This is a genomic window from Aestuariicoccus sp. MJ-SS9, assembly GCF_032586235.1.
Lineage (GTDB): Bacteria > Pseudomonadota > Alphaproteobacteria > Rhodobacterales > Rhodobacteraceae > Aestuariicoccus.
Genome location: NZ_JAWHTD010000002.1, coordinates 1 through 223374 on the forward strand (window position 1 = coordinate 1; position 223374 = coordinate 223374).

The window sequence follows — 223374 nt, forward strand, 5'->3', positions numbered from 1 at the left end:
AACCCTGCAGGCCAAAGCCAACAAAATAAGACATTTCTCACATAAATTCAGAGCGTTGGGCGTTGTTCAGACCCGACTCTTTACGATGGCGGCGGCCATGAACGCGCCGCCCTCAAGCGAGCGGGCGAAGGGCAGCGTCACCTTTTCGAGCGTTCCGAAAATCGGGGCGAGGACGACCATCATCGACGCCCAACCCGCCGCAAGCCGGCTGAGAGAGGCGATCTTGCCCGGCGGAAGGGAAGGACCGGAGAACAGGGTAAGGACGATCAGTGCGATCCCGAAAAATACGATCATACCGCCGATGGAGTTTAACAGCGCCGCGGTCTCGGGGTCGTCGATCGCGAATTGGCCCACGTACGGGATCGTGAAATTGGGATCGCCCTTGACGATTACCCGAAATCCGAGACCGTGCTGCAGATAGAGCGCGTTCAGCAGGCAGCAGACGATCAGCATCAGGGCGGTCGGCGGGTAGTTCGACCCGGAATCCGGCGGATTGATCCGGTCGTAGATGAAGGGCCGGGGTCTGAACAGAAACGAGAGGATTGCCACCGGCAAGGTCAGGGGCAACTGAAGAACGGTTTCGGTCAGTTGAAGCTTGGGGGGCCTGATGACCGACACTGCACTACGTCCCAATCTGAATACGAACGGCACGACTCTACCACCGCGCGAGCGTCAGACCAAGTGCGGGCCGCTTGCCGGAACATCGAGCGTGCCGTTCAGGGGGCGGCAGGCCCGCGGCCCCGCCAGGGTTACGACGGCAATTCGTCCGACGGGATGATCGGGAAAAACGTCCCCGAAGACCAAAGTCCGAACCAGCCGTCATGATGCGCGCCCAGATCCACCAGCCGGTAAAAGCTCTTGCGGTCGATCAGCGCCTCGAGGTTGGCGCGGATCAGCACGTAGGGCGACGGTTCGCCCGTGTCGGGGTCGCGCTCGACCCGGATCGGATGATCGGGGCCGGCGGTGGCGCTGTCGCCCACATGGGTGGTGAAGGTCAGTTGCTGGTCGCGACCGGTGCCCGTGGCCTCGAAATCGGTGGCGACGAAGGGCGCGTCATCCACGGTGATGCCGACCTTTTCCACCGGCGTGACCAGGAAATACTTGTCGCCGTCCTTGCGCAGGATCGACGAAAACAGCCGAACCAGCTCGAACCGCCCGATCGGCGTGCCGAGGTAGAACCACGTTCCGTCCCGTGCGATGCGCATGTCGAGATCGCCGCAGAACGGCGGGTTCCATTTGTGCACCGGCGGCAGCCCGCGTTTCGATGCGGCCCGGGCCGAGGCCGCCAGCCCTTCGGCGGAGGGTGTCACGATATTTTGTGCGCTCATAACTTTTGCCATTTGGGTTGTGCGGGATACACTCTATCTGAAGAAAGTAGGATTTACAGGAGGGATGTTATGGCCGAGGCCGAGGATCTGGTCGCCGAAATCGAGGCGCTGGAAGAGAAATTGGCCGAGGCCAAGCAGGCGATCACCAAGCGGTTCATCGGGCAGGAGCGGGTTGTCGACCTGACGCTCGCGGCGCTGCTTTGCGGCGGGCACGGGCTTTTGATCGGCCTGCCGGGGCTGGGCAAGACCCGGCTGGTGGAAACCCTGTCGACGGTGATGGGGCTCAACGGCAACCGGGTGCAGTTCACGCCCGACCTGATGCCGGCGGATATCCTTGGGTCCGAGGTGCTGGAAACCGGCGCCGACGGCAGCCGGGCGTTCAAGTTCATCGAGGGGCCGATTTTCTGCCAGCTGCTGATGGCGGACGAGATCAACCGCGCCTCGCCGCGGACGCAATCGGCGCTGCTGCAGGCGATGCAGGAAAAGGTGGTGACGGTGGCCGGGGAAACCCGCCCGCTCGAGGCGCCGTTCCACGTGCTGGCCACGCAGAACCCGATCGAGCAGGAGGGCACCTATCCCCTGCCCGAAGCGCAGCTCGACCGGTTCCTGGTGCAGATCGACGTGGCCTATCCCGACCGACAGACAGAAAAGGACATCCTCTTGGCCACGACCGGCGTGGCCGAGGCCGAGGCGCATCAGGTCTTCGACGGCCCCAGCCTGATCGCGGCGCAAATGCTGCTGCGGCGGATGCCCGTGGGCGACGCGGTGGTCGAGATGATCCTCGATCTGGTGCGCGCGTTCCGCCCTGCCGACCCGTCCTCGGGCGAGCGGGTGCGCGACACCGTGGCCTGGGGTCCGGGGCCGCGCGCGGCGCAGGCGCTGATGCTGACGGTACGCGCGCGGGCGCTGTTGCAGGGCCGGCTGGCGCCGTCCCCCGAAGACGTGATCGACATGGCCCGCCCGGTGCTGGTGCACCGCATGGCGCTGACCTTTTCGGCGCGGGCGCGGGGCGAGGACCTGGGCGCGCTCATTGACGATGTGGCTGGCCAGATGCTGCGGTCCGAGGCGGCTGCGTGACATCCGAGGTCGCCCTTCTCCGGCAGCGCGCGCAGGAAGAGGCGGCGCGTTTTCCCGCCCTTCTGGCGCGGGCCGAACAGCTTGCGGGCACCGTCCTGCTGGGCGAACACGGCCGCAGACGCGCGGGGCTGGGCGACGATTTCTGGCAATACCGCCCGATGCGGCCCGGCGACACCTACCGCCAGATCGACTGGCGGCGCTCCGGCCGGGGCGACGGCCAATTCGTGCGCGAGCGTGAATGGCAGATCGCGCAGTCGGTGCTGCTCTGGGTCGATCCCGGCGCTTCGATGCGGTTTGCCAGCGACAAGAACCTGCCCACGAAATCCGACCGGGCGCGGCTGACCGCGCTGGCGGCGGCCATTCTGCTGATCCGTGGCGGCGAGCGTGTCGGGCTGACCGGCTGGAGCCTGCCGCCCCGCCGCGGCGACGTGCAGATCCTGCGGCTGGCCGAGGCGCTGTCGGACGAGGGTGACGAGGATTACGCCGAACCCGAGGCGCGGGGGATGCTGCCGCATTCCCGCGCGATCTTCGTGTCGGATTTTCTGGGTGACATCGTCCCGGTCGAGGCGGCGCTGACCAAGGCCGCCGACCGGGGTGTGAGGGGCGCGCTCTTGCAGGTGCTCGACCCCAGCGAAGAGGCGTTTCCCTTCAGCGGGCGCACGATATTCGAATCGGTCGGCAAGAGCGTCGCGCATGAGACGCTGCAAGCCAAGGACCTGAAAGAGCGGTACCTCGACCGGCTGGCCGAGCGGAAGGCCTATCTGGGTCAGCTGTGCCGCCTGACCGGCTGGCAATACCGCTGCCATCACACCAACGACAGCGCTCAGGCCGCCCTGCTGTGGCTATACCGCGCGATGGACGGAGGGCACGGATGACCCTGTTCGGAGTGCTCGGATTCACGACGCCCTGGCTGTTGCTGGCGCTGCTGACCCTGCCGATCCTGTGGCTGATCCTGCGGGCGGTGCCGCCCGCGCCGATCCGGCGGCTGTTCCCGGGCGTGGTGCTGCTGCTGGGGCTGAAGGACGACGAACAGGTCAGCGACCGCACGCCCTGGTGGCTGCTGCTGTTGCGGATGCTGGCGGTGGCGGCGGTCATTATCGGACTGGCGGGCCCGGTGCTGAACCCCGAGGACGACGCCGACGCGGCCGGAACCGGCCCGCTCTTGGTGGTGATGGATGCCAGCTGGGCGTCGGCCACCGACTGGCGCGCCCGCGAAGTGGCGCTCGACGGGCTGTTGACGCGCGCCGCGCGCGAGTCGCGGCCGGTGGCGCTCTTGCGGCTGACCGCGCCCGAAGCGCCGCAGTTCCAGAGCGCCGACGCGCTGCGCGCGCGGCTCGGCGGTATCACGCCCGAAGCCTGGCAGCCCGGCGATATGCAGGACGCGGTCGGGCTGCTGCCCGAAAGCGGTTTCGACACCTACTGGATGTCCGACGGGCTGGCGCGCGAGGGGCGCGAGGATTTGTTTTCCGCGCTCGAGGCACGGGGTGACGTGACGGTGTTCGAAAGCCCGCGCTCGGTTTACGCGCTGGAGCCTGCGGGGTTCGAGGATGGCAATGTCACGCTGACCTTGCGCCGTCTGCGGCCCGGCCCCGAGGCGGTGGTGGCGCTGACCGGCCACGGGCTCGACCCCGCCGGGAACCCCGCCGTGCTGACCCGCAACGAGGTGACGTTCGACAGCGGCGCCGTTTCCGCCGAGATCGCCCTGTCGCTGCCCGCCGAACTGCGCGCGCGGATCTCGCGCTTCGAGATCGAGGGCAACCGCAGCGCCGGGGCGGTGACCCTGCCCGACGACAGCCTGCGCCGCCGCGAGGTGGCGCTGATCGCCGGGCGCGAGAACCGCGAAGGGCTCGAGCTGCTGTCGCCGCTGCATTATTTGCACAAGGCGCTCGAGCCGACGGCGGATCTGCTGGACGGCGCTTTGCTGGACATCCTGCCCGCCAACCCTGACGTGATCGTTCTGGCCGATGTGGCCACGCTTGGCGCGGCAGAGGCCGAGGCGGTGACCGAATGGGTCGAAGGCGGCGGGATGCTCTTGCGGTTTGCCGGGCCGCGTCTGGCTGCCAGCGACGTCAGCCGCGACACCGAGGACCCGCTGCTGCCCGTGCGCCTGCGCGCGGGCGGGCGTACGGTGGGCGGCGCGATGTCCTGGGGCGAGCCCAAGGCTTTGGCGGAATTTGGCGAGGATTCGCCGTTCTTCGGCCTGCCGGTGCCGGGCGACGTGAGCGTTTCTGCGCAGGTGATGGCGCAGCCCGATCCGACGCTGGCCGACCGCGTGATCGCGCAGCTGACCGACGGCACGCCGCTTGTCACGCGCAAGGCGGTCGGCCAGGGGCAGGTCGTGCTGTTCCACGTCACCGCGAACGCCGAATGGTCGAGCCTGCCGCTGTCGGGCCTCTTCGTTCAGATGCTGGAGCGGCTGGCGGTGTCCTCGACCCCGGCCCAGCCCGAGGCCGAGGACCTGGTCGGCACGATCTGGCAGCCGGTGTCGGTGCTGGACGCTTTCGGCACGCTGCGCGAGGCGGGCAACCTGCCTGGTGTCGCGGGCGATGCGCTGGTGAGCGACCCGCTGGGGCCCGAGTTGCGGCCGGGGCTTTATGTGGGCGCGGACAGGTCGCTGGCGCGCAACGTGGTCACGGCCGAGACGGTGCTGGAACCGGTGGCCTGGCCCGACGGCGTCCGGGTCGAGGGGCTGAGCCGCCCGCAGGAAACGCCCCTGGCCGGTTGGCTGCTGGGGCTGGCGATTGCGCTTTTGCTGGCGGACGTGGTGGCCTCCTTGGCCCTTTCGGGCCGCCTCGGCATGGCGCGGGCGGCGGTTGTCGTCCTGGCCTCGCTGGCGGCGGTGCAACCCGGGGCCGCGCGCGCGCAGGACCCTGTGGCCATGGCCGCGACATCGGAGGTGGTGCTGGCGCATGTGCTGACCGGCGACACGCAGCTGGACGATCTGGCCGAGGCCGGGCTGCGCGGCCTGTCTGAGACGCTGTTCTTCCGCACCTCGGTCGAACCCGCCGATCCCATGAGCGTCGATCTGGAAACGGACGAGCTGGCGTTCTTCCCCTTGCTCTACTGGCCGGTGACGCCGGATCAGCCGACCCCCTCGGCCGAGGCTTATGCCAAGCTCAACACCTATCTGCGGTCGGGCGGGATGATCCTCTTTGACACGCGGGATGCGGATATCGCGGGCTTCGGCGCGTCGTCGCCCAACGGACGCAAGCTGCAGCAGCTGGCCGCGCCGCTGGACATTCCGCCGCTGGAGCCGATCCCGACGGACCATGTGCTGACGCGGACGTTCTATCTGTTGCAGGACTTCCCGGGCCGGTATGTGGGCCGCGACGTCTGGGTCGAGGCCGCGCCTCCGGATGCCGAGCTGATCGAGGGCATGCCCTTCCGCAACCTCAACGACAACGTCACGCCGGTGGTCATCGGCGGCAACGACTGGGCGGCGGCCTGGGCGATGGACGGGCGTGGCAATCCGCTGGTGCCCATCGGGCGCGGCTTCAGCGGCGAGCGGCAGCGTGAGATCGCCTATCGCTTCGGCGTCAATCTGGTGATGCATGTGCTGACCGGGAATTACAAATCGGACCAGGTGCATGTGCCTGCTCTGCTCGACAGGTTGGGCCAATGACGGGAACCATCGTTTTCGATCCGCTTCTGCCGTGGGCCGCGATCTGGGCGCTGGCCTTGGTGGCGGCGGTTGGGGTCGTGCTGGCGCTGTGGCGCGGGTTGTCGGGCTGGGCCTTGCGCGCCTTGGCCGGGCTGGTTCTGGTCGCGGCGCTGACGCAGCCCGGCTACCAGATCGAGGACCGCGCGCCGCTGTCGGACATCGTGCTGATGGTCGTCGACGAAAGCGCCAGCCAGCGGCTCGCCGAACGCGCGGGCGTGACCGACGAGGCAGCCGCGGCGCTCGAGGCGCAGCTGGCCGCGCGCCCGGGCACCGAGCTGCGCCGCATTCCGGTCGGCGATGGCGAGGGCGACGCGGGCACCCAGCTGATGACCGCTCTGTCGGCGGCCATGGCCGAAGAGCCGCGTGGCCGGATCGCGGGGATCTTCCTGCTGTCGGACGGTCGCCTGCACGACCTTGAGCGCGCGCCGAACCTGCCCGCGCCGATGCACCTGCTGCTGACCGGGCGCGAGGACGACTGGGACCGGCGGCTGATCGTCAAGAACGCCCCGGCCTTCGCCATTCTGGGCGAGCCGGTGACCCTGACCCTGCGGATCGAGGACGACGGCGCGGCCCCGGCGACGGAGATGACAACGCTGAACATCTCGGTGGACGGGGCCGAACCGCAGACCTTCACGCTGCCGATCGGCGAGGATCTGGACCTGCCGATCACGCTGCCACACGGCGGGCTGAACGTGATCCAGTTCACCGTTCCGCAGGCCGAGGGCGAGCTGACCGACCGCAACAACACCGCGCTGGTGCAGATCAACGGCGTGCGCGACCGGCTGCGCGTGCTGCTGGTGTCGGGCGAGCCGCATGCGGGCGGGCGCACCTGGCGCAATCTGTTGAAATCGGACTCGTCGGTGGATCTGGTGCATTTCACCATCCTGCGCCCACCCGAAAAGCAGGACGGCGTGCCGGTCACCGAATTGTCGCTGATCGCCTTCCCGACGCGCGAGCTGTTCCTGGAAAAGATCGAGGATTTCGACCTGATCATCTTTGATCGCTACAAGCGGCGCGGTATCCTGCCGGCGATCTATCTCGACAACGTGCGCAACTATGTCGAACAGGGCGGGGCGGTGCTGATCGCCGCCGGGCCGGATTTCGCGTCAGCAGATTCGCTCTATCGTTCGCCGCTGTCGGAGATCGTGCCGGCGGAGCCGACGGCGCGGGTGGTTGAGGAGGGCTTCCGCCCCAAGGTCACCGATCTGGGCGAGCGGCATCCGGTCACCGCCGGGCTGATCGGGCAAGAGACCTGGGGCCGCTGGATGCGCCAGATCGAGGTCGAGCCTGCGGGTGGCGACGTGGTGATGTCGGGCGCGGGCGACCGGCCGCTGCTGATGCTCGACCGGGTGGGCGAAGGGCGCGTGGCGCTGCTGGCCAGCGATCACGCGTGGCTCTGGAACCGGGGGTTCGAGGGCGGCGGGCCGCAGCTGGAGCTGCTGCGGCGGCTGGCGCATTGGATGATGAAGGAACCCGAGCTCGAGGAAGAGGCGCTTTGGGCCGAACCGCAGGGCCAAACCATGCGCATCATCCGCCGTTCGCTGTCTGGCGAGGTGGGCGCGGTGACGGTGACGCGGCCCGATGGCGAGACCGAAGAGGTCACGCTGGAAGAGGTCAGCCCCGGCCGGTTCGAGGCGCTCTACGAGGGGCCGGAAATCGGGCTTTACCGGCTGAGCGAGGGCGAGGAAGAGGCCGTGGTCGGCCTCGGCCCCGCCGCCCCGCGCGAATTCGAGCAGACCATCGCCAGTGGCGCGGCGCTGGAGCCGGTGATCGACACCATGCGCGGCGGCGTGCTGCGGCTGGAGGAGGGCGTTCCGGGGATCCGGTCGGTCAGCGCCGGGCGTCCGGCGGCGGGCCGCGGCTGGATCGGGATCACCCCGCGCGAGGCGTTCGAGACGCTGGACGTGACGCAGACGCCGATCCTGCCGGCCTGGCTGACGTTGCTTTTGGCCTCGGCCTTGATCGTCGGTGCGTGGCTGCGGGAAGGGCGGCGTTAAGCGGGGGCAGGGGCTGTGTTGCGCCGATGGGTCAACCGCCCGGCACGATGTCGAGCGGGACCGTGCTTTCGCCCCAGCCGTCCTGATTGCAGCGCGCGCGGATCAGCACCCGGCGGGTGCCGTCGGGCAGCGACACGCCGGACAGCGACCGGGTGAAGGGCTGTTCCATCACATGCGGATGCGCCAGGTCGCGGGTGCCCAGAACGGTGCCGTCCACGTCTTCGATCCGCCAGCCGTCGGCGTAGTGATCCCATCCGGTATCGGGATGCGCGAGCGTGACCGAGACCCGCCAGGAGGGGCCGGATTGTTGCGCGTCGGCCCCCACAATCCGCGGGCTGTCGGCGAGGGCGGGGCCAGTGGCAAGGGCCAGGGCGAGAATGATCCGTGTCATGCGCCCATGCATAGCAGAAGTTCCGGTCACCCGGGCGTCACGTCGCCGTGTGCGCCATCGCTTTGCCCCAACAGGATCTCGCGCGAGCGGGAGGCGAATTCGCGCCGCACGATCACCAGTGCGGTAAAGACCGTCGCCACGATCAGCGGCCACGGTCCCAGCAGCCAGGCCGCCGAGGCGATGCCGAAATAGATCGAGCGCAGGCCGCGGTTGTAGCTGCGCGCAGCGAAGACGTTGATCTCTCCGGCCTTGTCGGCGCGCGGCAATGCGTGGGGGTCGGTCGGATCGACCGGCACCGCGGCCATGAGCACGGCGCAATAGCCGAAAAGCCGATGCGCCCAGACGAACTTGAGGAATGCGTTGGCGGCGAAGAGCAGCAAAAGCAGCAGCTTCATTTCCCAAACGACGACCGGATGCTCGGCCTGGACCAGCTCGGCGGCGACGCCCTGCAGCCGCTCGGCATTGCCCAGAAGAGCAAAGCCGCCGCCAAGGGCGATCATGCAGGCCGACGCGAAGAAGGCGGTGCCCTGCCGCAGGTTCCCGATGATCTGCGAATCGAAGATGCGCGGATCGCGGATCACGAACTGGCGCATCCATTCGCGGCGGTAGCCGGCCATCAGTCGCGAGGTCGAGGGCAGGCGCCGCGGCGAATGCTCGATCAGCTGGCTGAGGCCGAGCCAGAGCACCAGCAGAACGCCGACGGCCGCTAGGTCGATCGGCGAGAACAGCAAGAGGCGGTCGAGCCAGGCCATGGGTCAGAACGGCTTGACGACGACGACCCAGAGGATCGCGATGGCGCCGAAGACGCTGATCTCGTTGAAGATGCGCAGGTAGCGGTCGGATTCGGTGAAGACGCCGCGCCGCGCGCGCAGAACCAGCCGCCCGGTCCAGCCGTAATGCGCCGCCAGCGCCAGAACCAGCGCCAGTTTCAGATGCACCCAGGCCGGCCAGCCCCATTGCGCGCCGAGCCAGAGCCCGGTCAGCAGCGCGATCACCCCGAGCCCTGCCGAAAAGCGGTAAAGCCGGATCGTCAGGTCGCCTAGGGGCCCGAATTCGCCCAGCTTGTCCCATTCGCGCTTCCAGTAGATCAGCGCGCGGGGCACGGCGAAGATGCTGGTCATCCAGCCCATAACGCAGAGAATGTGTATGATCTTGACCCAATCCATGCCGCCAGATGGCAGGGCGGGCGGGGTCTGTGCAAGATGCCGCGCCCGGGCAACAAGAAAAGATTTGGCAAAACGGCGATTTTGGTTATATAACTTTACCAATTTCAGGGAGAACGCCATGCAGATGCCAGAACCCGACCCGCGGATCCTGTCGCGGAAAGCCAAGATCGTCGCGCGTCTGCGCGAGGTGCTGCCCGCCGATGCGGTGATCGACGACGAGGCCGAGACGCGCGCCTATGAATGCGACGCGCTGACCGCCTACCGCTGCCCGCCGCTTTGCGCCGTGCTGCCGTCGAACACCACCCAAGTGTCGGACGTGCTGCGCATCTGCTTTGAGGAGGGCGTGCCGGTGGTGCCGCGCGGATCGGGCACCTCGCTGGCGGGCGGGGCGCTGCCGACGGCGGATTCGGTGATCCTTGGCGTGGCGCGGATGAACGACGTTCTGGAAACGGACTACGCCAACCGGATCATCCGGGTGCAGACCGGCCGCACCAACCTCAGCGTCACCGGCGCGGTGCAGGACGAGGATTTCTTTTACGCGCCGGATCCGTCGTCGCAGCTGGCCTGCGCCATCGCGGGCAATATCGCGATGAATTCGGGCGGGGCGCATTGTCTGAAATACGGCGTGACGACCAACAACCTGATGGGCGTCACCATGGTGCAGATGGACGGCACGGTGATCGAGCTGGGCGGCGCGCATCTGGATGCGGGCGGGCTCGATCTGCTGGGGCTGATCTGCGGGTCCGAAGGCCAGCTGGGCGTGGTGACCGAGGCGACGCTGCGGATTCTGCGCAAGCCCGAGGGCGCGCGCCCGGTGCTGATGGGCTTTGACAGCAACGAGGTGGCCGGGGCCTGTGTGTCGGACATCATCAAGGCGGGCGTTCTGCCGGTGGCGATCGAGTTCATGGACCGCCCCTGTATCGAGGCCTGCGAGGCCTTTGCGAAGGCCGGCTATCCGATGTGCGAGGCGCTGCTGATCGTCGAGGTCGAAGGCTCGGACGCCGAGATCGACGAGCAGCTGGGCCTGATCCTGCAGATCGCACGGCGTCACAACCCGGTCGAGCTGCGCGAGGCCAAGGACGCCGACGAGGCCGGGCGTATCTGGCTGGGCCGCAAATCGGCCTTTGGCGCGATGGGGCAGATCAACGATTACATGTGCCTCGACGGGACCATCCCGGTGACCGCCTTGCCGCATGTGCTGCGGCGCATCGGCGAGATGTCGAAGGAATACGGGTTGGGCGTCGCCAACGTGTTCCACGCGGGCGACGGGAACATGCATCCGCTGATCCTATTCGATGCCAACAAGCCCGGCGATCTGGAGCTTTGCGAGACCTTCGGCGCGGACATCCTGCGGCTTTGCGTCGAGGTCGGCGGCTGCCTGACCGGTGAGCATGGCGTGGGGATCGAGAAGCGCGATCTGATGGTGGACCAGTTCGCACCGGCGGATCTGGAGGCGCAAATGGCGGTGAAGGACGTGTTCGACCCCAAGTGGCTCTTGAACCCCGCCAAGGTGTTTCCGCTGGCGGCGTCGGAAAGCCGCCGGGCGCTGGCGCTGGCGGCCGAGTGATGCGCCGTGGGGGGCCAGCCCCCCACACCCCCCGGAATATTTATGGATCAATGAAACATGAGACCTGAGACAGAGGCCGAGCTGGCCGAGATGATTTCTGCGGCCAAGGGCCCTTTGCATGTGCGTGGAGGCGGGACGCGGCAGGTGGGCGCGGCCTCGGCCGGGGCGGTGTTGGAAACCGGCGGGCTTTCGGGAGTGACATTGTACGAACCCGGAGCGCTGACGCTGGTGGTGCGCGCGGGCACGCCGCTGGCCGAGGTCGAGGCGGCGCTGGCGGAGGACAACCAGCGGCTGGCGTTCGAGCCGATGGATCATCGCGGGTTGCTGGGCACGCAAGGCGAGCCGACCATCGGCGGGGTCGTTGCGGCCAATGTCAGCGGGCCGCGCCGGATTCAGGCCGGGGCCTGCCGCGATTTTCTGCTGGGCGTGCGGTTCGTCGATGGCAGCGGCACGGTGCTCAAGAACGGCGGGCGGGTGATGAAGAACGTTACCGGCTACGATCTGGTCAAGCTGATGGCGGGGAGCTGGGGCACGCTGGGCGTGCTGAGCGAGGTCAGCCTGAAGGTGCTGCCGCAGCCGGAAACCGCGGCCTGCATTCTGATCGATGGGCTGTCGGATGCCGAGGCGGTCACGGCGATGGCGCAGGCGCTGGGGTCGCCTTACGAGGTGACGGGGGCCGCGCATGCGCCGGTGGGGATCGACGGGTACCCCGTGACCATGCTGCGCATCGAAGGGTTCGCGGATTCGGTGAAATACCGGGCGGGGGCGCTGTGTGATCTCTTCAGCGGCCATGCGGTGCGGGCCGAGCATGATCCCGAGGCGGTGGCCAAGGGCTGGCGCTGGGTGCGGGATGTGGAGCTGCTGCATGACCGGCCGGGCGATGTCTGGAGGATTTCCTGCAAGCCGTCCGACGCGCCGGGCCTGACGGCGGCGCTGAAAGCCGAGGCGCTGCTTTATGACTGGGGCGGCGGGCTGATCTGGGCGCTGCTGCCCGAGGGCACCGACGCCCGCAAGCGGCTGGGCGCCTTTGGCGGCCACGCCACCCTGGTGCGCGGGTCCGAGGCCAGCCGCCGGGCGCTTGGGGTGTTTCATCCCGAACCGCCCGCCGTGGCGGCGCTGAGCGACGGATTGCGCAAGCGGTTCGATCCGCGCGGCATCCTGAACCCGGGACTGATGAGCGCATGACCCGAGACACCCCTGCGGCGCTTGTTCCGAGGGGCGGCCAGGGACTTTTGGCAACGACATGCCGTGGTTCGCGGTGACCACGGCCCAGAGGATGGCGAGTTGAGATGCAGACAACCTTTACCGAAGAGCAGTTGAAAGACCCGGGCACGCAGCGCGCCAACGAGATCCTGCGCACCTGTGTGCATTGCGGCTTCTGCACGGCGACCTGCCCGACCTATCAGGTGCTGGGGGACGAGCTGGATAGTCCGCGGGGGCGGATTTACCTGATCAAGGACATGCTCGAGAACGAGCGCAAGCCGGACGAGAGGACCGTCAAGCATATCGACCGCTGTCTTTCGTGCCTGGCCTGCATGACGACCTGCCCCTCGGGCGTGCATTACATGCATCTGGTCGACCACGCCCGCGCCTATATCGAAAAGAACTACGACCGGCCTTGGTCGGACCGGGCGCTGCGCTGGATCCTGGCGCGCGTGCTGCCTTACCCGACGCGGTTCCGGGTGGCGCTGCTTGGGGCCAAGATCGGCCGGCCTTTTGCGCGGTTCATGCCGGACGCGCGGCTGAAGGCGATGCTGGAAATGGCGCCCAAGACCATTCCCCCGGTCAGCCGCAACGACGATCCGCAAAGCTTTGCGCCCGAGCAGCCGAAAAAGATGCGCGTGGCGCTCATGACGGGCTGCGCGCAGCGGGCGCTGAACACCGACATCAACGACGCCACCATCCGCCTGCTGACGCGGCTGGGCTGCGAGGTTGTCGTGGCCGAGGGCGCGGGCTGCTGCGGGGCGCTGACCCATCACATGGGCAAGGAGAACGAAAGCCATTCCACCGCCGCGCTGAACATTCGCGCCTGGGCGCGCGAGATGGACGGCGAGGGGCTGGATGCGATCGTCATCAACACCAGCGGCTGCGGCACCACGGTCAAGGATTACGGCCATATGTTCCGCAACGACACGCTGGCCGAGGATGCCGCGCGGGTCGCCGGGATCGCCATGGATGTGAGCGAAGTGCTGGTCAAGCTGATGGGTAAGGACACCGCCGCAAGCGCGCCGAAGGCGCCCAAGGGCGAAGGACCGATGCGGGTCGCCTATCACGCCGCCTGTTCGCTGCAGCACGGCCAGCAGATCAAGACCTATCCCAAGGACCTGCTTAAGAAGGCCGGGTTCGAGGTGGTCGAACCCGCCGACAGCCATCTGTGCTGCGGCAGCGCGGGCACCTATAACCTGATGCAGCCCGAGATCTCGAAGCAACTGAAGGCGCGCAAGGTTCGCACGCTCGAGGCCAAGAACCCCGATGTGATCGCAGCCGGCAATATCGGCTGCATGATGCAGATCGGCAGCGCCGCAGGGGTGCCGGTGGTGCATACGGTCGAGCTTTTGGATTGGGCGACGGGCGGGCCGAAGCCGCCCGCGCTGGTGGCCGCCGATTAACCCTCTTTAGGGAACAATTTACGGGGATCGCCGTAATTTCGCCGCATGGCAGGGCTAAAACCTCGCCAAACGTTTGGAGTGAAATGCGTGCGGTTGATCCTGTTGTGTTTGGCGATGATGTTCGCGGTCCCGGCCTGGGCGGAGGGCAGGGGCCTCTTTTCGATGGAATCCGCCGAAGGCGACCGCCGGTGGGAAGCAGTCGGGCGGCTCGAGATCGCCGGGAAAGCCTTTTGCACCGGCGCGCTGATCGAGCCGGACCTGGTGTTGACGGCGGCGCATTGTCTTTTCGATCCCGAAACCGGCGCGCGTGTGCCGGTCGAAGACATCCAGTTTCTGGCGGGCTGGCGCAACGGCCGCGCGGCGGCCTATCGGCGGGTGCGGCAGGCGGTCGAGGATCCGGATTACGATTTCGCTGGGCCTGCCGATGCCGACCGCGTGCGCAAGGATGTGGCCCTGATCGAGCTTCAGCACCCGATCCGCAACACCGTCATCACGCCTTTCGCGACCGACATCCGCCCGGGGTCGGGGGACGAGATCGGCGTCGTATCTTATGCGCACAATCGGTCCGAGGCGCCGTCGCTGCAGGAATTGTGCGAGGTGCTGGGCTTGCAGCAAGAGGTGCTGGTGATGTCCTGCGAGGTCGATTTCGGCAGCTCCGGTTCGCCGGTCTTCACCTTTGACAAGGGGCAGCCGCGGATCGTGTCGGTGGTGTCGGCCAAGGCCGATCTGGAGGGGCGGCCGGTGTCGCTCGGCACCTCGCTTGAGGTGCCGGTGGCGCGGATCAAGCACGTGCTGGCGCAGGGCGGTGTCCGCAATTCGCTGGCCGCAGGGGTCCGGAAAGAGACAGGTGCGAAATTCGTAAAGCCGTGATCGCCTCGTTGAAAATGCTGGCAGTGGCCGCCTTGGGCGTGCTGCCGCAGGCTGCGGCGGCGCAGGGCAGCGCCGGGCTGAGCGCCATGAACGACCGCGGCGACCTGCTGGGGTGGGAGGCCGTGGGCCGCATCGACCTGCCCGGCGGTTTCTGCACCGGTGCCCTGATCGCGCGCGATCTGGTGCTGACGGCGGCGCATTGTCTTTATGACGATGTCGGCCGCCCGCTGGATCCGGCCCGGATCGTCTTTCGCGCGGGCTATCACAGCGGCACCGAAATCGCCGCCTCGCGGGTGCGCCAATGGGCAACGCCCGAGGCCTATATGCCCAGTGCCGGCGGCCAGTCCGACGCGGTGATGATTCGCAACGATGTGGCGCTTTTGCGCCTCGCGACGCCGATGGTGGCCGCCGAGGCCGATCCCTTCCGCATTCACCAGGTCCCCCCGGAGGGCACGCGGGTCAGCGTCGTGTCCTATGGCCGTGGCCGGGCCGAGGTGCTGTCGCGCGAAGCGGACTGCGCCATGACTGGCGCGTTCCGGGGCGGAATCCTCAGCTTTGACTGCAACGTCACCTTCGGATCGTCGGGTGCCCCGGTCTTCGTTCGCGAGGACGGGCGGCTGCGGATCCTGTCGGTGATTTCGGGCGGGACCGCGCCGGGCCAGCCCGGCAGCGTCAGCTATGGTATGACCCTGCCGGGACTGGTGACGCAGCTGAAGCAGCGGCTGCGCGTCGTGGATGCCCGGCCCAAGGTCAGCGCCGGGGCCCGCCGGGTCACCGTGGGCCAGCGCAACGGCACCGGCGCGCGCTTTGTCCGGCCCTGACGCGGCGTCCCGCCCGGCAGGGCGGAGGGTCTTGAAAGCCCGAAATCACATACCCATGTCATCCTCATCGGAACGCCGCTTTCGGGTTCCGTGAACGTCAGCCGTCTGTCCCAGCCAAAGGGAAGACGCATCACATATCGGTATCGCTCAATGGAGGATGACCAATGCGACACTACGATTTTGCACCGCTTTACCGTGCCACCGTCGGCTTCGACCAGATCGCCGACATGATGGACCGGGTCCTGGCCAATGACGTCAGCCAGTCGACCTATCCGCCCTACAACATCGAAAAAACCGCCGATCACGAGTATCGCATCTCGATCGCCGTTGCCGGCTTCTCGGATGACGACCTGTCGGTCGAGGTGAAGGAACAGGCGCTGGTCGTGTCGGCCAGGAAGGCCGACACCGACGAAGGCCGCACCTACCTGCATCGCGGTATCGCGACCCGCGCGTTCGAGCGCCGCTTCCATCTGGCTGACCACGTGCGCGTTACCGGGGCGACGCATGAGAACGGGATGCTGCACATCGCTCTGCGCCGTGAGATCCCCGAGGCGCTGAAACCGCGCCGGATCGAGATCGCCAAGCCGCAGAAAGCCGTCGACAAGGATGTGCTGGAGGCCGAAGCGGTGAACTGATCCTCGGCACCTGACCCGAACCAAAGGCCCCGGCATTCCGCCGGGGCCTTTTTGCGTCTTGTGAACTTTCGCTCAGGCGGCGCGGGCCACGCGGTCCGGCAGCGCGACGTCGATCACCACGGCGCCGCGACGGTGCCGGCCTTCGACATGGCGGTGCGCCTCGACGATCCGGTCCAGCGGGAAGCGGCGGTCGATCACCGGGCGCAGGCGGCCCTCGGTTACCGCGTCCAGCAGCCATTGCAGATCGTCCCGGCTGTCGCCGTTCACATGCAGAACGATGCGGGGGCCGCCCAGCAGCTTGCTGCGCAGCAACTGCCAGATCTCGGCCCCGGTGAAATTGAGCGGCAGGAACAGGCCATTCCGGCGCAGCGCGCGCCGCATCTGCGGCAGGGTCGTTGCGCCGACGGTGTCGAACACCAGGTCATAACGGTCGACGGACCCGGCCACGTTCTCGGTCCGGTAGTCGATGGTCCGTTCCGCGCCCAGCTCGCGCATCAGCCTGGCGTTGGCGGCGCTGGCGACGGCGGTCACATGGGCGCCGAGGTCGCGGGCGATCTGCACTGCATAGGCCCCGACACCGCCGGACCCGCCGACGATCAGCACGTTTTGCCCCGGGCGGACCTGCGCCACGTCGCGCAGGAACACAAGCGCCGCGATGGCGCCGAATGGAAGCGCGGCGGCGCTGGCGTCGTCCAGGCTGTCGGGCGTGTGCAGCAGCGTTGCGTCCTCGGAGGCCAGCGCATATTCCGCGTGCCCGCCCTGACCGATGTTGCCAAAGATCCGGTCGCCCGGCGAAAAGCGGGTGACGGCGTGGCCGACGGCCACGACCTCGCCCGCGATATCCGACCCGCGCACGGTGTCGCGCGGACGGAAAAGCCCGAACATCAGCCGCCCCGGAAGCCACATCAGGCGCGGGAAGGCCGAGGCCCGCAGACGCCAGTCGGCAGTGGTGAGCGACGAAGCGCGAACGCGGATCAGCACCTCTTTGGGGCCGGGGGCGGGGGTGGGCAGATCGGTGAGGGTGACGGCCTCTGCAGGGCCATAGCTGGTGTTGACTGCGGCTTTCATGACGGGATCCTTTGGCTAAAATCTGGATTGGCCCCGGTCTACACTCTGCGAAATCGCATGCATATTGACCAATATCGCGAATCTGATATGCGGATATGCATGGATTGGCGCAACCTTGCCTTTGACTGGAACCGCGCGCGGGCGTTCCTCGTGACTGCCGAGGAAGGATCGCTGTCGGCGGCGGCGCGGGCGCTGGGTATGGCGCAGCCGACGCTGGGCCGCCAGGTCGCCGCCTTCGAGGAAGAGCTGGGCGTCACGCTTTTCGAACGGACGGGGCGGGGTCTTACCCTGACCGAGGCGGGCACCCATCTGATGACCCACATGCGCGCGATGGGCGAGGCGGCGGCGGCGGTGGCGCTGGCGGCGGGCGGGCAGGTGCAGGACATTTCCGGGCCGGTGGCGATCACCGCCTCGGAGCTCTATGCGCAAAAGCTGCTGCCGCCGGTGCTGGCGCGGTTGCGGGAGCTTGCGCCCGGGCTGATCATCGAGGTGGTGTCGTCCAACGAGCATCGCGATCTCAAGCGGCGCGAGGCGGATATCGCCATCCGCAACGGCCGCCCCGACCAGCCCGACCTGATCGGCAAGCTTGTGGCCGAGGATCGCGGGACCTTTTACGCCACGCGCGCGGTTGCCGAGTGTCTCGGTCCCGTATCGGGCCCGGCCGATCTGGCGCGCGCCGACTTTATCGGGATGGACGGGCTGGCCGGGTATATCAAGGCGCTCAATGCCTTCGGCATCCCGGTTACCGAGTCGCATTTCCCGATCCTCGCCGCGTCGCATTCGGCGCATTGGGACATGGCGCGCGCGGGGCTGGGCGTGGGTGTCGGGCCGTGCTGGCTGGGCGATGCGGACCCCGATCTGGTGGCCCTGCTGCCGCAGGGGCCGTACATCGACTACCCGGTCTGGCTGGTCGCGCATCGCGAGCTGCGCACAAGCCCGCGGGTGCGGCTGGTCTGGGACACGCTGGCCGAGATGTTGCCCGACCTTCTGCGCCGCTGATCAGCCCAGCAGCGCCCGCACCATGGCCGATTGCGGATCGGCGAGCCCGTCGATCACGTCGAAATGGTGCTTTCCGGGCTCAACCACATGGTCGGCCCCCCAGGCCTTGGCCAGCCATTCGGACTGATCCAGCAAGGCCGGGCGTTCGTCTGCGCCGACCCAGACCGTCACGGGCACAGCGGGCTTTTCGGCCAGAGCCGGGCTTTCAGCTATGGTCTCTTCCTCGGTCATCCGGAAATCGTCGTTCATCGAGGTCTGCATCAGCGGCCGCAGGTCCGACAGCGGCGAGATCGGCATCACCCGCGCAAGGCGTTGCGCCACGTCGTCGGGCAGCACCCCCGGCGCCGGCATCCGCGCCACCAGATGCCCGCCGGCGGAATGTCCGGTCAGCCGGATCGGGCCGGGGATGTCATGAGCGACGGCCGTGATCGCCTGCGCCACCTGCCGGGTGATGTCGGAAATGCGCACGCGCGGGCAAAGATCGTAGCTTGGCATGGCCACCGCCCAGCGATGAGCCAGCGGCCCCGCCGCCAGATGCGACCAATAGGAATTGTCGAATCGCCGCCAATAGCCGCCATGCACAAAGACGACGATCCCCTCGGGCGGGCCTTCGGGCAGGAAGAGATCGAGCGATTCGCGGGTGCCGTGCCCGTACATCACCCCAAGCCGCGCCCGCCCGGCGACCGCCATGCGCTGGCGGAACGCCTCGGCCTCGGCGGCCCAGCGGGGCGGGTAGGCGTCGGCCTCTGGAATATAGGCGGCGTTTGCATAGGCATCGTCCAGGTCCATCGCTTCCCTCCGTCGCAGGCTTGGAGTAACGACATAGCAAAAGCGCCGCGGCGCACAAACTTTTTCGAGGAGAGACCCCAATGCCCAGCGAAACCAATCTTGCCAGCCTGCTCAAGGATCCGTCCCTGCTCGAGACACGGGGCTATGTGAACGGCCAGTGGATCGACGGCCAGGACGGCACCTTTGACGTCACCAACCCCGCGCGGGGCGATGTGGTGGCGCAGGTCGCCGATCTGAGCCGCGCGCAGGTCGCCAAGGCCATCGACGCCGCCTATGCCGCGCAAAAGGACTGGGCCGCGATGACCGGCAAGGAACGCGCCGGGATCCTGCGCAAGTGGTTCGACCTGATGATGGCCAACCAGGACGACCTGGGCATCATCATGACCGCCGAGCAGGGCAAACCCCTGGCCGAGGCCAAGGGCGAGGTGGCCTATGGCGCGTCCTTCGTCGAGTTCTTCGCCGAAGAGGCCAAGCGCATCTACGGCGAGATGATCCCGGGCCACCAGCGCGACAAGCGGATCATGGTGTTGAAACAGCCGATCGGGGTGGCCGCGTCGATCACGCCGTGGAACTTCCCCAACGCGATGATCACCCGCAAGGCCGGACCGGCGCTGGCGGCCGGATGCGCCTTTGTCGCGCGGCCTGCCAAGGAAACCCCGCTGTCGGCCATCGCTCTGGGCGTTCTGGCGGAACGCGCGGGCATCCCGGCGGGCGTGTTCAACGTGGTGCCGTCGGCGTCGTCCTCGGCCATCGGCAAGGAATTCTGTGAGAACCCCAAGGTCCGCAAGCTGACCTTCACCGGCTCGACCGAGGTGGGGCGCATCCTGCTGAAACAGGCCGCCGACCAGGTCATGAAATGCTCGATGGAGCTGGGCGGAAACGCGCCCTTCATCGTCTTCGACGACGCCGATCTGGACGCGGCGGTCGAGGGTGCGATCATCTGCAAGTTCCGCAACAACGGCCAGACCTGCGTCTGCGCCAACCGCATCTACGTGCAGTCCGGGGTCTATGACGCCTTCGCCGAAAAGCTGGCGGCGCGGGTCGGCCAGATGAAGGTGGGCGACGGTTTGGAAGACGGCACCGATCTGGGCCCGCTGATCAATGCCGACGCCATCCAGAAGGTGCAGGAGCACGTCGCCGACGCCACCGCCAAGGGCGGCAAGGTGATCCTGGGCGGCGGCGAGCCGGTGCAGGGGCCGGGCAACTTCCTGCCGCCGACCATCGTGACCGGCGCGACGCAGGACATGGCGTTCGCGCAGGACGAAACCTTTGGCCCGCTGGCCCCGCTCTTCAAGTTCGAGGACGAGGACGACGTGATCGCCATGGCCAACGACACTATCTTTGGCCTCGCCAGCTATTTCTACGCCAAGGATCTTAGCCGGGTCTACAAGGTGGCCGAGGCGCTGGAATACGGCATCGTCGGGGTGAACACCGGCCTGATCTCGACCGAGGTCGCGCCGTTCGGCGGGGTCAAGCAATCCGGCCTCGGCCGCGAAGGCAGCCACCACGGGATCGAGGATTACCTCGAGATGAAATACGTCTGCCTGACGGTCTGAGGTCTCGATGAAAGGGGCCGACCTGCTTGCCGATGCCGACCCGCCGTCGCCGGAGGATCTGGCGGCGTGGCGGCAGGCGGCCCATACCGGCGACGGCGCGCCCTGGCTGCGCGCCGGTTCCGCTGAGGCGCTGGCGCGTTTCGCCGCGGCGCGTGGCGAAGGCGTGAGCATGATGGAGGCCGCCGCGCTGACCCTGCGCGAGCCGCCGCGCGACATCGGCTGGGAAATCATCGGCGCGGATGCGCCCGGTGAAAACTGGGAGGATCACCGCGACCCCGCCCGCGCGCTGTCGCTGGTGCTGCGCAAACTGGCGCAGGCGCGGCGCTATGGCGTCCGACTGCAATACAAGATCTGGCTGCGCGCCGCGGGGCGCTGAGCGCGTTCGTCAGGCCGACGTGCGGCGCAGGTGATCGGTCACGATGCGGGCGCAGTCGCCGGGGTGGGTGGAGATCAGGAAATGGTCGGCCCCGTCGACCACCTCTTGCCGGCTGTCGGGAATAATTCCGGTCAACAGGTCGGTCACGTCGCGGATCGCGGCATTGGCCAACCCGCCGCGGCACAGCGTGCAGGGCATGTTAAGCGCCGCGAAGGCCTCGAGCTCTGGCGTGAAGGTCTGCGCGGTCTTCCAGTCCAGCAGATTCGTCCCGGCCGTATCCGCGCAGAAGGCGCGGATGGGCTCGGGCATCGCGGCGAAGGTGCCGGGGCTGCTCCAGTAGTCGATGATGATCCCGGCGGCCTGCCGGTCCTGCGCGGCGACGGCCTCTTCGAACCGCCGGACCATCGCGTCGGTGTCGGAGCGCCAGGCAAAGTCGGCGTCGGCGTGGCGCGCGTAGATCGGATTCGCCTCGAATGTGATGAGGCTGAGGATGGGCAGAGTGCCCTCCAGCGCCGCGGCCAACGCGATCTGCCCGCCAAAGGAATGCCCGACCAGGTGGAAAGGCGCGCCGATCCTTTCGGCCACTTCCGTGACAAATCCGGTCATATCGGCCATGTGACAGGCACCGGGTCTGCGCCGTTCCGGGGTCGTGCCGTAACCGGGCAGGCTGACGGAAAGCATCTGCCAGCCCTCGATCAGATCGAACATCGGCGCCCAGGCGCGCGGCGTGCTGTAAGAGCCGGGCAGAAACAGCACGGGCGGTCCCGATCCGCGGATCTCGATATCAAAGCGCATGAGGGCCTCCTTGGGGGTCTGGGCCATCAAACCCGGCCCCGTGCGGTCCGGCAAGACCGCTTTCCGTGGAAGCCTGCAAAAACGACATTGGCCTGTCGCGGGTTGTCTGGCCTTCGCCGCCGATTTCAGGCATGGATGCCCGTGGGCAGGCGATGGCGTCGCCAGCGCGAATGATGCGCGCCCCTTGATCCGTCCTGCACGCCGGGGCCTTGCTTTGCCAGTGCCATGGCGGGGGAAGGTCACTTCCCCGCGTGGCCAAAGGAGGGGTTCATGGACCGTCCCGAATTCTACCGTTTCCACAATGGCGAAAAGGCCGTTCTGCCGTTTTCGCATGATGAATATGACGCGCGTCTTGCCGGGTTGCGCCGCCGGATGGCCGAGGTCGGGGTCACGGCCTGCGTCTTCACCTCGATGCACAATATCGCCTATTACTCGGGCTTTCTTTATTGTTCGTTCGGGCGGCCGTATGGCCTGGTCGTGACCGACAGCGAAAGCGTGACGATCAGCGCGGGCATCGACGCGGGCCAGCCCTGGCGGCGCTGCCACGGCGACAACATCACCTATACGGACTGGACGCGGAACAACTTCTGGCGCGCGATTGCATCGGTCACCGGGCCGGGGCAGGTGGTGGGCTATGAGGCCGACCACATGACGCTGGCGCAGAAGGCGCTGATGGAGGACTTCCTCGCGCCCGCGCGCAGCCTCGACATGGCCCCCGCGACGATGCGCCAGCGGATGCACAAATCGCCCGCCGAGATCGCGCTGATCCGGCAGGGCGCGCAGGTGGCGGATGTGGGTGGCTACGCTATCCGCGACGCGATCCGCGAGGGCGCGCGCGAGATCGACGTGGCCATGGCCGGGCGCGACGCGATGGAAATGGAGATCGCCCGGCGCTTTCCGGATGCCGAATACCGCGACACCTGGGTCTGGTTCCAGTCGGGGCTGAACACCGACGGGGCGCACAACCCGGTGACGGCGCGCGTGCTGGAGCGCGGCGATATCCTGTCGCTCAACACCTTCCCGATGATCTCGGGCTATTACACCGCGCTGGAACGGACGCTCTTCGTGGGAGAGGTGGACGATGCGTCGCTGTCGATCTGGGAGGCCAACGTCGCCGCGCATGAATATGGCATGTCGTTGCTGCAGCCCGGAGCGTCCTGCGCCGAGGTGACGGAGGCGATCAATACGTTCTTTGCCGAGCGCGACCTGCTGCAATACCGCACCTTCGGCTATGGCCATTCTTTCGGCGTGCTGTCGCATTACTACGGCCGCGAGGCCGGGCTGGAGCTGCGCGAGGACATCGACACCGTTCTGGAGCCCGGCATGGTGATCTCGATGGAGCCGATGCTGACCCTGCCGCAGGGCGCGCCGGGCGCTGGGGGATATCGCGAACACGATATCCTGGTGATCACCGAGGATGGCAACGAGAACATCACCGGGTATCCCTACGGGCCGGGGTTCAACGTGGTTGGCTGATGCGAGGACGCCCGCAAGGGCGGAGGAGCTGCTCATCCGCCCTGACGGGCGTCTTCGCCAAGTTCTTACAGCCGCGCCATAAGCTCGGCGTGGCGCGCGGTGAAATCCGCGCGCACCTCGACCGGGGCGCGCAGGCGAATGTCGAAGCCGTCGATCAGCGCCGCGTCGGGCCGGCCGAAAAAGCGGTCGGCCTCGGCTTCGGCGAACCCGGCGATGCGGGTCGCCTCCATCCAGGCGCTGATCCGGTCGGCGCGCTTGATCTGGCGTTTGACGGTCTTGGGGATCGCGGCGGGCAGGCCGAAGCGGATGTGGATCGCCGCCGAAAGCCGGTCGTCCAGCGCGCCGTAATCCGGCCCGACCGCGGCCTTGACCGGCGAGATCATATCGCCGATCACATATTCCGGCGCATCGTGCAGCAGCGCGGCCAGCTGCCATTTCACCGGCGCATCGGGGCAAAGGCGGCGATAGAGCGCCTCGACCAGCAGCGAGTGTTCCGCCACCGAATAGGCGTAATCGCCTTGGGTCTGGCCGTTCCAGCGCGCGACGAATGCCAGGCCGTGGGCGATGTCCTCGATCTCGATATCCACCGGGGTCGGGTCGAGCAGGTCGAGGCGACGGCCCGAAAGCATGCGTTGCCAGGCGCGGGGCGGTTTGGCCATGGAATCCTCGTGGTCAGGGTCTGGACCACAGGATTAGGCGTTGCGTCGGCGGGTGTAAATCGCCTGCCGCCCTTGACGTCAGAGCGTCAGGCCATGTCCGGCGCAGGCATAAACGAAATTGCCGTGCAGCTTGCCGACCTTCTCGTAATTCAGCCCGCGGAAGGTGCGGTTGATCCACTGCAGCTGCCCGAAATATTCGAGGATCAGGATCGGCCGGCAGCGGTAGATCAGATGATAGGCCCCGCGCAGCGCCTGTTTTTCGTGCCCTTCGACATCGAGCTGCAGGATCGACACGTTACGTGTTCTCGGAACGACGTAATCCAGCATGACCGCCTGCACCGGTTCGACACCATCGCCCTCCTCGGTCACGAAATGCGACAGGCCGCCGAGCGAGCGGCCCTCGGCGTCGCTGGTGCGAAAGAGCACCTCCTCTTCGCGATTGGAGAGCGCGGCGTTGGTCAGCGTCACGTTCTCCAGATCATTCAGCGCGATGGTCTTTTCGGCGGCAGCGTGGTTGCCGGGGTTAGGCTCGAACGCCCAGAGCCGGGCGTCGGAGGCCAGCGCGCCAGACAGGGCAGGGATGAAATCGCCGAAAAACGCCCCGGCGTGGATGATGTCGCCTGCGCCCGCGTGGTTGCGCATGAAGCGGATCGTGTCGGGCTCGTAAACCCCGCCGGCCAGAACGGCCTTGGCGGCGGGGCGCGTCTCGAGACCGGCGGGCACGCAGTAGCGGCCGTATTCGTTTGCCGGGTGCGACAGGGTCGTATCCATCGAATTTTATACTCCGCTCGGGTCAGCGCGCCACGGCGCGGCTTGATTTTTCCGCCGATTCTGGTTCAGGTTGCATCGCAAATCAAGCGCCGCTTGAATTGGTGGTATTCGGTATCGGAAAAGGTCGGTCTGCTGGCCAGCGGCGCTCTGCCGGGGCAGCAGTCCGGATCAGTTGCCGTTTAAGACCTCCGGTGATATGGCCGCTTCCAAATCTGATCAGGAATCCATGAAATGGCCAACGACTATATCATCAGGGATATCGGGCTTGCCGGCTTTGGCCGCAAAGAGCTCGATATCGCGGAAACCGAGATGCCCGGGCTGATGGCCCTGCGCGCCGAATATGGCGAGAGCAAGCCGCTCAAGGGCGCCAGAATCGCCGGGTCGCTGCACATGACGATCCAGACCGCGGTTCTGATCGAAACGCTGGTTGCGCTGGGCGCGGACGTGCGCTGGGCGTCGTGCAACATCTTCTCGACCCAGGATCACGCGGCGGCGGCAATCGCCGAGGGCGGCACGCCGGTCTTTGCGATCAAGGGTGAGACGCTCGAGGAATACTGGTCCTACACCGACAAGATCTTTCAGTTCGGCGGCGAGGGCGGCACCTGCAACATGATCCTCGACGATGGCGGCGACGCGACGATGTACGTCCTGCTGGGCGCGCGGGTCGAGGCCGGCGAGACCGACCTGATCGAGGTGCCGACGTCGGAAGAGGAAACCTGCCTTTTCGCGCAGATCAAGAAGCGTCTGGCCGCCAGCCCCGGCTGGTTCACCAAGCAGAAAGAGGCGATCCAGGGCGTTTCCGAGGAAACCACGACGGGCGTGCACCGGCTTTACGATCTGCACAAGAAGGGCCTGCTGCCCTTCCCGGCGATCAACGTCAACGACAGCGTCACCAAGTCGAAGTTCGACAACAAGTACGGCTGCAAGGAATCGCTCGTCGATGGCATCCGCCGCGCCACGGACACGATGATGGCCGGTAAGGTCGCGGTCGTTATGGGCTATGGCGACGTCGGCAAAGGCTCGGCCGCGAGCCTGCGAGGCGCGGGTGCGCGGGTGAAGGTGACCGAAGTCGACCCGATCTGCGCCCTGCAGGCGGCGATGGACGGCTTCGAGGTGGTGCTGCTGGAGGATGTGGTCAAGACCGCCGATATCTTCATCACCACGACCGGCAACAAGGACGTGATCCGCATCGAGCACATGCGCGAGATGAAGGACATGGCCATCGTCGGCAACATCGGCCATTTCGACAACGAAATTCAGGTGGCCAACCTGAAGAACCACAAGTGGACCAACATCAAGGACCAGGTGGACATGATCGAGATGCCCTCTGGCAACCGGATCATTCTGCTGTCCGAGGGGCGTCTGCTGAACCTCGGCAACGCCACCGGGCACCCGTCCTTCGTGATGTCGGCCTCGTTTACCAACCAGGTGCTGGCGCAGATCGAGCTTTGGACGAAGGGTGACGAATACCATCCGGGCGTCTACATCCTGCCCAAGGCGCTGGACGAAAAGGTCGCGCGGCTGCATCTGGACCGCATCGGCGTCAAGCTGACGCAACTGGACCCCGAGCAGGCGGCCTATATCGGCGTGACGCCCGAAGGGCCCTTCAAGCCCGAGCATTACCGCTACTGACGCGGGTTTTATGCGGCAGACTTTGCCCCGGCGCCGATCCGCGCCGGGGTTTTTCGTTTTCGGGGCGGTTGGAGGCAGAGGTCGCGGGTCAAGCCCGGGACTGTGTTGCGCGGCGGGGCGCGGCCGCGCGTTCAGCGGGCGGTCAGGTGCCAGGCGGTTTCGCGCGCCGGGACTCGGCCCTTGAAGCCGCCGGGAACCTCGGCGCCTTCCAATGCCGTGACGTTATACGTCGCGCCGTAGAGATCTTGCACCATGTCGCCGGTGACCGAGAAGGGTGGGCCGGACATGGCGGATTGGTCGTATTCGAAGGTGATCAGAAGGTGTGGCGCGCCACCGGCCAGGCGGGTCATGTGCGCGGCATAGTCCTGCCGCATCCCTTCGGGCAGCGCCACCAGCGCGGCGCGGTCGTAGATCGCATCGACAGGTCCGAGCATGTCGGGCGTGAGATCGAAGATATCCCCGACAAAGAGGTCGAGGCCGGGGGCGCTGTAGAGCGTCATCGCGCCCTGGACGCCGATCTCTGGCGTCATGCCCAGATCGGCGAAGAGCGCCTTGACGGCCGTCTCGCTCAGCTCTGCCCCGGCGACGCGGAGGCCCTGAGCCAAGAGCCAGCCGATATCGCGGGTCTTGCCGCAGAGCGGCAGGAACAGGCGGCTGCCCGGGGCCAGTTCAAGCGCGCCCAGATGCGCCCTCAGCATCGCGTTCGGCTGGGCTTCGTGAAAGCCGATCTGCCCGTTTTCCCAGCGCTGGTGCCAAAAGGCGTGATCCATGGTGTCTGTCCGGTTCCTGCGCGGCTCTGCCGTCGTCTGGTCCGAGGTCTGGAGTGCCCCGCGCGCGCCGTCAAGCGCGCGCGTCGATCACATGCGAGACATGCGGGAATTCCAGCGCATCGCCTTGGACACAGGCACCGAAGCCGTCCAGCAAATCCTGAAGGATCTGCGCGCGCTTGTCCTCGGGCATGTCGGCGATTCGCCCGGCATTCGGCGTCGCCTTCATCAGCCCGGCGACGAAGGCGCGTGCGTCGGGGTGGCGCAGGGTCAGCGTAATCTTTTCGACCTCGGCGTCGGCGAAACCCGCGTCGGCGGTCAGTCCCCGGATGGTCGCGGCGTCGTGCAGCCCGCAGACCGCGCGGATCGCGTCGCCGCTGGCGCTGTCCAGATGCCGGTCGAAGGCGGCCACCTGCGTCTGCATCAGCGGGTTCTCTGCCAGCGCCGCCGCGACGCAGACCAGCGCCCGCCCGCCCGGCTTCAGCACCCGCCGCATTTCCGACAAAGCCGTCACCTTGTCGGGAAAGAACTGCAGCCCTTGCTGGCAGAAGACCGCGTCGAACGTGCCATCGTCAAAGGGCAGGTCCTGGGCGTTGCCCTCTTGCCAGTCGATTTTGCGGCCTTCGGCTGCGGCGCTGTCCCGCGCCACGGCGAGCATTCCGGCGTTCAGATCGACACCGGCCACGCGCCCGCCTGAACCGACCTTATCGGCCGCCATGCGCGCCACGATTCCCGTGCCGCAGGCGATATCCAGAACCGCTTGCCCGTCACGCAGACCCGCCCGCCCGATCAGATGCTCGGCCCAGGGCACGAAGATCACCGGCACCAGATGCTCTTCGTAGCGCTGCGCGGCATTGCCGGATACTTGCCATTCGGTGTTGCTGTCCATGATGTCCCCCTTTGCCCCGCCAGAATGCGCGGCGGGGGCTGCAGGCGTCAATCGTGGAGCGGCGAGACATAGCCTTCGCGGATCACATCCGCGTCGTAGGCCTTGCGGGCGAAGACCTCGCGCACCATGGGTTCGAAGTGTTCGAGCGGCAGGGCGTCGTAACCGGGGTCGAAGGACGACTGGTCCCAGCGTTCACAGAATTCCGCGCAGCTTTGAAAGCACGGATGGTCGCGGAACCGGTCGCGCGCGTTGCGGTCCCACCCGTAGTGATGCCCGTAATAGAGCATTTGGAAGATGCCGTGATGTTCGACCACCCAGGCCACATCCCAGCGCACGAAGGGGCGGATCACCTCGGCCGAGAACCGGTCGTGGTTCTGCGGGGCCAGCCCGTCGCCGATGTCGTGCAAAAGCGCGCCGACGATCCAGTCGATATCCGCGCCGTCACGTTCGGCGCGGGTGGCGGCCTGAAGCCCGTGGGTCATGCGGGTGATCTTGTAGCCTTCGAGCGTGGTCTCGCCCTGCCGGCGCAATTCGTCCAGAATCCGGTCGGGGGTCAGCGACAGATACGGCTTTTCCAGCCGTTCGAGCAGCGCGTAATCCTCGGCGGTGCCATCCTTCATCTGGGTGAAACTGACGGTTTGATCGGCCATGACGCCCCCCTTTTCCCAATCTTCGCCGGGCTCCGCAGGGGACCCCGGCCCCTGTCCATCGGATAGCATGAGGCAACGGGGCGCAAGACCCGGTGGCCTCAGCGTCGCAGGCCGGGGCGGGGTCTTCTTGCCCGCGACCGACGCGCAAAGTGTCGTTTCGCTGCCGCATCGGGGCAATTCGCGGCGCATTTCCATTGTCAGACTTGGTGGAACGCGTCAGCATGCGCGCCAGAGGCCGGCCGGAATCCCCGGCGTCGGCCCGGACAATCGGAAATCCGGCGCAGCCCGGAAATAAAGGGAGAGACCTGATGGGAAAGCGTGACGATCTGATCGCGAAATATGCCGACGACCTGCGCAACAAATGCGGCATGGAACCGGACATGGACCTGCTGACCAAGGTGACGATCGGCTGCGGCCCCGCGATCTACGACGCCGACGCGTCCACCGTTGCCGCAACCCAGCCCGGCGAGCTGGAGACCGTCAAGAACAACTTTCTCATCAAGAAGCTTGGCCTTGCCGACGGCCCCGAGCTGACGGATGCGATCAATTCGGTGATCGAAACCTATGGCCGTTCCGAGCGCGACAAGTACCGCGCGGTGGTCTATTACATGCTCACCAAGCACTTCGGCAAAGAGGCCGTCTACGGCTGACCGGCGCGTCCGGATCACAAAAGGCCCCCGTTAAGGGGGTCTTTTTTTGTGCAAATTCGGCATAGTTTCGACTGGTATTCTCGGGACTTGGAATTTGCGGCAGGGCGCGATTTCGGCTATCCATGAGACACCGGCCAGAACGGCCCGGCCCAGAATTCTTTTCGCGTGTGGTGGGTAGAGAAACACGCGGGGTGATGGGGGTTTCGGGTGGTGCCGGAACCCCCTTTTTTCATGCGTGCGTCCGGGGTGTCAGCCCTCGATCCCGGCCATGTCGCAAAGGATCGCCCATTCCTTTGGCGTGACCGGCTGCACCGACAGGCGAGAGTTGTTCACCAGCACCATGTCCGACAGCCGTTCGTCCGCCTTGATCTGGTCCAGCGTCACGGGCGTTTTCGCGGGCGACAGCGCCTTGATGTCCACACATTCCCAGCGGTCGTCGTCCGTGGTGCTGTCGGGATGCGCCTCGGCGATCACCTCGATCGTGCCGACAATCGCCTTTTCCTTTTGCGAATGGTAGAAAAAGCCACGGTCGCCCACCGCCATCTCGCGCATGAAATTGCGCGCCTGGTAATTGCGCACACCATCCCATTCCTCGCCCGCGTCACCCTTGGCGACCTGGTTGTCCCAGCTCCAGGTCGAGGGTTCGGATTTGAAAAGCCAGTACTTCATTTGCCGATCACCCGGTTCCAGTGCAACAGCTCGGCGCTGTCGAAGAGGCCCGCCTTGGCGTAAGGGTCGTTGTCGGCCCAATCCTGCGCGGCGGCCATGTCGGCCACGTCGAGCACGATCACGGACCCGACCATCTGTTCCTCGGCATCGAGGATCGGGCCGGCCTGTTCGACGACGCCGGTGGCCTTGAGATAGGCCAGATGCGCCTCGCGGTTTTCTTTGCGGGTGGCGAGCGCGCCGGGTTTGTCCTTGGCGATCAGGGTGACGAGCATGGTCATTCCTCCTTGAGGGGTCTGGAAAGCAGGGCGCGCATCGCCTCTGGGACGCTGCGCTGGCCGGTGGTCAGCTGCGCCACCTCGGCGCAGATCGGCATGTCGAGGCTGCGGTCTTCGGCGATCCGCGCGACGGCGCGGGCGGTCGCAGCACCTTCGACGGTGGCGGCCGGATCGAAATCCGCGTTTTGGCCCAACGCCAGGCCGAAGCGGTAATTGCGCGACAGATCCGACCCGCAGGTCAGCGCCAGATCGCCAAAGCCCGAGAGGCCCAGCAGGGTGTCCGGCTCTGCGCCGAAGGCATCGGCGAAACGCCGCATCTCGGCAAATCCGCGCGTCATCAGCGCAGCGCGGGCGCTGTCGCCCAGCCCAGAGCCGATGCAGGCCCCGCAGGCGATGGCGATCACGTTCTTAAGCGCGCCGCCCAGCTCCGCCCCTACCGGATCGGCGCTGCGATACAGCCGAAGCGTCGGAGTCGACAGCGCCACTTGCAGCGTCTTGGCCGCTTGCCGGTCGGTCGAAGCCAGCGTCAGGGCCGTGGGCAGGCCGATGGCGATGTCGGCGGCAAAGCTGGGTCCGGTCAGGACGGCGGCGGTCGCGTCGGGATGCGCGCGGGTGATAAGGCCTGTGGGGCCGATGCCGGCCTCCAGGTCGATGCCCTTGCAGCAGGCCACCAGGTGTTGACCCGGGGTCTGTGGCATCTGCGCCAGAAGGCCCGAAAGCTGCTGCATCGGCACTGCCAGCAGCAGGATGTCCGCCGCGCAGGCAACGTTCAGATCGCTGGTGGGCGTGATGCTGTCGGGCAGGCGCACATCGGGCAGGCGCGGGTTGCTGCGGTCGGCGGTCATGGCGGCGGCCTGATCGGGGTTGCGCGCCCACAGGGCGACGGGCGTTCCGCCCCGCGCCAGCGCCACGGCCAGAGCGGTGCCGAAAGCCCCCGCGCCCAGAACAGACAGGCTCATGCCTTGGCCCCTTTCTTGCCCGACCCGACCAGCGGCGCCGCGTTCTGATCCAGCGGCCAGCGCGGGCGCGCCACAAGGGTCATGTCGTCCCGGTGCCCGGCGGCGAAAAGCTCGGCCCCGGCCCAGGCGATCATCGCCGCGTTGTCGGTGCAGAGCGCCAGCGGCGGCGCAACGAAGCGTACGTCATGCTCGGCGCAAAGGTCCTGCATCGCCGCCCGGATCGGCCCGTTGGCGGCCACGCCTCCGGCGATTGCAAAGCCCGGTGTCTTCGGGTTTTCGTCCAGGTAAAGCGCCAGCGCGCGGCGGGTCTTTTCGGCTAGCACGTCGCGCACGGCGGCCTGGAACCCGGCGCAGAGATCGGCGCGGTCCTGCACATGCAGGCCGCCCTGGTCCGCGACCAGCGCGTCGCGCTGGCGCAGCAGCGCGGTCTTCAAACCCGAGAACGACAGATCGCAGCCCGGCCGGTCCAGCAGCGGTCGGGGGAAGCGGAACCGCGCCGGATCGCCGTCCCGCGCCGCCGCCTCGACCGACGGCCCGCCGGGCTGCGGCAGCCCGAGGATGCGCGCGGTCTTGTCGAACGCCTCGCCCGGGGCGTCATCGATGGTGCCGCCGAGGCGGGTGAAATCCTCGGCCCCGCGCACGATCAGGAACTGGCAATGCCCGCCGGACACCAGCAGCATCAGGTAGGGATAGGTCATGTCGTCGGTCAGTCGCGGCGTCAGCGCGTGTCCCGCCAGGTGGTTGACCCCGATCAGCGGCTTGCCCAGCCCGGTGGCCAGCCCCTTGGCCAGCATCACGCCCGACAGCACCCCGCCGATCAGCCCCGGACCGGCGGTCACGGCGATGGCGTCGAGATCGGCCAGTGTCACGCCCGCCTGCGCCAGCGCCTGCTCGACCGCCAGATCCAGCTTCTCGGCATGGGCGCGGGCGGCGATCTCGGGCACCACACCTCCAAAGGCCGCGTGCAGCTCGGTCTGGCCCATGACGACCGAGGCCAGCACCGCGCGCCCGCGCAGGACGGCGGCGGCGGTGTCGTCACAGCTGCTTTCCAGGCCGAGGATGGTGAGAGGCGGGGCCATTTGACTTTCCGTTGCGCCAGTGCAGGCTTGCAGGTACCACCAGAGTATACGCCCCACAATCCCGGAGCGTCGATGGCCCGGCCCGACCCCATTCTGCTGATGACCCGCCCGCAAGCGGCGTCCGAGACCTTTGTGCAGGCGCTGCGTGACGCGGGCGTGACCGGGTTCCGCGCGGTGGTTTCGCCGCTGATGGCGGCGCGCACCAACGGGCGGTTGCCGGACATGGACGGCTTCGGCGGGCTGATCTTCACCTCGGCCAACGGCGTGCACAGCTATGGTGTGCTGGGCGGGCGGACCGATCTGCCCGCGTTCTGCGTCGGGCAGGCGACGGCGCGGGTGGCCGAAGAGATCGGGCTGACGGCGGTGTCCGCCGACGGCGACGCCGATGCGCTGGTGGATATGATCCTGCAACGCCGCCCCAAGGGCCGTCTGCTGCATGTCCGGGGCGCGCATTCCCGCGGCGCCGTGGCGGACCGGCTGCGGGCGTCGGGCCTGGACGCGCAGGAGGTGATCGCCTACGACCAGCCGCTCTTGCCGCTGACCGACGACGCCCGCGCGGCGCTGGACGGCGCGGCTCCGGTCGTGGTGCCGTTGTTTTCGCCCCGCACGGCGCAGCATCTTTCCGCACAAAATTTGGGCAAAGCGCCGATCTATGTCGCCGCGATCAGCCAGACAGTGGCCGACGCGGTCCCCGCGGCCTATGTCACTATGCTGGAAACCGCGGCCGCCCCGAACGCGAACGCGATGCGGGAGGCTGTGAGAAAACTGCTGTCCGCTGCGGCAAAGCTTGAGGACCGGGGTGGTGCGCAGTAAGGTCGATTGTCAGTCGGATTAGACAATCGTTTGAGATTCGGAAGGGTGGATACGTGGCAACACCGGACAAGTCCAAGGAAAATCCAGAGAACGCGACCGACGAAACCGGCGCTGCCCCCGACGAAAAAGAGCTGAACCCAGAGACGATTCCGGACGCTGTTGTCGTTCCGGAGGAGCCCCAGTCAGACGACACGCCAGACGACGCCCCCCAGGAAGAGCCTCAATCTGAGGGCGAATCGGCGGAGGCTGAGACTGGCGAAGACGTGACCTCGCAAGAAGAGGGCGAAGGGGAAGAGGCCACGGCGGAAGAGCCAGGAGAGTCGGAGACATCCGGGACAGAAACGGACGAACCCGCAGAGGCCGCCGACGATACCGGGGCCGCGCAAGACGATCTGACCCAGGACGAGGCCGAGCCGGAGCCGGCCGCCGACACACCCGAACCCGAGCCCGCCGCCCCGAAGGTCGTCGAGCGCGAAACCGTGGTGCGCAAGGGTGGCTTTGCTCCGATGGTTCTGGGCGGTGTGGTCGCGGCGGCGCTGGGCTTTTTCGCCTCGCCTGTGCTCCGCGATAGCCTGCCGTTCCTGGCCCCGCCGCCAGACCCGTTTCAGGACGAAGCGCGCAGCGCACTGGCAGATCAGGCCGGGGCGATCGAAGCGCTGGAAGGCCGGATCGGAGAGGTGTCCGGCGCGGTTGGCGCGATCGACCTCAGCGGGCTGGAGGGATCGGTAGGCGATCTGACGGCGCGGTTCGATGCGGTCGACGGCCGGCTCGCCGAGCTTTCGGATCAGATCGCCGGTTACGGCGACCGCCTGACCGCGCTGGAAAAAGAGCCGATGACCGAGGCCGTTTCGCCCGAGGCCATAGCGGCCTACGAGCGCGAGCTGGACGCGCTCCGCAGCGCCGTCGAAACCCAGCGCGCCGAGATCGAGAATATCGCTGCCGAGGCCGTCGCCGCCGAACAGAGCGCCAGCGCGCAGGCCGGTGTGGCGCAGGCCCGCGCGTCCCTGGCGCAGGTCAGCACTGCGCTGCAAGACGGCGACCCCTTCGGCCCGGCGCTGAACACCCTGACGTCGCAAGGCGTGGCGGTGCCCGATGCGCTCGCCTCGGTCGCGGCGGACGGGGTGCCGACCCTGACCGCGCTTGTCGCCGATTTCCCCGATCTCGCCCGCGACGCGCTGACCGCCGCGCGCAGCGGCGCCGAGGCCGACGGCGGCGGGCTGGGCGCGTTCCTTCAGCGTCAGCTGGGCGCGCGGTCGGTCACCCCGCGCGAAGGCGACGATCCCGACGCCGTGCTGTCACGGGCCGAGGCTGCGGCCAAGGCCGGCGATCTTGGCGGCGCGCTGGACGAACTGGCAAAGCTGCCCGAACCGGCGCAGGCGGTCATGGCCGATTGGATGGGCCGGGCGCAGGCGCGCCGGGCGGCGCTCGAGGCGGCAAGCGGCCTCGCGCAAGAACTGAACCAGGAATAAGGGTCGAACCATGCTTTGGTCGCTGATTAAGATTATCCTTTTCGTGGCGCTGGTTGCGGCGCTGACCCTTGGCGCGGGCTATCTGATGGAAAGCCAGGGCGGTGTGCAGATCACCGTCGCCGGCACCGAATACACGCTTGGTCCCCTGCAATCGGTGATGGCCGCACTGGTGCTGGTGGTCGCGGTCTGGGTGTTCTTCAAGCTGTTTTCGCTGCTGATCGCCATCCTGAAATTCATCAACGGCGACGAGACCGCGATCTCGCGCTACTTCGACCGTAACCGCGAGCGCAAGGGCTTCCAGGCACTGAGCGAAGGGCTGATGGCGCTGGCCTCGGGCGAGGGGCGGCTGGCCATGGCCAAGGCCACCAAGGCCGAGAAATACCTGCACAAGCCCGAGCTGACCGATCTGATCACCGCGCAGGCCGCGGAAATGGTGGGCGACCGCAAGAAGGCCGAAGAGGTCTACAAACGGCTGGTGCAGCGCGACGAGACGCGCTTTGTCGGCGTGCGGGGCCTGATGAAGCAAAAGCTCGAGGCGGGCGATACCGACACCGCGCTGAAGCTGGCCGAGCGGGCGTTCGCCATCCGACCCAAGCACGAGGAAGTCCAGAACACCCTGCTGCAGTTGCAGGCCAAGGAGGCCGACTGGGCCGGTGCCCGCAAGACGCTGGCGGCCAAGCTCAAGCACGGAGCGCTGCCGCGCGACGTCTATCGCCGCCGCGATGCGGTGCTGGCGCTGTCCGAGGCCAAGGACATCTTTGACGAGGGCAAGTCTATCGAGGCGCGCGAGGCGGCCATCGCGGCGAACAAGGCCTCGCCCGACCTGATCCCGGCGGCCTCGCTCGCGGCGCGGTCCTATGTGGCGAACAACCGCCCCAAGAACGCCATTCGTCTTCTCAAGAAGGCATGGGAAGTGCAGCCGCATCCCGACCTCGCCGCCGCCTTTGCCGAGATCGTGCCGGACGAGACCCCGCAGGACCGGCTCAAGCGGTTCCGCCAGTTGACGGCGATCAACCCCGATCACCGCGAAACGCGGCTGCTGCTGGCCGAACTTAACCTCGCCGCCGAGGATTTCCCGGGCGCGCGCCGCGCGATCGGGGACTTGGCCGAACACGACCCGGATTCGCGCGCGCTGACGATCATGGCGGCGATCGAACGGGGCGAGGGCGCGTCCGAACAGGTGGTGCGCGGCTGGCTGGCCAAGGCGCTGACCTCGCCGCGCGGGCCGCAGTGGGTCTGCGACAAGTGCAACAACATCCACGCGGAGTGGACGCCGATCTGCAACAATTGCGGCAGCTTCGACACGCTGTCGTGGAAGAGCCCGCCGCAGAATGAATCCATCCTGCCCGGCGGGGCCGAAATGCTGCCGCTGATCATCGGCGCCATCGAGGACAAGAGCGAAGAGCCCGCCCCGGAACCGGAGGCAGAGGTTCTGACCCCCAATCCGCCCGAGGTGGAAGACGCAGAAACCGTCGACGAGCCCAAGGAAGAGGCGGCCAAGACCGCCTGACCCCGGGCGCGGCCCCGCCTGCGGGGCAAGCGAAGGAAAGACACGCGCATGGCATTTCTGGGCATCGACCTGGGCACCTCTGGCCTGCGCGCCTTACTTGTCGATGACGCGGGTCGGGCGCTTGGGTCGGTCGAGCGGCATTATTCCGTCGCCAACCCTCATCCTGGCTGGTCCGAGCAGGATCCGGCGGAATGGATCGCCGCGCTTGACAGCGCGGTGGCCCAGATGCGCGACACCCTCCCCGCCTTTGCCGATCTGCGCGGGATCGGTGTAGCGGGGCATATGCACGGCGCGACGCTGCTGGATGCCGAGGGGCGCGTTCTGCGCCCCTGCATTCTGTGGAATGACACAAGATCGCAGGCGCAGGCGGCACGGCTCGACGCGGTCGAGGGCGTCCGCGCGCTGTCGGGCAATATCGTCTTTCCCGGCTTCACCGCGCCCAAGCTGGACTGGGTGCGCGAGAACGAGCCCGGCATCTTCGCCCAGGTGGCCAAGGTGCTGCTGCCCGCGGCCTATCTCAACTTTTACCTGACCGGGGCCTACGTGGCCGACATGTCCGACAGCGCGGGCACCTCGTGGCTGGACGTGGGTCGCCGCGACTGGTCGAATGATCTGCTGGCGCAGGGCCACATGCGCCGCGACCAGATGCCGGATCTGGTCGAAGGGTCGGAGGCCGCGGGGCTGCTGCGTGCCGATCTGGGCGCGGCCTGGGGCGTGAAAGGCCCGGTCACGGTGGCGGGCGGCGCGGGCGACAATGCCGCCGCCGCCTGCGGGATCGGCGCGTTGGACGAAGGGCAGGGCTTTGTGTCACTGGGCACCTCGGGGGTGCTGTTGTCGGCACGGGACGGTTATCGCCCTGCGCCGGAAACGGCTGTGCATACCTTTTGCCACGCGGTGCCCGGGCGCTGGTATCAGATGGGCGTGATGCTGTCTGCGACGGACAGCCTGAACTGGCTGGCGCGGATCACCGGGCAGCGTCCGGCCGACCTGACCGCCGATCTGGGCGAGACCCTGCAAGCGCCCGGCACGGTGCGGTTTCTGCCCTATCTCTCGGGCGAGCGGACGCCGCATAACGACGCCGGGATCCGTGGCAGTTTCACCGGCCTCGCCACCGGCACGACCCGGCAGGACATGACACGTGCGGTTCTCGAGGGCGTGTCGTTCGCCATGCGCGACAGCCTCGAGGCGCTGCGGCAGACCGGCGCCCGGATGGAGAGCCTCTTTGCCATCGGTGGCGGAACCGCGTCGCGCTATTGGGTGCGTCTGATGGCGACGGTGCTGGACCTGCCGCTGCATCTGCCTGCGGGCGGTGAGTTCGGCGCGGCGCTGGGCGCGGCCCGGCTGGGCATGGCGGCCACCACCGGGGCAAAGGCCGAAGAGATCATGACCCCGCCTGATATCGCCGAAACGGTCCAGCCCGAGACGACCCTGCGCGCCGATTTCGACACGGCCTATCAACGCTTCCGTGCCGCCTATCCGGCGATCCGGGCCATTCAATAGCGCTCTGCGGGTCAGAGAAAGACGAAATCGTCCAGCCCGAGGTCCCCGGCCGAGACACCTTCCAAAAGAATGCTGTGGCCCTGATATTCGATCAGCGCGCCCTGCGCGGTGCCGGTGATATCCAGGGCCGCGAACTTGCCCGCAAGGCCGGACCCCGGGGCGTTCTCGACCCCGGTCAGCCGCAGGCGGTCGGGTCCATCCTCGAAATCGGTGATGACGTCGGCGTCGCCGTCCCGGAAGGCATTGAAGACGAAGACATCCGCGCCCGCCCCGCCGGACAGGGTATCGTCGCCGTCGCCGCCGTTGAGCGTATCGTTTCCGGCATTGCCTGCGATCATGTCGTTGCGGCCGCCGCCCGCCAGAAAGTCGTTCCCGTCGCCGCCGCTGATGGTGTCGTTCCCCTCGCCGCCGCCGATGGAATCGCTGCCGCCGTCGCCGGAAAGCAGGTCGGAACCGGCCCCGCCGCCGAGGCTGTCGTCGCCCGCTCCGCCGTTCACGGTATCGTCGTGGAACGACGCCCCCAGCGTGTCGGCCCCGTCGCCACCGCTCAGCAGGTCGTTGCCGGGGCCGCCGTTGACCACGTCATCGCCCGCGCCGCCGTCCATGGTATCGTCGTCCTGGCCGCCGCCCATGAAATCGTCGCCCCCGTCGCCGGTCATGCTGTCGTTGCCCGGCCCGCCACCGATAAGGTCGCCCCCGGGTCCGCCCGACACCACGTCGTTTCCGGCAGAGGCCGCGATATTGTCGCTGCCGTCGCCGCCGGACAGCGTGTCGTCGCCATCCTGGCCCAGCAGGGAATCGTTGCCCTCGCCCGACGAAAGCAGATCGTCCCCGTCGCCGCCCTGCACCAGATCGTCGCCCGCGCCGCTGTCGATGGTGTCGTCGCCGCCCTGGCCTGCGATGATATCCCCGGCCTCGGTGCCCTGGATGCTGTCGGGCTCTGCCGTGCCCTCGAACGGATCGGGGGCGTCCGGGTCGACCGCGACCGAGCCCAGCAATTCGGTCAGTTCCTCGGCGCTGCCGGTGAGCACCAGGTCGTTGACCCCGGCAGGCAAGGGGCCCAGTTCGGTCATGCCGCCGGTGCCGGAGTCAATGTGGTAGAGCGCCTGCGGCGTACCGGGCGCATCGGCAGGTCGCCCCGCACCGAAGAGCTGCCCGTCCTCGTTGTAGGCGATGGCGTCCAGCCAGATCGCGCCGTCCAGAAACACCAGATGCTGGTAGGGGGCGGAGTCACTGGGCGGCAGCGCAACATTCAAGAGCCGCTGCCCGACGGCAAAGGTCTCTTGCTCGACGTAGCGCGTCAACGCGGTAAGCGTGCCGCCGTGCGCCGCGGAATCGAGCGGCTGGCCCGGCAGGGCGTAAAAGCCCCGCGAATAGATCACGCTTGGATCGCTGCTGCCGATCAGCGGGTCCGAGGCGACCAGATCGCCGTAGTTCCAATCCGCCATGCCGAGGGGTACGTCGCTCTGCCAGGTGACGCCGTCGAAATCCTCGAGCCCCGGTTCCAGGTCGAGCATCACAAGCGCGCCGGAGATCAGCGTGTTGCCCCCGCCCGGGGTGAACGCATAGGCGCCGGTCAGGGCGACCTCGCCATAGCCCGGCACGTGGTCGAAAGCGTCGGGATCGACGTTCCAGGCATAGTCGCCAAGCCAGAGTTCGCTGCGGACCGGGGCGCCGTCATCCGCATCGGTCGAGATCACGCGCAGGCTGGAACCGCCGCCGTAATACCCGCCGGAATTGATGAAGGACGCAAAACCCTCTCCCGCGCTGGCCAGGTGACCGGCGGCGTCCACTGTCAGATTGTCACCCGTATGGTCGGGGTTCAGCGTGTCGTAGACCGACGAGCTGAGCACCTCGATCAGCCCGACGCTGTCGCCCACCGCAAAGAGGCCTGCCTCGACGTCGAGCGGGATGCTCTCACCGGTGGTCACGAAATCGAGCCTTTCGACACCGTTCAGCAGCACGCTGTTATCGGCATCGATCTCATAGAGAAAGCCGCCGCCGGGGCGCTGGTCGCTCAGCCGGTCGGGATCGAAGGCCGCGCCGTGGATCGCGACGACATCCTCGCCCTCGCCCCCGTTGATGGTGTCGTGGCCAAGGGCAAAGCTGTCGTCGCTGTTGACGTAGACCGTGTCGTCGCCCGCCAAACCGTTGAACGTCATGTCACCCGCCGCGCCGAAGACGGTGTCGGATTCTTCGGTTCCGGTTACGGCGACGCCCGCGACACGGTCGATGGCGGTCTCGAACGCCTCTGACGCGAAATAGCTGGAGGTCTGCGCATTGGCGACGAGCGATGCAAAATCGTAGTCCTGCAGCAGCTGCATCGCCTCGGAGGCATCGGCATAGGCCGCCGCCGTATTGGCCAGATCGATGATGATCGTGGCGATATCGACCAGATCGCCGATCACCGGAACGAGCCCGATTTTCTCCTCGACCGTCAGCGGCCGGAACAGGAAATCGAAGACCGGATTGTCCTCGCCCAGCGACAGATCGAAGGGCACCGATTCCACCATGAAGCTGGCGTAGTTCAGCAAGGTGCCGACCTGCTGCTGCAGAAAGTTCAGATGGGCGAAGTGTTCTTCGATCTGAACGAAGTCCTCGACGGTGACCGGCGTGGGGTCCTCAAGCCCGATGCCCTGGATGTTGTGCAGGCTGGCGATCAGCTCGGCCCGCACCTGCGACAGGGTGCCCGCGGCGTCGCGGGCCGCGGACAGTGCGACATAGGCCGAGTAATCGCCGATGTGGTCTGTCAGCGGCTCTAGCGCGGCGTTCAGTCCGATCACGTTGCCAAGCGCCGCGGCCACGTCTTCCAGAGGCCCCGGCAAGCGGCCGAAGACCGCCTTTAGCGTGGCGCCCCAGGCGACGCCAAAGACAAACTCGCCAAACGGAATGATGTTTTGCGCCGCCTCTTCCAAGGTTTCGGCGTCGAGTTGCTGGGACAGGTAAAGCAGATCGTTGTGGATGGCCTCTTGCACCGCCTCGACATAGGTCAGGCTGAACACCGTGCCTTGCGCTTCGGACAGGTTGGTCTGCAGGTTCGTGCCGCTGCCGATGGAAAACAGATATTCGTAGATCTGCAAAAGCTGCGCGCGGTCTTCCTCTGGCGGCACGATGATCGCGCCGTCGCTGTCTGTGATCGTGATGTCCTGCGGGGCGTCGGGCCGTGTCGGGAAGGCGACGGAATAGACGCCGCTGCCGAGCTCGACGAGGATATTCTGGAAATCCGGTGCCATGGTCTGCCCCTGGTAAATCAATGCGCACGGTCGGCAGTCCAAACTCGGAACACCACGGGACCATTAGTGCGCGGGCACGCTTGTGCGTGATCTCGGGGCTGCATATGCGGTGGAACCTTCGCGCCATCCCTTGGAAGATGAACCGAAGGCGCGGTGACTGGTACTACATCGCGGCATGTGAGCGAGCGGACCCGAAAAGCGACGACGAGATTCTTGCCGCTTTCCAAGCGGAAAACGCTTGAACGGACCGGCCGCTGCGTTTAAACGCACGGGCGGTTCGCCTCAATAGCTCAGCTGGTAGAGCAGGTCCTTCGTAAGGACAAGGTCGGGGGTTCGAGTCCCTCTTGAGGCACCATTCTTAGTCATCATCCATCGTACCACAAAGGGTGCAACGTGCTCCATTGAAGTATGGGTTGCCACAACTTGGGCACAGCATGTGATTTGGGATGTTTGGGCCCGAACGCCCTGCTCCATAACCATAGTGTTGCTTCACTACCCGCAGTGCACCACCACTCACAAGAAACCCAAAACCGAGGTCGAGCGGTTCGCCTCTTAGCGCGTCAGGTCGCTGCGCTTCGTGCCACGCCGCATAGTCTCGTAGAGCGACTTCGAGCCCCTCACGTTTTTCCTGCTTGGCTGTCTTTGCCTCTAGCGCGAGGATGATGGCAGCGATGTTTGTCTCTGGTTGGTGGTCGCTTCTGACCTGCTCGGCACGCTTCTTGGCTTTCGCTGAGCGGTCTACCTTGGACAAAATTTCCAGTCCCACGATGGGCGCATCGTAGGCAATGCCGGACTTTTCAAGTTGCAGCCGCTATGGGATGGTCGCCAGTTTTGAAAAGACTCGATCTAGAAATCTGCCGGAAGCCCCAGCTTCGCAACCAGTGCAGCTAGCTCATTCGGCTTGTCATTTAATCTACCGCTACCACATGCTCAACGTGCATCTCACCGGAGGCGACCGGGCGGCGACACAGCCGCCATGTTCCAGCCATATGGTTTCTCTTTCCGCTGCTGAGAATATCCGTCTGCTCATCGAACCGATTTAGCCGCACCGACTGAATGTGGCCAGCGTGGCGAAAACAAACGTCACACTTCGAACTTGCGATTTCTCGTGACATTCTCGAAAACGAGATTTTCAAAATCGCCTAACATCTTGATTATGTTTTGGAAAAGTGCCGCTTGAGCACTCATTGCGAATGACGTGCTCTACCAGCGGAGCTACGGCGGCGTGCGGGACGCGGGCGTCCCACTGGTCTTCTTCTGCGCCGCGGGTGTGGTGTGCCGCGGCTTTACCGGCGTTCCGTTTAACCGTCCTCTGGCGTCGTGCAAGCATACAAATCAGGTGGCGCGGCACCAAGGAACGGAGTCAGAGATAGTCGTATTTTTCCGGGTCGGAGGTGTGCAGGCTTTTGCCCAGCGTCGCCCAGGCGTCGTATTGCGCCAGGAAGACCTTGCCGTTCAGCTCGTCCAGGAAATGCGACTTGCGCAGGCGGTCCATCACGGGGCCCTTGACCTCGGACAGGTGAAAGCCGATGCCGATCTCTTTCAGGCGGGTGTTGATCGCCTCGAGGCTTTCCAGCGCCGAAAAGTCGATCTCGTTCACCGCCGAGCACATCAGGACCACGTTGCGGGTCTTGCAATCGGTGCTGGTACGGGTCTGGATCAGGTCCTGCAGAAAGCGGGCGTTGACGAAATAGAGGCTTTCGTCGACGCGCAGCATCAGCAGTTCGGGATCGGTTTCGACCCGGTGGCGATTGATGTTGCGAAAGTGCTGGGTGCCGGGGACAAGCCCGACCTCGGCCACGTGGGGCCGCGAGGTCTTGTAGAGGTGCAGCCCGATCGACACCAGAACGCCGGTGGCAACGCCGGTTTCGACGCCAAGCGCCAGGGTCAGCACGATGGTCGCCAGGACGGCGGCGAAGTCGGATCGGGAATATGTCCAGGTCTTTTTCAGGATCGACAGGTCGATCAGGCTGACCACGGCGACGATGATCGTCGCGGCCAGCGTGGCCTTGGGCAGGTAATAGACCAGCGGGGTCAGGCCGATGGCCGCGATGGCCAGCCCGGCGGCGGTATAGACCCCGGCGGCCGGGGTCCGCGCGCCCGCGTCGAAATTGACGACCGAGCGGGAAAAGCCGCCAGTTACGGGAAACCCGCCGGTGAAGGCCGCGCCAAGGTTGGCGGCGCCGAGGCCGATCAGTTCCTGATCCGGGTCGATGCTCTGGCGTTTCTTGGCGGCAAGGGTCTGTGCGACCGACACGGATTCCACGAAACCGATGATCGAGATCATGATCGCCGGCACCGCAAGCTGCCGGATCAGATCGAGGCTGAGCCCGGGCATGGTGAAGGGCGGCAGGCTTTGCGGCACCTCGCCCACGATCTTCACCCCTTGACCGTCCAGCCCGAAAATCCAGACCGACAGCGTGGTGACGACGACCGCGGCCACCGGCCCGGCCTTGGTCGCGACATCGGCCAGTTTCGGCGACAGCCCGGCGTTGCGCAGCAGGGGCTTCAGCCCCTTGCGGACCCAGAAGAGAAAGCCGGTCGCGGCCACGCCGATGATCAGGGTGATCACGCTGATCTGCCCCAGATGCGTCAGCAGCGACCCGGCCATCTCGATCAGCGTATGCCCTTCGGCGGAAATGCCCAGGATGTGCTTGAGCTGGCTGGTGGCGATCAGGATGCCCGAGGCGGTGATGAACCCGGCAATCACCGGATGGCTGAGGAAATTGGCCAGAAAGCCCAGCCGCAACAGCCCCAGCCCCAGCAGGAACGCGCCCGACAGGAAGGCCAGAGTCAAAGCCGCGACCGCATAGCCCGCCGTGCCTTGTTCGGCGACCTGCCCGATGGCCGATGCCGTCAGCAGCGACACCACCGCCACCGGCCCCACTGCCAGCGCACGCGAGGTGCCGAACATCGCGTAAAGCACGATGGGCACGATCGAGGCATAAATCCCCGCCTCGGGCGGCAGGCCCGCTAGCAGGGCGTAGGCCAGCGATTGCGGGATCAGCATGATCGTCACGATCACCGCCGCGGTCAGGTCGTCGGAAAATGCGGAACGGTCGTACTCACGCCCCCATTCCAGGGCGGGTACATAGCGTCTTAGCGCGTTCATCATCGGTCTTCGTCCATTCTTGGTGAATGCGGGCCGGGGCGCGTTCGGGCCCGCATTCGGCAGTCTTGCCCGTGGCCGGGCGGAAAGGTCGGCCTACTTTGCGGCGACCTTGAGGGGTTCGGGCTTGGCCATCCATTCCTTGCCCTTCAGCATCGCCTGCCAATAGATCGGCGGCAGCATCTTTTCCTTCAGGAACCACGCCAGGCGGCTGGGTTTCGTGCCGTCGATCAGGAAGCCGGGGAAGCTGGGTTTCAACGCGCCGCCATAGCCGAACTCGGCCAGCACGATCTTGCCGCGTTCGACGGTCAGCGGACATGAGCCGTAGCCGTCGTATTGCGCCACCGGCGCGCGGCCGCGGATGTCGGCGACGATGTTCTCGGCCACCACGGGCGCCTGTTTGCGGGCGGCGGCCGCGGTCTTGGCGTTGGGCGCGTTCATCACGTCCCCGAGGCTCCAGATATTGTCGTAGGTCTTGTGGCGCAGGGTGCTCTGGTCCACGTCGACCCACCCCGCCGCATCGGCCAGCGGCGACACGCGGATGAAATCCGGCGCGCATTGCGGCGGGCAGACGTGGATCATGTCGAACTCGGTCGTCACGGTCTCGACCTCGGCATCCGGTTTGGCGACCTTGAAGGTGGCGGTTTTCGCCGGGCCGTCGATGGCCACGAGATTGTGGAAGAAGTTCAGCGTGACGCCGTATTTCTCGATGTAGTCCATCAGGGCCGGGACGTAATTCTTGACCCCGAAGAGCACGCCGCCGGCGTTGTTGAACTGGATGTCGATGTTTTTCAGCACGCCGCGCCGATGCCAGGCGTCGGCCGACAGGTACATCGCCTTTTGCGGCGCACCGGCGCATTTGATCGGCATCGGCGGCTGGGTAAAGATCGCGCGCCCCGATTTCAGCTGCTGCACCAGCTGCCAGGTGTAGGGCGCCAGATCGTAGCGGTAGTTCGACGTGACGCCGTTGCGGCCCAGCGTCTCCTCCAGCCCCTCGACCGCGCCCCAGTCGAGCTTGAGCCCCGGTGTCACCACCAGCCGGTCATAGGTCACCACGCGGCAGCCATCCAGAATGACGGCGTTGTTCTTGGGCTCGAAGGCGGCGACGGCGGCCTTGATCCACTTCACGCCGCGCGGGATCAGCGACCCCATGGTCTTGGCGGTCTGCGCGGGCTCGAAGATACCGCCGCCCACCATGGTCCAGCCGGGCTGGTAATAGTGGATGTCGGCAGGGTCGACGATCGCGATGTCGAGCCCGGGCTTGCGGGCATGCAGGCTGGCCGCGACGGCGATACCGCCGGCGCCGCCGCCGACGATCACGACGTCGAACTTGGCGTCGCCCGTATCGGTCGGGGTCTTGCCGCCGTTGGCGATGCGGCGCGCGACACCGTTCATGTCATAGCCCGCCGCCTTGGTGGCGGCGAGGATGTCGGGCATCGCCTTCGTCTTGGCCTGGCTCAGCGACCACAGCGTGGCCGAGCGCGTGCCGGTGCGGCAATAGGCGAAAACCGGTCCCGGCAATTCGCGCAGCGCCTTGCCGAAGGCCTCGGCGTCCTCGTCCTGCACCAGACCGGACTGCACCGGGAGAAAGGCAGTCGCCAGCCCTTCGACCTCGGCGGCGGCGCGGATCTCTTCGAAGCCGGGCTGGTCCGCGCCCTCGCCGTCCGGGCGGTTGCAGATGATGGACCGAAAGCCCTCGGCCTTGATCGCCGCCACATCGGCGGCAGTGATTTGCGGGCCGACGCTGACGTCGGCCGTGATTTTCCGGATGTCCATCATCTTTCCCCTTCGGTTCAAAGCCCGTTCAGCGGCACCTTGAGCATGGGCTTGCCGTCCTTGTCGGTCGGCACTTCGCCCGCGCGCATGTTCACCTGAAGCGACGGGATGATCAGCTTGGGCATCGCCAGCTGCGCATCGCGTTCGGTGCGGAACTTGACGAAGTCTTCCCGGCTCTTGCCGCCGCCCACATGGATGTTGTGGGCCTTTTCGTCGCCGACGGTGGTTTCCCACTGAATGTCGCGGCCGTTGGGGCCGTAATCGTGGCACATGAAAAGACGCATGTCCTCGGGCAGGGTCAGGACCTTCTGGATCGAATCGTAGAGCGTGCCCGCATCGCCACCCGGGAAATCGGCGCGCGCCGATCCGCCGTCGGGCATGAAGAGCGTATCGCCCACAAAGGCCGCATCGCCCATCACATGCACCATGCACGCCGGCGTGTGGCCCGGCGTGTACATCGCAAAGGCCTCCATGTTGCCGATCTTGTAGGTGTCGCCGTCTTCGAACAGGGCGTCGAACTGGCTGCCGTCGCGCTGGAATTCGGTGCCCTCGTTGAACACCTTTCCAAAGGTCTCCTGCACCACCATGATCTTCGAGCCGATGCCGATCTTGCCGCCCAGACGCTCTTGGATATAGGGCGCGGCGCTCAGGTGATCGGCGTGGACGTGGGTTTCGATGATCCACTCCAGCTTGAGATCGTTCTTGCGGATATGGTCGATCAGCGCGTCGGCGTGGTCATAGGTGATCCGCCCGGCGGCATAGTCGATGTCCATGACGCTGTCGACAATCGCACAGGCGTTCGAACTTGGGTCCTTGACGATATAGCTGATCGTGTTCGTCGCCTCGTCGAAGAAGGCTTCGACCTGCGGTTTGATGTCCATGTTGACGGGATAGTCGGTCATTGCGTTTTCCATCTTTCTTGCGTTTCGGTCATCGCATCTGTTTTTCACGGCTGAAACCGGCCCGCTTCACCGGGCCGGCTGCCGATGGTTCGGGCCGGTTCAGGCGCGGCAGGTCCTGATGCCGGCGATGCTGTAGAGCGGGCAGACGCGCACCGCGGCCACCCCCAGCATCACGACGCCCACCGCGGCGGCGATCCATTTCAGCGCACCGGCCTCGACCGCGGGCAGGCCGCTGAAAAAGGCCAGCCAAAGCAGCGCAATCCCCAGCAAGGCCCGGAGGATGCGGTCGATCGTTCCAACATTGGCAGTCATCTGTGGTCTCCTTAAAGCTATAGCGACCCTACAGCTTCGAAGGCGCGTGGTCGGTGACATTGTCACCATCCCGCGAAATTATTTGACTACCCCGCCCGGGCCCCGGTCGAGTCTACAAACTGTCGCGCAGCGCCGTCAGATGCTTGCGGTCGTGCAGCAGGATGCGCCCGCGCTCTTGTTCGATCCAGCCACGGCGTTGAAATTCCTGCAATTGCCGCGAGATGACCTCGCGCGCGGTGCCCAGTTCGGTGGCCAGCTGCTGATGGGTGGCCTTCACCTCGTCACCGTCGCGCGACAGGGTCAGCAGGCGTTCGGCCAGCCGCATGTCGATACGGCCGAATGCGACCTCGTCCACGACGCGGAACAGATCGGTGATTCGCCGCGAATAGGCGGTAAAGACGAAATCGCGGAAGAGCGGCGCCCGGGACACCAGATCGTCGAAGGTGGCGCGGGGGATCGCGACCGCCTTGACGTCGGTCTCGGCGATGCCTTCGGCGGCATAGGCCTCGTGCGCCAGAAGGCAGGCGGTGGTCAGAACGCAACTTTGCCCCGCCTCGACCCGGTAGAGCACGATCTCGCGCCCCTGTTCGGAGGTCTGCGACACCCGCACCGACCCTTCGAGCAGCAAAAGCAGATTGTCGGGGATATGGCCTGGACCAAAGACAACGGTCCCCGCCGGCACAGATACGACCTGGCTGCTGTCAGTCAGCGTTTTCTTTATGTCGTCGGGCAGGCGGCTCAGCCCGGCAAAGCGGTCGATCCATGGGGCCGAACCGCCACGCCCCCGCAGGTGGGCGTTGGTCGCGTGAAGGGTGCCGTCGGTATCGCCGTTGCGTGTCATGCCAACCGGTATAGGCGCAGAAAAGTCATTCACAAAGTGCCGGTTTTTCGGCGTCGTCCCGCCGGATCTTGTGCAATTCCCCGAAATCCCGGATTCGACGGTGCCAGCGATGCGCCAAAGCGAATGGGCCTCGCTGGTGGCCCTGACGGATACAGGGCTGGCCAGAGCGGGAATCAGGGATAGATCCTGAAAAATGGCACGCCGCGCGCGGTCACAACGTGCGTTCCGGCTGTGAAAACTCGTTTTGTTCCGCTCTTTCGGGGCGCATTTATGACAGTTTTTGTCGGTTTCCCTTGAGGGTCGCGCCAAATTGGAACAAATAACGGGGCAGCTTTAGGCCCTCAGATCATAGGCCCTCAGATCAGGAGTTCGCGTGTCCCTCTTCCTCATCGTCGCCTTGCCCTTCGTGGGAGCTTTGCTGCCCGGCATCATGAATTCCGCGGGACGTCAGGCCTGCGCGGGCATCACCTTCATGGTGTCGCTGGCCGCTTTCATCGGTCTGCTGACCAACCTGCCCGCCGTTCTGGCCGGGGAGGTGGTGACAACCGGTATCGACTGGCTGCCCGCGCTCGGGCTGAACGCGCGGTTCATGCTGGACGGGCTCGGGTTCTTTTTTGCATTCCTGATCCTCGGGATCGGTCTGCTGATCATCACCTATGCCCGCTTCTACCTGTCGCGAAACGACAATATGGGCGAGTTTTTCACCTACTTGCTGCTCTTCCAGGGCGCGATGGTGGGGATCGTCCTGAGCGACAATATCCTGATTTTGCTGGTCTTCTGGGAGCTCACCTCGCTGTCGTCCTTCCTGCTGATCGGCTATTGGAAACACCTGCCCGAGGGGCGGCAGGGCGCGCGGATGGCGCTGGCGGTGACCGGCATGGGCGGGCTGGCGATGATCGGCGGGATGCTGATACTGGGCCAGATCGTGGGCAGCTACGATCTGAGCGTCATTCTGCAGAACCGCGAGCTGATCCAGGACTCGCCGCTCTACGTCCCGGCGCTGATCCTGATCCTGCTGGGCTGCTTCACCAAATCGGCGCAGTTCCCGTTCCACTTCTGGCTGCCCCATGCGATGGCCGCGCCGACCCCGGTCAGCGCCTATCTGCACTCGGCCACCATGGTGAAGGCGGGTATCTTTCTGATGGCGCGGATGTGGCCGGTGCTTTCGGGCACGCCGGAGTGGTTCGCTATCGTCACGACGGCAGGGCTGATCACGATGGTGCTGGGCGCGGTGATCGCGCTGTTCAAGCATGACCTCAAGGCGCTGCTGGCCTTTTCGACCGTCAGCCACCTGGGGCTGATCACCATGCTCTTGGGCACCGGCACGGCCTTTGGCGCGATGGCGGCGGTGTTCCACATTCTCAACCACGCGACGTTCAAGGCGGCGCTTTTCATGTCGGCGGGGATCATCGACCACGAGGCGCACACCCGCGACATCCGCCGCCTCGGCGGGTTGCGGCACCTGATGCCGGTCACCTTCGTGATCGCGACGCTGGCGGCGCTGTCGATGGCGGGCATTCCGTTGCTCAACGGCTTTTTGTCCAAGGAAATGATGCTGGAAGAGGCGACGCATACCGTTCTCTTCGGCGCGCCCTGGCTGGTGCCGGTCATGGCGACGGTCGGGTCGCTGTTTTCGGCGGCCTATTGCTTTCGTCTGATCGGGCACACGTTCCTGGGCCCGGTGCGCGACGATTATCCGTCCAAGCCGCACGATCCGGGCGCGGGCATGTGGCTGCCGCCGGCGATCCTGGTGACGCTGGTGGTGCTGATCGGCGTGGCGCCGTTCCTGGTGCAGGACTTCGTCTTCCTGGTGGCCAAATCGGTGATCGGCGGCGTGGCCGAGCTCGAGACGAAATACATCAAGATCTGGCACGGGCTGGTGCCTGCGCTGTTCATGTCCATTGCCGCGGTGGCGGGCGGCCTTGTGCTGATGGCCGTGTTCCGGCCGCTTCTGCGGGCATGGGAGGCCGCCCCGCGCCCCGAGGCCAAGGCGATCTTTGAGGCGATCGTCGCCGCCGCCGTGGCCCTGTCGCGCCGCATCATCCACAGCACCCATGACGGGTCGTTCACGCGTTACGAGGCGATCATGGCGGTCACCGTGGTGGCCGTGGGCTATCATGCCTGGAGCACCGGAACGGTCGGGCCCGCCGACTTTGCGATGCAGCCGTTCGGGTTGGTGCACATCGCGGCCTGGGTGATCCTGGTCGGGGCCACCTTCGGGCTGGTGTTCCTGCACCGCAACCGTCTCTTGTCGCTGATCCTGATCGCCATCGTGGGGCTGATGGTGTCCTTCGGCTTTGTCTACTTCAGCGCGCCTGACCTGGCGATGACCCAGATCACGGTCGAGGTGGTGACGATCATCCTGATGCTGCTGGCGTTGAACTTCCTGCCCAACACCACACCGGTGGAAAGCACCGTCCTGCGCCGCACCCGCGACACTTTCGTCGCCGTGGCGGGGGGGGCTGCGACGATGGGGCTGTCCTATCACTACCTGCTGCGCGACACCGTGGCGACGAGCATCTCGGACTTCCACCTGGCGAATTCGTACAAGGGCGGCGGCGGCACCAACGTGGTCAACGTGATCCTGGTCGACTTCCGGGGCTTCGACACCTACGGCGAGATCATCGTGCTGGGGATCGCCGCGCTGCTGATCTACGCGCTGACCGAGACGCTGCTGTCCGGCCCGGTGCGGGCGCGCCTGCTGAACCGCAAGCCGGACCAGCCACGCGCGGGCGACATGCACCCCACCATGATGGTGGTGCTGACCCGGGTGATGATGCCGGTGGTGCTGATGGTCGGGTTCTACATCTTCCTGCGCGGCCACAACGAGCCCGGCGGCGGGTTCATCGCCGGCCTGATCGTGTCGATCGCGGTGGTGATGCAGTACATGGCCAGCGGCTTTAACTGGGCGTCGGACCGGCTGCGCTATCCCTATCACGGGGTGATCGGGGCGGGCGTTCTGATCGCCGGGCTGACCGGGATCGGGTCCTGGTTCGTGTCCAAACCCTTTCTGACCTCGGATTTCACCTATGTCCGCATCCCGCCTTTCTACAAGTTCGAGCTGGCCACCGCGGGGCTCTTCGACCTCGGGGTCTTTCTGGCGGTCGTCGGGGCGGTGATGTTGTCGCTGGAGAGCTTCTCGAGGCTGGCGCGGCGGGCGCATATGCCCGACAGCGACTATCCGATGGATATCGACCCATCGCGCGAGGATCTTCCGCCGCAAGACCCTGCAACCATGAACAAGGGGGTGTGAGATGGAACTGCTTGTTGCGTCCGCCATTGGCATCCTGACCGCCGCGGGGCTCTACCTCGTGCTGCGTCTGCGCACCTTCCCGGTGATCCTGGGCATGTCGCTGCTGACCTATGCGGTGAACGTGTTCCTGTTCGCGTCGGGGCGGTTGACCATCGGCGCGCCGCCGATCCTGCAGGACGGGGTGTCGGCCTATACCGATCCGCTGCCGCAGGCGCTGGTTCTGACGGCCATCGTGATCTCGTTCGGCATGACCGCCGTGGTCGTGGTGATCGCGCTGGGCGCCTATCTGGGCTCTGACGACGACCACGTGGACGATCAGACCGAAGAGCCCGCGGCCAAGCCGGAGGACGCAGCATGACCCACTGGATCATCGCCCCCGTCGTTCTTCCGGCCATGCTCGCGCCGTTCATCGTCCTGGCCGCGCGGTATCACATCGGCATCCAGCGGGTGTTCTCGGTCGCCGGTGTGCTGGCGCTGGTGGCCATCGCCGCCGGGCTGGTCTGGCAGGCCTCGGACGGGACGGTCATGCTCTACCGGCTGAGCGACTGGGCCGCGCCCTTCGGGATCGTCATCGTCGGCGACCGGCTGTCGACGCTGATGGTGCTGCTGACGGCGGTGCTGGCGCTGCTGGTTCTGCTTTACGCCATCGGGTCCGGGTGGGACGAGCGTGGGCGGCACTTCCACGCGCTCTACCAGTTCCAGCTGATGGGGATCATGGGGGCGTTCCTGACCGGCGACCTCTTCAACCTCTTCGTCTTCTTCGAGGTGCTGCTGATCGCCTCTTACGGGCTGATGATCCATGCGGGCGGCAATGCGCGGCTGCGGGCGGGCGTGCAATATGTGCTTTTCAACCTGCTGGGCTCGACCCTGTTCCTGTTCGCACTGGGCTCGCTCTATGCCGAAACCGGGACGCTGAACATGGCGGACCTGTCGCAGCGGGTGCAGTTGATCGGCGCGGATGCGACCGTGGGCATCCGGGTGGCGGCGGTTCTGCTGCTGCTGGTCTTCGCGATCAAGGCGGCGCTGCTGCCGCTCCATTTCTGGCTGCCCTCCAGCTATGCCGAGGCGCCGGCACCGGTCGCGGCACTTTTCGCGATCATGACCAAGGTGGGCGCCTATGCGATCATCCGGGTCTACACCATCGTCTTTCCGCCCGACCTAGAGGTCACGGCGGGTCTACACGGCGTCTGGCTGATGCCTGCGGCGCTGTCGTCGCTGGCCATCGGCATGATCGGTGTCCTGGCGGCGCGGCATCTCGACCGGCTGGTCGCCTTTGCGGTGATCGGGTCGATGGGCATGGTGATGGTGTCCATCGCCATGTTCACCGAGGCCGGGATCGCGGCAGCGCTTTACTACATCGTGCATTCCACGCTGGCCGCCGCGGCGTTGTTCCTGATCACCGACCTGGTGCGCGCCGGGCGTGAGAGCCTGCATCTGTCGGCCATGCCCCCGGTCGCGGGGGCTGCGCTGACCGCTGCGGTGTTCTTTGTCGCTGCGATTGCCATGACGGGCCTGCCGCCGCTGTCGGGCTTCGTGGGCAAGCTGCAGATCCTCGATGCGGCCTTCGACACGTCCTATGTGGTCTGGGTCTGGGCCGTCATCCTGACATCGAGCCTGATCGCGGTGGTCGGCTTTGCCCGGGCGGGCAGCACGGTGTTCTGGAAGGCGCAGAGCCTCGCGCCCGACACCGACAGCGACACTGGCGCAGAGCCCGCGCCCGCGCCCTCGGCGCTGTCATATGTGGCTGTGGGCGGGCTGCTGGCGCTGCTGGTCGCGCATACGGTCTTTGCCGGGCCGGTCAGCGGCTACATGAGCAGCATCTCAAGCCAGCTCTTTGCGCCGGACGCCTATGTCTCGACGGTGCTCGACACCCCCGGCAAGCTGAGCACACCGACGGAAGGAGGGCACTGACATGATGAGCGCAATTCACCGGTTGCTGCCGCACCCCCTGCTGACCCTGTTGTTGGCCGTGGTCTGGACCCTGCTGCAGAACCAGGTGTCGGCTGGGATGGTGGTGTTCGGGATCATCCTGGGGATCATCATTCCGCTGATCACGGCGGCCTGGTGGCCCGACCGCCCCCGCGGCTTCCGCATGGGGCGCATGATCGGCTACAGTCTGATCGTGCTTTGGGATATCCTGGTGGCCAACGTGCAGGTGGCCTGGATCGTCCTGACCAAGCCCAATTCCCAACTGAAATCCGCCTGGATCGTCGTGCCGCTCGACCTGCGTCAGCCCGAGGCGATCACGGTGCTGGCCGGGACGATCACACTGACGCCGGGAACGGTGTCGGCCGATCTGTCCAACGAAGGCCACAGCCTCTTGGTTCATGTGCTGCACACCGACGACCCGGACGCCGTCCGCGACGAGATCAAGGAGCGTTACGAGCGCCGCCTGAAGGAGATTTTCGTATGACCGCTGCGACCGAACTCATGGATCTGGCCATTGTCTTTGCCTTCGTGGTGGTGACCCTGGCGCAATTCCTGTCGATGATCCGGCTCGTGATCGGGCCCGGCACCGGCGACCGCATCCTCGCGCTCGACACGATGGTGGTGAACGCCATCGGCATGATCGTCCTTCTGGGCATCTCGCAGGGTACGCGCATCTATTTCGAGGCGGCGATGATCATCGCGATGCTGGGCTTCGTGTCGACCGTCGCCTACGCCCGCTTCGTCCTCAGGGGGGATATCATCGAATGACCCTGCAGATCATCGGAACATACGCGGTCGTCTTCTGCCTTGTGATCGGCGCCTTGTTCGCGCTGGTGGGTGCGATCGGCCTGATCAAGTTCAACGACGCCATGGCGCGGCTTCACGCGCCGACCAAGGTGGGGACGGTCGGGATCGGCTCGCTTTTGCTGGCCTCGATCATTCATTCCTTCGTCGTGGGCGAAGGGTCGATGAACCAGCTTCTGATCATGGCGTTCCTGTTCGTGACCGCCCCGATCTCGGCCAATTTCATCGCCAAGGTGAACATCCACAAAAAGACCTGCGAAACGCCGCCCGCGCCGCGGCAGGACGACACCTGGTCGACGCTGGATGTCCCCGAGGCCGACCGCGAACTGGCCGAGCCGAAAGAGACCTGATCGCCGTTTCGGGCCGCAGGCCTCAGGGCGTCTGGGCGAGGATCCCGGCGATCTGCGCTTCGGTCAGCACGACCGGATTGGCCTTGGTCGAGGATGCCTTGGCCGCCTGAGCCGCGATGGCGGCGTGATCGGCGGCGGTGCAGCCCATCGCCTCCAGCGTTGTCAGCCCGTTCGCCGCCAGGAACGACTCGAGCGCCTCGCGCCGGTTGGCACGATCTTGCCCCAGCGCCTCGCCGATCCAGCCCCAGACCTCGTCGATGCGGGCGGTCGATTGCCCGGCATCGCGCAGCGCTGCGTGATTGACAGTAAGGCTCGCGGGCAGCAGACGGCCGCAGAGCGCCCCGTGCGGCGCGCCGGTGCGTCCGCCGATCACCCCGGCAAGACCATGCACGATGCCCAGCCCGGAATTGGCCAGAACGATGCCGCTGAGCAGGCTCGCGCGGGACAGGGTATCGCGCGCGTCGGGGTCTTCGGTCTGCATCAGCCGGGCCAGTGCGGCCAGTGCCTGCGGGATCATGTCCCGGCAGAGGCTGTCGGTCACCGGGTTGGCGCGGCAGCTGACATAGGGCTCGATCAGCTGCGTTACGGCGTCCAGACCGGAGGCCAGGGTGAGCGCTTTGGGGCAGCCGTCGGTCAGGGCGGGATCGACTAGCGCCAGCGCGGCCAGCATCCGGTCGTCTCGCAGGCTGACCTTGATGGCGCGTTCGGGCACGGTGATCACCGCGTTCTTGGTGGCCTCGGCGCCGGTGCCAGAGGTGGTCGGGATCGCCACGAAAGGGCAGACCGGGCCGTCAATGGGGTGGCCCGCGCCGACAACTTCGAAATGCGCGATGGGCGGCAGGGGCGAGCGGATCAGCCCGGCGATGGCCTTGCCCAGATCCACCGTCGCGCCGCCGCCGACGGCGACCACGACATCGGGCTCAAACGGCCGCGCGCGGGCGAGGGCGGCGTCAAGCTGCGGCAGGCTCGGCTCGCCGGCCGAGCGCAGCTCGAGCACCTCGGCCCCGGCGTCGGTCAGGTCTTGGCGCAGGGTGTCGACCCAGGGCACCGCGCCGCCGCGCACCAACGCGACCTTTCGGCCGAAATCGGCAATGGCGTCGGCGGCCTGCAGCCGCGCATCGCGGCCGAAAAGAATTCTGTCGGGGGTCCGCAGGGAAAACGGGGTCATGGCACTTCTCGTGGTCCTGTGCGGCATCCGCCCCGGGGGCGGGCGCAAAAAAGCCGGGGCCCCGCGGGGCCCCGGCCTGTGACGCTGGCTTACTGCCAGGACTTGATCAGCTCGTCATAGGCGACGGTGATCGGCTCTTCGTCTTCGTTCTCAAGCTTGGCCTTGGGCGAACCCGGCTGGCTCAGCCAGTATTCCGGATCCTGCTCTTCGTTCAGCTTGGGACCGATGTCGCCCTGGATACCGGCACGCTCGAGACGCTCCAGCACACGCTCCTGATCGGCGCAGAGGCTGTCGAGCGCTTCCTGCGGGGTCTTGGCACCCGACATGGCGTCGCCGATGTTCTGCCACCACAGCTGCGCCAGCTTGGGATAGTCCGGCACGTTCGTCCCGGTCGGCGACCACTGGACGCGGGCCGGCGAACGGTAGAACTCGACCAGGCCGCCCAGCTTGGGCGCACGCTCGGTAAAGCTCTCGTGCTGGATGGTGGATTCGCGGATGAAGGTCAGGCCGACGTGGCTTTTCTTCACGTCCACGGTCTTGGACGTCACGAACTGCGCATAGAGCCATGCGGCTTTGGCGCGGTCCACCGGGGTCGACTTCATCAGCGTCCAGGAACCGGCGTCCTGATAGCCGATCTTGGTACCTTCGGTCCAGTACACACCGTGCGGCGAGGGGGCCATGCGCCACTTGGGCGTGCCGTCCTCGTTCATCACCGGCAGGCCGGGCTCGACCGTGGCGGCGGTGAAGGCGGTGTACCAGAACATCTGCTGGGCGACGTTGCCCTGCGCCGGAATCGGGCCCGCCTCGGAGAAGGTCATGCCAGCGGCTGCGGGCGGCGAGTACTTCTCCAGCCATTCGATGGCCTTGGTCACGGCGTAGACGGCGGCAGGCGAGTTGGTCGCGCCGCCACGGGACACGCACGAGCCGGTGGGCTGCGAGTTCTCGTTCACCCGGATACCCCATTCGTCGACCGGAAGGCCGTTGGGTTCGCCAACGTCGCCCATGCCGGCCATCGACATCCACGCGTCGGTGTAACGCCAACCGAGCGAGGGGTCCTTCTTGCCGTAGTCCATGTTGCCATAGACGTCGCCCTCGACCCCGAGGTGCGACAGGTCGCGCCCGGTGAAGAACTCGGCAATGTCCTCGTAAGCCGTCCAGTTGACGGGCACGCCGAGGTCATAGCCATAAGCCGCCTTGAAGTCGGCCCGGTTCTTCTCGTCGTTGAACCAGTCGTAGCGGAACCAGTAGAGGTTCGCGAACTGCTGGTCGGGCAGCTGGTAGACCTTGCCGTCCGGGCCGGTGGTGAAGCTGAGGCCGATGAAATCGTCCATGTCGATCGTCGGCAGCGTGACGTCCGCGCCTTCGCCCGCCATCCAGTCGGTCAGGTTGCGGGCCTGCTGATAGCGCCAGTGGGTGCCGATCAGGTCCGAGTCGTTGATGTAGCCGTCGTAGATGTTCTCGCCCGACTGCATCTGCGTTTGCAGCTTTTCCACCACGTCGCCTTCGCCGATCAGGTCGTGGGTGACCTGAATGCCGGTGATGGCGGTGAATGCCGGTGCCAGAACCTGGCTTTCGTATTCATGTGTGGTGATCGTTTCCGACACGACCTTGATTTCCATGCCCTGGAAAGGCGCGGCGGCGTCGACGAAAAACTGCATCTCGGCTTCCTGCTCTTCGCGGGTCAGGGCCGAAAGGTCGCCGATTTCGCTGTCGAGGAACGCGCGCGCCGCGTCCATGTCGGCCCAGGCCGTCATGGGCGTCATCGCGAGCGCCGCGACCACAGCTGTTGAGGATAAGAGTTTCAGGTTCATTATGTCCTCCCTTATGGACTTTGGTTTATTCTTGGCGGCGGCCCGGTGCTGATGCGCCGGACCCCCGGTTCTTGTGCGACTACACCCAGCGGAACACCGCCGCGGCATAGGCAAGACAGACGATCAGCGCGTATGGCTGATTGTCGCCAACCCATCCCAGCCAGGCCAGATTGATAAAGGCGCTGCCCAGAAGCGTTATGAAAAGCCGGTCGCCCCGCGTCGTCTCGATCCTCAGGATGCCCACGCGCGGGGTTTCGGGGAACTTGATCGCGAGTACCGTGAAGGTGATCAACAGGCTTGCGATAACCAGAAAGAAGATCGCCGTCGGCCAGGTCCATGCCATCCAGTCCATCAGTCAGCGCCTCCGGACAGTTGGCTCAGCCAGCCCTGAAGCAGCTCGGCGGCGTTGTCGCCGGTCTGGTTGATGGTCAGGCGGTTCTGCTCGCCGCCGCTGAACTGGATCACCAGAGCGTTGTCGCCGATCACCGCGTATTGCATCTGGTCGGTATTGACCATGGCGATGACCGTCTCGTTCTGTCCTTGCGGGGCGACGATGTCGGCCAGCGCCGCGCCGGGGCCGAGCGTCAGCACGGCCAGTGTCAGAATGCGTTTCATCAAACCCTCCCCAGGGCAAAGCCCTTCGCGATGTAGTTGCGGACGAAATAGATCACCAAGGCCCCCGGCACGATGGTCAGGATCCCGGCGGCGGCCAGCACGCCCCAGTCGATGCCCGCGGCCCCCTGGGTGCGGGTCATGATCGCGGCGATGGGCTTGGCGTCGACGGTGGTCAGGGTGCGGCTCAGCAGCAGCTCCACCCACGAGAACATGAAGCAGAAGAACGCGGCGACCCCGATGCCGGACGCGATCAGCGGCATGAAGATCTTTACGAAGAAACTGCCAAAGCTGTAGCCGTCGAGATAGGCGGTCTCGTCGATCTCCTTGGGCACGCCGCGCATGAAGCCCTCGAGGATCCACACCGCCAGCGGCACGTTGAACAGGCAATGCGCCAGCGCCACCGCGATATGCGTATCGAACAGGCCGACCGACGAATAAAGCTGGAAGAACGGAAGCGCAAAGACGGCGGGCGGGGCCATCCGGTTGGTCAGCAACCAAAAGAACAGGTGCTTGTCGCCCATGAAGTGATAGCGGCTGAACGCATAGGCGGCGGGCAGGGCCACGGCCAGGCTGATCACCGTATTCATCACCACGTAGATCAGCGAATTGACATAGCCCAGATACCACGCCGGATCGGTCAGAATGGTCACGTAATTGGCCAGCGTCAGATCGTTGGGCCAGAGCGTGAAGGTGTTGAGGATCTCGGTGTTGGTCTTCAGGCTCATGTTCAGAAGCCAGTAGATCGGCAACAGCAGGAACAGCAGGTAGAGCCCCATGACGATGGCCGACCCCTTGATCTTGACCCGCTTCTTGGTGCCCTGCGCCGTCAGGTCGCCCGGGATGGTGGTTGTATCGGCCATCGCTCAGCCCTCCCGCTTATCGAGGTTGGTCATGACGGTGTAGAACACCCAGGAAATCAGCAGGATCACGAGGAAGTACATGATCGAGAAGGCCGCCGCCGGGCCAAGGTCGAACTGCCCCAGCGCCATCTTCACCAGGTCGATCGACAGGAAGGTGGTGGCGTTGCCCGGTCCGCCGCCGGTGACGACGAAAGGTTCGGTGTAGATCATGAAGCTGTCCATGAACCGCAGGAGGATCGCGATCATCAGAACGCCCATCATCTTGGGCAGCTCGATAAAGCGGAACACCTTCCAGCGCGATGCCTGGTCGATCTTGGCGGCCTGGTAATAGGCGTCGGGGATGGATTGCAGCCCGGCATAGGCCAGCAGCGCCACCAGCGATGTCCAGTGCCACACATCCATCACGATCACCGTGACCCAGGCGGCAAAGATGTCCTGCGTGTAGTTGTACTCGATCCCGATCGCCGACAGGGTATAGCCCAGCAGGCCGATGTCGACGCGGCCGAAGATCTGCCAGATCGTACCGACCACGTTCCACGGGATCAGCAGCGGCAGCGACATCAGCACCAGGCAGAACGACGCCCAAAACCCCTTTTTCGGCATGTTCAGCGCGACGAAGATGCCCAGCGGGATCTCGATCGCCAGGATGATCGCCGAGAACATCATCTGCCGCCCCAGCGCATCCCACATGCGCTCGGATTCGAGCATTTCGGCGAACCACTCCAGCCCCGCCCAGAAGAACTGGTTGTTGCCGAAGGTGTCCTGCACCGAATAATTCACCACGGTCATCAGCGGGATGACGGCGGAAAAGGCGACCAGCACCAGAACCGGAAGGACCAGGAACCAGGCCTTTTGGTTGACGGTCTTGTCCATTACGCGGCCTCCCCGTTGACCAGCCAGTCGTCGGCATAAACGTTGACGTGCCCGGCGTCGAAAGTGACGTGGGTCATGTCGGCACTGACGGCCTCGCCCTCGTCGGCGATGATGTTGATGTCATGGCCGAAGAATTCGGCGCGCACGATCTTGTGCCGGCCCACATCCTCGATCCGGCGCACCTTGACCGGCAGGCCCTCGTCGCGCGTCAGCCGCGCGAATTCCGGCCGCACGCCGATCTCGACCTTGCCCGAAAGCGGCTTGTAGCCGCTGCCCAGCTGGATCGAGGTGCCGTTGACATAGGCCTGATTGCCTTCGATCTTGGCGGGGATCACGTTCATGCCCGGCGAGCCGATGAAATACCCCACGAAGGTATGCTCTGGCCGTTCGAACAATTCCTGCGGCGTGCCGATCTGCACAACGCGGCCGTCGTACATCACCACGACCTTGTCTGCGAAGGTCAGCGCCTCGGTCTGGTCGTGGGTGACGTAGATCATCGTGTGGCCGAATTCGTGGTGCAGCGATTTCAGCTGGGTGCGCAGCTCCCACTTCATATGCGGGTCGATCACCGTCAGCGGTTCGTCGAAGAGAAGCGCGTTGACGTCCTCGCGCACCATGCCGCGGCCCAGGCTGATCTTTTGCTTGGCATCCGCCGTCAGCCCGCGCGCCTTGCGGTCGAGCGTGCCTTCCATTCCGATCATCTGTGCGATCTGCTGCACGCGGCTGGCCACATAGGCCGCATCCTCGCCCCGGTTCTTCAGCGGAAAGGCGAGATTTTCGCGCACGGTCATCGTGTCGTAGACCACGGGGAACTGGAAAACCTGCGCGATGTTGCGCTCGGCGGTGGGGGCGTGGGTCACGTCCTTGTCGTCGAACAGGATACGCCCCTGCGACGGCTGCAACAGCCCCGAGATGATGTTGAGCAGAGTGGACTTGCCGCAGCCCGAAGACCCCAGCAGGGCATATGCCTCGCCATCGACCCAGTCGTGGTTCAGCTCTTTCAGCGCGAAATCGTCCTCGCCGCCCGGGTTGGGCAGGTAGGAATGCGCCAGGTTGTCAAGCGTGATCTTGGCCATCGTGCCCCTCTCAGGCTGCCAGCGCATAGGCGGCCGGGGCCACCAGATCGCCGGATTCGTCGAAAACGTAGACATGGGACGGGTCCAGATAGACCTGCAGGTCCGCGCCAAGCGTCAGGTTATGCACCCCGTGGATCAGCCCGACCCAGCGCTCGCCGCCGTGATCGAGATGCACAAAGGTCTCCGACCCCGTCAGCTCGGTCACCACCAGCTTGGTGGTGAACATCATCGCATCGCCGGTGTGCTTGCCGATCTCCAGGTGGTTGGGCCGGAACCCGGCGGTGTAGCGACCGTCGGCCAGTTCGGCCAGGCGACCGGTGGCGGCGGTCTTTTGACCGTCGCCGAACATCAGCACGTTGCCGGTCTTGGACACCGGCAGGAAGTTCATCGGCGGATCGCTGAACACCCGCGCGGTCGTGGTGTCGGTGGGCTGGCGATAGACCTCGGGCGTGCGCCCGAACTGGGTGACGCGGCCCTCCCAGAGCGTGGCGGTGTTGCCGCCCAGCAAAAGCGCCTCTTCCGGCTCGGTGGTGGCGTAGACAAAGATGCTGCCGGCCTCTTCGAAAATCTTGGGGATCTCGACCCGCAGCTCTTCGCGCAGCTTGTAGTCGAGGTTGGCCAGCGGTTCGTCCAGCAGCACCAGGCCCGCATCCTTGACCAGCGCCCGCGCCAGCGCGCAGCGCTGCTGCTGGCCGCCCGACAGCTCCAGCGGCTTGCGGTCGAGCATCGGCGTCAGCTGCATCAGATCGGCGGTCTTGCGTACCGCTGCGTCAATCTCATCGGCGGTCTTGCCCAGCAGCTTCATCGGCGAGGCGATGTTGTCGTAGACGGTCATCGACGGGTAGTTGATGAACTGCTGATAGACCATCGCCACCTTGCGGTCCTGAACCCGCATGCCGGTGACATCCTCGCCGTTCCAGACAATCCGGCCCGTGGCGGGCACGTCGAGCCCCGCCATCAGCCGCATCAGCGAGGTCTTGCCGGACAGGGTCGGCCCCAGAAGCACGTTCATCGTGCCTTTCTGAAGCTCCAGATCGGTCGGATAGATGTGGGTCTGTGACCCCACGACCTTGGAAACGCCGTCCAGCAGCAGTGTCATCGTTGTCCTCCCGTTCCGTGCCGGTTTATTCGGCGGCTTCGGAATGTGCTTCGTTGCGATGCGCGGTCATCCACGCGTCCAGTTTCTTTATCTCGTCGGCGTTCAGCCGCAGGCCCAGCTTGCTGCGCCGCCAGACGATGTCTTCGGCGGTGCGGGCGTATTCGTGATGCATCAGCCAGCCGACCTCGGCCTCGGTCAGGCTCGCGCCGAAATCGCGGCCCAGCCCTTTGGGGTCCTTGGCGTTGCCCAGAATGTCCCAGGCCTCGGTCCCGTAGGCGCGGATCAGGCGCTTGGCGTGGAAGTCGCTGAGGAACGGATAATCGCCGCGCAGTTTGTCGGTGAGCGCGCCCTTTTCCGAGACCTTGAAATCGCCGCCCGGCAGGGTCACCCCAGCCGTCCATTTGCCCGGCGTGCCCGGGAAATAGGGCGCGATCTTTTCCAGCGCGCTTTCTGCCAGACGCCGGTAGGTGGTGATCTTGCCGCCGAAGATGTTCAGAACCGGTGCGCCGCCCGCATCGTCGACCTTGAGCGTGTAGTCTCGGGTCGCCGCCGTCGCGCTGCTGGCGCCGTCGTCGTAAAGCGGACGCACGCCGGAATAGCTCCAGACCACATCGTCGCGGGTGACGGGTTTCTTGAAATACTGCGAGGCGAAGTTGCAGAGATAGTCCTTTTCCTCGTCCGTGCAGACCGGCTTCACCGAAGGGTCGTGATGTTCGGCATCGGTCGTGCCGATCAGGGTGAAATCCTGCTCGTAGGGGATGGCGAAGATGATCCGCCCGTCGGTGCCCTGGAAGAAGTAGCACTTGTCATGATCGTAAAGCCGCTTGGTCACGATGTGGCTGCCGCGCACCAGCCGCACGCCTTCCTTGGAATTGCTGCGGATCTTGGTGCGGATGATGTCGCCGACCCAGGGGCCGCCCGCGTTGACCAGCATCCTGGCGGTCAGCGTCTTGCGGTCGCCCGTTTCTGTATTCTCGGTTTCGATCGTCCAGTGATCGCCGGTGCGTTCGGCCGACAGAACCTTGGTGCGGGTCATGATCTGCGCACCGCGCGCCTCGGCGTCGCGGGCGTTCAGCACGACCAGCCGCGAATCCTCGACCCAGCAGTCGGAATATTCATAGGCCTTGACGAATTTGTCGTTCAGCGGCTCGCCCTCGGGTCCTTTCGTCAGATCGACGGTCTTGGTGCCCGGCAGAATCTCGCGCCCGCCCAGATTGTCGTACATGAACAGCCCCAGCCGGATCAGCCACGCAGGGCGGCGGCCCTTCATCCAAGGCATCACGGTGTTCAGCAGCTTCGACGTCGGTGTCGAATTCTCGAACCGCATGTCCTTGTGATACGGCAGCACGAAGCGCATCGGCCAGCTGATATGCGGCATCGCCTTCAGCAAGGTTTCGCGTTCGATCAGCGACTCGCGCACAAGCCGCACCTCGAAATATTCCAGATAGCGCAGGCCACCGTGAAAGAGCTTGGTCGAGGCGCTGGATGTCGCCGACGCCAGATCGTTCATTTCCGCCAGCGCAACCTTCAGACCGCGGCCCGACGCATCCCGCGCGATCCCGCAACCGTTGATCCCGCCACCGATGATGAACAGGTCGAGCGGTTCGGCATTCTGTGTCTTAGACATGCTGCTCCTCCTGCAGATGGCTGTGTCACCCTATGGTTATGCGCAGGTATGGCGCAAAATGGAACATTATTTTTTGCGATTTTGTTCGTTTCTATAATTATTGATAGTATTCAGCTGGTTGCATGGCGCGACATTTTCACGAACGCCTGAGATACGCCCTGAATTACCGAAATTCGCCCCGGCATTTCCGCTTTGATGCTGCGTGCTTGGAAAATATCCGCCCCGGGGCGTAGAATCGACCAAAAAGGAATATTCTTGCTCTCGAACCATGTGCGCTGTACTCAGGATGCCCAAAGAGAGGGCTTATGGCGCAATCGTTCCGCCAGCGCGAAATCATCGACGTCGCGCGACGTGAAGGCAAAGTGACCGTCGAAGGGCTTGCCGATCACTTCGGAGTCACGCTTCAGACCATCCGCCGCGACCTGACCGAGCTGGCCGAATCCGGCGAGCTGGAGCGTGTGCACGGCGGGGCGGTGCTGCCCTCGGGGACGGCGAATATCGGTTACGAGGAACGGCGCAGCCTGAACCAGGGCGGCAAGATCGACATCGCGCGCGCCTGCGCGGCGGAACTGCCCGAGCATTGCTCGATCTTTCTGAACATCGGCACCACGACCGAGGCGGTCGCGGCCGAGCTGCTGAACCACCGCGACATCATGGTGGTGACCAACAACATGAACGTCGCCAACATCCTGGCGCAGAATCCCGACAGCCATGTGGTCGTCACCGGCGGGTCGCTGCGCCGGTCGGATGGCGGGCTGGTGGGCGATCTGACGACCCAGACCATCCGCCAGTTCAAGTTCGACTACGCGGTGATCGGCTGTTCGGCGCTCGATACCGACGGCGATCTGCTGGATTTCGACGTGCAGGAGGTGGGCGTCAGCCGCGCCATCATCCAGCAGTCGCGCCAGGTGTTCCTGGTGGCGGACCACACCAAGTTCCAGCGCAACGCGCCGGCGCGGATCGGGTCGCTGGCGGATGTCGGCGTGTTCTTCACCGACCGGCCGGTCGCGCCCACGCTGGCCAAGGCCTGCGACGGCTGGGGCACACGCGTCGTCATCTGCGGGCGGTGACCGCGCAGCGCCCGGGTGCCTGTGGCAAAAGGGGCGCAATCGGGCCGTGGCCTTTCGGCGCAGACTCGTTAACGGATTTTTTCCTTTGATCTGAGCAGTGTGCGCTGTCTACCTGTATCGGTATGTTCACGCCGGTGTTCAACTTTTCCTTTGATATTCATCCGTTGCCGAGGGTCCAATCATGCGCCACAGCGCCATTGCGAAAGTTCGTTCCTGTCTTTCCCTGATCCTGGGCGTTGTTCTGTTCCTGGGGGTCGTTCCAGAGGCCCAGGCGCAATCCCCCCTCAGCTGGTCCGCCAGCGTCGATCCCGATCCGGTCCGGATCGACGGAACCGCGCGGCTGGATTTCGCGATCGACAACGTGACCGGAACGCCGCAAAGCGATGTGGCGTTTACCGTCAATCTGCCGGCCGGGCTTGAGACCGGCGGCATCCTGCCCTCGACCACCTGCGTCGATGGGACAATTTCCGCGCCCACGGGCGGGTCGGCCATCGCGTTCTCGGGCGGCAAGCTCGGCATTTCCTAGACCTGCCGCGTGTCGCTGTCGATCGTCGGGACCACGGCGGGCTCTTACAGCTTTGCCACCGGTGCGCTGACCAGCAGCTTGGGCAATTCCGGCACGACGACGGTAGATGTGCAAATCGCGCCCGAAACCGCCGCGCCGCTTCTTTCGGCGGCGTTCTCGCCCTCGACCGTGGCGCTGAACAGCGATGCGACGCTGACCTATACCGTGACCAACACGACCGCCGGAGGGCTTATCTAGTTTCAGCTGGCCGACACTCTGCCCGCCTCGCTGCGGATCTCCGACGTTCCGAACGTGACGACCGATTGCTCAGGCACGCCAGTGGCGTCCGCGGGGGGGTCGTCGATTTCGTTTTCCAGCCCGCCTTTCTTTACAACGCCAAGCTGCTCATTGTCGGTGAACGTGGTGGCGCTCACCACCGGAACGACCAATAACGTGGTCGAGACGTTTCAGGCATTCGACGGTTTCGGCAGCTATCCCTCCGGCTATGTCTCGGCGCAGCTGACCGTGGATCCGCCATCGACGACCGCGCCGACGCTGGGCATCAGGTTCAGCGGCGATCCGGTCGTGCCCGGCGGGACGGTGGCGCTGATCGCTCAGATCACGAACGCCAACCCGACCGAGGCGTTGGACGATGTCGCCTTCGACTTCGACATCTCGCCGCTCTTTCCCACCGGGGTGATCGGGCTTCCGACCTCGGACAGCTGCGGCGGCTCGGCGGCGCGCAGCGGTTCGAACACCGTGCTGGATTACACCGGCGGCACCCTGGCCGCGCGTAGCCAGTGCGAGATTTCTTTTCCGGTCACCATCCCAGCGGGCACGGCGGCGGGCGACTATACGCTGACCACCGGCGCGGTCAGTGCTACGCAATCCGGCGCGCCCGTCACCGGCAACACGGCGTCGGATTCCGTGACCGTTTCAACCGCCGTTCCGCCGAACTTCACCATGTCCTTCGCCGATCCGGTCGTTGCCGGTGACGACGTGGTTCTGACCTACACGCTCGAGAACGTGTCGCCCACGGCGCTCAGCGGCGTGACGTTCATCCATGAGCTCACGGACATACTTCCGTTCCCCATCAGCGCCGTGGTTCCTGCCAGCGGCTTCTGCGGAGGGGGGTCTTCGATCGCTCTGATCGGTCCCGGTACGGAAAGGCAGGGGTTCTACGCCGCGTCGCTGAGCCTGGGTGCGGCGGGCGATCCGTCGGCGACATGTTCCTTCGACGTGACCCTAACCGTTCCGGCAAGCGTGGAAACCGGCAGCTACCCTTCGCGGACCGAACCGGTGACGGTCACCATCGGCGGCAGCATCGTGCAGGGGCCGCGCGCGCAGGACACGCTGGACGTGACCGGGATTGCGCAAATCGGCCTGTCCAAGACGTTCTCGGCCTCGGCCTCGGCCTCGGCCTCGGTCGCGGCAGCGAACAGCACCGTCGGCGTGACCTTCTCGCTGGCGAACACCAGCTCTGTCACCGATGCCGAACAGATTTCGTTCAGCGACGACCTGACGGCCTTCATGACCGGGGCGCAGGTGGGTGCCGGGGTCGTCACCGCGAACAGCTGCGGCGGCAACGTGACGGCGTCGGGCACCTCGATTTCCTATGCCAGCGGTACGCTCGGCGCGGCGCAGGACTGCGCCTTTACCGTCGAAATCGACCTCGGCGTGACGGCCGGATCCTATACGAACACCACCAGCGACGTGACCGCCGCTGCGGTCGGCGGCACGGCGGCCGCCCTGTCGGGAACCGCCGCTTCGGCCTCGATCACGGTAATCGACCAGGTCCCGCCGGTCTTCAGCAAATCCTTCGGCAACGCCATCCAGGTCCCCGGGCAGCTGACCCCGGTGACCTATACGATCACGAACCCCGACTCGGCCAGCGCGGTCGGCGTGGGGCTCTTTACGGATTCGCTCTCCACCGCGCTGAGCGGATTGGCGGCCGAACTTCCGGCAACCACGAACACCTGCGGCAGCACAATCTCGGGGACGACGACGCTGACCGTGACCGGCGGCAGCGTTGCGGCAAACAGCTCGTGCGAAATCACGGTTCCGGTGCGCATTCCGGGCGCGGCGCTCACCGGGACATACAAGTCGACGACCAGCTTCCTGTTCACCGACGTTGGAAACATCGCGCCGGCCTCCGCCAATCTCGAGGTCCAGAGCGAGCTGATCGCCCTGAGCGCCGGCTTCCGGACTGACACTGTCCCCGCCGGTTCGCAGGCCACGCTCGACGTCGACGCCACGTCGCTGGCGGATCCGGATCAGCTCGACACCACCACATTCAACGTCGACCTCAGCGCCCTCGGGGCAGGCACCACGATTGCCTCTTCGACCGGCACATGCGGCGCCGCCTTCACGCCGCTCGGCGGATCGGTCACTCAGGTCGATTTCAACGCGATCGACGATGTCCAGTGTCGGGCCACGATCGTGCTGAACACTGCCGGCGGGCTTGCGCCCGGGCCGTATGTCGTTGAAACGTCAGACGCATCGGGGACGATCTTTGGGGGCGCGGTGACCGGCGGCGCCACCAGGGTGACGCTGACCATCACAGACCCGGCCGCGCCGAGCCTGACGAAATCCTTTGACGGGCCGACAACCGCGACGGGCACGGCAGAGCTGACCTTCACGATCACCAACAACTCTTCGGTCAGCACGCTGTCCGCCGTGTCCTTTCAGGATGACCTTGGCGCCATGCTGCCGGGCGCGACCGCGGGGGCGTTGCCCCCGTCGCCCTGCGGGGGCAGCTCGGCCCTGGCCGGGTCGACCGTGCTGACGCTGACCGGTGTCGAGCTTGCGCCGGATGCCAGTTGTTCCTTCGCGGTGCCGGTCAACATCCCCGCCTCGGCCACCGCAGGGAGCTATGTGAACACCACGAGCGCGCTTTTCGTCGGGGGCCTTTCAGCCGCCGCGCCTGCCAGCGCGACGCTGGCGGTCGAACCGCCCCAGCCCCCGCCGCCGCCGTTTTCAGACCGGACACGGTGCTTCAGGGCGAAGTGTCGGTCCTGGAATACACCATCGACAACAGCGCCTCGGCGCTGGCGGCGACCGGGCTGGCCTTCACCAATAATCTGCCCGCCGGTGTCGACACCGTGGGCACGGCCCCTGTGTCGAACACCTGTTCGGGCAGTCCGACCGTCAATGCGGGGGTGATATCGCTGTCCGGCGGGTCGGTTGCCGCGGGCGGCAGTTGCACGCTTTCGGTCCAGGTGCGGTCGATACTGGAGGATAGCTACCTCAACACGACGGGCAATCTGACGTCGAGCTCGGGTGACAGCGGAACCGCCACCGCGATCTTTTCGGTCGGCCCCGCGCCCACGCCGGTCTTTACCGCCGTCTTCCGACCCGGAACCGTGGTCGAGGGCGAACAGTCGGTCCTGGAATACACTATCGACAACAGCGCCTCGGCGCTGGCGGCGACCGGGCTGACCTTCACCAACAACCTGCCCGCCGGTGTCGACCCCGTGGGCGCGACCGCTCTGTCGAACAGCTGTTCCGGCAGTCCGGTCGTCAATGCGGGGGTGATATCGCTGTCCGGCGGGGCCGTCGCCGAGGGCGGCACCTGCACGCTTTCGGTCCAGGTGCTGTCGGTCGCCCAGGGCGTCTACGTCAACACGACGGGGAACCTGACCTCCAGCGCGGGGACCAGCGCTGGCGCCAGCGCCACCCTGACGGTCGATCTCGCGCCCGCGCCCACCCTGGCCAAGGCCTTTGCGGATCCGTCCATCGAGCAGGGCGACGTCACCACGCTGACTTTCACCATCGACAATACCGCCGCCGCGGTCCCCGTCACGGACATCGCGTTCAGCGACCCGCTGCCCGCAGGCGTCACGGTGGCCGCCGTTCCCAACATCACCAACAGCTGCATCGGCGGTACGAACAATTTCACGCCTGGGACAAGTGTCCTGAACGTCGACGGGACGAGGGTCCCGACCGGCGCCACCTGCACGATCGCGGTGGACGTGCGCGCGGTCACGCCCGGCGATCTGGTGAACACCAGCTCGACGCTGAGCAGTCCGAAGGGAACCTCGCCCGCGGCGACCGCGCCGCTGACGGTGACGCCCGCGCCCCTGCCCGCGGTCGATTTGCTGGTCTCGCCGGGCTCGGTTCTGCAGGGCCAGACCCTTGCCCTGTCGGCGTCGGTGACGAACCCCGCGCTGGTGGACATCGACAGCGTGCAGCTTCGGATTCCGTTCATCGACGGTGCGCTGACGCTTGCGACCGTGGCCGACGGCAACGACGCCAGCACCAGCTGCGCCGGGGCGACCCCTGTCGGCGGCGCAGGCGCGTCCACCGTGGGCTTCGATGGCGGGGCGATTCCGGCGGGCGGAACCTGTACCTTCAGCGTCACGATGCAAGCCGCAGATGCCGCGACCGCAACGATCCAGTCGCAATTCCGGTCCTCTGTCGGCAACGGCCCCGGCGGCACTGCGCCGCTATCGGTGCAGCCGGCCCCGCTGGCCACCCTGACGGCCGGGTTCGCTCCGGCGACGGTGATCGAGGGCGCGACATCCGTCCTGACCTTCGAGATCGACAACGGGGCAAGCTTCCTGCCGGTCACTGGCGTCGGCTTCCAGCAGACGCTGCCCGCCGGGCTGAGCGTGGCCGACGGTGCCTCCCTTTCCGCGTCGGGATGTACCCTGACCGGAACCCGAAGCAACGCGGCGGGCCAGCTGATCCAGGTCCAGAACGTCGAGGTCGCAGAGCTGACGACCTGTTCGGTGTCGGTTTCGGTGCAGGCGCTGACCGACGGCGCCTTCCCGATCACATCGACCCCGCTGCAGACAAACCTCGGGCCGTCCAATGCCGCGAGCGCGTCGCTTGACGCGACCCCGGCCCCGCTGCCAGTGCTGGCCAAGAGCTTTGCACCCGCGAGCATCGTGCAAGGCGGCGTGTCGGTTCTGGAGATCACCATCGACAACGCCGCGGCGCTGGTGCCCGCCACCGACGCCGCCTTCGACGATGTCTTCCCCACCGGGCTGGTCATCGCCGGTTCCGCCGCACCGTCCTTTTCCTGCGCCGGCACCCTGGCCGCGCTGCCCGGAGGTGCCGGGCTGACACTGGCCGACGGGGTTATCCCGGCGGGCGGAAACTGTACCGCGACGGTCGCGGTGACAGCCGCCGCGACGGGCGATTACGTCAACGAGATCCCCGGCATGACCTCGTCGCTTGGGACCAGCCTGCCCGCGCAGGCAACGCTTGGCGTGACCCCCGCGCCGACGCCCACCGCCTCGAAAAGCTTTGCGCCCGCAAGCATCGTGCAGGGCGGCGTGTCGCGCCTGACCATCGAGGTGGACAACGGCGCGGCGCTCGTCGACGCGCTGGATGTGAGCATTTCCGATCCGCTGCCAGCGGGTCTTGTCGTGGCCGACCCTTCCAACCCGGTCGCAACCTGCGACGGTATCGGCACCGGTTCGCCCGGAGAGACGCTGGTCGCGTTTTTCGGTGGTGAGATCCCGGCGGGCGCGACCTGTTCGCTCTCGATCAACGTCACCGCCGCCGAGACCGGCAGCTACCGCAACGTGACCGACCCGATCACGACATCGCTGGGCACCATCGCCGCCGCCGAGGCGACGCTGGACGTCACGCCCGCCCCCGCGCCGACCTTTGCGGCGGTTTTCGCCGACGCCGCGATCGTTCAGGGCGACGCGACGGAACTCACCCTGACCATCGGCAATGCGGCGGCGCTCGTCCCGGCCGAGGACTTGGCCTTCGACCTGCCCTTCGCCGCCAACATGCGCCTCGACAGCCGTGGCGTGATCAGCAGCGATTGCGGCGGCAGCCCAAGCTTCGATCCCGGCACGGCCACCTTTGCCTTTACGGGCACGACGCTGGGCGCGGGCGAAACCTGCCAGATCGTTCTGGGCGTCACCGACGATCTGCCCGGCACCCGCACGCAAACCGCCGGGCCTCTGACGTCGAGCCTGGGCGACAGCGGCACCGCCTCGGCCAGCCTGACGGTCGATCCCGCCCCCGCGCCGGACCTTGCGCTGGTCTTTGCGCCTGACAGCATCGCGCAGGGCGGCGTCGCCACCGCAACCTACACCATCGCCCATACCGATCCGCTGGCGTTGGTGCCCGCGCTCGATCTGGCGTTCAGCCACGATCTGTTGGACGGGATGACCGTGGCCGCGCCCCCGAATGCCAGCACGACCTGCGGCGGCACGGTCGCCGCCGACGCGGGCGGCTCGACCCTGTCGCTCGGCGGCGGGACGGTCGCCCCGGCCGCCACCTGTACCGTCACGGTCGATCTGGTCGACGTGACGGTTGGCAGCCGCGTGCATACCACCGGCGACCTGCAATCCTCGCTTGGCACCAGCGCGGCCGCCTCGGCCACGCTGTCGGTCACGGCGGCGGGCCTGCCGGTCTTCGCCAAGGTCTTTTCCCCGGACAGCATCGTTCAGGGCGATGTCAGCACGCTGACCCTGACCATCGACAACGGCACCGCCCTGGTCGCCGCCGAGAACGCGGCGTTCGAGGATGTCTTCCCCGAGGGCCTGACCCTCGCCGATGCGCCTGCGCTCGCCTCGACCTGCGGCGATGTCACGCTCGCCGGGGACGGCACCGGTTTGACGCTGAGTGGCGGAACCGTCCCGGCCTCCGGCACCTGCGAGATTTCGGTCGACGTGACGGCGCTGGAGCCGGGTGAATACGTCAACACGTCCGGCGATCTGACCACATCGCTGGGCAACAGCGGCACGGCGGCGGCGATCCTCGCGGTGACAAGCGCCGGTGCCCCCGGCTTCGCCAAGGTCTTTGCGCCCGACAGCATCGTGCAGGGCGGGGTGACGACGCTGACCTTCACCGTCGACAACGCGTCGGCGCTGGTTGCGGCGACCGATCTGGCCTTTGCCGATACCTTCCCCGAGGGGATGACCGTGGCGGCGACGCCGAACGTCGCCACCACCTGCGCCGAGGCGAATGTCGAGGCGGCGGCGGGGGCCGGGGCGCTCACCTTCGCCGCGCCGAGCTTGGCGGCGGGCGAGATATGCGCGCTTTCGGTCGACGTGACGGCGGCGCTGGCGGGCGAGGCCGAGAACGTCTCGGGCGCGCTGACCTCGTCGCTGGGCGACAGCGGCACGGCCTCGGCGGTGCTGAGCGTGACGGCGGCGGATGCGCCGGCCTTCGCCAAGGTCTTCGCGCCCGACAGCATCGTGCAGGGCGGGGTGACGACGCTGACCTTCACCATCGACAACGGCGCGGCGCTGGTTGCGGCGACCGATCTGGCCTTTGACGACACGTTTCCCGAAGGCATGACCGTGGCGGCGACACCGAACATGACGACCACCTGCGCCGATGCGACCATCGAGGCGGCGGCGGGGGCCGGGGCGCTCACCTTCGCCGCGCCGAGCTTGGCGGCGGGCGAGATATGCGCGCTTTCGGTCGACGTGACGGCGGCGCTGGCGGGCGAGGCCGAGAACGTCTCGGGCGCGCTGACCTCGTCGCTGGGCGACAGCGGCACGGCCTCGGCGGTGCTGAGCGTGACGGCGCCGGTGCCCCCGGCTTCGCCAAGGTCTTTGCGCCCGACAGCATCGTTCAGGGCGGGGTGACGACGCTGACCTTCACCGTCGACAACGCGTCGGCGCTGGTTGCGGCGACCGATCTGGCCTTTGCCGATACCTTCCCCGAGGGGATGACCGTGGCGGCGACGCCGAACGTCGCCACCACCTGCGCCGAGGCGAATGTCGAGGCGGCGGCGGGGGACGGGGCGGCGATCAACAACGATGCCAGCGACGAGACGATGGGCTGGCGCGCGCGTGCCGAGGCGGGGGTCGCGATCACCAACCGCCACGGAACGCGGCTGGAACTTGGGGCGAATTACGATGGGATCGGGCGGTCGGATTACGAAAGCTGGGGCGCGACGTTCAAGCTGACCATCCCGTTGCAATAGGGGGCCGCGCCGGGGCCGGATCGGCCCTAGCGACGAGGGCTTCGGTAGCGATAGCCGCGACTGGCGCCTGCCCGTGTGGTGGCGCTGCAACATAGGGTCGATGCGCTTTATCGCGGCCCAGTCATCGCTCCAAACGAGCGGAGCGCCCACGTCACCAAAGCGCCAGCCTGACGGGACGGGCAGGCGCTTGTCGCGGCGGCCTGCGGCCTTGATTCCGCGACTTCGGCGCGCCGAAATGGGCCGCGTATCCCTGTATCGGCGCGACCTTTCCGGCGTTCCTGCGCTATATGCGTCAGATGTCCTCGAACTCGGTCAGCTGCCATTCGCCATCGACGAGACGGAATATCCCGCCCTGGTCGATCGCCCAAAGCACCGCTCCGGTGGACACCAGCTGGAGCAGCTGGCCGGGTTCGCGCGCGCAGCCGGTGACCTCGGGGATCAGCTCGCCGTCCTCCAGCCGGAAGAGCCCCGGGCCATCGTATTCCTCGTCGATGCCGGCCCCGATGTAGCGCACGCCGCCCTGCCGGGCGGTCATGTGCAAGGCGCGTTCGTCGTCGGTGAAGATCAGCTCGAACCCGTCGTCCATGGTGCCGCGGTAGATCTCGGCCACGGGCCGGTCGCCGCAAAGCACGATCTGGCCGTCCTCGTCATGGCCGTGGATCAGCCGCACCCCGCTGTCGAGCCACATCTGGTCCGGCGTGTCGCCGCGCCAGCGGATCACCCGGCCCAGGGCGCCGACGACGTAATGCGCGTCGCCCGACCCGAAGGCGCCATAGGTGCCGGGGTTGTCCATCGCATAGCGGTCCATCATCGGATAGGTCCGGTCGACGTAATCCGCCGCCGTCTCGGCCGCATCGCGGGACGGGATGTCGGGCTTGGGTCCTGGCTGAAGGCGCGGCTCCCAGGTGTTGATGGTGCGGTTGAAGGCCCAGACATTGGCCTGCGCGCAGCACAGATAGATGTAATGGCCGATCTGCTTCAGATCGAAGGGCACCAGCCCGTCCTCGGGAAAGGGAATGCCGACGAAAGCCCGCTTCTCGCGCGACACCGCCTGAATGTATTCACCCAGAATCCAGACGGCCTCGTTTGCCGGGTTGTAGGCCGCCGCCAGCACATTGCCGAAGGAGTCGGTTTCGAAACTGTCATCTTCCAGCGGATCGAAGGAAAGGTAGTGAACGCCCCATGTGTCGGCATCGGCGTCGTCGATCCAGACCGCCGTCTGGTCGCTGGTGGGCATGGCATACATCGCAAACCTCCTTTGAGGGGTATGAGTGCAAGGTGCGGGGCGATCAGAACGAGCTGTCCAGCGTCACCTTGAGATTGTCTTTCAGATGGCCCTCTTGGTTCAGGCGCTCCGCGGCATTGTCAAAGCGTTGCTTTGTCTTGTTGCCCTTTGCCTTGACCTTGAGCGGAGGATCGACTGCGCAGGCGTCTTTGTACTGCTCATCGAGACATTCGCAGGCCTTTGCCGCGCATTCCTTGTCGATAACCGACCCGTCGTAGGCGGCGGCATTGACGCAGGATTGCTTGGCCAGCTCGACCGCTTCGCTGATCGGCTTGGGATTGTTGCCCATGGAGCCGTCGAAGAAGTAATGCATGTAGCCGTGACCGCGCGCGCCGGCCATGGATTTCGCGCCTTCGGTGGCTTTTGCGAAATCGTCGGCCTTCTTGGCGATCTTCTTGCCGACGTCGCTTGTGCGTTCGGCATTCGCCTTGCCCGAAGCCTTGCCTCCGACGCAGATGGCGCAGGCGTCGGCGATCGTGGGAAAGGTTTTGTGCGCCGGTTTGGAGTTTTCACGGGTGCCTTTGCGGACGTATTCGTCAGGGATGATGTGGTGCGCCTCGCCGCCGCGCTCGTTACATTTCTTAACGATCTCGCTGTAGCTGCCCACAAGGCAGTTCACCGAATCCTCAAAGCCGATCCCGCCGGGCTTGCCGACCAGCACCATCGTGCCGCCGTCGCCGGTGTTCGACATGTGGTTGGTCGTCGCCAGATCGCCCAGTCGCACGACGCCTTTGCCCTCGACCTTGACGTCCGAGGACCAAGCCTGGGCATAGACCTTGCCGGTGTTCTTCGAGGTGATGACGCCCTTCTTGGCGGCGGACCCGGCCTCGTCGCCAGAACATTTCTTGTAATGACTGCTGTTTTCCTGGCTGATCGCGCCATCCTTGATCTTGACCGTGCCGCTGCCCTTGGTGAGATCGGAATCCATGCCGAAGTTCGGATAGGGAATAGGCACACCTGGCGGGGTCGCCGGGTTCTCGGGCGGGGTAAAGCAGGTGTCGGGGAAGGCGGCGATCACCTTGCAGCCCTGCTTTTCGGCGGAAATCTCGCGTTTGTTGGCGAAGACGGTCATGCGGCCTCCGTCACGACGGCGCCGCAGAGGCCGTCATCGTTCGAGGCCTCGATCAGGATCGGTCCTGCGGGCGCATAGCCCCGGGCCTGCGCGGCCAGCGTCCAGCCCGCCAGCGCCGGTACCGTGGCCGCGCCGATATTGCCGAGGCTCGCGCCCAGCGCCCAGATCGGCTGAACCGGGCTGCGTTCGCGCTGGGTGCGGTGCATCGCCAGCGCGGTCTGTTTGAACCAATAGGCCTCGCCGATCAGATCGCCCAGCTTGAGCCTGACGTGATCGTGCCGGCACCCGGCCGCGCCCAGCGCGTCGAAATAGGCACGCGTCATGCCATCGCAGCGGAACGGCAGCGCGGGCAGGCCGTCGGGTGCGGTGTTGGTCAGAAAGGCGGGTTCCTTGCCCAGCCCGGTGCCGCGCAGGCGCACGCCTGCGCCGCCGGCGGTGATCAGCACGGCGGCGGCGGCCTCGCCCGGGATGAAGCCGTCAGAGACCTTGGTGGTCAGCAGGCGGCGTTCGCTCATGTAATGCGCGATGGTGCGCCCGATCAGGTAGCTGTCGAGGCCCAGCACGATGACCGGCTTGCCGTTGCGCCGCACGGCGGCCGCGGCCTCGGCCAGCCCGACGACACCGCCCGCGCGGTCGTCGGTCAGAACCTTGACGTTGCCGTTGGGACGGAAGCCGGCATGTTCGGCCAGTGCGTCGACGATCTGTTGCGCGCCGATATCGGGCCGCCCGGGGCGGTCCTCTTCGGCAAGCAAGAGGATCAGCGCCGCGTCCTTGGCCGCACCCCCGGCATTTCTGAGCAGATCGTAGATCGCGCCCGCCGCCAGATGCGCCATGCGCTTGGTGCCGGTCCAGGCGCGGGGCAGGGGCACCGGCGCCCGATCAGAAAGGCGTCGTCATGGCCCTGAAACCGGGTTTCCTGAAACCCGTCGAGCCGGGCGCGCAGGGCCGCGCAGCTGGCCGCCCAGGTCAGCCCGACGGCTGTGACCATTCCCGCCGCCGCGATCACAGGCACGGTCATGACCGCATCCCGCAAGGGGCCAATTCGGGGTCAATCGGGGGCCCAATGGCCGGCATACTGCTCCTCCGCAGTCGGGACTATCACTGGCGGGGTGGCCGGACGAGCGGGCCGCGCCCCGGAAATAAGACGATCTATCCCGTCAGCGTATCGGATGAAGGCGCGATTTGCCAAGTGTTTCCGGGCCCGGGTCTTAGCGGGCGAGTACGGCTTTCATCCGGCTTTCGGGGAAACAGGTGGCGCGCTGTCCCGTCGCCTCTTGCCAGCGCCCGATGGAGCGGCGGGTCTTGAACCCCGCCAGCCCGTCCGCGCCGCCGACATCGTGGCCCATGGATTCGAGCGCGCGCTGCATGGCCGCGACGTCAGAGCGGTAAAGCCCGCCGACCTGTCCCCACCCGGCCGAGAAATCGCCGACGCCGAACTGAATGCGGTCGCCCACGTGACCCACGAAGAGCGCGTAAAGATCGCTCATGTTATAGTCCTTGAGCACGTAGAAATTCGGCGTGACGATGAAGGCGGGGCCGCTGCGCCCGGCGGGCATCAGCAGAAACCCCTGCGCGTCGCGTTCATGCGCCGGAAACGGGCGGCCTGAGACGCGCTTGATCCCCATCGCCTCCCAGTCGCGGATCGCGCGGCCCTGGTCGGGCCCTTCGAGTGTGCAGGACACCGAGGCAGGCACCGTCACCTCGAACCCCCAGTCGCGCCCGGCGACCCAGCCGTGCCGCGCCAGGTAATGGCCGATCGAGGCGATGGTGTCCGCCTCGGAGCGCCAGATGTCCGCCTTGCCGTCGCCATCGCCGTCGGCGGCGTATTTCAGAAAGCTTGTCGGCATGAATTGCGGCTGGCCCAGCGCCCCGGCCCAGCTGCTGCGCATCGCGGCCCCGGGGGCGTGCCCCGCCTCGGCGATTTCCAGCGCCGCGATCAGTTCGGCGGTGAAATAGGACGCGCGGGTGCTCATGAAACCCTTGGTGCCCAGCACCTCGAAGACGTCATGGCGGATGGGCACCTGGCCATAACCGCTCTCGCGGCCCCAGATGCCCAGGATGATCCGCCCGGGCACGCCGGTCTTGCGTTCGGTCGCCGCCAGCGCCTTGGCATGGCGTGCGGCCATCTGCTTGCCGATCCGCGTCGCCGCGCCGACCGATCCTGCGCTGAAATACTTGCCGGGCGCGCCGAATTCGGCCTGCCGCTGGCGGCGCGGCGTCCCGGGCTTTGTCCCCGGGGGGACAAGATCGGGTAGGTCCCAATTCAGTCGCACCCCGGCGAAAGCGGCCTCGAATGTTCTGCGCGACACGCCGCGGGCGCGCGCCTCGGGCCAGATCGTCCCGGTCAGCCAATCCTGGAATTGGCGTTCCACGGCGGCGCGGTTCTGCGCCAGCGCGGGGCCGGTGGCCAGCGACACCAGAAGGACCAGCAATAGGGTGCGCAGCGGCATTGAGGGCTCCTGAGACCGGACACGATTCGCCCCAGCGTGACGGCAAATCGCACAAAGGTCGATATCCGCGCCGCGCGTCGCGCAGAAACCAGCAAGGCGTGGCCCGTGGGCGCGCCGTGCAGCGAAAGTTGTGTTTCAAAGGCTGCGCAGACGGTCCGGGGCGACAGATTGCCATGTGCGGCCGGCATCGGCCGTGACCCGCCGCATCGATATCTCGAACCGGTAGAGCTCGGGCTGGTAGAGCACGCGGATCATCTCGACCGCGCGGTTGTCTTCGTCGCGCACGAGGCGGTTGACCTCGATCAGTGGCGAACCGGCGGGAACGGACAGCGCGCGCGCCACTTCCGGGTCGGCAACCGTCGCGCTGATCGTCTGCGTGGCCGAGGCCACCGGCACCCCGGCGTCTTCCAGCAACAGCAAAAGCGGTGTCTGCGACAGGTCCTGGCCTTCGATGCGGCGGCCGATGTCTTCGGGCACGACGGTGACGAGATACGACATCGGTGCACCCCTCAGGGCCCGCACCCGCACCGCGCGCTGCACGGTAGCCCCGATCTGAAGCTCCAGCGTTTCGGCGACATCGGCGGTGGCGGGGAGGTAGCGGAAGTCCAGAACCTGCACCGTGGTGGTGCGCCCCATGTGCCCGACATTCTCCAGCAGCCCGTCGAGCGAGGCCGTCATCGGCGCGGGCGCGTGGTCGAAGGGGATTACGCGGGTGCCCTTGCCGCGTTCGCGCACCACCCGGCCCATGGCGGCCAGTTCGTTGAGCGCGCGCCGGGCGGTGATCCGCGACACGCCGAATTCGGCGCAGACCGCCGCCTCGCCCGGGACCGCGTCCCCCGGACGCAGCGCCCCGGCGTTCATCCGGCTGGTCAGGATCACCACGATCTGCGGTGGTTGGTGGCTTTGGTCTCGGACACAGGCATGCGCCTAGCAGAGGCAGCAGGGCTTCTCCGTGAGGACATCCGGGAGGATGAGGATGGCCAGCTTGTTGTCCGTATTGTCCCTCACCCGTGGAGGCGTCTGAAGACAAAAGGCAGTGAACGTGTCGTGCCTCTGGTGGGGGCTGCGGAGTGGGCCGCCAGACGTATTCTGGAACACAGGAAGCCAGGAGACTTCGCCTTCCCGCGATACAATCAGGAAGGCTATACTAACGCCAACTCAGCCAGTGCGGCACTGAACAAGTGGTTGAAGCCGATGGTGCTAGAGGGAGCAAGCATGCACAGCTTCAGACATTCAATGCGCGACCGGCTTCGTGCTGTGGAATGCCCAGCGGACGTCATCGACCAAATTGGAGGCTGGCAGTCAGATGGAGTTGGCCAATCTTATGGACAAGGGTATCCTGTCGCTGTTTTGTTCAGGTGGATGCACCTGCTCCAAAAAATCTGGGTCTAAAATTGGTCTCGAAAGGGCTAATGATAGTTTTTGAAGATACATCTGCATGAAGCCGAAAGCACTTGATCTATTCTTGGCAAGCACTCTGGCCGTAGTCTTCAGTGTAATTGGTGGTGTGATACTGTCGCCCTTGGCATTTTTTGAGGGCTGGTATTTTTGGTCAGTCACATTGCTTCTCGTTCCAATTGCAATTGTGTTTACAGGGATGGCCATACCAATTGCCCTGATCTGTGTTCGAAGAGGTACCGCACGTCTTTGGCAGGCCATTTTGGCAGGCATCATATTTGGGTGGGCTGGTGCTTTTCTTGGAACTTGGGGCATAGCGTGCTGGTTCGATTTTTGGATTTTGGGAGAATGCCACGACCTGCCGTCTATATTTTCGGGAGCTTATGGCGTTTCTTACGGCCTCCTAGCGTCTGTGACTTTTTGGTCTGTACTACGTCAACGTGATCCCGGATTATTTGGTGCAGAAGCACCTATGAGAAGTGAACAGCTCAGCTCAATTCTTTTCTTCACTTGGGTTGCTGGCGTACTGTTCACTTGGGCCTGTGAGGAGTTCAAAGTGGGCGTAATAATCAGCCCGTAATAGATGCCTTCCTTTCGGAAGGTAAATGGGGCGGAATGGTACTCCGACAAGTGCTACGCCTCGGCTGCGATTGACCAAAAGCCGATGCAAAACAATGTCTTGGGGGAGTTTCGTGGTGCCCAGGAGAGGACTCGAACCTCCACACCGTTGCCAGTACTAGCACCTGAAGTTGTCTTGAAAAGTCTTCGACTATTTCAAAACTAACCCAATCAAATCAGAGATTTGTCGGGCCAAGTGCGTCTACCATGAGACCCTTACGTCAATTCCTGAATGAAGTATCAACGACGCAGAATCGCATGTCAATCACACGACAGAGGCTCGATGTGTACCAAATGTGTGCCAAATGTGTGACGACAGAAGCCAACTGTTACCCAGTTTTCCCGGATGCAGTCAAAGCATGAAATCAACCACCAAAGAGGTGCATGCATGGGCCACGCCACCCCCACCGGGTGTTATACACCATTGATGCCAGCGAGGGGTCTGAAGGTTGTAAAGTACATTTTGGCAGTAAAGTACTACGGCAACAGGTCATAATGTCTGTCCCAGTATCAGGAGCCATAAGCGATCCCACCCCGACGACCGCTTTCACCGTCTTCAGACGTTCGCAAAAATCGAGGCTACGACCGAGTTGCGGACTTTCCAGACCTTCACGCCAATCAGTCCAACTGGCGCTTTCGGCCCCAACCGGACGTTCGGCCGTTTCATCTGCGGCTGCGGCCACAACATCCGCAAGATACTCGCCCACCTCAGAGCGCTTTGGACCGTCATCATCGGTTGGTTGTTCGCCGACCTGCACACGCCCACCACACAAAATCCCCGCCTTCAGTCCGCCTGAAGGCGTTGTTCAAACCCGACTAACCAACGTCCACCGCGTGCAGAATGACCAGATCAGGCCCGGCGATATTTTGCTATTTCTGCACGGCCCCGCGGCCCACGACATGCAACTTCCCTGATGGTAGGGACATCACGGTTCATTCGATGCACTCGTCTCCAAGAGCGTATCTCCGCCTGTCCTCTTCGAACTTTTCAAGTCTAGCTGTCAGCGGCTCTGTGGGTTCTTTTTGCTCTGTGTACTCTTCCGGCGTCATATTGTGTTTTTCAATGAAGACTAGTTCGCGTTCGGCACTCCAAAGCTGGCGTCTTTCCGAGGAAAGGTCGGATTCAGCCTGAGCTAGGCGTTCGGGAATCCCGCTTTCTGGTAGGCCGATTTCTAGGAGGATCTTACTACAAATGTCATTTGTGAGCGCGGCTCGCTTGTCTTCTTCGAACCAATTTTGACACTGATTTCCGGTCTCTTCCAAAACCTGCGCAGTTCGATCTCTTTCTAGTCCAGCGACGGTTCGTTCAAGTTGTTCGACAGATTCCTCTAGATCAAAGATTTCTTCTTTGAGAGCACATTTTCTGGGTAATAAAGCTAAACGCTTTTGTTCCTCCGCTTCTTGCCTCTGCCGTTCCACCTCTTGCCTCTGCCGTTCCGCCTCTTGCCTTTGCCGTTCCTGCCGTTCCTGTTCCTGTTTACTGGAAAATCCACCTATCGACGGCGCATAGAACCACCTTTCTCCAGTAACACCATCTAGACACTTGCGAGCATTGCTTAAAAACCTGGTAGGCCGAAGTTGTTTCCATCCCTTAATCTCTCCCGCGATTTCCTCGGCTCTCGAAAGATCTCCAGACTCAAGCGCCGCCAAGCATTCAGCGACTAGTCCTTCCCTTTCCTCAGCGAGCGCTGGTGTTACGGAAAAAAGTGCTGTTGCCGCTAGGGCTGAAATGAATATCTGTCTCATGCCATGAGGGTGCCCGTCGTCAGAGTTTTTCGGAGAGCGTGATAGGTTTCGTTACGGAGGCTCTGGTTCGATTTCTGTTCAAGTTTAGGCGGCCGCTGCTCGGTGCTGCAACCTGCGTTTTCGGATTGTCTGCTTCTTGATGTCCTCTCTCATCTTCAGGATCTTCGTGCCGCGGCGGTGATAGACGTCGGCCGGGGTCAGGTTGCCGAGGCTCTCGTTGAACTGGCCCCCGTTTCGACCGGACACCTTGGCCTGACCGAGGAGGCTTAAGGATGGCCTTAAGCACGTGCTTATGTCTGAGATAGCAATCATTACCGATGGTAGCCGCCGTCGGCGCTGGTCTGCGGCGGAGAAGCTGCGGATCGTCGAGGAGACGCTGTATGACGGCGAGAAGCGAGAGGGGATGATACGAGGTAAGGAGGGCACAAAGGGCAGGCCTATATAAACTTTTAAAGTGGTAAGATACTGAAAAGGTTTGATACGGCAACCCCTTCCCGATGTCTTGGAGAGCAACTTTCAGCTTAAGGCACCGTCGATGAAAGAAGGGGCTTAGTGTGACAATCTCCTATAGTATCCTTATAGCACTTTGTCACACTAACGGTCTCTCTCGGCTGAAACTTCAGGTCCAAGTAGAAACTCTAGCTCGACATCCGAAACGTTGCCCTCGCCCCAGCCAGCTTCCAGATGAGCTTGAACTTCCTGCGGTGACCAAAGATGCGCCGTCGCCATGAACGGTCCCTCGTCTTGACCGGCATCTGGCAAAAATTGTTTGAAGTTCTTTGGTAGGAACAAGTGCTTCCTTGGAGACCAACGATCTACCCGACCTTTATAGGTAGCCACCTGCGCCCCGTGCATTAGCAAGTCTGGCAAACAAAACAGCAAGGTTTCGGGGTTGGCAGCTTTGGATCGACCTTGCTGGAACAGCTTCCTGGCCCCTGCACCAGAGTACCCAAGATCAGGCCGCATCTTCTCCAAGCTCAAACCATCTAGGGGAAGATCACCTCTCTTGATCAGTTCCATCTCCAGCTTGTCAGGCATCAAGTCAATGAAATTGATCAAATGATCAACAGGCATCTCAACTGGCAGGTTGGACAGCAGGAACACCCGCTTCTGATACTTTGCCCAGACCAACCTTAACCGCGCGATTGCCTGAACCGTCTCAGCTTCCCTGATCTGCTTTTGTACCGCTTCGATCCTAGGATCACTGAAAGACCGAACCGGGGCGGCAGAGGGCGGATGTGGACTGCGTTCAGACAACCAATACTCCACCTGACTAAGCGGTAAGTCGCCCGTATCATCGTGAGCCAACGGAAACCCTGAGTTGCCAAAGATAGCTCTCGCTTGAAGGTCAATCGCATCAAGTGGCGGCTGGTTTCGTCCGGTGATGAAGATTACAGAATTGTCTTTGTAGGTGTCCGTTCCCCTGAGCGACATGAAATGGGCAACATCAACACCTTCGCCCAGATTCGGATGCACTTTTACAAAGTCACAAAGCCCCATGTGCCCGACAAGTAGAGGCTTCTCACCTACCCTCGACCACTCGTTTAGAATGACGATCAAAGATGCTAGATCATTATCGCGTTCATCGTACTCAGACGCCCTAAGGTTCTGTTTCTCTTTCTCAATCTTCTCGTTCCAGAAGCTATTGCTCCCTGTCCGATCATACACCTGACTGACCACTGCACGCTGCCAAACGTCTATCCGATAAGGTTTAAGTTCCGGCAAATATGGTTCTGTGATGATCGGATCAGCTGTCGCATCAAGGTAGAGAACCGAAGTAGTCCTAGGCACCCTGCTTGGCTTGTGTTCGCAAACTACGACCTCGGAACGGTTGCCTTCGTAAATCAGTTGCTCAAAGTGCTCCTGGCTTTGATCTTCAATTTCCCTTGCCGCCAGTTCGATCAACCGATCCAGAGCCTTGAATAGCTTGACGCTCCCAACATTGCGGCTCTGCGCCTGATCGGTCTCAAAAGCAGGTTTCTGGTTCAACTGCTCCAGCGAAACAGACTGAAAATCAGCTGCCCCGATGCCCTTTTCTCGGAGATATCTGAGGTTTCCTTGATGGTTCGAGAGGCACTCAATCAGCTCAAACCCCAACGAGGTGCAGTCATCTGATCGCACATACTGGATCACGTCGTTCGTTGAAACTGAAGGCATGTTGCCCACAGCCGATGCCATGAACGCTTCGTCAATGATCACCAAGTCAGGCGATTGCTCGCGCTCAAATTCATTTCTGTTCAGAAACAAAGATGCGTGGGTGTAGATGCGAACCTTATTTGTGGCGCTACTATCATCATTTCTGAATTGATTCAGATAGTTACAGGTTCCAAAAAAGCTACACCGCACCCCTGAGTCTCGGCTTAGACAAGCATTGCTGTAGATGCTGTGCCCCTTATCCTCCAAGTCCCGCACATAGTCAGCCCGGTCACACTTGATCGGATGCGGATAGCTTTCCTTTGCTGAGTCGAATTTGCCACCAGTGCGGGGATAGATGTGGATGACCTCAGCATTCACCCCGGAAAGCTTCTCTTGCCACTCCGACGCTAGGTCATGCCTTGGTACATAGACCTCGATAGACTGTCCCCCGCGGTCTTTGAGGAAGGCTTTCAAGTGATCAATCGTCTGAGTTGTCTTTCCTGTCCCCATCGTCAGGCGAACAGAAGCACGCGGCTTTTCTCCCTTGCCCAATCTGTCAAAGAAGGAATCCAGAATCTCGTTCAGTTCCGTCTGAGCCGCTTCACCAGAAACAAGCTTGGGGCGCTCAACTTGCCCCGATCCAGCCAGCAAGGTTGTGTTGTCTGCCCGAGAAACAAAGCTGTACTTCCCTTCGGCTAGCTCTTTCAGACGTGCCCTGGCCTTGGTCCCTGCATGTGCCTCTGTCCATACTCCCCGGTCAGATACGACGGTAAGATCAGCTTCTTGTGAAAACCGCTGCCAGAGTTCCTCTGTAACCTCATCTTCAGTTGGCTGATAATCGTCCTTTACCAAGTCACGCATGACCTCATTGGATAGAAGGAACATCAGCTGTTCCCGACCATTAATCGCTAGGCCGGTATCAGGGTCTCGAACGATGCCCTCAGGATCGAGTGTGCCTGCCTGTGTCCGGTGCCTTGGATTTGATGTTCTTTGGATTGCCTCTGAACGGGCCTGAAGGTCAGTCGGAACGGGAACAACTATTATACCTTTCCCTGCCCTGAAGAACCCTGACCTCTTGGGAAACGGGTCTGTTGCACCTTCGATGAACTGAGGGTTGGAAGTCAGATGCATCTGCAACGGATTGAACAAGCTTAGATCAACAGCGCACCCGGTAAGCCAAGCCTTCATCTCCTCGTCCGAACACGGTCTTTCCAGCCAATACCAAAGGTGAACTCTGATCCCCGACTTGATCCCCATGCTGGACGAGAAATGATACCAGCAGTCCGTGTTCTGGAACTCTGCGGGAAGTTGTGACGCTGCATACCTCAGCATCGCATCCTGGTCTTGAAGGTCTCCGTCCCAGGGCAAGCTATCAATGTCGATCATGCACCACTGGCGTGACTCGGCACTGAAATGCTCTTTCCTTCTTCTGACAGGCTGATCCAACCGCCCATCGTAATGCCCCCGTATGACGACCTTGGTGGGTTGTTTCGCAAGGAACTGGACAGCATCGCCCAGCGTTTTCACGTCAGACACATCCAGCGTAGATACTCTGAATTTTTCGCTAACCTGAAATGATGGGGTGTAGGCCGTCCCCCAAAACCGCTTTGACTGACGAATGCCAGCTGTTGATTCAAGTACGGTAAGTCTGTCTGTCATGTTCTACGTCCATGAAGCCGGTCTTTTCGCCTAGCAACAAACCCAAATTGTTCTTCAAGCTATCGTAGACATCTAGGCTAACAGGTTGATTCTGCGAGTTATTTGATGCCGCGCCTTCGACTTGGGTTTAAGCAATAGGTATGCTTCGCGCGCAGTTGGGTGATCGCACTTAAGCGATTGATTTATAATCATTTATTTTCCTTATTTTCGAAAATTCGCGCTCTCGGCGCGTTCTTGCTGTGGGTCCGAACGACCCTTGCCTCAGCGGCCAAGCAAGCAGTGGCAATAAATCCACTAATCTTGAAATTATATCAACATATTGAGAAAATGTCAATAAAAAATTTCTATCTCCAGTATATTTACACACCCATAGCGACACTCTCAGGTCTCCCCCTCACCCGTTCCATCGCGTAGGCTGCCGTCGAAAGTATCGACGAAGGCGGAAAACATCATCCCGATAGACCAAATGTCGACGACACATTACCAAGCAAGCCGGACCACCCGATAGGGGTACGCAAAGCAGGACAGACAATGACGATCAGAAACGTCCACTACATTAAGCTCGGTGCTGGCGGCGTTTGGGAACGAGAAAGCTTTGACCGCGGCATCATTCGTTTTGGCTACGATGAAACTGACCAAGAGCTTGCCAGTGCAGGGTGTTGGACTGAGCTGAAGAACGCTATGCGCGGCGTTTGGACACACAGCGAAATCGCGCTTTCTAGCCATGTGGCCCAAGTGCGAAAGTTCTACGAGGCCGATGAGCGCGATGTTTTCATTACGTTCGCTTTTGGTAGCTTGTACTGGTGTCGGCCAACGGGTCCAGTTCATCGTTACGACAACGGTCAACATTGGCGGGCAACAGTAGATGGATGGCGCAACCAAAGCTTAGGCGGAGAGCAGCTAAGCGAACAACGACTCTCTGGCAACTTGACCAAGATCGCCATGTTTCGGGGTACAATATGTGATCTGAGCCCGTCACAGCGAGAATACTTCGTTCGAAAGCTCAACGATGAAACTTTGCCAGAAGTCGAAGCTGCCATCACTGCACAAGAAGAACTAAAACGATCAATCGTTGCTATGCTGAAGCTGCTTACATGGCGAGACTTTGAGCTGCTTGTTGATTTGATTTTTACTTCTTCGGGCTGGCGTCGTATCGCGGAGGTTGGCCGAACCGCGAAGACCGTCGACATTGAGCTACTGCTACCGTCGACCCAGGAACGGGCATTCGTGCAAGTAAAGTCGCAGACCGATGACAAGCAATTTGCTGACTACCTACAGCGCTTTGCTGACTCTGACGTGCACAGCCGAATGTTCTATGTTTGGCACTCCGGCTCTGTCGATGAGGGTATTGAGCACGAGCGCGTGACACTTGTCGGTCCTAATAGTCTTGCCGAGATGATCATCGAAAGCGGGCTAACGTCTTGGCTTATTGAAAAGGCCGCGTGAGGAATTGAGACAATGCTCACGGTGACATCATTGACGACCGTCCTAGGTGGAACCGGCGCCATGCATAGTGGGCCTCATTGTTCAAAGCGCCCGGAGCCGATTGACGGTAATCTAGGGTAATGCATATTCCCAAGGCATCATTCTGAAGGTTCCGCAATGATGAACGAAAACGAACCGAACCTGGTGACTTCCGCAAAGAGCCAAGACGTCGTCGTGGACGGCTACCGGTTCTCAATCGAAATCTACCGCCTCGAGAGGGACAAGACCTGGACGCTTGAGGTAGTCGATCAGGAAGGCACAAGCCACGTCTGGGACGACCAGTTTCCGTCTGACAAAGACGCTCGCAACGCCGCCATCGAGGCTCTCGAAAGTGACGGTGCCTTGGCCTTCATGCGCGGAGATAACGTTATCCCATTCCGTCCGAGGTAACATGCAGCTGGCTCAGAAGGTGTCTGATAGGTTCACCTAGGCAGATGGAACGAATCCAACGATCACGTCCTAAGCATCGAGTTGATCAGCATACCGCTTCGGCATCACACTTAGAGCTATCTCCTCGATCCAGCCCTTCATCTGCTCCATCGCGTAGCCACGCCCGTAGCGCACTCCTACGCCGCCAACTGACCGCCACCCACCGATCTGGTCAATCATGTCAGAGGGGCACTCCACGGCCCTTAGGCGGTCTCTCAGCTTGTGTCTGAGGCAATGTGCTGTCAGCCCGTCAAAATCCTTTTTCAGCCATTTGTTCAGAGCATTGGAGGCATGCGTGGCGTAGCACTTCCCATCCTTGATGTACTGAGGGAACAGGTACTCCCCGTCAGACATTTCTAACGCCTTGATCAAAGCCAACTTGGCATACCCCACCAAGGGCAAGGTCCGCTCAGAGTTACTCGTCTTCAATCTTCTGGCTTGGTTTGGACGAATGTGGATCAGGTCATTCTCAAGGTCGATATCGTCCACCTTCATTCCGACAACCTCAGCCAACCTGCATCCGGTCTCCCCCAAGATGGGCATGATGAGCTTGACCGTACTGCTTGAGGACAACGCCCTCTCGTATCCCTGTCTGAGCTGATCGTTGGTGAACACACCCCTTCTGAACGTATCCTCCCCCTCCCCTTTGATGAGCAGACGAGAGAAAGGGTTCCTCTTGTCCAGGTCCAGTTCCGAGTAGGCATAGTTCAGGATCGCAGACAGGCTGTTGACCCTACGTCTCATAGTAGTTGTCTTATTCCCCTTCATCGTCAAATGACGGACAAAGAGCTTGGCGTCTTCTCGGGTGTACTCGCTTACGTCCCTATCCCCAGCCAAAGCCAAGAACGCCTCCAGAGCGACCCGAGGCGGGGTCTGATCTATCTTCCTCAAGGACAGGTATTCTTCTGCCATCTCAGACAACAGAACAGACTTTGGCTTGAAGCTCTCCACCACAGAAGCAACATCAACAGGCTTGACGCTGGACTGATTACACCAAGAGCCTTCAAGTACATTATTCAGACGTTTTGCATAGGCTTCTGCTTCATCCCGATCTTTGGACAGAGCTTGCCTGATGAATCGCCCATAGGTCTCAACCGCATGCTTGGGCACACGACGATTGTAGTAATAGGTGCCAGAGCGGTGAATTGTGTACTGAATGTGTGACACGACTGTATCCCTCGATGGTTAATTTCGAAGGAATTTCAGTAAGTTGTCTTGGGATAAGTGGTGCCCAGGAGAGGACTCGAACCTCCACACCGTTGCCAGTACTAGCACCTGAAGCTAGCGCGTCTACCAATTCCGCCACCTGGGCAGGTCACGTGGCGGGTGGATTACGCCGGGCGGTGCGCGGTGTCAACGGCGAAAATCAAGGAATCGGCACGCGGCAATCGCGCACCTTGCCCGGCCCCGGCAAGGCCGGTATGCAAGGCGTTGAGCCAAGCCACGAAAAGGGGCCTATTCCATGTCGAAACTCGTCACAATCTACGGCGGATCGGGCTTTGTCGGCCGCTACATCGCGCGGCGGATGGCGAAAGCGGGCTGGCGCGTGCGGGTCGCGGTGCGCCGCCCGAACGAGGCGATCTTCGTGCGCCCCTACGGCGTTGTCGGCCAGGTCGAGCCGGTGTTGTGCAACATCCGCGACGACGCCTCGGTGCGGGCGGTCATGCAGGGCGCGGATGCGGTGGTGAACTGCGTCGGTATTCTGGCGCCGAGCGGCAAGAACACCTTTGATGCGGTGCAGGCGGACGGGGCCGAGCGGGTCGCGCGCATCGCCGCCGAAGAGGGGGTTGCGCGGATGGTCCATGTTTCGGCCATCGGTGCGGACAAGACCAGCGACAGCGACTATGCGCGCACCAAGGCCGAGGGCGAGGACGCCGTTCTGCGGCACATGCCCGGGGCCATGATTCTGCGCCCGTCCATCGTCTTCGGGCCCGAGGACCAATTCTTTAACCGCTTTGCCGAGATGACCCGCTTTGGGCCGGTCCTGCCGGTGGTCGGTGCCGAGACGCGGTTTCAGCCGGTCTATGTCGACGACGTCGCCAAGGCCGCTGTGCTGGGCGTCACGGGGCAGGCGGCACCGGGTGTTTATGAGCTGGGCGGGCCGGATGTGGACAGCTTCCGCGAGCTGATGCAGCAGATGCTGGGGGTGATCCGCCGGCGGCGGCTGGTGCTCAACATTCCGTTCTGGGCGGCGAACATTATCGGCTCGGTGTCCGAGTTCGTCAGCAAGCTGACGGGTGGGCTGGTTCCCGCGCAGATCACCCGCGACCAGGTGTGCAACCTGCGCCGCGACAACGTGGTGTCGGACGGGGCCAAGGGCTTTGCCGACCTCGGCATCGCGCCGGTGTCTCTCGAGGCCGTGCTGCCCGAGTACCTGTGGCGCTTCCGCCCGTCGGGCCAGTATTCGGCTATCAAGGCCTCGGCACGGAACCTGCGCCCGCACTGACGCGGGCGCTGCGCGCACTGACGGGACGGCGCAGGGGCCGTCCCTTTCTCAGCTCTTGAAACGTCAGAGCAGCGCGGCCCGTCAGCCGACGTTGTCGCCCCGCTTCAGCGCATCGAAAAGATCGGCGTTGCGGCAGAACCGCGGCGTCGCCTCGGCCTGCTGGCCCTGGGTGTCGAGCCAGTGTTCACAGCCTTCGGGATTGGAGCAGCCGGTGCAGCGCAGCACCGCGTCGTCGATCTCGGGGATAGGCAGGGCGCCGCGCAGGGCAAGCTCTTCCAGGTCCAGGCCCAAAGTCTCGGCCATCCGGTCCACAAGGGCCGCGTGGCGTTTCAGCGTTTCGGTGTTTTGCATCCTGATCTCCCGCGTTGGTTGACGAACCCTAGCGAAACGGCCGCGATGCCACCTTGATTCAGGTCAACCTGACGGCGCGCCAATCGCCTGCACCGTTTCCCTGACCACTGCGAGGCGCGCGGCATTGGGCGGGTGGCTGCCCAGAAAGCTGTTGCCGGGGTCCGGAATGCGGGTAAAGAACGCGGCCCCCCGGATCGGGTCATAGCCGGCGCGGGCGGCGATAACGGTGCCCAGCCTGTCGGCCTCAAGCTCGAAATCCTTGGAATAGCTGCGCGCGCCCACGGCCGCGCCCAGTTCCTCGGCCGAGCGGATCGCTTCGGGGTCGGCGCCGGTCAGGGCGGCCAGACCGCTGAAGATCACCGCGCCGACTGCCGCGTTCTGCTGGGTCTGGGCCAGATGGTCGAGAACGTGGTGCGCCGATTCGTGCCCCATGACGAAGGCCAGTTCGTCGATGTTCCGGGCCGAGGCGATCAGCGCGAGATTGAAGGCGATGATCGGACGGCCCAGCCGGTCCACGGTCTGAAAGGCGTTGGGCGGCTGGCCGGCGCGGTCGTCGATGACGATCTGGAAATCGCAGTTGAGCCGCGGCGCAAGGCGGCGGCATTCGCGTTCAGCCACCGGCTCGACGGTTTCGACCACGCGGATGAAATTGCGCTCGGCGCGGATCGCGCGGAGCCGGAGGGGATCCCCGGTCTCTGCCAGCGGCTCTTGCGACCGGGACGTGACCGGCGGCACCGCCTCGCACGCGGCCAACAGAAAGAGCAGAAAGGGCAGGAGACGGGTCATGATCGGTCCGCGGTAGGCTACGACCAACAGGGGTATAGGGCCGCGCCGCCATGGGCCAGTCACAATTTGTGGACTTGGCAGAGCCTTGCCGGCCCCTACATCGCCGGGGATGAGCGAAATGACCGTGATCTACAACGACACCTGCCCGATCTGCGCCCGCGAGGTGATGGGCTATAAGCGCAGCACGGCGCGCGCGGGCCTCGACGTGGCCTATTCCGGCCTGTCCGAGGGCGAGCTGGAGCGTTTCGGCCTGACCCCGCGCGACGCGGCGCGGCGGTTTCACGTCATGCAAGGCGGCCAGCTTTACAGCGGCGTGCCCGCCTTTGCGCTGCTATGGGAGCGGATGCCGCGCTGGCGCTGGCTGGCCCGGTTCGTCCGTCTGCCCGGCGTCGCCACGGTGGCGCGCCTGGTCTATGACCACATCGCCGCCCCGGCGCTTTTTGCGATGCACAGGCGGCGCGAAAGGCTGGGCAAGGCGCGGCGCATTGGCTAGGCTGGCCCCATGTTCAGCATAGAGCACGAATTCGACGCCACCGTTGTCACCCTCGTGGATGAGGGCGAATCGCATCTTCAGGAAGATGTGGTCGTCTCGTCCTTCGAGGAATGCGTCACGGTCGAGCAATACGACCCGCGCACCGACCGGACGCACAAGATCACCCTGTCGATGACCCAGATGCGCGACCTTGCCGCGGCGATCAACATGCCCGAGGGCGTCTACCGGCGCGGCTAGGCGGCCTTAGCCGTCGATGCGCACCTGCTTGTCGCGCCCGGTCTCGCCCCGGATCAGCGACAGCCGCGATTTCGGCAGGCCGAGCGCCTTGGCCAGCAGCTTCAGCACGGCGACATTGGCCTTGCCCGCCTCTGGCGCCGTGGTGACGTAGACCCGGATAACGGCATCCTCAACGACGATCCGGTTGCGCGCCGCCTTGGGGGTGACGCGCACGGTCAGAACGGCGCCCGGAACGGCCCGGGCGGAGAGATCGGGCAAGGACATGGCCCGCGCCTAGCACGGGCCAATCCCGCCCGCCAAAGCGTTTTTCGGTTGAAACCTGCGGGACGCGCCCTGACATAAGGCCAAACCGAACGGAGTCTCCGATGCCCAAAGCCGATCCCGCCGTGATGCAATTTCTGCTGAGCCGCCGTTCGCGGCCGGCCAAGACCCTGCGCGCCCCCGGCCCCGATGCAGAGTCGCAAAGGCGCATTCTGACCGCCGCCGCACGCACGCCCGACCACGGCAAGCTGGAACCCTGGCGCTTTATCGTGCTGCAAGGCGCGGCCTTGCCGCGCGTCGCCCGCGCGGTCGAGGCGCGGGGGGTGGCGCTGGGCAAGGATGCCGACACCATCGAAAAGGGCCGCGTGGCCTTTGCCAACAGCCCTTTCTGCATCGCTGTGATCGAAGTGCAGAAAGACAGCCCCAAGATCCCCGCCATCGAACAGACCTATTCGGCGGGCGCGGTCTGCCTGGCCTTGCTCAACGCCGCGCTGGCCGAGGGGCACGGCGCGAACTGGCTGTCGGGCTGGGCCTCGCATGACCGGGTCTTCGTCGAGGAGGCCTTGGGGCTCGCTGCGAACGAACGAGTGGTCGGCTTTGTGCATATCGGCACCGAAACCAGCGCGCCGCCCGAACGCCCCCGGCCCGATCTCGACGCCATCACCGAATGGGTTTCGGAATGATCTTCACGGCGTTCTTCAAGGCCGTCGCGCAGATCGGCGACCGGCGCTTTCGCCGGGTGCTGATGCTGGGGATCGTGCTGACGATCGCCCTGCTGGTGGCCTTTTATGCCGGGTTCCTGTGGCTGCTGAACACGCTGATCGGCCCCGAGGCGACGATCCCCCTGATCGGCGAGGTGCAATGGCTGGACGACCTGCTGACCTGGGGGTCGCTCGGCGTGATGCTGATTCTGTCGGTGTTCCTGATGGTGCCGGTGGCCTCGGCGATCACGTCGATGTTCCTGGAAGAGGTCGCGCAGGCGGTCGAGGACCGGCATTACCCGCATCTGCCCCCGGCCACCAAGGTGCCCTTCGGCGACGCGGTGCGCGATACGCTGAACTTTCTGGGGGTGCTGATCGGGGCGAACCTGCTGGCGATCTTTCTCTATGTGATGTTCCCACCGGCTGCGCTGTTCATCTTCTGGGGGCTGAACGGGTTCTTTCTGGGCCGGGAATATTTCACCCTCGCGGCCATGCGGCGGGTCGGCCGGGCCGAGGCCAAGGTGCTGCGGCGCAGGCATCTGGCGACGATCTGGTTCGCGGGCACGCTGATGGCGATGCCGCTGTCGGTGCCGCTCTTGAACCTGCTGATCCCGATCCTCGGGGCCGCCACCTTTACGCATATCTTCCACGGCCTCCAGGCGCGCCGCTAACCCGCCGAGAAAATCGCGCCGCATCGGGTGTGTCATCTGCTAGGCTTTGCCGAGGGGCCGCGCCCGCGGCCGGGCAACGGAGGGCCGCAAGATGAGTGACGAAGACCAGATCCAGCAGGGGCAATGCCTCTGCGGCGCGGTGCAGGTAACGCTGAGCGGTGGCATGGGGCTGACGATGCAGTGCCATTGCAGCGAATGCCAGACCGTCATGGGCGGGGGGCCGGCCTATATCACAATGGTGGACCGCAGCGCGGTGACCATGTCGGGCGAGGTCGGGCGCTATACGGTCAAGGGCAACAGCGGCGGCGATGTAACGCGCTGCTTTTGCCCGGTCTGCGGCACGCCCACTCATTCCGAGCTGGAGAAATACCCGGACAAATACGTGCTCAAGGTCGGGATCTTTGCGCCGCAAAGCGCTGCCGCACCAGCGATCGCCATCTGGACCGGATCGGCGCCCGACTGGCACCCGATCCCCGAGGGCATCCCCTGTTTCGTCCAGCGTCCCGTGCCGCGCGCCTGAGCGGCGCGTTGCCGGGCAGGGGCGTCAGCCCTCGACCGGCTCCATGATGTTGAACATCCAGCTGTCGATGTCGCGCACGGTGATGGTGCCGGTCAGGATGATCGTCGCGATGATCGCCCAGAGCACCACCGACACCCCCGTCGTGATCCACGCCTTGCGGCGCAGGTTGTGCACCTCGGGGCTGCCGGCATGGGTGCCGGGCACGATCTCGCCGCGGTCGCCCTGCGTTTCCAGCCGGATCGGGATCACGACGAGAAACGTCATGAACCAGATGACCGCGAACAGAACCAGACCGGATGTGATGCCCATGATGCGCCTCCTGGCGGATAGTTAAGTCAGACCTGCTCGAGTTCCACCAGGCAGCCGTTGAAATCCTTGGGATGCAGGAACAGCACCGGCTTGCCATGCGCGCCGATCTTGGGCTCGCCATTGCCCAGAACGCGGGCGCCGCTGGCCTTGAGATGATCGCGCGCGGCGAGGATATCGTCGACCTCGTAGCAGACATGGTGAATGCCGCCCGAGGGGTTCTTTTCCAGGAACCCGTTGATCGGGCTGTCGTCGCCCAAGGGGTAGAGCAGCTCGATCTTGGTGTTGGGCAGCTCGATGAAGATGACGGTCACGCCGTGATCGGGTTCGTCCTGCGGCGCGCCGACCTTGGCCCCCAGGGCGTCGCGGTATTGCGCGGCGGCGGCGTCGAGGTCGGGCACGGCGATGGCTACGTGGTTCAGGCGTCCGATCATGAAGCTCTCCGGTCAGGCTGGTGTCGCTTGCGTTATGGCAACGCCGGGGCTGCGCGGCAAGAACCCTGCGTCATTAACGCGCTGTTAGCGATGAGTGAGCCAAGCTGAGTCCTGCACCAAGATGGAGGGGCTCATGGACGACACGACCGCATTCGACCCGATGCCGAGGCCCACAGCGACCCGCCCCCTTCTGGGGCTCACGGTGCTGGTGGTCGAAGACAGCCGATACGCCTGCGATGCGATGCGATTGCTCTGCCTGCGCAGCGGGGCGCGCATCCGCCGCGCCGACAGTCTCAAGGCGGGGCGGCGGCATCTGCAGGTCTACCGCCCGTCGGTTCTGATCGTCGATATGGGCCTGCCGGACGGTTCGGGCGCCGATCTGATCGCCGAGCTTGACACATACGTGCCGCGGGTGTCGGTGATCCTGGGCATCAGCGGCGATCCCGAGGCAGAGGCGGCGGCCATCGCCGCCGGGGCGGACGGGTTTCTGGAAAAGCCCATCAGCAGCCTGAGCATGTTCCAGAACAAGGTGATCGGCGCCCTGCCGCCCGACCGCCGGCCCAAGGGCGCGCGCGAGGTGCGCGACGATCCGATCTTTCCCGATCCGCTGGCCTTTCGTGACGACATGGCGCATGTGGCCGACGTGCTGGGCGACCACGCGGACAACCGCACGCTGGATTACGTGGCGCAGTTCCTGCGCGGCGTGGCGGGCAGCGCGGGCGATACGGATCTGCAATCGGCGGTCGAATCCCTCGCCCGGGCGCGGGCCAATGGCAAGCCGCTGCAATCGGACATCGCGCGTATCGCGGGGCTGGTGCAGGACCGGCTCAGCGAACGGGTGGCTGTCTAGGCACCGTTTGCGGCGTTACAGCAGAAGACCGGGGTCGTCGCCCAGCTCGGCGCCCGGAAAGACGGTGGTTTCGATCAGATCGCGGTTCAGCCCGTAAAGGCCGCGCAATAGCCAGCCGGTATGCGCGCGCAGGTCGCGCGTCGGCATCAGGTCGCGGCGGTCGTAGAGGTCGGCCTCGGCCAGCCCGGGCCAGTCCGCCACGACCCGCCCGCCCCGGATCGCGCCGCCCGCCAGCACCATCGCGCCGCCGGTGCCGTGATCGGTGCCAGTCGTGCCGTTCAGCCGGGCGGTCCGCCCGAATTCCGTCATCGCCACGATGGCCGTCTTTTTCCAGACCGGGCCGCGCAATTCGGATTTCAGGGTCAGGATCACCTCGGCCAGCCGCCCGAGTGCACGGGGCAGGCTGCGGTCCTGCCGCTCGTGCGTGTCCCAGCCGTTGATCGAAAACGCCGCGATGCGCGTGTCCGCGCGCAGACGCTGGGCGGCGAAAGAGGCGATCCGGGTTTCCAGCGCCACGCCCCTGGAGGCCCTCTGATCGGCCTGCATCATAGACATCATCTCGTCCGCGCCGCCGGTGAATTCCACCGGGTCGCCGTCGCCGCCGGCGAGGGCCACCGATTGCGCGAAAGTGCTGGCAAAGAGCGGATCCTCGGCCATCACCACCTCGGCCAGGCGCAGCGCCTGCGGGCTGAGCGCCAGGTCGGCCTCGGGCGTCCAGCGCGACACCGGAGCGTCGCCGGTCATCACCGTCATCGGATCGCGCCCCAGCGCAAAGGCGGTTTCGGTGCCGGCCCCGGGATAATGCTGCAGCATCCGGTTCAGCCACCCGTCTCGCGTCAGCCCCTGCGACAGATCGGTGATTCCCGCCTCGAGCACGTCCTGCCCGTCGAAATGGCTGCGCTTGTCGCGGTAGGGGGTCGAGACCGCGTGCACAAAGCCCAGATCGCCGTCCTTCCACAGCGGCTCCAGCACCCGCAGCTTGGGATGCATGGCGAAAAACCCGTCCAGATCGACGGGGGGGTCCGCCTCGGGTTCGGCCATGGCGCGCAGCGCGGCGTAATTCGGGTCGCCCAGCGGGCGCACGACGTCGAGCCCGTCCATGCCGCCGCGCAGGACGATCACCACCAGCCGGTTGTCACCCGGCGCGCTGGCGAAGGTGACCGGCGTCAGCAGCGGGCTGGCGGCCAGCGAGCAGCCGATCAGCGCGGAGCGGCCCAGAAAAGCGCGGCGGGACAGCGGATCGGTCATGGTCACATCCTTTGGAATGCGGGCGAGGCGAGGATCAGGCCGATCCCCTCCCACCGGCTTTCGGCGGCCTCGGCGGCAAAGCGCACCGGCGGCGACGCGCGCGGGCCAAGCGCCGTTTGGGCGAAATCGCGCGGATCGGGCAGGTCGGGCAGCAGCAGCTGCGGCACGGTCACCGCCCATTGCAGCCGCGCAGCCAGGCCCTGCGGCGTCACCCAGGCGGTGTCCGCCTCGTCCAGCCCGTCGGGGCCGTCGGGCTTTTCCCAGATGTGCCCCATCAGCCCCAGCGGACGGATCACGAGGGTGCGGAACCGGTTTTCCTTCATGCCGTCGAAGGCCGTCCTGGGCAGGGCCAGCGCGCGACAGGCCGAGGCGATGAAATCGAAGGGCTGTTTCACGTTACCCCCCTCGGGCCGCCACGCGCCCGGATGGTCGAGCAGCGTGGCATAAAGCGCCTTCAGATCGCCGCCGGTGTCACGGTAGCTGCGTTCGAGCGCGGCGACCAGATCGGGGTCGGGGCTGTCGGACACGAAATGCACCGCCAGCTTGCGCGCCAGATGCCGGGCGGTCGACGGATGCCGCGCGAGATCGCGCAGCACCGCGCGGATGTCGCCCAGGTTCGGATTGTCGCCGCCATAGCTCTTGCCCAGCACGGTCTCGGCCCCTGGCTCGGCGAAGGGTTTGCGGAAATGCGTGCCGGTTTGGAAATTCAGCGTCAGCCCGGTCAGCAATTCCGCCAGCTGGCGCACGTCCGCCTGGGTATAGGGCCCGTCCGCGCCCAGCGTGTGCAGCTCCAGCACCTCGCGGGCAAGGTTTTCGTTCAGCCCGGCCGCCTTTCCGCGCTTCGCGGCCATCTCGCTGCTGGGGCCGATCGAGCTGTCCTGATCGAGGTAATGCACCATCAAAGGATGGGTCACGGCGGCGATCAGCAGGTCCTCGAACCGGCCGGCAATATTGGGCCGGATCGCGCTTTCGAAATAGGGCGAGGTGGCGCGGCGGATCAGCCCGGCCTTGCCTGCGGCGGTAAAGTGGTCGCCCCAGAAAAAGGTCAGCCGTTCGCGGAAGGGCGCGTCGGTCCAGGTGCGACGCAGGATGTGTTGCCCCATCCAGGTCGCCTGATCGATTCGCGCGGTCTTGTTCAGAACCTTAATGGCCTTCCTGGCCGCCTCTGCCTCGGGGGTGCCGCGCTGGGCGCGGCGGATCTTGCTCAGCCGCTGCCGCTCCTGCATCCGGATGAGGAAGGTCTCGAACGGTTCGATCGGAAACGTCCGGGCGACGCGATCGGGGGCGTCTAGGCTGTCGAGAATCGCCTGCGACGCGCCCGGCGGCCCCACCCGCGGCGAGAGCCCGCACCCAAAACGGATATCTGCAAGAACGGGGTCGAATTTCATGAGAGCCGATCCGACTGTGATACCGGTAACGTGGTGTCGGAAATGACGAGAATCCAGTGCTCTTGGCGAGGGGCGGCAAAAAATCGCCCGGGTCAGGTTGTCATTAACGCTTCACCCGCAGTATGTTCTACAAAAGTTCACATGACATTCACGCTTTCTTTCATCAGTATGTGGGACATGACCAACCAAGCGGCACAAGATTTGTCCCGGTTTCTGGGGAAAGACAGGTTCGCCTGCGTGATGGCGGATCCGCCGTGGCGGTTCACCAACCGCACGGGCAAGGTGGCCCCGGAACACAAGCGGCTGTCGCGCTATCCCACCATGACGCTGGAGGAGATCTGCGATCTGCCCGTCGCCGATCATCTGGAAGACACCGCGCATTGCTACCTCTGGGTGCCCAATGCGCTGTTGCCCGAAGGCCTGCAGGTGCTGCAGGCCTGGGGGTTTCAGTACAAATCCAACATCATCTGGCACAAGATCCGCAAGGATGGCGGATCGGACGGGCGCGGCGTCGGCTTTTATTTCCGCAACGTGACCGAGATTTTGCTGTTCGGCACGCGGGGCAAGAACGCCCGCACGCTGCCACCGGGGCGGCGGCAGGTGAACATGCTGCAGACCCGCAAGCGGGAACATTCGCGCAAGCCGGATGAACAATATCGCCTGATCGAGGAATGTTCCTGGGGCCCGTATCTGGAACTGTTCGGGCGCGGGGTCCGCGAGGGGTGGACCGTCTGGGGCAATCAGGCCGACGCGGATTACAAGCCCGGCTGGAAGACCTACGCCTACAATTCCGGTGTCGCGGCCGAATGACGAAGCCGCGGCGCGTTGACGACGCTGTGTTCGACACCGAGGATCTGACGAAATCGCAATTGTCGTGGTCGCTGGGCCAGCGTTATTCGGTCACCAGCTATCGCAGCGCAGCGGCGATTCTGGCGCAGCGCGCTCCGCAGGAAATGGCCGCGGTGCTGCGGGTGCTGCGCGACTTCACCATCAGCCGATCCGAGATTCGCGCGCCGGGCGGCAACCGGATGTCGGCCACGACGCGGTTCGCCGACCTCGCCGCGCGCGAAGGGTTTCATCAGGAAGTGCGGATCGAGGCCGATCTGGTGGTGAAACTGCGCGCGGGCAAGGGCGACGCCGCGCCCGAGATCGACCGCATCATCCGCGACGACTACATCCACAACCATCTGGTGGATTTCTGGCGTGGCCGTGTCGCCTTTGACTATGAATGGAACAGCAAGGATCAGACCTACGACCGCGATCTCTATGCCTTCCGCAGCTTCTTTGAGGCGGGGGTGATCGACGTCGGCGTGATCGTCACGCGCGAGCTGTCCAACGAGTTCTTCCAGTCGCTGGGCTATTGTCTGGACAAGAACGGGAACGAGACAGACAGGACCGTCGCCGCCAAGTTCGGCGCCAGCACGACGGGTACGCACAAGCTGATCAGCCGAATCGCGGCGGGCCGCAGCGGCGGCTGTCCGGTGCTGGTGTTCGGCATTCTGCCGGACAACATCACACCGGACTGAAACCCGGCTTAGTCCTCGGGGATGACCCGCAGGCGCAGCTCCATCAGCTGGTCGCTGGACGGATCGGAGGGCGCGTTCATCATCAGGTCCTCGGCGCGCTGGTTCATCGGGAACATGATGACCTCGCGGATGTTGGCTTCGTCCGCCAGCAGCATGACGATCCGGTCGATGCCCGCGGCGCAGCCGCCGTGCGGGGGCGCGCCGAATTTGAAGGCGTTGACCATGCCGCCAAAGCGCTTCTTCACCTCGTCCTCGCCATAGCCCGCCAGTTCGAAAGCCTTGAACATGATCTCGGGCTTGTGGTTCCGGATCGCGCCGCTGACCAGCTCGTAACCGTTGCAGGCCAGGTCGTACTGATAGCCCAGCACGTTCAGCGGATCGTCTTCCAGCGCCTCGATCCCGCCCTGCGGCATCGAAAAGGGGTTGTGGCTGAAGTCGATCTCGCCGGTGTCCTCGTCGGCCTCGTACATCGGGAAATCGACCACCCAGGCAAAGGCGAAGCGGTCTTTGTCGGTCAGCCCCAGCTCTTCGCCGATGGTGACGCGGGCCTTGGCGGCCACGCGTTCGAAACTCGCAGGCTTGCCGCCCAGGAAGAACGCCGCATCGCCGACACCCAGGCCGAGCTGCTGGCGGATCGCCTCGGTACGTTCCGGGCCGATGTTCTTGGCCAGGGGGCCTGCGGCTTCCATGCCGTCGCCCTGATCGCGCCAAAAGATATACCCCATGCCCGGAAGGCCCTCTTTCTGCGCAAACGCATTCATGCGGTCGCAGAACTTGCGGCTGCCGCCCTTGGGGGCGGGGATGGCGCGGATCTCGGTGCCGTCCTGTTCCAGCAGCTTGGCGAAGATGGCAAAGCCCGAGCCGCGGAAATGGTCGCTGACCACTTGCATCTTGATCGGGTTGCGCAGGTCGGGCTTGTCGGTGCCGTACCAGAGTGCGGCGTCCTTGTAGGAAATCTGCTCCCACGTCTGGTCGACCTTGCGGCCGCCGCCGAACTCTTCGAACACGCCCGCGATCACCGGCTGGATCGTATCGAACACGTCCTGTTGTTCGACGAACGACATTTCCATGTCGAGCTGGTAGAAATCGGTGGGCGAGCGGTCGGCGCGCGGGTCCTCGTCGCGAAAGCAGGGCGCGATCTGGAAATACTTGTCGAAGCCCGACACCATGATCAGCTGCTTGAACTGCTGCGGCGCCTGCGGCAGGGCGTAGAACTTGCCCGGATGCAGGCGCGACGGCACCAGAAAGTCGCGCGCGCCCTCGGGGCTTGAGGCGGTGATGATCGGCGTCTGGTATTCGCGGAACCCCTGATCCCACATCCGGCGGCGGATGCTGGCCACCACGTCGGACCGCAGTTTCATGTTGCTCTGCATCGCCTCGCGCCGCAGGTCGAGGTAGCGATAGCGCAGGCGGGTTTCCTCGGGGTATTCCTGATCGCCGAAGACGATCAGCGGCAGTTCCTCGGCGGCGCCAAGAACCTCCATGTCGCGGATGTAGACCTCGATCTCGCCGGTGGGGATCTTGGGGTTGACCAGCCCCTCGGCGCGGGCCTTCACCTCGCCGTCGATGCGGATGCACCATTCCGAGCGCACCTTCTCGACCTCGGCAAAGACCGGCGAATCCGGATCGCAGAGCACCTGGGTGATGCCGAAATGGTCGCGCAGGTCGATGAAGAGCACCCCGCCGTGGTCGCGGATGCGGTGCACCCAGCCGGACAGGCGGACGTTGGTGCCGACATCGGATTTCGTCAGGTCGGCGCAGGTGTGGCTGCGATAGGCATGCATGGCTTTCGCCCCTTCGGAACGTCGTGAATTGGGTTTGCGCCGATAAACCTGCGATGCGGCCCGGCGTCAAGGGAACGCGCGCGTTTTGGCCGGATTAGCGCTGTATGAGTGCGATTGCGCGGGGGCGCGGGGCCAAAAAGGCGCGTCCGCCATGTTCTTTCCCTATCCACGCCACAAGCATCCGTCATGGTCCGCCCCAGCTTTGAATCCGGATCGGAGAACCGACGATGGAAAATAGACGCCTTGAAATGCTGGAAAGCGAACCCTCGCACGAAACGACCGCTGTGACGCTTCGGTCGATCAAGGACATTCTTGCCGAAACCGGCGATCTTGGGCTTTTGCAGACCTCGTCCGAACCGCCGCCCGCGCCGCGGGCCGACCCTGCCGCGCAGTCGGTGCCGCAATTGCAGCGCCCGCCGGTGCAGAACCCCGCGCCTGAGCGCCCGCCGGTTCAGCTTCAGCCGCAGCCGTTTGCGGCAAAGACCCGTCGGCCGTCTGAAATCGAAGAGCCGCAGATGGAGACCCCGGTGCAGCCGCGCCGGGTGGTTCCGCAGCAGCCCAGCGCCCTGACGCAGCCGCCGCATATGCGTGCGGCGCAGCCCGTCCGCCAGCCCGATGAAATCGCGCCGAAACCGGAACGGCGCGGGCTGATGGCGCGGCTTTTCCGGCGCGGCTGACCCGGTCGCAGCCCCCGATCCGGCGAAACGCCGAAACGAGGCGGCGCAGGACCCCATTGGGCTTGCGCCGCCTTGCCGCATGTCTATAACGCAGGACAATTTGCAGGCCGGGCCGCCCCCGGTCCGATCGCTGCTCGACATGAGGTGACCCATGCCCAAACGGACCGATATCAACTCCATCATGATCATCGGCGCGGGGCCTATCGTCATCGGCCAGGCCTGCGAGTTCGACTATTCCGGGGCTCAGGCCTGCAAGGCGCTCAGGGAAGAGGGGTATCGGGTGATCCTGGTCAACTCGAACCCCGCCACGATCATGACCGACCCGGAACTGGCCGACGCCACCTATATCGAGCCGATCACCCCCGAGGTCGTCGCCAAGATCATCGAAAAGGAACGCCCCGACGCGCTGCTGCCCACAATGGGCGGGCAGACCGGGCTGAACACCTCGCTGGCGCTGGAAGAGATGGGGGTTCTGGCGGAATACGGCGTCGAGATGATCGGCGCCAAGCGCGAGGCCATCGAGATGGCCGAGGACCGCAAGCTCTTTCGCGAGGCGATGGACCGGATCGGGCTGGAAAACCCCAAGGCCACCATCGTCACCGCGCCCAAGAAGGCCAACGGCAAACACGATCTGGATGCCGGCGTCGCCAAGGCGCTGGAAACGCTGGAGTATGTCGGCCTTCCGGCGATCATCCGCCCGGCCTTTACCCTGGGCGGCACCGGCGGCGGCGTGGCCTACAACCGCGAGGACTACATCCATTATTGCCGCTCGGGCATGGATGCCTCGCCGGTCGGGCAGATCCTGGTGGATGAATCCCTTTTGGGCTGGAAGGAATTCGAGATGGAGGTCGTCCGCGACAAGGCGGACAACGCGATCATCGTCTGTTCCATCGAAAACGTCGATCCGATGGGCGTGCACACGGGCGATTCGATCACCGTGGCCCCGGCGCTGACGCTGACCGACAAGGAATACCAGATCATGCGCAACGGCTCGATCGCCGTGCTGCGCGAGATCGGGGTCGAGACCGGCGGGTCGAACGTGCAATGGGCGGTCAACCCGGAAACCGGCCGCATGGTCGTGATCGAGATGAACCCGCGGGTGTCGCGCTCCTCGGCGCTGGCGTCCAAGGCGACCGGCTTTCCCATCGCCAAGATCGCCGCGAAGCTTGCGGTGGGCTATACGCTCGACGAGCTCGACAACGACATCACCAAGGTCACGCCCGCCAGCTTCGAGCCGACGATCGACTATGTCGTCACCAAGATCCCGAAATTCGCCTTCGAGAAATTCCCCGGGTCCGAGCCCCACCTGACCACCGCGATGAAATCGGTGGGCGAGGCGATGGCCATCGGCCGCACCATCCACGAGAGCCTGCAAAAGGCGCTGGCGTCGATGGAATCCGGCCTGACCGGCTTTGACGAGGTCGACATTCCGGGGGCCCCCGACAAGGCCGCCGTGATCAAGGCCATCGGCCAGCAGACCCCGGACCGGATGCGCACCATCGCGCAGGCCATGCGCCACGGGCTGACCGACGACGAAATCCACGGCGTGACCATGTTCGACCCCTGGTTCCTGGCCCGCATCCGCGAGATCGTCGAGGCCGAGAACGAGGTGCGCAAGAACGGCCTGCCGGTGACCGAAAGCGGTTTGCGCGCGCTCAAGATGCTGGGCTTTACCGATGCGCGTCTGGCCGAACTGACCGGCCGCGACGAAGGCCAGGTCCGCCGCGCCCGCCGCAATCTGGGCGTCAACGCGGTCTTCAAGCGGATCGACACCTGCGCGGCCGAATTCGAGGCCCAGACCCCCTACATGTATTCCACCTATGAGGCCCCGATGATGGGCGAGGTCGAATGCGAGGCGCGCCCGTCGGACCGCAAGAAGGTGGTCATCCTCGGCGGCGGCCCGAACCGGATCGGGCAGGGGATCGAGTTCGACTATTGCTGCTGTCACGCCTGTTTCGCGCTGACCGACGCGGGCTACGAGACCATCATGGTCAACTGCAACCCCGAGACCGTCAGCACCGACTACGACACCTCCGACCGGCTCTATTTCGAACCGCTGACCTTCGAGCACGTGATGGAGATCCTGCGGGTCGAGCAGGAGAACGGCACGCTGCACGGCGTGATCGTGCAATTCGGCGGGCAGACGCCGCTCAAGCTCGCCAATGCGCTGCATGACGAGGGCATCCCGATCCTGGGCACCACGCCCGACGCCATCGACCTGGCCGAAGACCGCGAGCGGTTTCAGGAACTGGTGAACCGGCTGGGGCTGAAACAGCCCAAGAACGGCATCGCCTCGACCGACGAACAGGCGCTCGCCATCGCCGAAGAGATCGGCTTTCCGCTGGTGATCCGCCCCTCCTACGTGCTGGGCGGCCGCGCGATGGAGATCGTGCGCGACATGGACCACCTGCGCCGCTACATCGACGAGGCGGTTGTCGTGTCGGGCAAAAGTCCGGTGCTGCTTGACAGCTACCTTGCCGGCGCGGTCGAACTGGACGTCGATGCGCTCTGCGACGGCACTGCCGTGCACGTCGCCGGCATCATGCAGCACATCGAAGAGGCGGGCGTGCATTCGGGCGATTCCGCCTGCTCGCTGCCGCCCTATTCGCTGTCCTCCGAGGTGCTCGACGAAATCAAACGCCAGACCGAGGCGCTGGCCAGGGCGCTGAACGTCGTCGGCCTGATGAACGTGCAATTCGCCATCAAGGACGGCGAGATCTACCTGATCGAGGTCAACCCCCGCGCCTCGCGCACCGTGCCCTTTGTGGCCAAGGCCACCGACAGTGCCATCGCCAGCATCGCGGCGCGGATCATGGCGGGCGCCCCGCTGTCGGACTTCCCGCTGCGCGAGGCATACCCCGAGAACGCCGATTACGACACGATCCTGCCGCTGGCCGATCCGATGACTTTGGCCGATCCGATGATGCCGTGGTTCTCGGTGAAAGAGGCCGTGCTGCCCTTCGCCCGCTTCCCCGGCGTCGACACGATCCTCGGGCCAGAGATGCGCTCGACCGGCGAGGTCATGGGCTGGGACCGGTCCTTTGCACGTGCCTTCCTCAAGGCGCAGATGGGCGCGGGCAACGTGCTGCCCGAAAGCGGCACGGTGTTCTTTTCTATCAAGGACGACGACAAGACCCCGCAACTGATCGAGACCGCGCGGATCCTGACCGATCTGGGATTCGGCATCGTCGCCACCGCCGGCACCGCGTCCTTCCTCAAGGTGGAAGGGATCGCCTGCGACGTGGTCAAGAAGGTCTATGAAGGCCGCCCGAACATCGTGGACCTGATGAAGGACGGCGGCATCCAGCTGGTGATGAACACCACCGAAGGCGCCGCGGCGGTCGAAGACAGCCGCGAAATCCGCTCGGTCGCTTTGTACGACAAGATCCCCTACTACACCACCGCCGCCGGCGCCCACGCCGCCGCCTCGGCCATGAAGGCCCGTGAGGAGGGGGAACTGGTGGTGAAGGCGTTGCAGGGGTAGGCACCGGTATTTCTATAGCCAAGTCGCGGAATCAAGGCCGCAGGCCGTCTGCTGTCAGCGCCTGCCCGTCCCCTCGGGCTGGCGCTTTGTCGACGTGGGCACGCCGATCATTCGACGCAATGACTTGGCAGGGATAAAGTGCAAAGAACCGCCGTTGCAGCGCCACCCCACGGGCAGGCGCTGGTCGCGGCTTGGGGGGCTGGCGTCGTATCCGATCCCCGCCACCCCTCCACATCCCCTGCGTCTTGATGTACACGGAACCGAATTGCCGCATTTGCAAAAAGGCGTCGCAGCATGACCACTCCGAAACCCGTCATCCTTACCATCCTCGACGGATGGGGCCTGCGTGAAGAGCGGGCGAACAATGCGCCCGCGTTGGCCGATACGCCGACGATGGACCGGCTGATGGCGACCTGTCCTCATGCGCAGTTGATCACTCATGGGCCGGATGTGGGGCTGCCGACCGGGCAGATGGGGAACTCCGAGGTGGGGCATACGAACATCGGCGCGGGGCGTGTGGTGGCGATGGATCTGGGGCAGATCGACCTTGCCATCGAGGATGGGTCGTTCTTTGAAAACATAGAGATCCTGAAGTTCGCCGACACGGTCAAAGACGCCGGAGGGCGGGCGCATGTGATGGGCGTGGTGTCGGACGGGGGTGTTCACGGGCATATCGACCACCTCAAGGCGGCGGTGAAACTGCTGACCGGCAAGGGGCTTGAGGTGATCGTCCACGCCATCACCGACGGGCGCGATGTGGCGCCCGACTCGGCGCAGGGCTTTGTCGAGGATCTGGCCGATTGGCTGCCCGAAGGCGCCAGTATCGGCACGCTGATCGGGCGCTATTACGCCATGGACCGCGACAACCGGTGGGAACGGGTCGAGACCGCCTACGACGCCATGATCCGGGGGCAGGGGGGCAGCGCGCCCGATGCGGTGACGGCAGTCCGCCAGAGTTATGACAACGGCAAGCAGGACGAATTCATCCCCGCCACGGTGATCGATGGCTATTCCGGCGTGCAGAAGGGCGACGGTTTCTTTTGCCTCAACTTCCGCGCCGACCGCGCGCGGGAAATCCTCGCAGCCATCGGCGCGCCGGAATTTGACGGCTTCGAGCGCGATAAGATGCAGCTTAGCGCGATGCTGGGCATGGTCGAATATTCCGAGGCCCATAACGCCTATATGCAGACCGCCTATCCCAAGCGCGTGATCGTGAACACGCTGGGCGAGTGGGTGGCCAAGAAGGGCCTGCGCCAGTTCCGGCTGGCCGAGACCGAGAAATACCCGCATGTCACCTTCTTCCTGAACGGCGGGCAGGAAGAGCCGGAGGCGGGCGAGGACCGCTTTATGCCCAAGTCGCCCAAGGTGGCGACCTACGACATGCAGCCCGAGATGTCGTCGCAGGAGGTGACCGACCGTTTCGTCGCCGCGATCGAGGCCGGGTATGATCTGATCGTGACCAACTATGCCAACCCCGACATGGTCGGGCATACCGGCGATCTGGAGGCCGCGATCAAGGCCTGCGAGGCGGTGGATGCCGGGCTGGGCCGCGTGGTCGAGGCGCTGGAACAGGCGGGTGGCGCGATGATCGTGACCGCCGATCACGGCAATTGCGAAACCATGGTCGATCCGGTCACCGGAGGGCCGCATACGGCTCATACCACCAACCCGGTGCCGGTGATCCTGGTGGGCGGGCCGGAGGGCGCAAGGCTGCGCAACGGACGGCTGGCCGATCTGGCGCCGACGCTCTTGCAGTTGATGGGGCTGGACAAGCCCGAGGAAATGACCGGGACAAGCCTGATCGCATGAAGCGGCTGGCGCTGATCCTGGCACTTTTGGCGACGCCCGTGGCGGCCGATCCGGGCGCTGCGGCGCGAGCGGCCGCTCAGGCGCTCGAAGCGGCGTCTATCCAGCTGGATCAGGCCGACGGGGCGCGCAACCGGGTCCGCGCGCTGACCGAGACCGTGCGCGCCTACGAGGACGGGCTGGAGGCGATGCGCGAGGGGCTCCGGCAGGCGGCGATCCGCGAAACCGAGCTCAGCCGCAAGCTGGTGGCGCAGGAACAGGACATTGCCCAGCTTCTGGGCGTGCTGTCGGCGCTGGGGGGCGCTGCGGGGCCAGAGACGTTGCTGCACCCGGCGGGGCCGGTTGGCACCGCGCGCTCGGGCATGTTGCTGGCCGCCGTCACACCGGGGCTGTCCGAACAGGCCGCGCGGCTGCGCGCCGATCTCGAAGAGGTGACGGCCCTGCGCCAGCTTCAGCAAAACGCGGTGGACACGCTGCGCGAGGGGCTCGCCGGTGTGCAGGTGGCGCGCACGGCGCTCAGCCAGGCGGTGGCCGACCGCACCAGCCTGCCGCGCCGGTTCACCGAGGATCCGGTCAAGACCGCGGTGCTGATCGCGGCCACGGAAACGCTGGCGGGTTTCGCCAGCGGCCTCAGCGAAATCGCCGAGGGCGAAAGCGCCAGCAGCCTGCCCCCGATCGACGATCTGAAGGGCCGCCTGCCGCTGCCGGTGCGCGGCGAGATCCTGCGCCGCGCGGGCGAGGCGGACGCCGCCGGTGTCATCCGCCCCGGCATTCTGATCGCGACGCCGGAACAGGCGCTGGTCACCACACCGACCGCCGCCACGATCCGCTACAACGGGCCGCTTCTGGATTACGGCCTCGTCAGCATTCTGGAACCGCAGGCCGATCTGCTGATCGTTCTGGCGGGGCTCGACACGGTCTTCGGCAGCGCCGGGCAGGTGCTTCCGGCGGGCAGTCCGGTCGGGCTGATGGGCGGCGAGATGGCGGAAAACGCGGCGATCCTGTCACCTTCCGGTGATGGGGGTGGAACTCGGCGGCCTGAAACGCTCTATATAGAAATCAGACAGGGCGATGCGCCCGTGGATCCACTGACGTGGTTCGCAACCGACAAGGGATGAGAACGGTATGAAGAAATTCGTGATGGCCGCCATCGGCGGCACGCTGGCCGGGGTGATCGCGACCACGCAATTCGTCGGACCGCTGCTGGCGCAGGAAAGCGCCCGGCCCACAAGCGTCTACGAACAGCTGGATCTCTTCGGCGATATTTTCGAACGCATCCGCGCGCAATACGTTGAAGAGGTGGACGAAAGCGAACTGATCGAGGCGGCGATCAACGGGATGCTGACCTCGCTCGACCCGCATTCGAGCTATCTGTCGCCCGACGATGCCGCCCAGATGCGGGTGCAGACACGCGGCGAATTCGGCGGCCTCGGGATCGAGGTGACGCAGGAAGACGGATTTGTGAAGGTGGTCTCGCCCATCGACGGCACGCCGGCGATGGAGGCGGGCATCGAGGCGGGCGATTTTATTACCCACGTTGATGGCGAATCGGTGCTGGGCCTGACGCTGGACGAGGCGGTCGACCTTATGCGCGGACCCGTCGGGTCCGAGATCATCATCACCGTGGTGCGCGAAGGCGAGGACGAGCCCTTCGACGTGTCGATCATCCGCGACACGATCAAGCTGCAGGCGGTGCGCACCCGTATCCAGGGCGATACGGTCGTGCTGCGGGTGACCACGTTCAACGACCAGACGACGCCGGGCCTGATCGAAGGGCTGCAAAAAGAGGTCGAGGCGCTGGGCGGGATGGAGAACGTCAACGGCTTCGTTCTGGATCTGCGGAACAACCCGGGCGGGCTGCTGACCCAGGCGATCCGCGTCAGCGACGCCTTCCTGAATGCCGGAGAAATTGTGTCGACCCGCGGCCGCGATCCGGCGGATGGCGAACGCTTCAACGCGACCGAAGGCGATCTGGCCGAGGGCAAGCCCATCGTGGTGCTGATCAACGGCGGCTCCGCCTCGGCGTCGGAAATCGTCGCGGGGGCGCTGCAGGATCACCGCCGCGCTATCGTCGTGGGCACCAAGAGCTTTGGCAAAGGCTCGGTCCAGACGGTCATGCCGCTGCGGGGCGATGGCGCCATGCGGCTGACCACGGCGCGCTATTACACGCCGTCGGGGCGGTCAATCCAGGCGCTGGGCGTGAGCCCAGACATCGTCGTGGAACAGCCGCGCCGCCAGCCTGAGGAGGGCGAGGAAGAAGAGAGCAACGTCTTCAGCCGCTCCGAGGCGGACCTGCGCGGATCGCTCGACAACGATTCGCTGACCGAGGACGAGATCCGCCAGATCGAAGAGGACCGCGCCAAGGCCGAAGCGGCGGCTGCCCTTCGTGAAGAGGATTACCAGCTGGCCTACGCCATCGACATCCTCAAAGGCCTCAGCGCGCTTGGTCCCAACGCAGACTGACCGTGCAACGGACCGGAAAACGTCACGTTTTCCGGTCCGAAATTTTTCTTAAAATTTCGGTGCCCTGTGACCCCTGAAGAGATCGAGAAACTTCCGTATCGTCCCTGTGTCGGCGTGATGCTCGTCAACGGCGACGGTCACGTCTTCGTTGGCCAGCGGATCGACAGCCAGGTCGAGGCCTGGCAGATGCCGCAGGGGGGAATCGATCCCGGGGAATCCCCGCGCGAGGCGGCCTTGCGCGAGTTGGGCGAGGAAACCGGCGTCTCGCCCGATCTTGTCCGGATCGAAGCGGAAACCGAGGGCTGGGTGCCCTACGATCTGCCGCACGATCTGGTGCCCCAGCTCTGGAAAGGCCGGTTTCGCGGGCAAGAACAAAAATGGGTTCTGATGCGGTTCCTCGGGCAAGACGCGCATGTCGACATCGCCACCGCGCATCCGGAGTTTTCCAAGTGGCGCTGGCTGCATCCCGACGATCTGGTCGACAACATCATCCCCTTCAAACGTCACGTCTATGAGGCCGTTCTGGCAGAGTTCCGCGCCCGATTGTAGGGGCGACGCCGGAACGCCGGCCTGGCTGCGCCAAACCTGTGCGGCGCAATCCTAGGGTTTCGACCGACGCTGCCGCGTGACCTTGCGCTTGACCTTCGCCTCTTTCTTGCGCGCCTTGGCGACCTTTCGGCGCGGGCCGCCCTTGCCGTGCCCGCGCCCTGGCCCGCGTGACGGGCGACCGCGGCCTTTTGGCATTTCGGCCTCGTCCAATTCCAGCAGCTCGAAGGCGATGCCGCCGGTCAACGGCGCGGCCTCGGTCAGCTTGACCCGGGCGCGTTGGCCCAGAGCGATGATCCGGCCGGTATCGGCGCCCATCAGCGTGCCCGCATCGCGGTCGAAATGGAAATATTCGTTGCCCAGTGACCGGATCGGCACGAGCCCGTCGGCGCCGGTCTCATCGAGTTTCACGAAGACGCCGAATTTGGCGATTCCACTGATGCGCCCGGTGAATTCCGCGCCGACCCGATCCGACAGATAGGCGGCGAGATAGCGGTCGGTTGTGTCGCGCTCGGCCATCATCGAGCGGCGCTCGGTGTCGCTGATGTGCTGCGCGGTCTGGTCCAGCCGCTCGATCCCCTCGGGTGACAGGCCGTCGTCGCCCCAGCCGTGCGCCGTGATCAGCGCCCGGTGCACGACGAGGTCCGAATAACGCCGGATCGGCGAGGTGAAATGCGCGTAGTTCTGCAGCGCCAGGCCGAAGTGGCCAAAGTTCTTGGGGCTGTAATAGGCCTGCGTCATCGACCGCAGCGTGGCAAGGTTGATCAGCTCAGACTCTTCCCGTCCCGCCGCGTCGTGCAAGAGCTTGTTCAGATGCCCGGTCTTCAGCACCTGCCCCTTGGCCAGCGTCAGCCCGGCGGCCTCGGCCGTATCGCGCAGCGACTCGAGCTTGTCGGGCGGCGGTTCTTCGTGCACGCGAAAAAGCAGCGGCGTCTTCTTGGCGACAAGGGTCTCGGCCGCGGCGACATTGGCGAGGATCATGAATTCCTCGATCAGACGGTGCGCATCCAGCCGGTCGGCGAAGTTGACCGAGGTCACGTTGCCGTCGTCGTCCAGAACGATCTTGCGCTCGGGCAGGTCCAGATCGAGCGGCTGCCGCCGCGCGCGGGCAGCCTTGAGCGCGCCGTAGGCGGCGTAGAGCGGCTTGATCACCGGCTCCAGCAGCGGTCCGGTCTTGTCGTTGGGCTGGCCGTCCATCGCGGCCTGCACCTCCTGGTAGTTCAGCGACGCAGGCGAGCGCATCAGCCCGCGCACGAATTTGTGCCGCAGCTTGTTGCCCTCGGCGTCGATCACCATGCGCACGGCGATGCAGGCGCGCGGGACGCCTTCGTGCAGCGAACAGAGGTCGCCCGACAGCCGGTCGGGCAGCATCGGCACGACACGGTCGGGGAAATAGCTGGAATTGCCGCGTTTGCGCGCCTCGGTATCCAGCCGCGAGCCGGCGCGAACGTAATGCGCGACATCGGCGATGGCGACCCAGATCACATGCCCGCCCGTGTTCTTGGGGTCATCGTCGGGCTGGGCGAAGCACGCGTCGTCGTGGTCGCGCGCATCCCAGGGGTCGATGGTGATAAGCGGCATGTCGCGCAGGTCGTCGCGGCCCGAAAGGCCGGCAGGCTTCATCGCGTCGGCCTCGGCCAGAACTTCGGGCGGGAAATCGTCGGGGATGCCGTGCTGGTGGATGGCGATCAGCGACACCGCGCGGGGTTCCGAGGGGTCGCCAAGGCGCAAGGTGACGCGGGCGCGGGGCAGGCCCATGCGGGCCTTGGGACCGGCCTGCTCGCCCTCGACCAACTCGCCGTCCTTCGCGCCGCCGGTGGCGTCGACGGCGACGCTCCATTCCTTGTCGGCCCCTTTGTCGATGGGCAGGATCCGGCCCCCTTCGGCGCCTTTGCGGAAGATGCCGACGATCCGGCGCGGCGCGGCGCCGATGCGGCGGATCAGGCGGGCTTCGTAATTGTGGTCTTCCTCGTGCACGACGGTCAGCCGGGCGAGGATGCGGTCGCCTTCGCCAAGGGCCGGATCCGAGGCGCGGGGGATCAACAGAACGGTCGGTTCCACCCCTTCGCCGTGCCATTCCAGAGGCTGCGCGAACAGATCGCCATGGGCATCGGGCGCCTTGACCTGCAACACGCTGACCGGCGGCAGGCGGTCGGGGTCGCGGTAGGTCTTCTTGCGCTTTTCCAGATGGCCCTCGTGTTCGAGCTCCTTGAGCAGGCGCTTGAGGTCGATCCGGGCCGCGCCCTTGATGCCGAACGCCTTGGCGATGTCGCGCTTGGCGGTCATAGTCGGGTTGGCGGCGATCCAGTCGAGGATGTCGGTTTTGGTGGGCAGAGTGCTCATGCGCCCGGCGTATCACGCACTGCTCAGGCCGTCATCAGCGAAGACGCCCAATCGGGCGGATGAGCGGCCGCTCGTCAAGCCCTTGCGGCCTTTCCTCGCGTCAGGTCGGCCAGCGTGTCGACGTCGTCGAGCCTGTCTGTCAGCGCGACGGGCAGACCGCCAAGGCTGGCGATGCTGTCTGCCAGAGCGTGTTCGCTGGACCAGCGCACCTTGTCGAAAAGCGTGACCGGCGGCGGCGACACGCGTTTCAGCCCCGTCAGCCAATACCCGCCGTCCGGGGCAGGCCCGAAGACCGCGTCGTGATCGCCAAGCGCCCGAAAGGCGCGACGCACATGCGCGCGCGTGACCCCGGGGATGTCACCGCCGATGATGCAGACCGGGCCGCGCGGCAACGTCCGCATCAGCCGTGCCATCCGGTCGCCCAGGTCGCCGCGCCCTTGCGCCACGCGGGGCAGGTGCGCGGGCCAGACGCGGCTCTGCAGGCCTTCCCGATCCGGCGCGACCGCCAGCACCAGGTCCCAGCGCGGATCCTCTAACCGCCGCAACAATTGCCGCGTCTGGTGTCGGAACCACCACGCCGCCGAGGTCATGCCGATGTCGCGGCCAAGCCGGGTTTTCACCCGGCCGGGGCGCGGCTCCTTCAGCATGACGACCAACTGCCTACGCAAAGTAATCGCTTAGAATGCGGGTGTAGATCGCCTTGAGCTGGTGGATCTGCGCCACCTCGACCCGTTCGTCCACCGCGTGCATCGTCTTGCCGACCAACCCGAATTCCACCACCGGGCAGTGGTTCCGGACGAACCGCGCATCCGAGGTGCCCCCCGTGGTCGACAATTCCGGCGTCACGCCGGTTTCCGCCGCGACGGATCGCGACACCAGATCGGACAGCGGGCCCGGCGGGGTCAGAAACGCCTCGCCCGAGATCTTGACCGTCACCTCGGTCGTCGTGCCAAAGGCGGTGTCGGCCCTCTCGGCCTCTTCGCGCAGCCATTCCGTCAGCGAGGCGCCGCTGTGCAGGTCGTTGAAGCGGATGTTCAGCCCCGCGCTGGCCTCGGCGGGGATGACGTTGGTTGCCGGGTTGCCGGTGTCGATCGTGGTCAGCGCCAGCGTCGAGGCGTCGAAATGATCGGTGCCGATGTCGAGCTCGTTGCTGGCCAGCCGGTCCAGCATGTGCACCAGCGCGGTCAGCGGGTTGATCGCGCGATGCGGATAGGCGGAATGGCCTTGCTTGCCCGTGACCCGCACCCGCGCATTCATCGATCCGCGCCGGCCGATCTTGATCATGTCGCCCATCCGCTCGGGGCAGGTCGGCTCGCCCACCAGGCAGACGCTCATCGCCTCGCCGTTCTGCTCCATCCAGTCCAACAAAGCCACGGTGCCATCCGTCGCGTCGCCCTCTTCGTCGCCGGTGATCGCCAGGATCACGGCGCCGTCCGGCGGCGTGTCGCGGACAAAGTCCACCGCCGCGGCGACAAAGGCCGCGACGCCGGATTTCATGTCGGTCGATCCGCGCCCGTAGAGATAGCCGTCCTTCACCTCGGCGCCGAAGGGATCGACGCTCCAGTCCGCCGCGCGGCCTATGGGCACCACGTCGGTATGGCCGTTAAAGCCGAAGCTGCGCGAATGACCCTTGTCACCCCAGCGCGCAAAGAGGTTGGCGACGCCGCCCCGGTCGACCCGGGTGCAGGTGAACCCGGCAGTCTCGAGCAGGTCTTGCAGCAGGATCAGCGCGCCGCCCTCCTCGGGCGTGACAGAGGCGCAGCGCACCAGTTTCGCGGTCAGGTCGGCGGGGTCTGTGGCAGCAGTCATGGCGGCTCTCGTTTTGCGTGGTCATGGTCGGGGTACCGCGCGCCAGGCGGCTTGGCAAATGTGGCATATTTACCGCAATTCGGTCGCGCGCGACCGGCCACTCCGTACTTTTCTTTAACCGCTCAACGACCCCCGCGCTATGTCTCTGAAAAACAAGGGTCCGGCGGCAGGGCGTCGGCGCTTCTGCGCCTCCCGCCGCATTCGCCAAAGAGCGAAGCCCGGACCGAGCAGAGGCAGTGAATGGCAGTCGGGATCAAGACAGGTGCGCCGACAAGCGCGGTGGCAGCGGCCATCGGCAGGGCGGGCGTGGCATGAGCTGGATCGCGATCTCTGGACCCGAGCAGAGCTGGGTCTGCCCCAAGACCTTCGACAGCCCCGACACCCGCCGCGACCGTTTTCTGACCCGCGGGTCGATCCTGCTGGAAACCCGGCTGTCGCCCGAGGGCCGGCCGCAGACGCTCTTGTCCTACGACCGCCGCCATCCCTGGCCGGCCAGCCTGTCGTTGCAGGCCATTCCGGGCGGCAGCATCGTGCTTGTGATGAGCCAGGGCGAGGACGTTTTTCACACGCTGCTGGATTATCCGACCGATGCGCGCACCGACGTGATGCGGCTGACCTTCAGCTGGGACACCCGCGCGCGCTGGGGCCGCCTGACGCTGGAACGGCCCGAAAGCGACGCGCAAACTGTGCGGGACACGCCGCCTCCGCCGCCTCTGATGCTCGAGGATATCTACACCCTGACCCAGCGCCCGCAGCTGCGGCAGGTGGATGACGACGTGCTCTATTTCGCCGTCTCGACACGGATCGAGCCAGTGGGGCCGATGCCGTCGCTGACCGCCTCGGTCCCCATTGCCACGCCGCAGGGCTTTCGCGCGCTCGACCGGCTAAAGACCGGCGACACGGTGATCACCCGCGACAACGGCGTTGTGCCGGTGCTTCATACGGTGCACCGGGTGGTTCCCGCGCTGGGCGCGTTCCGGCCGGTGCGGCTGCGCGCGCCCTATTTCGGGCTGCGCCGCGACATCGTCGTGGCCCCGCACCAGCGGCTGGTGATCGGCGGGTCCGAGGTCGAATACATCTTCGGCCGCGAGGCGGTGCTTGTCCCGGCGGTAAGCCTGGTGAACGGGCTGGCGGCGATGCACGAGGACGGCCACCTGACAGTGCGCTACAGCCAGGTGCTCTTGCCCGGGCACGAGGCGCTGATGACCGCCGACGCCGGGATCGAGAGCCTTTATGTCGGGCGGCTGCGGCGCAACAAGGACAGGCTGGAGGCGTCGCTGCTGAGGGACTGCCCGCGCAACCTTCTGCCCGAACATCACCGCGCCGGTTATCAGGTGCTGCGCCCGTTCGAGGCGATCATCCTGGCCGAGGCGCGCGCCGCCTGACCGCGCCTATGCCTTGTCGAAGAACGGCGTGACCTGCGCCACGATCACCGCGTTTTCCGCCAGCGCCCTTTCCATCAGCTCGGCCTCTTCCGCGCCGATCTCGTGCCCTTGCGCTTGGCGCTCCTCAAGGGTGCCGTAGCCGGTGACATCCAGCGGCGCCATGTCTGCTTGCTTCAGGATCGCCACGGTTTCGCGCACCGCTTCGGCCTCGTCCACGCCGCTGGCAAAGCACATCAGCGCCGCACCGGTGGCGCCGTCGGGCAGCCCATCGCCGGTCTTGCGGCCGACCTCGACCAGCAGGGTATAGACGGCCTGCGGTTTCTTCGGTTTGCGCGGGGTGTCGCCCATGGGGTGGCCTTCCGATCTGTGTCCGGCGCTCTCCTGCCACGATTGCGCGCGCGCGTCGAGGGCTTGCCCCCGCCGCCGGCCCCGTCATACTGCGCCGCGAATGGGAGGACCCAAGATGAAATCCGTCAAAGACATGGTGGCAGCCGCCAATGCAATGGTCGATCACGCCCCGGCGGCCGAGATGCTGGCGCTGCACGGTCAGCCCGGCGTGACCTTCGTCGATCTGCGCGACCCGCGCGAGCTCGACCGCGAGGGCATGATCCCCGGGGCGTTCCATTGCCCTCGGGGCATGCTGGAATTCTGGATCGACCCCGCAAGCCCCTATGCCAAACCGCAGTTCCAAGAGGACGTGCGGTTTGTCTTCTACTGCGCGTCCGGCTGGCGGTCGGCGCTGTCGGCGCGCGTCGCGCAAAAGATGGGGCTGACCAATGTCAGCCACATCGACGACGGCTTTTCGGGGTGGAAGGCCGCCGGCGGCCCCGTCGGGGCCAAACCGGCGAAACGTTAGTCGCGCAGCAGCTCGTTGATGCCGGTCTTCGAGCGTGTCTGCGCATCCACGCGCTTGACAATCACTGCGCAGTAAAGATTGACGTTGTTCTTCGACGGCATCGAGCCGGCCACCACCACCGAATAGGGCGGCACCTCGCCCATGAAGATCTCGCCGGTTTCACGGTCGACGATCTTGGTCGACTGGCCGATGAAGACGCCCATGCCCAGCACCGAGCCTTCGCGCACGATGCAGCCCTCGACCACCTCGGAACGCGCGCCGATAAAGCAATTGTCCTCGATGATCGTGGGGCCCGCCTGCATGGGCTCCAGCACGCCGCCGATGCCCACGCCGCCCGACAGATGCACGTTCTTGCCGATCTGCGCGCAGCTGCCGACGGTGGCCCAGGTGTCGACCATGGTGCCGCTGTCGACATAGGCGCCAAGGTTGACGAAGGACGGCATCAGCACCACGCCCGGGGCGATATAGGCGGACTTGCGCACCACGCAGTTGGGCACGGCGCGGAAGCCCGCGGCCTTCCACTGGTCGTCGCCCCAGCCGAGGAACTTGCTGTCGACCTTGTCCCACCAGCCCGCGCCCTGCGGGCCGCCCGGCTGCAGTTCCATGTCCTTGATGCGGAAGCCCAGAAGCACCGCCTTCTTGGCCCACTGGTTCACATGCCAGTCGCCGTTCTCCTGCCGTTCGGCCACGCGCAGCTGGCCGCTGTCGAGCGCGTTCAGCGTGTCCTCGATGGCTTCGCGGGTTTCGCCGCCGGTCGACGGCGTGATGGTATCGCGCGCCTCCCAGGCGGCTTCGATGGCGGATTCGAGCTGGGCGTTGGACATGGGACCTCTTTCCATAAAAGCGGGTTCGCGTGCCCTATAGCCTGTGCGCCACAGCGAGGAAAGCCCGCAAGGGCTTGAGGAGCTGCGCTTCAGCCAAGTGGATCGGGGGCGATATTGCCGCCGCAGACCAGCACAGCGACCCGTTCGTCCGGTTCCGGCACATAGGCGCCGCTCGTCAGCGCCGCCAGCGCGCAGGCCCCTGCCGGTTCGACCAGGATGCGGTGGCTCTGCCAGAGCGCCCTTTGCGCCGCCGTGATGGCCTGGTCCGGCACCACCACCGAGGCCCCCAGCCAGTCCTGCGCCAGCTCAAAGCAGATCCTCCCGATCCGGCGCGCCCCCAGCGCGTTCGCGGCCACGCCCGACACCTCGACATCCACCGGCGCGCCCTGCGCCAGCGCGGTATGCAGCGCCTGGCTCGTCTCGGGTTCCACGGCGACCACCTTGCGCCGGCCTTGCAGCCAGGCCATCGCCCCGGCGATCAGCCCGCCGCCGCCCACGGCGATCAGCACCGTGTCGGCGTCCAGCCCCTGCGCCTCCCATTCGCGCAGGCAGGTGCCCTGTCCGGCCACCGTGGCTGGGGCGTCATAGGCGTGCACCTGCATCGCGCCGGTGCGCGCCTCGTACTCCTGCGCGGCCTCCAGCGCATTGGCGTATTGGCCGGGCACCACGGTCAACCCCGCGCCGGTGCGCTCGATCAGTGCGATCTTGGCTGGGCCTGCCATCTCGGGCACGAAAATCTGCGCCTTGTGCCCGGTTCGCATCGCCGCATAGGCCACCGCCGCGCCGTGATTGCCGCCGCTGGCCGCCACGACCCCGCCCGCCGGCACGGGCTGCGACAGCAGCGTGTTGAACGCGCCGCGCGCCTTGAAGCTGCCGGTGTGCTGCATCTGCTCGAGCTTCAGCGCCACCGGGCGATCCCAGAGCACCGCGCTGTGCATCACGGGCGTGCGCTGTGCGTGGTCCGCGATGCGCCCGGCGGCGGTGTCGATTTCGGCGATCCAGTCCATGTCATTCCCCGTCTGGCGCGTGTCGGCGCGACGCTATAGTCAGGACGGAACCAGTACAAGGACGCGCCAAATGAAAGACGACCGCCGCCGCCCGTTCCGCGACGCGCATCTTGACCGCGACACTGCGCAGCACGTACCGCAGACCCCTCAGACGCGGTCGCCGTCCTATCGGCTTGCCTTTGCCGACGACGATTTCCTCTGCCGGGATGAGCTGCGCCCGGTGCGGCTTCAGCTGGAATTGCTGAAATTCCAGATGCTGCTGGACGAGAACCAGATCGACAGCACCATCGTGCTCTTTGGCGGCGCGCGCATTCCCGAGCCGGTCAACAAAGACCAGGCCCGCACCAAAACCCTGTCCGAGCTGTCGCATTTCTATGAAGAGGCGCGGCGCTTTGCGGTGCTGATGACCGAACGCTCACGCGCCAGCGACAACCGCGACTTCGTCGTTGCCACCGGCGGTGGCCCCGGCGTGATGGAGGCGGGAAACCGCGGCGCGGCCGAGGCCGGAGGCGTGTCGATCGGGCTGAACATCGTGCTGCCGCACGAACAGGCGCCCAACGCCTATGTGACGCCCGACCTGGCCTTCAACTTCCACTATTTCGCGATCCGCAAGATGCATTTCCTGATGCGCGCGCGGGCGATCTGTGTGTTCCCCGGCGGGTTCGGCACGCTGGACGAGCTTTTCGAAGCGCTCACGCTGATCCAGACCGGGCGCATGGCGCCGGTGCCGTTCCTGCTTTTCGGCCGCAGCTTCTGGGAGGGGATCATCAACTGGGACGCCCTGGCCGAGGCCGGCACGATCAGCCCCGAGGACCTCGAGCTGTTTCAGTTCGTGGAAACCGCCGAGGAGGCCGCCAAGATCATCGACGCCTGGACCCCGGAACCGGCCCGGTCGGACATTCCCGGCCGCTGACGTCCCCGGGACGTCGGCGCTTGATCAGAACGACTGCGCTTCCTCGACGCGGTCGCTCTCTCCGCGCTCGACCCAGCGGTCGATCACGGCGCGCGCGGCGGCCTCGTCGAGCGCGTTCAGAGACCGGCGCAGATCCTTGAGCGCGGTCGCCATCTCGATCTCGGACAGATAGCTTTCCTGCGCGCGCAGGATCTTGTTGTGCGGCGTGGTCAGCATGTCGGGCGAGATCAGCAGCTCTTCGTGCAGCTTTTCGCCCTTGCGCAGACCGGTGATCTGGATCTCGATCTCGCCCTCGGGGTTGTTCTCGTCGCGGACGGTGTGACCGGCCCCTTCGATCATCTGTCGCGCCAGCTTGGCGATCGGCACCGGGTCGCCCATATCGAGCACGAAGACATCGCCGCCGCGCGCAAAGGACCCGGCCAGCAACACCAGACGCGCGGCCTCGGATATGGTCATGAAATAGCGCGTGACGTTGCGGTCGGTCAGCGTGACCGGCCCGCCCCGGGCGATCTGTTCCTCGAACAGCGGAATGACCGATCCGCTCGATCCCAGAACATTGCCGAATCGCACCATGGAAAAGCGGGTTCCGCTGGCGCGGGTCGCCATGTCCTGCACCAAGAGTTCCGCGAGGCGCTTGGATGCGCCCATCACGTTGGTGGGGCGCACGGCCTTGTCCGACGACACCAGAATGAACCGTTCGGCCCCGGCGTCACGCGCCGCATCGGCCATGACCTTGGTGCCGATCACGTTGTTGCGCAGCCCCGCGAGCACGTTGCATTCGACCAGCGGCAGATGCTTGTAGGCGGCGGCGTGCAGCACGACGTCGACGTCATAAAGCCGCAGCACTTCGCGCATCAGTTCGTCTTCGAGCACAGACCCCAGAACCGGCACGATGGTCAGGTCCTCGGACAGTTCACGCAGTTCCTTGTCGATATTGTAAAGCGCCAGTTCCGAATGATCGACCAGAACGATGCATTCGGGCTTGCAGGCGATCAGCTGGCGGCACAGCTCGGATCCGATCGAGCCACCAGCGCCGGTGATCAGGATGCGGCGGCCGGAATAGGCGTGGCTGACGCCGGGAAGTTCCGATTCGAGCCGGTTGCGGCCCAGCAGATCGTTCAGCGAAACCGGTGCCACACGCTTGCGCAGCTCGCGCTCGCCAACCAGCTCGGCGAAGGAGGGCAGGGCGTGCACCTCGCAACCGATCGCCCGCAGACGATGCGCGATTCGCGCCTGCTCGGGATGGCTGATCGAGGGCATGGCCAGCACCACGCGGTCGATGCCCTTGCTGACGATCAGGTCCTGGACCTTGGACGGGGCGTGGACCGGCAGGCCCGACACCATCTGGCTTTGCAGCGTCGGATTGTCGTCGACGAAGGCGACGGGCTTGATGGCATTGTCGGTGCGCAGCGCGGCGACAAGCTGCTGGCCGGTCTGGCCCGCGCCATAGATCAGCACCCGCATTCTGGCCTGCCCGCGTCGGTAGACCTGCAGCACGACCTGCCGCAGGGCGATCCGCCAGCTGGCGCCGATCACGAGATAGAACAGCGTGAAGATAAAGAAGACCTCGTACGGCAGGGCAGGGGCCAGCAGGCCGTTCAGGGCGGCGCCGCCCAGCCCCACTGCGACGGCGAAGGCCGCCGTCCGGACGATCCCGCGCATTTCGTAGGCATTCAGGCGGATGCGCGGCAGACCAAGGTAGATAGAGACCGGCACACCCAGAAGGATCATGGCCGCCATGAGCGGCATCAGTCCGGTCAGAGTTTCGGCATTCGCATCGACGGTCGCGTTCAAAAGCAGAGCCGCTGCCATGGCGACCCAAACCATCGCCGCATCGGTCGTCAGGAAAAGCCATTTTTTCTGTGCGCGCGAAAGCGACGTCACAATCTTGTAAAACATAAAACGGTGTCCCCCGCCGTTACCTTCGGTCGTCTCTTAGCCGCCACCATTTTTCGTTATACGACGCCAGTTTGGCCAGAACGGCGTCCGTCCACACGGGACATGGTGTGCGGTTCGACTAATATCCGCACTTTTCTATGCGATTGCCTAAGGTTTAGACAAGTGCCGAAATGCTGCGCCTGCATTGATCGGCGATAATCCACTCACAATCAACGGTTTGATGTTGCGCGCTTGCGAAACAAAGTTGCGCGTTTGGGGTGCGTTGCGTTTGATTCGAGGCTTTCTGGGCGCAAAGCACGGCCCCGGGAGCGGTAGGGTGCGCTGAATTGTCGTGATTCGCGCTGTTTTTGCGGCAGTTGCGTGCCAAAGACGGCTTTTCTGCCACCTTTTGCTGCGTTATGCACCGCGCCGAGCGCCCACTTGCATGTCGCAGGCTTCGGGCGCCGCCAAAAGGAGAGCCGAGTTATGGGCTATAAGGTCGTCGTCGCCGGCGCCACGGGCAATGTGGGCCGCGAAATGCTGAACATCCTCGCCGAACGGGAGTTCCCGGTCGATGAAATCGCTGTGCTGGCCTCGCGCCGGTCGCTTGGCACCGAGGTAAGCTTTGGTGACAAGACCCTGACCACCCAGGACATCGACGCCTTCGACTTTACCGGCTGGGATATAGCGCTCTTTGCCATCGGGTCGGACGCGACCAAGAAATACGCCCCCATCGCCGCCAAGGCGGGCTGCGTGGTGATCGACAACTCGTCGCACTATCGCTACGACCCGGACGTGCCGCTGGTGGTGCCCGAGGTCAATGCCGACGCGGTTCTGGGCTATACCAAGAAAAACATCATCGCCAATCCGAACTGCTCGACCGCCCAGATGGTCGTGGCGCTGAAGCCGCTGCACGACCGCGCGCGGATCAAGCGCGTGGTGGTGTCGACCTATCAATCCGTGTCCGGCGCCGGCAAGGAAGGCATCGACGAACTCTGGGATCAGACCAAGTCGATCTACAACCCGACCGACGACAAGCCCGCGAAGAAGTTCACCAAGCAGATCGCGTTCAACGTGATCCCGCATATCGACGTCTTCATGGAGGACGGCTCCACCAAGGAAGAGTGGAAGATGGTCGCGGAAACCAAGAAGATCCTGGACCGGTCGATCAAGCTGACCGCCACCTGTGTGCGCGTGCCGGTGTTCGTCGGCCATTCCGAGGCGATCAACATCGAATTCGAGGAATTCCTCGACGAAGACGAGGCCCGCGACATCCTGCGCGAGGCGCCGGGGATCCTCGTTGTCGACAAGCGCGAGGACGGCGGCTATGTCACGCCGGTGGAATGCGTCGGCGATTTCGCCACCTTCATCAGCCGCATCCGCCAGGATTCGACGATCGAGAACGGTCTGAACATCTGGTGCGTTTCAGACAATCTGCGCAAGGGCGCTGCGCTCAATGCGGTTCAGATCGCCGAGGTTCTGGGCCAAAAGGCCCTGAAAAAGGGCTGATACGGCGTCAAGACCGGCGCGCCGCGCCGGTCTTGACGGGTAATGGGCCGAACGGTTCACGCTCGATCACGTCGAAATCCTCGTCGGGATCGGGTGGGGCGCCGAGAACCCGGTTGGCCAGCCAGCGATGAGCATGACCGGGAAACGGCGTGCCGAAGCGGCGCATCAGCGTGCCGTAGCTTTGGCCCAGTTCCGACCCTTTGCACAGGCGCAAGCCCTGCGGATGGGAATGCAAGGCCAATCCGCCACCTGCCTCGCGCAGCGCGTAGCCTTTGGCGGCAAGGCGCGATTGAAGCTCGTTCCAGGACCGTGCCTCGGCGAAGTCCGATGCGAGGAGGACCCGCAAGGGGCCGAGGAGCTGCTCATCCGCCCGATTGGGCGTCTTCGCATTCCGGTTGGCGCGCATGATTTCAGCTGACAAGGCTTGGCGCAGCACTCTGCCAAGGCTCTCGTCCCTGTCGCGCGCAAGCCGCTCCGCGGCCTCGAGCAAGGCGCGTGGCAGACGCAGGGAAACGGTGATCTCATCCATGCGCCAAGATTGCCCACATCACGGTTAATGGTGTCTTACCGGCAACACCCATAGATCGGGTCCGATCCGGCCCTGATTTTGCCGCATTGTTTCGCAAATCTGAACAATACACGTTCTCATAGGTGAAACCATGCCGTCCCTGACACACAGCAAGGTCCCCTGGACCGTCACCCCCCCTGCCAACGATCCGCTTCCCGCGCCGCCCGATTGCGAGACGGCCGCGCTCTTGCGTGCCTTCCTGACCCCGATCCTCGAGCGGGCGTCCAGCTGGGACGACCTGACACGAGGTCTGGCTGGTAAAGGCTACGGAATCGCGTTCCGCGCCGGCCATCTGGTTCTGCTCCGGCTCGACACCGGCGCGGCGGTCTGCACCGGGCAATTCCTGGGCGTCCCGCTGCGCAGCCTGTCGGCGCGTCTGGGCCGGCCCTGCGTCAAGGTGCATCGCGGCGGACGGTCGGGCAGTCTTGCCTAGAACCGCTCGGCGCGCAGCACCTCGCAATCGGTCACGCTGACCACGCCGATATGCTTGTCGACCACGGCAAAGGCCGCGTCCATCAGGCCTTCCAGCCGGTCGGGGCGGATGAGGCAGATCACCTGCACCATCCCGGTTCCGCGCCCGATCTGGCCTTCGCGGCTCCATTCGCCCGACCGGCCCGATCCGCCCAGAACGGGCAGAACCGACCATCCGGTCACGCCCGCCTCTTTCAGCGCCTCGGTCAGGCGGCGTTGCATCACGGCTTCGATGGTGATCACCACCCGTTTCGCCTTGTGCGTCTGCATCGGCTCAGCCTCCTGTCATCATGCGTGCCGCGGCCAGGTAGATCGGGATGCCCAGCGTCAGGTTGAACGGGAAGGTCACCGCCAGCGACAGCGTCAGGTATATCGACGGGTTCGCCTCGGGCAAGGCCACCCGCATCGCCGCCGGCACCGCGATATACGAGGCCGAGGCCGCCAGCACCATCAAGAGCAGCACGCCCCCTGTGCTCAGCCCCAGAACCATCCCCAGCGCCAGCCCCGCGCCCGCGCCCACCAGCGGCATCAGCACCGCGAAACCGATGGCGCCCCGGTCCAGCACGCTCGAGCCCTGCCGCAGGCCGCGTCCGGCGATAAGCCCCATGTCCAGCAGGAACAGGCACAGCACGCCCTGGAACGGGTTGACGATGAAGCTGGCGATCTTGTCCAGCCCGTCCTTGCCGGTGATCATGCCGATGGCAAAGGCCCCCAGCAGCAGCACGATGGACCCGTTCAGCAGGATCTCGTGCCAGAGTTCCGCAGTCATCCGCCCGCCGCCCGACCCCCGCGACACCAGCCAGAGCGCTGAGAGGATCGCAGGCGCTTCCATCGCGGCGGCCACGGCGACCATGTAGCCCTCGGCGGCGATTCCCGCGTCGCTCAGTACGCTGCTGGCGGCCACGAAGGTCACGATGGAAATCGAGCCGTAGTGCCCGGCCACCGCCGCCGCGTCGGTGCGGCTCATCCCGGATATCCCGCGCAGCAGCGCGAAGGCGATAAGTGGCAGTCCGAACGACAAAACCACCCCCGCCACCAGCGCGCCCAAAAGCCGTGGGTCGATGCCGTGATCGGCCACGCTGACCCCGCCCTTGAAGCCGATGGCGAAGAGCAGGTAAAGCGACATGCCTTTGGCCACGGCCTCCGGCACACTCAGATCCGATCGCGCCAGCGCCGCGAAGAGGCCAAGCACGAACGACAGCACGATGGGCGACAGCAGGTTGTTGATGGCCAGATCGAGCACGCGGAACCCTCCGGACGGTGCGGTGTCATATGGCTTATGCGAAGCTGCGCGCCATAACGCAATGCCGTGAATGCCGAAAGGCGGGCACCGCCGCGCCCAGCGCGTCCAGACCCTAGACCGGCACGAACGCCTCGGCCTTGGGATCGTACCATTCCAGCCCGCCCTCGCCGATCTCGGTCCAGAGCCCGTGCAGGGTCAGCTCGCCTTCGTCCACCGCCTGACGCACGAAGGGAAAGCTCATTAGGTTGGTCAGCGACACGACCACCGCCTGCTTTTCAAGCGCCTGTTGCTGGGTGTCCTCGGCGGCGTCCTTCACCCGGTCGTAGCCCGGGCGCAGGATGTCCATCCAGCGGCCCACGAACGAACTTTCTTCCTCCAGCTCCGGCGCGCGGCCCGAACACATGTCGAGACACCCCTGCACCCCGCCGCAGCGCGAGTGGCCCAGCACGATCACATGCGCCACCTTGAGCGCGGTCACCGCGTATTCCACCGCCGCCGACGTGCCATGGTGATCGCCGTCCGGCTCATAGGGCGGCACGAGGTTGGCGATGTTGCGGTGCACGAAGAATTCGCCCTGGTCCGCCCCGAAAATCGAGGTCACCTGAACCCGGCTGTCACAGCAGGCGATGACCATCGCGCGGGGGCGCTGCCCCTCGGTCGCCAGCCGCCGGTACCAGGCCCGGTTTTCCTTGTAGGTCGTGGCCTTCCAGCCGAAGTATCGCTGCACGAGATAAGTGGGCAGGGGGCGGATACGGTGCATTGGGTTGCTCCGGACTTGGAAACTCTGTTTCCCAACTACGCTGAATTCAATTGAATTTCGAGAGAAGAAACCGGCACGGCATAACCTTTTGGAAGGGGTGACGGCGGCAGGGTCCGCCCAAGCCGTGGGGGCGGAGATACAAGGGAAGACGTGGTGGAACAGGTGGCAATACTGGCGCCGGCCGAAAGGGCGGGCATCGATCGGGAACGCATCGAGGAACTCTATCGGCAACTCGGCCCGGCCGGGGCCGAGGATGTGGTGTGCCGCGCGATGGTGGACCTGGCCTTTCGGATGGGCCATATCGACACGCTGCATCGGAACGCCGACTGGGCCGAGATGCGCAAACAGACCCACACGACGGCCGCCGTGGCCGAACAGATCGGGATGACCGCCCTGGCGCGGGTGGCGGGCGACGTGGTGCGCTGCATCGACGACGGCGATTCGGTCGCCACCGCCGCGACTCTGGCCCGGCTGCTCCGGCTGGGCGAACGGTCACTGGTGGCGATCTGGGATTTGCAGGATTTGTCCTTGTAGGCCTCCGCGCCGGGCGGCGCGTCCGGGCTTTTGGCGTGGCCTTGAACTGTCCCCTTTCGGCGGCGCGGCGCGCGGGATAGGGTGCGCGCACAAGCGAGGGGATATTATCAAATGCCATTCAGTTTCGCGCCGTCCGGTTCAGAGGCCTGGCCGCTCTACGTACTGCAACCGGACGATGTCGCGCTCTGGGTGGCGCAGCAATCGGATGACGTGCGCCACTGGGTCGAGGCGAATGGCTTCAATGGCGCCATCGGCAGCGCGCTGATGCTGCCTGCCCCGGGCGGCCGGCCGCGCGGCGCCCTGATCGGCTACGGCACAGAGGCGCAACGCAAACGCGGCCGCTTTGCCCTGGCGGCGGCGGCGGCCAAGCTCGCGCCCGGCACCTACCGCATCGAAAGCGGCGTGCCGGACGACGCCATGGCCGAAGAGGCGCTGGGCTGGCTGCTGGCCGGTTACGGCTATTCGCGCTACCGCGACAACGCGCCCAAGGTGCCCGAACTGGTGGCCCCTTCCGGGATCGACGCGTCCCGCGTCGAAACGCTGGCCCGGGCCGAGGCGCTGACCCGCGATCTGGTCAACACCCCAGCCTCGGAAATGGGACCGTCCGAGCTTGAGACCGCCGCGCGCAACCTCGCCAAGCAATTCGGCGCGGATATTTCGGTGATCACCGGCGACGATCTCCTGAAAGCGAATTTCCCGATGATCCACGCGGTCGGTCGCGCCGCGGCGCAGGCCCCGCGCCTGATCGACATGCGCTGGGGCACGGCCGGCCCGCTGCTGACGCTCGTGGGCAAGGGCGTGTGCTTCGACACCGGCGGGCTGAACCTCAAGCCCGGCGCGTCGATGGGGCTGATGAAAAAGGACATGGGCGGCGCCGCGAACGTACTGGGGCTGGCCTACATGATCCTGGCGCTCGACCTGCCGCTGCGCCTGCGGGTGCTGATCCCGGCGGTCGAAAACGCGGTTTCGGGCAACAGCTTCCGCCCGCAGGACATCCTGACCTCGCGCAAGGGCCTGACGGTCGAGATCAACAACACCGACGCGGAAGGGCGGCTGGTGCTGGCCGATGCGCTGGCCCTGGCGGACGAGGAAATGCCCGACCTGCTGATCTCGATGGCGACGCTGACGGGCGCGGCGCGCGTGGCCCTGGGCCCGGATATCGCGCCGTTCTTCACCGACAGCGAGGTGCTGGCGATCGAGCTGGAACAGGCCGGCCGCCGCATGGCCGATCCGGTCTGGCGGCTGCCCTTCTGGGACGCCTACGAACCGAGGATCGAGCCGGGCATCGCCGATCTGGACAACGCGCCCTCGGGCGGCATGGCCGGCGCGATCACCGCAGCCCTCTTCCTGCGCCGCTTTGTCGAAGCGACGCCGCGTTACGCGCATTTCGACATCTACGCCTGGCAGCCGCAGGCCGCGCCCGCCCGGCCCAAAGGCGGGCTCGGACAGGGGCCGCGCGCGATCCTCGACGCGCTGCCAGCGGCGCTCAACCTGTGACGGACCGTCGCCTGACCCCGGCCAACGGCCGTGTTGCGGCGGCCCATCTGCGCGGACAGGTTCAGGCCGACCGTTTCGTCGAGGGCGCCGCCGCCCGCGTCGCGGTGCCGGTGGCCACTCTGCGCCGCGCCCCCGACGGCGCCCGCGACCGCGAGCTCTTGCTGGGTGCGGCGGTCACAACCTACGAGGACCGCGACGGCTGGGCCTTCGTTCAGGCAGCGGCCGATGGCTATGTCGGCTACTTGCACGCCTCGGAACTCAGCGCGTCGCAACCTCTGCCGACGCACCGGGTGACAGCCCGCGCCACCCACGCCTACGCTCTGCCGGACTTGAAATCCGAGGATCGCATGGCGCTGCCGATGGGCGCACAGCTCCGCGTCCGCGCACAAAACGACCGGTTCGCCGACACCGACCTCGGCCACATCCCCGCGTCGCACCTGTCGCCCCTCGATACGCCTGCCGCCGATCCGGTCGCCGTGGCCGAACGGCTGATCGGCACGCCCTATCTCTGGGGGGGCAATTCCTGCTGGGGCATCGACTGCTCCGGCCTCGTTCAGATCGCGTTCCACCTGTGCAACCGCGCCTGCCCGGGTGACAGCGACCTGCAAGAGGCGGCTCTGGGCGAAACCCTGCCCGCAGGCACCCCCCCCCTCCGCGGCGACCTGATGTTCTGGAAAGGCCACGTCGCCTGGGTCTCCGGCCCCGACACCCTCCTGCACGCCAACGCCCACCACATGTCGGTGACTTTCGAACCCCTGGCCGACGCCATCGCCCGCATCGCCGCACAAGGCGACGGCCCGGTCACCCGCCATGCCCGCTTGACCTGAGCGCCACATCCCTGTTTTCACTGATCCATAAATATCCCGGGGAGCGCGAGGGGCTGGCCCCTCGCTCCGCCGGCCGCAAACGCGCAGCCTCAGAAAAGGACGATCACCCGTGGCAAGCGATCCCTTCTTCCATCCCGTCTCCGGCTTCGACCTGCCGCGCTTCGCCGGTGTGCCCAGCTTCATGCGCCTGCCACAGGTGACCCCGGACCACCCGCGCTTCGGCGATGTCGACATCGGCCTCATCGGCGTGCCTTGGGACAGCGGCACCACCAACCGGCCCGGCCCGCGCCACGGGCCCCGCCAGCTGCGCGACGCCTCCACCATGATCCGTGCGCAGCATGCCGTCAGCGGGATGCGCCCTTTCGAGGCCGCCAATTGCGCCGATCTGGGCGACGTCGGCCCCAACCCGGCGGACATCCCCGACAGCATGACCCGGATCACCGCCTTCTACAAAGACGTGAAGGCGGCGGGTATCCGGCCGCTCACCGCCGGAGGCGACCACCTGACGTCCTTGCCCGTGCTGCGGGCTCTGGCCAAAGATGCACCGCTTGGCATGGTGCATTTCGACAGCCACACCGATCTCTTTCATTCCTATTTCGGCGGCACGATGTACACCCACGGCACCCCGTTCCGCCGCGCAGTCGAAGAGGGCCTCCTCGACCCGCACCGCGTGATCCAGATCGGCATCCGCGGCACGATGTACGATGCCGAGGATCGCGACTTCGCCGCCGCCAACGGCATCCGAATCGTCACGATCGAGGAATTCTTCGCCCGCGGCGTGGCCGACGTGATGGAAGAGGCCCGCGCCATCGCCGGCAGCGGCCCCACCTATGTCAGCTACGACATCGACTTCGTCGACCCGACCTTCGCCCCCGGAACCGGCACGCCCGAGGTGGGCGGGCCAAACAGCTTCCAGGCCCTTCAGGTCTGCCGTGAGCTGAGCGGCCTCAACATCGTCGGCGCCGATCTGGTCGAGGTCTCGCCGCCTTTCGACGCCTCGGGCGGCACTGCATTTCTGGGCGTTTCGATCATGTTCGAGATCCTGTGCGCCATGCTGTCTGGCGCGCAAACACGGGCCCGGGCCTGACCCGCGACGTCCCGGTCATGAGGCCCCGGGTCAAGCCCGGGGCTCGCGACCGCCCGGTGTCACTCGACCGCCCGGATCAGCTTGCGTTCCAGCACCCGCAGCACCGTCTTCAGATCGTGCCCGCGCTTAAGCATCTGGCCGTCCATACCGATCACCGCGTATTCGCCCTGGCGGCTGCGCAGCTTGGGGCGCTTCTCGATCCGGTAAAGCGGGTTTTCCGCGGTGCGCCTGAAGACCGAGAAGACCGCGACCTCCCGCAGGGCCGAAATCCCGTAATCGCGCCATTCGCCCGCCGCGACCATCCGGCCATATAGCGACAGGATCACGGCCAGCTCCTTGCGGTGAAACGACACCACCTCTTGCGTTCCGGGCTGCATCGGGAAGGGCGTGAGGCTGTTCATGACCCCACACTTGCCGCCGCGCCGTCCGAAATCAAGGGGTTTGCCGCAATTCGGCCTGCCTTGACCCCCGCCGCGCCGTTGGGCATCGTGCCCGCACCGCAGGGGAGCGGCGAAACGAGGGGGAGCGGCCGGATGACACCGCAGGAGCGTGCGGCACGGGTCGCGGACGTCATGTTCGAGAACGACCAGGCCTCGCAATGGCTGGGGCTTCGCATCGAATCTGCCGGCCCCGGCACGGCGGTGCTGTCGATGCGTGTCGAGGACCGTCACCTGAACGGCTTCGGCATCTGCCACGGCGGTTTCATCTTCACGCTGGCCGACAGCGCCTTTGCCTTCGCCTGCAACAGCGCCAACCGCGTCACCGTCGCGCAGGAAAACCAGATCACGTTCCTCAGCCCGGGCCAGCCGGGTGAGACGCTGACCGCCACGGCGGTCGAGACGGCGGCGCAGGGGCGTTCCGGCGTTTACGACGTCACCGTCACCGGCGGCGATGGGCGCAAGGTGGCGCTGATGCGCGGCCTGTCGCGCACCATCCAGGGACAGCATTTCGAGGAACAGACGCGCGCCTGCAGCGACGCGGCAGCGAAAAAGGAAAACGACAATGCGTGAGGCATGGCTCTGCCAGGGCACCCGGACCCCCATCGGCCGCTTCGGCGGCGCGCTTTCTGCGGTCCGGCCCGACGACATGCTGGCGCATGTCATCCGCGCCGCCGTGCCCGAGGGACTGCCGGTGGACGAGGTCATCATGGGCTGCGCCAACCAGGCGGGCGAGGACAACCGAAACGTCGCGCGCATGGCGGCACTTCTGGCCGGGCTGGGCGAGGACGTGCCGGGTGTCACGGTCAACCGGCTTTGCGGGTCGGGGCTGGATGCGGTGGCGATGGCCGCGCGGCAGGTGAAATGCGGCGAGGCCGAGATCGTCGTCGCGGGCGGCGTCGAATCGATGTCGCGCGCGCCTTTCGTCATGCCCAAGGCGGCCACCGCCTTTTCCCGCAACGCCGAGATCTACGACACCACCATCGGCTGGCGTTTCGTCAACCGCGCGATGGACAAGCAGTTCGGCACCCATTCCATGCCCGAAACGGCGGAGAACGTCGCTGATGAATTCAACATCGCGCGGGCCGACCAGGACGCCTTTGCCCTGCGCTCGCAGACTCGCGCTCTGGCGGCGATCCGCTCCGGGCGGATGGCGGCCGAGATCACGCCGGTCAGTATCCCCCAACGCAAAGGCGATCCGCTGGTCGTCGACATCGACGAACACCCGCGCGACACTACGCTCGACAAGCTTGCGTCGCTCAGGGCCCCGTTCCGCGATGGCGGCAGTGTTACGGCGGGCAACGCCAGCGGCGTCAACGACGGTGCCGCGGCGCTGATCGTGGCCTCGCCCGAGGCCGCCGAAAAGCACGGCCTGACCCCGGTCGCGCGCCTTCTTGGCGCGGCGACGGCGGGTGTGCCGCCGCGCATCATGGGGATCGGCCCCGCCCCCGCCACGCAAAAGCTGCTGGACCGGCTGGGGCTGAGCATCGCGCAGATGGACGTGATCGAGCTTAACGAGGCCTTCGCCGCGCAGGCGCTGGCCGTGACCCGCCAACTCGGCCTGCCCGACGACGCCGGCCACGTGAACCCGAACGGCGGGGCGATTGCCCTTGGCCATCCGCTGGGCATGTCCGGCGCGCGGCTGGTGCTGACCGCCGGGCACAGCCTGCGCGATACGGGCGGCCGCTATGCCCTCTGCACCATGTGCATCGGCGTGGGGCAGGGCATCGCGCTGGTGATGGAACGGCTCTGAGGGAGGGGCGCAAATGAAAGACCTGACACCGCCACGCGACACGCTCGACCCGATCGAGATCGCCTCGCGCGACGAGATTGCCGCGCTGCAGCTGGAGCGGATGAAATGGTCGCTGCGCCACGCCTGCGACAACGTGCCTCATTACAAGGCCAGCTTCGACGCGGCGGGCGTGCATCCCGACGACCTCAAGGATCTCTCCGATCTGGCAAAGTTCCCCTTCACCGTCAAATCCGACCTGCGCGACAATTACCCCTTCGGCATGTTCGCCGTGCCGCGGGACCAGGTCGCGCGCATCCACGCGTCCTCCGGCACCACCGGCCAGCCCACCGTGGTGGGCTACACCGCCCGCGATCTCGACACCTGGGCACAGGTCGTCGCCCGGTCGCTGCGCGCCAGCGGGCTGCGCCCCGGCGACCTTCTGCACAACGCCTATGGCTACGGGCTCTTCACCGGCGGGCTGGGCATCCAGCTTGGCGCGGACAAGCTTGGCCTGACCACCGTGCCGATCTCGGGCGGGATGACCCAAAGACAGGTGCGCCTGATCGAGGATTTCGGGGCCAAGGGCATCACGGTCACCCCGTCCTACGCGCTGTCGATCCTCGACGAATACGCAGCCCAAGGCCGCGACCCGCGCCTTTCGCCGTTGCAGGTGGGCATCTTCGGCGCCGAACCCTGGACCAACGCCATGCGCCGCCAGATCGAAGAGGCGTTCGACATGCACGCCGTCGACATCTACGGTCTCTCCGAGGTGATGGGCCCGGGCGTGGCCAACGAATGCGTGGAAACAAAGGACGGGCTGCACATCTGGGAGGATCACTTCTACCCCGAGGTGATCGACCCCGAAACCGGCGCCGTCCTGCCTGAAGGCGCGTTGGGCGAGCTGGTCTTCACCTCGCTGACCAAAGAGGCCTTCCCCATCGTCCGCTACCGCACCCGCGATCTGACACGGCTTCTGCCCGGCACGGCGCGGTCGATGCGCCGGATGGAAAAGGTGACGGGCCGCAGCGACGACATGATCATCCTGCGCGGCGTCAACGTCTTCCCGACCCAGATCGAGGAACAGCTGATGACCGTCACTGCGCTGGCGCCGCACTTCCAGCTGGAACTGACCCGCGTCGGCCACCGCGACGAGATGCGGGTCAAGGTCGAACACCTGCCCGCCACCGCCGGTGAAGCTGAGGCGGCGGGCCGGGAATTGTCCTCCAGGATCAAGCAGGTGGTCGGCGTGACCGTCGTGGTCGAGGTCTCCGCCCCGGGCGGCGTGGCGCGCAGCCAGGGCAAGGCCGTCCGCATTCTCGACAACCGCCCCAAGGACTGACGGCCCCCGTTTCACTGATCCGAAAATATCCCGGGGGAGGCCGCAGGCCGGGGGCAGCGCCCCCAAACACCCCAGGTTTCCGATCCGCTCCACGCCCGAAAGCGTTGTCCCCGAAACCGGCCATTCAGCGGCAAAAAGCGTCTTGCCACGCCACCGCGCCGCGGATATCCCCGCCCGTGGGACACCCCTCCCCAACGAGGGGCGCTTATCTGGAAGGGTAGCATCAATGGCTATTGCAAAACCGGCTGCGCGGCCGGCCAATCCGCGTTTCTCCTCTGGCCCCTGCGCCAAAATCCCCACATTCGATGTGCAGAACCTCGCCGACGCGCCGCTTGGCCGGTCGCACCGCGCAGCGGTTGGCAAGGCCAGGCTCAAGGCTGCCATCGACGGCACGCGCGAGGTACTGGGGATCCCCGACGACTACCTGATCGGCATCGTGCCCGCGTCCGACACCGGCGCGGTGGAAATGGCCATGTGGTCGCTTCTGGGCGCGCGGCCGGCGACGATGGTCGCCTGGGAAAGCTTCGGCGCGGGCTGGGTGACGGACGTGGTCAAGCAGCTCAAGATCGAGGCCGAGGTGAAAACCGCCGAGTATGGCCAGATCGTCGACATGGCCGCGCTGGATTACGACACCGATGTCGTCTTCACCTGGAACGGCACCACCTCCGGCGTTCGGGTGCCCAATGGCGACGCGATCCCGGCGGACCGCGCCGGCCTGACGATCTGCGACGCGACCTCGGCCGCCTTCGCGCAGGATTTGCCCTGGGACAAGCTGGATGTGACCACCTTCTCCTGGCAGAAGGTGCTGGGCGGCGAGGCGGCGCATGGGATGCTGATCCTTTCCCCCCGCGCCGTGGAACGGCTGGAAACCTACACGCCGGCCTGGCCGCTTCCCAAGATTTTCCGCCTGACCAAGGGCGGCAAGCTGATCGAGGGTATCTTCCGTGGCGAGACGATCAACACGCCTTCGATGCTGGCGGTCGAGGATTACCTCGTCGCGCTCGACTGGGCGCGGTCGGTCGGCGGGCTGACGGGGCTGATTGCGCGGGCCGATGCCAATGCGCAGGCGGTCTGGGCCTTCTGCGACGCCAATGACTGGATCGCCAACCTGGCCGAAGACCCGGTGACGCGGTCGAACACCTCGGTCTGTCTGAAGTTCACCGACGCGCGCATCACCGACGGCGCGACCTTCGCCAAGGCAGTCGCCAAGCGGCTCGAGGCGGAAGGCGTGGCGCTGGATATCGGCGCCTATCGCGACGCGCCGGCAGGCCTGCGTATCTGGTGCGGCGGCACGGTCGAGACCGCAGATATCGAGGCGATGCTGCCGTGGCTCGACTGGGCGTTCCACGCCGAGATCGAAGCGCTGGCCCAGGCCGCCTGAGCCAAGGCACGGTGCGCCGTAAAGGCGCACCCTACGCCGTTCCCTCCTGACATGTAGGGTGCGCCTTCACGGCGCACCGCTCCTGACACTCCCCCAAAGGACCAGAATCATGGCCCCCAAAGTACTCATCTCCGACAAACTCTCCGACGCCGCCGTCCAGATCTTCCGCGACCGCGGCATCGACGTCGATTTCCAGCCTGACCTGGGCAAGGACAAGGACAAGCTGGCCGAGGTTATCGGCCAGTACGACGGCCTCGCCATCCGCTCGGCCACCAAGGTGACGCCCAAGATCCTCGAGGCCGCCACCAACCTCAAGGTCATCGGCCGCGCCGGCATCGGCACCGACAACATCGACAAGGAAGCCGCGTCGAAACACGGCGTGATCGTCATGAACACGCCCTTCGGTAACATGATCACCACCGCCGAGCACGCCATCGCCATGATGTTCGCCGTCGCCCGCCAGATCCCCGAGGCCAGCGCCTCGACCCATGCCGGCAAATGGGAGAAGTCCAAGTTCATGGGCGTCGAGCTGACCGGCAAGACCCTGGGCGTCATCGGCGCGGGCAACATCGGCGGCATCGTCTGCGACCGCGCCCGTGGCCTTCGGATGAAGGTCATCGCCTACGATCCCTTCCTGAGCCAGGAAAAGGCCGACAAGATGCAGGTGGGGAAGGTCGAGCTCGACGACCTTCTCACGCGTGCCGACTTCATCACCCTGCACGTGCCGCTGACCGACCAGACCCGCAACATCCTGTCCGCCGAGAACCTCGCCAAGACCAAGAAGGGCGTGCGCATCGTCAACTGCGCCCGCGGCGGTCTGGTGGACGAGGGTGCGCTGGCCGAGCTGCTCAAATCGGGCCACGTGGCCGGCGCCGCCTTCGACGTCTTCAGCGAGGAACCGGCCAAGGAAAACCCGCTCTTCAACCTGCCCAACGTGGTCTGCACCCCGCATCTGGGCGCCGCCACCACCGAGGCGCAGGAAAACGTGGCCCTGCAGGTGGCCGAGCAGATGGCCAACTACCTGCTGACGGGTGCTGTGGAAAACGCGCTCAACATGCCGTCGGTCACTGCCGAAGAGGCCAAGATCATGGGGCCGTGGATCAAGCTTGCGGACCATCTCGGCAGCTTCATCGGCCAGATGACCGACGAGCCGATCAAGGCGATCAATATCCTCTACGACGGCTCGGTGTCGGACATGAACCTGGAGGCGCTGAACTGTTCGGTGATCGCGGGCATCATGAAACGGGTGAACCCGGATGTGAACATGGTCAGCGCGCCGCTCATCGCCAAGGAGCGCGGCATCAGGATCAGCACCACCAACCAGGCCCAGTCGGGCGCCTTCGAAGGCTATATCAAGGTGACCGTGGTCACGCCCAAGCGCGAGCGGTCGATCGGCGGGACGGTCTTCAGCGACGGCAAGCCGCGCTTCATCCAGATCAAGGGCATCAACATCGACGCCGAGATCGGGGCGCATATGCTCTACACCACCAACCAGGACGTGCCGGGCATCATCGGCACGCTGGGCATGACCATGGGCCAGAACGGCGTTAACATCGCCAACTTCACCCTCGGCCGGTCCGAGGCGAAAGGCGAGGCCATCGCGCTGCTTTATGTCGACGAACCGGTTCCGGGCGAGGTGATCGGCAAGCTGCAGGAGACCGGGCTCTTTCAGCAGGTCAAGCCGCTGGCATTCGACGTGGCCTGAGCCGCGCAACGCAGCCCCGGGCCTGACCCGGGGCCTCGGATATCGCGGGCCGCCCCCTGAACGGGGCGGCCCTTCCGCGCTCAGGCGCGGCTGCGCCAGACCACGGCAAGGAAGAGCAGCATCGACAGCAGGCTCAGGACCGACCCGAGCTTTGCCAGCGTTTCGCCGGTCTGCTGGATCGCCATCACGATCCCCGGCACGATCAGCACCAGCCCGGCCAGCGCGGCGGCGAAATGCGCCTTGGCCAGCCAGCCCGATGCGGCCTGCGGCACCAGGTGATAATAAACCGCGAAAATCGCCATGCCGACCCATCCCAGCAAGTTCAGATGCGCATGGGCGGGCGACAAGGTGTGATCGCCGCCGGCCGACATCTGAATGCCCCAGATCATGCCGATCACCACCGACAGCACCGCCAGCAGCATGAATGCGAACGCCAGCCCCTTCATGACTGTCCTCCCAGGTCGGCGGCGCTCAGCGGCGGGCCGGTGAAATCTAGATGGAACCGCTTTCCGGTCTCGGCGATTGCCGGCATGTCCTCGGGGATGCGGCAGTCCTTTTCAGACATCGCGGCGAAAAAGCCCTCGAACCCGCCGGGGGTCAGGATGACCAGATGCCGGCAGGGCTGCGGCCCCTCGATCCGAAAGCAATGCTCGGCGCCCCGCGGAACAAAGGCGGTCTGACCGGGCCCGCGCACGAATGTCTCGCCCTCGACCCAGAAAGTCGCCTCGCCCGACAGGACGACAAAGGTCTCGTCGGCGTCGTGATGGATGTGGCGGGGCGGGCCGCTGAGCGCCGGGCTGACGCTGTCGGTGATCGACATGGCGCCATCCGTCTCTGCCGTGGGCAGGATCGTCTTGTAATAGGTGCCCTGCCACTCGAAAGCGTCGGGTCCGAGAATGATGTCTTTCATGGCTCTTCTCCTGAAGGATCGGGACGAGCTGTCCCGGCAGGCGCGCGGCGCGCGCCCGTGGCGGGGTGTCGTCCCGTTGGATGATGCGCGGCGTCTTTCCGCTGCGCAGGCTCAGGGTAGCGCGGCGAAAATCATTTATGAAATCGATTGATCTGATGGTAGTAATTCACCAAATGAATTTTGCGACCTTCGATCTGAACCTCCTGCGCGTTCTGGATGCGCTGCTGACCACCGGCTCGACGACTGCAGCGGGGCAGCGCATCGGCCTGTCGCAGCCAGCGGTCTCGGCGGCGCTGGGGCGGCTGCGTCACGCGCTGGGCGATCCGATCCTCGTGCGGCACGGGCGGCACATGGTGCCCACCGACTTCGCCCTGTCCCTGCGCGACCCGCTGCACCGCCAGCTCGATGAGCTGCAGACCCTGCTGGCCGGTCCCGCCGCCTTCGATCCGTCCCGCGCCGATGCCAGCTTCAAGATCTCCGGCAGCGATTTCTTTGCCGAGCTGCTGATGCCGCAGCTGGCCGAGCATGTCGCGGCCCGCGCCCCGTCGATCCGGGTGCAGCTGGTCGATCTGGTGCCCGACAGCTACATCGACACGCTCGACCGCTATCAGGTCGATATGGCGCTGATCCCCGAGATCGCCTTTCCCGACTGGCTTGCCCATCAGCGGCTGTTTCGGTCGGGCTTTGTGGTCATCGCGCGCAAGGGCCACCCGCGCCTGATGCGCAATGGGGTGCGGCCGGGCGATGTGGTGCCGCTCGACTTGTTCTGCGACCTCGGTCATGTGCTCTTTTCGCCCGAGGGTAATCTCAGGGCGATGGGCGATGGGCGAAGCCGCGCTGGCGGCCGTGGGGCGCGAGCGGCGGGTGGTTCTGACGATGCCGGTGTTCTCGGGCGTCTACAACATCGTGTCCCAAAGCGACCTGATCGCGATCATTCCCCACCAGCTGGCCAAACGCATGGCCCCGCGCGCGGGATTCGAGATTTACGAGCCGCCGATGCCCATCGCGCGGGTGCAAATCTGCATGGTCTGGCACAAGCGCGCCGATGCAACGCCAGCGCATCGCTGGCTGCGCGAGCAGATCGCGACGCTGATGGCGCCGCTCGATGACGATGGCGCGGGGGCTGCGCGTCAGTCGTAGCGCAGCTCTGTCGCCTTGCCGCGGAAGATCACGTAGGACAACGCGGTGTAGCCCGCGATCATCGGCAGTACGACACAGGTCCCGATCAGGATGATGAAGAGGCTTTCGGGCGCGCTTGCAGCCTCGTAGAGCGTCAGCTGTTCCGGCACCACGTAAGGATAAAACGAATAGGCCATCCCGAAGAACCCCAGCACGAACAGGGTGATTGAGGTCACGAACGGCACCCATGCCCAGCGGTCGCCCTCGGCCGGAAGGTGGCGCAGCGCGTACCACAGGATGAACACCATCACGCCCGACATGATCGGCAGGGGGGCCAGCAGGAACACCTCGGGGATGGAGAACCACTTGGCGAAGATGCGGTCGGACACGAATGGCGACGTGACCGATACCGCGCCCAGCCCCAGAACCACGCCCCAGATCCCGCCCCGCGCCCAGCGGACCGCCTTGCGCTGCAAGGCCTCGCTGGTCTTCAGAATCAGCCAGTTGGCGCCGATGAAGCTGTAGGCGACGGTCAGGAAAACGGCGGTGATCGTGGCGAAGCCCAGCGTGAACCAGGTCACCTGAAGCCCCATGATATAGAGGCCCAGCATGTATCCCTGGCTGAGCGCGGTCATCAGGCTGCCCGCGAAGAACGCTTTGTTCCAAAGCGCCTTCCAGCGCGCCGGGGCCTTGGCGCGGAACTCGAACGCCACACCGCGCAGGATCAGGCCGATCAGCATGATCGCCACGGGCAGATAAAGCGCCGTCAGGATCGTGCCATGCGCGGTCGGGAAGGCCACCAGCAGAATGCCGATGGCCAGCACGAGCCAGGTTTCGTTGGCGTCCCAGAACGGGCCGATCGAGGCGACCATGCGGTCTTTCTCGGCGTCGTCAGCCAGCGGGAACAGGATGCCGACGCCCAGGTCGAACCCGTCCAGCACCACGTAGATCAGGATCGACAGGCCCATGAGCGCCGCGAAGGTGAAGGGCAGCCAGACGGCCGGATCGCCAAAAAGGGTCATGTCGTCACTCCGCCGGCATCGAGGCCGGGATGGCTTGCCCGGAGGCCGGGCGCATGGCGACGCCTTCGCCAAGGGCCGCCTTGCGGGCCAGATAGAACAGCACGCTGACATAGGTGCCCAACAGCAGCGCATAGATCACCAGATAGGCGGCCAGCGTCGTGCCCACCATCGGCGCGGGCACCGCGGCCACGGCCTGTTCGGTGGTCAGCACGCCCTGCACCAGCCAGGGCTGGCGGCCGATCTCGGTGGTGTACCAGCCGGCGAGCGTGGCGACCCAGCCCGAGAAGGCCATCGGCACCATCGCCCAGAGCAGCGGCTTGGGCAGCCCCTCGGCCCCGCGCTTGCGCCGCGCCATGAACCCGACCGAGGCCCAGCTGAGCAGCAGCATCGCCACGCCTGTGCCGATCATGATGCGGAAGCTGAAAAAGACCGGCGCCACGGGCGGGTGCAGCACCTCGCCGTCTTCGGTGACGAAATCGTTCAGCCCCGGTACGACGCCGTCGGCGCTGTGCTTGAGGATCAGCGAAGCGCCGTTCGGAATGCCGATCTGGTAGTCGTTCGAGCGGGTCTTTTCGTTCGGCAGGGCAAAGAGGATCAGCGGCACGTTGGGCTGGGTGTCCCAGTTGCCCTCCATCGCGGCGACCTTCTGAGGTTGGTGTTCCAGCGTGTTGAGCCCATGCATGTCCCCGACCAGGATCTGCACCGGGATCAGCAGCGCGCCCAGACCCAGCCCCGTTACGAGGCTGGCGCGCACCGCGTCGCCCCGGTCGCCGATCAGCCAGCGGAAGGCCGACAGCCCGGCGATCAGAAACGCCACCGTCAGGCCCGACGCCAGCAGCATATGCGTGAACCGGTAGGGCATCGACGGGTTGAAGACGATCGCCAGCCAGTCGGTCGAATGGGCCACGCCCTCGCGCATCTCGAAGCCCACGGGCGTGTGCATCCAGCTGTTCAGCACGATGATCCAGAAGGCCGACATGGTCGTCCCGAAGGCAACCAGGAAGGTCGCCATGGTGTGCAACCAGCCTGGCACCCGGGAAAAGCCGAAAAGCATGATGCCCAGGAACACCGCTTCGAGGAAGAAGGCGGTCATCACCTCGTAGGCCAGCAGCGGCCCGGCGATGTTGCCCACGGTCTCCATGAAGCCCGGCCAGTTGGTGCCGAACTGGAACGACATGGTGATCCCGCTGACCACGCCCATGGCGAAGGAGAGCGCAAAGATCTTCACCCAGAACCGGTAGGATTCCATCCACTTGATGTCGCCGGTCCGGTTGTAGCGCAGCTTGAAGAACAGCAGCACCCAGCCCAACGCGATGGTGATCGTCGGGAAGAGGATGTGAAATGAGATGTTCGCACCAAACTGGATGCGCGACAGCATCAAGGTATCCATCAGGCTTGCCCTCCAGGCGTGTCATTCAGGTTCACGCCAGCAGATAAGCTGCATTTGCGAGATGTCTTTCGGTTGCGACAAAAGGCGCATGGGCCGGGGTCGCGACACGCCGGCGCGCCATGGTGGCCGGATCGCCCGGTTTCGGCGCTTTTTGCGTTTCGGCGATGGAATTACTCGCAAAACCGGAAATCCGACTGCCAATCTCGTCAAAAGCGGGAGATTTGCCGAAAGCACCCGTGTTACGATCACCCATTCTGCAGCGTCAAACGACCGCAGGCACAAAAATGGAGGAACTGGGATGTCCGAAAAATTTGTCGTCGGCTACGACGGCAGCGCAGGGTCCAAGCGTGCGCTTGACTTCGCGCTCAATCACGCGCGGGCCGGTGGCGGCAGCGTGGTCGTGGCCCATGTGCTGGAATGGTCCGCATATTCGTTTCTGACGCCGGAAGAGCTCGAGGAACGGCACAAGCGCCGTAAGGAAGAGCTGGAACGCGCGGAAAGCCACCTGATCAAACCGGCCCTCGCGGCCATCGACGCCAGCGGGATCGAGGTCACCTCGGTCATTCGCTACGGCCATATCGCCAAGGTACTCTGCGACATCGCGCGCGAAACAGAGGCGACACAGATGGTCGTGGGACGCGATGGCGATGGCGGCATTGCCGCGCGGGTCTTCGGCTCGACCGCCGGATCGCTGGTCCAGGGCGCGCCGGTGCCCTGCACCGTTGTGCCGTGATGCAGAGTGAACAGGGATACAAATCAATGACAATGAAGAATTTTCTGGTGGCGGGCGCCGCCTTGGGCAGCATCGCCCCGGGCGCGGCCTTCGCGCAATCCATCGACGAAACGGTCAATCAGGTCTTTGCCAACAGCACCGGCTGGTTCGTTTCGCTGATCTTTTCCAACTTTCCCGGCACGTCCTTTCCATGGATCGTGGGCTGGCTGGTGGTCGCGGCGACGATCTTTACCGTCTATTTCGGGGTGATCCAGTTCCGCGCCTTCGGCCATGCCATCTCACTGGTGAAGGGCGATTACTCCGATCCCAATGACGCTGGCGAGGTCAGCCACTTCCAGGCGCTGGCGACGGCGCTTTCGGGTACGGTGGGGCTTGGCAACATTGCCGGCGTGGCGGTGGCCATCGGCATCGGCGGGCCGGGGGCCACGTTCTGGATGATCCTCGCGGGTCTGATGGGCATGGCGTCCAAGTTCACCGAATGTACGCTGGGCGTGAAATACCGCAACGAATACGAGGACGGCACCGTTTCCGGCGGGCCGATGTATTATCTGACCAAGGGCTTCACCGAGCGCGGCGTCTTCGGCGGCAAGATCCTCGCGGTGATGTTCTCGATCTTCTGTATCCTCGGCGCGCTGGGCGGCGGCAACATGTTCCAGGCCAACCAGGCCCATGCGCAGCTGACCAACGTTCTGGGCGATTACCCGGGCTGGATTACCGGCGTCGTCTTTGCCGGCGTGGTCTTTGCGGTGATCGTCGGCGGCCTGAAATCCATCGCAAGGGTGACCGAAAAGGTCGTCCCGATCATGGGGATCCTGTATGTCGGCACCGCGCTGATCATCATCCTGATCAACTACGACAAGATCGGCTGGGCCTTTGGCCAGATCTTCGAAGGCGCCTTCACCGGGCTGGGCGTCGCGGGCGGTTTCGTCGGGGCGCTGATCCAGGGGTTCAAGCGGGCCGCGTTCTCGAACGAGGCCGGTGTCGGGTCGGCGGCCATCGCCCACTCGGCCGTGCGCACGAAAGAGCCGATCACCGAAGGCTTCGTGTCGCTGCTCGAGCCGCTGATCGACACCGTGATCGTCTGTACGATGACGGCGCTGGTGATCATCATCACCGGGCAGCTGATCAGCGATCCGGAGACCGGGAATTACATGTTGAACGAGGCGGGAACCGCGATTGCCACGGTGGGCGACACCTCTGGTGTGGCGCTGACCTCGGCGGCGTTCTCGTCGTCCATCGGCGGGTTCAAGTACATCCTGGCGCTGGCGGTGATCCTGTTCGCCTTCTCGACGATGATCTCGTGGTCGTACTACGGGCTGAAAGCCTGGACCTACCTCTTCGGCGAGGGCAAGACGACCGAGCTGGTTTTCAAGCTGATCTTCTGCCTCTTCGTCGTCATCGGCGCGGCGGCGAGCCTCGGGCCGGTCATCGACTTCTCGGATGCGGCGATCTTCGCCATGGCCGTGGTCAACATCATCGGGCTTTACGTCCTGATGCCGATCGTGCGGCGCGAACTGGACAGCTACTGGTCGCGGCTGAAATCGGGCGAGATTAAAAAGTTCGTCTGAACTATTTCGGATGCAACGCGAAAAGAGCCGGGACATTCCCGGCTCTTTTTTCTTGGGAGCCGCTCCTCCGCCCTTGCGGGCGTCCTCGCGAGGAGGGCCCGCAAGGGACCGAGGAGCAGCCCCGTCAGACGGCTGAAAATCCGGCGTCGAGGGCGTTCAGGATCGCATCCACCTCGGCCTCGGTGATCGTCAGTGGCGGCGACATCAGGATGTTGTGCATTCCCAGCCGCACCATCGCGCCGGCCTCGTAGGTGGCCTCGTGGATGCGTTGCATGGTTTCGGCGTCCATCGGCGTCTTGGCGGCCTTGTCCGACACGATCTCGATTCCGGTCATCAGCCCGTGCCCGCCGCGCACATCGCCGATGATGTCATGCTTTTCGGCCAGTTTCCGCACGCCCTCGAAAAGCTGCGTTCCGCGCGGCCCGGCGTTGGATTTCGTGTCCAGCCGGAGCGTTTCCGACAGGCACGCCACCACCGCCGCCGCGCCCACGGGATGCGCCGAATAGGTGTAGCCGTGAAAGATCGCGCCGTCCGCGCCCGAGCTTTCAAAGACCTCGGCCACCTTGCCCGAAATCAGCGCGGCCCCGACCGGGAAATAGGCCGAGGTGATGCCCTTGGCGCAGCTCATCAGGTCGGGTTTCACGCCCCAGTGGCGCGATCCTGTCCAGTCGCCGGTGCGGCCGAAGCCGCAGATCACCTCGTCCGCGATCATCAGGATCCCGTGCCGGTCGCAGATTTCGCGCATCAGCGGCATGAAGCTTTCGTGCGGAACGAGCACGCCGCCCGCGCCGAGGATCGGCTCCATGATGAAGGCGGCGATGCTGCCGGGTCCCTGAAAGGCGATCTCGTCCTCCATCGCGGCGGCGATCTTTTGCGCCAGTGCGGCCGGGTCGCTCTCATCAAACGGATTGCGGTAGGTGCAGGGGGCGGGCAGGTGGAAGCAACCGGGCAGGAGCGGTTCGTAATTGATCCGGAACCGGTTGTTGCCGTTGACCGAGGCGCCGCCGAAATGGGTGCCGTGGTATCCTCTCTTGAGGCTGAGGAACTTGGTCCGTCCCGGTTCGCCGCGCAGCCGGTGGTATTGCCGCGCCAGCCGCAGGCAGGTCTCGACCGAATCGGACCCGCCCGAGGTAAAGAACACCCGTTCGATCCCGTCCTCGGCAAAGAAATCGCGCACCGCGACCGACGCCTCAATCGCCGCCGGATTGGTGCTGCCCGCGAAGCCCGAGCAATAGGGCAGGTCGTGAAGCTGTCGGGCGATGGCCTCTTTGACCGCGTCGTTCGAATAGCCCAGGTTCACGCACCAGAGCCCACCCACTGCATCGACGACGCTGTGTCCGTCGATGTCGGTAATCCGCACGCCCTTGGCCCCGGTGATTATCTTGGGCGGGTTCTCCATCACTTCGCGCGGGTGGCCCATGGGATGCCACAGCCGGCGGGCGTTGTGTTCCTTGAGGAAGTTGTCGTCTTTCATGGCGGGGTCTCCGGCGCGAATATGGCGGAAGCCTACCAGAGGCCGGGCCTCTGTCCATTGCTATCCTCACAAGAAAAGACCCCCGGCCGCAGTGCGGACGGGGGTCTGGCCGTGAGTGGCTATCCTTATTCGCCGGGCAGCGAGCCTTTGCCGTGCCCGGCCAGCCCGCCGGTCACTTCCTCGGTCGCCTCGGCGGCCAGCTCTTCGGGCAGCACGAGGTTCAGCACGATGGCGATGAAGGCCGCCGGCAGGATGCCCGACGTGGCCAGTACCTTGATCGTGCCGGGCAGGTACTGAAGCGCGCCGGGCTCCAGCTGCAGCCCCAGCCCCAGCGACAGGGCAATCGCGAAGATCACCATGTTGCGCCGGTTCCAGTTCACGTCCGACAGCATCGAGATACCGGCCGCCACGACCATGCCGAACATGACGATGACGCCGCCGCCCAGCACCTCGATCGGCACGGTCGAGATGATCGCGCCCACCTTGGGCACCAGCCCGCAGAGGATCAGGAACAGCGCGCCGATGGTGACGACGTGGCGCGACATCACCCCGGTCATGGCGATCAGGCCGACGTTCTGGCTGAAGGACGTGTTGGGCAGCGCGCCGAAGAGACCCGAAACCGCCGTGCCCAGACCGTCGGCGAAGGTCGCGCCCTGGATTTCGGTGTCGGTGGCCTCGCGGCCCGCGCCGCCCTTGGTGATGCCGCTGACGTCGCCCACGGTTTCCACCGCCGACACGAAGGACATCAGGCAGAAGCCGATGATCGCGGCGACGCTGAATTCGAGCCCGAAATGCAGCGGGTTGGGCAGGGCGAAGGGGGCCGCGCGGCCGACGTTGCCGAAACTGACCATGCCCATGAGGAAGGCCACCACATAGCCCGCCAGAAGGCCCAGCAGCACCGCCGAGACCGACAACATGCCCTTGGTGTAGAATTTCAGCGCCAGCGTCACGACGATCACGACGCCAGCGACGGTCCAGTTCTGGAGGCTGCCGTATTCCTCGGTGCCGATGGCGGGCACACCGCCCGCGGCATACTGGATGCCGACCTTGACCAGCGCCAGACCGATCATCGTGACCACAAGGCCGGTGACCAGCGGCGGCAGGGCAAAGCGCAGCCGTCCGATGAAAAGACCGAGAAACGCATGGAAGAGCCCGCCGACCAGGATGCCTCCCATCAGCACGGCGATGGCGTCGACGCCCTTGCCGGCCACCAGAGGGATCATGATCGGGATAAAGGCGAACGACGTGCCCTGCACGATCGGAAGCTTCGCGCCCACGGGCCCGATGCCGATGGTCTGGATCAACGTGGCGATGCCGGCAAAGAACATCGACATCTGGATCATGTAGATCATCTGCGGGAAGTCGGGGCTTTTCGAGCCAAAGCCGAAGCCCGCCGCGCCGCAGACGATGATCGCCGGCGTCACGTTGCTGATGAACATCGCCAGAACGTGCTGGATGCCCAGGGGCACGGCCTTTGCCAGCGGCGGGGTGTAGTTGGGATCGCGCAGCTGCTGCGGCGATCCGATGCTTGTGTCATTCATGGTCGTATCCCTCTGTCTGTCGGGTTGGGGCGGGCCCGTTCTGGCGCGGGCCTTGGCGTCAATGGATGTCGATAGGGTCTTTCAGCCAGTGTTCTTCGATGTTGGGCGTGTCGCCGATCCGGTCGATCACCGCGAAGAGGCCCGGCGCGTGCAAAGGCGTCAGCACCCCGTGCCAGGTGCCGCGATGCAGGTTGACCCCTTGCCCGGGCGCTGCGGTGAAGGCGTGGACCCTGCCGGGGACAGGGCCGGGTTCGGCGACGATCACCAGCCACGCGTTCCGATGCATCGGCAGAAAGGCCTGGCTGCCGTCGGGGTGGCGCTCGACCATCTCGAGCCGGTACGGCAGGCGGCGCGGTTCGGCGTCGAAGAGGCTGATGCCCGCGCGCCCGCCAGGCCCGAAGTCGAGCCGCGCGCGGTCGTGATAACGCCCGCAGAGCCCCTGGTTGATCAGCTTGTCCGGATCGCCCGCGGTGTCGAGCACGTCGCCGAACGGGGCGAAGGCGGCGGCGGTGAGGGGTTTCGTCTTGAGTACGGGCATCAGACGACGGCCCCGCGGATGCTTGTCGTCGGAGTGGGGGCCAGCACCCACACGCAGGTTTCAGTGGGGGCCAGCCCCCACACCCCCGGGATATTTATGACCAGATGAAACATCACACGGCCAGGGCAGGATGGCGGTTCACATCCTTGTAGAGAAGGTAGCGGAACGGTTCGTCCCCGGTGGCGATGCAGGCTTGCGGGCAGAAGGCGCGCAGCCACATGAAATCGCCGGGGCCGACCTCGACCCAATCCTTGTTCAGAAGGTATTTTGCCGTGCCCTGCAGGACATACAGCCCGTGTTCCATCACGTGGGTTTCTGCAAACGGGATGCGCCCGCCGGGCAGGAGGGTGACGATATTGCCGTGGCAATCGTGGCGGATATCCTCGGGATCGGCGAAGCGCGTGGTGCCCCATTTGTCGGTGCCGGGCATCCAGCGGATCGGCTCGGCGGCGTCGCTGGTGACGAAGGCGTCGGGGGTGTCCACGCCCGCGGCCGGCTGCCAGCGCTTGCGGATCCAGTGGAACCGCAGCGGCGCGTGACCCGGGTTCGACAAACGCCAGGCGGTGCCGGGCGGGATATAGGCGTAGCCGCCTGTCGACAGCGCATGGGACAGGCCGTCGTATTGCAGGTTCATTTCGCCTTCGGCCACGAAGAGGATCGCCTGCGCCCCGGGGTCGGGTTCGGGGGTGACGGAGCCTCCGCCGGGGGCGACTTCGACCGCGTATTGGGCGAAGGTCTCGGCAAAGCCGGTCATCGGGCGGGCGATGATCCAGGCGCGTGTGCCGTGCCAGCCCGGCAAGAGCGAGGTCACGATGTCGCGCATCGTACCCGCGGGCAGCAGGGCGTAGGCTTCGGTGAAGATGGCGGCGCCGTCGGGGTCGACGGACTGGTCGGGCAGGCCGCCGGGCGGGAAGGCGTAGGTCGCGCCGATCAGGTCGAGCAGGTCTTTCACAGCATATCCTCCAGTCTGAGCCGTGCGATGCGTTCGACCTGGCGGCAGGCCTCGGCGAATTCGGTGTCGGTGTCGTTGGCGACGCGGGTCTCGAAGGCGGCGAGGATCGAGGCCTTGTCGTGGTCGCGCACGGCGATGATGAAAGGAAAGCCGTGCTTGGCGACGTAGGATGCGTTCAGCTCGGTGAAGCGGGCGCGTTCGGCGTCGGTCAGCGCGTCGAGCCCGGCGCTGGCCTGTTCCTGCGTCGACTCGGCGGTGAGGCGTTTGGCCGCCGCCAGTTTGCCGGCCAGATCCGGGTGCGCCCTGAGAACGCCGAGGCGTTCGTCGTGGCTGGCGGTGCGGAAGACCCGAGCGAGGGCGTTGGCCAGTCCCGCGGGGCGGTCGTGGGCGGGGCCCAGTTCGAGATGATGCGCGCGTTCGGCGACCCAGGGGGAATGTTCGTACACCGAGCCGAAGGCCTGGACGAAGGCCGCGCGGTCCATGCAGTGCGGCCGCGGCCCGACGGCCGGGGCGGGGTGGGTGCGCGCCCAATGCTCGGCGATGTCGATGCGGCGAGGGCACCAGAGGCCATCGTGCGCCTGGATATGGTCGATGAAGCGTTTCAGCCCGGCGATCTTGCCCGGACGGCCGATCAGGCGGCAATGCAGGCCGATGCTCATCATCTTGGGCGCGCCGGCCGCGCCCTCGGCATAAAGCGTGTCGAATGCATCGCGCAGGTAGGTGAAGAACTGCTCGCCCTCGATCCAGCCGGGGCTGGTGGCGAAACGCATGTCGTTGGCCTCGAGCGTGTATGGGATGATCAGCTGGTGGCCGTCGCCCACGGGCAGCCAGTAGGGCAGATCGTCGTCGTAGGTGTCGGATACGTAGGCGAACTGCCCGGTTTCCGCGGTCAGCCGCACGGTGTTTTCCGAGCAGCGCCCGGTGTACCAGCCGCGCGGGGCCTCGCCCACGACCTCGGTATGCAGGCGGATCGCCTCGGCGATGGCGGCGCGTTCCTGATCCTCGGGCATGTCCTTGTGTTCGACCCATTTCAGGCCGTGGCTGGCGATCTCCCATCCGGCGTCCTTCATCGCCTCGACCTGTTCGGGGCTGCGGGCCAGCGCCGAGGCGACGCCGTAGATCGTCAGCGGGATGCCGGCGGCGGTGAAGAGGCGGTGCAGCCGCCAGAACCCGGCGCGCGCGCCGTATTCATAGATCGATTCCATGTTCCAGTGGCGTTGGCCCGGCCAGGGTGCAGCGCCGGGGATGTCCGACAGAAAGGCCTCGGACGCGGCGTCGCCGTGCAGGATGTTGTTCTCGCCGCCCTCTTCGTAGTTCAGGACGAATTGCACGGCGATCCTGGCGTCGCCGGGCCAATGCGGATGCGGCGGGGTGGGGCCGTGGCCGATCATATCGCGGGGGTAACGGGGCATTTGCGACTTTCCATTGTTTGGCTGTCTTTCTAATCCATAAAATGCGCGCCCATTATCAGGATTTTCCGAAAAGACCTTCGCGCGCTTGGCAGGGCGCGGTTTTCAGCGAAAACTGTAGTCTGTGCCGCAAAAAGGAGCGATCGCCATGTCCGAAGGATATCTCACCACCCATGTGCTGGACACCGCGCGCGGCTGCCCGGCGGAAGGGATACCCGTCGTGCTCTACCGCGTCTCGGGCAATTCTCATCGCAAGATCGCAGAGACGGTGACCAATGCGGACGGACGTACCGATGCGCCGATTCTGCCGAAAGACGCGTTCAGGACCGGACAGTACGAGCTGGTCTTTTTCGTTGGCGACTATCTGCGCGCCACCGGGCAGGCGGGTGAGGATCCGCTGTTTCTGGACCAGGTGCCGATCCGGTTCGGCATGGCCGATGCCGAGGCGCATTACCATGTGCCTCTGCTTTTGTCGCCCTATGGGTATTCGACCTACCGCGGCAGCTAGGCGGGGCCGATTTTTTGGCAAAAAATCGGTCCGCAATCTTTCTCAAGATTGCGGCGCGGGTGATGGACGTGGGCGCCGGGAATGATTATCTGTCCCGCCCATGGCCAAGAAACCCGACAACCCCAACTACAAGGTAATCGCCGAGAACCGGCGCGCGCGGTATGATTACGCGATCGAGGACGATCTCGAATGCGGGATCCTGTTGCAGGGCTCCGAGGTCAAATCCCTGCGCGAGAACCCGTCGAACATCGCCGAGAGCTATGCCGCCGTAGAAAACGGCGAGCTTTGGCTGGTCAATTCCTACATAGCGCCCTACGAGCGCGCCATGTTCGGCCACGAGGAGCGCCGCCGCCGCAAGCTGCTGGTCAGCAAGAAAGAACTGGCGCGGCTCTGGAACGACACGCAGCGCAAGGGCATGACGCTGGTCCCGCTGGTGCTTTATTTCAACCACAAGGGCATCGCCAAGCTGAAGATCGGCATCGCCAAGGGCAAGAAGACCGTCGACAAGCGCGAGAGCGAGGCCAAGCGCGACTGGAACCGGCAAAAGCAGCGGCTGCTCAAGCAGGGCGGCTGAGGCGGCGAGCCGTACCTGCGCCCGGTCACAGTGCAAACGGCCGCAGCCCTTGTCAGTGAGGCCATTGACCCTTATGGACATCGGCGTAATCCACGCTGTCCCGGGGGTGCCGATGCTGCAAGACGATCCCAAAACGCTGGTCTCGACCGACTGGCTGGCGCGGCATCTCAGGGATCCCGATCTGCGCATTCTCGACGCCAGCTGGTATCTGCCGGACATGGGCCGCGACGGGCGCGCCGAATATCAAGAGGCGCATATCCCCGGTGCGCGCTATTTCGACATCGACGATATCAGCGACAGCCGCTCGGACCTGCCGCATATGGCCCCGCCGATCGAGAAATTCATGTCGCGCCTGCGCGCCATGGGGGTGGGGGACGGCCATCAGGTCGTCGTCTATGACGGCGCGGGGATGTTTTCGGCGGCCCGGGTCTGGTGGCTCTTCCGGCTGATGGGGCAGCAGGACATCGCCGTCCTGGACGGTGGCCTGCCCAAGTGGATCGCCGAGGGCCGCGAAACCGAGGATCTGCCGCCGGTGGTGCGTGACCGGCACATGACGGTGCGCCGCCAGAACCAGCTTGTGCGCGACGTGACCCAGGTCAGCCAGGCCTCTAAACTGCGCAATGCCGAAATCATCGACGCGCGCTCTGCCGCGCGGTTCCGGGGCGAGGCGCCCGAGCCGCGCGAGGGCCTGCGCGCCGGTCACATCCCGGGCTCGAAGAACGTGCCCTATGACAGCCTCTTCAACGACGTTGGCACCATGAAGGACACAGACGACCTGCGCGCCATTTTCGAGGCCGCTGGCGTCGATCTGTCCAAGCCCGCCATCACCACCTGCGGATCCGGCGTGACCGCCGCGATCCTGTCCCTTGCGCTTGAGCGTTTGGGCAAGACCGACCATTCCCTTTATGACGGGTCCTGGAGCGAATGGGGCGCCTTCCCCACGCTGCCCGTCGCCACCGGAGAAGACTGATGTTCGAGACCCTGAAAGAGCAACCCGCCGACAAGATCCTGATGCTGATGCAGGCATTCAAGGAGGACCCGCGCGAGCAGAAAATCGACCTCGGCGTAGGGGTCTACAAGGATGCCTCGGGCAACACCCCGATCATGCGCGCGATCAAGACCGCCGAGCAGCAGCTCTGGCAGGCCGAGACGACCAAGTCCTACACCGGCCTGGCCGGTGATCCGGCCTTTGGCGACGCCATGATCCGGCTGGTGCTGGGCGATGCCGTGCCGCGCGCCAATGTGGCGGCGGCGGCGCAGCCCGGCGGCACCGGCGCGGTGCGTCAGGGCTTCGACCTGATCCGTCAGGCCAACCCCGGCGCGCGCGTCTTCGTCAGCGACCCGACCTGGCCGAACCACCTGTCGATCCTCAAGCATATGGGCATCGAAATGGTGCCTTACCGCTATTTCGACGACGACACCCGCGGCGTCGCCTTCGATGCGATGCTCGAGGACATCGGTCAGGCCAGAAAAGGCGACGTGGTGCTGCTGCACGGCTGCTGCCACAACCCGACCGGCGCGAACCTGAACATCACGCAGTGGAAAGAGGTCGTGGCCAGCCTGCAAAAGACCGGCGCAACCCCGATGATCGACATCGCCTACCAGGGCTTCGGCGACGGGCTCGAGGATGACGCCGCCGCGACCCGGCTCATTGCCTCGTCCCTGCCGGAATGCCTGATCGCGGCGAGCTGTTCCAAGAACTTCGGCATCTACCGCGAACGCACCGGCATCCTGATGGCCGTGTCGCAGGACGCGGGCGCGCAAAAGCTCAACCAGGGCACGCTGAATTACCTCAACCGCCAGAACTTCAGCTTTCCGCCCGACCATGGCGCGCGGCTGGTGACGATGATCCTCAACGACGACGCCCTGCGCGCCGATTGGCAGGCCGAGGTCGAGGACATGCGCAAGCTGATGCTGACGCTGCGCGAACAGCTGGCGTCGGAACTGCAGCGGCTGTCCGGGTCCGACCGCTTTGGCTTTATTGCGCAGCACCGTGGCATGTTCTCGCGCCTTGGGGCGACGCCGGAACAGGTCGAAAAGATGCGGGTGGATCACGGCATCTACATGGTCGGGGATTCGCGCCTGAACATCGCGGGGCTGAACAAGACCTCGGTGCCGATCCTGGCCCAGGCGATCGTCGACGCGGGCGTCTGACGGGTCAGGCGTCGGGCGTCACGCCCGCCTGCCGCAGCCGGATCAGCAGCCAAGCCGCGTGCAGATGGCGGAGCGTCACCGGATCGGCGCGCCGCCCCCGCGCGATCCCGCGCAGGATGCGGTTCAGCCGCCAGCGGAAAAGCCACGTCACCCGCGCCTTGGGCAGATCGCCGAGGTTGGCCCGCACTTCTTCGGCCAGAACGCGTAACGGGTCGGTTTCGTCCACCTCCTCGGCCTCCGGGACCGTGAAAGCCCCGTAGACCGCGCCGGGGCGCGGGGCCAGGCCCTCGACCCGCGTCAGCGCCGCCAGATTGTCGGCTCCGGGCGACTTGCGCGGATCGTCGAAGGGCAGCTCCAGCAACGCCGGCGCAAGGCTGGCCAACACGTCGTAATGAAACTGCAACCGCAGCCGTGCCTCCGGCGGGCGCGCATCGGCGGCGGCCTCGGCGAGCAGGCTGTCGAAGGGGCTGATCTGCGTCTTGTAAGTGGCCGCCTGCCCGCTGTGAAAGCGCGACCGGCTGACCCGCCCGAAGAGGTTGTAGATATCCCCGGAGTCGGAAACCTGCTGGCCTAGATCGGCCAGCTCTGCCTCGAAATCCGCCATCCAGCGGGCCCGGTCGCCATGCCCGAAATAGCCATAGGCCTGCCGCATCCGGTCAAGGAACGCCTTGGTCTCGCGCGCGGTCAGCGGCCGTTTGTAGCCGCCGCCGCCGTGCCCGGTGATATGCAGATCGCGCGGATCGAACCGCCGCCTGGGCAGGCGCACGGGCGAATAGGCCCCGGCGGAGTGCCGTTTCCAAAGCGCGAGCGACGCCTCCGCGCTCAGCGGGATGACAGGCCGCATCGGCAGATCGTTCACGCCCAGATTCAGCGCCTCGGCCAGCTGCGTCACGACGCGGTGGTCCTCGGTATGGGCGGGATCGTCGAGACTGCGCAAGGTCACGCGGTCGCTCAGCCCGAAACGATCCCGCAGATAGACGTAAAAGGCCGAAACCGCCCGACTGTCGACCCCGCCGGACAAATGGAAGAAGAGCCGCCGCTCGGGCCGCGCCTGCAGCGTCATAAAGCGCGACAGCCAGGTGTTCAGAAAGTCCGCCAGCGCCGCCGGGTAATCCGCCCCGGCCTTACGCGCTTCCCGCCGGACCTGCAGCCGACTATCGGCGATCTCGATCCGCTCGTCACGGCCCAGCAGGCGGATTTCGCGCACGGGTGTGTGCCGCGTGGTCAGCTGCTGGAACAATTGCTTGCGCGACAGGAAGGCGGCCGAATGGGCCTTGTCCTCGGTCAGTGGCAGGCCCTGAGCGCGCAGGTGTTCGACCAGCGCGATAAAGGACTCCCCCACCGCCCAATGGCCGTCCTCGGCGTAGTAGAACAGATGCCGGTACCCCGCCGCATCCGAACTGACGCCGATCTGCCCCTCGGCCTGCCGCATCAGGATGTAGACACCGTCGCAATGCCACGGCAGCGGGCCGTGGCCCGCCGCCTGCCAGTCGCGCAATCCGGCCTCTCCGACGATGAAATCGGCCCCGGCAAAGGCGTAGCCGTCAAAGGCCAGCCCAGCCTCGGGCGGGGCCGCGGAGTGGATGAGAAAACCGTCTTGGCGGAACATGTCGGACCCGGGATGGCTGCGGCTCGCGGCTAGCATGGCGCTCCTTCGCGTGCAACGACGGCGTCAGCCGTGGCAGGCGACGCTGTCCTCGGGCGCCTCGGCGCGGTCGAACATGCCGTAATCGCGCATGACGTGGCACACCTTCAGCCGGTAATCGCTGAAGACGCCGTTTCGCCCCTTGGATTGCGCCCGCCGGTGTGCCGCCAGCTTGCGCCAGCGGATCACCGCGTCCTCGTCCTCGAAAAAGCTCAGCGACAAAAGCTTGCCGGGATTGGTCAGGCTCTGGAACCGCTCGACGCTGATGAACCCCTCGACCTCTTCGACCATGGGCCGCATTTCGGCGGCGATGTCGAGGTATTCGGCCTTGCGCCCCTCGGCGGGGATGACTTCGAAGATGATGGCGATCATGATTTTGTCCCGTGTGGTGTCGAGGCGAGTTTCAGAAACGTCCGGTCCTCGCGCAAGAGGAACTTTTCGGCCTGGGCGAAGGCATAGTTTTCCTGCCCCAGCGGGTCGGCGGCCAGCCGTGCGCGGTAGGTCTCGTAGGCGGCGAGGCTGTCGATATTGTAGATGCCGTAGGCCAGCGTCGAGGACCCCTCATGCGGCGCGAAATACCCCACAAGATCGGCGCCGCAGCGCGGGATCGCCTGGCCCCAATTGCGGGCGTAGCGTTCGAACTGCGCCTTTTTCGTCGGGTCGATCTGGTAGCGGATGATGCCGGTCAGCATGGGGTCTCCTGTGTGTTGACTTTGCCTTGCTACGGCATTGACCGCGGCGAATGCTTCGTTCAGTATCGAACTATGAAAGACGGACCCGACATTGCCCGCGTGGCCGCGCTGATCGGCGATCCGGCGCGCGCGAACATCCTGACGGCGCTGATGGGCGGCAAGGCGCTGACGGCTGCGGAACTCGCGACCGAGGCCGGGATCACGCCGCAGACCGCCAGCGCGCATCTGGCGCGGCTCGAGGCGGGCGAGCTTGTGCGGATTTGCAAACAGGGGCGGCACAAATACGTCACACTGGGCTCTGATGCTGTGGCCGGGGTGCTCGAGGCGCTGATGGGGCTCTCGGCGGGCAGTGGCCACCTGCGCACCCGCACCGGTCCGCGCGACGCCGATCTGCGCCGCGCCCGGATTTGCTACAACCACCTGGCCGGGGATCGCGGCGTGCAGATGTTCGACAGCCTGATCGCGCGCGGCATCCTGACGGCCGAGGCCGACCGCGTCGCCCTGACCCCGGAGGGCGAGGACTTCGCGGCGGGTTTCGGGGTCGACCTCGACGCGCTGCGCCGCAACCGCGCGCCGCTCTGCCGGGCCTGCCTCGACTGGTCCGAGCGGCGCACGCATCTGGCAGGCTCGCTGGGCCGCGCCTTTCTGCAACGGATGTTCGAAACCGGCTGGGCGCGGCGCGATCCGGACAGTCGGGTGATCCGCTTCACGCCCCCGGGCGACCGCGCCTTCGCAAAGGCCTTTCCGGCCCCCGTCGCCTAATCCGGCGCGGCGCGGGTCTCGGGAACCGGAAACTGCCGGCGGGGGCCTTTCGCACCCGTGGCGGCTTTCTTCCGCCCCCTCGTTTCACTGATCCCCAAATATCCCGGGGGAGCCGATCTTCGATCGGCGGGGGCAGCGCCCCCGGCACCGCCCGCCCCGGCACCGCCCGCCCCGGGCGTCAGCACATGCCGCAAGAGCGCGACCGGATGCCGCCGCAGGGTCAGGCGCAGGGCGACGTAATCCTCGACCACCTCTTCGCCTTCGGTCATGGCGGGCAGGTGGGCGGCGGGTTCGTCGATGATCTCGCCGTCGATATCCCCGGCAAAGAGCGGCAGGGGCTTGTCCGACGCCAGCGCCTTGGCCTCCCACAGCGCGTCGCGGCGGGCAAGGCCCAGATCGCGAAAGGCGTCCGCCTCGGCCAGCCGGGTCAGCGTGGCGGGGCCCAGCCCCGCCTTGCGCCAGACGTCGCGCACCGATCCATAGCCGTTGCCGCGCGCGGCGGTCAGCCAGCTGGCGTCCTCTTCGCTCAGCCCCTTGATCTGGCGGAACCCCATCCGCAGGGCCAGCCCGCCGTGGCCATCGGGCTCCATAACGTTGTCCCAGAAACTGGCGTTGACGCAGACCGGGCGCACGGTGACCCCATGTTCGCGCGTGTCGCGCACGATCTGGGCGGGGGCGTAGAAGCCCATGGGCTGGGAGTTCAGCAGCGCGCAGGCGAAGAGGCCCGGGTGGTGATGCTTGAGCCAGCTCGACGCATAGACCAGCAGCGCAAAGCTGGCGGCATGGGATTCCGGAAAGCCATAGGACCCGAAGCCCTCGATCTGGCTGAAACAGCGCTCGGCGAACTCCGCATCATAGCCGTTCCGCGCCATGCCCTTCAGAAACCGGCCGCGGAATTCGCTGACGCTGCCGTGTTTCTTGAAGGTGGCGAGGCTGCGGCGCAGCCGGTCGGCCTCGGTCGGGGTGAAGCCCGCGCCGGTGATGGCGATCTGCATCGCCTGCTCCTGAAACAGCGGCACCCCCAGCGTCTTGCCCAGCACCTGGCCTAGGTCGTCCGAGGGAAACTCGACCTTTTCCTCGCCGTTGCGGCGGCGGATATAGGGATGCACCATGTCGCCCTGGATCGGGCCGGGTCGGATGATGGCGACCTCGATCACCAGATCGTAGAAACAGCGCGGCCGCATGCGCGGCAGAAAGTTCATCTGCGCACGGCTTTCGACCTGAAAGACCCCGATGGTGTCGGCGCGGCACAGCATGTCGTAGACGCGCGGATCCTCAGGCGGCAGCGTGGCCAGCGTGTGGCTCTGGCCGTGGTGCTGCTTCAGCAGATCAAAGGCCTTGCGGATGCAGGTCAGCATCCCCAGCGCCAGCACGTCGATCTTGAGGATGCCGAGGCTGTCGATATCGTCCTTGTCCCAGCAGATTACGGTGCGGTCCTCCATCGTGGCGTTCTCGATCGGCACCAGCTCGTCCAGCCGCCCTTCGGTGATGATGAAGCCGCCGACATGCTGGCTGAGGTGGCGGGGGAAGCCGATGATCTCGAAGATCAGCTCCATCGTCAGCCGCAGCCGCCGGTCGTTCGGGTCGAGCCCGATCTCGCGCATGCGCTGATCTTCCAGCCCGTTGGTGCTGAAGAACCCCCAGAGCTGCGAGGACAGCGCGCCGATGGTGTCCTGGCTCAGCCCCATGGCCGCGCCGACCTCGCGGATGGCGCGCTTGCCGCGATAGTGGATCACCGTGGCGCAGAGGCCCGCGCGGTGCCGGCCGTAGCGGTCGTAGATGTGCTGGATCACCTCTTCGCGGCGCTCGTGTTCGAAATCGACGTCGATGTCGGGCGGCTCGTCGCGGGCCTCGGACACGAAACGTTCGAACACCATGGTGCCGATCTCGGGGGAGACGGAGGTGACGCGGAGGCAATAGCAGACCACCGAATTGGCCGCCGATCCGCGGCCCTGGCAGAGGATGCCCCGATCGCGGGCAAAGGCGACCACGTCGCGGACGGTGAGGAAATAGGGCTCGTATTTCAGCTTGGCGATGAGGGCGAGTTCGTGCTGCAGCAGGCGGCGCACCTTGTCGGGCGCGCCCTGCGGGTAGCGCCAGTTGAGCCCCTCGTGCGCCAGGCGCGACAGCCGCTGGGTGGCGGTTTCATCGGCCGTGATCTCGGAGGGGTATTCATAGCGCAGCTGGCCCAGATCGAAGGTGCATCTGTCGATCAGCGCGAGGCTGCGGTCGATGGCGGCCTCGTGCCCGGGCATCAGCGCGCGCATCTCGGGCCCGCTGCGCAGGCGCTGTTCGCCGTTGGCCAGCGCCGCGCGGCCCAGCCGGTCGACGCGGGTTCCCTGCCGGATCGCGCTCAGCACGTCGGCCAGCCGGCGGCGGCGGCCGTGATGCATGCGCGGCGCGGCGCTGGCCAGGGTCGGGATGCCGAGTTCGGCGGCCACCTGCGCCAGACGGTCGAAGCGGGCCCCGTCGCCGCCGTCGTAGCGCGGGCAGAGCAGCAGATGCACCTGCCCGGGAAAGCGGCGCGTCAGCCGTCGCGCATATGCGTACCACTTGCCCGCGCCGGGCGTCGCCGGCGGTGCCTCTGGCGGGCCGTGGAGGAGCAGCTCGAGCCCGTCCGCGCCCGAAATCAGGTCGTCCAGGCGCAGATCGCACTGGCCCTTGGCCGCCCGGAGCCGCCCCTTGGAAATCAGCCGGCAGAGCCGGGCCCAGCCCTCGCGGGTGGCGGCCAGCGCGGTGATCTGGATGCCTTCGGCAAAGACCAGCCTTGCGGCGGGGATCAGCCGGGGCACGTTGCGGATATCGGGGGAGGGCGGCCTGGCGATGCCGTGGGGGCAGGGCGGGCCGATGGGGCCGTCGCGCGCCTCGGCCTCGGTACGTTCGGCGGCCTGCCGGGCGATGTCGCGGGTCCGGGTCCAGGCGCGCACGATGCCCGCGACCGAGTTCTCGTCCGCAATGGCGATGGCGGGCAGGCCGATCAGGGCAGCCCGCTCGGCGTATTCCTCGGGGTGGGAGGCCCCGGTGAGGAAGGTGAAGTTCGAGGTGATCGACAGTTCGGCAAACATGACGAGTCACTATGTTCTATTTTTGTTCTACTTTCGAGTCCTGTTGGCGGTGTTTGTCCGGGGGCGCTGTTATTCCGGCGGGGTGCCCGGGGCGGAGGGCGCGGCGTGAGTATTTTTGCCAAGAAGAAGGGATCAGGCGCGCCTGTGCGGCCCCGCCAGCGCGCCAGCCGCAAGGATCAGGCCGGAGACCGTCGCGATCATGCCTGCGGCGGACACGGCGTTGGCCGAGCCCAGCCAGAGCGGGCCGTAACCCGCCAGCACGTAGCCCAGGACCGCCGACAGGGCGGCGAAGAGCACGCTCAGCGCAACCTGCACGCCCAGACGGTTGGTCATCAGCCGGGCGGCGGCGGGCGGGCAGATGAACATGGCGATGACGATGATCGAGCCCACGGCGTCGAAGGCGGCGACGGCGGCCATGGCGGCGAGCGCCACCAGCATCAGCCCAAGCGCGCCCACGGGCAGCCCCAAAGTCCGGGCGAAGCCGGGATCGAAGGTCGAGATCTTGAGCGGCCGCCAGAACAGCGCCAGCACCAGCGCCACCAGCGCCAGCGTCGCGGCCATGCGCAGCAATTCCGGGGGCAGTCCCGCCAGCGCGGCCGGATCCAGCAGTGAGGCCCAGCCGGTGGCGTCCAGCCAGATCAGGCTTTCCAGGTTGCCGTAGAGCGCGTGTTCCACGTCGAGGTGCACGCCGGATGTGTCGGATTGTTCCAGCAGCAGCACCCCGGCGGCGAACATCGTGGTGAAGACCACACCCATGGCGGCCCCGGCCTCGATCCGGCCGGCGCGGCGGATGGCTTCGATCGCCAGCACTGCCAGTAGCGCCGCCGCGCCCGCGCCGATCATCATCGGCCATGTGGTGACCGCCCCAGTCAGCAGGAAGGCCACGACGATGCCGGGCAGCACCACATGGCTGATGGCGTCGCCGATCAGGGCCTGGCGGCGCAGCAGCAGGAAGTTGCCGGGCAGCGCACAGGCCACGGCTGCGAAAAGGCCGATCAGCAGCGGTGGCAGCGACAGGGCGACGAATTCAAAGCCCATCCGGCACCTCCCTGGGGCCGGCGCGGCGCCGGTCCAGTTCGGCCACCTGATCCGGGGTCAGCACCTCGTCGATGCGGGTCAGCCCGTCGTCGCGCACGGCCAGTTCCGCCAGCCTGTCCGAGGCGCGCAGGGCCTGCCAGCGGGCCTCGTCACGCAGCGCGGCGGAGGCGGCGGCGCGGCCTTCGGCGGTGGTCACGCCGTCGGCGCGCTGGAAGTCGGCGCGGCGCAGCAGGCGGCGGGTGAGGCCTTCGTAGACCGGCTGGCCATGGGCTAGCGCCATCAACCCCTGCCGCAGGTGCACCTCGCGCTGGAAGCGGCGGTAGCGGTAGAGCCCGGCCAGCACCCCGCGCCCGGGGGTGAACAGAATCGAGACCAGGAACAGCCCGAAGGCGATCAGCACGATGATCGGGCCGGTCGGCAGATCCGGCGCGACAGCCGAGATCGCGGCGCCGAGATACCCCGCAAGCCCGCCGAAGAGCCCGGCGATCAGCACCACGCGTTCGGCCCGGTCGGACCAGAAGCGCGCGGCGACGGGCGGGATGATCAGCAGCGCCACGATCAGGATCAGCCCGACGATCTTGAGCCCCACGACCGTGACGGCCATCACCAGCGCCATGATCGCAAGGTCGATGCGGGGCACGTTCACGCCCTGCACCTCGGCATAGCCCGGGTCGAAGGCGACCATCAGCATGGGCCGGCGCAGCGCCGTCACTGCCAGCAGCACCGCGATACCGCCTCCGGCGATCAGCAGGGCATCCGACAGCAGCATCCCGGCGGTCGAGCCGAGCAGAAAGCTTTCCAGCCCCGCCTGGCGGCCCGATTGCAGGGTCTGGATCACGGTCAGCAAAACGATGCCGAAGCCGAAGAAGACCGACAGGACCGCGCCGATGGCGGCGTCCTCGCTCAGCCGTGTGTGGCGCGTCAGATAGCTGACGCAGACCAGCCCCGCCAGCGCCGAGGCCGCAGAGCCCAGCAGCAGGCCCGCCAGCATCCGCCCGTCGCCGCCAAGGGCCACCATGATGAGAAACGCCAGCGCCAGACCCGGCAGGGTCGCGTGGCTGACCGCGTCCGACACCAGCGCGCGCTTGCGCAGAAAGAGGAATGTGCCGGTGGCCCCGGCGGCCACCCCAAGCGCCGCCGCCCCCAGCGCCACCAGCGTGGCGTTGTAGCCCAGTTGCAAAAGCAGCGCGTCGGCGAGCATCTTAGCCCGCCGCCGTCAGGCCCGCCTGCCCGGCCGCAAGACGGCCGCCATAGGTCGCCTGCAGCGCGGCGTCGGTAAAGACCTCGGCCACCGGGCCTTCGCCCATGCGGCGGCGGTTGATCAGGAAGACGTTGTCGAAATAGGCCGGCACGGTCGACAGGTCGTGATGCACGGCGACGACGGTCTTGCCTTCGTCGCGCAGGGCCTTGAGCACGTCGATGATGGCGCGCTCGGTCGCGGCGTCGACCCCGGCGAAGGGTTCGTCCAGCAGATAAAGGTCTGCCTTCTGCGCCAGCGCGCGGGCCAGGAAAACCCGCTGTTGCTGGCCCCCCGAAAGCTGACCGATCTGGCGTTCGGCGAAATCCTCCATCCCGACGCGGCGCAGGCAATCCATCGCATGGGCGATATGGCGCGCGCGCACGCGGCGCAGCAGGCCAAGCTCGCGATAAAGCCCCATCAGCACCACGTCGAGCACCTGCGTCGGGAAATCCCAGTCCACGCTGGCGCGCTGCGGCACATAGGCGACGCGGTCCATCTGCGCGGCGATCGGCTTGCCATGCATCAGCGCGCGGCCCGACAGCGGCTTGACGATGCCGAGCGCGGCCTTGAGCAGGGTGGATTTGCCCGCGCCATTGGGCCCGACGATGGCGGTCATCTCGCCGGGGCGGACCGTCATGTCGATCGAGAAGATCACCGGCTGTTCGCCGTAAGACACGGTCATGCCACGGATGGCGAGCGGGCTTTGGCTCAGGTCCTCGGTCACGGGTTGGCCGTTTTCGGCGGCAAGTTCGATGGCGCTCATATCGTCAGCTCCCCGCGGCCAGTTTGCCGGCCATGCCGCGTGGCGGGACGTCTGCCCCCAAGGCGGCGGCGATGGTGGTCACGTTGTGATCGATCATGCCGACATATGTGCCCTCGTAGGTGCCCGGCGCGCCCATGGCGTCGGAGAAAAGCTCGCCTCCGATGCGCACCTCGTGGCCGCGCGCGGCGGCGCCCTCGATCAGGGCGCGGACGTTGCGGTCAGAGACAGAGCTTTCGACGAAGACCGCGCCGATCTGCCGTTTGACCAGGATGTCCACAAGTTCGCCGATGCGCTGCAATCCGGCCTCGGATTCGGTCGAGAGGCCCTGAATGCCCATCACCTCGAAGCCATAGGCGCGGCCGAAATAGCCAAAGGCGTCATGCGCGGTGATCAGGACGCGGGCGGTGTCGGGGATCTGCCCGAGCGAGGTACGGGCGTATTCGGCGACCTCGTCCATTTCGGCGAGATAGGCGTCGGCATTGGCGGCAAAGGTTTGGGCCGTTTCCGGGCGCACCTCGCTCATGGCGTCGCGCACGGCCAGAACCGCGTGGCGCCAAAGTTCGGGCACCATCCACAGATGCGGATCGGCGCGGCCTTCGTAATCGGCGTGGCGCAGCAGCATGTCTTCCGGCGCGGATCCCGCGACGGCGGTGACGGGAACCCGCCCGGCCAGCCGTTCGAAGAAAGGTTCCATCTGCGCCTCGAGGTAGAGACCGTTCCACAGCACCAGCTCGGCGCGGGTCAGCGCGACGATATCGGTGCGGGTCTGGCGATAGGCGTGCGGATCGACGCCCGGGCCCATCAGGGCCTGAACCTCGACCAGGTCGCCGCCCACCGCACGGGCGGCGTCGGCGATCATGCCGGTCGTGGCCACGACGTTAAGGATGCCCTGCGCCCGCAGGCCGGTGGGCAAAAGCGTGACAGCGGCCAGCCCGGCGAGAAAGCCGCGGCGGTGAGTCGAAAGAATGGAATGCGCGTGTGTCATAGCATTGAATATGCGAAGCGTTCGCAAAACGTCAAGGAGAATGCGACTTATTCGCAAGAAAGACGGCGCAAATGCGCCGAACGCTCGCCATTTACTCACCCTGCGGCAGACCATAGACAGGGGCGAAACCGCAAGAAGGGCCGGGGACATGGCGCAGACGCCGACGAAACGCGGGGTGCTTTATATCGCCTGGGGGACCAAGCATGTGGACGTGGCGCGCCGCTCTGCCGCCAGCGTCAAAAAGCACAACCCGGATATTCAGACCGCGATCTTTTGCCATGCGGGCGACGACACCAGCGGCTTTGACCATGGGTTCGTCATGCCCGAAGGCCTGCCGCGCCCCAAGGTCGATCTGCTGGCCGACAGCCCGTTCGAAGAGACGCTCTATCTGGACAACGACACCATGATCAGGGCTGATCTGGGCAGCCTCTTCGATCTGCTGGAAAAGTTCGAGATCTGCGGCGCGCATGTGATGCTCTGGCACCGGCCGCGCCACAACAAGGTCTGGAAGACGAAGATCCCCGAGACCTTTCCCGAGATCAATTGCGGCGTTCTGCTCTACCGCAAATCCGACCGTACGACCGCCTTCTTCCGCGACTGGAGCCGCGCCTTCGTCGAGGCGGGTTTCGGCATCGACCAGGTGACGTTCCGCGAATTACTCTGGCATTCGGACATCCGGTTCTACGTCTTCCCGCCGCAGTTCAACAAACGGATCTTCGAGGCGTCCGAACTGATCTGGTCGGACCAGCCGAAACCGCGCATCCTGCATCTGGAAATCCTGCGGCCGCAGAAGAACCGGCTGCTGCGCTGGTTTTCCAACCTGATCCGCTGACAGGGTGACGCTGCGGAGACCGGGCTTGTCAGAGGCACGGAATCCCGTCAGATTCGAGGCTTGTCCAACAAGGGGCGTCCGCCATGAACGTGACCGATATTTCGCACCGCAGCACCCCGGCCCCGGATCACGGCGGCGACCGCAATCCGGGCATGGCGCTCGATCTGGACTGGGTGATGCGCGCCACCGCGAACCGCTCGGCGATCGAACGGCGTGCGGCGACGCTGCCGGCGCGGCGGTCGGTGAAAAAGGCGCATCAGGCGGCCTGGCTGGCGCGCGCGATTTCCTGCATCGACCTGACGACGCTGTCGGGGGACGACACGGCAGGGCGGGTGCGGCGGCTCTGCGCCAAGGCGCGACAGCCGGCGCGGGCGGATATCCTAGAGGCGCTCGGCCTGCCGGATCTCACGACCGGGGCGGTCTGCGTCTACCATGACATGATCGAAACGGCGGTAGAGGCGCTTGCGGGCTCCGGTATCCCGGTGGCGGCGGTCAGTACCGGCTTTCCGGCCGGGCTGTCGCCCTTTCATCTGCGGGTGGCCGAGATCGAGGAAAGCGTCAAGGCCGGGGCCGAGGAGATCGACATAGTCATCTCGCGCCGCCTGGTGCTGACGGGGCAATGGCAAGCGCTTTACGACGAGATGCGCGCATTTCGCCGGGCCTGCGGCGCGGCGCATGTGAAGGCGATTCTGGCGACCGGGGAACTTGGCACCCTGCAGAACGTGGCGCGGGCGTCGCTGGTCTGCATGATGGCGGGCGCGGATTTCATCAAGACCTCGACCGGCAAGGAGGCGGTGAACGCCACGCTGCCGGTCAGCCTGGTAATGATCCGCGCGATCCGCGATTATCACGAGGTCACCGGCTATCGCATCGGCTACAAACCGGCGGGCGGGATTTCCAAGGCCAAGGACGCGATCACGTATCTGGCGCTGATCAAGGAAGAACTGGGCGACCGCTGGCTGCGGCCCGATCTGTTCCGTTTCGGCGCATCGAGCCTTCTGGGCGATATCGAACGGCAACTGGAGCATCACCTGACCGGCGCCTATTCCGCGAACTGGCGCCACGCGATCGGCTGAGGCGCCGGATTTTTTCAAAAAATCCGGATCGTTTTCTTTGCAAGAAAACGCGCCCCGGGGCAGGCGGCGCGACGGAGGGACAAGACCATGGGCGTAAAAGAGATATTCGAGACGATGGATTATGGCCCCGCTCCGGAGGCTTCGGGCGACGCTCTGGCGTGGCTGGTCGATCAGGGCGCGCGATTCGGCCATTTCATCGACGGCGCGTTCACCGGGCCCGGCGACGGCTTCGACAGCCGCAACCCGGCCACGTCTGAAGTGCTGGCCAGCGTCACCCAGGCCACCCAGGCGGATGTCGACGCCGCCGTCGCGGCGGCGCGCCGGGCGCAGGGCCCGTGGGAGCGGCTGGGCGGCAAGGGCCGGGCGCGGCATCTCTATGCGCTGGCGCGGCTTCTGCAGAAACACGCGCGGCTTTTTGCGGTGCTCGAAAGCCTCGACAACGGCAAGTCGATCCGCGAGGCGCGGGACATCGACATTCCGCTGGCACAGCGGCATTTCTACCATCACGCTGGCTATGCACAGCTGATGGAAGCCGAACTGCCCGGGCAGGTCGCGCAGGGGGTCTGCGGGCAGATCATTCCCTGGAACTTCCCGCTGCTGATGCTGGCCTGGAAGGTCGCGCCGGCGTTGGCGATGGGCAACACGGTCGTTCTCAAGCCCGCCGAATGGACCTCGCTGACCGCGCTCCTTTTCGCCGATATCTGCCGCCAGGCCGGTCTGCCCAGGGGCGTTGTCAACATCGTCACCGGCGACGGCGCGGTGGGCGAGATGATCGTCAAGGCGGATGTCGACAAGATCGCCTTTACCGGCTCGACCGAGGTGGGCCGCCGTATCCGCGAAGCGACCGCCGGGACCGGCAAGGCGCTGACGCTCGAGCTGGGCGGCAAGTCGCCCTATATCGTCTTCGAGGACGCCGATATCGACAGCGCCATCGAGGGGCTGGTCGATGCGATCTGGTTCAATCAGGGGCAGGTTTGCTGCGCCGGGTCGCGCCTGCTGGTGCAGGAGGGCATCGCCGAGCGCTTCCATGCCAAACTGCGCGCCCGGATGGACAAGCTGCGCATCGGCGACCCGCTGGACAAGTCGATCGACGTCGGCGCCATCGTCGATCCGGTGCAGCGCGACCGGATCGCCACGCTGGTCGACGGCAATTCCGAGGGCGACATCTATCGCGCCGCCTGCGCTCTGCCGGAGGGTTGTTTCTACCCGCCCACGCTGATCACCGGGCTGTCGCCCGCGTCGCGTCTGATGCAGGACGAGATCTTTGGCCCGGTTCTGGTGTCCTCCACGTTTCGCACACCGGACGAAGCGGTCGAGCTGGCCAACAACACGCGCTACGGGCTGGCCGCAAGCGTCTGGTCGGAAAACATCAACGTCGCGCTGGACATCGCGCCGCGGCTGGCCGCCGGGGTGATCTGGGTCAACGGCACCAATATGTTCGACGCCGCCGCCGGGTTCGGCGGTGTGCGCGAAAGCGGCTTCGGGCGCGAGGGCGGCTGGGAGGGCCTGCGCGCCTACACCCGGCCGGGCGGCAAAAATAAACCGCTCAAATCGATCGCGCCCTTCGCCGGCGAAGAGGCCGAGCCGCAGCTGGTGGATCGCACCGCCAAGCTTTATATCGGCGGCAAGCAGGCGCGGCCCGATGGCGGCTATGCCAGGAACGTCTATGACCGGAGCGGCAAGCTGATCGGGCAGGCGCCGCTGGCCAATCGCAAGGACGTGCGCTACGCGGTCGAGGCCGCGCGCGCCGCCAAGGGATGGGCCGCCGCCACGGCACACAACCGCGCGCAGGTGCTTTATTACATCGGCGAGAACCTGGCCGCGCGGCGCGACGAGCTGGCCGCACGGATCGACAGGCTGACCGGCAAGCGTTCGGGCGGGGCCGAGGTCGATGCGGCGGTCGACCGGCTGTTCACCTATGCCGCCTGGGCCGACAAGTTCGACGGGCGGGTCGCGCAGGTGCCGCTCAGGGGCGTGGCGCTGTCGATGCGCGAGCCTTGCGGGGTGATCGCGGCGCTTTGCCCGGATGAGTTGCCGCTTCTGGGGCTGGTGTCGCTGATGGCCCCGGCCATCGCGATGGGCAACCGGGTGGTGCTGGTGGCCTCGGATCCCTTCCCGCTGATCGCGGCGGATCTTTACCAGGTCCTCGATACCTCGGATGTGCCTGGCGGGGTGGTCAACATCCTGACCGGCAGTCATGCCGAGCTGGCCCCGACGCTGGCGCAGCACATGGATATCGAGGCGGTCTGGTCGTTTTCCGAAACCGACCTGTCGGCGGTGATCGAACGGGGGGCTGCGGGCAATCTCAAGCGGACCTGGGTGAACGACGGCCAGGCGCGGGACTGGATGGGGGCCGAGGGCGAGGGCCGCGCCTTTCTGGAGGCGGCGACCGAGGTCAAGACGGTCTGGGTGCCCTATGGCGCGTGAGCGTGGTAGGCTGGGGCATTGCCATACAAGGATTGCTCCATGACACTGCCCGATTTCATCCGCGCTTTTCCCGCCATCGACCTGCCGCTGCCCGAGAGCAAGGTGACGACCCATGCCATGCGCACGGACAAGGGGCTGGCAGTGTTCTTCTGCATCCATGAGGACATCGAACTGCCCGAACATTCCCATGGCGCGCAATGGGGGACGGTGGTCGAGGGCTCGGTCACCCTGACGATGAACGGCGAGACCCGGACCTACGGCCCGGGCGAGACCTACGACATCCCGGCGGGCACGCTGCACGCGGTCAAGGTGCCGGCAGGGTCGGTGTTGATCGACCTCTTCGCGGAACCGGACCGCTATGCCTTGAAGGCCTGACGGGGCCCTGCCACGCAGGTCCGGTGGGGCTCTGCGGCACCAGATCGGCGGTGCTGGCGCGCCTGACATTGAGATTTCACACATCCGGTGCTATCTTACAGCCACGCTCGGCGCCGGAGCGATGGATCGGCGTGTCATGCGAAGGAGGACAATGTCCTGTCGGCAACAGCAGACGCGGCCACGGCCGCTGACCGGGGAGCGCCCATGGCGGGCCTGACCCAACCGGAGGTGACAAGCGACACGTTGCTTGCCGCCATCCTTGAAAACCTTGACGACATGAAAGCCGAAGACGTCGTGCAGATCGATCTGCGCGGCAAGACGGCGATCGGCGATTACATGGTCATCTGTTCGGGCCGGTCGTCGCGTCAGGTCTCGGCGATTTCGGAAAAGCTGGTGGACGAGCTCAAGCAGCGCTTCGGCGTGCTCTCGAAGATCGAGGGCAAAGAGACCGGCGACTGGGTGCTGATCGACACAGGCGATGTGATCGTCCACGTCTTCCGCCCCGAGGTGCGCGAATTCTACCAGCTTGAAAAGATGTGGCTGCCGGCGGGCGGCGCTGCGACGGCGCAACAACGCTGAATGCGGGTGCATCTGTGCGCGGTGGGCCGCCTTAGGGCGGGCCCAGAGCGCGGCCTTGTGGACGATTATCTGAAACGATTCGACCGGACCGGGCGGGCGCTGGGCCTCGGCCCGGCGCAGCTGCACGAGGTCGACGACCGCAAGGGCGGCGGCATGGCGGGCGAGGCGGCGCTGTTGCGCCGCGCGCTGCCCGACAAGGCCGTGCTTTGCGTGCTGGACGAGCGCGGCACGGTGATGGATTCGCCCACCTTCGCCGAGCGGCTGGCGCGCTGGCGTGACGACGGGACGGGCGATCTGGCGTTCGTGATCGGTGGCGCGGACGGGATCGACCCGGGCCTGCGCGCCGAGGCGGATGCGGCGCTGTCCTTTGGCAAGATGGTCTGGCCGCACATGCTGGCGCGGGTGATGCTCTGTGAGCAATTGTACCGCGCGGCGTCCATTCTGGCGGGCAGCCCGTATCACCGGGTCTGATCGGTCTGGCAGGGTGACGTGCGCCTGCGGCGACACCCCACCCGCCATCCCGCGAGGCGCTTATGTGTAGGCGATGGTCAGCAGGATCAGGCCGAGGACGATTCGGTAGATCACGTAAGGCGTGAAGCTGACCGACCGCAGCAGCCGCATCATCAGCGTCAGTGCGGCCAGAGCCGCCAGAAAGGCAAAGACCGCCGCGATCGCGCCGTCGCGGGCGGCGGCGGCATCGGCGGTGGCGACCACCTCGGCCCCGAGCAGAACGCCCGAGGCGAGGATCGTCGGGATCGACATCAGCATCGCCAGCCGCGCCGCATCGTGGCGGGCGTAGCCCAGCTGCCGGGCGGCGGTGATCGTGATGCCCGACCGCGAGGTGCCTGGGATCAGCGCCACCGCCTGCCACAGCCCCATGATCAGCGCATCGCGGAGCGACCACCCATCCGCGGTCTTTTCCTGCGCACCCTTCTGGTCGGCCCAGTAGAGCACGATCCCGAAGATCAGCATGGTCCAGCCGATCACGGCGGTCGAGCGCAGGGCCTCGTCGAGGCCGGTCAGTTTCAGCGCCAGCCCGAAGACGATCACCGGGACCGTCGCGATCAGCAGGCAGAGCGCAAGAAACGCGCCCTGGGTGTCGACGCGGCCGCGCAGCAAGCGCAGGCTGCCCTTGGCAGCGACCGCGACATCGGCGCGGAAATAGAGCACCACCGCCGCCAGTGTGCCCACATGCACCGCTACGTCCAACGCTTGACCCTGATCCTGCAATCCAGTGAGCTTCGGCAACAGAATCAGGTGACCCGAAGAGGAAACCGGAAGAAATTCCGTGATGCCCTGGATCAAGGCGAGGATCAGCAGGTGGGTCAGGGTCATCGCGTTGGCTCGGGTTGCGGAGGTGGTTCTTGTATAAGCCCTTGGGAATCAAAGGATAGGGGAAATATAGGTCCAATTCGGACCATATAATTTCTGTACTGCAGCATTTTTGCGTTCGCAGGCACGAAAATTTCCGGAAATAGGTCAGCATGTGTGACTTTTCTTTCCCGGACACATGCCTTATTGAGGTCCGACCGACCCAATTCTGCGGAGATGAAACCTATGGCGAAGCAGCCGATGCTGAAATTCGTGAAGATCGAACGGGCGATGCCCGAAAAGCGCGCCGCAAGCCTGCGTCGCACGGATTTTCACGAAATCTATGCGGAATATGCCGACGCCAAGGCGAAGGAGCAGGCCAGCCGCTGCAGCCAGTGCGGCGTGCCCTATTGTCAGAGCCATTGTCCGCTGCACAACAACATCCCCGACTGGCTGCGCCTGACCGCCGAGGGCCGCCTGCAGGAGGCCTATGAGATCAGCCAGGCCACCAACACCTTCCCCGAAATCTGCGGGCGGATCTGCCCGCAGGACCGGCTTTGCGAAGGCAATTGCGTGATCGAACAATCGGGCCACGGCACGGTGACCATCGGATCGGTCGAGAAATATATCACCGACACCGCCTGGGAAAAAGGCTGGGTCCAGCCCATCGCCCCGGCGCAGGAGCGCGCCGAGAGCGTCGGCATCATCGGCGCGGGCCCCGGCGGGCTGGCGGCGGCGGATGTGCTGCGCCGGGCCGGCGTGCAGGTCACCGTTTATGACCGCTACGACCGCGCGGGCGGGCTGCTGACCTATGGCATCCCCGGCTTCAAGCTGGAAAAGCCGGTCGTGATGCGCCGCAACGAGCAGCTGGAAAAGGGTGGCGTGCGCTTCGTGCTGAATTGCAACGTGGGCGAGGATATGTCCTTTGACGAGATCCGCGCGCAGCATGACGCCGTGATCATCGCCACCGGCGTCTACAAGAGCCGCGATCTGGGCGGGCCGGGCAGCGGGGCCGAGGGCATCGTGCGGGCCATCGACTTTCTGACCGCGTCCAACCGCAAGTCGTTTGGCGACGAAGTGCCGGAATACGAAAGCGGAGAGCTGAACGCCGAAGGCAAGCGCGTCGTCGTGATCGGCGGCGGCGACACCGCGATGGACTGCGTGCGCACCGCGATCCGCGAAGGCGCGACCTCGGTCAAGTGCCTCTACCGCCGGGACCGTGCCAACATGCCGGGCTCGCAGCGCGAGGTGCAGAACGCCGAGGAAGAGGGCGTTCAGTTCGAATGGCTGACCGCGCCCAAGGGGTTCAAGGGCGACCCGGTGACCGGCGTGATCGTCGACCGGATGCGGCTGGGTCAGCCCGACGCGACGGGCCGGCAAAGCCCCGAAATCATCGAGGGGTCGGAATATGTCGAGCCCGCCGATCTGGTGATCAAGGCGCTGGGTTTCGAGCCCGAGGAACTGCCGACGCTTTGGGGTGTGCCCGAGCTGGAGGTGACCCGCTGGGGCACCGTCAAGGCCGAGTTCACCACCGGTGCGACCGCGATGCCCGGCGTCTATGCGGTGGGCGACATCGTGCGCGGCGCCAGCCTTGTGGTCTGGGCGATCCGCGACGGGCGGGATTGCGCCGAGGCGGTGCTGTCGAACTTCGACCAGAAGGGCGCCATCGCCGCGGAGTGATCCGCGCGGACGGCAATTCAGGACCGGACAGGCGGGATGGGCCAGTGGCCCAATCCCCCCAGCGAAAGGAACCCACATGGCCGAGGCCAGCACAAAGATTACCGGCCACTGCCTTTGCGGCGCGGTGACGGTCACGGCCACGGCGAATGCCGTGCCGCGCCTGCGGGCCTGTCACTGCGATATGTGCCGTCGCCACACCAGCGGCGCGTTCTTTTCGATCGAGGCGGACGTGGTGCAGATCGACGGCCCTGCGCGCAGCTTCCGCTCGTCCGACTGGGCAGAGCGCGGCTTTTGCGGCACCTGCGGCTCTACGCTGTGGTACGGCACGGTGGCCGACGGCGTGCGCAATCTTTCCGCGGGGCTTTTCGATAATGCCGGCGGCGGCGAGATGAAGATCGAGTTTTTCGCCGACCGCTGCCCACACGGCTATGCGCTGGCGGGCGACCATCGCCGGCTTTCGAGCGCCGAGACCGAAGCGTTGTTCGGAGGAGGCGCATGAGCGTGGTGGGGCAGTGCCTCTGCGGTGCGGTGCGGATCACCGTGGCCGATCCGCCGGGTTGGGTCGGCGTGTGCCATTGCGACATGTGTAAACGCTGGTCGGGCGCGGTTTTCGCGGCCTTTCCCGCCACCGATGTCACCATCGACGGCCCGGTTGCCGAATTCGCATCGTCGCCTACGTCCTACCGGGCGTTTTGCGGCACCTGTGGCAGCCACCTTTACATGCGCGACGAGGGCCGTGCCGAACGCGACCTGATGCCGGGGCTCTTTGATGCCGCGCGCGACTGGCCGCTTAAGTCCGAAATTTATACCGACCGCGCGCTGTGCTGGGCCGGATTGCCCGGCGACCACAAGCGCGCCACCCAAGCCGAGTACGAAGCCAAATATCCATCCCCAGTGGGAGATCAGACATGACCAAATACGATGCAGCCTGGGCCGCCGCCGAAGAGGCCAAGCGCAAGTGGATGTCCGAAAACGGGATGTACCACGAAAGCGAAGAGCATTCGTCCTGCGGCGTCGGGCTCGTGGTGAACCTCGATGGCAAGCCGAGCCGCGACGTGGTCGAGGCAGGGATCGCAGCGCTCAAGGCGATCTGGCACCGTGGGGCGGTGGATGCCGACGGCAAGACCGGCGACGGCGCAGGCATCCATGTCCAGATCCCGGTGGCGTTCTTCTATGACCAGATCGAACGCACCGGCCACAAACCCAACAAGGATGCGCTTATGGCGGTTGGTCAGGTGTTCCTGCCGCGCACAGATTTCGGCGCGCAAGAATCCTGCCGGACTATCGTGGAAACCGAAGTTCTGCGCATGGGCCACCATATCTATGGTTGGCGGCATGTGCCGGTGAATGTCGATTGCCTGGGTGAAAAGGCCAACGCGACCCGGCCCGAGATCGAGCAGATCCTGATCTCGAACGCCAAGGGCATCGGCGAAGAGGAATTCGAGCGCGAGCTTTACGTCATCCGCCGGCGCATCGAAAAGGCCGCGGCCGCGGCCGGGATCGGCGGGCTTTACATCGCGTCGTTGTCGTGCCGGTCGATCATCTACAAGGGCATGATGCTGGCCGAGCAGGTCAGCGAGTTCTACCCCGACCTGCAGGACAGTCGCTTTACCAGCGCCTTCGCGATCTATCACCAGCGCTATTCCACCAACACCTTCCCGCAATGGTGGCTGGCGCAGCCGTTCCGGATGCTGGCCCACAACGGCGAGATCAACACGCTCAAGGGCAACGTCAACTGGATGAAGAGCCATGAGATCCGCATGGCCTCGACGACGTTTGGCGACATGGCCGAGGATATCAAGCCGATCATCGCCTCGGGCGCCAGCGACAGCGCCGCGCTCGACGCGGTGTTCGAGGTGCTGGTGCGCGCCGGCCGCAACGCGCCGATGGCCAAGACGATGCTGGTGCCGGAATCCTGGTCCAAGCAGGCGATCGAGCTGCCAGAGGCGTGGCGCGACATGTATTCCTACTGCAACTCTGTGATGGAGCCCTGGGACGGCCCCGCCGCCCTGGCCATGACCGATGGCCGCTGGGTTTGCGGCGGGCTCGACCGCAACGGCCTGCGGCCGATGCGTTACGTGGTGACGGGCGACGGCATGCTGATCGCGGGTTCCGAGGCCGGCATGGTGCCCGCCGACGAGGCCACGGTGCGCGAGAAGGGCGCGCTTGGCCCCGGTCAGATGATCGCCGTCGACATGAAAGAGGGCAAGCTCTACCACGACGTCGAAATAAAGGACAAACTCTCTGCCGCCCAGCCCTTTGGCGAGTGGGTCGGCAAGATCAACGAGCTGGACGCGCCGCTGGCCGCGATCGCCGAAACACCGATGTTCGAGGGCGCCGAGCTGCGCCGCCGCCAGATCGCGGCGGGCTACACCATCGAAGAGCTGGAACAAATCCTCGCGCCGATGGCCGAGGACGGGAAGGAAACCATCGCCTCGATGGGCGACGACACGCCGAGCGCGGTCTTGTCCAAGAAGTACCGCCCGCTGTCGCATTACTTCCGCCAGAACTTCAGCCAGGTGACCAACCCGCCGATTGACAGCTTGCGGGAATTCCGGGTCATGAGCCTCAAGACCCGGTTCGGCAACCTCAAGAACGTGCTGGACGAAAGCAGCGCCCAGACCGAGATCCTCGTGCTGGACAGCCCCTTCGTCGGCAATGCCCAGTTCGACGAGTTGGCCAAGCATTTCAACGCCGGTCTGGTCGAGATCGACTGCACCTTCCCCGCAGGCGCCGGGCGCGACGCGCTCCGCAAGGGGCTGGAACGGATCCGCGGCGAGGCCGAGGATGCCGTGCGCTCGGGTGCGGGCCACATCACCCTGACCGATCAGCATTGCGGGCCCGACAAGGTGGCGATGCCGATGATCCTGGCCACTTCGGCGGTCCACAGCCATCTGACGCGCAAGGGGCTTCGGACCTTCTGTTCGCTGAACGTGCGCTCGGCCGAATGCATCGACCCGCATTACTTTGCCGTTCTGATCGGCGCGGGTGCGACGGTGGTCAACGCCTATCTGGCCGAGGACAGCCTGGCCGACCGCATCAAGCGCGGTCTGCTGGACATGACCCTGACCCAGGCGGTCGCCAAATACCGCGAGGCCATCGACCAGGGTCTGCTCAAGATCATGTCCAAGATGGGCATCTCGGTCATCTCGTCCTATCGCGGCGGGCTGAACTTCGAGGCCGTGGGCCTCGGCCGCGCCATGTGCGCCGAATATTTCCCGGGCATGACCAGCCGGATCAGCGGGATCGGCGTCAGCGGCATTCAGACCAAGACCGAAGAGATCCACAGCCTCGGCTTCAAGGGCGGGCGCGACGTGCTGCCCATCGGCGGCTTCTACAAGGCGCGCAAGTCCGGCGAAACGCACGCCTGGGGCGCGCAGACGATGCACCTGATGCAGGCCGCCTGCAACAAGGCCAGCTTTGAGATGTGGAAGACCTATTCCAAGGCGATGCAGGCCAACCCGCCGATCCATCTGCGCGACCTCCTGGCGATCAAGCCGCTGGGCGATGCGATCCCGCTGGAAGAGGTGGAAAGCATCACCTCGATCCGCAAGCGGTTCGTGACGCCGGGCATGTCGTTGGGCGCGCTGAGCCCGGAGGCGCACAAGACGCTGAACGTCGCCATGAACCGCATCGGCGCGAAATCCGACAGCGGCGAGGGCGGCGAGGATCCGGCGCATTTCGTGCCGGAACCCAACGGCGACAACCCGTCGGCCAAGATCAAGCAGGTGGCCTCGGGGCGCTTTGGCGTGACCGCCGAGTATCTCAACCACTGTGAAGAGCTTGAGATCAAGGTCGCCCAGGGCGCCAAGCCCGGCGAGGGCGGGCAGTTGCCCGGCATGAAGGTCACCGACCTGATCGCGCGGCTGCGGCATTCGACCAAGGGCGTGACGCTGATCTCGCCGCCGCCGCACCACGACATCTACTCGATCGAGGATCTGGCGCAGCTGATCTACGATCTCAAGCAGATCAACCCGCGCTGCAAGGTGACGGTCAAGCTGGTGGCGTCCTCTGGCGTCGGCACAATCGCGGCGGGCGTGGCCAAGGCCAAGGCCGACGTGATCCTGATTTCGGGCCACAACGGCGGCACCGGCGCGTCGCCCGCGACCTCGATCAAATACGCGGGTCTGCCGTGGGAGATGGGCCTGACCGAGGCGCATCAGGTGCTGGCGATGAACAACCTGCGGAGCCGTGTGACCCTGCGCACCGACGGCGGCCTGCGCACCGGCCGCGACATCGTCATGGCGGCGATGATGGGGGCCGAGGAATACGGCATCGGCACCGCCGCGCTGATCGCCATGGGCTGCATCATGGTGCGTCAGTGCCAGTCGAACACCTGCCCGGTGGGCGTCTGCACCCAGGACCCCGAACTGCGCGCCAAGTTCACCGGCAATGCGGACAAGGTCGTCAACCTGATCACCTTCTACGCCTCGGAAGTACGCGAAATCCTCGCCTCCATCGGCGCGCGGAGCCTTGACGAGGTGATCGGGCGCGCCGACCTGCTGAGCCAGGTCAGCCGTGGCAGCGATCATCTGGACGATCTCGACCTCAACCCGCTCTTGATCCGCGTGGACGGGGCCGACGACATCGTCTACGACCGCGACCGCCCGCGGAACGCGGTGCTCGATACGCTGGATGCAGAGATCGTGCGCGACGCCGCGCGCTTTCTCGAGGATGGCGAAAAGATGCAGCTGTCCTACGCGATCCAGAACACCCACCGCACCGTGGGCACGCGCACCTCGTCGCATATCGTGCGCAAGTTCGGCATGCGCAACGCGCTCCAGCCCAACCACCTGCACGTTAAGCTGACCGGCAGCGCCGGTCAGTCGCTGGGGGCCTTCGCGGCGCCGGGGCTCAAGCTGGAGGTGTCGGGCGACGCAAACGACTATGTCGGCAAGGGCCTGTCGGGCGGCACCGTGGTGGTGCGTCCGCCGCAGATCAGCCCGCTGGTCGCGTCCGAGAACACGATCATCGGCAACACCGTGCTTTACGGCGCAACCGATGGCTATCTCTTTGCCGCCGGCCGCGCGGGCGAACGCTTTGCCGTGCGCAACTCGGGCGCCAAGGTCGTGGTCGAGGGCTGCGGGTCGAACGGCTGCGAATACATGACCGGCGGTGTCGCGGTGATCCTCGGGCCGATCGGCGCGAACTTCGGCGCGGGCATGACCGGCGGCATGGCCTATCTCTACGACCCCGATGGTCTGGCGCAGAAGCTGATGAACCTCGAAAGCCTGGTCACCTGCCCGGTGACCGTGGACCATTGGGAGGATCAGCTGAAGGACCTGATCGAACGCCACGTCGCCGAGACCGCCAGCCGCAAGGCCAGCGACATCCTGCAGCACTGGGAGACCGAGAAGCCGCATTTCATCCAGGTCTGCCCGAAAGAGATGCTGGACAAGCTGCCGCATCCCATCGGGATCGAGGAGGGGCTGGCGGTTCCTGCGGAATAGTCCGCCTCGCCTATACAATGCATTACGCGCCCCGCTTTCCGGGGCGCGTTCTCGTTTCAGGGCGTGTCTCAGGGCGTTTCAGGGGCCTTGCGGCGCGTCACCTGTCCGAAAATGACCATGATTGTTTCCCAATTCTGGCAGAAACCCCGGATATACCCGTTATTAATGAAAGGCGGGCGATGCGCCGCCTTTCCAGACGGTCCCGTCCCAGCCGTCCTGACCGATGGGGCGATCCGGGCAGGCCCGCGCCGACGCGGGCCCGGCCCGGCCGAAGGGATTTTATCGCGCCGTTCGGTGGCGTATAGCTTTTGCCATGGTGCGCAGGTCCCCCAGTACATCCGGTAAACCCAAGGCTCGTTCAGGGCCTCAGCCGACGTTCAAGCCCAGGGACGCCAAGACACGTCGGTTCCGCCCGCTGGCATGGCTGCTGCGCTGGACCTTGCGGCTGACCTTTGTGGCGGTGTCGGTTCTTGTGATGCTGGTGCTGGCCTACCGCGTGATCAACCCGCCGACGACCTTCTATATCTGGTCCGAAACGCAGCGGCTGGGCGCCGTCGACCGCGTCTGGGTCGATGCAGAGAACGTGGCGCCGGTGATGCTTCGGTCGGTGGTGGCGGCGGAGGATGCGAATTTCTGCACCCATTGGGGGTTCGACATGGAAGCGATCCGCGCCGCCATCGACGCGGGCGGCGCGCGCGGCGGCAGCACGATCAGCCAGCAGGTGGTCAAGAACGTCTATCTCTGGCACGGGCGCACCTACACTCGCAAGGCGCTGGAGGCCCTCATCACCCCGGTGGTCGAGGCGCTCTGGCCCAAGCGCCGCATCCTTGAGGTGTATCTCAACGTGGCCGAGTTCGACGAAGGCGTCTTTGGCATAGAGGCCGCCGCGCGGCATTACTTCGGCGTCGGCCCCGAGGCGCTGAGCCCCACCCAGGCCGCGCGTCTGGCGGCGGTGTTGCCGAACCCGAAGGATCGCTCGGCCAGCCGCCCTTCGAATTTCGTGCAGAGGCGCGCGGCGCAGATCCGCGACGGCGCGGCGACGATCGCGGCGGACGGCCGGGCGGCCTGTTTCGAATAAGCGCCGGTCGGCGGCGGTCCGCCTTATGGCGGTATTCAACCATTGGTAGATTTCTAGCCTTGTGGAATCCTTATGCGCGCATCCGTGACATCCCGGATGCGGACGATTTCTTTGAAACATCCGATTTGAGGACCTGACCATGAAGCCAATGACATATTTCACCACACTCGCCGTTACACTTGCCGCTTTGGCCGCACCACCGGTTGCGGCGCAGGATGCGCGCGTAACAAGGCCGATGACGCAGATGGACTATGACCGGACCGAACGGCTGCTCGGCACGATCCGGCTGCGCAAGGAGGCCGGAGACCGGATCGCCCCCGGCGATCTGAGCGCGGCGCAAAAATCGCAGGTCGCGATGACCTATGCGCGGATCAACGCCTTGCAGGCGGCGGCAGGCGGCGACGAGGCCATCGAGTGCCAGATCTGGGGCTGGGGCGTGCAATGCATCGCCTGGCCTTATTTCTGTTACATCGACGTCAGTTCCGACGGGGTGGACGCCGCCTGCGGCAATTGCACCGATCCGGAAAACGGTGGCTGCGATTGACGCGGTGAACATTCCGCCGCGATCCCACAGATCCCGGGCGGCGCTGGGACGCGCCGCCCGGACAGCTCTTGTCCGGGCGAGCCGGGTTTCGCCGGTTGAACCGGTGCCGGTTTCGCGTCAAATAGGGGTATCGCACTTTGCGCGGGAACCGTCTTTATGGCCAAGCTCTACCACGTTCCACTGTCCCCCTTCTGCCGCAAGGTCCGGCTGAGTCTGGCGGAGAAGAAGATCGAATGCGAGCTGGTGGAAGAGCGGTACTGGGAGAAGGACGCCGATTTCCTGCGCCGCAACCCCGCCGCCAAGGTGCCGGTGCTGAAGATCGACGGGCGCACCATGGCCGAGTCCGCTGCGATCTGCGAGTTCATCGAGGAAAAACACCCCGAACCGCCGCTGATGCCGCGCTCGCCCGAGGCGAAATACGAGGTCCGGCGGCTGGTGGGCTGGTTCGACGACAAGTTCCACAACGAGGTGACCTCGAAGCTGCTGTACGAGCGGGTCAACAAGAAGGTCATGGGCAAGGGCTTTCCGGATTCGGGGAACGTGAAGTCGGGTGCCAAGGCGATCAAGTATCACCTCGATTACATGGCGTGGCTGCTGGACCACCGGCGCTGGCTGGCGGGCGACGTGATGACGCTGGCGGATTTCGCCGCCGCCGCGCATCTGTCGTCGCTGGATTACATCTCGGACGTGGATTGGAACCGGTCGGAGGTGGTCAAGGATTGGTACGCCAAGATAAAGTCGCGCCCGGCCTTCCGAGGGATCCTAGCCGATCAGGTGCCGGGCTTTCCGCCGCCGGCGCATTATGCCGATCTGGATTTCTGAGCGGATGATGGGACGACGCGCGCCTGCGGCGACGCCCCGCCCACCATCCCGCCGGCGTCGCGCGTGGACGATCTGAAGGCGCGCCTGGCGGCTGAGGCGCGCGCGGCGGGGTTCGACCTCTGCCGCGTTTGCGACCCTGTCACGGTGGATGTCGGCGCGAAGCTGTCCGACTGGTTGGCGCGGGGGTATCACGGGCAGATGGGCTGGATGGCCGAGAGGGTGGCCTGGCGCGCGGCGCCGTCGGCGCTTTGGCCCGCGGCGCGGTCGGTTATCGTTCTGGCCGAGAATTACGGGCCCGCAGCCGATCCGCTGGAGGTGCTGGAGCAGAGCGACCGGGCGGCGATTTCGGTCTATGCGCAGAACCGCGATTACCATGACGTCGTGAAGAAGCGGCTCAAGCGGCTGGCGCGCTGGCTGATCGCCGAGGCCGGGGGCGAGGTGAAGGTCTTTGTCGACACCGCGCCGGTGCCGGAAAAGGCGCTGGGGCAGGCCGCCGGGCTGGGCTGGCAGGGCAAGCATACCAATCTGGTGAGCCGTTCGCTTGGGTCGTGGTTCTTTATCGGTTCGGTTTTCACCACGGTTCATCTGCCGCGCGACGCGTCCGAGGTCGATCATTGCGGATCGTGCCGGGCCTGTCTCGACATTTGCCCGACGGATGCCTTTCCGGGGCCCTACCGGCTCGATGCGCGGCGCTGCATTTCCTATCTGACGATCGAGCATAAGGGGCCGGTGGACGAAGACCTGCGCGGTTTGATGGGCAACCGGATCTATGGCTGCGACGATTGCCTGGCGGTCTGCCCCTGGAACAAGTTCGCGCGCCGGGCGTCCGAGGTGAAGTACCATGCCCGGCCCGATCTGGAGGCCCCGGCGCTGGCCGATCTGGCGGGGCTGGATGATGCGGCGTTCCGGGCGCGGTTCTCGGGCTCGCCGATCAAGCGAATCGGGCGGGGGCGCTTTGTGCGCAACGTCTGCTATGCGATCGGCAACTCGGGCGACGGGGCGCTTTTGCCAAGGGTGCAGGCGCTTTGCGAGGATGCGGATCCGGTGGTGGCGGATGCCGCCCGCTGGGCCGTGGCGCGGTTGCGGGAGGCTTTTTGATGGCGATATGCCTGGGCGTGGACACCGGCGGGACCTACACCGACGCGGTGCTGTTGCGCGACGAGGCGCAGGTGCTGGCCAGCGCCAAGGCGCTGACCACGCGGGACGATCTGGCGCTGGGGATCGGGCGCGCGGTGCGCTCGGTTCTGGACGAGGCCGGCGTGGCCCCGGCGGATGTCGCGATGGCGGCGCTGTCGACGACGCTGGCCACCAATGCGCTGGTCGAGGGGCAGGGCGGGCGCGTGGCGCTGGTGCTGATCGGCTTTGCCGAGCGGGACCTTGCCGCCCATGGCCTGGCCGAGGCGCTGGGCGGCGATCCGGTGCTGATGCTGGCGGGCGGGCACAGTCACGCGGGCGCCGAGGTGGCGCCGCTCGACCTTGAGGCGCTGGCGGATTGGGCGGCAGGCCAGCAGGTGTCGGCGTTCGCCGTGGCGGCGCAGTTCGCCACGCGCAATCCGGCGCATGAACAGGCGGCGCGCGAGGCGCTGCGCCGGGTCACCGGGCGGCCGGTGTCCTGCTCCTACGAGCTTTCGGCGCGGCTGGGCGGGCCGAAGCGGGCGCTGACCGCGCTCTTGAACGCGCGGCTGATTGGGCTGACGCACCGGCTGATCCTGCGCGCGGGCGAGGTGCTGGCCGAGATGGGGCTGAGCGCGCCGCTGATGGTGGTCCGCGGCGATGGCGCGCTGATGTCGGCGGAGCAGGCGCAGGCGCGGCCCATCGAGACGATCCTCAGCGGCCCTGCGGCGAGCCTCGTTGGGGCGCGCTGGCTGACCGGGGCCGACACCGCGCTGGTGTCGGACATCGGCGGGACGACGACGGATATCGCGCTCTTGCGCGGCGGTATGCCGGCGATCGACCCGGCGGGCGCGCAGGTGGGCCGCTGGCGCACCATGGTCGAGGCGGTGGCGATGCGCACCCACGGTCTGGGCGGCGATTCAGAGGTGCATGTGGTGCAGGCCGGGCTGGCGGGCGGTGTGACGCTGGGGCCCCGGCGGCTGATCCCGGTCTGCCTTGTTGCGTCCGAGGCGCCGCAGGTGGTGCATGACGCGCTGGACCGCGCTGCGCGCAGCCCGGTGCCGGGTGAGCATGACGCGCGCTTTGTGCGCGCGGTGCCGGGGCAGGATCGGGGCGGTCTGGGTGCGCGGGAAGAGGCCTTGCTGGCGCGGATCGGCGGGGCGCTGCATCCTCTGGGCGAGGTGCTGCGCACGCGGCTCGACGGGCAGGCGCTGGGACGGCTGGTGGCACGAGGCCTTGTGCAAGTGGCCGGCGTGACGCCGACTGATGCGGTGCATGTGCTGGGCCGGGTCGGCGATTGGGATGCTGAAGCTTCGAAAAAAGCGCTGGCGCTGATGGCGCGGCGGCGCGTGGGCAGCGGCGCGCGGCTGGCCGAGACCCCGGGGGCGCTGGCCGAGATGATCGTCGCCGGGATGACCCGGGCGACTGGGCTGGCGCTGCTCGAGACCGCCTTTGCCGAGGACGGATGGGAGGGCAGCCCCGGCGATCTGGCGCGCCATCCGCTGATGCAGGCGGGGCTGGCGGGGCACGAGGGTTTGGTCGATCTGCGCGCGCGGGTGGCGGTGCCGGTGGTGGGGCTGGGCGCCTCGGCGCGGTGCTATTATCCGGCGGTCGGTGAGTGGCTCGGGGCCGAGACGGTGCTGCCCGATCTGGGCGGCGTGGCCAATGCCATCGGCGCGGTGGTCGGGCGGGTGGCGATGCGGCGCTCGGGCGTGGTGACGGCCCCAGCCGAGGGGCGCTTTCGCGTGCATCTCGAAGAGGGGCCGCAGGATTTCGGATCCGCCGAAGACGCGCTTTCGGCGCTCGAGACAGCGCTGACCGCCAAGACGCGCGCGGCGGCAGAGGCCGCAGGGGCGACCGGGATCAGCGTGCATCTTGAACGGCAGGTCAAAACCGCAGAGGCCGAGGGGCGCGAGATCTTCATCGAGGCCGAGATCACCGCCGAGGCCAGCGGACGCCCGCGCATCACGCGGGAGGGCGACGGCGCTTGAACCCGCCGGGCGCGCGCCGGAATGTGACCCAGGTTACAGCGGCCTTTGCAAAAGCGCCCGGAACCCCATCTAATACTTCGAACCGACGGAGAACACGCATGGCCAAATACGAAAGAAACCCTGACGCGATCGCGACGCTCACGCCCGAGCAGTTCCGCGTCACGCAGGAGGACGGGACCGAACGGCCCGGCACCGGGGAATACCTTGGGAATAAGGAACCGGGCATTTACGTCGATATCGTCAGCGGCGAGCCGCTCTTTGCCAGTGCGGACAAATACGAATCGGGATGCGGCTGGCCCAGCTTTACCAAGCCGATCGAGCCCGCCCATATCAACGAATTGCGCGACACCAGCCTCGGGATGATCCGCACCGAGGTGCGCAGCACCCACGGCGACAGCCACCTTGGGCATGTGTTTCCCGATGGTCCGATGGATCGCGGCGGGCTACGCTATTGCATCAACTCGGCCAGCCTGCGCTTCGTGCACCGCGACGACATGGAGGCCGAGGGCTATGGCGATTATCTGGACCAAGTGGAGGACGTGACATGAGCGAACGCGCTGTTCTGGCGGGGGGCTGTTTCTGGGGCATGCAGGATCTGATCCGCAAGCTGCCCGGTGTCGAAAAGACCCGCGTGGGCTATACCGGCGGGGACGTGCCCAACGCCACCTACCGCAACCACGGCACCCATGCCGAGGGGATCGAGATCGTTTATGATCCGGATCAGATCAGCTATCGGCGGCTGCTGGAGTTCTTCTTTCAGATCCACGATCCCACCACGCTGAACCGGCAGGGCAACGATCTGGGGCTCAGCTATCGCTCGGCGATCTACTACGTGACCGAGGATCAGCGCGCCGTGGCGCTCGACACCATCGCGGATGTCGAGGCCTCGGGGATCTGGCCCGGCAAGGTGGTGACCGAAGTCGAACCGGTGGGCGATTTCTGGGAGGCCGAGCCCGATCATCAGGATTACCTGGAACGCTTCCCCAACGGCTACACCTGCCATTTCCCGCGCCCCGACTGGGTACTGCCCCGGCGCGACGCGGCGGAATAGGGCGGGCATGGCCGACGCCGCCTTTTGGGACCGCATCGCCGAGCGTTATGCCGCGCGGCCGGTGGGCAATCCCGACGCCTATGAGGCGACGCTGGCCCGGGTGTCGGCCTGGCTGACGCCCGAGGCGCGGGTGATCGAGCTGGGCTGCGGCACGGGCAGCACGGCCTTGCGGCTGGCAGGGGCGGTGGCCGCCTATCGCGGTACCGACGTGGCGCCCGGGATGATCGCCATCGCCCGCGCCAAGGACGCCCCGCCGCAGCTGTCGTTCGAGGTGGCCGATGCCACGGGCGGGCTGACAGGCGGGGCCGATGTGGTTCTGGCCTTCAACCTGCTGCATCTGGTGAACGATCTGCCCGGCCTTCTGGCAGAGGTCCACGAGGCGTTGCCCGAGGGCGGGCTTTTCATTTCCAAGACGCCCTGTCTTGGCGGGAAGTGGTGGCTGCGGCCAGTGATCGCGGCGATGCAATGGCTGGGCAAGGCCCCCAGCCCGGTGGCCTTTCTGCGGACGGATATGCTGGAGGCGGCACTGCTCGACGCCGGGTTCGCTATTGAGGAACGGGGCGACTACCCAGCCCGCCCGCCCAGCCGGTTCCTCGTCGCGCGCAAGGGCGGCTAGCACGGCCAGGAGGTCCCGGATCGGGGTCGGGGACCGCGTGGGCGCGGTACGGCTTGCGGTCGCGCCCCTTGCAACGCGGTGTCCCTTGCGCCATCTAACCCCCAACAAGCCGCGACATGGCAAAGGGGATAGACGATGATCGAATTGGGCGGAGCGCAGCCGGCGCAGGACCTTGTCAAGGATGTGACCGAGGCGGACTTCATGGCGGAGGTCGTCGAGGCCAGCCAGGAGGTGCCTGTCATCGTCGATTTCTGGGCGCCCTGGTGCGGCCCCTGCAAGACACTGGGCCCGATGCTGGAGGATGCGGTCAAGGCTGCCAAGGGCGCCGTGCGCATGGCCAAGGTCAACGTCGATCAGGCGCAGAACATCGCCGGGCAATTGCGCATTCAGTCGATCCCCACGGTCTACGCCTTCTACAAGGGCCAGCCGGTGGACGGGTTCCAGGGCGCGGTGCCGCAATCCGAAATCAAGGCCTTCATCGACCGGCTGGTTCAGCAATCTGGCGGTGACGCCAGCGGCGGGCTGGACGAGGCCATCGCCGCCGCCGAAGAGATGCTGGAACAGGGCGCGGCCGTGGACGCGGCCCAGACCTTTGCCGCAATCCTCGAGGAAGAGCCCGAGAACGCCGCCGCCTATGGCGGGCTGGTGCGTGCGCATGTGGCGATGGACGATCTCGATCAGGCCGAGGCGATCCTGAACGGCGCGCCGGCGGCGATCTCGACCGCGCCCGAACTGGAGGCCGCCCATGCCCAGCTGGAGCTGGCCAAGCAGGGCGCCAACGCCGGACCGATCGCCGAGCTGCAGGCGCAGGTCGACGCCAATCCCGACGATCACCAGGCGCGCTATGACCTGGCGCAGGCGCTTTATGCCAAGGGCGACGGGCAGGCGGCGGTCGATCACCTGCTCGAGCTTTTCCGGCGCGACCGCGAATGGAACGACGGCGCGGCCCGGGCCCAGCTGATGACCATTTTCGAGGCGCTGAAACCCAACGATCCCGTGGCCTTGAGCGGGCGCCGGCGGCTGAGTTCGATGATATTTGCCTGAGCGGCGCGGGGGGCTAGCTATTGCCTATGAAACAGCACCCTGACCTGCCGGACATTATCCCGATCTTTCCGCTGCCCGGGGCGCTGCTGCTGCCTCGGTCGCGTTTGCCGCTGCATATCTTCGAGCCGCGCTATCTGGCGATGCTGGACGATGCGCTCAAGACCGATACGCGGCTGATCGGCATGGTGCAGCCCAACGCCATCCCGGGCCGCGACGGCGGCCACGGCCTGCACCGTATCGGCTGCGCCGGCCGCGTCACCCAGTTTTCAGAAACCGAGGACGGGCGCTACATGATCACGCTGGGCGGCGAATCACGCTTTCGCGTGCTTGAGGAAATCCCCGGCGGGTTCAGCCCCTACCGGCGCTGCAAGGTCAGCTGGGATGGGTTCGAACGCGACCGTGGCGGGGCAGAACGGGACACGGGCTTTGATCGGCGGCGGTTTCTCGATCTGCTCGACCGCTATTTCGCCGCGCGCGACCTGTCGGCGGATTGGCAGACCCTGAAAGAGGCGGATGACGAATTGCTGGTCAATTCGCTGTCGATGCTGCTCGACTTCAACCCGGATGAAAAGCAGGCCCTGCTGGAGGCGCCGTCGCTGGCCACGCGGCGCGAAACCCTGGTGACGCTGATCGAATATGCGCTGCGCGGGGGCAGCCAAGAGGACCTGATGCAATGACCGATCTGACCTTCGACCGCCGTATGCTCGAGGCGCTGGTCTGCCCCAACACCCACGGCCGTCTGACCTATGACGCCGATCGGCAAGAGCTGGTCAGCAAGACCGCAGGTCTGGCCTATCCGATCCGCGACGGCATCCCCGTGATGCTGGTGGACGAGGCCCGCAAGCTGGACGATTAGACCGGCACCCGCTCTGTCTGGCCGGCGGTGATCAGGGCAAAGACCGAGGCCAGGACCGACATCGCCAGAATGACCGAGAACGACGACCCTGCCCCGGCCTGCGCCAGCAGCGCAACCGTCGTGACACCACCCAGCCGCGCAAAGCTGATGTCGAGACTGGCCGAAATTCCGCTCAGCCCGGAAGGGGCATGGCGCAGCACCAACTGGGTCGACGGGGCGTTGCTGCAGGCAAAGCCGACACCGATGAAAACCGCCGAGGCACCAACGGCCACGATTCCCTCTCCGAGGTCGAGCAGGGCAAAGCCCGCGGCGATCAACAGCGGCGCGACCAGGACGATCTTTTGCAGATGCGTGCCATCGACGGCATTTCGCAGCAGTGTGCCGGAAATCGAAAAGCTGAGCCACATGGCGGCGAGGCTCATGCCAATGGCCTGCGGCCCCAGACCGGCCTCGGTCAGCCGCAGCGGCAGCTTGAAGAGGTAGAACAGGATCACCCCGTAGGTGCAGAAGATATAGCCGAAGGCCAGCCAGAGCATCGGCACCCGCAACAGCAGACGCAAATCCGGAAACCGTCGCGTGGCGCCATCTCCCGGGGCGGCGGGGCCACGGCCAAAGAGCAGCAGGGCCACGCCGGCCAGCACGGCAAAGAGCGCGAACACCATCTGCCAGCCGGTTCCGTCGAGCGTCATCCCGGCGATCAGCGGCGCGATGGCGGCGCAATAGCCCGCGATACTGCCCCAGATGATCAGGATCTTGCCCGGTCGTTTCGGCATGGCGCGGGTCAGCAGAATCGGGACGAGCGGCGAAAACAGCCCGCCGCCCAGCCCCTGCACGATGCGCCCCGCGATCAGGGTTTCGAAGGTACCGGCAGCCATGACGACCAGCGCGCCGGCGGCGAACATCAGAACACCGGCGGCAAAAACGCGGCGGACGCCAAAGACATCCCCGACCCATCCGCCCAGAATAACCCCCAGCGCCATCGACGCCGCGTATGAGTTGAAGAACCACGCCAGCTCGCCTATCCCAAGACCGTAACTGTCGCGGATGCTGGGCAGCAAAAGCGGCACCAGGGTCAGTTCCATGACAAAGGCGATGCTGGCCATGATCGGACTCGCGATCATGCGTTTCGAAATTTCTTTCATCACGGCTCCTGCAACGGGAGTTACTCGGTTACACGTCTAGGTGCGACCGGGGCAAGCCCCGGCCGCGTCAAAGTTGTCAGGCGACAACGCTCATTTTGTTCATCAGCTCCCGGCGGTCGGGAATCCGGCGTTCGTGCGACAGCGCCATGGGCTGGGTGTCGAGAAACTGCACGATGTCCGAACGGCCCATCCAGACCAGCGCCTCTTCCGCCGTGATCTGCTTGTCCGGGCCGATCCAGGTGCCGGGTTCGCAATGGGTGTAGCCATAGCGCACCGGGATCCCCTTGAAGGCCAACGGCATGGGAACGAATCCGAAGACATAGTCGGGGGCCCAGATCTTGAGCGCCAGTTCGAACACGACGCGCGAAAGAAGCGCGGTGAATCCCTGGCTCCGGTGCCCGCCATCGCCGCCTTTCAGCCAGAATTCGCCGTGATAGCAGACCTGCCCGGTGATCCGGTCCAGCGCCGGAGGCTGAGAGTAGAAGGTCCGGTCCGGATCGGGGGTCGAGTTCGGCGTAATGTATTTGTGCCGGTGCGAATTGATATGTTCGCCCAACGTCTCGGACGCCATATCAAGCCGCCGAATCGCCTGGGTGTGCACCAATTCGTCCTTGTCGTTGAATCCGCAAACCCAAAAGGCATTCCCGGCATCGACATAGGAACTGGAAACGTCGAACATTGGATAAAGCGGTGCACGATCCGCCTGAGCGTTCCTGAGTCTCCGATACGCCACGAAATCGCCGCCGATTTCGAGCCGCATTCCCGCGGTCTCGAGTTCCTTGGTGATGTTCGCGACGTTAACGATCATGGTGTAAAGATTGAGTGCAGTCATTGGTTTTTTACTCCTTCTGTTTTGGTCACAACCACAGAAAGAAATCTACCAGCGAATTGCTACTCTTGTGCCTTTCTTTGCAGCAATTGGTAAGAAATCACGCGTCGCACACCATTTCGCAATCCTCGGGGATCGACGTAATTTCAATTCCGCGCATCGCGTCGATATCCACATCCCGCGTCATGAGCACCAAAACCGCCAGCGCGGGCGTGCCGTCGGGGAACACGCAGCCCATCAGCAACCGCTGGAAACTGATCGGCACCGCCTTGTCGTCGCTCTCTCTGGGCAGGTGTGCATAAAGGTGGTCCAGCCGCACGCCGCCATCGCCGTAGATTCGCGCATAGGCATCGGCGATGAAGTCGTTGAATTCGTTGCCGGCGTTGTCCTCTTGCGACAGCCGTCCGATCGCGCTTTTCGACCAGGCCCAGCCGAACCAGAGCGCATAGGCCGATTTTTCACCGATCTCGACGCAGATCCATCCGCGCCGGTCCTTGCGGTAGACCACGAGATAGGGCCGTACCTCGGCCATCGCCGGATCCTCGATCTGGGTCAGCGCCTGGCCCCAGGCGGCAAGCGTCTGTTTCATGATTCGGGGACCGCTGCTTGCGATTCGGCTGATCGGATGCTGCTGGGAATGAAATTCACGCCCGCTGCTGTCCAGAAAATGCGCCTTTTCCAGCCAATGCGAACTGCGCCGGGTCATGCTGGTGCGGTCCGACCAGGCCGCCACCTGCCGCAGGATGCTTTCCGCATCCGCAAGGATTTCGCGCCCGTACTGGGTCAGCACATATTCCTGCCGCTCCAGCGAAAACAGCGGCCGCCCCTTGATCGCCTCGAGATCCGAGATGTGGCGCCGGACGGTCTGACGGGTGGCGCCCAGCCGTTCGGAGGTTTCCGTGAGGTTCAGGGTTCTCGACAGGGTCACAAAGGCCCGCAGCATCGCAACGGTGACATCTGACTTTTCGTTCGGTCTGGGCACGCGTTACCTCCGCAAAGGGTTGGGTAAAGTGGGTGATTAATCATCCACCGGCATACCATTTTTCACCCATAAGCGTCCAGAATATTTATAATTTTCATCCCCGCCGAACCCCGCCAAGATACAACCGAGGCGTGATCTTTAAGCGTTGACTTCTTTTTCGAGTCTTTGAGAGGAAAATAAGATGCGAGGTGAATGTATGGCCCTGAGCCCTGAGGATATCGACCGCCACGTTGGCGCGAGGCTGCGATTTCTTCGCGAAGCTTGCGGGTTCTCACAGGCCTATCTAGGCAAAAGCGTGGGCCTGACGTTTCAGCAAATTCAGAAATACGAGCAGGGGAGCAACCGCATATCCGCAAGCAAATTGTGGCAATTGGCCGATTTGCTTGGCGTCACACCCAATAATTTTTTCGACGGGCTGGATCGTGAACAGCCGTTGAACGACACGCTGGTTTCGCGCGATGTGGCCGAAGCGGCGCTGCAGTTGCACCAGCTTGAGGACCCGGATGTGAAACGCAACATGCTCGAGCTCATCCGGCTCTGCAAATCCCGAAAATCGGCTTAATACCGATACGGCAGCCGGAATTGCGAGCGCGTAGCGCAATTTCCGGTGCTTTGAAATCAGATGCAAAGTCTTGCTGGCGATAATCGCCGCGGCCCGTGAACCGGCGCGGCGGGGTCAGCGGGACGTATCGCCGTCTTGCGGGGCGGCGACCGGGCGCGCTTCGATCAGGACAAAGGCCTGCGCCCAGGGGTGATCGTCGGTCAGGGTGACGTGGATGATCGCCTCGTGCCCCGGCGGCGTCATCGCGTCCAGCCGGTCTTTCGCCCAGCCGGTCACATGCATCACGGGCTGTCCGGTGCGCAGGTTCGACACCGCCATGTCCTTCCAGGCGATGCCCATGCGCAGGCCGGTGCCGAGCGCCTTGGAACAGGCCTCTTTCGCAGCCCAGCGTTTGGCATAGGTGCCGGCGGTGTCGGCGCGGCGTTCGGCCTTGCGCTGTTCGGTTTCGGTAAAGACACGGTTGCGAAAGCGGTCGCCGAACCGGTCGAGCGTGCCTTGGATCCGCTCGATATTGGCAAGGTCCGTACCGATGCCCAGTATCATCCGGTTCCCCCCTTTCAGGCCGCGAATAGTGGAAAGCTGACACCCAGCGCCCAGGCCAGCACCAGCCCAAGCGCGAGCCCGGGGCCCGCGAACCCGCTGCGCCGGGCCGCCGCGCGCCCCATGACCCCGAATGTGACGTAAAAGAGCACGATAACCGGCGCAATCATCAACAGGAAGAAAAGCCCCTCGAAATCCAGCGCGATGGCCCCCGCCAGCGACGCCAGAAACGCCAGCCGCGCGGCGATCCGCTGCCACAGAGGGGCGGACCGCGCCAACCAGGCATCCGCCAGCATGAAGGGCACCGCGCCAAGGCAAAGCGCTGCGATCACCGTTAGACGCTCGGGGGTCGGCCAGAAATTCGCGCCGTAGCGGTCGAGCGCGACGCCGAAGACCCCCAGCGCCCAGACCAGCAGCAGGGCAAAGCCGCGCAAGGCAGGCGCGGCGGGACGCCCCCGCAGCCGCCACAAAAGCGCCAGTTGCAACCCGCCGAAAAGCGCCAGGTGCAGCGCCAGGTAGTCGGCCACGAGCACCGGCAAAAGGCGGCTGTCCACCGGCGCCGCCAGAAGCGGCGCGGCGGCCGCCGGGACCAGCGTGACCAAAGCAAAGGCGCGTGGGGCAAGCGGGGTTTCCGGCGCGGCGCTGGCGGGCAGCAGGCGCATCAGCGGGATGGCCAGCGCGGTGATCGCCGCCAGCAACGCCAAGAGCGCCCATCCCGTCGGCGGAACCGGGGCGCTTTGGCTGCGGCCGTAAAATGCGTTGAGCCATTCCAGCGCGGCGGTCCGCGCGGGGCGGGAGTGCAGGATCGCCACATGCTCGGCGGCGGGTGCCAGCAGGGCGCGGCGGGTGACCGGGCCGGCGGCGGCGGTGTCGCCCAAAACTGCGGCGGGGTCGACCATGCGCAGCGCCGCGCTGGCAAACTCGCGCAGCCCCGGCTCCCACGCGCCGGTGATCAGCAGCAGGTTGCCGGGGTGGGTTGGCGTGATCGCCTCGGAGAACGCCGACAGCAGAACCAGAGGGCCCGCGCGCGGCGTCTCGGCGGCGGCGCGCACCAGAATGTCGGTCGCCATGGAATGCCCCAGCAGCGCGACCGGCCCCTCGCCCGGCATCGCGCCGATCACCGCGAGGGTCTGATCGGTCAAGAGCCGCGTGGTGCCGTCGATGCGGGTCACGTCGCCGGACATGGGCACCCGGTTGCGGCCATGGCCCTCGAAGTCGAAGGCGTAGACATCGTACCCCGCCCGCGCCAGCACCGTGGCGTATCCCTGCATCATCTGCCGCGACCCGGCAAAGCCGTGCGCGATCACCACCGGCGGCCCGTCGCCGTGGTAATGCGTGACCGGGGTCGGCCCGATCCGCATGTCGGTGATCGTCAGCCCGGCCCGCGCCCCCTCAAGCACCCACAGCGCCCAGCCTGCGACAAGCAGGGCGACCAGGGTCAGCGACCGGGTCACGTCAGCCGTGCTGACAGGAGTTTCAGGCTGGCCGCACCGAAGAGCAGCGCGAAGCATGCGTCGAAGGCGCGCCGCGCACTGCGGTAGGCCGACGAAATGCCGGGTCGTGAAAAGAGAACGCCGTAGCCCAGAAAGACGCAGGCGGAGACGCAGCTGAGCATCGCGAAGAGATGCCAGACCTGCGTCATTGCGGCGTCGGTGGGCAGCGCGATCGCATAGATCGCGCCCCATGAAAGGATCGCCTTGGGGTTGGTGACATGCAGCAGCAGCCCCTTGCCGAAGAGCCGCCCGCTTCGGGTGACGGCGGATTTGACCGGCATTCCGGGCAGCAGCGCGCGGCGAAAGGACTTCAGCGCGAGGTAAAGAAGATAGAACGCCCCGGCATACCGCACAGCCTCGAAAATCCAGACATGGGTCAGCATCAGCGCGCTCATCCCAAGCCCGGCGGCGATACCCCAGAGCGCCGAGCCGCAGATGATCCCCGCCGCGATGGTCAGCGCCGCGCGCCGTCCCTCGGCCATGGCCGTGCCCGAGATCGCAAGCGTGGCGGGGCCCGGGCTGCTACCCGCAATGGCCCAGCCCAACAGAATCAGGGGCAGGTCGGGCCCCATGTTATCCCCGCGCCTCGTCCATCAGGCGGCGCATTTCGGCGATGGCGGGGCCGAGCCCGCGAAAGATCGCCTCGCCGATGATGAAATGGCCGATGTTCAGCTCCATCACCTCGGGCAGGGCGGCGACGGGGCCGACCGTTTCGTAGGTCAGCCCGTGCCCTGCGTGCACCTCGAGCCCGAGGCTATGGGCAAAGCTGGCCATGTCGCGCAGCCGCGCCAGTTCGGCGTCGCGTTCGGCGTATTTGCCCTCGGCGTGGTAATCGCAATAGGCCCCGGTGTGCAGCTCGATCACCTGCGCACCGATGCGGTGCGCGGCCTCGATCTGCGGCCGGTCGGCGGCGATGAAGATGGACACCCGGCAGCCCGCCTCGCGCAGTGGTGCGATGTAATGGGCCAGCTGGTTTTCCTCGCGCGCCACCTCGAGCCCGCCTTCGGTGGTGCGTTCCTCGCGCTTTTCGGGGACGATGCAGACCGCGTGCGGTTTGTGCCGCAGGGCAATCTGCTGCATCTCGGGCGTCGCGGCCATCTCGAAATTCAGCGGGATGGTCAGCACCTCCATCAGCCCGTCGATGTCTGAGTCGGTGATGTGGCGGCGGTCTTCGCGCAGATGCGCGGTTATGCCATCGGCCCCGGCCTCTTGCGCGACCTGCGCTGCGCGCAGGGGATCGGGATAGGCCCCGCCGCGCGCATTGCGGACAGTGGCGACGTGGTCGATGTTGACGCCAAGGCGCAGGCGTCCGGCGAATTCGGTCATTGGGGGCCTCTTCTGCTGATGTTTGGAACCTAGTGCGCAATACGGATCGGGGAAACCGGATTCTGCCGCGCAGGCCACGGTTGCGCCGCGCCGCGGCGGGGTGCCGTTTTAGGTGAGCAGGGTCTTTTGTGCTATGGTTCCGGCCTGCCATGCCGTTTCGGGTGGCGTATTTTCAGGGGGACTATTCATGACATATTCGACCGTATCGCATTGGGACACCACCGATTGGACCGACGAGATGGAGACGCTGGCAAGGGACAAATTCGTGCCGCTGGTGCTGGGCACCGGGGCGCAGCGCACGCAGATGGTGCGCACGGGCGACCGGAGCTTTTGCGTCGTCACCGAATATGCCGATGCGGACGCGGCGGCGGCCGCGCAGGAAAAGATCGCCGCAATCCGCGCGCAGGCAGCCGATGAGCTGCCCATGACGCTGGCCAGCACGGCGGGCGGAGAGGTCTTTGCCGGCGGGTAAGGGCGGCCCCATTCCTAGGGGCAGAGGGGCTCAGGTCGTGACGAAGTCGACCGTGTCGGCGCGGAACACCGCCGCTGTCAGGATGTTGCTTGCATAGGCACCGGTGTCGATGGCGATCACCCGGTCCGACACGGTCGGTTCGGCGTGGATCGTGTGGCCGTGCACCACCCAGCGCCCGTCGCGGCGGGGGGTCCTGCCGAACTCCGGATGCCCCCACAAGAGGGTCGCGGGCTCTTGCCGTTCGACCGGGCGGTTGGGATCGGCCCCGGCGTGAACGGCGGCGATGTTGCCGTTCACGTAATGGGTCGGCAAGGCGCGCAGCCAGGCTTCCATCCCGGGGTCCATCGCCTGCCGCAGGTCATCGCGCATCGCGGCAAAGCCCGCGCCAGAGGGGCCCCCGTCACGAAAGGCGACCCCAAAGCTGGACAAGGTCTGCAAACCGCCGTTGCGCAGCCAGCGCTCGGCGTTGACCTCGGGCGCGTCGAGGAAATCCAGCATCATATCCTCGTGATTGCCCAGCAGGCAGACGACGCGGCCCCCCGCATCGCACATCGCCTTCAGCCGCCGCAGCACCTGTGCGCTGTGCTCGCCGCGATCCACGTAATCGCCGAGAAAGACCAGCGGCAGCTCGGCGAGCCTGGGCAGCAGTCGCTCGACAAGGTCGTCGCGTCCGTGAACGTCTCCGATCGCCGCGAATGGCGTTTCGGGCGACGGCGGCGGCGGCGGGGACGCACGCCTGCGGCGGCGTAGAAGATCGGTGAGCTTCATCGTCCAGACCCTAGGACAGACGATCCGAAAAGGCCAACTGCGCCTGATCGGGGTCTACCGGGGCGCCTGCACCAGCCCGGCGCCGATATGCCACGGCCCCTGACCCCCGGGCATTCCGGTATTCCGGGCACTCGCCAGCATCCGCGTCACGAACCGCTTTTCCCCCTGCGCCTGCAACCAGAGCGCGGCGGCACAGGCGGCCGCCATCGTCGTGCCGTTGAGCGCGCGCAAGTTGGAATCCGCCGCCGCCGACAGAATACCGACCCCGGGCGCGACCAGTGTCGGGCACAGGTCGGAAAAGCTGGCGAGGGTCAGGCCGTCTTCGCCATAGCCAAGCGCGCCCACGGAGATTACGCCGGGCACGGCGGTCATCGGCGTGCCTGCGGTGGTAAGCTCTGGCGAGATCGTGCGGCGGCTGTTGTTGCCTGCGGGAACGACGATCAGCGGGGCCTCGGTCTTGTCCCGCCCGGCCTGGTGCAGCATCAGAAGCGTGCGCATCAGGCCAAGGTTGCCGTTCAAAGCGTTCAGCGCGACAGAGGCGGCCAGCCGCGCGGGATGCCCGCTCGCAGCCAGCGCTTCGCTCATGGTCACCGTGTCGAATTCCGCCGGCAGAAAGATGATCGCGGCCCCGTTTTCCAGCGCCCATTGCAGCCCGTGAAACAGCATCGCCGAGGTGCCGCGCCCGTAATCCGCGATGACCTTGCCGATCAGCGGTGCGTCGATCCCGGTGGCGACGCCAAGCCGGTATCCCTTCAGCGGTCGGCCGAGGATCGATGCCGCGCAATGCGTGCCGTGGCCGTGGTCGTCGTGCATGCCCGATCCGACAAAATCCTGAAACACCGGGGAGACGCCGGAAAACGCGGGATGTTTAGCGTCGATCCCGGTGTCGAGCAACGCAATCGTCACGCCCGTGCCGTCATAGGCGCAATCCAGCGCGCCGGTCTCGCGCAGACCCCAAAGCGGCACCACGTCCTCGGGGCGGATATCGTCGAGCGGTTCGGGGCTGACCAACCGCGTGGGCATCACCGGCGCGATGGAGAGCACGGACGGATCCGCGCAGAGCTCGTCGAGCCCGGTTCCGTCCAGTTCCGCGACCGAGATATCCGGGTCCGCCCGCCGCTTGGTCCGGGATATGGCCACCGGCGCGCCAAGGCACCCCGCGCCCGGCGAGTCGCCGCGCTGCCAGGTGCCCGACGCATCCCGCAAGATCAGATATTCGGCCATTGACCATCCCGCGTTATCCCGTCCGCTGTCGCGGCGGGATGTCCAAGGCTACAGGTCTGCCGCTAACGCGGGAAGACGGCGCGCGTGAATGCGTCGTAAAAGCGCCGTTAAATCAAGCCGTTGTCGCGGAATATCTGGCGCAGATCTGCCTCGGGGCGCGGGCCCATGTGGCTGATCACCTCGCCGGCGGCCGCGCAGCCCATGCGGCCGGCGACGGCCATGTCCCGCCCGGTGACCAGCCCGTAAAGGAAGCCGGCGGCGAATTGATCGCCGGCGCCGGTGGCGTCGACCGGTGTGATCTTGGTCACGGGGACGTCGGTGCGCACGCCGTCGCGGACGATGGTGACCCCGTCGCCCGAGCGGGTGCAGACGACCAGCGGGCAGATCGCCGCGACGGCGGCGAGGTCGGCCTCGAGGTCGTCGTTCTGGAACAGCGACCGGATCTCGGCCTCGTTGCCGATCACGTAGTCCATCTCGTGCTCGATCAGCGTCAGGAAGTCGCCGCGGTGGCGTTCGACGCAGAACGGATCCGAGATCGCGATCCCCGCCTTGCCCCCCGCTGCGCGGCAAGTGCGGGCGGTGCGGATGAACGCCTCTTTGCCCTTGTCCTTGTCGAAGAGATAGCCCTCGAGAAAGACGAGCTCGGCCTCGGCGGCGACCTCTTCGGGCACGTCGTCGGGCCCCAGCTCGGCCGAGATGCCCAGATAGGTGTTCATCGACCGCTCGCCATCCGGCGACACGAAGATCATCGAGCGCGAGGTCGGCAGTTCGCCGCCCGCCACCGGCGGGTTGACGAAGTCGGTGCCGTCTTCGGCCATCGCATCGGCATAAAACCGCCCCAGCGCGTCGTCATGAACCCGCCCGATGAAGGCGGTCCGCAGACCAAGATTTCCAAGCCCCGCCAGACTGTTGGCAACCGAGCCGCCGGGCGCCTGAACGCGGCCTTCCATGGCGCCGTAAAGCACCTCGGCCCGGTCGCGTTCGACCAGTTGCATGATGCCTTTCTGAATGCCCATATGGTCCAGAAAGCTGTCGTCGCTGCGGGTCAGCACGTCGACGATGGCATTGCCGATGCCGACAACCTGATAGCGTTTCATTCGGTTTTTTCCTCAAAAGGGCACAGGTCGCGGATCAGGCAGGCGCCGCATTTCGGTTTGCGCGCCACGCAGATATAGCGCCCGTGCAGGATCAGCCAATGATGCGCGTGCTGCTGGAAATCGACCGGGATGTTGTCCTCGATCGCGCGTTCGACGGCGACCACATCCTTGCCGGGGCAGATGCCGGTGCGGTTGCCGACGCGGAAAATATGCGTGTCCACCGCCTGCGCCGGGTAGTGCCACCACATGTTCAGAACCACATTCGCCGTCTTGCGCCCGACCCCTGGAAGCGATTGCAGCGCGGCGCGCGAATTGGGCACCTCGCCGCCGTATTCCTCGACCAGAATACGGCTCAGCTTGATGACGTTCTTGGCCTTGTTGCGGTAAAGGCCGATGGTCTTGATATGCTCGATGACGCCCTCTTCGCCGAGCGCCAGCATCTTTTCCGGCGTGTCGGCCACCGCGAAAAGCTTGCGCGTCGCCTTGTTCACGCCCGCATCGGTGGCCTGCGCCGACAGGGCCACGGCCACCACCAGCGTAAAGGCGTTCACATGCTCGAGCTCGCCCTTGGGTTCGGGCTCGGACGCGTGAAAGCGGGTAAAGATCTCGCGGATCGTGTGATAATCGAGCTGCTTTGCCATCGCGTCTGTCTGCCCGCTTTTGGACGCCCGGACAAGGGGAGCCGTGGCCCCGGCACGGCGTTTTCCGCCACAGAGCCCACGGCACGGGCAAAGCGGCGTTTGATCATGTTCCGGGTCGTGGCCGGGCCGCGGTGCGGCTACATTGAGGGTCAGACAAGAGGTGCGCCATGAATATGCAGACACGAGACGACGGCTATCATTTCCACGTCATGCGCCGCGCGCTCGATATCATCGACGCGGCGGATCGGGACCTGTCGCTCGACCGGCTCGCGGCGGAGCTGAACATGAGTCCGGCGCATTTCCAGCGGCTCTTTTCGCAATGGGTGGGCGTCAGCCCGAAGCGGTATCAGCAATATCTGACGCTGGGCCATGCAAAGGCGCTGCTGGCCGACCGGTTCACCACACTCGAGACTGCCCATGCCACGGGGCTGTCCGGCGGCGGGCGGCTGCACGACCTCTTCCTGCGGTGGGAGGCGATGCGCCCGGGCGATTACGCCAAGGGCGGCGCCGGGCTGACGATTTACCGGGGCTGGTTCGACAGCCCCTTCGGCCCCGCCCTGGTGATGGGCACCGACAAGGGCATCTGTGGCATCGCGCTTGCCGCCGAGACGGGCAAGGCGGCGGCGATGGAGGATCTGACGGGCCGCTGGCCGAATGCGGATTACGTGGACGACCCGGCGCGGCTGAAGCCCTGGGTCGACGCGGCCTTCGGCGTGACGCCCTCGGCGGATGCGGTGCCGCTCTACATGACCGGCGCGCCGTTCCAGATCAAGGTTTGGGAGGCGCTGATGCGTGTGCCCTCGGGTCATGTGACCACATATTCCGAGATCGCGCAGGCCGTCGGTCATCCCCGGGCGGTGCGCGCCGTCGGGACCGCGGTGGGGCGCAACCCGGTCAGCTATCTGATCCCCTGCCACCGCGCCTTGCGGAAATCCGGTGGGCTGGGCGGATACCACTGGGGCCTGCCGGTCAAACGCGCGATCCTGGCATGGGAGGCCGCGCGCGCGGATGCGTGAGGCCAGAAAAGGCTGGGTGATATTGAATAACAAAGCCCGCCCGACATAAAGTGCGCGGAATAGTGCCGATCCGCGGCAGGGTGTCGTTTAAGCCCGGCGCGCAACGGCGTTATACAGCACCAGACCCCGGCATTCGGGGCGCAACAAACGAGGCATAAAATGATCCGGGCCAAAACTCCCGTCGCACTTTCCTTGATCGCCGTACTGGGGCTGACTGCCTGCGTCGATCCCAACGACCCCAACCGTCAGGCCAAGCAGGGCGCGATGATCGGCGCCGGTCTTGGCGCCATCACCGGCCGTCTGGCCGGCGGCGACGACCGGGGCGAGCGCAACCGCGCCACCGTGGCCGGCGCGCTGGTCGGGGCCGCCGTCGGCGGCGCGATCGGCAACCAGCTGGACAAGCAGGAAGCCGAGCTGCGTCAGGATCTGGGCAACAACGTCGGCATCCGTAACACCGGCGACCGCCTGATCGTGACGATGCCGCAGGACATCCTCTTCTCCACCGACAGCGCCAACCTGCGCCCCGATCTGCAGGGCGACATCCGCACCGTGGCCGACAGCCTGCTGGACTACCCCAACACCACCGTGCAGGTGATCGGCCATACCGACAACGTCGGCGACGCGTCCTACAACTACAACCTGTCGCAGCGCCGGGCGCAATCGGTCGCGGGCGTACTCATCAGCCGTGGCGTGTCGTCGGGCCGGGTTCAGACCTTTGGCCGTGGCGAGGACCAGCCCATCGCGTCCAACCTGACGCCCGAGGGCCGTCAGCAGAACCGCCGGGTCGAGATCGTGATCCTGCCCAACGCCTGACTTCTGCGCATTGACGCACAGGCCATAGACAGCGCCGCGCCTTGCCGCGGCGCTGTTGCGTTGTAGGTAAATGGGTCAAACAACCCGGAGTTTACGACAATGGCTGACCTGACCCTTCTGGGCATCTGCGGATCGCTGCGCGCCAAATCGACAAACAATCTCTTGATGCACGAGGCCGCCCGGCATTTCGGCCCGGCCAAGTTCATCGAAGGCAACATCCGCTTTCCGCTCTTCGACGCCGACGACCAGGAGGCCACCGGCATCCCGGCCGAGGTGCAGGCCCTGGCCGATCAGATCGCCTTGGCGGATGCGGTGATCGTGGCCGGGCCGGAATACAACAAGGGGATCAGCGGGTCGCTCAAGAATGCGCTCGACTGGATCAGCCGGACCGAGGGCAACCCGTGGCGCGACAAACCCGTCGCGGTCATGTCCGCAGCCGCCGGCGGGCAGGGGGGCGCGCGGTCGCAAGAGATGCTGCGCTGGTGTCTCAACCCCTTCCGTCCGCGCGTGCTGCCCGGGCCCGAGATGATGGTGCCGCAAACCGCCCAGCAATGGGACGACGACGGGCGGCTGACCAACGAACGCGGCATCAAGGTGCTGGAAGAGCTGATGGGCCTCTTGCGGGACGAGGCGCTGCGGGCGCGCCAGGGCTAAAGCCGGTTGGCGATCTCGATCAGGTTGCCGTCAGGGTCGCGCAGGTAGATCGAGCGGATCGGTCCCTGCGCGCCTGTCCGGTCGACCGGCCCTTCGAGCACCGCCACCCCAAGCCCGGCCAGGTGCTGCTGCCACGTCTCCAGCCCCGTTTCCGACAGAAAACACAGATCGGCGCTGCCCGGGGTCGGCGCGTCTGCCTTGGGGTCGAACTCGGCCCCGGCGAGGTGCAGGTTGATCTTTTGCGTTCCAAAGCTCAGCGCCCATCTGCGGCTGCCATCGGCGGGAGTGAAGGCATCGGCCCGCATCCCCAGAACATCGCGGTAGAACGCGATTGCGCGGTCGAGGTCGCGCACGGTCAGAACCAGGTGGTCAAGCGATTGGACGCGGGGCATATTCCAGGGACCTTTCGGGCAACAGGGAACATGGGCCGCATGACCAGCACAAGCCAATTCGACGTCATGGATCCGGCCCGCGCCGCGGCGCTGCTGGTGGCGCTGGGGCGGGACGGGCGGGTGCAGGCTGGCGATGCCCTGCCGCCGTTCTTTCACCACCTCTATTTCTGGGATGCGCAGCCACCCTCGGCGCTTGGCCCTGACGGGCACCCCAAAGTCGGTGGGCTTATCCCCGACATGGGTCTGCCGCGCCGGATGTGGGCCGGCGGGCGGCTGGAGTTCGCGGCACCCCTGCGCGCTGGCGTTCCGGCGGAAAAGCGCAGCACCTGCGCCGCCGCGACCCGCAAGGAGGGGCGCAGCGGCCCGCTGGCCTTTGTCACCCTGCGTCACGAGTTCTGGCAGGAGGGCGCGCTTTGCGTGACCGAGCATCAGGACCTCGTCTATCGCGAGACCGCCGACCCCGCCCAGCCCAAGCCCACCCCGACCGTGGCCCGCACCGACGAAGAGGCGTCGCGCGAGGCGGCGTTCGGCACCACGCTGCTCTTTCGCTATTCGGCGCTGACCTTCAACGGTCACCGGATCCACTATGACGAAACCTACGCCCGCACCGCCGAAGGCTATGACGGCCTGGTGGTGCACGGGCCCTTGCTGGCGCAATTGCTGATGCTGATGGCGTCCGACGAAGCGGCGCTTTCGCGCTTTGCCTTTCGGGCCAGCTCGCCCTTGATGCATTGGGAAACCGCCACCTTGTGCCGCAACGGTGCCGACGCCTGGGTGCGCGGGCCGGACGGGCGGCAGGTGATGACGGCCACGATCAATTGAGAACCGATTGAAAAGCCCCGCCGGAGAGAGGGCGGGGCCTTGGGCGTCCCGGATGAGAGCGGCCGGAACCGAGAGAGCGGTGCCGCGTCAGCAGCCGGTGCCGGTCACCACCACGCGGAAGGTGCGCAGGATCACGCGCAGATCGGTCATGAAGGACAGCTGGCGCAGATAGGCGGTGTCGAACCCGGCACGTTCGGCAAAGCTCGATTCGTTGCGGACCGAGATTTGCCAGAAGCCGGTTATGCCGGGCCGCAGGGCGTAATAGGCAGTGCCGGGATAGATGTCTTGTTGTTCGACCATCATCGGGCGCGGCCCCACGACCGACATCTCGCCCCGCAGCACGTTCCAGAGCTGCGGCAGTTCGTCGAGCGAGGTTTTGCGGATGAACCGCCCGATGCGGGTGATGCGCGGATCGCGGCGCAGTTTCTGTGTCCGGGTCCACTCGGCGTGCGCCGCCGGGTCCTCGGCCAGGTGGCGTTCCAGCAGCGTGTCGGCGTCCCGTACCATGCTGCGCAGTTTCCACATGTGGAAAATCCGCCCGTTGCGCCCGATGCGGCGCTGCAGGTAGATCGGCGAGCTGCCGTCCAGCGCGATCAGAGCGGCGAGAATGATCAGAACCGGCAGAACGATGGGTGCGGCGATCAGCACCAAACCCACATCCAGCCCACGTTTGACGACGTCACGGTAGAAAGCGCTGCGCGGGGCGGCAAAAAGCGCCTCGTCGACCGTCTTTTCGAACTCCGCCGCGTGTAGCGGCTGGCGCATATGAAACGTCATCCCGACCCCTCCGGACTTACGCAGTGCAAAGCAAATTGGCGTGCGTCCGTTGGACCCCGTCAAAAGCGCGCAGAATTCCGTTCGATTCCCGAATGGGAATCGGTCGTGGATGGGGTGTTTGCCCCGTCAGTTCTGCGATTTATTCAGCTTCGAGCGGTGTTCAGCAGACTTACCATTTACTCCAAAATGCAAGCACCAGCCCCCAAGTGCCCTACGACTAAATTCGTCAGAAATGTGTTCAATTTCTGGACACCTATCGTTATGCCGGATCGCCATCACGCCCGTCAACTGATCAGAATTCGGACAACTCTTGATTGTTTTCAGAGACGTGGAAGTCGAGAGGCTTTGACTGAAGGCCTATCGGGTGCCGTGGGTAAGCCAGTGCGGCGCGACGTGATGAAGCCGAGAGGGATTCGCTGGGTTACCGTAAATAGATGCCCGAAAAGCCTATATTTTCATGGCTAAATACTTTTTCCATTCTTCGCGCGTCATTGTTCGTAGTTACGCAACAGTAATCGACCTGGGCGGTGATATATGTGAGATCACGAACCATTCTCACAATCTTTGCGAGAATTTTAATGTCTATTGGTTTGCATTTGGGAACGATAGCGTAGCTGGTATTCCGGTGCCGCGGTGTGCGGTCCTTGCGGCGCTTAACTTTTGCGGTTCGGGTGGCTCGCCCGCGCCGATCCGGGTAAGCTCGCCTTTCAAACCCCTGGGCGCGACACGCTAAGGGAGAAGGATCATCCTCACGAAATGTTACAACGCTGCCTGCCGGGTGAGGAGCGCTGACAGAATCAGGTGGCGATCCGCCATTGATTCGCCTCATTTCGTCAAAATTCTGCCCAAATCGGGCCGCGATGCCGGCGAAATGTGGCGCACCCAACTGCCCGGCCGCCGTTGCATCGCAAAGGCGCTGAGGCTATGCCGCGCCACAGACGAAAGGGCGATACAAAATGACCAACCATCTGCATCAGGGCGATCTGCCGGACGATCTGAACCTTGGCGACGCGGTCGCCATCGATTGCGAGACGATGGGCCTGCACCCGCACCGGGATCGTTTGTGCGTCGTTCAATTGTCCTCCGGGGACGGCGATGCGCATCTGGTGCAGATCGCCAAAGGTCAGACCGAGGCACCCAACCTCTGCCGGATGCTGGCCGATCCCGGGGTGCTCAAGCTCTTTCATTTCGGGCGGTTCGACATCGCGGTGCTGGAACATACCTTCGGCGTCCGGACCGCACCGGTCTATTGCACCAAGATCGCCAGCCGTCTGGTGCGCACCTATACCGACCGGCACGGGCTGAAATACCTTCTGCAGGAATTGCTCGGCGTCGACATCTCGAAGCAGCAGCAATCCAGCGACTGGGGGGCGGATACGCTGAGCAAGGCGCAGATCGACTACGCGGCCTCGGATGTGCTGTACCTGCATCGCCTGAAAGAGGCTCTGACCGAGATGCTGGAGCGTGAAGGGCGGGCGGAACTGGCGCAGGCCTGTTTCGATTTCCTGCCGATGCGCGCCAAGCTCGATCTGACCGGCTGGCCCGACACCGACATTTTCGCGCATTCGTAAGAGCTCGGCTTGGCGCGCAGCTACAGCACATATTCGCGGCTGATCGCCTGGCTCAAGGTGCTGCTGCCTTTGGTCGCCCTTGTGCTCTTGTCGACGATCTTTCTGATCTCGAACCGGTCCGAGCCGGGGGGCAACGTGCCGCTGGGCCGCGAATCCGATGGCGGGCCGCTGCGCGAAGGCGTGCGCGCGCCTTATTTCGCGGGCACCACCGAGCGCGGCGATGCGATCACCATGACCGCCCAAGCGGCCTATCCCGACGATGGCGACGTGCTGCGTGCCGAGAACATTGCCGCCAGCCTGCGTCTGTCCGACGGCAGCCTGATCACGCTCAATTCCGTCGGGGCCGAGATGCGGGATCAGAACCGGCTGGTGGATCTGACGGGCGGTGTCGAGATCGACAGCAGCACGGGCTATCATGTGACGACCGACAGGTTGCGCACCGCGCTGGACAAGGTGTCGGCCGAAAGCGTCGGGCCGATCTCGGGCAGCGGCCCTGCGGGGGAATTCACCGCCGGCAGAATGACCATCACATCGGACCCCGAGGACGGGTCGGTGCAATTGCTTTTCACCGATGGTGTAAAGCTGATATATGATCCGCAAAAGTGACGGGATGCTGCCTATGATCCGGTTTTTGTTGGTTGCGGGCCTAAGCGCCGCGCTGGGCCTGTCCACCGCAGAGGCGCAGGGCACCTCGCTTGCGTTCGGCGGCATCAAGCAAGACACCAGCGCCCCCGTCGAGGTCAGCGCCGACAGTCTTTCGGTCAACCAGTCTGACGGCACCGCGCTCTATTCCGGTAACGTGGTGATCGGGCAGGGCGAGATGCGCCTGGCCGCCCCGCAGGTTCTGGTCGTCTATTCCGAAGGCGCGCGCCGGATCGACCGGCTGGAGGCGTCGGGCGGCGTCACGTTGGTCAGCGGCGACGAGGCCGCCGAGGCCGACCGCGCCGATTATGACATCGACGCCGGCACCATCGAGATGGTGGGTAACGTGTTGCTGACGCAGGGCGGTAACGCGCTGACCTCGGAACGGATGGTGGTGAACCTCGAGGACGGCACCGCGCAGATGTCGGGCCGGGTGAGGACGGTGTTGCAGACGGGGGACCAGTGATGGCGCCGCCCCCCGAATTGACGGTCACCGAAGGCGACAGCGGCCTGCGCGTCGAGCATCTGCGCAAGAGTTACCGTAAGAAGGTGGTGCTGCGCGACGTGTCGATCCGGCTGGACCGGGGCGAGGTCGTGGGACTGCTCGGCCCGAACGGCTGCGGCAAGACCACGACCTTTTATGCAATTGCGGGCATCGTGAACCCCGAAGGCGGGCAGGTGCTGATCGACGGGGTGGATGCCACCTATCTGCCGATGTATCGCCGTGCGCGGCTGGGCATCGGCTATCTGCCGCAGGAAATGTCGATCTTCCGGGGGCTCTCGGTCGAGGACAATATCGGTTCGGTTCTCGATATCTCGGAACCCAACCGGCACCGGCGGCGCGAGCGGCTCGAGGAATTGCTGGGCGAGTTTTCCATCGAACACCTGCGCCGCGCGCCCGCGCTGGCGCTGTCGGGCGGTGAGCGCCGCCGGGTCGAGATCGCGCGCTGCCTTGCGGCCAATCCGAAATACCTGCTGCTGGACGAGCCCTTCGCCGGGGTCGATCCGATCAGCGTCGGCGATATCCGGCACCTGGTGGCGGACCTCAAGAAACGCGGGATCGGCGTGCTGATCACCGACCATAACGTGCGGGAAACGCTCGAAATCGTCGACCGTGCCTATATCCTGCACGACGGCACCGTGCTGATGTCGGGCAGCCCGGACGAGGTGGTGCGCAACGAAAACGTCAGGCGCGTGTATCTGGGCGACAACTTTCGTATAGGTTGAAACTTGCCGCCCCCGCCGGACAATGTTTTGCAGCCCCCGCTGTGCGGATTTTATTGACAGACAGGCCTCTTCTCACCTCAAATGGGGTATGACGCTTTGCTTTTTCGCATGGTTGGCCAGCTGCACCCTTAGTCCCGAGGGCGGTTTGCCACAAGCCAGCGAAGGCGAGCGTTTCTCCTGACAGGACCCCCGCAGGCAACCGGCCGCAAGGCCGTTTTGGCCGGTCCTGACACCAACAAGAAGGAACGACAATGCGCTATCAGATCACTGGAAAACACATCGACATCGGCGACGCTCTTCAGACCCATGTGAAGACAGAGCTGGGGGCCATGCTTGAAAAGTATGCTGGCCGGCCAACCGATGCCCTTGTCGTCTTTTCCAAAAGCGCGCATGAATTCGTTTGCGAAGCGACGGTGCATCTTTCCACCGGGTTGACCGCAACCGCCAAGGCGCATGAGACCGAGATTTATGCCTCTTTCGACAGCTGCTGCGAGAAAATGGACAAGCAGCTGCGCCGCTACAAGCGCCGTCTCAAGGATCATCACAAGGACCGCACGGAACCCGTTGAACTTATTGGCGCGTCCTCGTATATCCTTGCCGGAGAAGACGAGGCATCGGAAAACGAACCCGAGACGCTTCAGCCCATGATCGTCGCCGAGATGGAGACCAAGATCCCGTCCTTGACCGTGGGCGAGGCCGTGATGCAGATGGAATTGGCAGGGGCGCCGGTGCTGGTGTTCCGAAACGAAAAGAAAGACGGTGTGAACGTTGTATACCGGCGCGACGATGGGAATATCGGCTGGATCGACCCGTAAGGGCCGGTCCGTTCGCGCAGCCAGCAACCGCAGCGTCAGATAACGGGCAGTTCATGAACGTACAGAAGATCCTGAAGCCTCAGGCCGTCAAGGTCGTGTCGGCAGCCATCAGCAAGAAGCGGCTGATGAACGATGTCGCGGATCTGGCGGCAGCGGCCTACGGGTTCGACGCAGGCATGGCCGTCGATGCGCTGCTGGAACGCGAAAGCCTCGGCCCCACCGGCGTCGGCAACGGCGTGGCCCTGCCGCACGCACGGATCGCCGGGCTGGACGACGTGGTGGGCGCCTTCATTCTGCTGGAAAAGCCGATCAGCTTCGAGGCGGTCGACCGTCAGCCGGTTGATGTGGTCTTTGCGCTCTTTGCGCCCGAGGAGGCCGGGGTCGAACATCTCAAGGCGCTTGCGCTGGTGTCGCGGACGCTGCGGGACGCGGGGCTGTGCCGCAAGCTGCGCGCCAATCGCGACGCGCCGACGATCTACACGCTGCTGACCGAAGCGCAGTCGGCGCAGGCCGCCTGAGCCCTCGGCTCAGGCCCAGTCGTCAAATCCGAACATTACGTAATCGCGGGCATAGGCGTCGCGGGCCAGGCTTTCGATCTGGTCGTCATAGATGTCGGCCAGCCCGAACGGCGCGGCGATGGGCACCGGCTGCGGATCCGGCGGCGCGGGGTGGCCGACCTGCATCGCCAGCGCAGGCAGGTATTCCGCCATCTCGGTTTCGCGCACCAGCATGTCGGGTAGGGTGAATTCGGCCATGCCCTGGATGCACTGCGCCTGCGTCGCCCAATGGGCATCCACGCGCACGGCCGTTTGCCGGTTCAGATTCGCCTTGAGAAACGCCAGGAATGCCGTGAACGCCTCGCGATGGGCGGCGACGTCGTAATCGGGGCCGGGATCGCCTTCGGGCAGGGGCAGGTTGTGGGCGCGGATCAGCGTGCGGCGGATCTGGGCAAAGCTGCCCTTGCCGGTGTGCAGGATCCTTGAGCAAAACGCATCGTGCGCCCGCGCGACCGGGTGGCGCAGCACGCTGAACGACCGGTGCCCCGGCCGGTCACGCTTCCATTGGCGCAGGGATTTCTGGGTGAAGTCGCGGGTCAGATCGTCGGTCGTGACCCCGTCCAGATCCGCCAGCCACGCCAGAACCGCCGGTTCCGGCCCCGAGCGGATCGGCATGTAAAGCAGCGGCGTCTTGGCGGCGGCGGTATAGGCCGGCACCACCGGCCCGCGGCGCGGCTCGAAATTTGGGGTGCGGGTGAGGTTGAACTGATCCAGCTTGGCCAGTGCTGCGCGCATCGCCTCGAAATTGTCGACCTTTTCGGAGACCGGTTCGGGATTCTGGCGCTTCAGCGCGGTGTTCAGCGATTTCAGCTGATCCCGGCAGCCCAGCCAGCGCGCCAGCCCGTTCATCACATCGACGTCCTGCAAATCCTCGTAGGCCACATAAAAGGCGGTCTGCCCGCTGATTTGCAGCGCATTCATCAGGGTGATCTGGAACGCCTGAAGCGCGGCCAGATGCGTCTCGAACTCGCCCGGATCGAACTGCGCCTTGGCGTCCTTGCGCTTTTTGACGTTGGTCAGTTTCCACTGGCCGGTGCTCTGGGCGATCTTCCAGCTGACGTAGCTGTCGACGGGATTGCGCGTCAGGATGATCTTGGCGCAGCGTTCGTCCGCCAGCAGTTTCGGCAGGATGCGCGCGTCGTGGTCGTGAAAGAACCGGAACCCGCCGATGCCGTCGGGGGTCGCATGGCGGATCTGGCCCAGCAGGCGATCGGGATCCGCGTCGCGTTCCAGCTGGCTGATCCCCAGGATGTCGCGGGTCGTGGGATAGCCGATGAAATGCGGATTGAACGCCTCGCCATAGCAGGTCAGCCCGTCGAAGGCGTTCAGATTCGCCTCGAGAAAATTCGATCCGGTGCGCATTTCAGCGAAGACGACGAAATAGTCGAAGCGGTCGGACATGCGGGGCCTATTTCTTGATCAGATAGGGTTTGCGGGCAGAGGTCGGATCGTGGCGTGGGGCGGGATCGACAGGGAAATCGCCCATCAGATAGGGATGCATCCCCTGGTTCTTGAGGTTCTGCAGGAACTGGCCAAAGCCGGTCAGATCGGCCATGCGCGGCGCCTCGGACAGGCGGCGCGGCGCCTTCAGCCCGATCTCGTCGATGATGACCTGCAGCGGTTCCATCGGGGCCTCGATGAATTCGGCCATGGTCCAGATGCGGACGCGGGCCTTGACGTCGGGCGAGCGCAGCTCGTCCAGCATCTTGGCCTCGATCTTTTGCAGCTTGGCGGCCTCGCGGCGCAGATCGGCGAAATTGGCGTTCGACTTGAACAGTGGCACCGCCCAGGCCCCCGAAACGACGCTGATCTGCGCATTGGGGTCGCGGCTGAAATGCCAGTTGATGTCGGGATTGTCGCGGGGGCCGTATTGAAAGCACTGCCGCTCGCCCCGGGTGTTCCAAAGCAGGTTGGTCAGAAAGGCGCGCGGATTGGCGTCGCGCAGGGCGGCATTGTCCGACAGCGCCCCGTTGACCACGGTCTGCCCGCCCGCGAATTCGGCCCGTGCCGGGCCGAAGAGATGGCCATGCACCTGCGCCCCGGTGGCCCGCGCCAGCCAGGGCTCGAAATCCTCGAAAAGCTCGGCAAAGCCCTGAAAGACCGAATATTTCCCAGCCGTCAGCCCGTTTTCCCAGCCTTGGTTGGGAAACCGGCTTTGCATATAAAGCCCCGGGCGGCCCCTTGTGCGGCGGTCCACGGCCTTGGCGAAGATGCGGTCGATCTTGCCGGGGTTCGGTTCGGTCCGGTTCATCGCGCCCGCCGGGTCGGTCAGGAACGCCTGATAGAGCCGTTCCGCATGCGGCCAGATCTTGCGCGCCACAAAGCAATCCGAGCGGCGCAGCAGTTGCAGATGATCGTCGTAGAAGATGTGCGGTTTGCCCTGAAAGTCGAACTTCGACAGGGTCAGCGACCGGCTTTCGATATTGGTGGAATAGAGCCGCGACAGGGTCTGGAAATAGGATTCATCCGGGATCCAGACATGGCGGAAATACCGGTCGTATTTGCGGCGGTCGGGGTCCTGCAGGATCGCCGACAGCGTCTGCCGGGTCAGGCACCACCATTGGCTGCCCATATGCGGCGTGATGCCGGGGGGCACCCGGCGGCGAAAACCAACCTTGCGCTGCAGCTCGACGAAGCGGTCGAAGAGATAGCGGTTCTTGCGCCACGAGAACGGGAAGCGCAGTGTAAAGCGTTCCTGGTCCAGCCCGCCGACCGTCCAGGGCACATCGGCGGTGGTGGCGCTTTCGATGAAATCGGTGCGCGGCCGCTCTTCGAGATATTCGATCAGCTCTTCGACCGGGCGCAGCGGCAGGCATGACCCAGAGGCCAGGTAGACATGGCGCACGTCGGGAAACTTGTCCAGCATCAGCTCGGCGGCGTCCTGGCTGGCGGCCACCAGCCCCCAGGTGCCCCAGTCGCAGCGGTGACGGCGGGAAAACCGGATCACGGACACGTCCGCCAGCCCGGCGACAAAGTCGTTATAGACCCGGCGCGGCACGATCTTGTCGACATGGATCACCACCGGGCAGCCGGCGCGCGCCCAGTGCCGCGCCACCTGTTCGGCGCGCCCCAACGCGGTGTGCACCAGCATGACGATCCCGACGCTCATGCCCAGTTGCCTTTCGACATGAGCCCAAGGATCTCAAGCTGGCGCCAGTTGATGTATTTCTCGGACCACTTGCACCAGAGTTCCGGGTTGTCACGGATGCCGGCGGCATAGGCCAGATATTCCTTGGACCCGGCGTAATGCTGTTTGCGGTCCAGCTCTTCCTGCGCCTTGACGGTGAAGGTGTCGAGAAACTTGGTGTGCAGCAGCACGCCGCTGGCCTTTTCGCCGCCCCATTCGTCGTAGACGAGGTTCAGCCCGCGCGGCAGCAGATTGTGGGTCGAGCTGACATAGGCATAGCGCCGGTCCCATTTGACCAGCGGCACCTTGTTCAGCGCTGGCGCGCGGTCGGGCTGGTCGGTGAAGAACATGCGCGCGCGCGGGCCGCCCTGGATCCACAGGTTGCCATACCGCGGGTTGCGGCGGATCGTGTAATTGCCCGCGTCGAACCACGACGCGATCTCAAGCGGGTTCTGCCCGGGCCGGTAGGGCTGGGCGTCGATCCGGCCTTTGGGATACATATCCAGCAGCATGGCGCTGAACGACTTGATCGACGAGGCATCCAGCCAGTCGGTCAAAGCGCGCAGCGGTCGCGTGTCGCTGAACGGGTAGACGAAGAGTTCGTCCGGATCGACGACCAGCGACCAGTGGCCGTGGGCATGTTTCAGCATCAGGTAGTTCAGCCAGTCGACCCCAAACCGCGCGCGCTTGTAGCTGGCGCGCGTGGTCCAGACCGAAACGTCCTTTTGCTGGGCCAGGTAATCCAGCGATCCATCGGTGCTGTCGTTGTCGACAAAGAAGAAGTGGTTGACCCCCATGTCCCTGTAATACCTCAGGAAATAGGGCAGGCGGGCACCTTCGTTGCGTTGCGTGGAAAAAACGAAGATGTCCGACGGGCGCAGCTGGTCGTGGCGCAGGGACACCGGCGAAAGCTCTCGGCTTTTGCGGTAGGCGCGGATGCGCCAGCGCTTCCGCTGTAGCCGAAGCCGGTATGATTGCCATGCGCCCACGCCTGCGCCCTTGTGCCTGTCTGGATGCCAGCGTCCCGGCATCGATTTTTGGCGGCTATCAGATCAGCCTTAACACGGTCTTGAAATGCGCATCCCAATCCGGCGGCGTAAAGCCACCTTTGTGCTGAGATGGGCGTTTGCCCGCGGCATGATCCTTGGCCAGCTCGATTATCTTTGTGCGCCAAAGATAACCGTCTGACACCTCTGCGTAAATGGGTATATCCCCAAGCACTTCCCGGTAGATCGGCAGGTCGTTGCAGACAACCGGCCGGCCAAGGGCCGCCGCCTCGATGGGCGGCAGGCCATAGCCTTCGGCAAGGCTGGGAAAAAGCAGCCCGGCGCTGTCGCGGAGCAGCGCAAAGATCGCCTCATCCGGCAGGCCGTTCAGCTCGTGCACCCGGTCCTGCCCGGCGTCGAGCCGGGCAAAGACCGCGTGGTTTTCCCAGCCCCTGTGGCCGCAGATCAGCAGATGCGCCTCGGGGATGTCGGGCCAGAGGTCCAGCAGCAGCGCGTGGTTCTTGCGCGGCTCGATGGTGCCCAGACAGACAAAATAGGGTTGCCCGGTCCACGGCCCGGCGGGGGCCGTCCCAGGCACGGGGCGGGGCACGCCCAGATGCGCGACCACCGTCTGCGGCAGGCCGTCCGCGCCCAGATGGCGGGCGATGTCGGCGCGGGTCTGGGCCGTGTTGCAGATCAGCAGATCGGCGGCGCGCCCCACGCGGGTCAGGAAATGCCGGAAGCGGTCCACGCTGCCGGGGCGCTGGAACTGCGGATGATCCAGCGGGATCGTGTCGTGTATCAGCACCGCAATGCGGCTTTGCGGAATGGCCCGGACCGCCGTAATCACCCGGTCGCTCAGGTTGCTGTGCCCGGTGTTCAGGTAATGCGTCCCCGCCGGCAGATGACGCCGCAGCATCCGGCCCAGCCCGCGCGGCAGGCACCGGGCGGCGGCGACGCGGCGCAGATCGGCCTCGGCGCGCAGGCGCACGGGATCGGCCTTGCGCGACAAGCGCGCCAGAAGGTCCGGCGCGCCCCAATCGTCATCCCGCAGCCTGTCGCGTATGGCGGCGCAGCCCGCCCGGTCGAGCAGGACAAACCCAAGACGCGTGCGCACCAGCCCGTAAAGCGGCGTGGCCTGAGACAGCAGGTGGCTCAGATAGGCGTATTCCACGCGGTCCACGCCGGTCTGCGCCCGCCCGGCGCGGCTGATCAGGCGCGTCAGGTCGAGCAGGCGGGCAGGCGGGTCAGCGTTCGTAAGGTCCATGTCTGTGCCAGGCCCAGGCGTCGGTGATCATCTGCTGCATGGTCGAGCGCCCGGGGCTCCACCCCAGTTCCGCCGCGGCGCGGGTCGAGCCCGACACCAGCTTGGTCGCATCGCCCGGGCGGCGCGGGCCGACGGAATGCGGCACCTCGCGGTTGGTGACGGCGCGGCTGGCGTCGATCACCTCGCGCACGGAAAAGCCCTTGCCGCTGCCAAGGTTGAACACGCGGCTTTCGCGCCCGTCCTGCAACCATTTCAGCCCCAGCACATGCGCCTCGACCAGGTCCATGACATGCACATAATCGCGGATACAGGTGCCGTCGGGCGTGTCGTAATCGTCGCCGTGGATGGTCAGCGCGGGGCGCTGGCCGTCGATCGCCTCGAGCATAACCGGGATCAGATGCGTTTCGGGGCGGTGGCATTCGCCGACCTCGGTCTCGGGGTCGGCACCGGCGACGTTGAAATAGCGAAAGATCACGTGGCGCAGGCCGTAGGCGGCCTCGAAATCGCGCAGAATATCCTCGATCGCGCGTTTCGACGCGCCATACGCGTTCAGCGGCTGCTGCGGCGTGTCCTCGTCCAGCACGATGTTGTCGTGCTCGCCATAGGTTGCGCAGGTCGAGCTGAAGACGAAATTCATGCAGCCCGCCGCGACCGCCGCCTCGATCAGCGTCAGCGAGCCTTCGACGTTGTTGCGCCAGTAGAGGCCGGGTTTCGCCATCGCCTCGCCCACCTGGCTGAGCGCTGCGAAATGCATCACGGCGACGGGATTGTGCTGCGCAAAGACCGCGTCCAGCCGGGCGCGGTCCAGCAGATCGCCTTGTTCGAACGGGCCGAACTTGACCGCCTGCTGCCAGCCGGTCGACAGGTTGTCGTAGGTGACGGGGGTCAAGCCCTCGCGCGCAAGCACCTTGCAGGCGTGGCTTCCGATATAGCCCGCGCCCCCGGTCACCATCACATTGGGCATCGGCCGTTATTCCGCCGCCTTGCGCGCGGTCATGAGTTCCTGAAGATAGGTTTCCAGATCGTCACGCAGATCGTCGCGCGCCAGACCGAAGGCGACGGTGGCCTGCAGGAACCCGGCCTTCGAACCGCAGTCGAACCGCTGGCCGCGGAACCGGTAGCCGTAGACGCCGCTGCCATCGCTGCCGATCTCCTGGGCGATGGCGTCGGTCAGCTGGATTTCGCCCCCGGCGCCGGACTTGATCTTGCTGAGGTTGCGCAGCACGTTCGGCGACAGGATATAGCGCCCGATCACCGCCAGGTTCGACGGCGCCGTGCCGGCGGCGGGCTTTTCCACCATACCCTTGACCGACACCATCGCGCCCATGTCCTCGGCCATGTCCAGCACGCCATAGTTCTGCGCCTTGTCGGCGGGCACCTCCATCGCGGCGACCATGTTGCCGCCGGTTTCGGCATAGGCCTCGACCATCTGCTGGAGACAGGGCTTTTCGGCGGCGATCACGTCGTCGGGCAGCATCACCGCAAAGGGTTCGTTACCGATAAGACGCCGGGCACACCACACCGCGTGGCCCAGACCAAGCGCCTTGTGCTGGCGGATATAGGCGATTTCGCCTGAATCCATGTTGGTGTTCTTGAGCGTCTCGAGAAGGTCGTCCTTGCCCTTCTTGCGCAGCTCCTGCTCCAACTGGGGGGAGTGGTCGAAATAATCCTCAAGCGCACCCTTGCCGCGCGAGGTGACAAAGATGAACTCTTTGATGCCGGCGGCGCGCGCCTCGTCGATGGCGTATTGCACCAGGGGCCGGTCCACCAGGGTCATGATCTCTTTCGGAACCGATTTCGTCGCTGGCAGGAACCGTGTGCCAAGCCCCGCTACAGGAAAGATCGCCTTGGTTACCTTGTTTCGCATTCGCCCGCTCCTAAACGCTCCGCCTGTCCTGTTCTTATCGCAGGGAGCGCCGAGTTTCACTACACGTTGTTTGTCAAAGCGACACCCAAAATGTGCAACTTTTCTGCGAAAGTCCGGGGCAGGTGCGATTTCGGGACAGTCATTCCCCGCGCACCGGCGTGACACGGGCGATTTCCTCGGCGACCCGGCGGCGAAAGGTGGTCATGCGGATCAAGGCGTTGTCCCGTTGTGCGCGGCCCCAGATCCCGCCGATGTGTTCCCAATATCCGTCGGGATGCATCCGCACACGGTGATAGAGCGCCGTCGGCGACAGCCTGACCAGCGTGGCGATCTGCCCCTTGCGCACGGCCTCGGCGGCGGCGGCGTGCAGCGCGCGGCGCTGCCACGGGCGGCCGGAAAGGCTGCGGCGCGGCGCGTCGGGACGGCCCGGGAAGGGGGCGAAACCCGCGGCAGCGCGCGGAAGGGCGGGCAAGGCCGGCAGATCGCGCGCGCGGCCCTCGCGCCAGCCCGCGTCCAGCCCCTTCATCAGCCGCCCCACGTCGTCGGGTCCCAGCGGACCCGATTGCATGATCCGCAAGAGCCGGTCGCGCTGAGCGGCGCGGAACCTTGTCCAGACGCTGTCGTGCAGGTCTTCGGGGCAGTGCTTGCGCAGGTAGAGTGCCAGCGACGCGCCGATCTGGGTCAGGTCGCGCGGAACGCGGTCCGCGCCGCGGCGGGCGCTGGCGGCAAAGCCGTGATGCACCTGCGCCAGCGGCACGATCGCCGTCGCCTGCCCGGCGCGGGCCAGCCGCATGTTCAGATCGGTCTCTTCCAGGTAAAAGCGAAAGGCGGGGTCGAAGCCGCCCATCTGGGCCAGCACCTCGCGGCGCAAGGCCATGTTGGTGCCTTCGGTCTTGACCGCCCGGCCCGGCGCGGGGTGCAGCACCAGCGGGGTGTCGTCGGGCATCGGGATCGGCGCTGTTTCGGCGCGGGCATCGACGCTGCGCGCCGTCCATTGGTACGAGATCCCGTTGCGCCCGATCACATAGCCGCCGCTGGCCGCGACCTCTGGGTCGTCGAAGGGGGCGGTCAGGTGTCTCAGCCAGAGCGGTTCCGGCACGGAATCGTCGTCTATGAAGGCCACGACCTCGCCCGCCGCCAGCGCGACGCCGAGGTTGCGCGCCTCCGAGATGTTGGGCCGGTCGAAGGCGACCGTTTTGACGTGCTGGCCCTGCGGATGCGCGGCCACGGCGGCCAGCCCGGCGGGGCAGGCCACCACGATCACCTCATAGGCGGGATGGTCGAGCTGGGCCACGCCGGTCAGGCACAGCCGCAGCGCATCGGGCCGGTTGCGGCTGACGATGACAATGCTGACCGGCCGGGCGGACCCCACCGGCCTAGCCTTCCTTCAGCTCCACGCCCGGCGCATAGGCGATGAAGAAGGGGTTGGCGTACCCGGCCTTGCCGTAGACCAGCGGCGTGTGATCGTCGAACCGCACCACGCGGCCCCCCGCACCGGCCAGAACCGCATGACCCGCGGCGGTGTCCCATTCCATCGTGCGCCCCAGCCGGGGGTAGAGATCGGCCTCGCCTGTCGCCACCAGACAGAATTTCAGCGAGGATCCGGCGCTGCGCATGTCCTCGACGCTGTATTTGCCGATGTAATCGTCGGTGGCCTGATCGCGGTGCGATTTCGACGCGACGACCATCAGCGCGTCGTTGTTGGGTGCAGAGACCCGGATCGGCTTTGTCTCGCCAGAGGTGGCCGGATCGAACGGGCCTTCTTCTTCGACCGAATGGCCGACGCTGTCGGTATAGAACATCCGCCCCCGCGCCGGCGCATAGACCACCCCGCGCGTCGGCACACCGTTCTCGACCAGCGCGATGTTGACGGTAAAGTCGCCGCGGCGCTGGATGAATTCCTTGGTGCCGTCCAGCGGATCGACGATCAGGAAGGTGTCGGCCTCCAGATCGTGGCTGGCGGCCTGCTCTTCGGTCACGATGGCGCAATCGGGGAAGGCGGCGCGGAGACCGTCGGCGATGATCTTGTCGGCGGCCTGATCGGCGGCGGTGACCGGGCTGTCGTCGGATTTCAGCGTGACGTCGAAATTGTCGGCATCGTAGATTTCCATGATCTTCGCGCCGGCCTCGATGGCCAGCCGCCGCATGACCTCTTTCAGTGTCGAATAATTCACAATGCCTCTCTTTGCGCGCCGGTTTGCGCGGATTTATTGATTTGAAAGCTCAGCCCTCTTATGCTTCGAACCGGCAAGAACGGCAAGAATGCCGCATCGCATGGACCGCCGCATCGCGGCTTGGTGGAGCAGGACAGATGTTTCAGAACAGCGCCCCCCGGTCGCGGCTGGCTTCGGCAGTCTATGTGTGCGAGCTGATCTACCACAATTCGGTGCGCGCCGTGCGCAAGACCCACGGCAACGCCTTCATGGCGATCTTCATGAACATGCTGCAGACGATCATCTTCGTGATGGCCTTCTACGTCATGTTCATGATCCTCGGGCTGCGCGGCACCGCGCTGCGCGGGGATTTCATGATCTACATCATGACGGGCGTGTTCCTTTACATGACCCACACCAAAACCCTGGGCGCGGTCGTCGGGTCCGAGGGGCCGGCGAGCCCGATGATGCAGCACGCGCCGATGAACACGGCCATCGCCATCGCCTCGGCGATGCTGAGCACGCTCTACATCCAGTTCCTGTCGCTCTTCGCGATCCTCTTTGTCTATGACGTGGCCTTCAACCCCTTCGTGATGCAAGAGATTTACGATCCCATCGGCTGTATCGCGATGATCCTGCTGTCGTGGTTTTCCGGCGCCGCCATTGGCATGGTGTTCCTGGCGGCCAAGCCGTGGTTTCCGACGCCGGTGTCGATTATCTCGACCGTCTATCAGCGCGCCAACATGATCGCATCGGGCAAGATGTTCGTGGCCAATGCCATGCCGGGATACATGCTGGTGATGTTCGACTGGAACCCGCTCTTTCACACCATCGACCAGTCGCGCGGCTATGCCTTCGCCAATTACAACCCGCGCAATTCCGATTGGGAATACGCGCTTTACCTGTCGCTGGTGCTGATCATGATCGGGCTGATGGCTGAATTCTATACGCGCAAACACGCCTCGGCCTCGTGGGGGGCGCGGCGATGATCCGGGTCTTCGCGATTTGGGTGCTTTGCGCCAGTGCGGCGGCGGCGCAGGACTGGCCCGCCTTGGCCGATGTGACGGGGGTGTCGCCGGACGACGTGCTGAACGTCCGCGCCGCGCCCAGCGGCGACGCGCCCATCGTCGGTGCGCTGGTGCACGATGCCCGCTGGGTCGAGGTGACGGCCTCGGACGGGAACTGGGGCCGGGTCAACCTGGCCGAGGGGGCAGGCTGGGCGCATCTGGGCTATCTCGCCGTGCAGCCGGGCGGCACCTTTCCCGACGCCGAACAATTCCGCTGCTTCGGGACAGAGCCGTTTTGGTCCATCGACGTCACCCCCGAAGGCCCGGCGCTGATGACCACGCCCGACGGCCCGTATCTGGCGATGGAGGCGGGGGCGCTGCGGTTGACGGAGGGGCGCTTTGGCCCCCACGGCGTGTGGATGGGCGGGGCGGAGGTTCAGGGCGCCCTGACCGTGCGCCGCGAAGAATGCAGCGACGGCATGTCGGACCGCGCTTACGGCCTGGGCGCGCAGCTGATGCTGGGCGGGCAGACCTCGCGGCTTTTGTCGGGGTGCTGCACGTTGCAGATGGAATAGCCTCAGGTCACCACCCGCAGCGTCAGGTTGATCCGCCCGCCATTGGGCAAGAGCGACGACGATCCGAACCGGATCCGGTCGACCCCGTGATGGGCCAGCCGCGCGGCGCCGCCCATCACCACCACATCGCCCGACCGCAGCCAGATCGACTCGGTCTTGCCACCTCGTTCGACGTTTCCCATGCGAAAGAGCCCTTCGTCGCCCAGGCTGACCGACACCACCGGGCAGGTGAAATCCGCCTCGTCCCGGTCCTGGTGCAGCCCCATGCGCGCGCCCTCGCCATACCAATTGATCAGGCAGCATTCCGGATCGCGCGGGCACCCCGCGACGTCGCCCCAGAGCGCCAGAACCCGGTCCGGGATCGGCGGCCAGGGCACGCGCGAGGGATGCCTTTCCTCATAGCGATAGCCCTTGCGGTCGCTGATCCAGCCGAACCGCCCCGCCGCCGACATCCGCACGCTCATCTTTTGGCCGCGCGGCGTGACCGGCTGCACCAGAGGGGCCTGCCGCAGCACCTCGCGCAGATCCTCGACCAAAGCGATCTGCGACTCGCTGTCGAAATATCCAGGGAAAATGCGAAAACCGCGCCGGTCGATAACCTCGTTCATGGCGCCATTTTCCCGGTTTCCACACCGAGTGGCAAAGATTTTCCCGCCCAAATGCGGAAAACCCTGCGCTTGCGGCGCTTGCAGGCCCGATACCCCCTCCTTATATACCCTCCGAACGCGGCGGGCCGTCGGGCCGGTCGTAGACAGGCGGGGCAGGATGCCACAACGGGTCCCGCGCCTCGTGACATCGCCTTGAAGTGACAGAAGGGATCGAAAACATGGCCAAAGTGATTGGTATTGACCTCGGCACCACCAACAGCTGCGTCGCAATCATGGACGGATCGCAGCCGCGCGTGATCGAAAACTCCGAAGGCGCGCGCACGACGCCCTCGATCGTGGCCTTCACCGACGACGAACGTCTGGTGGGCCAGCCTGCGAAACGGCAGGCCGTGACCAACCCGGAAAACACCATTTTCGGCGTGAAGCGTCTGATCGGGCGTCGCAACGACGATTCGGATTTGCAGAAAGACCGCAAGAACATGCCGTTCGAGGTGATCGACGGCGGCAATGGCGACGCCTGGGTGCGCGCCAAGGGTGACAAATACTCCCCCTCCCAGATTTCCGCCTTCATCCTGCAAAAGATGAAGGAAACCGCCGAAAGCTATCTCGGCGAAGAGGTGACGCAGGCCGTCATCACCGTTCCCGCCTATTTCAACGACGCCCAGCGTCAGGCCACCAAGGACGCCGGCAAGATCGCCGGGCTTGAGGTGCTGCGGATCATCAACGAACCGACCGCCGCCGCGCTGGCCTACGGGCTCGACAAGAAAGACAGCAAGACCATCGCCGTCTACGACCTTGGCGGCGGCACCTTCGACGTGACTGTGCTGGAAATCGACGATGGCCTTTTCGAGGTGAAGTCGACCAACGGCGACACGTTCCTGGGTGGTGAAGACTTTGACATGCGCATCGTCAACTACCTGGCCGACGAGTTCAAGAAAGAGAACAACGTCGATCTGACCAAGGACAAGATGGCGCTGCAGCGTCTCAAGGAAGCTGCCGAAAAGGCCAAGATCGAGCTGTCGTCCGCCAGCCAGACCGAGATCAACCAGCCGTTCATCTCGATGGGTTCGAACGGCCAGCCGCTGCACATGGTCATGAAGCTGACCCGCGCCAAGCTGGAAAGCCTGGTCGGCGACCTGATCAAAGGCTCGATGAAGCCCTGCCAGGCCGCTCTGAAGGATGCCGGTCTGTCGACGTCGGACATCGACGAAGTGGTCCTGGTCGGCGGTATGACCCGGATGCCGAAAGTCATCGAAGAGGTGACCAAGTTCTTCGGGAAAGAGCCGCACAAGGGTGTGAACCCCGACGAGGTCGTCGCCATGGGCGCCGCCATTCAGGCCGGTGTTCTGCAAGGTGACGTCAAGGATGTGGTCCTGCTCGACGTGACCCCGCTTTCGCTGGGCATCGAGACGCTGGGTGGCGTGTTCACCCGTCTGATCGACCGCAACACCACGATCCCGACCAAGAAGTCGCAAATCTTCTCGACCGCCGAGGACAACCAGAACGCCGTGACCATCCGGGTCTTCCAGGGCGAGCGTGAAATGGCCGCGGACAACAAGATGCTCGGCCAGTTCAACCTCGAGGAAATCCCGCCCGCACCGCGTGGTATGCCCCAGATCGAAGTGACCTTCGACATCGACGCCAACGGCATCGTGTCGGTCAGCGCCAAGGACAAGGGCACCAACAAAGAGCAGAAGATCACGATCCAGGCGTCCGGCGGTCTGTCTGATGACGACATCGAGCGCATGGTCAAGGAGGCCGAGGACAACGCCGAGGCCGACAAGGAACGCCGCGAGCTGATCGAAGCCAAGAACCAGGCCGAAAGCCTGATCCACTCGACCGAGAAGTCGCTCGAAGATCATGGCGACAAGGTCGACCCGTCGACCGTCGAGGCCATCGAGCTGGCGATTGCCGCGCTCAAGGACGACCTCGAAAAGGACGACGCCTCGGCTGAAAAGATCAAGTCGGGCATCCAGAACGTGACCGAAGCGGCCATGCGTCTGGGCGAGGCGATCTACAAGGCACAGGCCGAAGCCGGCGAAGAAACCCCCGAAGCGGCGGATGCGCCGCGCAGCGGCGACGAGGACGACAGCATCGTCGACGCCGATTTCGAGGACCTCGACGACAACAAGCGGGCCTGAGGCCACAGCCCTCGGAACCGATAAAGGGGCCGGTCCGGATGCCGGGCCGGCCCTCAGCGTTCCGAGCGAAGGAGGGCGTGAATGTCCAAACGCGATTTTTATGAAGTGCTTGGCCTGTCCAAGGGCGCCTCGGCTGACGAGATCAAAAAAGCCTATCGCACGAAGGCCAAGGAACTGCACCCCGACCGCAATTCCGATAACCCCAAGGCGGAAGACCAGTTCAAAGAGGCCAACGAGGCCTACGAAATTCTCAAGGACCCCGAGAAGAAGGCCGCCTACGACCGTTTCGGCCACGCCGCATTCGAGGGCGGCATGGGCGGTGGGCGTCCCGGCGGCTTTGGCGGCGGTGCCGGTCAGGGCGATTTCGCCTCGGCCTTTTCCGATGTCTTCGACGATCTCTTCGGCGATTTCATGGGCGGCGGCCGTGGGGGCCGTCAGCGCGCCTCGCGCGGGGCGGACCTGCGCTATAATCTGCGCGTGACGCTGGAGGATGCCTATTCCGGCCTGCAAAAGACGATCACCGTCCCGACCTCGGTGCAATGCGATTCGTGCTCCGGGTCCGGCGCCGAAGGCGGTGCGGAGCCGACCACCTGCCCGACCTGTTCCGGCATGGGCAAGGTGCGCGCGACGCAGGGTTTCTTTACCGTCGAACGCACCTGTCCGACCTGCTCTGGTCTGGGTCAGATCATCAAGAACCCCTGCACCAAATGCGGCGGAAACGGGCGCGTCCAGAAAGAGCACGCGCTGTCGGTGAATATCCCCGCGGGCGTGGAAACCGGCACCCGCATCCGTCTTGCCGGCGAAGGCGAGGCGGGGATGCGCGGCGGGCCTCCGGGCGATCTCTATATCTTCATCGAGGTCACCCGGCACCCGATCTTTGAACGCGACGCAACCGAGCTGCACTGCCGGGTGCCTGTGTCGATGATCGCCGCCGCGCTGGGCGGCGACATCGAAGTGCCGACGATCGACGGCGGCCGCAGCCGGGTCAAGATCCCTGCCGGGTCGCAATCGGGCCGCCAGATGCGTCTGCGCGGCAAGGGCATGCCGGCTCTGCGGGGCGGCGGGCAAGGCGACATGTTCATCGAACTTGCGGTGGAAACGCCGGTCAACCTGACCTCCAAGCAGAAAGAGCTACTGCGGGAATTCGAAGCGATGTCCGAGGACAACAACCCGGAATCAAAGAGCTTTTTCTCGTCGGTCAAGAATTTCTGGGATTCGATGAAGGGCTGAACGCCCGGTCATGCACCTGTTTCGGACGGCGGCCTTCGGGCCGCCGTTTACGTTTAATTCATCAGAATCCCGGCATCGTCGCGGAATGATCCAAGGACCGCATTTTTCCGATTCTCAGGCCGCCCTGTTCGACATGGACGAGGCTCAGATCGCTGAACCTGCCGCGGTGCAGCCGTCGTATCTCCGTGATCACCGCGCGCGGCTGCGCGAACGCTTCATGGTGGGCGGGGCCGATGCCTTGCCCGATTACGAAATGCTGGAACTGGTCCTTTTCCGCGCCATTCCCCGCCGCGACGTCAAGCCACTGGCGCGCGCCTTGCTGGACCGGTTCGGCGATTTCAACGGGGTCCTGTCGGCCCCGGTGTCGCGGCTGACGGAAACCCCGGGCGTTGGCGACGCCGTGGTGACGGAACTCAAGATCATCGAGGCCGCGGCGCATCGCCTGTCCCGCGCCCGCGTGCTCCGCAAAGAGGTGATCAGTTCCTGGGACGCGCTTGTCGATTATTGCCACACGACGATGGCGCATCGTGAAACCGAACAGTTCCGGGTGCTCTACCTGGACCGCAAGAATGTGCTCATCGCCGACGAGGCGCAGGCGCGCGGCACGGTCGATCATGTGCCCGTCTATCCCCGCGAGGTGGTCAAGCGCGGGCTGGAGGTGAATGCAAGCGCAATGATCCTCGTGCACAACCATCCCTCCGGCGACCCGACGCCCAGCCAGACGGATATCGACATGACCGCGCAGATTCAACTGGCGGTTGAGGCGCTGGGTATCACCCTGCACGATCATCTGATCATCGGCCGGTCCCGCGAACTCAGCTTCCGGGCGGAGGGGCTTCTTTGACCCTACGGGCCTAGCGCAGCCACACCTCGACCCGCCGGTTCACCTGGCGCCCCCAGGCTGAGTCGTCGCAGGCCATGGGCATCGCCTCGCCAAAGGCGGTGCTGGTGATGTCGAGCTTGCTGGCGTCCGCTGTCTCGGCCGCGTCGATCACGGCGCGGCGCACGGCCTCGGCGCGGCGGCGGGCGATGGCGAGATTTGCCCCGGCAGGCCCTTGTCCGTCTGAAAACCCGACGAACACCATGTGCCGGCTGTCATAGGCGCCGCCCTCGATCGAGCGGGCAAGCTGCTGCACGTTCGAGCGCGATTGCGCATCCAGCCGGACCGACCCGGCCTCGAACCGGAACGACGTGCTGAGGCGCTGCATCGGGCCCAGCGTCGTCATCATGTCCTGCAATTGCGTCAGCCCGTCGTCGCCTGTGGCCACCGCGATGGCATTGGCAAGCCGGTCGCCCTGCAGGTTGATCGGGATCGTTTCCGGATCCTGATCGACAAAGCCCGCGCGCCGGATCACGATCTGCGCCGGATCGCTGCGGGTGTAGCGCAGGAAATCGCGCCCCAGCGCGGGCAGGCGACGCGCGGGAAGGTAGAGGAACATCGGCGCGGTGAGGGGGTAATCCTCGGTCTTGATGTTGCGCCGTGTGCCGCGCAGGGAAAAGCCGCAGGGCCCCGTCAGCGTCAGCGGCTTGGCGTTGCCTATCTCTGAAAAGCTGGCGATCCCGATGCCGAACGGGTCGCGCACGATGGCTTGCGCCAGCGCTTCGTTCGTCATGTGCGCGACCGCCCCTGCCTGCGGTTCCAGCCGCGCGGGGGCCATCAGACGATCCTCGACATTCTGCAAAAGACCCGAACCGGGGTCGCGCAGATGAACGGCGATTGGCGCATCCGGCCCGCCCAGATCGCGCCAATTGTCGATCTGCCCGGCGACCACCCGCGCCAGATCGGCGACCGAGATGGCGTCCACCGGATTGCCCGGCGCGACCACCGGTATCAGCGCGTCGAGCGCCAGAACCCGGCTGCGGTTGGGGTGGTCGAGCTCTCCCAGACCGGCCTCGCGCGCGCGGGCCAGTTCCTCGCGCCGGATCTCGCGCAGCGCCATCGCGATATCGGCGTCGCCCCCCAGCAGATCGGCGAAACCTTCGTCGGTTGTGGTCAGGCGGAAATGGAACCGGCCCACGATCTTGCCGTCGCGGGACAATTCATAAGTGAAATGGCTGTCGTCGATGGGCCGCCTGTCGGCGCCCATCCCGTTGCGCCGCGCAAATCCCTCGAGCAGGGCGGGCATCAGGACCTGACCGGCGGTCGCCGAGCCGGAAATGTCGATCTCTGCCACGAAATCGGTCAGCGACGGGCACCCCGGTCCGTCGCAGAGCACGCCCGACCCGTCGATGGTCAGCTCGCCGTATTCCGTATCCAGCCGGTAGAATTCGCCGTCAAAGCCCAGAAGAGTGCCGGACAGCTCGATCGCGCCATCGCGGGCGCGCAGCGTTACATCCTGTGCCACCGCCTGCGACGCAAGTCCTGCAAGAAAAAGTGCGGCGAAAACCGCCGCACGCACGTGCCACATTCAGACGCCCCGGTCGCCCTGTTTCATTTGGCAGCGATTGTCAGGTCTTCGACCAGGTTTTTCAACACAAGAAAGTCGCCCGTCGTGTCACAGGCCGGGATGTCCAGCGTCAGGTCGCGCACCCGCAGACCGGCCTCGCCCCGACGTTCCAGGGTTTGCGCTTCGACCAATGCGTTGCAATTGGCGTCGGTGACCTCTGCCTCGACGGTCAGGGCGATGTCGCCGTTGCGGGTGGTCGTGGCGGCGGGGAAGGAATAGACCTCGGCCATGAGCGCCTCGGGGCTGTCCTCACGTCCTAGCCGCGTCAGAAAGCCGCCCTGGCCTTGGATCGCGTTCGACACGTCGCTGGCAGAAGCGGCCCAGACATGGCCCTCGCCGAAATACTCGGCACCGAATTCGCGGGCATGCAATTGCAGACCGCTTGCCCCGCGCCATTGCAGGACGACACGCTCGTAGAACTCCAGCGACGTAACATCGGTGGACGCAACCGCGCCGGTACCGTCGAGGAACGAGACCATGAACGTCGCCTGTTCGACGATGGCGGGCACGGTCACCGACAGGCTGCCGTCGGGCTGGGTGATTTCGGTGAACATCATGCCGTGGTGATGCACGGTCAGGCGTTCGCTGCCCTTGCAGGGCGCGTCAAGCGTCAGGGCCACCATCGCGCCGGCGGCCGGGCTGGCGTTCAGTGTGATGTCGCAGGCAAACCCGGCGGTGGCCTCTTGCGGCAGGCTGCCGGGGGCGATGGTGTCTGCCTCGGCGGCGGCCA

Annotated in this window: 216 protein-coding genes, 2 tRNA genes and 2 pseudogenes (1 of these 220 only partly in view); 113 read left to right on the top strand and 107 right to left on the bottom strand. The window is 65.5% G+C overall.

The window, feature by feature from the left end; all coding sequences use genetic code 11:
- Window positions 1-66: 66 nt before the first annotated feature.
- Window positions 67-651 carry a hypothetical protein gene (locus RXV88_RS01755; RefSeq protein WP_316290155.1) on the bottom strand — a complete coding sequence of 195 codons (585 nt, stop codon included), beginning with the start codon at window positions 649-651 and terminating at the stop codon, window positions 67-69.
- A 98-nt stretch (window positions 652-749) separates the two neighbouring features.
- Window positions 750-1328, bottom strand: a complete 579-nt coding sequence (locus RXV88_RS01760) for a DUF1285 domain-containing protein (protein ID WP_316290156.1) — start codon at window positions 1326-1328, stop codon at window positions 750-752.
- 69 nt (window positions 1329-1397) lie between these two features.
- On the opposite strand from RXV88_RS01760, the gene RXV88_RS01765 reads away from it, so the two are divergent.
- The 4 genes from RXV88_RS01765 to RXV88_RS01780 are packed head-to-tail and all read left to right on the top strand — an operon-like array spanning window position 1398 to window position 8063.
- Window positions 1398-2405: a MoxR family ATPase gene (locus RXV88_RS01765; protein ID WP_316290158.1), complete on the top strand. Its 1008-nt coding sequence runs from the start codon at window positions 1398-1400 to the stop codon at window positions 2403-2405.
- The gene (locus RXV88_RS01770) at window positions 2402-3280 is read left to right on the top strand and encodes a DUF58 domain-containing protein (RefSeq protein ID WP_316290159.1); all 879 of its coding nucleotides are present in this window, start codon (window positions 2402-2404) and stop codon (window positions 3278-3280) included. Before RXV88_RS01765 ends, RXV88_RS01770 begins: the two co-directional genes overlap by 4 nt.
- Window positions 3277-6027 (top strand): DUF4159 domain-containing protein, encoded by a 2751-nt coding sequence (locus RXV88_RS01775; RefSeq protein WP_316290161.1) that lies wholly within the window; start codon window positions 3277-3279, stop codon window positions 6025-6027. The genes RXV88_RS01770 and RXV88_RS01775 overlap by 4 nt, the downstream gene beginning before the upstream one ends.
- Window positions 6024-8063, top strand: a complete 2040-nt coding sequence (locus tag RXV88_RS01780) for a hypothetical protein (protein ID WP_316290162.1) — start codon at window positions 6024-6026, stop codon at window positions 8061-8063. The genes RXV88_RS01775 and RXV88_RS01780 overlap by 4 nt, the downstream gene beginning before the upstream one ends.
- 31 nt (window positions 8064-8094) lie before the next feature.
- Here the strand turns inward: RXV88_RS01780 and RXV88_RS01785 are convergent, their stop codons facing one another.
- The 3 genes from RXV88_RS01785 to RXV88_RS01795 are packed head-to-tail and all read right to left on the bottom strand — an operon-like array spanning window position 8095 to window position 9620.
- Window positions 8095-8454, bottom strand: a complete 360-nt coding sequence (locus RXV88_RS01785; RefSeq protein WP_316290164.1) for a hypothetical protein — start codon at window positions 8452-8454, stop codon at window positions 8095-8097.
- A gap of 26 nt (window positions 8455-8480) precedes the next feature.
- The gene (locus RXV88_RS01790; RefSeq protein WP_316290166.1) at window positions 8481-9206 is read right to left on the bottom strand and encodes a DUF599 domain-containing protein; all 726 of its coding nucleotides are present in this window, start codon (window positions 9204-9206) and stop codon (window positions 8481-8483) included.
- A 3-nt stretch (window positions 9207-9209) separates the two neighbouring features.
- Window positions 9210-9620, bottom strand: a complete 411-nt coding sequence (locus tag RXV88_RS01795) for a CopD family protein (protein WP_316290167.1) — start codon at window positions 9618-9620, stop codon at window positions 9210-9212.
- A gap of 118 nt (window positions 9621-9738) precedes the next feature.
- Between RXV88_RS01795 and RXV88_RS01800 the strand changes: the two genes are divergently transcribed.
- From RXV88_RS01800 to RXV88_RS01825, 6 genes are all read left to right on the top strand, one after another.
- A complete protein-coding gene (locus RXV88_RS01800) occupies window positions 9739-11187 on the top strand; it encodes an FAD-linked oxidase C-terminal domain-containing protein (RefSeq protein WP_316290170.1) in 1449 nt (482 codons plus the stop codon).
- Between the two features lie 57 nt (window positions 11188-11244).
- On the top strand, window positions 11245-12372 hold the full coding sequence (locus tag RXV88_RS01805; RefSeq protein ID WP_316290172.1) for an FAD-binding protein: 1128 nt from the start codon (window positions 11245-11247) through the stop codon (window positions 12370-12372).
- 104 nt (window positions 12373-12476) lie between these two features.
- The gene (gene glcF, locus RXV88_RS01810; RefSeq protein WP_316290174.1) at window positions 12477-13796 is read left to right on the top strand and encodes a glycolate oxidase subunit GlcF; all 1320 of its coding nucleotides are present in this window, start codon (window positions 12477-12479) and stop codon (window positions 13794-13796) included.
- Between the two features lie 114 nt (window positions 13797-13910).
- Window positions 13911-14666: a trypsin-like serine peptidase gene (locus RXV88_RS01815; RefSeq protein ID WP_316290592.1), complete on the top strand. Its 756-nt coding sequence runs from the start codon at window positions 13911-13913 to the stop codon at window positions 14664-14666.
- A gap of 14 nt (window positions 14667-14680) precedes the next feature.
- Window positions 14681-15487, top strand: a complete 807-nt coding sequence (locus tag RXV88_RS01820; protein ID WP_316290594.1) for a trypsin-like serine peptidase — start codon at window positions 14681-14683, stop codon at window positions 15485-15487.
- Between the two features lie 164 nt (window positions 15488-15651).
- A complete protein-coding gene (locus tag RXV88_RS01825; RefSeq protein ID WP_316290176.1) occupies window positions 15652-16122 on the top strand; it encodes an Hsp20 family protein in 471 nt (156 codons plus the stop codon).
- Window positions 16123-16194: 72 nt separating this feature from the next.
- On the opposite strand, the gene RXV88_RS01830 is transcribed toward RXV88_RS01825, so the two are convergent.
- A complete protein-coding gene (locus RXV88_RS01830; protein WP_316290178.1) occupies window positions 16195-17190 on the bottom strand; it encodes an NAD(P)-dependent alcohol dehydrogenase in 996 nt (331 codons plus the stop codon).
- Between the two features lie 99 nt (window positions 17191-17289).
- Between RXV88_RS01830 and RXV88_RS01835 the strand changes: the two genes are divergently transcribed.
- On the top strand, window positions 17290-18189 hold the full coding sequence (locus RXV88_RS01835) for a LysR family transcriptional regulator (protein ID WP_316290180.1): 900 nt from the start codon (window positions 17290-17292) through the stop codon (window positions 18187-18189).
- Here RXV88_RS01835 and RXV88_RS01840 read toward each other — a convergent pair whose 3' ends face one another.
- Window positions 18190-18978 (bottom strand): alpha/beta hydrolase, encoded by a 789-nt coding sequence (locus RXV88_RS01840; protein WP_316290182.1) that lies wholly within the window; start codon window positions 18976-18978, stop codon window positions 18190-18192.
- Between the two features lie 80 nt (window positions 18979-19058).
- Here RXV88_RS01840 and RXV88_RS01845 point away from each other — a divergent pair, with 80 nt between their 5' ends.
- Together RXV88_RS01845 and RXV88_RS01850 are read left to right on the top strand one after the other, a co-directional pair.
- A complete protein-coding gene (locus tag RXV88_RS01845) occupies window positions 19059-20534 on the top strand; it encodes an NAD-dependent succinate-semialdehyde dehydrogenase (RefSeq protein ID WP_316290184.1) in 1476 nt (491 codons plus the stop codon).
- A gap of 7 nt (window positions 20535-20541) precedes the next feature.
- Window positions 20542-20910, top strand: a complete 369-nt coding sequence (locus RXV88_RS01850; RefSeq protein ID WP_316290186.1) for a hypothetical protein — start codon at window positions 20542-20544, stop codon at window positions 20908-20910.
- A 9-nt stretch (window positions 20911-20919) separates the two neighbouring features.
- Here the strand turns inward: RXV88_RS01850 and RXV88_RS01855 are convergent, their stop codons facing one another.
- Complete coding sequence (locus tag RXV88_RS01855; protein WP_316290188.1) at window positions 20920-21705, bottom strand: alpha/beta fold hydrolase; 786 nt, start codon at window positions 21703-21705, stop codon at window positions 20920-20922.
- 270 nt (window positions 21706-21975) lie between these two features.
- On the opposite strand from RXV88_RS01855, the gene RXV88_RS01860 reads away from it, so the two are divergent.
- On the top strand, window positions 21976-23181 hold the full coding sequence (locus RXV88_RS01860; RefSeq protein WP_316290190.1) for a M24 family metallopeptidase: 1206 nt from the start codon (window positions 21976-21978) through the stop codon (window positions 23179-23181).
- A 65-nt stretch (window positions 23182-23246) separates the two neighbouring features.
- On the opposite strand, the gene RXV88_RS01865 is transcribed toward RXV88_RS01860, so the two are convergent.
- On the bottom strand, window positions 23247-23840 hold the full coding sequence (locus tag RXV88_RS01865) for an HD family hydrolase (protein ID WP_316290192.1): 594 nt from the start codon (window positions 23838-23840) through the stop codon (window positions 23247-23249).
- A gap of 78 nt (window positions 23841-23918) precedes the next feature.
- Complete coding sequence (locus RXV88_RS01870; RefSeq protein ID WP_316290194.1) at window positions 23919-24611, bottom strand: FkbM family methyltransferase; 693 nt, start codon at window positions 24609-24611, stop codon at window positions 23919-23921.
- 231 nt (window positions 24612-24842) lie between these two features.
- Here RXV88_RS01870 and ahcY point away from each other — a divergent pair, with 231 nt between their 5' ends.
- Window positions 24843-26243: an adenosylhomocysteinase gene (gene ahcY, locus RXV88_RS01875; protein ID WP_316290196.1), complete on the top strand. Its 1401-nt coding sequence runs from the start codon at window positions 24843-24845 to the stop codon at window positions 26241-26243.
- Window positions 26244-26374: 131 nt separating this feature from the next.
- On the opposite strand, the gene tmpT is transcribed toward ahcY, so the two are convergent.
- The 3 genes from tmpT to RXV88_RS01890 form a co-directional block, all read right to left on the bottom strand.
- Window positions 26375-27013 (bottom strand): thiopurine S-methyltransferase, encoded by a 639-nt coding sequence (gene tmpT / locus RXV88_RS01880; RefSeq protein ID WP_316290197.1) that lies wholly within the window; start codon window positions 27011-27013, stop codon window positions 26375-26377.
- A 70-nt stretch (window positions 27014-27083) separates the two neighbouring features.
- Window positions 27084-27899: a class I SAM-dependent methyltransferase gene (locus RXV88_RS01885; protein ID WP_316290199.1), complete on the bottom strand. Its 816-nt coding sequence runs from the start codon at window positions 27897-27899 to the stop codon at window positions 27084-27086.
- A gap of 47 nt (window positions 27900-27946) precedes the next feature.
- Entirely contained in the window at window positions 27947-28549 is a 603-nt protein-coding gene (locus tag RXV88_RS01890) for an HD domain-containing protein (RefSeq protein WP_316290201.1), read from the bottom strand.
- 308 nt (window positions 28550-28857) lie between these two features.
- On the opposite strand from RXV88_RS01890, the gene RXV88_RS01895 reads away from it, so the two are divergent.
- A complete protein-coding gene (locus RXV88_RS01895) occupies window positions 28858-29199 on the top strand; it encodes a DUF2853 family protein (protein ID WP_316290203.1) in 342 nt (113 codons plus the stop codon).
- Between the two features lie 249 nt (window positions 29200-29448).
- Here the strand turns inward: RXV88_RS01895 and RXV88_RS01900 are convergent, their stop codons facing one another.
- The 4 genes from RXV88_RS01900 to tsaD are packed head-to-tail and all read right to left on the bottom strand — an operon-like array spanning window position 29449 to window position 32181.
- Window positions 29449-29868 carry an EVE domain-containing protein gene (locus tag RXV88_RS01900; RefSeq protein WP_316290205.1) on the bottom strand — a complete coding sequence of 140 codons (420 nt, stop codon included), beginning with the start codon at window positions 29866-29868 and terminating at the stop codon, window positions 29449-29451.
- Window positions 29865-30140 carry a YciI family protein gene (locus RXV88_RS01905; RefSeq protein ID WP_316290206.1) on the bottom strand — a complete coding sequence of 92 codons (276 nt, stop codon included), beginning with the start codon at window positions 30138-30140 and terminating at the stop codon, window positions 29865-29867. The genes RXV88_RS01900 and RXV88_RS01905 overlap by 4 nt, the downstream gene beginning before the upstream one ends.
- 2 nt (window positions 30141-30142) lie before the next feature.
- Window positions 30143-31102, bottom strand: coding sequence for an NAD(P)H-dependent glycerol-3-phosphate dehydrogenase (locus RXV88_RS01910; RefSeq protein WP_316290207.1), 960 nt, complete (start codon window positions 31100-31102; stop codon window positions 30143-30145).
- Window positions 31099-32181 carry a tRNA (adenosine(37)-N6)-threonylcarbamoyltransferase complex transferase subunit TsaD gene (gene tsaD / locus RXV88_RS01915; protein WP_316290209.1) on the bottom strand — a complete coding sequence of 361 codons (1083 nt, stop codon included), beginning with the start codon at window positions 32179-32181 and terminating at the stop codon, window positions 31099-31101. The genes RXV88_RS01910 and tsaD overlap by 4 nt, the downstream gene beginning before the upstream one ends.
- A 72-nt stretch (window positions 32182-32253) precedes the next feature.
- Between tsaD and RXV88_RS01920 the strand changes: the two genes are divergently transcribed.
- The 4 genes from RXV88_RS01920 to xylB are packed head-to-tail and all read left to right on the top strand — an operon-like array spanning window position 32254 to window position 37473.
- Window positions 32254-32994 carry a uroporphyrinogen-III synthase gene (locus RXV88_RS01920; protein WP_316290211.1) on the top strand — a complete coding sequence of 247 codons (741 nt, stop codon included), beginning with the start codon at window positions 32254-32256 and terminating at the stop codon, window positions 32992-32994.
- Window positions 32995-33047: 53 nt separating this feature from the next.
- On the top strand, window positions 33048-34463 hold the full coding sequence (locus RXV88_RS01925) for a hypothetical protein (RefSeq protein ID WP_316290213.1): 1416 nt from the start codon (window positions 33048-33050) through the stop codon (window positions 34461-34463).
- 10 nt (window positions 34464-34473) lie between these two features.
- Complete coding sequence (locus RXV88_RS01930) at window positions 34474-35973, top strand: heme biosynthesis protein HemY (protein ID WP_316290215.1); 1500 nt, start codon at window positions 34474-34476, stop codon at window positions 35971-35973.
- A 48-nt stretch (window positions 35974-36021) separates the two neighbouring features.
- A complete protein-coding gene (xylB, locus tag RXV88_RS01935) occupies window positions 36022-37473 on the top strand; it encodes a xylulokinase (RefSeq protein WP_316290216.1) in 1452 nt (483 codons plus the stop codon).
- 11 nt (window positions 37474-37484) lie between these two features.
- On the opposite strand, the gene RXV88_RS01940 is transcribed toward xylB, so the two are convergent.
- Window positions 37485-40706, bottom strand: a complete 3222-nt coding sequence (locus RXV88_RS01940) for a calcium-binding protein (protein ID WP_316290218.1) — start codon at window positions 40704-40706, stop codon at window positions 37485-37487.
- 279 nt (window positions 40707-40985) lie between these two features.
- Between RXV88_RS01940 and RXV88_RS01945 the strand changes: the two genes are divergently transcribed.
- Window positions 40986-41061, top strand: a tRNA-Thr gene (locus tag RXV88_RS01945).
- A gap of 3 nt (window positions 41062-41064) precedes the next feature.
- Here the strand turns inward: RXV88_RS01945 and RXV88_RS01950 are convergent.
- The 6 genes from RXV88_RS01950 to RXV88_RS01975 form a co-directional block, all read right to left on the bottom strand.
- Window positions 41065-41472, bottom strand: coding sequence for a hypothetical protein (locus RXV88_RS01950; protein WP_316290219.1), 408 nt, complete (start codon window positions 41470-41472; stop codon window positions 41065-41067).
- A gap of 597 nt (window positions 41473-42069) precedes the next feature.
- Window positions 42070-43818 (bottom strand): sulfate permease, encoded by a 1749-nt coding sequence (locus tag RXV88_RS01955; protein WP_316290221.1) that lies wholly within the window; start codon window positions 43816-43818, stop codon window positions 42070-42072.
- Between the two features lie 93 nt (window positions 43819-43911).
- Window positions 43912-45591, bottom strand: coding sequence for a TIGR01244 family sulfur transferase (locus RXV88_RS01960; protein ID WP_316290224.1), 1680 nt, complete (start codon window positions 45589-45591; stop codon window positions 43912-43914).
- A gap of 17 nt (window positions 45592-45608) precedes the next feature.
- On the bottom strand, window positions 45609-46493 hold the full coding sequence (locus RXV88_RS01965) for an MBL fold metallo-hydrolase (protein WP_316290226.1): 885 nt from the start codon (window positions 46491-46493) through the stop codon (window positions 45609-45611).
- A 99-nt stretch (window positions 46494-46592) separates the two neighbouring features.
- Entirely contained in the window at window positions 46593-46805 is a 213-nt protein-coding gene (locus tag RXV88_RS01970) for a DUF2892 domain-containing protein (RefSeq protein WP_316290227.1), read from the bottom strand.
- 112 nt (window positions 46806-46917) lie between these two features.
- Window positions 46918-47646, bottom strand: a complete 729-nt coding sequence (locus tag RXV88_RS01975; protein ID WP_316290229.1) for a Crp/Fnr family transcriptional regulator — start codon at window positions 47644-47646, stop codon at window positions 46918-46920.
- Between the two features lie 373 nt (window positions 47647-48019).
- Between RXV88_RS01975 and RXV88_RS01980 the strand changes: the two genes are divergently transcribed.
- From RXV88_RS01980 to mnhG, 6 genes are read left to right on the top strand one after another with little or no spacing between them, the layout of a single operon-like run.
- The gene (locus RXV88_RS01980) at window positions 48020-50899 is read left to right on the top strand and encodes a monovalent cation/H+ antiporter subunit A (protein WP_316290230.1); all 2880 of its coding nucleotides are present in this window, start codon (window positions 48020-48022) and stop codon (window positions 50897-50899) included.
- Window position 50900: 1 nt separating this feature from the next.
- The gene (locus RXV88_RS01985; RefSeq protein ID WP_316290232.1) at window positions 50901-51257 is read left to right on the top strand and encodes a Na+/H+ antiporter subunit C; all 357 of its coding nucleotides are present in this window, start codon (window positions 50901-50903) and stop codon (window positions 51255-51257) included.
- Entirely contained in the window at window positions 51254-52810 is a 1557-nt protein-coding gene (locus tag RXV88_RS01990) for a monovalent cation/H+ antiporter subunit D (protein WP_316290234.1), read from the top strand. The genes RXV88_RS01985 and RXV88_RS01990 overlap by 4 nt, the downstream gene beginning before the upstream one ends.
- 1 nt (window position 52811) lies before the next feature.
- Window positions 52812-53312, top strand: a complete 501-nt coding sequence (locus RXV88_RS01995) for a Na+/H+ antiporter subunit E (RefSeq protein WP_316290235.1) — start codon at window positions 52812-52814, stop codon at window positions 53310-53312.
- A complete protein-coding gene (locus RXV88_RS02000; protein WP_316290237.1) occupies window positions 53309-53596 on the top strand; it encodes a K+/H+ antiporter subunit F in 288 nt (95 codons plus the stop codon). Before RXV88_RS01995 ends, RXV88_RS02000 begins: the two co-directional genes overlap by 4 nt.
- The gene (gene mnhG, locus RXV88_RS02005) at window positions 53593-53982 is read left to right on the top strand and encodes a monovalent cation/H(+) antiporter subunit G (RefSeq protein ID WP_316290239.1); all 390 of its coding nucleotides are present in this window, start codon (window positions 53593-53595) and stop codon (window positions 53980-53982) included. Before RXV88_RS02000 ends, mnhG begins: the two co-directional genes overlap by 4 nt.
- Before the next feature lie 22 nt (window positions 53983-54004).
- On the opposite strand, the gene RXV88_RS02010 is transcribed toward mnhG, so the two are convergent.
- From RXV88_RS02010 to glpD, 9 genes are all read right to left on the bottom strand, one after another.
- Window positions 54005-55150, bottom strand: a complete 1146-nt coding sequence (locus RXV88_RS02010; protein ID WP_316290241.1) for an iron-containing alcohol dehydrogenase — start codon at window positions 55148-55150, stop codon at window positions 54005-54007.
- A gap of 89 nt (window positions 55151-55239) precedes the next feature.
- On the bottom strand, window positions 55240-56961 hold the full coding sequence (locus RXV88_RS02015; protein WP_316290243.1) for an ABC transporter substrate-binding protein: 1722 nt from the start codon (window positions 56959-56961) through the stop codon (window positions 55240-55242).
- A 79-nt stretch (window positions 56962-57040) separates the two neighbouring features.
- Entirely contained in the window at window positions 57041-57313 is a 273-nt protein-coding gene (locus RXV88_RS02020; protein ID WP_316290245.1) for a DUF2160 domain-containing protein, read from the bottom strand.
- Window positions 57313-57576 (bottom strand): hypothetical protein, encoded by a 264-nt coding sequence (locus tag RXV88_RS02025; protein WP_316290248.1) that lies wholly within the window; start codon window positions 57574-57576, stop codon window positions 57313-57315. Before RXV88_RS02025 ends, RXV88_RS02020 begins: the two co-directional genes overlap by 1 nt.
- Window positions 57576-58436: a carbohydrate ABC transporter permease gene (locus RXV88_RS02030; RefSeq protein ID WP_316290251.1), complete on the bottom strand. Its 861-nt coding sequence runs from the start codon at window positions 58434-58436 to the stop codon at window positions 57576-57578. Before RXV88_RS02030 ends, RXV88_RS02025 begins: the two co-directional genes overlap by 1 nt.
- A gap of 3 nt (window positions 58437-58439) precedes the next feature.
- Window positions 58440-59309: a sugar ABC transporter permease gene (locus tag RXV88_RS02035; protein WP_316290253.1), complete on the bottom strand. Its 870-nt coding sequence runs from the start codon at window positions 59307-59309 to the stop codon at window positions 58440-58442.
- A complete protein-coding gene (locus RXV88_RS02040) occupies window positions 59309-60385 on the bottom strand; it encodes an ABC transporter ATP-binding protein (RefSeq protein WP_316290597.1) in 1077 nt (358 codons plus the stop codon). The genes RXV88_RS02035 and RXV88_RS02040 overlap by 1 nt, the downstream gene beginning before the upstream one ends.
- A 10-nt stretch (window positions 60386-60395) precedes the next feature.
- On the bottom strand, window positions 60396-61484 hold the full coding sequence (locus RXV88_RS02045) for an ABC transporter ATP-binding protein (protein ID WP_316290256.1): 1089 nt from the start codon (window positions 61482-61484) through the stop codon (window positions 60396-60398).
- A 25-nt stretch (window positions 61485-61509) separates the two neighbouring features.
- Window positions 61510-63111: a glycerol-3-phosphate dehydrogenase gene (gene glpD / locus RXV88_RS02050; protein ID WP_316290257.1), complete on the bottom strand. Its 1602-nt coding sequence runs from the start codon at window positions 63109-63111 to the stop codon at window positions 61510-61512.
- Between the two features lie 305 nt (window positions 63112-63416).
- On the opposite strand from glpD, the gene RXV88_RS02055 reads away from it, so the two are divergent.
- The 3 genes from RXV88_RS02055 to RXV88_RS02065 all read left to right on the top strand — a co-directional run bounded on the left by RXV88_RS02055 (window position 63417) and on the right by RXV88_RS02065 (window position 64944).
- Window positions 63417-64181 carry a DeoR/GlpR family DNA-binding transcription regulator gene (locus RXV88_RS02055; RefSeq protein WP_316290260.1) on the top strand — a complete coding sequence of 255 codons (765 nt, stop codon included), beginning with the start codon at window positions 63417-63419 and terminating at the stop codon, window positions 64179-64181.
- Window positions 64182-64362: 181 nt separating this feature from the next.
- Entirely contained in the window at window positions 64363-64707 is a 345-nt protein-coding gene (locus RXV88_RS02060) for a hypothetical protein (RefSeq protein WP_316290262.1), read from the top strand.
- A 9-nt stretch (window positions 64708-64716) separates the two neighbouring features.
- Window positions 64717-64944, top strand: a complete 228-nt coding sequence (locus RXV88_RS02065; RefSeq protein ID WP_316290263.1) for a hypothetical protein — start codon at window positions 64717-64719, stop codon at window positions 64942-64944.
- Between the two features lie 2 nt (window positions 64945-64946).
- Here RXV88_RS02065 and RXV88_RS02070 read toward each other — a convergent pair whose 3' ends face one another.
- On the bottom strand, window positions 64947-65120 hold the full coding sequence (locus RXV88_RS02070; RefSeq protein ID WP_316290266.1) for a hypothetical protein: 174 nt from the start codon (window positions 65118-65120) through the stop codon (window positions 64947-64949).
- A gap of 2556 nt (window positions 65121-67676) precedes the next feature.
- On the opposite strand from RXV88_RS02070, the gene RXV88_RS02075 reads away from it, so the two are divergent.
- Together RXV88_RS02075 and RXV88_RS02080 are read left to right on the top strand one after the other, a co-directional pair.
- On the top strand, window positions 67677-72245 hold the full coding sequence (locus tag RXV88_RS02075) for a hypothetical protein (protein ID WP_316290268.1): 4569 nt from the start codon (window positions 67677-67679) through the stop codon (window positions 72243-72245).
- Entirely contained in the window at window positions 72242-72586 is a 345-nt protein-coding gene (locus RXV88_RS02080; RefSeq protein ID WP_316290270.1) for a hypothetical protein, read from the top strand. The genes RXV88_RS02075 and RXV88_RS02080 overlap by 4 nt, the downstream gene beginning before the upstream one ends.
- A gap of 292 nt (window positions 72587-72878) precedes the next feature.
- Here RXV88_RS02080 and RXV88_RS02085 read toward each other — a convergent pair whose 3' ends face one another.
- From RXV88_RS02085 to RXV88_RS02105, 5 genes are all read right to left on the bottom strand, one after another.
- Entirely contained in the window at window positions 72879-73832 is a 954-nt protein-coding gene (locus tag RXV88_RS02085; protein WP_316290272.1) for a hypothetical protein, read from the bottom strand.
- Window positions 73833-73875: 43 nt separating this feature from the next.
- Window positions 73876-74943, bottom strand: coding sequence for a DUF4150 domain-containing protein (locus RXV88_RS02090; RefSeq protein ID WP_316290274.1), 1068 nt, complete (start codon window positions 74941-74943; stop codon window positions 73876-73878).
- On the bottom strand, window positions 74940-75812 hold the full coding sequence (locus RXV88_RS02095) for a 3-oxoacyl-ACP synthase (protein WP_316290277.1): 873 nt from the start codon (window positions 75810-75812) through the stop codon (window positions 74940-74942). Before RXV88_RS02095 ends, RXV88_RS02090 begins: the two co-directional genes overlap by 4 nt.
- Window positions 75813-76151: 339 nt before the next feature.
- On the bottom strand, window positions 76152-77393 hold the full coding sequence (locus RXV88_RS02100; RefSeq protein WP_316290279.1) for a lytic murein transglycosylase: 1242 nt from the start codon (window positions 77391-77393) through the stop codon (window positions 76152-76154).
- A gap of 135 nt (window positions 77394-77528) precedes the next feature.
- On the bottom strand, window positions 77529-78272 hold the full coding sequence (locus RXV88_RS02105; RefSeq protein ID WP_316290281.1) for a GntR family transcriptional regulator: 744 nt from the start codon (window positions 78270-78272) through the stop codon (window positions 77529-77531).
- Window positions 78273-78290: 18 nt separating this feature from the next.
- On the opposite strand from RXV88_RS02105, the gene RXV88_RS02110 reads away from it, so the two are divergent.
- A complete protein-coding gene (locus RXV88_RS02110; protein WP_410468789.1) occupies window positions 78291-78785 on the top strand; it encodes a tyrosine-type recombinase/integrase in 495 nt (164 codons plus the stop codon).
- A 46-nt stretch (window positions 78786-78831) separates the two neighbouring features.
- The gene (locus RXV88_RS02115; protein WP_316290285.1) at window positions 78832-79371 is read left to right on the top strand and encodes a hypothetical protein; all 540 of its coding nucleotides are present in this window, start codon (window positions 78832-78834) and stop codon (window positions 79369-79371) included.
- A 971-nt stretch (window positions 79372-80342) separates the two neighbouring features.
- Here RXV88_RS02115 and RXV88_RS02120 read toward each other — a convergent pair.
- The 3 genes and pseudogenes from RXV88_RS02120 to RXV88_RS02130 form a co-directional block, all read right to left on the bottom strand.
- Window positions 80343-81155 carry a hypothetical protein gene (locus RXV88_RS02120; RefSeq protein WP_316290286.1) on the bottom strand — a complete coding sequence of 271 codons (813 nt, stop codon included), beginning with the start codon at window positions 81153-81155 and terminating at the stop codon, window positions 80343-80345.
- A gap of 84 nt (window positions 81156-81239) precedes the next feature.
- Window positions 81240-81407: pseudogene (locus RXV88_RS02125) on the bottom strand (IS3 family transposase); the annotation flags it as partial.
- 342 nt (window positions 81408-81749) lie between these two features.
- Window positions 81750-84950: a hypothetical protein gene (locus RXV88_RS02130; RefSeq protein WP_316290288.1), complete on the bottom strand. Its 3201-nt coding sequence runs from the start codon at window positions 84948-84950 to the stop codon at window positions 81750-81752.
- A gap of 531 nt (window positions 84951-85481) precedes the next feature.
- On the opposite strand from RXV88_RS02130, the gene RXV88_RS02135 reads away from it, so the two are divergent.
- Both RXV88_RS02135 and RXV88_RS02140 read left to right on the top strand, forming a co-directional pair.
- Entirely contained in the window at window positions 85482-86396 is a 915-nt protein-coding gene (locus tag RXV88_RS02135; protein ID WP_316290289.1) for a hypothetical protein, read from the top strand.
- 159 nt (window positions 86397-86555) lie between these two features.
- Window positions 86556-86825 (top strand): hypothetical protein, encoded by a 270-nt coding sequence (locus tag RXV88_RS02140; RefSeq protein WP_316290291.1) that lies wholly within the window; start codon window positions 86556-86558, stop codon window positions 86823-86825.
- A gap of 69 nt (window positions 86826-86894) precedes the next feature.
- On the opposite strand, the gene RXV88_RS02145 is transcribed toward RXV88_RS02140, so the two are convergent.
- Both RXV88_RS02145 and RXV88_RS02150 read right to left on the bottom strand, forming a co-directional pair.
- Entirely contained in the window at window positions 86895-88031 is a 1137-nt protein-coding gene (locus RXV88_RS02145; RefSeq protein ID WP_316290292.1) for a tyrosine-type recombinase/integrase, read from the bottom strand.
- Between the two features lie 58 nt (window positions 88032-88089).
- Window positions 88090-88176: transfer RNA gene (locus RXV88_RS02150), tRNA-Leu, on the bottom strand.
- Between the two features lie 150 nt (window positions 88177-88326).
- On the opposite strand from RXV88_RS02150, the gene RXV88_RS02155 reads away from it, so the two are divergent.
- Window positions 88327-89310: a complex I NDUFA9 subunit family protein gene (locus tag RXV88_RS02155; protein ID WP_316290294.1), complete on the top strand. Its 984-nt coding sequence runs from the start codon at window positions 88327-88329 to the stop codon at window positions 89308-89310.
- 81 nt (window positions 89311-89391) lie between these two features.
- Here the strand turns inward: RXV88_RS02155 and RXV88_RS02160 are convergent, their stop codons facing one another.
- Both RXV88_RS02160 and RXV88_RS02165 read right to left on the bottom strand, forming a co-directional pair.
- A complete protein-coding gene (locus tag RXV88_RS02160) occupies window positions 89392-89661 on the bottom strand; it encodes a DUF6455 family protein (protein WP_316290295.1) in 270 nt (89 codons plus the stop codon).
- A 63-nt stretch (window positions 89662-89724) separates the two neighbouring features.
- Window positions 89725-90447 (bottom strand): M48 family metallopeptidase, encoded by a 723-nt coding sequence (locus RXV88_RS02165; protein WP_316290296.1) that lies wholly within the window; start codon window positions 90445-90447, stop codon window positions 89725-89727.
- A gap of 109 nt (window positions 90448-90556) precedes the next feature.
- Between RXV88_RS02165 and RXV88_RS02170 the strand changes: the two genes are divergently transcribed.
- Together RXV88_RS02170 and RXV88_RS02175 are read left to right on the top strand one after the other, a co-directional pair.
- Window positions 90557-90940, top strand: coding sequence for a DUF393 domain-containing protein (locus RXV88_RS02170; RefSeq protein ID WP_316290298.1), 384 nt, complete (start codon window positions 90557-90559; stop codon window positions 90938-90940).
- Window positions 90941-90949: 9 nt separating this feature from the next.
- Complete coding sequence (locus RXV88_RS02175) at window positions 90950-91177, top strand: hypothetical protein (RefSeq protein WP_316290299.1); 228 nt, start codon at window positions 90950-90952, stop codon at window positions 91175-91177.
- A gap of 6 nt (window positions 91178-91183) precedes the next feature.
- On the opposite strand, the gene RXV88_RS02180 is transcribed toward RXV88_RS02175, so the two are convergent.
- Window positions 91184-91441 (bottom strand): DUF167 domain-containing protein, encoded by a 258-nt coding sequence (locus RXV88_RS02180; RefSeq protein WP_316290301.1) that lies wholly within the window; start codon window positions 91439-91441, stop codon window positions 91184-91186.
- A gap of 101 nt (window positions 91442-91542) precedes the next feature.
- Between RXV88_RS02180 and RXV88_RS02185 the strand changes: the two genes are divergently transcribed.
- From RXV88_RS02185 to RXV88_RS02195, 3 genes are all read left to right on the top strand, one after another.
- On the top strand, window positions 91543-92121 hold the full coding sequence (locus tag RXV88_RS02185) for a nitroreductase (protein WP_316290302.1): 579 nt from the start codon (window positions 91543-91545) through the stop codon (window positions 92119-92121).
- Entirely contained in the window at window positions 92118-92810 is a 693-nt protein-coding gene (locus RXV88_RS02190; RefSeq protein ID WP_316290303.1) for an EI24 domain-containing protein, read from the top strand. Before RXV88_RS02185 ends, RXV88_RS02190 begins: the two co-directional genes overlap by 4 nt.
- A 91-nt stretch (window positions 92811-92901) precedes the next feature.
- Window positions 92902-93330 carry a GFA family protein gene (locus tag RXV88_RS02195; protein ID WP_316290305.1) on the top strand — a complete coding sequence of 143 codons (429 nt, stop codon included), beginning with the start codon at window positions 92902-92904 and terminating at the stop codon, window positions 93328-93330.
- 24 nt (window positions 93331-93354) lie between these two features.
- On the opposite strand, the gene RXV88_RS02200 is transcribed toward RXV88_RS02195, so the two are convergent.
- Window positions 93355-93639 carry a DUF1467 family protein gene (locus RXV88_RS02200; RefSeq protein WP_316290307.1) on the bottom strand — a complete coding sequence of 95 codons (285 nt, stop codon included), beginning with the start codon at window positions 93637-93639 and terminating at the stop codon, window positions 93355-93357.
- 26 nt (window positions 93640-93665) lie between these two features.
- Window positions 93666-94070, bottom strand: coding sequence for a methylmalonyl-CoA epimerase (gene mce / locus RXV88_RS02205; RefSeq protein WP_316290309.1), 405 nt, complete (start codon window positions 94068-94070; stop codon window positions 93666-93668).
- Between the two features lie 133 nt (window positions 94071-94203).
- Here mce and RXV88_RS02210 point away from each other — a divergent pair, with 133 nt between their 5' ends.
- Window positions 94204-94920: a response regulator gene (locus tag RXV88_RS02210; protein WP_316290310.1), complete on the top strand. Its 717-nt coding sequence runs from the start codon at window positions 94204-94206 to the stop codon at window positions 94918-94920.
- Between the two features lie 15 nt (window positions 94921-94935).
- Here RXV88_RS02210 and RXV88_RS02215 read toward each other — a convergent pair whose 3' ends face one another.
- The gene (locus RXV88_RS02215; protein ID WP_316290311.1) at window positions 94936-96168 is read right to left on the bottom strand and encodes a DUF1501 domain-containing protein; all 1233 of its coding nucleotides are present in this window, start codon (window positions 96166-96168) and stop codon (window positions 94936-94938) included.
- Between the two features lie 2 nt (window positions 96169-96170).
- Window positions 96171-97556, bottom strand: a complete 1386-nt coding sequence (locus RXV88_RS02220) for a DUF1800 domain-containing protein (protein ID WP_316290312.1) — start codon at window positions 97554-97556, stop codon at window positions 96171-96173.
- Window positions 97557-97733: 177 nt separating this feature from the next.
- Between RXV88_RS02220 and RXV88_RS02225 the strand changes: the two genes are divergently transcribed.
- Window positions 97734-98366: an MT-A70 family methyltransferase gene (locus RXV88_RS02225; protein ID WP_316290314.1), complete on the top strand. Its 633-nt coding sequence runs from the start codon at window positions 97734-97736 to the stop codon at window positions 98364-98366.
- The gene (locus tag RXV88_RS02230; RefSeq protein WP_316290316.1) at window positions 98363-99082 is read left to right on the top strand and encodes a BglII/BstYI family type II restriction endonuclease; all 720 of its coding nucleotides are present in this window, start codon (window positions 98363-98365) and stop codon (window positions 99080-99082) included. Before RXV88_RS02225 ends, RXV88_RS02230 begins: the two co-directional genes overlap by 4 nt.
- A gap of 8 nt (window positions 99083-99090) precedes the next feature.
- Here the strand turns inward: RXV88_RS02230 and aspS are convergent, their stop codons facing one another.
- Window positions 99091-100866, bottom strand: a complete 1776-nt coding sequence (gene aspS / locus RXV88_RS02235) for an aspartate--tRNA ligase (RefSeq protein WP_316290318.1) — start codon at window positions 100864-100866, stop codon at window positions 99091-99093.
- A gap of 227 nt (window positions 100867-101093) precedes the next feature.
- Between aspS and RXV88_RS02240 the strand changes: the two genes are divergently transcribed.
- The 6 genes from RXV88_RS02240 to RXV88_RS02265 all read left to right on the top strand — a co-directional run bounded on the left by RXV88_RS02240 (window position 101094) and on the right by RXV88_RS02265 (window position 109845).
- The gene (locus RXV88_RS02240) at window positions 101094-101543 is read left to right on the top strand and encodes a hypothetical protein (protein WP_316290319.1); all 450 of its coding nucleotides are present in this window, start codon (window positions 101094-101096) and stop codon (window positions 101541-101543) included.
- Window positions 101544-101694: 151 nt separating this feature from the next.
- Entirely contained in the window at window positions 101695-105027 is a 3333-nt protein-coding gene (carB, locus tag RXV88_RS02245) for a carbamoyl-phosphate synthase large subunit (RefSeq protein ID WP_316290321.1), read from the top strand.
- Window positions 105028-105321: 294 nt separating this feature from the next.
- On the top strand, window positions 105322-106836 hold the full coding sequence (gene gpmI, locus RXV88_RS02250) for a 2,3-bisphosphoglycerate-independent phosphoglycerate mutase (protein ID WP_316290323.1): 1515 nt from the start codon (window positions 105322-105324) through the stop codon (window positions 106834-106836).
- Window positions 106833-107951: a peptidase M23 gene (locus tag RXV88_RS02255; RefSeq protein ID WP_316290325.1), complete on the top strand. Its 1119-nt coding sequence runs from the start codon at window positions 106833-106835 to the stop codon at window positions 107949-107951. The genes gpmI and RXV88_RS02255 overlap by 4 nt, the downstream gene beginning before the upstream one ends.
- Before the next feature lie 7 nt (window positions 107952-107958).
- Window positions 107959-109296 (top strand): S41 family peptidase, encoded by a 1338-nt coding sequence (locus RXV88_RS02260; protein ID WP_316290327.1) that lies wholly within the window; start codon window positions 107959-107961, stop codon window positions 109294-109296.
- Between the two features lie 66 nt (window positions 109297-109362).
- Window positions 109363-109845, top strand: coding sequence for an RNA pyrophosphohydrolase (locus RXV88_RS02265; protein WP_316290329.1), 483 nt, complete (start codon window positions 109363-109365; stop codon window positions 109843-109845).
- A gap of 51 nt (window positions 109846-109896) precedes the next feature.
- Here RXV88_RS02265 and rnr read toward each other — a convergent pair whose 3' ends face one another.
- From rnr to dapE, 3 genes are all read right to left on the bottom strand, one after another.
- Complete coding sequence (gene rnr / locus RXV88_RS02270; RefSeq protein WP_316290331.1) at window positions 109897-112185, bottom strand: ribonuclease R; 2289 nt, start codon at window positions 112183-112185, stop codon at window positions 109897-109899.
- A gap of 74 nt (window positions 112186-112259) precedes the next feature.
- Window positions 112260-112853 (bottom strand): TIGR04282 family arsenosugar biosynthesis glycosyltransferase, encoded by a 594-nt coding sequence (locus tag RXV88_RS02275; RefSeq protein WP_316290332.1) that lies wholly within the window; start codon window positions 112851-112853, stop codon window positions 112260-112262.
- Window positions 112846-113994 (bottom strand): succinyl-diaminopimelate desuccinylase, encoded by a 1149-nt coding sequence (gene dapE, locus RXV88_RS02280; RefSeq protein ID WP_316290333.1) that lies wholly within the window; start codon window positions 113992-113994, stop codon window positions 112846-112848. The genes RXV88_RS02275 and dapE overlap by 8 nt, the downstream gene beginning before the upstream one ends.
- Before the next feature lie 311 nt (window positions 113995-114305).
- Between dapE and RXV88_RS02285 the strand changes: the two genes are divergently transcribed.
- Window positions 114306-115379 (top strand): Hint domain-containing protein, encoded by a 1074-nt coding sequence (locus RXV88_RS02285; RefSeq protein ID WP_316290335.1) that lies wholly within the window; start codon window positions 114306-114308, stop codon window positions 115377-115379.
- Window positions 115380-115385: 6 nt separating this feature from the next.
- Here the strand turns inward: RXV88_RS02285 and RXV88_RS02290 are convergent, their stop codons facing one another.
- On the bottom strand, window positions 115386-115727 hold the full coding sequence (locus RXV88_RS02290; protein WP_316290337.1) for a hypothetical protein: 342 nt from the start codon (window positions 115725-115727) through the stop codon (window positions 115386-115388).
- Window positions 115728-115842: 115 nt separating this feature from the next.
- Between RXV88_RS02290 and RXV88_RS02295 the strand changes: the two genes are divergently transcribed.
- The gene (locus tag RXV88_RS02295) at window positions 115843-116235 is read left to right on the top strand and encodes a rhodanese-like domain-containing protein (protein WP_316290339.1); all 393 of its coding nucleotides are present in this window, start codon (window positions 115843-115845) and stop codon (window positions 116233-116235) included.
- Here RXV88_RS02295 and dapD read toward each other — a convergent pair.
- Together dapD and RXV88_RS02305 are read right to left on the bottom strand one after the other, a co-directional pair.
- Window positions 116232-117059, bottom strand: coding sequence for a 2,3,4,5-tetrahydropyridine-2,6-dicarboxylate N-succinyltransferase (dapD, locus tag RXV88_RS02300; RefSeq protein WP_316290341.1), 828 nt, complete (start codon window positions 117057-117059; stop codon window positions 116232-116234). The two genes, RXV88_RS02295 and dapD, sit on opposite strands and share 4 nt — an antisense overlap.
- Before the next feature lie 89 nt (window positions 117060-117148).
- Window positions 117149-118066 (bottom strand): threonine/serine dehydratase, encoded by a 918-nt coding sequence (locus RXV88_RS02305; protein WP_316290343.1) that lies wholly within the window; start codon window positions 118064-118066, stop codon window positions 117149-117151.
- 70 nt (window positions 118067-118136) lie between these two features.
- Here RXV88_RS02305 and RXV88_RS02310 point away from each other — a divergent pair, with 70 nt between their 5' ends.
- Window positions 118137-118979 carry a TIGR00730 family Rossman fold protein gene (locus RXV88_RS02310; protein WP_316290345.1) on the top strand — a complete coding sequence of 281 codons (843 nt, stop codon included), beginning with the start codon at window positions 118137-118139 and terminating at the stop codon, window positions 118977-118979.
- A 24-nt stretch (window positions 118980-119003) separates the two neighbouring features.
- On the opposite strand, the gene RXV88_RS02315 is transcribed toward RXV88_RS02310, so the two are convergent.
- Window positions 119004-120878, bottom strand: a complete 1875-nt coding sequence (locus tag RXV88_RS02315; protein ID WP_316290347.1) for a nucleoside-diphosphate sugar epimerase/dehydratase — start codon at window positions 120876-120878, stop codon at window positions 119004-119006.
- 465 nt (window positions 120879-121343) lie between these two features.
- Between RXV88_RS02315 and RXV88_RS02320 the strand changes: the two genes are divergently transcribed.
- Window positions 121344-122366 carry an aspartate-semialdehyde dehydrogenase gene (locus tag RXV88_RS02320; RefSeq protein ID WP_316290349.1) on the top strand — a complete coding sequence of 341 codons (1023 nt, stop codon included), beginning with the start codon at window positions 121344-121346 and terminating at the stop codon, window positions 122364-122366.
- A gap of 7 nt (window positions 122367-122373) precedes the next feature.
- Here RXV88_RS02320 and RXV88_RS02325 read toward each other — a convergent pair whose 3' ends face one another.
- The gene (locus tag RXV88_RS02325; RefSeq protein ID WP_316290350.1) at window positions 122374-122895 is read right to left on the bottom strand and encodes a hypothetical protein; all 522 of its coding nucleotides are present in this window, start codon (window positions 122893-122895) and stop codon (window positions 122374-122376) included.
- A 130-nt stretch (window positions 122896-123025) separates the two neighbouring features.
- Between RXV88_RS02325 and RXV88_RS02330 the strand changes: the two genes are divergently transcribed.
- On the top strand, window positions 123026-123367 hold the full coding sequence (locus RXV88_RS02330; protein ID WP_316290352.1) for a hypothetical protein: 342 nt from the start codon (window positions 123026-123028) through the stop codon (window positions 123365-123367).
- Here RXV88_RS02330 and RXV88_RS02335 read toward each other — a convergent pair.
- From RXV88_RS02335 to RXV88_RS02345, 3 genes are all read right to left on the bottom strand, one after another.
- Window positions 123364-123675, bottom strand: coding sequence for a P-II family nitrogen regulator (locus RXV88_RS02335; protein ID WP_316290354.1), 312 nt, complete (start codon window positions 123673-123675; stop codon window positions 123364-123366). The two genes, RXV88_RS02330 and RXV88_RS02335, sit on opposite strands and share 4 nt — an antisense overlap.
- 4 nt (window positions 123676-123679) lie before the next feature.
- Window positions 123680-124648 (bottom strand): sodium-dependent bicarbonate transport family permease, encoded by a 969-nt coding sequence (locus tag RXV88_RS02340; RefSeq protein WP_316290356.1) that lies wholly within the window; start codon window positions 124646-124648, stop codon window positions 123680-123682.
- A gap of 112 nt (window positions 124649-124760) precedes the next feature.
- Window positions 124761-125408, bottom strand: a complete 648-nt coding sequence (locus RXV88_RS02345; protein WP_316290358.1) for a carbonic anhydrase — start codon at window positions 125406-125408, stop codon at window positions 124761-124763.
- Window positions 125409-125561: 153 nt separating this feature from the next.
- On the opposite strand from RXV88_RS02345, the gene RXV88_RS02350 reads away from it, so the two are divergent.
- The 4 genes from RXV88_RS02350 to speB all read left to right on the top strand — a co-directional run bounded on the left by RXV88_RS02350 (window position 125562) and on the right by speB (window position 129353).
- On the top strand, window positions 125562-125942 hold the full coding sequence (locus RXV88_RS02350; protein WP_316290361.1) for a hypothetical protein: 381 nt from the start codon (window positions 125562-125564) through the stop codon (window positions 125940-125942).
- A 111-nt stretch (window positions 125943-126053) separates the two neighbouring features.
- Window positions 126054-127439: a leucyl aminopeptidase family protein gene (locus RXV88_RS02355; protein WP_316290362.1), complete on the top strand. Its 1386-nt coding sequence runs from the start codon at window positions 126054-126056 to the stop codon at window positions 127437-127439.
- Window positions 127436-128266, top strand: coding sequence for a C40 family peptidase (locus RXV88_RS02360; protein WP_316290364.1), 831 nt, complete (start codon window positions 127436-127438; stop codon window positions 128264-128266). Before RXV88_RS02355 ends, RXV88_RS02360 begins: the two co-directional genes overlap by 4 nt.
- Before the next feature lie 109 nt (window positions 128267-128375).
- Complete coding sequence (gene speB / locus RXV88_RS02365) at window positions 128376-129353, top strand: agmatinase (RefSeq protein WP_316290366.1); 978 nt, start codon at window positions 128376-128378, stop codon at window positions 129351-129353.
- Between the two features lie 59 nt (window positions 129354-129412).
- Here speB and RXV88_RS02370 read toward each other — a convergent pair whose 3' ends face one another.
- Window positions 129413-129754, bottom strand: coding sequence for a DUF2794 domain-containing protein (locus tag RXV88_RS02370; protein ID WP_316290367.1), 342 nt, complete (start codon window positions 129752-129754; stop codon window positions 129413-129415).
- A 132-nt stretch (window positions 129755-129886) separates the two neighbouring features.
- Here RXV88_RS02370 and paaI point away from each other — a divergent pair, with 132 nt between their 5' ends.
- From paaI to serA, 5 genes are all read left to right on the top strand, one after another.
- A complete protein-coding gene (gene paaI, locus RXV88_RS02375) occupies window positions 129887-130363 on the top strand; it encodes a hydroxyphenylacetyl-CoA thioesterase PaaI (protein ID WP_316290368.1) in 477 nt (158 codons plus the stop codon).
- Complete coding sequence (gene pcaF, locus RXV88_RS02380) at window positions 130356-131543, top strand: 3-oxoadipyl-CoA thiolase (RefSeq protein WP_316290370.1); 1188 nt, start codon at window positions 130356-130358, stop codon at window positions 131541-131543. The genes paaI and pcaF overlap by 8 nt, the downstream gene beginning before the upstream one ends.
- Window positions 131544-131556: 13 nt before the next feature.
- On the top strand, window positions 131557-132861 hold the full coding sequence (gene paaK / locus RXV88_RS02385; RefSeq protein ID WP_316290373.1) for a phenylacetate--CoA ligase PaaK: 1305 nt from the start codon (window positions 131557-131559) through the stop codon (window positions 132859-132861).
- A gap of 226 nt (window positions 132862-133087) precedes the next feature.
- Entirely contained in the window at window positions 133088-134242 is a 1155-nt protein-coding gene (locus tag RXV88_RS02390; RefSeq protein WP_316290375.1) for a phosphoserine transaminase, read from the top strand.
- Window positions 134243-134351: 109 nt separating this feature from the next.
- Window positions 134352-135947: a phosphoglycerate dehydrogenase gene (serA, locus tag RXV88_RS02395; RefSeq protein WP_316290377.1), complete on the top strand. Its 1596-nt coding sequence runs from the start codon at window positions 134352-134354 to the stop codon at window positions 135945-135947.
- 80 nt (window positions 135948-136027) lie between these two features.
- On the opposite strand, the gene RXV88_RS02400 is transcribed toward serA, so the two are convergent.
- Window positions 136028-136393 carry a hypothetical protein gene (locus tag RXV88_RS02400; protein WP_316290379.1) on the bottom strand — a complete coding sequence of 122 codons (366 nt, stop codon included), beginning with the start codon at window positions 136391-136393 and terminating at the stop codon, window positions 136028-136030.
- A complete protein-coding gene (locus tag RXV88_RS02405; RefSeq protein WP_316290381.1) occupies window positions 136390-136857 on the bottom strand; it encodes a cupin domain-containing protein in 468 nt (155 codons plus the stop codon). The genes RXV88_RS02400 and RXV88_RS02405 overlap by 4 nt, the downstream gene beginning before the upstream one ends.
- On the opposite strand from RXV88_RS02405, the gene RXV88_RS02410 reads away from it, so the two are divergent.
- The 3 genes and pseudogenes from RXV88_RS02410 (at window position 136856) to RXV88_RS02420 (ending at window position 137997) form a co-directional block, all read left to right on the top strand.
- Window positions 136856-137008: a hypothetical protein gene (locus tag RXV88_RS02410; RefSeq protein WP_316290383.1), complete on the top strand. Its 153-nt coding sequence runs from the start codon at window positions 136856-136858 to the stop codon at window positions 137006-137008. The genes RXV88_RS02405 and RXV88_RS02410 overlap by 2 nt on opposite strands.
- A gap of 22 nt (window positions 137009-137030) precedes the next feature.
- Window positions 137031-137552 (top strand): annotated as a pseudogene (locus RXV88_RS02415) (LysR family transcriptional regulator); the annotation flags it as partial.
- 127 nt (window positions 137553-137679) lie between these two features.
- A complete protein-coding gene (locus RXV88_RS02420; protein ID WP_316290384.1) occupies window positions 137680-137997 on the top strand; it encodes a LysR substrate-binding domain-containing protein in 318 nt (105 codons plus the stop codon).
- Here the strand turns inward: RXV88_RS02420 and RXV88_RS02425 are convergent.
- From RXV88_RS02425 to RXV88_RS02435, 3 genes are read right to left on the bottom strand one after another with little or no spacing between them, the layout of a single operon-like run.
- Window positions 137988-138998: a cytochrome d ubiquinol oxidase subunit II gene (locus RXV88_RS02425; RefSeq protein ID WP_316290386.1), complete on the bottom strand. Its 1011-nt coding sequence runs from the start codon at window positions 138996-138998 to the stop codon at window positions 137988-137990. The genes RXV88_RS02420 and RXV88_RS02425 overlap by 10 nt on opposite strands.
- A gap of 4 nt (window positions 138999-139002) precedes the next feature.
- Complete coding sequence (locus RXV88_RS02430; protein WP_316290389.1) at window positions 139003-140388, bottom strand: cytochrome ubiquinol oxidase subunit I; 1386 nt, start codon at window positions 140386-140388, stop codon at window positions 139003-139005.
- Between the two features lie 31 nt (window positions 140389-140419).
- Window positions 140420-140641, bottom strand: coding sequence for a hypothetical protein (locus RXV88_RS02435; RefSeq protein ID WP_316290391.1), 222 nt, complete (start codon window positions 140639-140641; stop codon window positions 140420-140422).
- Window positions 140642-140686: 45 nt separating this feature from the next.
- Here RXV88_RS02435 and RXV88_RS02440 point away from each other — a divergent pair, with 45 nt between their 5' ends.
- Together RXV88_RS02440 and RXV88_RS02445 are read left to right on the top strand one after the other, a co-directional pair.
- Window positions 140687-141121, top strand: coding sequence for a universal stress protein (locus RXV88_RS02440; protein WP_316290393.1), 435 nt, complete (start codon window positions 140687-140689; stop codon window positions 141119-141121).
- A 32-nt stretch (window positions 141122-141153) separates the two neighbouring features.
- Window positions 141154-142689 (top strand): alanine/glycine:cation symporter family protein, encoded by a 1536-nt coding sequence (locus RXV88_RS02445; protein WP_316290599.1) that lies wholly within the window; start codon window positions 141154-141156, stop codon window positions 142687-142689.
- A 124-nt stretch (window positions 142690-142813) separates the two neighbouring features.
- Here RXV88_RS02445 and RXV88_RS02450 read toward each other — a convergent pair whose 3' ends face one another.
- The 5 genes from RXV88_RS02450 to puuE all read right to left on the bottom strand — a co-directional run bounded on the left by RXV88_RS02450 (window position 142814) and on the right by puuE (window position 148606).
- Window positions 142814-144163, bottom strand: a complete 1350-nt coding sequence (locus RXV88_RS02450; protein ID WP_316290396.1) for an aminotransferase class III-fold pyridoxal phosphate-dependent enzyme — start codon at window positions 144161-144163, stop codon at window positions 142814-142816.
- Window positions 144164-144288: 125 nt separating this feature from the next.
- A complete protein-coding gene (locus RXV88_RS02455; RefSeq protein WP_316290398.1) occupies window positions 144289-145704 on the bottom strand; it encodes a nucleobase:cation symporter-2 family protein in 1416 nt (471 codons plus the stop codon).
- A gap of 58 nt (window positions 145705-145762) precedes the next feature.
- The gene (locus RXV88_RS02460; protein ID WP_316290401.1) at window positions 145763-146242 is read right to left on the bottom strand and encodes an ureidoglycolate lyase; all 480 of its coding nucleotides are present in this window, start codon (window positions 146240-146242) and stop codon (window positions 145763-145765) included.
- Window positions 146243-146354: 112 nt separating this feature from the next.
- Window positions 146355-147194, bottom strand: coding sequence for a bifunctional allantoicase/(S)-ureidoglycine aminohydrolase (locus RXV88_RS02465; protein ID WP_316290403.1), 840 nt, complete (start codon window positions 147192-147194; stop codon window positions 146355-146357).
- The gene (puuE, locus tag RXV88_RS02470; protein WP_316290408.1) at window positions 147191-148606 is read right to left on the bottom strand and encodes an allantoinase PuuE; all 1416 of its coding nucleotides are present in this window, start codon (window positions 148604-148606) and stop codon (window positions 147191-147193) included. Before puuE ends, RXV88_RS02465 begins: the two co-directional genes overlap by 4 nt.
- A 145-nt stretch (window positions 148607-148751) precedes the next feature.
- On the opposite strand from puuE, the gene uraH reads away from it, so the two are divergent.
- The 4 genes from uraH (at window position 148752) to RXV88_RS02490 (ending at window position 151839) form a co-directional block, all read left to right on the top strand.
- Window positions 148752-149111 carry a hydroxyisourate hydrolase gene (gene uraH, locus RXV88_RS02475; protein WP_316290410.1) on the top strand — a complete coding sequence of 120 codons (360 nt, stop codon included), beginning with the start codon at window positions 148752-148754 and terminating at the stop codon, window positions 149109-149111.
- 100 nt (window positions 149112-149211) lie between these two features.
- Window positions 149212-149685 carry an SsrA-binding protein SmpB gene (gene smpB, locus RXV88_RS02480; protein WP_316290412.1) on the top strand — a complete coding sequence of 158 codons (474 nt, stop codon included), beginning with the start codon at window positions 149212-149214 and terminating at the stop codon, window positions 149683-149685.
- 115 nt (window positions 149686-149800) lie between these two features.
- Complete coding sequence (gene sseA, locus RXV88_RS02485; protein WP_316290601.1) at window positions 149801-150655, top strand: 3-mercaptopyruvate sulfurtransferase; 855 nt, start codon at window positions 149801-149803, stop codon at window positions 150653-150655.
- A complete protein-coding gene (locus RXV88_RS02490) occupies window positions 150655-151839 on the top strand; it encodes an amino acid aminotransferase (RefSeq protein WP_316290414.1) in 1185 nt (394 codons plus the stop codon). Before sseA ends, RXV88_RS02490 begins: the two co-directional genes overlap by 1 nt.
- Window positions 151840-151843: 4 nt before the next feature.
- Here the strand turns inward: RXV88_RS02490 and RXV88_RS02495 are convergent, their stop codons facing one another.
- The 3 genes from RXV88_RS02495 to RXV88_RS02505 are packed head-to-tail and all read right to left on the bottom strand — an operon-like array spanning window position 151844 to window position 154176.
- Window positions 151844-153484 carry a hypothetical protein gene (locus RXV88_RS02495; protein ID WP_316290416.1) on the bottom strand — a complete coding sequence of 547 codons (1641 nt, stop codon included), beginning with the start codon at window positions 153482-153484 and terminating at the stop codon, window positions 151844-151846.
- A gap of 27 nt (window positions 153485-153511) precedes the next feature.
- Window positions 153512-153856: an antibiotic biosynthesis monooxygenase gene (locus RXV88_RS02500; RefSeq protein WP_316290418.1), complete on the bottom strand. Its 345-nt coding sequence runs from the start codon at window positions 153854-153856 to the stop codon at window positions 153512-153514.
- Complete coding sequence (locus RXV88_RS02505; RefSeq protein WP_316290420.1) at window positions 153853-154176, bottom strand: NIPSNAP family protein; 324 nt, start codon at window positions 154174-154176, stop codon at window positions 153853-153855. Before RXV88_RS02505 ends, RXV88_RS02500 begins: the two co-directional genes overlap by 4 nt.
- Window positions 154177-154248: 72 nt before the next feature.
- Here RXV88_RS02505 and RXV88_RS02510 point away from each other — a divergent pair, with 72 nt between their 5' ends.
- Entirely contained in the window at window positions 154249-154938 is a 690-nt protein-coding gene (locus tag RXV88_RS02510) for a helix-turn-helix transcriptional regulator (protein ID WP_316290422.1), read from the top strand.
- Here RXV88_RS02510 and RXV88_RS02515 read toward each other — a convergent pair.
- The 5 genes from RXV88_RS02515 to RXV88_RS02535 all read right to left on the bottom strand — a co-directional run bounded on the left by RXV88_RS02515 (window position 154935) and on the right by RXV88_RS02535 (window position 162029).
- Window positions 154935-158003, bottom strand: coding sequence for an error-prone DNA polymerase (locus RXV88_RS02515; protein WP_316290424.1), 3069 nt, complete (start codon window positions 158001-158003; stop codon window positions 154935-154937). The two genes, RXV88_RS02510 and RXV88_RS02515, sit on opposite strands and share 4 nt — an antisense overlap.
- Window positions 158004-158135: 132 nt before the next feature.
- On the bottom strand, window positions 158136-159041 hold the full coding sequence (locus RXV88_RS02520; RefSeq protein WP_316290425.1) for a metal ABC transporter permease: 906 nt from the start codon (window positions 159039-159041) through the stop codon (window positions 158136-158138).
- Window positions 159031-160242 carry a metal ABC transporter permease gene (locus RXV88_RS02525; protein ID WP_316290426.1) on the bottom strand — a complete coding sequence of 404 codons (1212 nt, stop codon included), beginning with the start codon at window positions 160240-160242 and terminating at the stop codon, window positions 159031-159033. Before RXV88_RS02525 ends, RXV88_RS02520 begins: the two co-directional genes overlap by 11 nt.
- 1 nt (window position 160243) lies before the next feature.
- Complete coding sequence (locus RXV88_RS02530) at window positions 160244-161044, bottom strand: metal ABC transporter ATP-binding protein (RefSeq protein WP_316290427.1); 801 nt, start codon at window positions 161042-161044, stop codon at window positions 160244-160246.
- 4 nt (window positions 161045-161048) lie between these two features.
- Window positions 161049-162029 carry a metal ABC transporter solute-binding protein, Zn/Mn family gene (locus RXV88_RS02535; protein WP_316290429.1) on the bottom strand — a complete coding sequence of 327 codons (981 nt, stop codon included), beginning with the start codon at window positions 162027-162029 and terminating at the stop codon, window positions 161049-161051.
- Window positions 162030-162177: 148 nt separating this feature from the next.
- On the opposite strand from RXV88_RS02535, the gene RXV88_RS02540 reads away from it, so the two are divergent.
- The 6 genes from RXV88_RS02540 (at window position 162178) to rlmH (ending at window position 167789) form a co-directional block, all read left to right on the top strand.
- Window positions 162178-162861 (top strand): hypothetical protein, encoded by a 684-nt coding sequence (locus RXV88_RS02540; protein ID WP_316290430.1) that lies wholly within the window; start codon window positions 162178-162180, stop codon window positions 162859-162861.
- Window positions 162862-162944: 83 nt separating this feature from the next.
- Entirely contained in the window at window positions 162945-163937 is a 993-nt protein-coding gene (deoC, locus tag RXV88_RS02545; RefSeq protein ID WP_316290432.1) for a deoxyribose-phosphate aldolase, read from the top strand.
- A gap of 87 nt (window positions 163938-164024) precedes the next feature.
- Window positions 164025-166364, top strand: a complete 2340-nt coding sequence (locus RXV88_RS02550; RefSeq protein WP_316290434.1) for an aldehyde dehydrogenase family protein — start codon at window positions 164025-164027, stop codon at window positions 166362-166364.
- Between the two features lie 39 nt (window positions 166365-166403).
- Window positions 166404-166739, top strand: coding sequence for a cupin domain-containing protein (locus tag RXV88_RS02555; RefSeq protein ID WP_316290436.1), 336 nt, complete (start codon window positions 166404-166406; stop codon window positions 166737-166739).
- A 204-nt stretch (window positions 166740-166943) separates the two neighbouring features.
- Window positions 166944-167318 carry a ribosome silencing factor gene (rsfS, locus tag RXV88_RS02560; RefSeq protein ID WP_316290438.1) on the top strand — a complete coding sequence of 125 codons (375 nt, stop codon included), beginning with the start codon at window positions 166944-166946 and terminating at the stop codon, window positions 167316-167318.
- Entirely contained in the window at window positions 167319-167789 is a 471-nt protein-coding gene (gene rlmH, locus RXV88_RS02565) for a 23S rRNA (pseudouridine(1915)-N(3))-methyltransferase RlmH (RefSeq protein ID WP_316290440.1), read from the top strand.
- Between the two features lie 60 nt (window positions 167790-167849).
- Here the strand turns inward: rlmH and RXV88_RS02570 are convergent, their stop codons facing one another.
- Entirely contained in the window at window positions 167850-168653 is an 804-nt protein-coding gene (locus RXV88_RS02570; RefSeq protein ID WP_316290441.1) for an undecaprenyl-diphosphate phosphatase, read from the bottom strand.
- Between the two features lie 222 nt (window positions 168654-168875).
- Between RXV88_RS02570 and RXV88_RS02575 the strand changes: the two genes are divergently transcribed.
- The 15 genes from RXV88_RS02575 to RXV88_RS02645 all read left to right on the top strand — a co-directional run bounded on the left by RXV88_RS02575 (window position 168876) and on the right by RXV88_RS02645 (window position 184874).
- Window positions 168876-170309 (top strand): NAD(P)-dependent oxidoreductase, encoded by a 1434-nt coding sequence (locus RXV88_RS02575; RefSeq protein ID WP_316290443.1) that lies wholly within the window; start codon window positions 168876-168878, stop codon window positions 170307-170309.
- Window positions 170310-170385: 76 nt separating this feature from the next.
- Window positions 170386-170808 carry a GFA family protein gene (locus RXV88_RS02580; protein WP_316290445.1) on the top strand — a complete coding sequence of 141 codons (423 nt, stop codon included), beginning with the start codon at window positions 170386-170388 and terminating at the stop codon, window positions 170806-170808.
- Window positions 170805-171221: a GFA family protein gene (locus RXV88_RS02585; protein WP_316290447.1), complete on the top strand. Its 417-nt coding sequence runs from the start codon at window positions 170805-170807 to the stop codon at window positions 171219-171221. The genes RXV88_RS02580 and RXV88_RS02585 overlap by 4 nt, the downstream gene beginning before the upstream one ends.
- Complete coding sequence (gltB, locus tag RXV88_RS02590; protein WP_316290449.1) at window positions 171218-175759, top strand: glutamate synthase large subunit; 4542 nt, start codon at window positions 171218-171220, stop codon at window positions 175757-175759. Before RXV88_RS02585 ends, gltB begins: the two co-directional genes overlap by 4 nt.
- Window positions 175760-176072: 313 nt before the next feature.
- On the top strand, window positions 176073-176837 hold the full coding sequence (gene mtgA / locus RXV88_RS02595) for a monofunctional biosynthetic peptidoglycan transglycosylase (RefSeq protein WP_316290451.1): 765 nt from the start codon (window positions 176073-176075) through the stop codon (window positions 176835-176837).
- 148 nt (window positions 176838-176985) lie between these two features.
- Window positions 176986-177381: a hypothetical protein gene (locus RXV88_RS02600; protein ID WP_316290452.1), complete on the top strand. Its 396-nt coding sequence runs from the start codon at window positions 176986-176988 to the stop codon at window positions 177379-177381.
- 156 nt (window positions 177382-177537) lie between these two features.
- Window positions 177538-178203, top strand: coding sequence for a glutathione S-transferase family protein (locus RXV88_RS02605; RefSeq protein ID WP_316290453.1), 666 nt, complete (start codon window positions 177538-177540; stop codon window positions 178201-178203).
- Window positions 178204-178266: 63 nt separating this feature from the next.
- Entirely contained in the window at window positions 178267-179301 is a 1035-nt protein-coding gene (queG, locus tag RXV88_RS02610) for a tRNA epoxyqueuosine(34) reductase QueG (RefSeq protein ID WP_316290455.1), read from the top strand.
- Window positions 179301-181307 carry a hydantoinase/oxoprolinase family protein gene (locus RXV88_RS02615; protein WP_316290457.1) on the top strand — a complete coding sequence of 669 codons (2007 nt, stop codon included), beginning with the start codon at window positions 179301-179303 and terminating at the stop codon, window positions 181305-181307. The genes queG and RXV88_RS02615 overlap by 1 nt, the downstream gene beginning before the upstream one ends.
- Before the next feature lie 98 nt (window positions 181308-181405).
- Entirely contained in the window at window positions 181406-181855 is a 450-nt protein-coding gene (gene msrB, locus RXV88_RS02620) for a peptide-methionine (R)-S-oxide reductase MsrB (protein WP_316290459.1), read from the top strand.
- On the top strand, window positions 181852-182358 hold the full coding sequence (gene msrA / locus RXV88_RS02625; RefSeq protein WP_316290461.1) for a peptide-methionine (S)-S-oxide reductase MsrA: 507 nt from the start codon (window positions 181852-181854) through the stop codon (window positions 182356-182358). Before msrB ends, msrA begins: the two co-directional genes overlap by 4 nt.
- Before the next feature lie 7 nt (window positions 182359-182365).
- Complete coding sequence (locus RXV88_RS02630; protein WP_316290462.1) at window positions 182366-182974, top strand: class I SAM-dependent methyltransferase; 609 nt, start codon at window positions 182366-182368, stop codon at window positions 182972-182974.
- Window positions 182975-183109: 135 nt separating this feature from the next.
- Window positions 183110-184018, top strand: coding sequence for a thioredoxin (trxA, locus tag RXV88_RS02635; RefSeq protein WP_316290464.1), 909 nt, complete (start codon window positions 183110-183112; stop codon window positions 184016-184018).
- A gap of 26 nt (window positions 184019-184044) precedes the next feature.
- Complete coding sequence (locus tag RXV88_RS02640) at window positions 184045-184695, top strand: LON peptidase substrate-binding domain-containing protein (protein ID WP_316290466.1); 651 nt, start codon at window positions 184045-184047, stop codon at window positions 184693-184695.
- On the top strand, window positions 184692-184874 hold the full coding sequence (locus tag RXV88_RS02645; RefSeq protein WP_316290468.1) for a Trm112 family protein: 183 nt from the start codon (window positions 184692-184694) through the stop codon (window positions 184872-184874). The genes RXV88_RS02640 and RXV88_RS02645 overlap by 4 nt, the downstream gene beginning before the upstream one ends.
- Here RXV88_RS02645 and RXV88_RS02650 read toward each other — a convergent pair.
- From RXV88_RS02650 to RXV88_RS02660, 3 genes are all read right to left on the bottom strand, one after another.
- Window positions 184871-186016: an MFS transporter gene (locus tag RXV88_RS02650; RefSeq protein ID WP_316290470.1), complete on the bottom strand. Its 1146-nt coding sequence runs from the start codon at window positions 186014-186016 to the stop codon at window positions 184871-184873. The genes RXV88_RS02645 and RXV88_RS02650 overlap by 4 nt on opposite strands.
- A gap of 76 nt (window positions 186017-186092) precedes the next feature.
- Entirely contained in the window at window positions 186093-186848 is a 756-nt protein-coding gene (locus tag RXV88_RS02655; RefSeq protein ID WP_316290473.1) for a hypothetical protein, read from the bottom strand.
- Between the two features lie 97 nt (window positions 186849-186945).
- Window positions 186946-187827: a LysR family transcriptional regulator gene (locus RXV88_RS02660; RefSeq protein ID WP_316290475.1), complete on the bottom strand. Its 882-nt coding sequence runs from the start codon at window positions 187825-187827 to the stop codon at window positions 186946-186948.
- A gap of 196 nt (window positions 187828-188023) precedes the next feature.
- On the opposite strand from RXV88_RS02660, the gene RXV88_RS02665 reads away from it, so the two are divergent.
- Window positions 188024-188389, top strand: a complete 366-nt coding sequence (locus RXV88_RS02665) for a helix-turn-helix transcriptional regulator (protein ID WP_316290477.1) — start codon at window positions 188024-188026, stop codon at window positions 188387-188389.
- A 114-nt stretch (window positions 188390-188503) separates the two neighbouring features.
- On the opposite strand, the gene acpS is transcribed toward RXV88_RS02665, so the two are convergent.
- From acpS to RXV88_RS02685, 4 genes are read right to left on the bottom strand one after another with little or no spacing between them, the layout of a single operon-like run.
- Window positions 188504-188932, bottom strand: coding sequence for a holo-ACP synthase (gene acpS, locus RXV88_RS02670; protein ID WP_316290479.1), 429 nt, complete (start codon window positions 188930-188932; stop codon window positions 188504-188506).
- Window positions 188933-188946: 14 nt separating this feature from the next.
- On the bottom strand, window positions 188947-190383 hold the full coding sequence (locus tag RXV88_RS02675; protein ID WP_316290480.1) for an alpha/beta hydrolase: 1437 nt from the start codon (window positions 190381-190383) through the stop codon (window positions 188947-188949).
- A complete protein-coding gene (locus RXV88_RS02680; protein ID WP_316290482.1) occupies window positions 190380-190994 on the bottom strand; it encodes a LysE family translocator in 615 nt (204 codons plus the stop codon). Before RXV88_RS02680 ends, RXV88_RS02675 begins: the two co-directional genes overlap by 4 nt.
- A 1-nt stretch (window position 190995) precedes the next feature.
- Window positions 190996-191748 (bottom strand): pyridoxine 5'-phosphate synthase, encoded by a 753-nt coding sequence (locus tag RXV88_RS02685; protein WP_316290483.1) that lies wholly within the window; start codon window positions 191746-191748, stop codon window positions 190996-190998.
- 187 nt (window positions 191749-191935) lie between these two features.
- Here RXV88_RS02685 and RXV88_RS02690 point away from each other — a divergent pair, with 187 nt between their 5' ends.
- Complete coding sequence (locus tag RXV88_RS02690; protein ID WP_316290485.1) at window positions 191936-192220, top strand: hypothetical protein; 285 nt, start codon at window positions 191936-191938, stop codon at window positions 192218-192220.
- Between the two features lie 30 nt (window positions 192221-192250).
- Here RXV88_RS02690 and RXV88_RS02695 read toward each other — a convergent pair whose 3' ends face one another.
- The 4 genes from RXV88_RS02695 to nth all read right to left on the bottom strand — a co-directional run bounded on the left by RXV88_RS02695 (window position 192251) and on the right by nth (window position 195950).
- Window positions 192251-192988: a metallophosphoesterase family protein gene (locus RXV88_RS02695; protein WP_316290487.1), complete on the bottom strand. Its 738-nt coding sequence runs from the start codon at window positions 192986-192988 to the stop codon at window positions 192251-192253.
- A 54-nt stretch (window positions 192989-193042) separates the two neighbouring features.
- On the bottom strand, window positions 193043-194212 hold the full coding sequence (locus RXV88_RS02700; protein ID WP_316290488.1) for a S8 family serine peptidase: 1170 nt from the start codon (window positions 194210-194212) through the stop codon (window positions 193043-193045).
- A 107-nt stretch (window positions 194213-194319) separates the two neighbouring features.
- Window positions 194320-195309, bottom strand: a complete 990-nt coding sequence (locus RXV88_RS02705) for an adenosine kinase (protein ID WP_316290490.1) — start codon at window positions 195307-195309, stop codon at window positions 194320-194322.
- On the bottom strand, window positions 195306-195950 hold the full coding sequence (gene nth / locus RXV88_RS02710; protein WP_316290493.1) for an endonuclease III: 645 nt from the start codon (window positions 195948-195950) through the stop codon (window positions 195306-195308). The genes RXV88_RS02705 and nth overlap by 4 nt, the downstream gene beginning before the upstream one ends.
- A gap of 167 nt (window positions 195951-196117) precedes the next feature.
- Between nth and RXV88_RS02715 the strand changes: the two genes are divergently transcribed.
- The 3 genes from RXV88_RS02715 (at window position 196118) to RXV88_RS02725 (ending at window position 198433) form a co-directional block, all read left to right on the top strand.
- Window positions 196118-196966, top strand: a complete 849-nt coding sequence (locus RXV88_RS02715; RefSeq protein WP_316290495.1) for a bifunctional helix-turn-helix domain-containing protein/methylated-DNA--[protein]-cysteine S-methyltransferase — start codon at window positions 196118-196120, stop codon at window positions 196964-196966.
- A 159-nt stretch (window positions 196967-197125) separates the two neighbouring features.
- Complete coding sequence (locus RXV88_RS02720; RefSeq protein WP_316290497.1) at window positions 197126-197779, top strand: OmpA family protein; 654 nt, start codon at window positions 197126-197128, stop codon at window positions 197777-197779.
- Between the two features lie 99 nt (window positions 197780-197878).
- The gene (locus RXV88_RS02725; RefSeq protein WP_316290499.1) at window positions 197879-198433 is read left to right on the top strand and encodes an NADPH-dependent FMN reductase; all 555 of its coding nucleotides are present in this window, start codon (window positions 197879-197881) and stop codon (window positions 198431-198433) included.
- Here RXV88_RS02725 and RXV88_RS02730 read toward each other — a convergent pair.
- The gene (locus tag RXV88_RS02730; RefSeq protein WP_316290501.1) at window positions 198430-198825 is read right to left on the bottom strand and encodes a VOC family protein; all 396 of its coding nucleotides are present in this window, start codon (window positions 198823-198825) and stop codon (window positions 198430-198432) included. The genes RXV88_RS02725 and RXV88_RS02730 overlap by 4 nt on opposite strands.
- Window positions 198826-198855: 30 nt before the next feature.
- On the opposite strand from RXV88_RS02730, the gene RXV88_RS02735 reads away from it, so the two are divergent.
- Window positions 198856-199647 (top strand): MaoC family dehydratase N-terminal domain-containing protein, encoded by a 792-nt coding sequence (locus RXV88_RS02735; RefSeq protein ID WP_316290503.1) that lies wholly within the window; start codon window positions 198856-198858, stop codon window positions 199645-199647.
- Between the two features lie 87 nt (window positions 199648-199734).
- Here RXV88_RS02735 and RXV88_RS02740 read toward each other — a convergent pair whose 3' ends face one another.
- Entirely contained in the window at window positions 199735-200424 is a 690-nt protein-coding gene (locus tag RXV88_RS02740; RefSeq protein ID WP_316290505.1) for a sugar transferase, read from the bottom strand.
- Window positions 200425-201380: 956 nt separating this feature from the next.
- Here RXV88_RS02740 and RXV88_RS02745 point away from each other — a divergent pair.
- From RXV88_RS02745 to RXV88_RS02770, 6 genes are all read left to right on the top strand, one after another.
- Window positions 201381-201995, top strand: coding sequence for a ribonuclease D (locus RXV88_RS02745; protein WP_316290507.1), 615 nt, complete (start codon window positions 201381-201383; stop codon window positions 201993-201995).
- Window positions 201996-202004: 9 nt separating this feature from the next.
- The gene (lptC, locus tag RXV88_RS02750) at window positions 202005-202601 is read left to right on the top strand and encodes an LPS export ABC transporter periplasmic protein LptC (RefSeq protein WP_316290509.1); all 597 of its coding nucleotides are present in this window, start codon (window positions 202005-202007) and stop codon (window positions 202599-202601) included.
- Window positions 202602-202614: 13 nt separating this feature from the next.
- A complete protein-coding gene (locus RXV88_RS02755) occupies window positions 202615-203103 on the top strand; it encodes an LptA/OstA family protein (RefSeq protein WP_316290511.1) in 489 nt (162 codons plus the stop codon).
- Complete coding sequence (gene lptB / locus RXV88_RS02760; RefSeq protein WP_316290513.1) at window positions 203103-203864, top strand: LPS export ABC transporter ATP-binding protein; 762 nt, start codon at window positions 203103-203105, stop codon at window positions 203862-203864. Before RXV88_RS02755 ends, lptB begins: the two co-directional genes overlap by 1 nt.
- A gap of 251 nt (window positions 203865-204115) precedes the next feature.
- Window positions 204116-204679 (top strand): ribosome hibernation-promoting factor, HPF/YfiA family, encoded by a 564-nt coding sequence (hpf, locus tag RXV88_RS02765; protein ID WP_316290515.1) that lies wholly within the window; start codon window positions 204116-204118, stop codon window positions 204677-204679.
- 53 nt (window positions 204680-204732) lie between these two features.
- The gene (locus tag RXV88_RS02770) at window positions 204733-205197 is read left to right on the top strand and encodes a PTS sugar transporter subunit IIA (protein ID WP_316290517.1); all 465 of its coding nucleotides are present in this window, start codon (window positions 204733-204735) and stop codon (window positions 205195-205197) included.
- 9 nt (window positions 205198-205206) lie between these two features.
- On the opposite strand, the gene RXV88_RS02775 is transcribed toward RXV88_RS02770, so the two are convergent.
- The 8 genes from RXV88_RS02775 to cysQ form a co-directional block, all read right to left on the bottom strand.
- Window positions 205207-206637 (bottom strand): nodulation protein NodH, encoded by a 1431-nt coding sequence (locus RXV88_RS02775; protein WP_316290518.1) that lies wholly within the window; start codon window positions 206635-206637, stop codon window positions 205207-205209.
- A gap of 7 nt (window positions 206638-206644) precedes the next feature.
- Window positions 206645-208345 carry a beta-1,6-N-acetylglucosaminyltransferase gene (locus RXV88_RS02780; protein ID WP_316290520.1) on the bottom strand — a complete coding sequence of 567 codons (1701 nt, stop codon included), beginning with the start codon at window positions 208343-208345 and terminating at the stop codon, window positions 206645-206647.
- Window positions 208342-209394, bottom strand: coding sequence for a glycosyltransferase family 2 protein (locus tag RXV88_RS02785; RefSeq protein WP_316290522.1), 1053 nt, complete (start codon window positions 209392-209394; stop codon window positions 208342-208344). Before RXV88_RS02785 ends, RXV88_RS02780 begins: the two co-directional genes overlap by 4 nt.
- A 16-nt stretch (window positions 209395-209410) precedes the next feature.
- Window positions 209411-210616 (bottom strand): glycosyltransferase family 1 protein, encoded by a 1206-nt coding sequence (locus tag RXV88_RS02790; RefSeq protein ID WP_316290525.1) that lies wholly within the window; start codon window positions 210614-210616, stop codon window positions 209411-209413.
- The gene (galE, locus tag RXV88_RS02795) at window positions 210597-211580 is read right to left on the bottom strand and encodes a UDP-glucose 4-epimerase GalE (protein ID WP_316290526.1); all 984 of its coding nucleotides are present in this window, start codon (window positions 211578-211580) and stop codon (window positions 210597-210599) included. Before galE ends, RXV88_RS02790 begins: the two co-directional genes overlap by 20 nt.
- A gap of 6 nt (window positions 211581-211586) precedes the next feature.
- The gene (galU, locus tag RXV88_RS02800; protein WP_316290528.1) at window positions 211587-212483 is read right to left on the bottom strand and encodes a UTP--glucose-1-phosphate uridylyltransferase GalU; all 897 of its coding nucleotides are present in this window, start codon (window positions 212481-212483) and stop codon (window positions 211587-211589) included.
- A gap of 139 nt (window positions 212484-212622) precedes the next feature.
- Complete coding sequence (locus RXV88_RS02805; protein ID WP_316290530.1) at window positions 212623-213855, bottom strand: glycosyltransferase family 2 protein; 1233 nt, start codon at window positions 213853-213855, stop codon at window positions 212623-212625.
- 4 nt (window positions 213856-213859) lie between these two features.
- Window positions 213860-214657, bottom strand: coding sequence for a 3'(2'),5'-bisphosphate nucleotidase CysQ (gene cysQ, locus RXV88_RS02810; RefSeq protein WP_316290532.1), 798 nt, complete (start codon window positions 214655-214657; stop codon window positions 213860-213862).
- A 137-nt stretch (window positions 214658-214794) separates the two neighbouring features.
- On the opposite strand from cysQ, the gene RXV88_RS02815 reads away from it, so the two are divergent.
- Window positions 214795-215625: an ABC transporter permease gene (locus RXV88_RS02815; RefSeq protein WP_316290535.1), complete on the top strand. Its 831-nt coding sequence runs from the start codon at window positions 214795-214797 to the stop codon at window positions 215623-215625.
- Window positions 215622-216218 (top strand): COG3650 family protein, encoded by a 597-nt coding sequence (locus tag RXV88_RS02820; RefSeq protein ID WP_316290537.1) that lies wholly within the window; start codon window positions 215622-215624, stop codon window positions 216216-216218. The genes RXV88_RS02815 and RXV88_RS02820 overlap by 4 nt, the downstream gene beginning before the upstream one ends.
- A gap of 2 nt (window positions 216219-216220) precedes the next feature.
- Here the strand turns inward: RXV88_RS02820 and RXV88_RS02825 are convergent, their stop codons facing one another.
- Window positions 216221-216826: an alpha-ketoglutarate-dependent dioxygenase AlkB gene (locus RXV88_RS02825; protein ID WP_316290539.1), complete on the bottom strand. Its 606-nt coding sequence runs from the start codon at window positions 216824-216826 to the stop codon at window positions 216221-216223.
- A gap of 218 nt (window positions 216827-217044) precedes the next feature.
- On the opposite strand from RXV88_RS02825, the gene dnaK reads away from it, so the two are divergent.
- The 3 genes from dnaK (at window position 217045) to radC (ending at window position 221041) form a co-directional block, all read left to right on the top strand.
- On the top strand, window positions 217045-218967 hold the full coding sequence (gene dnaK, locus RXV88_RS02830) for a molecular chaperone DnaK (protein ID WP_316290541.1): 1923 nt from the start codon (window positions 217045-217047) through the stop codon (window positions 218965-218967).
- Between the two features lie 81 nt (window positions 218968-219048).
- Window positions 219049-220197, top strand: coding sequence for a molecular chaperone DnaJ (dnaJ, locus tag RXV88_RS02835; RefSeq protein WP_316290543.1), 1149 nt, complete (start codon window positions 219049-219051; stop codon window positions 220195-220197).
- An 85-nt stretch (window positions 220198-220282) separates the two neighbouring features.
- A complete protein-coding gene (gene radC / locus RXV88_RS02840) occupies window positions 220283-221041 on the top strand; it encodes a RadC family protein (protein ID WP_316290544.1) in 759 nt (252 codons plus the stop codon).
- 10 nt (window positions 221042-221051) lie between these two features.
- Here radC and RXV88_RS02845 read toward each other — a convergent pair whose 3' ends face one another.
- Window positions 221052-222605, bottom strand: a complete 1554-nt coding sequence (locus tag RXV88_RS02845; RefSeq protein ID WP_316290546.1) for a substrate-binding domain-containing protein — start codon at window positions 222603-222605, stop codon at window positions 221052-221054.
- Between the two features lie 23 nt (window positions 222606-222628).
- Window positions 222629-223374, bottom strand: the 3' portion of a protein-coding gene (locus RXV88_RS02850) for a translocase (RefSeq protein WP_316290548.1). It continues 217 nt past the right edge of the window; the window shows 746 of its 963 coding nt (coding positions 218-963); the start codon falls outside the window, past its right edge; the stop codon is at window positions 222629-222631.

What these genes read in the sequence shown, in the direction of transcription:
- RXV88_RS02315 (WP_316290347.1), bottom strand. Translation starts at nt 120,878, where the DNA reads ATGTTTTACAAGATTGTGACGTCGCTTTCGCGCGCACAGAAAAAATGG.
- RXV88_RS02230 (WP_316290316.1), top strand. Translation starts at nt 98,363, where the DNA reads ATGACGAAGCCGCGGCGCGTTGACGACGCTGTGTTCGACACCGAGGAT.
- RXV88_RS02255 (WP_316290325.1), top strand. Translation starts at nt 106,833, where the DNA reads ATGAAGCGGCTGGCGCTGATCCTGGCACTTTTGGCGACGCCCGTGGCG.
- RXV88_RS02305 (WP_316290343.1), bottom strand. Translation starts at nt 118,066, where the DNA reads ATGGACTGGATCGCCGAAATCGACACCGCCGCCGGGCGCATCGCGGAC.
- RXV88_RS01940 (WP_316290218.1), bottom strand. Translation starts at nt 40,706, where the DNA reads ATGGCACCGGATTTCCAGAATATCCTCGTCGAGCTCGGCAGCGGCGTC.
- RXV88_RS02570 (WP_316290441.1), bottom strand. Translation starts at nt 168,653, where the DNA reads ATGACCCTGACCCACCTGCTGATCCTCGCCTTGATCCAGGGCATCACG.
- RXV88_RS02510 (WP_316290422.1), top strand. Translation starts at nt 154,249, where the DNA reads ATGAAAGACGGACCCGACATTGCCCGCGTGGCCGCGCTGATCGGCGAT.
- tmpT (WP_316290197.1), bottom strand. Translation starts at nt 27,013, where the DNA reads ATGGATCACGCCTTTTGGCACCAGCGCTGGGAAAACGGGCAGATCGGC.
- RXV88_RS02225 (WP_316290314.1), top strand. Translation starts at nt 97,734, where the DNA reads ATGACCAACCAAGCGGCACAAGATTTGTCCCGGTTTCTGGGGAAAGAC.
- mnhG (WP_316290239.1), top strand. Translation starts at nt 53,593, where the DNA reads ATGACCCTGCAGATCATCGGAACATACGCGGTCGTCTTCTGCCTTGTG.
- RXV88_RS02160 (WP_316290295.1), bottom strand. Translation starts at nt 89,661, where the DNA reads ATGCAAAACACCGAAACGCTGAAACGCCACGCGGCCCTTGTGGACCGG.
- xylB (WP_316290216.1), top strand. Translation starts at nt 36,022, where the DNA reads ATGGCATTTCTGGGCATCGACCTGGGCACCTCTGGCCTGCGCGCCTTA.
- RXV88_RS01910 (WP_316290207.1), bottom strand. Translation starts at nt 31,102, where the DNA reads ATGAGCCTGTCTGTTCTGGGCGCGGGGGCTTTCGGCACCGCTCTGGCC.
- RXV88_RS02455 (WP_316290398.1), bottom strand. Translation starts at nt 145,704, where the DNA reads ATGAATGACACAAGCATCGGATCGCCGCAGCAGCTGCGCGATCCCAAC.
- RXV88_RS02310 (WP_316290345.1), top strand. Translation starts at nt 118,137, where the DNA reads ATGAAAGACGACCGCCGCCGCCCGTTCCGCGACGCGCATCTTGACCGC.
- RXV88_RS02405 (WP_316290381.1), bottom strand. Translation starts at nt 136,857, where the DNA reads ATGAAAGACATCATTCTCGGACCCGACGCTTTCGAGTGGCAGGGCACC.
- RXV88_RS02430 (WP_316290389.1), bottom strand. Translation starts at nt 140,388, where the DNA reads ATGGATACCTTGATGCTGTCGCGCATCCAGTTTGGTGCGAACATCTCA.
- RXV88_RS01790 (WP_316290166.1), bottom strand. Translation starts at nt 9,206, where the DNA reads ATGGCCTGGCTCGACCGCCTCTTGCTGTTCTCGCCGATCGACCTAGCG.
- RXV88_RS01990 (WP_316290234.1), top strand. Translation starts at nt 51,254, where the DNA reads ATGACCCACTGGATCATCGCCCCCGTCGTTCTTCCGGCCATGCTCGCG.
- RXV88_RS02330 (WP_316290352.1), top strand. Translation starts at nt 123,026, where the DNA reads ATGCCGTCCCTGACACACAGCAAGGTCCCCTGGACCGTCACCCCCCCT.
- RXV88_RS02735 (WP_316290503.1), top strand. Translation starts at nt 198,856, where the DNA reads ATGGGCCGCATGACCAGCACAAGCCAATTCGACGTCATGGATCCGGCC.
- RXV88_RS02780 (WP_316290520.1), bottom strand. Translation starts at nt 208,345, where the DNA reads ATGAGCGTCGGGATCGTCATGCTGGTGCACACCGCGTTGGGGCGCGCC.
- RXV88_RS02740 (WP_316290505.1), bottom strand. Translation starts at nt 200,424, where the DNA reads ATGACGTTTCATATGCGCCAGCCGCTACACGCGGCGGAGTTCGAAAAG.
- RXV88_RS02650 (WP_316290470.1), bottom strand. Translation starts at nt 186,016, where the DNA reads ATGAAAGAAATTTCGAAACGCATGATCGCGAGTCCGATCATGGCCAGC.
- RXV88_RS02060 (WP_316290262.1), top strand. Translation starts at nt 64,363, where the DNA reads ATGCGCCACAGCGCCATTGCGAAAGTTCGTTCCTGTCTTTCCCTGATC.
- RXV88_RS02100 (WP_316290279.1), bottom strand. Translation starts at nt 77,393, where the DNA reads ATGCCGCTGCGCACCCTATTGCTGGTCCTTCTGGTGTCGCTGGCCACC.
- RXV88_RS02285 (WP_316290335.1), top strand. Translation starts at nt 114,306, where the DNA reads ATGAGCTGGATCGCGATCTCTGGACCCGAGCAGAGCTGGGTCTGCCCC.
- RXV88_RS02295 (WP_316290339.1), top strand. Translation starts at nt 115,843, where the DNA reads ATGAAATCCGTCAAAGACATGGTGGCAGCCGCCAATGCAATGGTCGAT.
- dapE (WP_316290333.1), bottom strand. Translation starts at nt 113,994, where the DNA reads ATGACTGCTGCCACAGACCCCGCCGACCTGACCGCGAAACTGGTGCGC.
- RXV88_RS01820 (WP_316290594.1), top strand. Translation starts at nt 14,681, where the DNA reads ATGCTGGCAGTGGCCGCCTTGGGCGTGCTGCCGCAGGCTGCGGCGGCG.
- deoC (WP_316290432.1), top strand. Translation starts at nt 162,945, where the DNA reads ATGAACGTGACCGATATTTCGCACCGCAGCACCCCGGCCCCGGATCAC.
- RXV88_RS02825 (WP_316290539.1), bottom strand. Translation starts at nt 216,826, where the DNA reads ATGAACGAGGTTATCGACCGGCGCGGTTTTCGCATTTTCCCTGGATAT.
- RXV88_RS02695 (WP_316290487.1), bottom strand. Translation starts at nt 192,988, where the DNA reads ATGAAGCTCACCGATCTTCTACGCCGCCGCAGGCGTGCGTCCCCGCCG.
- RXV88_RS02390 (WP_316290375.1), top strand. Translation starts at nt 133,088, where the DNA reads ATGGCTATTGCAAAACCGGCTGCGCGGCCGGCCAATCCGCGTTTCTCC.
- RXV88_RS02040 (WP_316290597.1), bottom strand. Translation starts at nt 60,385, where the DNA reads ATGGCCAAGATCACGCTTGACAACCTGGCGCATTCCTACCTGCCCAAC.
- RXV88_RS02715 (WP_316290495.1), top strand. Translation starts at nt 196,118, where the DNA reads ATGAATATGCAGACACGAGACGACGGCTATCATTTCCACGTCATGCGC.
- radC (WP_316290544.1), top strand. Translation starts at nt 220,283, where the DNA reads ATGATCCAAGGACCGCATTTTTCCGATTCTCAGGCCGCCCTGTTCGAC.
- RXV88_RS02345 (WP_316290358.1), bottom strand. Translation starts at nt 125,408, where the DNA reads ATGCACCGTATCCGCCCCCTGCCCACTTATCTCGTGCAGCGATACTTC.
- RXV88_RS01905 (WP_316290206.1), bottom strand. Translation starts at nt 30,140, where the DNA reads ATGCTCGTCACCCTGATCGCCAAGGACAAACCCGGCGCGCTCGCCACC.
- RXV88_RS02605 (WP_316290453.1), top strand. Translation starts at nt 177,538, where the DNA reads ATGGCCAAGCTCTACCACGTTCCACTGTCCCCCTTCTGCCGCAAGGTC.
- serA (WP_316290377.1), top strand. Translation starts at nt 134,352, where the DNA reads ATGGCCCCCAAAGTACTCATCTCCGACAAACTCTCCGACGCCGCCGTC.
- RXV88_RS02515 (WP_316290424.1), bottom strand. Translation starts at nt 158,003, where the DNA reads ATGTTTGCCGAACTGTCGATCACCTCGAACTTCACCTTCCTCACCGGG.
- RXV88_RS01765 (WP_316290158.1), top strand. Translation starts at nt 1,398, where the DNA reads ATGGCCGAGGCCGAGGATCTGGTCGCCGAAATCGAGGCGCTGGAAGAG.
- RXV88_RS02115 (WP_316290285.1), top strand. Translation starts at nt 78,832, where the DNA reads ATGAAGCCGAAAGCACTTGATCTATTCTTGGCAAGCACTCTGGCCGTA.
- paaK (WP_316290373.1), top strand. Translation starts at nt 131,557, where the DNA reads ATGAAAGACCTGACACCGCCACGCGACACGCTCGACCCGATCGAGATC.
- RXV88_RS02820 (WP_316290537.1), top strand. Translation starts at nt 215,622, where the DNA reads ATGATCCGGGTCTTCGCGATTTGGGTGCTTTGCGCCAGTGCGGCGGCG.
- RXV88_RS02425 (WP_316290386.1), bottom strand. Translation starts at nt 138,998, where the DNA reads ATGACCCTTTTTGGCGATCCGGCCGTCTGGCTGCCCTTCACCTTCGCG.
- RXV88_RS02355 (WP_316290362.1), top strand. Translation starts at nt 126,054, where the DNA reads ATGCCATTCAGTTTCGCGCCGTCCGGTTCAGAGGCCTGGCCGCTCTAC.
- dnaJ (WP_316290543.1), top strand. Translation starts at nt 219,049, where the DNA reads ATGTCCAAACGCGATTTTTATGAAGTGCTTGGCCTGTCCAAGGGCGCC.
- RXV88_RS01780 (WP_316290162.1), top strand. Translation starts at nt 6,024, where the DNA reads ATGACGGGAACCATCGTTTTCGATCCGCTTCTGCCGTGGGCCGCGATC.
- RXV88_RS02785 (WP_316290522.1), bottom strand. Translation starts at nt 209,394, where the DNA reads ATGCCGGGACGCTGGCATCCAGACAGGCACAAGGGCGCAGGCGTGGGC.
- RXV88_RS02290 (WP_316290337.1), bottom strand. Translation starts at nt 115,727, where the DNA reads ATGGGCGACACCCCGCGCAAACCGAAGAAACCGCAGGCCGTCTATACC.
- RXV88_RS02240 (WP_316290319.1), top strand. Translation starts at nt 101,094, where the DNA reads ATGGAAAATAGACGCCTTGAAATGCTGGAAAGCGAACCCTCGCACGAA.
- RXV88_RS01865 (WP_316290192.1), bottom strand. Translation starts at nt 23,840, where the DNA reads ATGGCCAAACCGCCCCGCGCCTGGCAACGCATGCTTTCGGGCCGTCGC.
- RXV88_RS02520 (WP_316290425.1), bottom strand. Translation starts at nt 159,041, where the DNA reads ATGGGCTTTGAATTCGTCGCCCTGTCGCTGCCACCGCTGCTGATCGGC.
- RXV88_RS02215 (WP_316290311.1), bottom strand. Translation starts at nt 96,168, where the DNA reads ATGACCGATCCGCTGTCCCGCCGCGCTTTTCTGGGCCGCTCCGCGCTG.
- RXV88_RS02705 (WP_316290490.1), bottom strand. Translation starts at nt 195,309, where the DNA reads ATGAAACGCTATCAGGTTGTCGGCATCGGCAATGCCATCGTCGACGTG.
- RXV88_RS02500 (WP_316290418.1), bottom strand. Translation starts at nt 153,856, where the DNA reads ATGATCGCCATCATCTTCGAAGTCATCCCCGCCGAGGGGCGCAAGGCC.
- RXV88_RS01975 (WP_316290229.1), bottom strand. Translation starts at nt 47,646, where the DNA reads ATGACACGCAACGGCGATACCGACGGCACCCTTCACGCGACCAACGCC.
- RXV88_RS01795 (WP_316290167.1), bottom strand. Translation starts at nt 9,620, where the DNA reads ATGGATTGGGTCAAGATCATACACATTCTCTGCGTTATGGGCTGGATG.
- RXV88_RS02045 (WP_316290256.1), bottom strand. Translation starts at nt 61,484, where the DNA reads ATGACACTGCTGCTGGACGGCGTTTCCAAGGTCGTGGGGTCACAGACC.
- RXV88_RS01785 (WP_316290164.1), bottom strand. Translation starts at nt 8,454, where the DNA reads ATGACACGGATCATTCTCGCCCTGGCCCTTGCCACTGGCCCCGCCCTC.
- RXV88_RS02090 (WP_316290274.1), bottom strand. Translation starts at nt 74,943, where the DNA reads ATGACCGTCTTCGCCAACAAACGCGAGATTTCCGCCGAAAAGCAGGGC.
- rnr (WP_316290331.1), bottom strand. Translation starts at nt 112,185, where the DNA reads ATGAGCACTCTGCCCACCAAAACCGACATCCTCGACTGGATCGCCGCC.
- RXV88_RS02035 (WP_316290253.1), bottom strand. Translation starts at nt 59,309, where the DNA reads ATGGACAAGACCGTCAACCAAAAGGCCTGGTTCCTGGTCCTTCCGGTT.
- RXV88_RS02745 (WP_316290507.1), top strand. Translation starts at nt 201,381, where the DNA reads ATGACCAACCATCTGCATCAGGGCGATCTGCCGGACGATCTGAACCTT.
- RXV88_RS02420 (WP_316290384.1), top strand. Translation starts at nt 137,680, where the DNA reads ATGGGCGAAGCCGCGCTGGCGGCCGTGGGGCGCGAGCGGCGGGTGGTT.
- rlmH (WP_316290440.1), top strand. Translation starts at nt 167,319, where the DNA reads ATGCGGGTGCATCTGTGCGCGGTGGGCCGCCTTAGGGCGGGCCCAGAG.
- RXV88_RS01760 (WP_316290156.1), bottom strand. Translation starts at nt 1,328, where the DNA reads ATGAGCGCACAAAATATCGTGACACCCTCCGCCGAAGGGCTGGCGGCC.
- puuE (WP_316290408.1), bottom strand. Translation starts at nt 148,606, where the DNA reads ATGCCCCGTTACCCCCGCGATATGATCGGCCACGGCCCCACCCCGCCG.
- dnaK (WP_316290541.1), top strand. Translation starts at nt 217,045, where the DNA reads ATGGCCAAAGTGATTGGTATTGACCTCGGCACCACCAACAGCTGCGTC.
- RXV88_RS01985 (WP_316290232.1), top strand. Translation starts at nt 50,901, where the DNA reads ATGGAACTGCTTGTTGCGTCCGCCATTGGCATCCTGACCGCCGCGGGG.
- uraH (WP_316290410.1), top strand. Translation starts at nt 148,752, where the DNA reads ATGTCCGAAGGATATCTCACCACCCATGTGCTGGACACCGCGCGCGGC.
- RXV88_RS02460 (WP_316290401.1), bottom strand. Translation starts at nt 146,242, where the DNA reads ATGCCCGTACTCAAGACGAAACCCCTCACCGCCGCCGCCTTCGCCCCG.
- RXV88_RS01895 (WP_316290203.1), top strand. Translation starts at nt 28,858, where the DNA reads ATGGGAAAGCGTGACGATCTGATCGCGAAATATGCCGACGACCTGCGC.
- RXV88_RS02680 (WP_316290482.1), bottom strand. Translation starts at nt 190,994, where the DNA reads ATGGGGCCCGACCTGCCCCTGATTCTGTTGGGCTGGGCCATTGCGGGT.
- RXV88_RS02775 (WP_316290518.1), bottom strand. Translation starts at nt 206,637, where the DNA reads ATGTCCGACCGCTTCGACTATTTCGTCGTCTTCGCTGAAATGCGCACC.
- RXV88_RS01960 (WP_316290224.1), bottom strand. Translation starts at nt 45,591, where the DNA reads ATGGACATCCGGAAAATCACGGCCGACGTCAGCGTCGGCCCGCAAATC.
- RXV88_RS01815 (WP_316290592.1), top strand. Translation starts at nt 13,911, where the DNA reads ATGATGTTCGCGGTCCCGGCCTGGGCGGAGGGCAGGGGCCTCTTTTCG.
- RXV88_RS02400 (WP_316290379.1), bottom strand. Translation starts at nt 136,393, where the DNA reads ATGAAGGGGCTGGCGTTCGCATTCATGCTGCTGGCGGTGCTGTCGGTG.
- RXV88_RS02585 (WP_316290447.1), top strand. Translation starts at nt 170,805, where the DNA reads ATGAGCGTGGTGGGGCAGTGCCTCTGCGGTGCGGTGCGGATCACCGTG.
- RXV88_RS02370 (WP_316290367.1), bottom strand. Translation starts at nt 129,754, where the DNA reads ATGAACAGCCTCACGCCCTTCCCGATGCAGCCCGGAACGCAAGAGGTG.
- gltB (WP_316290449.1), top strand. Translation starts at nt 171,218, where the DNA reads ATGACCAAATACGATGCAGCCTGGGCCGCCGCCGAAGAGGCCAAGCGC.
- RXV88_RS02000 (WP_316290237.1), top strand. Translation starts at nt 53,309, where the DNA reads ATGACCGCTGCGACCGAACTCATGGATCTGGCCATTGTCTTTGCCTTC.
- RXV88_RS02655 (WP_316290473.1), bottom strand. Translation starts at nt 186,848, where the DNA reads ATGACTGCACTCAATCTTTACACCATGATCGTTAACGTCGCGAACATC.
- RXV88_RS02185 (WP_316290302.1), top strand. Translation starts at nt 91,543, where the DNA reads ATGCCCAAAGCCGATCCCGCCGTGATGCAATTTCTGCTGAGCCGCCGT.
- galU (WP_316290528.1), bottom strand. Translation starts at nt 212,483, where the DNA reads ATGCGAAACAAGGTAACCAAGGCGATCTTTCCTGTAGCGGGGCTTGGC.
- RXV88_RS02135 (WP_316290289.1), top strand. Translation starts at nt 85,482, where the DNA reads ATGACGATCAGAAACGTCCACTACATTAAGCTCGGTGCTGGCGGCGTT.
- RXV88_RS01850 (WP_316290186.1), top strand. Translation starts at nt 20,542, where the DNA reads ATGAAAGGGGCCGACCTGCTTGCCGATGCCGACCCGCCGTCGCCGGAG.
- RXV88_RS02165 (WP_316290296.1), bottom strand. Translation starts at nt 90,447, where the DNA reads ATGACCCGTCTCCTGCCCTTTCTGCTCTTTCTGTTGGCCGCGTGCGAG.
- RXV88_RS02815 (WP_316290535.1), top strand. Translation starts at nt 214,795, where the DNA reads ATGTTTCAGAACAGCGCCCCCCGGTCGCGGCTGGCTTCGGCAGTCTAT.
- RXV88_RS02550 (WP_316290434.1), top strand. Translation starts at nt 164,025, where the DNA reads ATGGGCGTAAAAGAGATATTCGAGACGATGGATTATGGCCCCGCTCCG.
- RXV88_RS01805 (WP_316290172.1), top strand. Translation starts at nt 11,245, where the DNA reads ATGAGACCTGAGACAGAGGCCGAGCTGGCCGAGATGATTTCTGCGGCC.
- RXV88_RS02505 (WP_316290420.1), bottom strand. Translation starts at nt 154,176, where the DNA reads ATGCTGACCGGCATCATCCGCTACCAGATCGACCCGACGAAAAAGGCG.
- RXV88_RS02155 (WP_316290294.1), top strand. Translation starts at nt 88,327, where the DNA reads ATGTCGAAACTCGTCACAATCTACGGCGGATCGGGCTTTGTCGGCCGC.
- RXV88_RS01870 (WP_316290194.1), bottom strand. Translation starts at nt 24,611, where the DNA reads ATGGATACGACCCTGTCGCACCCGGCAAACGAATACGGCCGCTACTGC.
- RXV88_RS01775 (WP_316290161.1), top strand. Translation starts at nt 3,277, where the DNA reads ATGACCCTGTTCGGAGTGCTCGGATTCACGACGCCCTGGCTGTTGCTG.
- RXV88_RS02555 (WP_316290436.1), top strand. Translation starts at nt 166,404, where the DNA reads ATGACACTGCCCGATTTCATCCGCGCTTTTCCCGCCATCGACCTGCCG.
- RXV88_RS02435 (WP_316290391.1), bottom strand. Translation starts at nt 140,641, where the DNA reads ATGGGTGATCGTAACACGGGTGCTTTCGGCAAATCTCCCGCTTTTGAC.
- msrA (WP_316290461.1), top strand. Translation starts at nt 181,852, where the DNA reads ATGAGCGAACGCGCTGTTCTGGCGGGGGGCTGTTTCTGGGGCATGCAG.
- ahcY (WP_316290196.1), top strand. Translation starts at nt 24,843, where the DNA reads ATGGCCAACGACTATATCATCAGGGATATCGGGCTTGCCGGCTTTGGC.
- mce (WP_316290309.1), bottom strand. Translation starts at nt 94,070, where the DNA reads ATGATCGGACGCCTGAACCACGTAGCCATCGCCGTGCCCGACCTCGAC.
- RXV88_RS01970 (WP_316290227.1), bottom strand. Translation starts at nt 46,805, where the DNA reads ATGACTGCCAATGTTGGAACGATCGACCGCATCCTCCGGGCCTTGCTG.
- RXV88_RS02640 (WP_316290466.1), top strand. Translation starts at nt 184,045, where the DNA reads ATGAAACAGCACCCTGACCTGCCGGACATTATCCCGATCTTTCCGCTG.
- RXV88_RS02130 (WP_316290288.1), bottom strand. Translation starts at nt 84,950, where the DNA reads ATGACAGACAGACTTACCGTACTTGAATCAACAGCTGGCATTCGTCAG.
- galE (WP_316290526.1), bottom strand. Translation starts at nt 211,580, where the DNA reads ATGCCCAATGTGATGGTGACCGGGGGCGCGGGCTATATCGGAAGCCAC.
- RXV88_RS02030 (WP_316290251.1), bottom strand. Translation starts at nt 58,436, where the DNA reads ATGGCCGATACAACCACCATCCCGGGCGACCTGACGGCGCAGGGCACC.
- RXV88_RS02615 (WP_316290457.1), top strand. Translation starts at nt 179,301, where the DNA reads ATGGCGATATGCCTGGGCGTGGACACCGGCGGGACCTACACCGACGCG.
- RXV88_RS02720 (WP_316290497.1), top strand. Translation starts at nt 197,126, where the DNA reads ATGATCCGGGCCAAAACTCCCGTCGCACTTTCCTTGATCGCCGTACTG.
- smpB (WP_316290412.1), top strand. Translation starts at nt 149,212, where the DNA reads ATGGCCAAGAAACCCGACAACCCCAACTACAAGGTAATCGCCGAGAAC.
- RXV88_RS01845 (WP_316290184.1), top strand. Translation starts at nt 19,059, where the DNA reads ATGCCCAGCGAAACCAATCTTGCCAGCCTGCTCAAGGATCCGTCCCTG.
- RXV88_RS02260 (WP_316290327.1), top strand. Translation starts at nt 107,959, where the DNA reads ATGAAGAAATTCGTGATGGCCGCCATCGGCGGCACGCTGGCCGGGGTG.
- dapD (WP_316290341.1), bottom strand. Translation starts at nt 117,059, where the DNA reads ATGTCCAACGCCCAGCTCGAATCCGCCATCGAAGCCGCCTGGGAGGCG.
- nth (WP_316290493.1), bottom strand. Translation starts at nt 195,950, where the DNA reads ATGGCAAAGCAGCTCGATTATCACACGATCCGCGAGATCTTTACCCGC.
- RXV88_RS01825 (WP_316290176.1), top strand. Translation starts at nt 15,652, where the DNA reads ATGCGACACTACGATTTTGCACCGCTTTACCGTGCCACCGTCGGCTTC.
- RXV88_RS02180 (WP_316290301.1), bottom strand. Translation starts at nt 91,441, where the DNA reads ATGTCCTTGCCCGATCTCTCCGCCCGGGCCGTTCCGGGCGCCGTTCTG.
- gpmI (WP_316290323.1), top strand. Translation starts at nt 105,322, where the DNA reads ATGACCACTCCGAAACCCGTCATCCTTACCATCCTCGACGGATGGGGC.
- RXV88_RS02170 (WP_316290298.1), top strand. Translation starts at nt 90,557, where the DNA reads ATGAGCGAAATGACCGTGATCTACAACGACACCTGCCCGATCTGCGCC.
- RXV88_RS02755 (WP_316290511.1), top strand. Translation starts at nt 202,615, where the DNA reads ATGATCCGGTTTTTGTTGGTTGCGGGCCTAAGCGCCGCGCTGGGCCTG.
- RXV88_RS02055 (WP_316290260.1), top strand. Translation starts at nt 63,417, where the DNA reads ATGGCGCAATCGTTCCGCCAGCGCGAAATCATCGACGTCGCGCGACGT.
- RXV88_RS02600 (WP_316290452.1), top strand. Translation starts at nt 176,986, where the DNA reads ATGACATATTTCACCACACTCGCCGTTACACTTGCCGCTTTGGCCGCA.
- RXV88_RS02845 (WP_316290546.1), bottom strand. Translation starts at nt 222,605, where the DNA reads ATGTGGCACGTGCGTGCGGCGGTTTTCGCCGCACTTTTTCTTGCAGGA.
- RXV88_RS01840 (WP_316290182.1), bottom strand. Translation starts at nt 18,978, where the DNA reads ATGGACCTGGACGATGCCTATGCAAACGCCGCCTATATTCCAGAGGCC.
- rsfS (WP_316290438.1), top strand. Translation starts at nt 166,944, where the DNA reads ATGGCGGGCCTGACCCAACCGGAGGTGACAAGCGACACGTTGCTTGCC.
- carB (WP_316290321.1), top strand. Translation starts at nt 101,695, where the DNA reads ATGCCCAAACGGACCGATATCAACTCCATCATGATCATCGGCGCGGGG.
- RXV88_RS02530 (WP_316290427.1), bottom strand. Translation starts at nt 161,044, where the DNA reads ATGAGCGCCATCGAACTTGCCGCCGAAAACGGCCAACCCGTGACCGAG.
- tsaD (WP_316290209.1), bottom strand. Translation starts at nt 32,181, where the DNA reads ATGGCCCCGCCTCTCACCATCCTCGGCCTGGAAAGCAGCTGTGACGAC.
- RXV88_RS02200 (WP_316290307.1), bottom strand. Translation starts at nt 93,639, where the DNA reads ATGGGCATCACATCCGGTCTGGTTCTGTTCGCGGTCATCTGGTTCATG.
- RXV88_RS02665 (WP_316290477.1), top strand. Translation starts at nt 188,024, where the DNA reads ATGGCCCTGAGCCCTGAGGATATCGACCGCCACGTTGGCGCGAGGCTG.
- RXV88_RS01800 (WP_316290170.1), top strand. Translation starts at nt 9,739, where the DNA reads ATGCAGATGCCAGAACCCGACCCGCGGATCCTGTCGCGGAAAGCCAAG.
- RXV88_RS02770 (WP_316290517.1), top strand. Translation starts at nt 204,733, where the DNA reads ATGAACGTACAGAAGATCCTGAAGCCTCAGGCCGTCAAGGTCGTGTCG.
- RXV88_RS02020 (WP_316290245.1), bottom strand. Translation starts at nt 57,313, where the DNA reads ATGGACTGGATGGCATGGACCTGGCCGACGGCGATCTTCTTTCTGGTT.
- RXV88_RS02445 (WP_316290599.1), top strand. Translation starts at nt 141,154, where the DNA reads ATGAAGAATTTTCTGGTGGCGGGCGCCGCCTTGGGCAGCATCGCCCCG.
- RXV88_RS02535 (WP_316290429.1), bottom strand. Translation starts at nt 162,029, where the DNA reads ATGACACACGCGCATTCCATTCTTTCGACTCACCGCCGCGGCTTTCTC.
- RXV88_RS02140 (WP_316290291.1), top strand. Translation starts at nt 86,556, where the DNA reads ATGAACGAAAACGAACCGAACCTGGTGACTTCCGCAAAGAGCCAAGAC.
- RXV88_RS02015 (WP_316290243.1), bottom strand. Translation starts at nt 56,961, where the DNA reads ATGAACCTGAAACTCTTATCCTCAACAGCTGTGGTCGCGGCGCTCGCG.
- RXV88_RS01955 (WP_316290221.1), bottom strand. Translation starts at nt 43,818, where the DNA reads ATGAACGCGCTAAGACGCTATGTACCCGCCCTGGAATGGGGGCGTGAG.
- lptB (WP_316290513.1), top strand. Translation starts at nt 203,103, where the DNA reads ATGGCGCCGCCCCCCGAATTGACGGTCACCGAAGGCGACAGCGGCCTG.
- RXV88_RS01855 (WP_316290188.1), bottom strand. Translation starts at nt 21,705, where the DNA reads ATGCGCTTTGATATCGAGATCCGCGGATCGGGACCGCCCGTGCTGTTT.
- glpD (WP_316290257.1), bottom strand. Translation starts at nt 63,111, where the DNA reads ATGTCTAAGACACAGAATGCCGAACCGCTCGACCTGTTCATCATCGGT.
- RXV88_RS02335 (WP_316290354.1), bottom strand. Translation starts at nt 123,675, where the DNA reads ATGCAGACGCACAAGGCGAAACGGGTGGTGATCACCATCGAAGCCGTG.
- RXV88_RS02440 (WP_316290393.1), top strand. Translation starts at nt 140,687, where the DNA reads ATGTCCGAAAAATTTGTCGTCGGCTACGACGGCAGCGCAGGGTCCAAG.
- RXV88_RS02790 (WP_316290525.1), bottom strand. Translation starts at nt 210,616, where the DNA reads ATGGACCTTACGAACGCTGACCCGCCTGCCCGCCTGCTCGACCTGACG.
- RXV88_RS02220 (WP_316290312.1), bottom strand. Translation starts at nt 97,556, where the DNA reads ATGAAATTCGACCCCGTTCTTGCAGATATCCGTTTTGGGTGCGGGCTC.
- RXV88_RS02320 (WP_316290349.1), top strand. Translation starts at nt 121,344, where the DNA reads ATGGGCTATAAGGTCGTCGTCGCCGGCGCCACGGGCAATGTGGGCCGC.
- glcF (WP_316290174.1), top strand. Translation starts at nt 12,477, where the DNA reads ATGCAGACAACCTTTACCGAAGAGCAGTTGAAAGACCCGGGCACGCAG.
- RXV88_RS02730 (WP_316290501.1), bottom strand. Translation starts at nt 198,825, where the DNA reads ATGCCCCGCGTCCAATCGCTTGACCACCTGGTTCTGACCGTGCGCGAC.
- RXV88_RS01930 (WP_316290215.1), top strand. Translation starts at nt 34,474, where the DNA reads ATGCTTTGGTCGCTGATTAAGATTATCCTTTTCGTGGCGCTGGTTGCG.
- acpS (WP_316290479.1), bottom strand. Translation starts at nt 188,932, where the DNA reads ATGATACTGGGCATCGGTACGGACCTTGCCAATATCGAGCGGATCCAA.
- trxA (WP_316290464.1), top strand. Translation starts at nt 183,110, where the DNA reads ATGATCGAATTGGGCGGAGCGCAGCCGGCGCAGGACCTTGTCAAGGAT.
- RXV88_RS02525 (WP_316290426.1), bottom strand. Translation starts at nt 160,242, where the DNA reads ATGCTCGCCGACGCGCTGCTTTTGCAACTGGGCTACAACGCCACGCTG.
- RXV88_RS02025 (WP_316290248.1), bottom strand. Translation starts at nt 57,576, where the DNA reads ATGAAACGCATTCTGACACTGGCCGTGCTGACGCTCGGCCCCGGCGCG.
- RXV88_RS02700 (WP_316290488.1), bottom strand. Translation starts at nt 194,212, where the DNA reads ATGGCCGAATATCTGATCTTGCGGGATGCGTCGGGCACCTGGCAGCGC.
- RXV88_RS01885 (WP_316290199.1), bottom strand. Translation starts at nt 27,899, where the DNA reads ATGGACAGCAACACCGAATGGCAAGTATCCGGCAATGCCGCGCAGCGC.
- RXV88_RS02190 (WP_316290303.1), top strand. Translation starts at nt 92,118, where the DNA reads ATGATCTTCACGGCGTTCTTCAAGGCCGTCGCGCAGATCGGCGACCGG.
- RXV88_RS02120 (WP_316290286.1), bottom strand. Translation starts at nt 81,155, where the DNA reads ATGAGACAGATATTCATTTCAGCCCTAGCGGCAACAGCACTTTTTTCC.
- RXV88_RS02085 (WP_316290272.1), bottom strand. Translation starts at nt 73,832, where the DNA reads ATGTATGCCATGCCCACCAGCGACCAGACGGCGGTCTGGATCGACGAC.
- RXV88_RS02325 (WP_316290350.1), bottom strand. Translation starts at nt 122,895, where the DNA reads ATGGATGAGATCACCGTTTCCCTGCGTCTGCCACGCGCCTTGCTCGAG.
- hpf (WP_316290515.1), top strand. Translation starts at nt 204,116, where the DNA reads ATGCGCTATCAGATCACTGGAAAACACATCGACATCGGCGACGCTCTT.
- RXV88_RS02495 (WP_316290416.1), bottom strand. Translation starts at nt 153,484, where the DNA reads ATGCTAGCCGCGAGCCGCAGCCATCCCGGGTCCGACATGTTCCGCCAA.
- RXV88_RS01835 (WP_316290180.1), top strand. Translation starts at nt 17,290, where the DNA reads ATGGATTGGCGCAACCTTGCCTTTGACTGGAACCGCGCGCGGGCGTTC.
- RXV88_RS02195 (WP_316290305.1), top strand. Translation starts at nt 92,902, where the DNA reads ATGAGTGACGAAGACCAGATCCAGCAGGGGCAATGCCTCTGCGGCGCG.
- RXV88_RS02645 (WP_316290468.1), top strand. Translation starts at nt 184,692, where the DNA reads ATGACCGATCTGACCTTCGACCGCCGTATGCTCGAGGCGCTGGTCTGC.
- RXV88_RS01965 (WP_316290226.1), bottom strand. Translation starts at nt 46,493, where the DNA reads ATGACCGACTATCCCGTCAACATGGACATCAAACCGCAGGTCGAAGCC.
- mtgA (WP_316290451.1), top strand. Translation starts at nt 176,073, where the DNA reads ATGGTGCGCAGGTCCCCCAGTACATCCGGTAAACCCAAGGCTCGTTCA.
- RXV88_RS01920 (WP_316290211.1), top strand. Translation starts at nt 32,254, where the DNA reads ATGGCCCGGCCCGACCCCATTCTGCTGATGACCCGCCCGCAAGCGGCG.
- RXV88_RS02725 (WP_316290499.1), top strand. Translation starts at nt 197,879, where the DNA reads ATGGCTGACCTGACCCTTCTGGGCATCTGCGGATCGCTGCGCGCCAAA.
- RXV88_RS02630 (WP_316290462.1), top strand. Translation starts at nt 182,366, where the DNA reads ATGGCCGACGCCGCCTTTTGGGACCGCATCGCCGAGCGTTATGCCGCG.
- RXV88_RS01830 (WP_316290178.1), bottom strand. Translation starts at nt 17,190, where the DNA reads ATGAAAGCCGCAGTCAACACCAGCTATGGCCCTGCAGAGGCCGTCACC.
- RXV88_RS02450 (WP_316290396.1), bottom strand. Translation starts at nt 144,163, where the DNA reads ATGAAAGACGACAACTTCCTCAAGGAACACAACGCCCGCCGGCTGTGG.
- RXV88_RS01995 (WP_316290235.1), top strand. Translation starts at nt 52,812, where the DNA reads ATGATGAGCGCAATTCACCGGTTGCTGCCGCACCCCCTGCTGACCCTG.
- aspS (WP_316290318.1), bottom strand. Translation starts at nt 100,866, where the DNA reads ATGCATGCCTATCGCAGCCACACCTGCGCCGACCTGACGAAATCCGAT.
- RXV88_RS02685 (WP_316290483.1), bottom strand. Translation starts at nt 191,748, where the DNA reads ATGACCGAATTCGCCGGACGCCTGCGCCTTGGCGTCAACATCGACCAC.
- RXV88_RS02410 (WP_316290383.1), top strand. Translation starts at nt 136,856, where the DNA reads ATGGCTCTTCTCCTGAAGGATCGGGACGAGCTGTCCCGGCAGGCGCGC.
- RXV88_RS01890 (WP_316290201.1), bottom strand. Translation starts at nt 28,549, where the DNA reads ATGGCCGATCAAACCGTCAGTTTCACCCAGATGAAGGATGGCACCGCC.
- msrB (WP_316290459.1), top strand. Translation starts at nt 181,406, where the DNA reads ATGGCCAAATACGAAAGAAACCCTGACGCGATCGCGACGCTCACGCCC.
- RXV88_RS02690 (WP_316290485.1), top strand. Translation starts at nt 191,936, where the DNA reads ATGACATATTCGACCGTATCGCATTGGGACACCACCGATTGGACCGAC.
- RXV88_RS02210 (WP_316290310.1), top strand. Translation starts at nt 94,204, where the DNA reads ATGGACGACACGACCGCATTCGACCCGATGCCGAGGCCCACAGCGACC.
- RXV88_RS02490 (WP_316290414.1), top strand. Translation starts at nt 150,655, where the DNA reads ATGTTCGAGACCCTGAAAGAGCAACCCGCCGACAAGATCCTGATGCTG.
- RXV88_RS02580 (WP_316290445.1), top strand. Translation starts at nt 170,386, where the DNA reads ATGGCCGAGGCCAGCACAAAGATTACCGGCCACTGCCTTTGCGGCGCG.
- paaI (WP_316290368.1), top strand. Translation starts at nt 129,887, where the DNA reads ATGACACCGCAGGAGCGTGCGGCACGGGTCGCGGACGTCATGTTCGAG.
- RXV88_RS02540 (WP_316290430.1), top strand. Translation starts at nt 162,178, where the DNA reads ATGGCGCAGACGCCGACGAAACGCGGGGTGCTTTATATCGCCTGGGGG.
- pcaF (WP_316290370.1), top strand. Translation starts at nt 130,356, where the DNA reads ATGCGTGAGGCATGGCTCTGCCAGGGCACCCGGACCCCCATCGGCCGC.
- RXV88_RS01860 (WP_316290190.1), top strand. Translation starts at nt 21,976, where the DNA reads ATGGACCGTCCCGAATTCTACCGTTTCCACAATGGCGAAAAGGCCGTT.
- RXV88_RS02175 (WP_316290299.1), top strand. Translation starts at nt 90,950, where the DNA reads ATGTTCAGCATAGAGCACGAATTCGACGCCACCGTTGTCACCCTCGTG.
- RXV88_RS02010 (WP_316290241.1), bottom strand. Translation starts at nt 55,150, where the DNA reads ATGACCCCGTTTTCCCTGCGGACCCCCGACAGAATTCTTTTCGGCCGC.
- RXV88_RS01900 (WP_316290205.1), bottom strand. Translation starts at nt 29,868, where the DNA reads ATGAAGTACTGGCTTTTCAAATCCGAACCCTCGACCTGGAGCTGGGAC.
- RXV88_RS02575 (WP_316290443.1), top strand. Translation starts at nt 168,876, where the DNA reads ATGGCGAAGCAGCCGATGCTGAAATTCGTGAAGATCGAACGGGCGATG.